Raw genomic sequence first — 230686 nt, 5'->3', positions numbered from 1 at the left:
CACGAAACAAAGCATGAATGATAAAATTGAGAAAGTGCAAATGATTGTGACGGCTCCTGCACAATATAATGTGGCGTCAAATGGAACTTTAATTTCCGAAACTATTTCTGGCGGAAATAAAACGACTTTTTGGCAAACTAAATATCCAATTTCAGCTTATTTAATTGCACTTGGCGTAACTAACTATACAAAATTTAATGATACAATGGGATCGCCTTCGTTTCCTTTTGTTAATTATGTTTATCCATCGACGGCAGCGAACGCAACTTTAATGGCTAATATTAATTGGACCAAACAGATAATGGATGTTTATGAGCAATATTTCGGCGCTTATCCATATAGAAATGAAAAATATGGACACATGGAATTTGGTTGGGGCGGCGGAATGGAGCACGCCACAATGACTTCCATTGGTGGCGGAACTTGGGGTAAAACGCTAATTGCGCACGAGTTGACGCACCAATGGTTTGGTGATAAAGTGACTTGCGGTTCATGGAATGACATTTGGATCAACGAAGGTTTCGCTACTTTTGGTGAGCACGTTGCGCGCGAAAAATTATTAAATACGCCTGTAGAATTTCAGAATTATTTGCAAGGTCAAAAAGATTTTATCACTTTTATCACCAGCGGAAGTGTTTATGTTTCTGACGCTAATTTAGGCTACATAAATGTAATCTTTGATAGCCGATTATCATATGCAAAAGGCGGTTATGTTCTCAGAATGTTGAAATGGATCTTAGGAGATAATCAATTTTATCAGGCTCTAAGAGATTATAATTCGAGACCAAATTTAGCGTATAATTACGCGAAAACGATTGATTTTAAAAACTCTTTATTACAATCAACGGGCAAAGATTTTACCGAATTTTTTAATGAATGGATTTACGGACAAGGCTATCCAACATATGATATTCAATATAATCAATCACCTGTAAATAAAAATTTGAATTTTAAAATTTTGCAAACACAAAGCAATGCTTCGGTTCCTTATTTTAAAATGCCACTTCCAATAAAAGTGACTGGAACTTTGGGAGAAACTGTTTATTTTGCTTTAGATAATGACTCAAATAACCAATATTTTACAGAAGCTTTAAATTTTACTGTTGCAAAAGTAGAATTCAATTATGATCTGCAAATGATTGAAAAAAATTCAACGGTTACTTTAAATCCGAATTTATCGAATTACGATATATCGCTTGTTTCAAAAGTTCAGATTTATCCAAATCCTGTTAAAGAAAATCTAAAAATTTCTGGTCTAAAAACACCTGATAATTTTGAAATTTATTCCGTTGATGGCAGAAAAATAAAATCAGGAAGTTATTCGCCAAGTTCAAATTTAAATGTTTCAGATTTATCTAAAGGGATTTACATTTTAAAAATTTCAGGGCAAACTTTCAAATTTATAAAAGAATAATTTTTAATGAAAGTTTGATGTTCCACTTTGTCAAAGTTTATCCTTTAAATTTCTATCATCATTTTATCAACGTTTCAAAATAGTAAGAAAGTAACTTAGATAAAGTTTCTTTAAATTCTTTTGTAATTTTGACAAGGTTTTTATTACATTTTAATTCTGATTTTTCTTCAGGAATAAACCTCATTTTTTGTAAATTAGCGACTCAATAATTTTACAGATTTTAGTCTAATGTCTAACATCTCAAATCTAACATCTACTTAAATGATTTCACAACAATTTCTTCAAAACCTACAGTCAGAACTTCACACAATTGAATCCGAAGGTTTATATAAAAAAGAACGCATCATCACTTCCTCACAATCTGCAGAAATTACCGCAAATGGTAAAGAACTATTAAACTTTTGCGCCAATAATTATCTCGGACTTTCTGATAATTCAGAAGTGGTTAAAGCCTCACAGGAAATGATGGATTCTCACGGTTTTGGTTTATCCTCAGTAAGATTTATTTGCGGAACCCAAGATATTCACAAAACTCTAGAAAGTAAAATTTCAGAATTTTTGGGTATGGAAGAAACCATTTTGTACGCGGCGTGTTTCGATGCAAATGGGGGTGTTTTCGAACCATTGTTTACCGATCAAGATTGTATAATTTCTGATGCGCTAAATCACGCGTCGATTATTGATGGTGTAAGACTTTGTAAAGCAGCAAGATACCGGTATGCGAATAATAATATGGAAGATTTGGAAGCACAACTTATTGAGGCTTCCAAACAAAATCACCGTTTCACAATTATTGTGACCGATGGCGTTTTCTCAATGGACGGCGTTGTCGCTAATTTAGCCGGAATTTGTGATCTGGCAGATAAATATGGTGCGTTGGTAATGGTTGATGATTGTCACGCCACAGGATTTATTGGAAAAACCGGTCGTGGTACGCATGAAGCAAATAACGTGATGGGAAGAGTTGACATTATCACTTCCACGCTGGGCAAGGCTTTAGGCGGCGCAATGGGTGGCTTTACGTCTGGTAAAAAAGAAATTATTGATATGCTTCGTCAACGTTCGCGCCCGTATTTATTTTCAAATTCTTTGGCGCCAGGAATTGTTGGCGCTACTATAAAAGTGTTGGATATGATTTCCAATGACACATCGCTTCGTGATAAAGTCATGGAAAATTCCGATTATTTCCGGAAAGAAATGAAAGCCAAAGGTTTTGATATTCCGGATGGTAATGCGGCGATTGTTCCTGTGATGCTTTATGATGCACCTTTGGCGCAGAAAATGGCGGAAAAATTAATGGATGAAGGCATTTATGTGATCGGTTTTTTCTTCCCGGTTGTGGCAAAAGGAAAAGCCAGAATCCGGGTGCAACTTTCTGCGGCGCACACCAAAGAACAGTTGGATAAAGCGATTGCAGGATTCACCAAAGTGGGGAAAGAATTGGGCGTTATTTAGAATTATAATTATTTGGGCGTGCCACCGTTTTTTCTTTACCGCCGCTTCGCGCCGGCAAAGAAAAAACGCTGTCGGTCTACGGTTCCCACTTTTTTTCTTTTTTGCAAAAGAAAAAAGAGTTCCACCTTCGCCCTCACGCGGGCGATTTTTAATTTAGAAAGTTATTTATAAAAAATAGTTAGAGATTGTAAATCCACGGAATCTGGTTAAATTTGTTTTTAAAATATGGTTTTCTTCTTATTACTTATCATTTTTTTAATATTTGCATTATTATGTGTTGTATCTGCAAGGCTTATAATGCAAGGCTTAAGAACTATGAAGACGAAAAATGCAATGGAGATTATTCCGCAGAAACAAGAGTCTATAAAGGAAATCCAAAGAATATATGAAGGGTTTGAGCCAAATGAATCGAAAAGTAACTATAATGAGTATTTAGGTATTTGTTTAAATAAAGTAACAGTAAGTAATTCTGGTTATTTCAGTTTATATGTAAATATTTTCAATTTCCATAAGCATACAATTGAAATCATTATTAAAAATGTGATGTTTGTGACGATAGACAAAGAACAAATCATTGGTCAATATGACAAAAATAATATTGATTACAATAAAGCAGAGGACAAAATCTTAACGGGATTTAATATCCTTCGAAAAATTCAATTTTATAATCCAAGAAAACTTTTTGATTTAAACGATTCTGTAGTAATCGAATTTGAATTACTGGCAGATGGTGTTAAAATAAATTTTATGCTAACTGAAAACTTTATTTTAGTTAAAAACAAAGAAATTGTTTGGGAATAAAAAAATCTTATCTAATTAATGAAATTATGGATAATTATGAACAGTAACAAAAAACTCTCCCGATATAGTTAAATTGTTTAAAGCATTTGTTTGATAATTTTTTATAATAAAATAAAAAAGGTTTAAAATATCATCATTGGGTTCAACATAAACTACAATTTGATTTTAATATGAAAAATATAACTATCGTATTTTTATTAATTTTTATTCAATCCGATGTCGCGGATTTGTAACCCGTGACCAATAATTAAAGTAATGTTTTCAAAAGAAGAAGCCGCGAATTTAAAGAAAGAATTCTGGACTGCTTTCGGGAAATCTTTCCCGAAGAAATGGCTTTTGTATGACACAAAAATAAAAGATCTTTCCTTTAAATTTAATGCTGATAATAGAAAAGCAGAAGTCTCTTTAAATATTGAAATGCAGGATGAAGTTTTACGGAACGCTTATTTTGAAAAAATACAAAGTTTAGAAAATCTGTTTCTTGAAGAAATGCCAGAACTAATTTTTGATGAAAATTTTCCTCTAGAAAACGGAAAAATAATTAGTAAAATCTGGGTAGAAAAAGGTGGCGTGAGTTTATTTAATAAAAATTCCTGGCGCGAAATTTTTGAATTTTTTTTCGACAACATGGAAAAAATGGAACAACTCTTTTTTGAATATGAAGATTATATTAAAGATGTTTGAAAATCTTTCTTTCCAATTTTGTCATTCAGTAGGAATCTAGACTGTAAAAAAGATTGCTAAGATTCCTTAGGAATGACAAATTTACTGTTTTATTTATTCCAAATTTTATTTATAGTTTCAACAATCTCATCTGCTTTGGTTCGTGTTAGCCAATCAATAATTCTATTTTCATTTCCATTGATTTCAAATATAACCGAATTTAAAGAACCATTTAGAGAAAAATTCACTCTAGTATAATATTTGGATTTTTCAATTTTAAAATTTTTACTGTAAATTTTATTGATTTTACTTTCCAAATATATTGTTGGTTTTGAAAATAATTTACATTTTCTAATTATCGTAATTTTTTCTTTTTCAATAAATAAAACTGTTTTTCCAAAAGTATTCCACATCCATAAATTTAAAAGGAAAATAAAAAATGCTAAAAACGGAATTAATGAAAATATGTAACTAATAAATGATAAAAAATAAGTTTTTTGAGCTGCTACTAATGGTAAAATAACTATAATAATTAAGCACAAAAAAATTAATCCAATCAATCCAATTATTGTAATTAAAATATTGCTTTTATTTTTTACTTCAATTTTTATTATCATTTAATTCATAAATTTAAGAACAGATTGCTAAGTTCCTAGCAATGCCTAAGAAAATTTCCTTTTTCGCAACCAATAAAAAAGTCCGCCCAAAAGTGCTAAAATTCCCAAAGGTAAAAGCAGATTAAACCATTGCCAATACGATTTTTCATCGTCAATTCTTTCTCTGTCCAAAAGTCGCGCTTCAATATTTCGGTTGCGTAAAGTCATTAAATTAGAATCATCTAAAAGAAAATCTAAGGAATTTTGCAGAAATTGAGCGTTTCCATAAGTTTGTTTGGTAAGCATATCTTCGCCCAAAGGCAAAGGTTTTCCTTTCCAAACTTCGTTTTTTCCCACGTCGCCATCGGCAATCACGATCATTTTATTGTCTGCACTTTCAGCCTTAAAATTTGGATAAGAAGATTTTTCAATTCTGTTTGCATAAGCAGATTTAAATTTTCCTTCTAAACTAATCGCATAAATTTTTGGCGTGGTTAATTGTTCGTCCTGACTTAAAGAATCGGCTTTTACGATTTCATTTAATGACACATAATTGGGAACAGATTTCAGTAAAGTTCTGTCGCTGCTTTCAAAAAGCACATTTATTTTTATATTTTTCCGTCCCAAAGTATCAATAGAAGTGGGGAATTCAAACTTCACCGGATTTATATTTTTGGTGATCGGATTATTATTTTCTGCAATTCCTAAAGGAAAATAAGGCCAGATAAAACTCGTGTATTGAGGATTTCCAGCAACCTGACCGGAAACAATTCTTATTAACGCTGACTTTTTTAGGTCTTTTACTAAACCTTGATTAATTCTAAGTCCATAATTAAAAAAGAAATCCGTCATGTTCAAATCTGAAGGATAAGCCATGATTTTTTTAGCGGTGTAAAGCGTGTCCATTTCCGCATTCACGGCGTCCATCATCCACAAAGTTTTCCCGCCGTGCATGATGTATTGATCCAGAATTACTTTTTCATTATCGGTAAATGCTTTGCGCGGTTTTGCAATGACCAAAGCGCTCATTTTATTTAATTTTGGAACATCGGCTAAAGTTAGTTCTGTTTTATTTTCCGGAATTATGGGTCCGATATTATAATTTTCCAGCGCCATTTTTATAAATCCCTGAAAATGTTCCGGATTTAATTCTGCTTGGTTTACTAAAAATCCGATATTTTTTTTCTTTTCTTCCGTCATTATTTTAATGTTGGAAGCGAAATTATATTCTAAATTTTCTATCGATTTATTAAGTTGATCCGAAGATTCTAAACCTTGCTGACTAATAATTAAAGGAATGGAAGTGCCGTAAGTATTGTATTTTAAAGTTGCATAAGGATACATTTTTACCTGCGTTATTTTTCCGTTTTTTGTATCAGAAAGTTGCGAAGCTTGCATTCCCATTGCCATTAAAGTGTCTTCAGACATTTTTGTCTTGATGGGATCAATAAATTTAAAATCAATTTTTGGGTTTACCTTTTGAAATTCTTCCAGTAAAAATTTCGTTTCATTTTGAAGTTGTTTAAAACTAGCCGGGAAATCACCATCTAAATAAACATCAACTTGCATTGGTTTTTTTACTGAATTCAAAACCTTGATGGTAGAATCTGAAAGTGTGTATCTTTTTTCTTTAGTTAAATCCCAACGAAATTTAAACACACCAAAAACGCCTAAAATTAAAATAAAGGCTAAAAAAATATAGATAATTTTCTTTTTATTCATGTTTAAAGTATTCTCTTTTCGGGTTAAAACTATTTCTTCTTTTCAACAAAAACTTTAGACAAATATAAACTCAAACCAATTACCAAAAGAAAATATGCCACATCTTTACTGTCAATCAAACCACGTGAAAAGCCAATGTAATGCTGGTAAAAGCCTAAGTTTTGAAGAAAATAATCGCCGCTACCCAATAATTTATACGAGGCTAATTGCTGGATTCCGAAATAGAGAATGAAACACAAGAAAACGCCTGTCAAATACGCCATGATCTGGTTTTTCGACCAGGAACTTGCAAAAATTCCGATGGCAGAAAAACTGGCGATCAATAAAATTAAACCAATATAACTTCCGAAAGTCATTCCCAAATCAATATTTCCTTCGGGAACGCCTAAAACGTAAACAGTATAAAAATAAATAAGCGATGGCAAAAGACATAAAATCCCCACTAAAAAAACCGAGAAAAATTTACCTAAAACGATATCAGAAGTTTTCAAAGGTTGAGAAAAAAGCCATCTCAAAGTGCCATTCTGCTCTTCTTCGGCTAAAGTTTTCATTGCCAAAGCAGGAATAATAAACATTAAAAGCCAGGGAACGAGCACGAAATAACTTTGTAAACTTGCCGTCCCGATTGAAAATAAATTAAAATCATTATCAAAGAAAAAAAGAAAAAGTGTCCCTATTAAACTGAAAGCTGCCAAAATTGACCAAGCGCTCCAGTTGCCAAAATAAGCCCATAATTCTTTTTTAAAAATTGCGATCATGTATTTAAATAAGTTAATGTGATAATTTTAAGATTTTTCCTTTTTATTTACAATTTTCACAGTTGTTACAATAAGCAAAACTAAAACGAGAAATCCAACTATTAATTGCCACCAATAATCAATAACCGTAGATTTTAAAATAGCGGTTATAACAATTAAAAACAATAAAAAAGTGGCTATTTCATTAAATTGACGGAGATTTAAATTAGAAATTAATAGGTCTTTTCCGGCTAAATTTTTAATTTCTAAGACTCTTTTCCAGGCCCAATAATGGTATAAAAATAAACCTACCAGAAAAGTCATTTTTAAATGGAACCAAGGCATTTGTAGAAGCGAAGAATTTACGATCAACATAGTAATGCCGCAAACCGTCATTATTACAAAAGCTGGAACAGTAATAATATTCCACAAACGGCGCATCATAAAAAGATACTGTTCGCGTAAAATTAATTTCTTTTCTTCGGGGAAAGAATCTGTGTCTTTATAATATACGAAAAGCCTCACCAAATAAAATAATCCAGCAAAATAACTTACCATAAATATAATGTGAAAGGCTTTTAAAAGAAGATATAGCATATATTTTAATAATATACAAATATAAAGAAACTACAAATAGAAACGTTTTTTATTACTCAATTACTCATATTAATCAGGTAAATTCTACGTAAATATGTTCACCCAAATTAATTCCCAAAAGCGTTTTTGCACCACTGTATTTATTTCCTTTATAAATGCTGATTTCAAGTAAATCCGCATCATTAAAAAGAGCAATGGACTTACCATGATATTGAACTTCGTTTTTCCACTCGGGGATAAATGACGTGTAACTGTCATAAATATTATTTAATGAAAGATTTCGAAATTTAACAATATAGTTTTGATGCGTCGCATTTATTTTTTCGAAAAATGATCTTGAAATATTCGAAATTACATTTCCAAAATTATCAATGTACATGATCTCGCCGACTATAATTTTTTGCGATTCATTGTAAACTGCCCGTGGGAAAGTAAGTTGTAAAGGATTTTTTAATTTTCTACCAATCACTTCCGGCAAACCACCATTTAACAGATGAACTGCCGCCGGAGCGAAAATATCAGTGCTGGTAAATCTCACAAGATCGTCAAAACGATTGTTCAGAGTGATCTCAAAAACGGACTCAGGTTTTTGATCAAAGAAAATCAAAGATAATAATCCGTTATCGGCGGCAATAAAATAATGACCATCTGCTTTGTAAAGGATCGCTTTCCGGTCTTTAGAATAAAAACTGTCTACAGAAATAATATGAATGGTTCCTGGCGGAAAATGAGAATAGGCGTTTCTAACAATATAAGCGGTTTCTGTTAAGTGATAGGCCGTAATTTCGTGCGTGATATCCACTATTTTAGCCTCCTGATTCATACTCAAAATTTTAGCTTTTATCGCTGCAACCCGATGATCTACAAGACCGTAATCTGATGTTAAAGTAATTAAAGGCATAAAAAGAACTGGTTAAGCGTATAAAATTTTGAGAGCAATGCAAATTTAATTTATTTAGTTTAGAATAAAAAGTTTCTGAGAATTGATTACTTTAAAATTGCGCTGTATCAAATTTTTATTCTAAATTTAATTCAGCAATAAATTTTTAATATTACAAACCAATACTGAATGTTTGAACTGAATTACGAAATTTCGGATATAGATATCAAGTCTTTTTATGGCGTAAATAATCAATTTTTTAATCTAATAAAATCCAGTTTTCCCACTTTAAAAATTACAGGTAGGGACAATTTTATTTTTTCTAAAGGCGACCAGGAAACCCTTGACATTTTTGAAGTAAAATTAAAGGATCTTGTTTCCTTTATTAAAAAATACGGAACTATTAATATAAAAGATGTTGAAAGTATTTTGCGCATTAAAAACGAAGACGAGAAAAAATTGGTATTTGATAATGATGTGATCGTAAAAGGTGTTAACGGAAAAATTATCAAAGCCAAAACTACAAATCTTAAAAAACTCGTGAAAGAAAGTGAGAAAAAAGATATGGTTTTCGCAATTGGTCCGGCTGGAACAGGTAAAACTTATACAAGTGTTGCTCTAGCGGTGCGAGCTTTGCGCGACAAGGAAGTGAAACGTATTATTTTAACTAGACCCGCAGTGGAAGCCGGTGAAAGTCTAGGTTTTTTACCTGGTGATTTAAAAGAAAAATTAGATCCTTATTTACAACCGCTTTATGATGCTTTGCGGGATATGATTCCACATGAAAAACTGGAAGGTTTTATTGAAAAAAATGTAATTGAAGTTGCGCCCTTGGCTTTTATGCGCGGTAGAACTTTGGATGAAGCCTTCGTGATTTTAGATGAAGCGCAAAATACAACTCATTCTCAAATGAAAATGTTTCTTACTAGAATGGGAATGAACGCAAAATTTATCATCACCGGAGATCCAACACAGGTTGATTTGCCTATGCGTCAAAAATCCGGTTTAAAAGAGGCCATGCGTATTTTAGAAAATGTAGATGAAATTGGTTTTGTGCATTTAACGGAAGAAGATGTAGTTCGGCATCCTGTGGTGAGAAAAATCATTGTGGCCTACGCTGAAGAAGATAAAAAGCAGCGTGATTAGCAGAACTTTTGTTTTACGATTTTGTGTAAGTAAATTTTTAATATAAATCCTTTTAACTTAGATTCTATTATCACTTCTAAAAGTCATAACCAATTAAAATTTTGTATGGTGAAAAAGCTATTTTTAGCAGGTGCGATTTTAGTATCAATTTTATCTTTTACGCAAAAAGGTGCAGGTCATCAAAATATTCATATTAAAAATCACGGTCGCGTTGGTAAAATTAATAGTATAATAGATAATCAGGAAAAAAGAATCACTGAAGAGAGAAAAGAAGGTGACTTGTCTAAACAACAAGCTGTCGCAGATCGTAAAGACCTTCGTATAATTAACACAGAGAAGCAGAATATGAGAAAAGACGACCATGGTCATTTGACTAAAGCGGATGACAGAAGGCTCAATCGTCAACTTAATCAAAACAGTAAAAGTATCGGAAACTAAGATTTTCTAAAATACTCAAAATCCCGTATCGTAAATCCCGAGACGGAATTTTTATTTCATTCTTATTAATAAAGCAATTATTTCCCTATTCAAATCGAGAAGATTTAAAATTTTAATTTATTTAAATAGTATATTTTTATAATTTTTATAAAATAATTAATAAGGTTTTTTACAAAATTTTGTCAATATTAAATTTATATGTAATTTTATTTAACATTTAAAAACTTTACATTATGAAAAAACTATTATTAGCAAGTGCTTTTGCACTTTTCGGAGCAATGAATGCACAGTCTGCAGGAAACTTTAAAGTAGGTGCTCATATTGGGTTACCTACTGGTGATGCAAATACAATTTTTAATTTCTACGCTGGTGCAGATGTAGCCTACATGTTTCCAGTATCTGCAAATGTTAACCTGGGCATAACTTCTGGTTACTCTGCTTTTTTTGGTAAAAATATTGGGGGTTTTAATATTCCTACTCTTAGTTTAATACCACTTGCGGGCACTGTAGAATACAAGTTTTCACCTCAATTTAGTTTAGGTGCAGATTTAGGATACGGCTTTCAGTTTGGGTATGGAACCAGTGATGGAGGATTTTATTACCAACCAAAAGCCGCTTATCATTTTGGCCTAAGCGAAATTAATTTAGGCTATATGGGAGTAACCAAAAGTGGTTCTACTTTTGGCGCTGTAACATTGGGTTACGCTTATTCGTTCGGGAAATAATAATCGTCAAGATTATCTTAAAAAAATCCTTTTCTCAGTTTTGAGTTAAGGATTTTATTTTGCTTTATTTCACTAATTATTACTTTTATATTATGGATTTTGATTAAATAATTAATAATATTAGTGATAATAATCAAATTAAATATGTAATTATTACTTAAATAAAAAATTATTGTCAATATTAAAAAATCAATAGAATGTCATTAAATGTATGATTTATATCATAAAAGTAAAAAATATTACTAAATTATATTATTTAATAATGAATAATTTTTAATCAATAATTTTTTATTATTTTTAGTTTTTATCTATTTTTTTGTTTTTTTTCACTATTATTTATGACTATATTCGCCATATAAATTATAAACACCTTAATAATGAAAAATTTTTATACCTCGTTATCGATGCTAATTTTATTTTCTAGTCTTACAGTTTCAGCCCAGGTAGGAATAAATAATTCAAATCCGCAGGCAACTTTAGACATAAATGGAAATGTGATTGTGCGCACTGTTGTTGCTACTGCTACCGCAGCAAATTATGATTTTTTAGTGCTGAACCCCACAAGTAAAGTGGTGGAAAAGTTTACTGGATTGCTGACTGGAAGTTCTTCGAATACAACCATAGCAAAGGCGGAAACTACAAGCGGAATTTCTCTTTTGACTATAGGTTTTGGGGGATATAATCAAATAGATTTTGCACCGGCAGACATTACCATCAATTCCGGATCTAATTTTAGTGCTACTACTGATGCATATACGGTACCTTCTACAGGGATATATGCTATATATTATGAATTTCGATATGGCAGTGGTTTGCAAGCATCTCTTCTAGGTGGTTCTCCAAGTATTGGTATTTTTAAAACAGTTGGTGCTACCACTTCATTGTTGGATCAACGATTATTTAGTGGTATAACTATTCCACTTGTACTAAGTTTGACAATAAGCCAAAGCTCAATTACCAGTGTTTACAATTTAACAAAAAATGATGTTATCTATTTTGGGTTAAATCAAGGTGGTATTGCACTTGGTCTTTTAGGAAGCAGTTTTGCCTCAGTAAACATTAGAAAGATTTCAGATTAAAATTTACATGATCAAAAATAAAAATCCTGAGCGAATAGCTCAGGATTTTTTTAGATCTATTATTGAAGATTTATTTACCAAATAAATTCCCACCAGCGCCGCCCATGTTAGGCATTCCTTTACTCATCATCTGCATCATTTGTTTGCCTTGTGGGCCTTGCATCATTTTCATCATTTTACCCATCTGCTCGAATTGTTTCATCAATGCATTTACATCTTCAATTTTTCTTCCGGCACCTTTTGCAATTCTTTGTTTTCTTGTCGTGTTAATTAGCGACGGCGTTCTGCGCTCATCTGGCGTCATACTGTGAATAATGGCCTCAATATGTTTAAAAGCATCATCATTAATATCCACATCTTTAATGGCTTTTCCCACGCCTGGAAGCATGCCCATCAAATCTTTCATATTTCCCATTTTTTTGATCTGGTTGATTTGTTTTAAGAAATCATCAAAACCAAATTCATTTTTCGCGATTTTTTTATGAAGTTTTTTCGCTTCTTCTTCATCAAATTGTTCCTGAGCGCGCTCTACCAAAGAGACAACATCACCCATTCCCAAAATTCTATCTGCCATTCTTTCGGGGTAGAAAACATCCAAAGCTTCCATTTTCTCACCCGTAGAAATAAATTTTATCGGTTTTTCTACCACTGAACGAATCGTCAGAGCAGCACCACCACGCGTATCACCATCTAATTTCGTTAAAACAACGCCGTCAAAATTTAAAATTTCGTTAAAGGTTTTGGCGGTATTCACGGCATCTTGTCCCGTCATGGAATCCACAACGAAAAGCGTTTCCGTCGGTTTGATGGTTTGATGAACGTTTTTAATTTCATTCATCATCACTTCATCAATCGCCAAACGACCTGCAGTATCGACAATTACAACATCGTGCTTATTTTCTTTCGCAAAAGCAATTGCATTTTCGGCAATCGAGGTGGGGTTTTTATTATCTTCTTCCGTGTAAACCGTGATTCCAACCTGGCTTCCTAAAACTTTTAATTGCTCAATCGCCGCCGGACGGTAAACATCACAAGCTACCAATAAAGGGTTTTTTGCTTTTTTCTGTTTTAAATAATTGGCGAGTTTTCCAGAGAACGTTGTTTTACCAGAACCTTGTAATCCGGCAATTAAAATGACACTTGGTTTACCGGAAAGATTAATACCTTCCTGAGAACCGCCCATTAAATCAACTAATTCATCATGAACAATTTTAGTCATCAATTGTCCCGGGCTTAAACTCGTTAAAACGTTTTCTCCAAGCGCTTTATCCTGAACTCTTTTGGTCAGATCTTTTGCCACTTTATAATTCACATCGGCATCAACCAAAGCACGACGTATTTCTTTTACCGTTTCTGCAACGTTAATTTCTGTGATCTTGCCGCGACCTTTTATATTATGAAGCGCTTTATCTAATTTATCCTGTAAACTGTTGAACATAATTTTTATTTAATGAATTGCAAAAATAAGCAATTAGCAAGACAAAAAAAAACACAACCATAAGTTGTATTTTAATGAAAAATTTAATTTTCTTAGACGCTTAATGATTCTACAATTTTCGCATTGAAGGCATCCAGATCGTGTGGATTTCTACTCGTAATCAAATTACCATCTTTCACCACTTGTTCATCAACCCAATGTGCGCCGGCATTTTCTAAATCTTTTCTAATGGAAGGGTAGGAAGTTATTTTTTTTCCTTTTACAACTTCTGCATTAATGAGAGTTTGTGGACCGTGGCAAATTGAAGCCACTAATTTATTCTCAGCGAAAAATTCTTTTACAAATTTAACGGCACTTTCATTATTTCTTAAAGCATCAGGATTAATCACACCTCCGGGTAAAATTAAAGCATCGTAATCAGCAATATTGGCTTCATCTACTGTTTTATCTACTTTTATTTCTTTATCCCATTTGTGATCCGTCATTCCTTTAATACTTCCTGATTTTAAAGATATGATTTCTACTGTTGCGCCTTCTTCTCTTAATTTATTTAATGGACTATCCAGTTCAGATTGTTCAAAACCATCTGCAGATAAAATCGCGATCTTTTTATTTTTTAAATTACTCATAATGTTATTTTAATCTTTCTATGCAGGTTTTAAGCCATAAAATATGAGATAGAACATTTTAACAAAATTTTATAATATTAATTTATTAATTGAAATTTGAATATTTTTTTATGCTAAAATATAACCCACTACAAATACATACATTGAGATTATCTATTAGGTCTTAAAGTTTAATAATTTATTTCGATTACTTTTGAGTTACTAAATAATTCAAAGTATGAACCAAAACTATTTTTATTTCTACGTGTTGCTTTTGCGATTTATTTGATGTTCTTCGGATTGGATCATTTTTTTAATTATATTTCTTTTCCAGAAATGGCACCCGCAGCCAACGAATATTTCCAAAATTTACTTTCCACAAAAGCAATGTATTTGGTTGGCGTGGTAGAAGTTGCAGCAGGTCTTGCTTTTTTGTTTGATAGATTTGGCGCTTTGAGGGCTTTAATTTTAATGAGTATTTCTGTGAAAGCGGTTTTATTTCACTTTTTTCTGGATCCGTCCAAAATTTATGGCGCCCTTCTTTTGTTGATTTTAAATATTGTTTTTATTTATCAGTACCGAAGTAAATACTCAGGTTTGCTTCAGGCGAAATAATTTAGAAATTTTTTGTTGAGGTACATTTAATTTGATCTAAAATTTTGAAACAAACGATTTTCAGATAATTTAAAGTGCAAAATTTTTGCAGATTTAAAACCTAAAATTATTTGAGTTTCCATTTTGCAGGCTTGAGTAGTTTAATCTTTAAATTAACACATTGTTAAATAAGAATTAGTCCATTGTCAATAAAATCTTACCAATATGTTCGCTGCTTTCCATGAGTTTGTGCGCTTCGGCGGCTTCAGCGAGAGGAAAGGTTTTGTAAATAATTGGTTTTATTGTCTTGGATTCAAACATGGGCCAGACATTTTTTGCGACGTCTTTTGCGATCTGGGTTTTTAATTCGTCGGTTTGTGGTTTTAAAAAACTTCCGGTTAAAATAAGATTTTTAGCCATAATTGTACGAAGATTTATTTTGACATCAACGCCCTGCATTCCGTTGATGTAAACCAAGCGGCCTTTTTTATTGAGGATTTCGAGATTTTTTTGGGTATAATCTCCGCCGACCATATCTAAAATGACATCTATTTTTTCGTCTTTCCAAACGTCTTCGAAATTTTTATTTGTATAATTAATGGCTTTTACAGGAATCATTTTATGAAGGAAATCAATTTTTTCTTCATTTCCGGCTGTGGTGAAAACTTCGCAACCCCATGCTTTTGCCATTTGCAAGCCCATTGTTCCGATGCCGCTTGTACCGCCGTGAATTAATAATTTTTCTCCCGGCTGAAGTTTCCCCAAATGAAAAACATCAAACCAAACGGTAAAAACGGTTTCGGGAATTGCGGCTGCGTCGGATAAACTAATCCCTTCAGGAATTGGAAGACAATGTGAACTTTCTACCGCGACATATTCCGCATAACCGCCACCTGGAAGTAAAGCGCAGACCTTATCGCCGGTATTTTTGTCTGTTACATTTTCGCCGAGTTCTGTTATTTCGCCGGAAACTTCTAAACCGGGAATTAAAGTTTCTGGAGAATTTTTGCCGTAAGTATTGGTGTTTTGCCGCGTAATAACATCGCTGCGATTGACACCTGCGGCTTTTACTTTAATTAAAACCTGGTTTTTTTCGGGTTTTGGTTTTGGGGTTTCCTGTAATTTTAAAACTTCCGGTCCGCCGGATTTTGTGATGTGGATTGCTTTCATTTATATATTTTCTCTTAAATCTGAATTATTTTTCTGGATCTTAAATATTTGATTCTAAAAAGTTACGTTTTATATTTTATTTAAAATGATTTAAAAATAAATTTGGTGACAGCACTACATATTAAACTTGAAAAAAGCTAAAAACCAACTTCTAGCCCCGATGGAAACGGCATCCTTTTTTGGCGCGAGCGAAGCGAGCGCCAAAAAAGATAGAGTGAACAGCGGGTGAAGTCTTCGGAAAAAGCAAAACCGTGTTGCTCCTAAATTTCTTTATTATTTCCGTAATTTTGTGCCATGAACGGCAATTTAAATCAAGATACCATTTGTGCTTTGGCTACTGCAAACGGAATAGGGGCGCTGGGAATAATCCGGCTTTCCGGGAAAGATGCGGTGGAAATTGCGCAGAAATGTTTTAAAGGAAGTGATCTATTGACGGCGAAATCGCATTCGGTTCATTATGGATTTGTGGTTGAAAAGATTCAAGAGTCAAGATTCAAGATTCAAGATTCAATACAAGAGAGCCAAGAGTCAAGATTCAAGATTCAAGATTTAATACAAGAGAGCCATGAATCAAGAATCAAGAATCAAGAATCAAGAATCAAGAATCAAGATTCAAAATCTGACAACCAACAACCGACAACTGACAACCAAGAGTTGATAGATGAAGTGATGGTTTCCGTTTTTCTAGCGCCGAAGACATTTACGACAGAAAATGTGGTAGAAATTTCTTTCCACGGATCGCCACATATTGCAAAAAAAATACTGGAAGTTTTAGTAAAAAATGGCGCGCGACTCGCAAAAGCCGGAGAGTTTACGATGCGCGCTTTTATGAACGGCAGAATAGATCTGGCGCAAGCGGAATCCATCGCCGACTTGATAGCGTCTGAAAATGAAGCGGCACGGAAAGTGGCTTTAAACCAATTAAAAGGTGGTATTTCTAAAGAGATCTCTTTGTTGCGCGGCGAACTTCTGAATTTTGTGTCTTTTGTAGAACTTGAACTCGATTTCGGGGAAGAAGATGTGGAGTTTGCAGACCGCACGGCGCTGAATCTTTTGCTGGATAAAATTGAGAAAAAACTAAATTCTTTAATCGAAAGTTTTCGCTTTGGAAATGCCGTGAAAAATGGAGTAGAAGTTGCCATTATCGGGAAACCCAATGCGGGGAAATCAACCTTACTAAATTCTTTACTGAAAGAGGAGCGGGCAATCGTTAGCGCAATTGCGGGTACTACGCGCGACACAATTGAAGAAGTACTACACATAAAAGGCAATGCTTTTCGGTTTATTGACACGGCGGGTTTGAGGGAAACTACCGATGAAATTGAACGAATTGGTGTGCAAAAAGCGAAAGAAAAAATAGCCTCCGCAAAAATTCTTCTTTATCTCTATGATGAGTTTGATTCGACACCGCAGGAAGTGGTTAATTTTATAAAAGAGTTTGGGCGTAAGGATTTAGAAATCATTTTGCTGCATAATAAAATAGATTTAGCGGGTGGCTATTTTGAGAATCGTTTTGACGAGGAAATTAAACAATCTCTTTCCCCGGATGTGAAGAATAAGATCATTGGAATCTCTGCACGAGAGGTGGAAAGTGTGGAAGCAATAAAAGTGCAACTGGCGCAATATATTGAAGATCTTAAAGAATCTGAGTCTAATGTGGTGGTGACCAATCAGCGGCATTTTGAAGCCTTAAAAAATTCCTTGTTCGCCATTGATGCGGTAAAAGAGGCGATAAAATCTAAAATTTCTACGGAACTTCTGGCATACGAATTACGAAATGCTTTGGAAAATCTTGGTGAGATTTCTGGCGAATTTACGAATGATGAAGTTTTGGGAAATATTTTTTCAAAGTTCTGTATCGGGAAATAACCAAGAACTAATCTTGATTTTTATATTCCAGAACAAAAGTAAACCGTGTTTCTACTGCGTTCGAAGTAAAAGAAAGGGTGGCTCCATGAGCCTTCGATATTTGATCAGCAATGTACAGTCCCAAACCCAGACCGTTTTTACTCGGACGTTTGCCTTCCCGTTTGAAAGGCGTAAATAGAATTGCACGCAGCGATTCGGGAATAGGTTGCCCATCATTAGAAACAGACAATTCCAGTTTGTTAGATTTGTTACTTGCCGTAAAATAAACCGGAGATTGTGGATTACCATGCGTTAAAGCGTTTGCCAATAGATTCGACGCGAGTTGTGCAATTCGGTCCGCATCACAATTTACATGTTCCTCCAGAGAAAAGTCAACAGCAATCTGTCGGTCTGGGAATAAAACTTTAAGTTCTTCTACCACTTGATCAAGTACGGGTTTTAGTTCCACATCACGCGCTGAGATCACAATTCCTTCGCCCATTCGCGTGCGAGCAAAATCCATCACATTACCGATAAGCTCATTCATGCGGTGGCTACTCCGCTTTAAAATTCCAACCAGATTTTTTTGCTTATCATCTTTAATTGAACGCTCTAAAAAATCTACCGTCATACTTATCGCACCGAGAGGATTTCGCAGGTCGTGTCCCAAAACGGCAATCAGTTGTTCTCTTAAAAGTACATTTTCTCGTTCGGCTTCAAGATCTTTTTCTGCGATGCCTTTAGCATATTGTAAATTCTGTTCATATTGAACCCGGTCAGAAGCTTCTAAAAGCGTATAGTAAATAAATTTTGATTCCGATACGTTTGGAGCAGATTCTTTCGCATTGACAAATATCTTGATTCTTTTACCCGATGCCCCGCTCAGTTCGATTAGAATCTCATCAAAGAAACCCTGCATTTTTAGAAGGGGTGAAAGATGGGTTTCAAAGTAGATTTTACTTCCGATCGAGAGTAGGTCTGAAAACTTCTTGCCTTTTATTTCGTCAGGTGATATTCCTAGCCAGTCTGATACGCGCCTATTACCGCGAATAATTCTATTCTTTTCATCAGCGATTAGGAAACCGGAATATGATTCTTCAAAAAACTGATTTGCTTCCTGCTGTTGGATATCATTATTTTGGTTCGGAATGGAGATCATGATAGAAATGCTTTCATTGCTGCAATGGTTTCCTCCGGTGCGCTGAGATTGGGGCAATGTCCGGTTGCTTCCATCAATACCAATTGACTGTCCTTAATTTTTTCATGCATATAAATGCCCACCTCTTCTGGGGCGATCACATCCTCCGAACACTGTAAAATCAGGGTAGGAATGCTAACTTTAGGAAGAAGATCTCTCTTATCCGAAAAAAAAGTTGTTCGTGCAAACTCTTTTGTAATATCGGGATTGCTGCGACAAAAACTGTTTGACAATTCTTCTGCAAGTTCTCCTCGTTCCGGATTTGCCATAATCACAGGTGCCATGGATATTGACCACCCTAAATGATTATTATCTAAAGAATCCATCAATTCTGTAATCTGCTCCCGCGTAAATCCGCCCACATAATCACCATCGTTGATGTAAGAGGCCGATGGGCTCACCATAATTAATGATTTAAAAAGATTGGGCGCTTGTAATGAGGCAATCATTCCGATAATGGAACCGACTGAATGACCTACAAAAATAACATCTTTCAGTTCCATTTCTTCGCAAATCTCAACAATATCCGCAGCATATCCTTCCAGTTGAGAATACTTTTTCGAAGAGTAAGCCGATAGATCAGAATTCCCGGCGCCCACGTGATCGAATAAAACAACTTTATAATTTTCTTCGAATGCAGGAGTTATAAAACGCCACATGTTTTGATCGCATCCAAATCCATGCGCAAATAGCATAACTCGCTTTCCAATCCCCTTAATGCTTACATTATTACGTTGAATCGCATTCATAATTAATAATACAGAAAATTAAATGTAAAGACTGCAAGATAAAGAATAAATATATAATTAATGATCATTCGTTTGTAAATGCTGAATCTTGTAAATAAATAATTCGTTACTTTTTGTTTGGAAAATTGCTGCTTCTAATATGTTAATATTTTCTTTTTTCGCGTTCTAATTTTTAAATTTCCAAGGATTCTATTTTCAAAATAATTTAAGAAATTCTTACTCATTTTGGGGTTTTTAACTCAAAATAAAAAATCCTGTTATTTTCTTTGGTTTTTATTTTCTAAATTAGTTGCTTAATTATAAACAGCGATTTTATGAACGATTATAATTAATGTAACCTCTTAAACTTTAAACATTAAATCTTATGAAAGCCAAACAATTACTCGTTATTCCCTTGTTATTTATTTCCAATTCGTTTTTTACGCAAAGTACTGCACCTCAATTAGATAAAATTAAGCAGACCGATCTAAAAAGTAATTTATATGAATTGGCGGGTGATGCCTTCCGTGGAAGAAGAGCAGGAGAAATTGATGAAATGCGGGCGGCAGTTTGGACCGCACAAAAAGCACGAGAAGCTGGACTAAAACCTGCCGGCGAAGACGGTACTTTTTTCCAGTTTTTTAATATGAAACGCAGCCGAACGGCCGATAGAAGTACGGTTCTTTTAAATGGTAAGGCACTTGATCTTTGGAAAGAGATTTGGCCAACTAATCAAGTAGAGGCTTCTGTAGAAGGCGCCGTTGTTTGGTTAGACAAAATGCCGGACAGCAATGCCGATCTCAAAGGTAAGATTGTAGCGATGAAAATTATGCCACCTACACCGATGATTCAAGATTGGGTGAGTCTCTGGCAGTTTCGCTACACGGCTTCTGCAATGAATCAGCAAGGTAAAGAACTTCTTAAACATGGCGTTTCTGCTATCATTTTCATTGCTGATGATAAAGTAGAATCACTCATCTCTTTTACCGGATTTCATTTCGAAGATGGATATTATGGGATCGCAGGCCGTGAAGCAACTACCAAAGATACAGTGCCTGTTATATTGGCAAGTAAAAATTTAGCGGATACATTTTCTAAACCAGGGGCTTATTTAAAAACGGATTTAAAGCTTGATAATTTTGACTATCCTTCTGTGAATGTCGTGGCAAAAATAGACGGAACCGACGCTAAGCTGAAAAAAGAATATGTTTTATTTAGTGGTCATATTGACCATGATGGCGTAGGTCCTGCTGTAAACGGCGATACAATCTGGAATGGTGCAGACGATAATGGAAGTGTTGTTGTTGCAATGCTTGCCATTGGAAGAGCTTGGAGCAAACAACCTGCGAAACGTTCGGCATTATTCGTTTTTCATGGTTCTGAAGAAAGAGGCTTATTAGGTTCGCGCTATTTTGTTAGCCATCCAACGGTTGCATTGTCTTCTATTGCAGCGGTTTTAAATGGAGATATGATTGGGCGAAATGCGCCAGATTCTGCGGGACTTTTAGCAATTACTGATCACCGCAATTCTGATGATTTGGTAGCCATCACTTTGGCCGCCAATAAAAGCATCGCCAACTTCAAAATTGATACTTCTTGGGATGCAACCAGTCATCCAGAGAACTGGTATTTCCGAAGCGATCACCTTCCTTATGCGCAAGCCAATGTACCTGTTATGTTTTTCACAACCTTATTGCATGCTGATTACCATACGCCTTTTGATAGCCCGGATAAAATTGATTATGTGAAATTGACCAAGATGACGAAGTGGATGTATGAAACTGGCTGGAGAGTTGCTGAAAGTGCTACCCGCCCTGCAATCAGTGTGCCAGCGAAAAAATAAGAAAATTACAATTGACAGCTTTAATTTCTTTTGATACGCTTTAAAAAAGGGAAGGAGCGCCGCAGATTTCAAATGAAATCTGCGGCGCTCCTTCAAAAAATATAATATTATTTCATCAGTTTAAAGTGGGTTCTAAATTTTGATAAAAACACCCCTATTTGAGACTGAATTCTTTTATTTTTTATTGCAAAAAAAATCCTTAACACTTAGTATTTAAAATATGAAAAATATATTAACGCTTTTCGTGGCGCTGTTTACCCTTTCTTTATGCACAGCCCAACAAAAGAAGGGTCCTGAAATTACTGGTTTGGACCCTTCTATAAAACCGGGTGATAACTTTTTTATGTATGTCAATAAGAAATGGTACGATTCTACACCTATACCGGCAAGTCAATCAGGAGTTGGTGCCTATATGTTTATGAATTATCCCCAAAGAATGCGTTTGCAGGGAATATTAGACAGTGTGTCGCAAAGCAAACACCCAATGGGCAGCATTGAGCAAAAGGTAGGCGATTTTTATGCCTCTGGAATGGATATGAAAACCATTGATAAAATTGGCTATGAACCAATTAAACCTGTTCTTTCCCTTATTGACGCCATTATTGACGTGCCTTCTTTGATGAAATATGTAGCGGATGAAACTAAAGTGGGTAATGGTTCTATCATGGCCTTTGGCGTGGGGCCTGATGACAAAAACAGCAGCCTGAATATTGCACACGCGTACCAAACTGGAATCAGTTTGCCTGATAGAGATTATTATTTCAAATCAGATGCGTCAACTTTGGCAATACAAAATGCCTACAAATCATATATTGCTACTTTATTTCAACTAACAGGCAGTGGTGCAGAAGCGGGCAAAAAAACTGCGGATTTAGTATACGATATTGATAAGCAAATTGCCGCGTCACATAAAACAAAAGTTGAGCTTCGGGATGTGCATGCCAATTATAATATGAGAGCTGTGGCAGATCTGGATAAAAAAGAACCCAACATCGGTTGGAAATCATTTCTTAATACTTTGGGTGCTCAAACAGACTCTATAGATGTTGGACAGCCAGCCTATTATGAGGAACTTAATACACTTTTGAAGACTATTCCCATCCAAAACTGGAAACTTTATTTAAAAGCAAAAACAATAGAAAGCTATGCCAATAAATTGAGTCAACCTTTTGTGGACGCCGATTTTAATTTTAACAAAGTGATTTCTGGTCAGGCAGTACAAAAAACACGTGGTGAGATTATGGCAAGCGCTGTTGACAGTTATTTAGGTGAAGCATTGGGACAATTGTATGTCAAAAAATATTTTCCGGAGTCTGCGAAGAAAAGAATGTTGGTTTTGGTGAATAATGTGCAAAAGGCTTATGCGGCAAGGATAGATAAACTGGAATGGATGAGTGACAGCACAAAAGTAAAAGCGAAAGAAAAACTTTTTGCCATTACAAAGAAAATAGGATATCCCGATAAATGGAAAGATTACAGCAAAGTGAATGTTTCGAGAGATACCTATTTTGCAAACATAATTTCTGCGTCTTCGGCCGCTTATCAAAATGAAATAGCAAAATTAGGCAAGCCAGTTGACAAGTCGGCATGGTTTACTACGCCATCTACGGTTACAGCTTACAATAACCCTTCTGCGAACGAAATTGTTTTCCCCGCGGGCATCTTACAATCACCTTATTTTGATAATGAGGCCGATGATGCGTTAAACTATGGAGGTATTGGGATGGTGATAGGCCATGAGATAACCCATACTTTTGACGATCAAGGTGCACAATATGACAAAGAAGGTAACGTAAAAAACTGGTGGACCAAAGACGATTTTAAAAAATTTAAAGCAAGAGTACAGCAAGTTATTGATTTGTACAGCACTTTCAAGGTTTTAGACGGGGTGCCAGTGAATGGCGCTATGACGATAGGGGAGAATACAGCTGATATCGCTGGAATTGCGGTGGCTTATGATGCTTTTAAAATGACCAAAGAAGGTCAGGATTCTACAAAGATCGATGGATTAACGCCGGATCAGAGATTTTATATCTCTGTTGCTAAAATATGGCGGGTAAAAATGAAGGATGAATACCTGCGCTTGTGGATTAATAACAATCCGCATTCACCGCCGTTTTGGCGTGTAAATGGACCGTTAATGAATAGCACGCCTTTTTACGAGGCCTTTGACGTAAAAGCAGATGAAAAAATGTATGTACCCTTAAAAGACCGGATCATTATTTGGTAAATAGACACAGCTTGAATTAAGCGGTCGTTTTAATTAATTAAAACGACCGTTTTTTTTTTTCGCGTCTATAATCCCAGGGCGGCATTGCAGCAGCATCTTGCCATAAACCGATTTTTTGTGATTGTGCCTGCTTCTGTAGTTTACCTAAACTTTTGTCATTTGAATACTTGTAATACCACCAGCCAAAACCCGCTTTTATAATTTCTGCGGAAAGGTATTTTTGGTTGTAATAAATTTTAGCGATCGTTCTGCCATAGCGGTCAGTATCGGTGGTAATAAAATTAATTTGTTTTCCAAATACCTGCTCGGACGTAAATTGTTTGGCGTTTTTACCAAAAGCCTGACTCTTTTCCGGACAATCCACCTCTGCTAACCGAAGTGTTTTTTGAATATTTCCGGCTAGTAAAACCACAACCGTATCGCCGTCTTTAATGCGAATTACTTTAGCAGAAACCTGTGCGCCTACTTCAACGCTTACTAACAGGAATAAAATATAAATGTATTTCATGCTGCTAATTTATAACATGTAGCGGCTTTAAAAATGCGCACTGTTAAAATAGCGGACGGCACCAGTAAAAGACAAAGGGTGTGGTTAAATTATAAACATGAATTCTTTTTTTAAAGAGAATTAGTAAAATAAATAAAATACGGCCTCTACTAGCGCTGCGTTTTTAAAGGAAGAATCCAAACTCATTTTTTTTAGCCTATTGATGTACCGTCTATCATTAGTATTTTATTTTGTAATCGTTTTTTGCTTTAAAGTTCTTCCGCTATTAGTAATTTTGCCAGCTGAAAAATCACTGCGCACATAAGACTAAAAGGTCGCTGCGAAGATTAATACTACTATGAAGAAACATAAGGCTGCCCGCTTTTTAATGACATCAACTGTTTTACTGGTTCAGGTCATATTTCTGTTGATGATTGTGCGGGAGCAATACGAAGCCAATAATTACGTGATGCTATTTTCTGTAGCTTTTGTCACAGTAATCCTGATTTTAGGTTATAAATATTTGGATTTACACCATGAAGAATACGTTTACGAAAACATATCCGTGGTGATTTGGGTTCCCATAGGCGCTGTGATATGTTATCTTTTAAATACGTCCACAGATTTAGGTAGTGTCATATCTGTTGGCATCGTTGGTATTACCGCTTCTGTTTTACCTACCATTGATAGGAGATCAGATTATCTGAGCAAGTTACCCGCTGCATTATACTGTGGCGGATTTATTGGGATGTCGAGCCACGCTATTGTACCCTCGATTGGTTTTGTAATGGTGACGGGGATTTTAGCGGGTTTATTTTTTATGTTGTCAAAAAATATTTTTGTTGGCATCGGTGGGAAATTTGGCAGCATTGCGTTTGGTAGTTTGGTGATTGTCTCCCTTATTAATTGGTTACTATGAGTACTTTAATATTTCTTATTGCCTTTGCAATTTTTGGTACAACGCTTACTTTTTACGTGAGTGAAACGTATAAAATAGGGCCGATTCGATCATCGGCTCTACTCTCAACGCTGGTTGCTTTGTTTTTTTACTTCTTTCCGGAAATACTTAATCCCTATCTCACAAAAAATATTCCTGTTGTATTTTTGGGTGCTTCCTTTATCGGGATGGTGTCCCCGAAAGCGTTTGGCAGTTATTTCCGCTTGGCGCTCGCAGGTATCCTTTTTACCATCATTTACAGTTACAAAAGCCACTTCTTTGAAGGTTTTGGCGGCGCCCTGGGCGCTTTATCTTTTATTTCGTTGTTGACTGCGATCAGCGTTTCAAATTTAAGTACAAAAAACTACAAGCTGAAAAAGATTATCGTCCGGGGCCGAAAAAAGATTTTAAATTTCTTTGTTTAAATAAGAGTGGTGCGCTTTTATAGTATTGTGACAAATTAGTTAGTCTTCCACATGCCAAGCTGCAGGAATAAAGTTTTAAACCCTTTGCCGTCCTTTTATTTCTTTAAATAATTGATAATTCCAATTACATCATTTTTGCCATACCCACTATCGTTCGCAGATTGGTAGGTTTCTGCCAAAACTTTTGCCAAAGGACTATTGGCACCAGCTTCCACCGCGAGTAGGATGTCTTTTAGCATCAAGTCTAAAGCAAACGCCGGTGAAAAATCATCATTAATTAGAAGCGGCGTTTTTGCTTTTGTTGCACCGCTGCCACTTGCACTTTCGTTGATAATTTCCAGCATATCTTGGCGCTCAATACCCAAATGAGTAGAGAGCAGCATGGTTTCTGCTAAACCTTGAAAGAGTGCGGCTATAAAATAATTGACCGATAACTTTGCGGCAATACCTTTTCCATTACCGCCCAAATGTTTTATTTGTTTACCCATTTTGTCTAGAAACGGGGTAGCTCTGGTCACATCTTGGGTTGCGCCGCCCGCCAATATAATCAAAGTACCGTCGGCTGCGGGTTTTGTGCTGCCCGATACAGGTGCATCAATGAAATGGCCCCCTTTACCTCTGATTTTTTGAGCCGTTTCATTACTTAGATGCGGTGAAATGGTACTCATGTCAACAAACAATTTACCTTCAATGTCATGTTTCAGTATTTCTCCATACACCTCTTTTACACTGTCATCATTCGTAAGCATGGTAAAAATAACCCCGCTGTTTTTTAATAATTCTGCAATAGTTTTGCAAACGATAGACTTCTCTGTGAAATCGGCTGCTTTTTCAGAAGTTCTGTTATAGACTGAAAGCTGATGACCTGCTTTTTCTAAGTTTTTTGCCATCGGGTGGCCCATATTTCCTAAGCCGATAAAGCCAACTTTTTCTTGATCCATTTTTGTCATTTATTTAATTAAATCTTTCCTGTAAAACAGGCAATTTTGCTGCAAATATAAATAATAGTTTTATTTCTAAGATCAGATTTTAGCCTCATAGACAAATGGTATACTTTAGGAAAGTGGATATGCAAATAAAATTTCCAGTTGCAGTTAAGCGACATTTTTATAAATTTTGTTTTGATTGTTAAATTCTTCTATTGTTTTGTAATTTAATGTGCTGTGTCTTCTTTTCTTGTTGTATCAAATTTCAATATATTCAAAAATTTCCAGTTCCATTTGCTCTTTTGTGATGAGTTTATTGCCGTAAATCAATTCTGTCTTTAAGGACTTGAAAAAACTCTCTGCCACAGAATTATCCCAGCAATTTCCTTTCCTCAACATACTTTTCTGGTTACCCCATAAAACTCAATGGTATTGGCGAATTTCTTCCTTGCATATTGAACGCCTCTGTCGGAATGGAAAATTAATCTTTCACTAATTTTCCTGTTTTTTATAGCCATTTTCCAAGCGGATAAACTCGTTTCTTCCGCACTCATCACATCACTCAAACTCCAACCAATTATTTTTCGATCATACAAATCAATAACCGTTGTGAGATACAAAAACCCTTCCTTGGTTTGAATATACGTAATGTCCGATACCCAAAGTACTGCACGGTCACAATGATGGTAGCGAACTACTTGCAATTGTTGATACAAATGGAATTATAATAAGAAATAACATAAAAAGCATAGAAGAATATGTTGAAGATGCACAATTCTTCATTATTATAGTTGCAAATAATGGTATTCGTTCAGAAGATTGGGAATATGAATGGTTGATTGTGATTTTACAAATTGGTTGTTTTAAACAGATATGGCGAGTTTGTAATTCCACCAATGGACAAAAAAAATTTGGTACGAACCTGTACCGAAAATTTTTGTAGACGATGATGCGACCGTTTTATACAAATTGTAAGAATATTTCTTTAAAAATAATTTAATGACAGATATCATTTTTAGTAATGAATTATAAAGAAATTTTGTAAATATCTTTATTAGACTATTTATGATTGTAAAATGTAAAATTTCTGTTTTAAATTGATATTTTTTAGATTAAAAGTTACTTTACTATCACTTTTTTTATTAAATTACTTAAATGTAACATATAGTAAAATAATAAAACTTAAAGGCTTCTTGCGAAGCCTTTAAGTTTTATTATTTTACCACTTTTATATCAATGGCAGAAAACCCTTTGGGAGACTTTTCTACTTCAAAGGAAACCCTGTTGCCTTTCTTGATCTGTTCGGAGCAATTATTCTCATGAAAGAATATATTCTCCTTGCTTTTTTCTTCAGTTATAAAACCATAGCCCTTCTCGCTTAGAAAAGTGACAGTGCCTGTTTTTACAGTTTCCTCCGGTTCTATTTTCGCGGCGCCCAGCTGGATGGTATCCAGGTCAAAATCCACTTTCACGTTCTTGTCTGGTGGCGTACTTGTAAGTTGCCCATATGCGTCCACATACATGATCATGTCATCCAGAGATTTCCCTTTGTCATTACTTTCCTTGCGTCCCTCGCGGCGCATTTCTTTTTCTTTTTGCTTCTGAATTTTCTTCTTAATGCCTTCTTTTTTTGTGAAAGAATCCGCCATATATTTTATTTATTATTTTATTGGGTGATAAGGTACAAATTAGATCAATGCAATGCAATTATCTGGAAGAATACCGTTCTGTTTTTAAAATTCCGTCTACAAAGATAAGGTTTTTTTAAGTTGATATTATTTAGCTTCGTAAATATTATTAAACAGGAATGATCCTAATTTCTGTTTTTAATAGCCACATAGCCCGTCATGATCCGTCCGTCCGCAATGATGATCTGATACCAATAACTTCCGGTGGCCAGTTTTCTTTTCAGGTGCTCACCATTCCAGGAAAATGCTCCTTTCACGGTAGTATCTAAAACAGTCATCCCGTAGCGGTCCATTACCTTAATTTTAGTTTCCGGGTAATTTTCTATACCGTCAATTTTCCAGGTGTCATTCACTCCGTCACCATCTGGTGAGAATACATTCACGATCCTAAAAAGTGTAAAGTTCTCACTTGCCACAGCGCAAGGTTGCAGACCACTTCTTACATATGCCGTGTGATTACCCACAGCCACATTGTAAAAAGTATTTAAGGTTTGCCATCTGATACCATCTATTGAATATTCTAAATTTCCTTTTCCTTTTGCGATCAGCTGTACCGTAGAGTTTTCAATTAAAACTAACATTGTAATTACTTTGAGAAATATTTGGAAAGTTAGCCGCTAAGAGCGTGAAATTAAATTTCTTTGTGATCGGATCTGTGGAGGCTGGAGTACTAGTCGTAAAAACCACCGTTCCATTAGCATCAAGAAGTTTTAAAGTTAAAGTCTTTAATGTTGCAGCCACCCCGCCAGAATTTGGAGTAATGTATGAGCCAGATACATTTAAAGGTAACTTAGGACAAACTGCAAATAATGGATCAATGTTAACGGAACCTACAAAATTTTTATTAGAATGTAAAAAGCAAATATCGTCCACATAAGCGTAACCAAAATGGCCGCCTAAACCACAGCGCGAAGCCATAATTCTACAGTAAACTCCTCGTTATTTGGTATTGAAGAAATATTCAAAATTCCAGATTGCCAATTGGTAGTATATAAAGTTACATAGCCGCTACTTCCATCGGGTACTTTAGTAAAAATGCAGTTTTTCTCATCCCCTATAAGACAAAATTCATTGACCACTTTTCCACTTTTATCCATAATTCTGGCTTTAAAGAAGGCCTGATTGTCTGTATGGCTGTTATCATAAACGGACTGTAAAACTGCTTTATAATTAAATTGTAAGAAATTTTCGTTATTTGTTTTAAATCTTTTTCCCTGTACTATTGATCCATAAGTACCGGAATTGGGATAATTAATTTTTAAAGCATACTGATCAAACGCTTTGATATCTCCCATATACTGATCAAAAATATTTGCTGGTACAGATGTCGCCATTACACTGGTAGCAGTGGGATTATACTGCGGGATATAAGTATCAGCTTTATTTGAAATAGATTTACACTGTGTAGGACCCGGCGGATCACCAATATTGTAAAGAAAATTTTTAATATAATTGGCCCCGCCTACATTTTCAGTTTGCTCGAAACCGCCATTTGTGCACGTTTCTACAGCTGTTTGCACCGCTTTAAGCATGTTACTTTTTTCAAGCAAAACTTTCTGTAACCTTTCTTTCAGAAAAGCAGATTTTGCTTTACTGGTGGTCATAATTTTTCTGGAGGTATTTTCAAAAATACCGTTACGCAGATAATTTAATGTATCGGGACGTTGGTTCTGAGAATAAAAATTATGAATAGAGATAAATAGCAAAAGGAGATAGATTTTCTTCATTCAAATTAGATTTTAGTTGAAGATATTCGTTAATTTTTGTTAAAAAAACTTATCAAATATAATAAAAAAAGTAATTTACTAAGGATTTTGTAATTTTAAATTGTCAGGATGTTTAGTTTACTTTCAAATCAAAATTTCAATATTGAGAACCTGCAATTTGCGGCTGAGCAAAAAAAAATAAAAAGAACTTAAAAAATGATCAAAAAACGTATAAGCTTATTTTACTTTTTCAAAGAGGTATAATTTACTACCAGAGAATGCATATTTCTGCATTAAATTACCTTCCAAAACCATCGTTTTATTTGTAACATCAATAATTGAGATGTAGTTATTAGAATTGTATTTTAAGTAATTTTCTTTATTTTTTGTTAATGGATTTTTGCCAAAATCATATTTATATTTTACCAGATACTCATCATTGGATTGACAGTGAACGGGTCTAAATTTCTCTCTGTTTGATTTAAATTCAAGTACTTCAAAACCATTCGTGCAGTCATTTTTGTAGTTGTTTTCCGGATTAGAATCTTGTGAAAACTGTTCATAAGTTCCGTTGTAAACAGCTACTACTTTCCACACGCCGTCTATTCGGTCTTCATTTATTTTTCCGTCTGCTTTTTGCACCGCCCAACTAACTCCCTTTACCGTACCTTTCACAGCAGAGTAACCAAGTTTTGCAGTAGTTGTAATAATTTTAGCAGCGGTGGAAACTATACAAGAGGATAATAAAAAACTTAAAAAAACAACAGGTAGGATTTTATAGCATTTCATACTTTTTAATTAATTAGAATGCAATTTACCCTTTTTTAAGCTGTTTAATTTTATTTATTTTCTACGTAATCAATAAATTTTAAATAGGTGAGATATTTTAAAATCATAAACTAAAATCATAATCTATGGTTCAAAACTTTCAAATTTTCCATTAGAATAGAACATCACGATCTTTTTAATTTTAATTTCCTGATTGTCAACATTTTGAAGTAGTATTTTGCTGTCTGGTTTTTCTAATCGCTGAGAATCGCTTATTTTCTCTGTTAAGGATTCTGTGATTGGTTTAAAAGATTCTCGCGAACGTCCATTTTCAATTTTATCTTCACTCTCAGTAATTCCAAATTGATCATCGTCTATCAAACTGAACAAATCTGGTGGAGCTACCGTTTTATTTTCTGTTTTTCTAATTTCATTTTCATCTAACTGAGATTTTTGAGGAGTAGGCTTCATTTCACCTTCACCGTTGATCAACCAATCCCAACTAATCTCCGGGAAACGGTATTTTATCTTGGTTATAAATTCTAAAGATGGTTTATTTCTGCCAGAAGTGATATGTGAAATACTCGAACGTTGCACATCGATTTCATCTGCAAACTCTGAAGATGTAAATTCGCTCTCTGCTAAAATTTGTCCTATTCGCTCATTTAAATTCATAATCACACAGTTGGTTTTATATTACAAATGTAATATTATAAACGTCAAGTGTAAATTACATTTGTCAATAATTAAAATTACATTTGTATAATAAATTTTAAATAATTGATATATAATAAGTTACAGATATAAATTTGATGTTATTCCATTCAAATTTAATTATTATGACTTAGTATTCGACGAGAATTACTGAATTGAACTAAACTAAAGAAGGTGAATTTTATTAGAAAATCGTTAAACATGTCAAATTAATGTCTGCCGTCTTCCCCACGATCTGCATCATATTTTAGTTTTCGATCCTTAACTTTAAGCGGAAAAGCGAGCGATGCTCCGATGCTTGTGCCTAAAATTAAAAGTATAATTAACAAAGAATGAGTCGTTTTAAATCCCCATTCATCCATTTGAGAGTGAAGTATCATCTTTAATCCAATGAAAGTCAATAGTAAGGCAAGACCAAGTTTTAGATATCTGAGTTTATCTATGACGCTTGCGAGTAGAAAAAACATGGACCTTAGGCCAATAATTGCAAAAATATTAGAAAAGAAAACGATATATGGATCTTTTGTGACTGAAAAAATTGCGGGAATACTATCCACTGCAAATATTAAATCTGTAAATTCTACGATTACCAAGACCAATAAAAGCGGAGTTATTTTCCACACACCATCAATTAAAACCCAAAACTTATGACCTACAAAATGGTTGTGAACTTTAAAATATTTATTGGCAAATTTAACTACGGGATGGTGTTCTGTATCAATAGTTTCTTCCTTATTTCTATCTAAGAACATTTTTGCACCGGTAAATACCAGAAAAGCACCAAAAATGTATAGAATCCATTCAAACTTGTTTATCAGTGCCGAACCTAGAAAAATAAAGCCAAACCTCATTACAATGGCGCCTAAAATCCCCCAAAATAAAACACGGTGGTAATTGTCCTGTTTTACATTAAAAGATGTAAAAATAAGCATGATCACAAATATATTATCAATAGATAGCGCATATTCTACAACATAACCTGTGAGAAATTCTAATCCTAAATTCTGATTGTACAGATCTAAACTGTGTGGAAGATCATTGGGAATAATTTGGATAGGATGGTGGTGCTTTTGAATGATCATTTGCAATTTATCCAAACTGTCAATGCCGTGAATGAGCTGGCCGTAAGTCAAGATAAAAAAATAAAAGATCATAGCCAGAGAAACAACGATAAAGCTTGTTATTCCAGCCTGTTTCAAGGATATTACATCACTTTTTTTACTTAGTAAACCTAAGTCAAAAGCCAATAATAATCCTATAAATATTAAAAATCCTATAAGGAAAGTAAGTTCAGGGGTCATATATAAATATTACCACAAATATACTTCCAATTTAATTTATAATAAAGTTTACAATTGTAATTTATACGATTGGATTATTTATTTTGAAGTATTTTTTGTTTATTATTTATATCTACAATCGGGTATAAAACCTTTTGAATACTATTAAAGTAAACATGAATTATAACTTTATATAAATAAAATAAACGTTTCATTTTTAGGTGATTATATAATTAAATTATAAATAATTTATTCCACAAAATTACCAACAGTCAAAGTGACATTTCATTGTGTTTAAATAATTTACAAATGTTATAATTTTAATTAGACAAGAAATTGATTATTTTTGAACATTGTAAAATTTATAAAAATGGCAGAAGGCTTCAATTACCTTAAAAATCCTAATTTCCCACAGCGGTATATTTCTCCTCAGAAATTATTTATTTATCTACAAGAAAACTATGCGGATGCAATTACCCAAATTGGTAAGTCAACTTTAGATAATCCTATTTTTAAATTTTCAATGGGTAATGGAACTTTGAAAATTGTTGCTTGGTCCCAGATGCACGGGAATGAATCTACTGCTACACTTGCAATGCTTGATTTTATTTATTCTTTAGAGAAAAATTCTACTTTACAATCTGATTTAGAAAATGAAATTACTTTGGATTTTATTTTTATGCTAAATCCTGATGGAAGTGAAAAATGGATACGAAGAAATTCTGTAGACATCGATCTAAATAGAGATTATAATCAGGAATCCAGTTTAGAAATAAAGATCCTGAAAGATTTAATTAGTAAAGGAAACTATGATTATGCTTTAAACTTACACGATCAAAGAACTATTTTTACAACAGACGGTGTAAGTCCTGCAACGCTTTCATTCCTTTCGCCTTCAGAAAATTTGAATCGTGAAATTACCGAGAACAGAAAAAAAAGTATGGCAGTGATTGCTTTTATTTTTGATCAGTTAACCGGGAAGTTGCCAAATCAAATAGGAAGATATTCTGATGAATTTTACCCGGAATCTGTGGGCGATAATTTAATGAAAGCAGGAATACCGACCATTTTGTTTGAAGGGGGTCATTTTCAGAAAGATTATTTACGTGCGAACACCCGAAGATTTTATACTAAGGCATTATACTTATCAATTGTCGGAATTATTAATTTAAAAGGTTCCGCAAAAAATTATGAGGCTTACTTTAAAATTCCGGAAAATAGAGAAACTCATTACGATATTGTTTACCGAAATGTAAAATTAAATACTGATTTCCCCTGTATTTTAGATGTTGCTGTTCAGTTTCGTGAAGATTATTCTGGTGGAGAGGAAATCATTTTTACTCCAATTATAGTTGAAGTTGGTGATGTTGGTGAAAAAAAAGGTTGGGAAGAAATAGACTGCACGGGATTGTTTTTTAAATCGGATAAAAAATACCCCAAACTAAATGAAGTGCAGAATTTTGAAATAATTTAATTTTCAATCCGTTGTTTTTCCTGAAGATTTCTTAGATCATTTTTGTCTCGAAATATTGTAATTAAAAATCTTTATTGAACATTTAAATTTAAGTTCTAAAATTTCTTGTACAAAGAGGGATATAAAATTTAAAAGATTATTGCAAAATTTGCCCTGCTCACATCAAGTTAAATTTCTATTTTTGCCTTATGTCGAAAAACTTTTTCAGATTCTTATTTTTTAGTTTTTTCTTATTTATATTTTCTTGTGCTACAAAAAAACCAGTTGTAAAACCCGCAATAAAGATTATAAAAATAGAAACGAAGCCTCCAGTATTATTACCTGCACCTGCAAAAGCAGTTGCTTTAATCTTACCGGAAGTTCCCCGAGAATTTCGAGCCGCTTGGATTGCGACGGTCGCAAATATAAACTGGCCATCCCGTAATAATCTTTCAACAGAAGAACAAAAAGCAGAAGCCATTAAACTTCTGGATCTATTAAAAGAAAATAATTTTAATGCCGTTATTTTTCAGGCCCGTCCTTCTGCCGATGCACTCTACGATAGTAAACTAGAACCGTGGTCTTATTTTTTAACAGGCGAAACGGGCAAAGCGCCAAATCCTTATTATGATCCTTTGGAATTTTGGATTACGGAGGCACACAAAAGAGGTTTAGAACTTCATGTTTGGCTCAATCCATTTCGCGCTTACCATACAACAGGTGGTAAAATTACTTCTGAATCTATTGTTAATACTATGTCGGAAGATGTTGTAAAATTGAGAAACGGCACTTACTGGATGGATCCATCTAGTGAAAACACCCAAAATCACGTGTCAGAAGTAGTGAAAGATTTGGTAAAAAGATACGATTTAGATGGAATTCACTTTGACGATTATTTTTATCCTTATAGAGAATATAATGGAGGTAGAGATTTCCCCGACACAAAATCTTGGACCAATTATTTAAAAATGGGTGGATCATTATCCCGTGCAGATTGGCGACGCGCAAATGTTAATAAATTTGTTAAAAGAATATATAACGAAATTAAAGCGGAAAAAAATGATGTGAAATTTGGAATCAGCCCATTTGGGATTTGGAAACCAGGTTTTCCTTCCGATGTTGCAGGTTCTTCACAATACGATGAGCTTTACGCCGATGCAAAATTATGGTTAAACCAAGGTTGGATTGATTATTTTTCACCACAATTATATTGGCCAATTGATTCTCCTAAACAAAATTTTAATTCACTTTTAAATTGGTGGAGTTCAGAAAATACACAAAAACGCCACTTATGGCCAGGTTTAAATACAGTTGAAATTAAAGCGGCGAATCGTCCGGAAGAGATTGTAAGTCAAATAAATTCTATCAGAACAATTTTGCCAACGAGCAAAGGCGAAATTCATTATAGCATTGCTGGTTTATTAAAAAGTTCTGCGATGACACATGCTTTAAAAAATATTCCTTATCGTGAAAAAGCCTTGGTACCCGAAACGCCGTGGTTAAAAACTATTTCTCTTAAAAAACCGGGAATTTCTCTTCTAAAAAATGAAAATAATATTTTAGTTAAATGGACTTCTGAAGATCTAGATAATGTTAGGGAATGGCTTTTGTACACAAAATACGGTGACAATTGGTCGGTTGAAATTTTAACACCAGATATTTTATCTAAAAGATTAGAACAAACAAAATTGGGAAAAAATCTTTTGGCTATTGCAGTAAAATCAGTCGGAAAATTAGGAAATGAAAGTCCGTATGAAGCTTCAGTTGTAAATTAATTAGCATCATTAAAAGCATAAAATCACTATCTTTGCAAACTTAATTTTATGATTGAGATTAATATTTAAATCTCAAATCTTCAAATCTCAAATCTAAACTTATGAAATGTGGCATCGTCGGCTTACCCAATGTAGGCAAATCAACTTTATTTAATTGCCTAAGCAATGCAAAAGCGCAATCTGCAAACTATCCTTTTTGCACCATCGAACCTAATGTAGGAACGGTTTCTGTGCCAGATCAAAGATTATTTGAACTTGAAAAACTTGTTAATCCGGAGCGGGTTTTACCTGCAGTTGTAGAAATTGTAGATATTGCAGGTTTGGTAAAAGGCGCCAGTAAAGGTGAAGGATTGGGAAATCAATTTTTGGCAACAATTAGAGAATGTGAAGCCATAATTCACGTTTTAAGATGCTTTGAAAATGATAATATTATTCACGTGGAAGGCTCTGTAGATCCTTTGCGCGACAAAGATATTATCGATATAGAATTACAGTTGAAAGATGGTGAAGCTCTTAATAAAGCCGTTGATAAAGCCAAAAAACATATTAAATCTGGTAAAAAAGAAGATGTTTTAACGTACGAAACATTGGTAAAACTAACAGATTTTGTAGAGCAGGGAAACAACGCCAGAGAATTTCAGACAGATGATTTTGGTCAAAAAATAATGAGTGAAGTTCAGCTTTTAACTAATATACCTATACTTTACGTTTGCAATGTGGACGAAGATTCTATTAAAAATGGAAATCCGTGGATTACAAAAATCGAAGAAATGGCTGCAAACGAAGGCGCCGAAACAATTGTTTTAGCCGCACAAATTGAGGCCGACATCAATGAATTAGACACTTTCGAAGAACGCCAAATGTTTTTGGAAGAACTCGGATTAAAAGAACCGGGTGTAAACAGACTCATTCGTCAAGCCTATCATTTATTAAAATTGCAAACTTATTTCACTGCAGGTGTAAAAGAAGTTCGTGCCTGGACCATTCAAAAAGGATTTACCGCGCCACAAGCAGCCGGCGTCATTCACACCGATTTTGAGAAAGGTTTCATCCGCGCGGAAGTTATTAAATATGAAGATTATTTAAAATACGGCTCGGAGGCAAAAATCAAAGAAGCCGGGAAAATGGGTGTAGAAGGTAAAGAATACATCGTTCAGGACGGGGATGTCATGCATTTTAGATTTAACGTTTAGAATTATTTGGGCGCCAATTTCCGTCTTCCGTTCCCAATCTTTTTATTTTTTTAAGAAAAAATAAAAAGGATTTCCACTCAAGCCGGGGCGCAACTTAGGTTTTAAAAGCAAAATATATTTATAATTAATCGGATTTTTTTAAGTTCGATTTTTTATTAAATATTAAACTAAAATTTTTTGGTGAGTTTTCAGGCTTGAACTTTTGGTTCTCTTGTTTCAAGACAAAAGAACGGAAAATAATAAAATAGTTTTTAAATGTCTCTTCAATGAAAGTAATTTTTAAAAATATTCTTACTACAATTTATATCAAAATAAATTTTTATAAATTAAAATGGATTTCCTATTTTTGTAACAATCTGAATTTTGGAATTTTAAATTAAATTTTCTTTAAATATTAATGAGCGAAAATATAGAAGCGCAATATACCGAAGATAACATACGGTCATTAGAATGGCAGGAGCACATTCGTCTAAGACCAGGAATGTACATCGGGAAATTAGGCGATGGTTCTTCAGCAGACGACGGTATTTATATTTTAATCAAGGAAATCATTGATAATTCTATCGATGAATTCGTGATGAAATCCGGTAAAAAAATTGAAATAAAATTAGATGAGGGCAGAATTAGTATTCGCGATTATGGAAGGGGAATTCCTTTAGGAAAAGTAGTGGATGCCGTTTCTAAAATGAACACCGGTGGTAAGTACGATTCCAAAGCCTTCAAAAAATCCGTAGGTTTAAATGGAGTAGGAACGAAAGCGGTAAACGCTCTTTCAGATTTTTTCCGGGTAAGATCAATTCGTGAAGGACAAATTAAAACTGCCATATTTTCAAAAGGCTTAATTACGGAAGATTCTAATGTCACAGAAACGACGGAGAAAAATGGGACTGACATAAGTTTTGTTCCAGACGGCACTATTTTCACGCACTTTAAGTACCGGAAAGAATATATTGAGAAAATGCTCAAAAATTATTCTTATCTCAATCCGGGATTAAAATTATACTTTAATGGTGAGGTTTTTTACAGCGAAAATGGTCTAAAAGATTTGCTGACAGAAGAATTGGAAGAAGAAACCCTTTATCCTATCATTCATTTGAAAGACGAAGATATTGAGATTGCCATCACACATTCTGATAAATCACAATCTGAAACCTATTTTTCCTTTGTTAATGGTCAAAACACCACGCAAGGTGGAACGCATTTAAATGCTTTTCGGGAAGCTTATGTAAAAACAATACGTGAGTTTTTTAATAAAAACTTTGAAGCAGCAGATATTAGAAAATCAATCATTGCGGCGGTTGCAGTAAAAGTGGTTGAGCCAGTTTTTGAGTCTCAAACGAAAACTAAACTTGGTTCCAATGAAATGGAGCCCGGCAAACAAACGGTCCGGACTTTTGTAATTGACTTTATGAAGTCTAAACTGGATAATTTTTTACATAAAAATCCAGATGTTGCAGACGCTATACAGAGGAAAATAATCGTTTCGGAACGTGAAAGAAAAGAACTTTCGGGTATTCAAAAATTAGCCAGAGAAAGAGCAAAAAAAGTATCACTTCACAATAAAAAACTGCGAGATTGCCGCCAACATTATAGCGATCAAAAAGCTTTAAGAAAATCTGAAAGCACCATTTTTATTACTGAAGGAGATTCTGCGTCTGGTTCGATCACCAAGTCGCGCGATGTAGAAACCCAAGCCGTCTTTAGTTTGAAGGGGAAACCTCTAAACTGCTACGGAATGACCAAAAAAGTCGTTTATGAAAATGAAGAATTTAATTTATTACAAGCCGCGCTTAATATTGAAAATAGTTTAGAAGATTTACGCTACAACCAAGTGGTTATCGCAACTGATGCCGATGTTGATGGTATGCATATTCGGCTTTTATTGATTACTTTTTTCTTACAATTTTTTCCAGATTTAATTAAAAACGGACATCTTTACATTCTTCAAACCCCACTTTTTAGAGTCCGAAATAAAAAAGAAACCAGATATTGTTACTCCGAAGAGGAAAGAATAAAAGCGCTAAATGACCTTGGGAAAAATCCTGAAATAACCCGTTTTAAAGGTTTAGGAGAGATTTCACCGGACGAGTTTAAACATTTTATAGGTAAAGATATTCGATTGGAACCAGTAGTTTTAGGAAAAGACATCAGCATAGAAAATCTTTTAGAATTTTATATGGGCAAAAATACACCAGACCGGCAGGTTTTTATTCTTGAAAATTTGGTTGTAGAGGAAAATTTGCTCGATGCAAAACCAAAATTACAAACAGTAGAATCATAAATTTGCGATATGAGATTAAGTAATAGACTAAAAGCACCACTATATAATTTTTATCTAACGGTAATTAACTTAACCGCATTTACTGGAATCCTTGCTTTTTCATTAGAAATTTTTAAGTTTAACATGCTACGAAATGAACAGTACTTATTACTAATTATTCCCTTTTCAATCCTTTTAATTTTTATTACAAGAGGTAATCAAATTTTTGAATATGACAGTGATGGCGAAGCAATTAACTTTAAAAGCAGAAATGTATTTCCCTTTTTTACTAAAAAGGTAAGTGATGAATTTCCAAAATATAAGGTAGTTAGTTTTGAAATTATAAATCTTATAATTCTTAAAAGATTATACCTAACAATAAATAGTAAGAAGAAAAATTTTATAACTTTAAAATACGATGTTTCATATCTCACCAAAAAGGAATTAAATAATCTAAAATTTTCGTTAAATAAAATAGTCAAATATAATCTTGAAAAAGCAAATTCAGAAATTACATAATGATAGAAGATAATTCACACGAAGAAGATAGTTTAAAGAAAGTTTCTGGCCTTTATCAGGATTGGTTTTTAGATTACGCTTCTTATGTAATTTTAGACCGCGCAATTCCTTCAATTTTCGATGGTTTTAAACCTGTGCAACGTAGAATTATGCATTCTATGCGCGAGTTGGAAGACGGTCGTTACAATAAAGTGGCGAATATTGTTGGTAATACTATGAAATACCATCCGCATGGAGACGCGTCTATAACGGATGCGATGGTACAAATTGGGCAAAAAGACATACTAATTGATACACAAGGAAACTGGGGAAATATTTATACAGGCGATTCTGCTGCAGCTGCAAGATATATTGAAGCACGATTAACGCCTTTTGCTTTGGAGGTGGTTTTTAATCCTAAAACTACAATTTGGTCTAAATCTTATGATGGTAGAAATAATGAGCCCGTAGATTTACCTGTAAAGTTTCCTTTGCTACTAGCGCAGGGAGTGGAGGGAATCGGTGTAGGCCTTTCCACCAAGATTATGCCGCACAATTTCAATGAACTAATTGCTGCTTCCATTGCCCATCTTAAAGGTAAAGACTTTGAATTATTTCCGGATTTTTTAACGGGAGGTTTATTAGATGTAGCTAATTACAATGATGGAGAACGGGGCTCTAAACTTCGTACCAGAGCTAGAATCATACAAAAAGACAAGCACACACTTTGCATTACTGAATTACCGTTTGGCAGAAATACGGGGGATTTAATTGACACTGTTATTAAAGCGAATGAAAAGGGTAAAATAAAAATTAAAAAAATTGAAGATAATACTTCAGATGTTGTTGAAATCAATGTCTATTTAAATAGTGACGTGTCGCCAGACAAAACGATTGACGCACTTTACGCTTTTACAGATTGCGAAATTTCTATCTCGCCAAATGCTTGTGTAATTGTCGGCAACAAACCAATGTTTCTCACCGTTTCAGAAATTCTGCGTAGAAATACAGAATTTACGCGGGATTTGTTGCAGCGCGAGCTGGAAATAGAATTGTTTGAGCTACAGGAAAAATGGCATTTTGCAAGTCTAGAAAAGATCTTTATTGAAAACGAAGTGTATCAGGAGATTAAAAATAGAGCTTCTAAAGAAGAGGTTTATGCGGCGGTTGATAAAGCCTTAAAGCCTTTTACCAAAAATCTTTTGCGCGAAATTACCACTGAGGATATTATTAAACTTACAGAACTTCCTTTCATGCGAATTTCTCGTTATGATCAGGATAAAGCGGTAGAAAATATTGTTGGCTTAGAAGGTAAAATGGAAGAGGTAAAACACCATTTGGCTAATTTAACAGCGTATGCCATTGCTTATTATGAAAATATCCAGAAAAAATATGGTAAAAATCGAGAACGTAAAACAGAATTGCGACTATTTGAAACTATTGATGCTTCAAAAGTTGCTGTTGCTAATGAAAAGTTTTATGCTAATTTTGAAGAAGGTTTCATAGGAACTTCCTTGAAAAAAGACCAGTATTTATTTGATTGTTCCGATATTGATGATATTATTATTTTCCGGAAAGACGGCGTGATGCAAGTTGTAAAAGTGGAAGCCAAAACTTTTGTGGGTAAAGATTTATTGCACGTAGATATATTTAAAAAGAACGATAGTCGAACGATTTATAATATGATTTACAGAGAAGGGAAAGTCGGACCTTATTATATGAAACGCTTTGCTGTTACTTCTATCACTCGGAATACAGAATATTTTTTGGCGTCCGAAATCAAAGATTCAGAAAATCTCTATTTTTCTGCTAATCCAAATGGGGAAGCAGAGTTGGTTTCTATATTATTAAAACCAAATGCCCGCGTTCGTAAAAATAAAATTGATATTGATTTTTCTGAACTCGCCATAAAAGGAAGGAATTCCAAAGGAAATTTAGTCACTAAATATGCTGTTAAAAAAGTAGATTTAAAAGAAGAAGGTCATTCCACTTTAGCACCGCGAAAAATCTGGTTTGATGATACTGTTCGTCGCTTAAATGCTGATGCACGTGGAAATTTACTTGGAACTTTTAAGGGCGATGATAAAATTTTATTGGTCAACGCACAAGGTGAAGCAAAACTGATTTCTTTTGATTTGCAAAACCGTTTTGATGATGACTATTTAATTTTAGAAAAATGGAAACCTGAGCAAGCGCTTTCCTGCATTTATTACGATGGCGAAAAAAATATCTATTTTCTAAAACGATTTTTATTAGAAAATACCTTAAATGTTCAAAGTTTTTTTCCTTCAGAACATCCAAAATCATTTTTAGAGATCATTATTACAGATTCCAACGCCACGGCAGAATTGATATTTGCTAAAGAGAAAGGCCGAGAAAAAGAAAACGAAACAATTAATATCGATGAATTTATTTCTGTAAAAGGCATAAAAGCCTTGGGAAATCAATTAACCAAAGACAAAATAAAAATTATTAACTTACAGATTCCAGCGCCAACTGAAGAATTTAATCCTGGTTTTGACGAAGTAGAATATACCGAAGGTCACGTCAGTTTTATAGACCACGACGTGAAAGACGAAGAATTTCCCGAAGAAGGAACCATTGGAAATCTTTTTGAAGAATAAAAAAATAATATGACACCCATTTTAATTATAATCATTGCCGCCACCGCTATTTTCAGTTATTACGGCTGGCAAAATCCACATATTTTTGAGAAATACAAATTTAATGTGGGTTCCATTTTAAGAAATAAAGAATATATACGTCTGGTTTCTGGAGGTTTTCTGCATGCAGATCCCATGCATTTGATCTTCAATATGTTGACGATTTATTTCTTCGGACCAATAGTTATTCAGGTTTTTGGGCCTGTAGGCTTTCTAATCATATATTTTGGATCAGTTATTTTAGGGAATGCTTTTTCCCTCTATCTATATAAAAATCAATCCTGGTATTCGGCGATCGGCGCTAGCGGGGGAGTTTCCGGTATTTTATTTGCTGCAATTGGTATGGATCCCCACATTGGCATTTACTTTTTTTTCATTCCCATCGCTATTCCGGGTTTTCTATTCGGTTTTGCCTATTTCGCCTATTCCGTTTACTCGATGTTAAATCCACGCGCTAATGACAATATTGGCCACGCAGCACACCTTGGTGGCGCCGCAATGGGTTTGGTTTACGCCATTCTATTGCAACCAGCACAAGCGGTACAAAACAGTTTATATTTATTAATAATGGCTTTACCGCTTCTTTATATGGCGTATGTGGTTTTTGTTCAGAAGAAAATTCTTTAGAATTTTTAAGAGCAACACGATTTTTAATATTTCGAAACCTTGTCCCGCTGTCCGCTATATCTTTTTTGCCGCTTCCATCGGGGCTAGAAAATTCATTTCTTTTATTTTTTTAAATAAATTATGCAAGAAAAGTTCGTTAAGAAACTAATATTTAAGAAAATTTCTTGACTATCAAACAGAAAAATATGGCAGGATCCTATTTCCAAGATCAAACTTACGACAAAATAGATTGTACCAAAAATCACTTAGAAAAGGGGGAATATGAAAACTGCACTTTCAAAAACTGCAATTTTGGCGAGTTTAATTTTAGCGGTTTCAAATTTTTAGATTCCGATTTCGTGGATTGTAATTTGAGTTTAGCAAAATTAAATGATACTGCTTTTGTGGACATTCGCTTTAAAAACTGCAAAATGCTTGGTCTGCAGTTTGAGCGTTGCAATAATTTCGGACTGGCGTTTTCATTTCAAAATTGCCAGTTAAACCATTCTTCTTTTTTCCAACTTATACTTCGTAAAATAATTTTTAAGGAATGTCAGTTGCGTGAAATTGATTTTTCAGAAGCGAATTTAAGTAGCGCCAGTTTTAGCGATTGCGATTTATCTCAATCTATTTTTCAGAACACTAACCTGGAAAAAGCAGATTTTCGGACAGCCTACAATTATTCCATTGACCCAGAAAACAACCGACTAAAAGGTGCCCAGTTTTCGTCATCAGGTATTGCAGGTCTTTTAGATAAATATCAAATTAAGATCGAGAATTAATTTTTTGACTTCTCATCCTTCAAAAACAACCTTTTTTCTTTTTTTTAAATTCATAACAACAATTGCAGTAATTATCAAAATTATCCCGATCCATTGTGATAAAGCGACGTGCTCATGAAGTAAGAAAAATGCCATCAGAACTGAAACCGGTAGTTCTAAAGAAGAAACGATACTTCCCAAACCAATTCCAGTTAAAGGGAATCCTGCATTTAACAATAGTGGCGGAATTACTGTTCCAAATAATGAAAGAATAATGGCCCATTTTGCAAAAATCATTAAATTAAAATCTTTAGGCGTAGAAAAAATCCCCATCATGTGATTAAAACTTTCAGATTGTGAGGGAATAATTTGAGTGATAAAAGTAAAAACTAAAACTAAAATTCCGCCGCCGAAAAGCATGTATAAACTTCGCTGAGCAGCTGAAATATTTGTTGCGATACTGTTTGCTGTAAACATTGTTGTTGTGAAGGAAGCTGCCGCTAATAAACCGAAAAATATCCCTAAAGGATTAAGGTGTGCAGAAGTATTCAACAAATTAGTCGCAAGGGTAGTACCGATTAAAACGATGATTACAGAAATGATTTTTAAATTGGAGGGTAATTTTTTTTCTAAAATCATTTCTAGCAAAACGCCCATCCAAACCGTTTGCATCAGTAAAACAATTGCAATCGAAACCGGAATGTCAAATTTTACCGCCAGATAATAAAAAATACTGGTCAGCCCAGTAGAGCTTCCTGCCAACATTAATTGCGAAATATTCTTCTTTGAGGCTTTTTCTGCCGTATTCCCGTTTTTCTTTTTTAAAAAAAGGTTAATAAGTAGCATTCCAATGATCCCAAAACTAAATTGTGAAAACGTTATTTCTGCAGTTGTATAACCTTCGCCGTATGCCATTTTCACAAAAGTAGCGAGCATTCCATAACTTGTAGCACCTAAAGCCACCAAAAAAACACCTTTTAACACTGAATTATTTACCATCTTATATTTTAAAAAGGCAACAAAGATAGGAAATTAGGTTTTAGGTAAAAGTTTCAGCTATTAGATTTATCAAATATTGTCTATCTTCTTTCTAAAAACAACTTTATTTAAGTGTTTTGATTTATTTTGAAGCAAAAATAAACCGATCATTTTCCGACATGTCTTTCAACAATTCTGAATATTTAAAACTTTTAAATAATTCTAATGTTTCCACCCCGAGTTTCTGATTGATCTCTAAGAAAATCTGACCGTGCTCACCTAAATATTTTTCGCTGTCGTTTGAAATTTTTTTGTAAAATATTAAAGGGTCTAACGTCGGGGCAAAGAGCGCTATTTTTGGCTCCACATTTTTTACAGAATCTTCTATTTCATTTTCTTCATTAAGTCCGATATAAGGCGGATTTGAGATAATGACGTCATATTCTCCTTCTAAAACCGCAGTCAAATAATCCCCAAAGATAAAATTGATATTTGCCTTATGATATTCCGCATTCAATTTTGCAATTTCTAAAGCTTCTGCAGAGATTTCAATAGCTGAAATTTCAGCATTTGGAAAGTTTTTTTTTAAAACTATTGGAATAATTCCGCTACCAGTACCAATCTCTAAAATTTTTAAATTTTCATTTCGATTATCACTTCTTGCTTTTTTAATCTTTGAAATCGCTAGTTCTAGCAATTCTTCCGTTTCAGGACGCGGAATTAAAACTGCAGAAGATACTTTAAATTTTAGTCCAAAAAACTCAGTTTCACCCAAGATATATTGATAAGGAATATTATTTTCTAATTGTTTTAAAACCTTTAAAAAAAAGATTTCTTGTTCATTGGAAAGCTTTGCCGCCGAGTTATTTCGAAGTTCAATCTTTGAAAAGTTTAATTTTTCCTGAGCAAAAATGGAAAATAATTCTAAAACTTCAGAAGCAGAATATATTTTTGAGAGCTTTAGGGCGAAAGCATTTTTTAAATCTTCTATTGTCATTTAAAATTATCTGGTGAAAACTAAATTTTTGGGGGTAGAAAGCGATTCATCTAGAAGATAATTAACCACGTTAAATGCTTTGACATCATTCAAAGTTTCAGCGTTAGTTTCTGCACAAAAGCGCGCTAATAATCCCCTTGCATGTTTTGTATACACCACGATTGTTTTCGGTTTACCGTTGCGAATTTCTTTAAATTCAACATTAATAATGTGATTTTCTAGTTCTTTTTGATCAACTGCTTTAAAATATTCATGACTCGCAACATTCAATAAAATCTCATCTTTTTTCAGCTCAGATTTTAATTCTTCAGTAATCTTTTTTTGCCAAAAATCATATAAATTTTTATTTTTTTCAAATTTAAATGCGCGCCCCATTTCTAATCTGTAAGGCATGATTTTATCCGAAGGACGCAACAGGCCGTATAAACCAGAAATCATTCGAAAGTTTTTCTGTAAGTAGTCGACAGCTTTTTTATCTAAATTTTCTACGTCTAAACCTTTATAAACTTCACCATTAAAGGAGTAAATTGCTTGTGAACTTTCTTTAATAGAAGGCTTTGAATTCCAAACTTGATTTCTCTGCCAGTTTTCGTCAGCTAATTTTTGGGAAATATCCATTAATTCAATTAAGAATTTTGGGGTTTTTGGTTTAAGATTCTTTTGTATTAATTCTGCTTCTTCGATGAATTTTGGTGTTGTACTTCTTAAATCGGTTTTTAAAGTGTTAAATTTCATTAATTTGGCTGGAGAGCTTAATATTTTCATTTACTAAGAAATTATAAAATTGCTGAATTGTTAAACATGATCGATTTTATTAAAATCAATATTTTTTATTTTGATTGAAAATCTTGTTACTGGCAGAAAACTGCACCCCGACTTGAGTGAAGCTCTTTTTACGGCTGAACTAAGTGAAGCGGAAAAAAAGCGGGAACGGAATTCAGAAAAATGGCGCCTAATCATTCTAAATAATTCCTTTTCCCTGACGGATAATTTCGGGTTCGCCACTTGTTAAATCGATGATTGTGGAGGCCACATTATCCCCATAACCGGAATCTATAACCAAGTCTACAAATTTATCATATTTTTCGGCAATCAATTCTGGATCTGTAGAATATTCTAAAACTTCGTCATCATCACGGATGGAAGTAGATGCAATGGGATGTCCTAGTTTTTCCACAATCATTCTTGGAATGGAATGATTTGGAACTCTGATTCCAATTGTTTTTTTGCCTTTGTAAGCGAGGGGTAAATTTCTATTAGCTTCTAAAATAAAAGTAAATGGACCTGGCAAATGATTTTTTAAAAAACGAAAAACAGGCGTATCTAAGGTTTTTGTGTAGTTTGAAATGTGGCTTAAGTCATTGCAAATTACAGAAAACTGTGCTTTTTCTAGTTTTACGGATTTTAATTGTGCTAATTTTTCCATCGCTTTTAGGTTAAAAATATCACAACCTAAAGCATAAATAGTGTCCGACGGATAAATAATTAAACCGCCTGATTTTAAAATAGTTACCACTTCATCCAACAAGTTTTCCTGAGGATTATCTGGGTATATTTTTAGAATTTTTGCCATATGTAAATTTACTAAATTCTTAATAATTATAAGAATTTTTAAAATTAATTTGGAGCGTTTATTTATTGTTGTATATTTGCACCACAATAACGCGGGGTAGAGCAGTAGGTAGCTCGTCGGGCTCATAACCCGGAGGTCGCACGTTCGAGTCGTGTCCCCGCTACTAAGTAAAGAGAATCAATTTTTGGTTCTCTTTTTTATTTGTTTTTATATCTTGCATTATGCAAAACGTTGCGTTTATTATCAACCCTTTTTCGGCAAAAAAAAATCACGAAACTTTTTTAAAGGCTTTGAAATCTAAAATTGAAAATCCGTTGGTTTATATTTCAGATTCAGTAGAAGGCACTGAAAAATTCATAGACGATCACTTTAATTCAATAGATGTTTTTATTGCAATTGGTGGGGATGGAACACTTTCGGGCGTTGCTAAAAAAATATTAAATACCAATAAAATTCTAGGTGGCTTTCCCGCTGGTTCGGGTAATGGATTTTCGAAAGAAGTTGATTTTAAGAAAAATTTAAACGGGCTTTTGAATAAAATTGAAACTCGGAATTTTAGGGCAATTGATACATTTAGCGTTAATGATCATCTTTCAATAAATGTTTCTGGGACAGGTTTCGACGGAGAAGTCGTGAAAAGATTTGAAAAAACAAGCCGCGGATTTGTAAACTATATAAAAGTTACTCTAAAAACTTTTTTCAGATATCAACCTGTGGAAATAAAATTTAAAGGAAATCTAGCACAGTTTGATGGAAAATATTTAATGATAAATCTTGCAAACACTCGTCAGTTCGGTAATAATGCTTTTATATCCCCAAGATCTGATTATTCCGACGGTTTTATTGAAGTAGCTTTAATAAAAAAATTTCCGATCCATTATGCAGCACAATTCGCTTATCAAATGTTTACCGGGAAATTAAAGGAAGGAGAGTATATAAAATATATTTCAATCGCAGAAATTGAATTTTCAGTTAATACGAAAATCTGGCACTTAGACGGAGAATATATGGAAATAAAATCGCCAGTTAAAGTAATCGTAAATCCAGGAAGCTTGCGTATTTTAGTTTAAATTTAATTTGTTTCTAACGCCGTTTTGTAAGCTTTTAAAGTTTCTTCACGGGCTGTTTTATGATCTACCATTGGCGTTGGATAATAATTAGTGCCAAATTCAGGAACCCATTTTTTCACGTATTTAAAATCTTTATCAAATTTCTCTTGCTGTGAAGTTGGATTAAAAATTCTAAAATAAGGTGCAGCATCACAACCTGTTCCTGCTGCCCATTGCCAGTTTCCATTGTTAGAAGATAATTCATAATCCAACAGTTTTTCGGCGAAATAAGCTTCGCCCACGCGCCAATCAATCAGTAAATCTTTTACTAAAAAACTTGCTGTAATCATCCGTACTCGGTTGTGCATAAATCCAGTTTCATTAAGCTGTCTCATGCCCGCATCTACAATCGGAAAACCAGTTTTACCTTCACACCATTTTTTCAGATCATCTTTACTTTCGCGCCATTTTATACCATCATATTTTGGTTTAAAATTATGCGTTACTACTTTAGGAAAATGATATAAAATTTGCATAAAAAATTCTCGCCAAATCAGTTCTTTTAAAAAAACTTCATTTAAGTCTTTTACCTCATCAACGATTTTACGAATGCTTTTTGTACCAAATCTAAGATGAATACTTAAGCGTGACGTCTCATCTGCAAATGGATCGTTACGATTTTCATCATAATTTTTAACCAAATCTGTATCAATTTTTTTCGAAGGAAAATCAATTGCAGTTTTTTCAAATCCTATTTGCTCTAGAGTAAAGTTTTTAGGTGTAAAAGACAGTAAATTATCCAGAAGTTTTTCTGAGGGATAATTTTTAACCGCATCTTTCCTAAAATTCTCCAGCCAAACTCTAGAGTAAGGCGTGTAAATTGTGTAAGGTGTTTTGTCCGCTTTTAAAACCTCGTCTTTCTCAAAAATGACCTGATCTTTAAAAAGTTCAAAATCAATATTTTTTGATATTAAAAAGCTCTCAATTTTTTGATCTCTTTCAATAGCTTGAGGTTCATAATCTTCATTAGCAAAAATTTTCCCAATATTAAACTTTGAAACTAATTCGTCAAATACAGCGGAAACATCACCGTGATAATATTGAATACCGCTATTATTTTCAGCTAATTTTTCATTTAAAATCTCTAACTGCTGATGTATAAACTCAACACGGGCATCTTTTTTCGAGGGTAATTTTGAAAGAATTTCTTCATCAAATATAAAAATCGGCAAAACTTTTAAATCTGACTTCAAGGACTCATGTAAACCATGATTATCATCTAAACGCAAGTCCCGTCGAAGCCAAAAAATATTTATCTTATCTGTCATACCATTACTGCCAATTCACTTAAAGGTTCATTCTTTTTACTAGTGTAGATGGTATTATGAAAAGTATTCAGCTTTTTTAAACTTTCTAAAAGTTCTTCTTTTTCTGTCAAATCCAGATTACCACACATGATTTTTGAAACTGTAGTAATATCTTTCATCGATTCTTTAAAAACTTTCACGCCTTTTTCAGTGACAGAAACGCGCACGCTTCTTTTGTCATTTTCATCTGGCATCTCAGAAACCAATTTATGTTTTGTAAGTCGCTTAATAATTTCTATACCGCTTTGTTTTTCGTGACCATTTTTCTCGATCAATTGCGTTTTTGTTAATGAATCATAATCCATCAAACGGTATAAATAAGTAAAATCTTCATTAACCAAATCTGGATGATTCTCTAAACCTTTTCTGATCAACTGCTTTGCATAGCGACCTAAAAGTATAACTTGCTTGGCAATTTCATTTTCTAAATTATTAAGATTTAGACTGAATTTATCAGATAGACGTAAAGGATTTTCTTGTTGATAAGCTCTCTCATTTAGAAAATGACGAAAGTCTTCAACAGTGCAATTGCTTTTGTGGGCTTCTTTTTCGAACTCTTTCACTTCAGAAAGAAGATCGATAATTAAATTGATACTCATTTTATATATTTTTAGTTTTTGATTGACAGGTAATTATTAATTTTTACATTTTTTGCTCCAATTGCATGCATGAGGCTATATAGACCAAAAAAAGTTCTGTTGATGTATATAAAATGTTTTGATCCACGATTGGCATTCATATTTTTAATCTGGGTATTTTTTGCAAATTTTTGACCTAGATCTGCTATATCCTTGAAAAATCGATCATCAGAAAAATCAAAAATTTCACATTGGAGGGGCTTGGTAAAAAGTACTAGTAATTCTTTGAAAATCGCTTTAAAAAATTGTCTTTCTTCTGGTGTATCATCCGAACGAATAATTTCTAATTCAAATAATTTTTTCTCAAAGAACTCCGGATTTTCAAGGTTTTCTTTTGTAGCTAACTCAAAATAAGGTATGTAGAAATCTTCAGGAACTTCTTTCATACAACCAAAATCGATTGCAATCAATTCATTTTTATCGTTCACTAAAAAATTTCCTGGGTGCGGATCTGCGTGCACTTTGCGTAAATAATGCATTTGATACATGTAAAAATCCCAAAATGTTTGCCCTACTTTATTCGCAACTTCTGGATCTTTATTTTTTGCAGAAAATGCTGAAATTGGAACTCCATCCATCCAATCCATCGTAATAATACGCTCTGTAGAATATTCTGGATAGTATTTTGGGAACAATAGATTATCAATATTTTTACATTTTTCAGCTACTTCTTGGCTTTGTTGTAATTCTAAAATATAGTCCGTTTCCTCCAGCAATTTATTTTCTACTTCTTTAAAATATTGTTCAGAATCTTTAGCATTAATATTAAACATTCTTATAGCAATCGGTTTTATCATCGATAAATCGCTAGAAATACTTTGTGAAACTCCTGGATATTGAATTTTTACGGCTAGCTTTTTACCGTCTTTTTCAGCTTTATGAACTTGGCCGATACTTGCGGCATTAACAGAATCTAAACTGAATTTATCAAAAATATCGCCTGGATTTTTACCAAAATATCTTCTAAAAGTTTTTGCAACTAAAGGAGCAGACAACGGTGGAACTGAAAATTGACTTAATGAAAATTTCTCACTATAAACTTCTGGTAGAATATTTTTCTCCATGCTAAGCATTTGCGCTACTTTTAGAGCGCTTCCCTTCAATTCCTTTAAACCGTCATAGATATCTTCTGCGTTATTTTTATCTAAAGTTTTTTTAGCTTCTTCTTCAGTTGTACTAAACTTATCACCGTAATATTTCAGGTAATTAACGCCAACTTTTGCGCCCGTTGTAATTAACTTTGATGCCCGCTGAATCTTTGAAGTTGGTATTCTATCTAATGTTTTCATCTACCGTTAATAATTTTGTGCGACTTTTTCTTTCCAAATAAATTTTCCAAAATCCAGAAGTTTTTCTAATGGTTTGGTATTTACAAATTCGAAACTGGCTTCAACAGATTTTTCTATAAAAATATCTGTTTTTTCAAATGAAGAACTGGTATCGTCCATCCAAAATTTAAGTGTAAGCAAAAAATTGTTCCAAAATAATTCTTCAACACCTTTGTTTTTGTATCTCTCTATTTTTTGAAGTCCCGTATTTTCCAGATCAATATTCATGGATGCAACATCTAGAGTTCTTACAAAAATTAAAAACATGGAACGTAATTTGGATAGTTTTTTCAGACCTTCCATTCTGTTTTTACTTTTCAGGATATATTTTACTAAACTTCTGTTTAAAGTAAGTTGTTCAAAATAAGTGTAATAAAGACTTAGCAACTTAGTTTTACTGTTCATTTCTGAAAAATTACTATCGTCAGCTAAAAGAAAAAGACTTTCTTCAAAAAAGTAAACTAAATAATATTTCTCAATTTCTTCGAAATTAGCAAAGAAAATATAAAATTCATTCTCTGCGATTTGATTATCTTCACAGAATGAATAGACATTTGTGGGCGGATGATTATGTCTTAGTACAAAATCTAAGTATTTTTTAAGGATTGTTTTTTTATCTAATAAGGAGTTATCCATTTTATATATATTTAATTGTTATACAAAAGTAGTAAAAATATTTTCCAATTTATTAAAAATAGTATATTTTTGTGCTAACTTAATTTCATTATGAAAAAGGCTGTCATTATTGGTTCTGGATTTTCTTCACTTGCTTCTGCTTGCTATATGGCAAAGGCCGGCTATGAAGTGGTAGTTTTAGAGCAAAATGAGCAAATAGGCGGTCGTGCATCGCTTTGGGAAAAGGAAAATTTTAAGTTTGATATGGGTCCAAGCTGGTACTGGATGCCCGATATTTTCGAAAGGTTCTTTGCAGATTTTGATAGAAAAGTATCAGATTATTATGAATTGCAAAAACTGTCGCCAGGTTATAGAGTTTATTTTGGCAAAAATGATTTCATAGATATTTCTGACGAACCTGAAAAAATTATTCAGAAATTTGAAGAAGTAGAACCGGGGAGTGGAAAGCATTTGCGACAATTTATGGCAGATGCAAAAAAAAATTACGCAATTGCGATGCAGGATCTAGTTTACAATCCAGGAAAATCGCTTTTAGAATTGGTGAGTTTAGAGACTGCGGTAAGGCTTCCTCTTTTTATAAAAAATATAAAGCAAACGGTCAGAAAAAATATTAAAAATCCAAAACTTCAAAGTATTTTAGAATTTCCGGTCTTATTTTTAGGTGCTAAACCAAGCGCTACACCGGCATTTTATAATTTCATGAACCACGCAGATTTTGGAATGGGAACTTGGTATCCAAAAGGTGGTTTTAATGCTGTTGCAAAAGGAATGTATAATTTAGCTGTTGAATTGGGTGTTAAATTTAATTTGAATGAAAAAGTTACAGCGATAGAAACAGAAAATGGTCAAGTAAAAAAAATCATAACTGAAAGCTCGGATTATTTGGCGGATGTTGTAATTTCAGGTGCAGACTATGCCCACACAGAAACTTTATTACCGGAAAATGCGAGAAATTATTCTTCAGATTATTGGCAAAAAAAGGTTTTCGCACCATCTTCATTTTTATATTACGTGGCTTTTAATAAGAAAATTAAAAATTTACAACATCATAATTTATTTTTTGATACAGATTTTGAGAAGCACGCAGAAGATATTTATGACGAACCGAAACTACCTGTTAAGCCTCTGTTTTATGCAAATTTTTCCAGTATGACAGATTTGGATCTAGCACCTGAAGGCAAGGAAGTGGGATTTTTTTTAATTCCTGTTGCAGTAGATTTAGAAGAATCAGAGGAAATTCACGATTACTATTTTAATCTGATTTTGGATAGAATTAAGGAAAACACGGGTGAAGATTTAAAACCACATGTTTTGTTTAAAAGAAGTTTTGGCGTGCAGGATTTTAAAGACAGATATAACTCTTGTCGCGGTAATGCGTACGGTTTGGCAAACACATTGCTTCAGACTTCAATATTACGACCACAGATTGATAACAAAAAATTAAAAAATCTTTTTTATACAGGCCAATTGACTGTACCAGGACCAGGTGTTCCGCCGGCTTTGATTTCAGGGAAAGTAGTGACCGATTATATTTTGGAAAAATTGGAGAAGTAATTCAAGATGATTAAGACAAATGATATATTAATTTTGATAGAATTATAGGGATTTGCGAAAATCGCGTTCCGGAATAAGTTAATGCCGATTTAAAAATTGGATGGAGACTAAAGGCCAAAATAGAAGCCATAATAAAAATAAAGAATGACACAAAATTTGCATGATCAGGTAAGTTTCAGTTGTAGCAAATTAGTTACAAAATCTTACAGCAGTTCATTTTCTCGAGCAATTTTACTTTTTCCGGAAGATATTCGACAAGCAATTTACAATATCTATGGTTTTGTAAGATTTGCGGATGAAATAGTAGATACTTTCCATGATTTTCCGAAACGTGAGTTGATGGATGATTTTATGAAACAGTATGAAGATGCTATGAATAAAGGAATTTCTCTAAATCCAATTTTGCATTCATTTACGCAGACAGTAAAGAAATATAAAATTGATCAAAGTTTAATAGATGCATTTATCGATTCTATGTACAAAGATCTGGGTGAAATAAATTATCAAGATAGAGCCGAATATGATGCGTATATCTATGGAAGTGCAGAAGTTGTAGGTCTGATGTGTCTGAAAGTTTTCGTGAATGGTGATAATAAGGAATTTAAAAAACTAGAGCCATTTGCAAAAAGTTTGGGTGCCGCATTTCAAAAAATAAATTTTTTAAGGGACATTCAGGCAGATTTTCTGATTTTGAACCGTATGTATTTCCCGGGTGTAGATTTTAATAATTTTAGTCTTGAAGATAAAAATACCATTGAAAAAGATATTGCTTATGATTTTGAACAAGCTTTAATTGGAATTAAAATGTTACCAATTTCAAGTAAATTAGCGGTTTTTATGGCTTATAGGTACTATATTAATTTATTCAGAAAAATAAAAAATACAGAACCTAAAGTATTATTAACCAAAAGAATACGCGTCAGCAATGCACGAAAAGCTTATCTAATGTTCGAACTTTTACTGACAAAGAATTTAAACTTATTGTGAGAAAAATTTTTGGTTTTTTACTAATTTTTTTTATATTTATTATGAACGCTCAAAATAGAATGGATTACGTTGCTTTGATGCTTAAAGCAGAAAATTCTGAAGTAATAACAAAACAACTTATTTTCAAAGCCACAGAAGATTTAAAAGTCAGCAGCCTTCCAGTTTATGAAGCGTATGTTGGAATTGGAAATTTATTCATGGCAAAACACGCTGGTAATCCTTTTTCTAAGCTATCATATTTTAATAAGGGAAAAAAATATTTAGATTCAGCGATTTTAAAATCGCCTGATAATTTAGAAATTAGATTTCTAAGATACACTACTCAAATCGAAATGCCTCATTTTTTAGGATACAATAAAAACCTGAATGAGGATAAAAAATTTATTTTGGAACACTACCAAGAGTCAAATGACGTAATTTTGGTATCTCAAATTAAAAAATTTTTAAAAATTTAATTAATGCAAATTCTAATATATATTTTAATAACCATTGGCGTATTCTTATTGATGGAATGTGCGACATGGCTCACTCATAAATACGTTATGCATGGCTTTGGATGGTATCTGCATGAAGATCATCACCAACCTGGATATCCACATGTTTTTGAAAAAAATGACGCATTCTTCGTAGTTGGTGCAGTTCCCAGTATTATTTTATTTTATCTCGGTACACGGAATGGAATTAACTATCTGTTCTTTATCGGCTTAGGAATTTTACTTTATGGAATGGCCTATTTTTTAATTCATGATGTTCTAATCCACCGTCGTTTTAAATGGTTTGACAAAACTAACAGCTATTATTTAAAAGGTCTTAGAAAGGCGCACAAAATTCACCATAAACATTTAGGGAAACAAAAAGGTGAATGTTTCGGGATGCTCTATGTTCCGTTAAAATATTTTAGAATGTAGATATGCAGTATTATTATATTCTTCTGGATATTGTTTCTTTTCTAATTCCATTTACATTCAGTTTTGAAAGGAAAATGCTTCATTTTATTCAATATTGGAAAGCATTTTTCACAGCAATTATTACAGTTGGTTTATTTTTTATCGCATGGGATATTTACTTTACTTATCAAAATGTTTGGGGATTCACTCCGCAATACTTGCTTGGAATAAATATTTTTAAGTTGCCTTTAGAAGAATGGCTTTTCTTTCTTTTAATTCCATATTCAAGTTTATTCATCCATTATTCACTTTTATATTTTTTTCCAAAACCTGAGTTATCTGAAAAAGTAACACAAATTATTACTGTTATATTATTTGGGTTTTCATTTGGCATATCAATTTTTAACAGTGATAAAATTTACACTTTTTGTAGTTTTGGCCTTTTCGCGATTTTAATGTTGCTCCAAATTATTTTTAAGTTTAAATATGCGCGGCGGTTTTACTTAAGCTTTATCATTATTTATATTCCTTTTTTCTTTGTTAATAATGCTTTGACGGGCGCTTATTCAGAAAGCCCGGTTGTTTATTATAACAGCACAGAAATTTTAGGTTATAGAGTAGGAACAATGCCTTTGGAAGATAGCTTTTACTGCTTTGGTTTATTATATGGAATTCTACTAGTCTTCGAATATTTAAAGAAAAGATGGAACAAAAACGAAATTGAAAATTACGAATTCGTAATTAATTAAATTTTCAAGTCTCTTAAAATGCTTTCCGTTGGTATTTGGCACTAAAAATAATAATTACAAATGAAATTAAATATTAAAAAACAATCAGGAATTTATACTTTAACTTCTGAGCAAGTTTTACCGATAAGTTTAGACACAGCATGGGATTTTTTCTCTACACCAAAGAATTTAGATAAAATAACGCCCGCTGAAATGAACTTTAATATTACTAACAATCCGCCCGATAAAACCTATCCGGGACAAATTATTACTTATAAAATTGGTATTTTACCTTTCGTAAAATCCAATTGGGTGACGGAAATCACGCAGCTAAAGGATAAAGAATTTTTTGTGGATGAGCAGCGTTTTGGTCCTTATGCAATGTGGCACCACGAACATCATTTTGAGAAAATTTCTGAGAATGAAACTTTAATGCGCGATCTTCTTAATTTTAAAATGCCTTTGGGTGCATTTGGTGATTTATTAGTGGGTAGTTTGGTTGTAAATAAAGTAAAATTTATTTTTGAAAGTCGGTTTAAAATTTTGAGTGCGTATTTTTCTGGGAAGTAACTGTCGTTTTATGTTTTAAAAATTATTTGGAAAATAATCTTATTTTAGAAAAATTAAAACTTGCCTCTTTACCTTATTCTAATTATTTTACATAAAATAGAATAAAAGCAACTGAGGCAAGTTTAAGAGAAAATTCTCTTTTCTCATCATGTGTGTTAATCTTCCGCAAATCTATTACAACTATAGTTAATACAACTTAACATTTGTTAATTTACATCAATTTTTATTCTTTCTTTACGGATTCTAGACAAGTGAACAGCCGAAATATTTAGCCAGGAAGCAAGATGTTTCAGCGGTACGATATCTAAATATCCTGGAAAATTACTTTCTATAAAATCGTAATTTTCGGTGGCACTGTTAAAGCTAATTAAATTCTTCATTTTTAATAAATTGACATAATGCTCTTCCATTACCAGAAGTCCGAATATTGCCCAATCATGATATTGCGCGTAAAGTACCATTAAACTTTCTTTATCGATGGAATATACAGTTGAATCTTCATAGCAACAAATATCACATTTACTAATTATTTGCGTCCCAAAACTCTCATAGTCTGTAACAACTGTTTTTTCTGGTTCTAGCCAGATTGTTTTTTCTTCTCCTTCTTTATCAACAAAATAACAACGTGTAATCGAATTTTCGACCATAAAAATCCGTTTACATATTTCGCCCGATTTGAAAATAAAATCTCCGCTCTTACATTCAGATACTTGAAATTTATCTAAACCAATTTCTAAAATTTCTAAATCGAAATCTGGTTTGTATGATAGGACTTTTTCCTTTATAAAACTTTTATTTAAGCTATTTTTTACCATTTTAATATATTCTATTCAACGCCCACAGAATCATCGCCACGACCATCTGCAACGCCAGAAATTGTACGGTCTTTATTGACCAAGATCATTTCAGTTCTTCCAATTTGTCCTCTTTTTTCAACTTTATAATTCATTTTTTCTAAAGAATTAATCGTGCTTTCCGGAAAATTTTCTTCCACAAAAACGACGTCCGGCAACCACTGATTATGGAATTTTGGTGAATTTATCGAAAGATTAGCATTCATTTTAAAATCTACTACATCAACAATAGATTGGTAAACTGACGTTGGAATTGTTGTTCCGCCCGGCGTACCAACAACCATCAAAACTTTTCCGTTTTTTAAAACCAATGTTGGCGTCATAGAACTAAGCATTCTTTTTCCCGGTTGAATGGAATTTGCTTTGCCGCCGACGGCGCCGTACATATTCGGAACGCCCGGTTTCACAGAGAAATCGTCCATCTCGTTATTTAAGAAAAATCCTGCGCCAGAAACCACGACTTTACTTCCGTATAAACCATTTAAAGTTGTTGTGACAGAAACTGCATTTCCGTCTTTGTCTAAAATTGAAATATGCGTCGTTTCCGTAGATTCTTTTGGTTGGGAAATGATCGTTCCAACTTCTGAACTTGGGGTTGCTTTCTCTGGATTATAACTCTTCCAGCGATTTTTTAAATAGTCATCTGAAACTAACATTGCCGTTTGATCTTTTATAAACTCCGGATCGCCCATATATTCTGCTCTGTCCGCAAATGCACGTCTTTCTGCTTCTACCATTGGCTGCACGGCTTGTACGGAATTTTGCTGAAATTTTTCAATATTGGCATAAGAACTCATTTTAAACATTTGTTGCAAAAGAATGCCGCCACTTGACGGTAAACCCATCGCTACGATTTCATTTCCTTTATAATCAAAAACCATTGGTTTCCGAGTGATTGTTTTATAATTTTTCAGATCTTCTAAAGTAATAATTCCATTTCCGCGTTTCATTTCAGCAACTATTTCTTTGGCTGTTTCGCCTTCATAGAAACCTTTTTCGCCCAGATCTCTTATTCTGATTAATGTTTTTGCTAATTCTTTCTGAATTAATAAATCACCTGCTTTCCAAGTTTCAGTTTTTATAAAAACTGTTGGCATTTTATTATGTTTCTGGAAATCTGCTTTGGTTTCGTTCAGTTCATTTGCTTCTTTAGATGTGATGGCGAAACCTTTTTCTGCTAAATCTATTGCTGGTTGAATTAAATCTTTCATCGGTAATTTTGCATATTTTAAAGTCGCAAAAAACCCAGAAACTGAACCTGGAACGCCACTTGCTAATCTGCCGTTTTGAGATAAATCTGTGTTGGCGTTTCCTTTTGCATCCAAATACATATCTGCATTTGCTTTAGAGGGCGCCGTTTCCCGATAATCTAAAGTAAATTTTTCGCCATTTTTAAAGCCAACTAAAAAACCGCCGCCGCCAATATTTCCCGCATGCGGATAAACTACCGCTAAAGCCAATTGTGTGGCAATTACAGCATCAAAAGCATTCCCACCTTTTTTTAAAATTTGCGCGCCAACTTCGCTCGCCAACGGGTGAGCCGAAACTACTACACCTTTTTGCCTAACTTCAACTTCTTTTACAGTTGTATAATCTGTTTTTTGAGCGGTTAATATCTGGGTAAAAACAATTAAGAAAAGGAAATATTTTTTCATTGGGAATAATTTTAAACAAATATAAAAGATTGAAAGTGAAATCAATAATAAACACTTTAAAATTTTGAATGTTTATTAATCTTATTATCATGAAGATTGCTTTAATTAAATGTCCAAAATTGCAGCCCGGCTTGATAGTAAATATTAATTTATTATTTGAATTATGAAACGTCGTCATTAGGTTTGAACAAAAATTCTTTTTTTTAAATAAATATTAAAAGCGCAACGCGGAAATTACTGCCTAAAGAAGATCAAAAAATAATATTAAAAAAAACCTTTGAGAATGTCAAAGGTTTAAAAGTTTTAAATTTCTGTATCTAAATCCCAATTCTCTAAATAATCGTGCACATGTTTTAAAAACATTCCGCCCAAAGATCCGTCTACCACGCGATGGTCGTAAGAATGCGACATAAACATTAGGTTTCTAATTGCAATAACATCGCCGTCCTTGGTTTCCAAAACTGCTGGTTTTTTCACAATCGCACCAACTGCTAAAATTGCAACCTGAGGCTGTGCGATGATTGGTGTTCCCATTAAATTTCCAAAACCACCCACATTTGAAATAGTATAAGTAGCACCTTGCGTATCTTCTGGTCTTAATTTTTTATTTCTCGCTCTAAAAGCCAAATCGTTAATTGCTTTTGTCAAACCTAAAAGAGAGAGTTGATCGGCGTTTTTAATTACGGGAACGATCAAATTGCCATCAGGAAGAGCAGTGGCCATTCCAATATTAATATTCTTTTTCTTGATTATTTTATCTCCGTCTACGGATACATTGATCATTGGAAAATCCTGAATCGCTTTTACGATTGCATGAACGAAAATTGGCATAAATGTCAGTTTTTCACCTTCTCTTTTCATTAAAAGATCTTTATGCTTATTGCGCCATCTTACCACATTTGTCACATCACTTTCAATAAATGAAGTCACGTGTGGTGATGTTTTTTTGCTGTTAACCATCGCATCTGCAATAATTTTTCGCACGCGATCCATTTGAATCACTTCGTCACCTGCGTTTAATTTAATAGGAACGTTTTGAACCGCTGGAGGAATTGCGGGTGTGGAAACGACTTGAGTTTTTTCCGAAGTATTATTTTGAGCTTTTACATCTCCTCTGCTTGAGACGAATGCTAAAATATCTTCTTTAGTAATTCTGCCCTCTAAACCAGTTCCTTTAATACTTTCAAGCTCTTGGTTTGAAATATTTTCCTGCTGGACAATAGATTTTACCAAAGGAGAAAGAAAACCTGCATTTTCGGTACTTGATGGGCTATTTCCAGTTTCAGATCTTGAACTGTTTATTGAATCTTCCAAACCTTTTACAACCTCAGAATTCTCATCTATTTTAATATTTTCGACTGGGCTACTTTCATCCGTTGAATTATCGCCACCTGCAGTTTCTAAAATCGCAATAGCTTCACCAACTTTCGCAACGTCATCTTTCTGCTTTAATAATTTTATAATTTTCCCCGAAACTGGCGTCGGAACATCAGAATCTACTTTATCGGTTGCAATTTCTACTACAGAATCATCTTCATTTACCATATCGCCTTCTGAGAAAAGCCAATCGATGATCGTTGCTTCCATCACGCCTTCGCCCATCGATGGGAGTAATAATTTGTATTCCGCCATTTTATTTATTATGATTTCCACAAAGATAAAAAATTTTATTCATTATAAAATAATGAATTTTTCAATAATATTTTTATTATATTTATAATATAAAGATTTAAATAAAATTGAAATTTATGTTACACGTCCATGTCGTTGCTACCTTTGAGTTTAAAGTTAAAGATGCGCAAAAAGCCCTAAAATTAATGGAAAATATGGTCGCTGAAACTGTAAAAGAAGAGGGTTGCATCAGATTTGAAATGATTGAAGATCAAGAAAGAGATGCTTTTTTCTTTCTAAATGAAGTTTGGGAAAATAAAGAATTTCATAATAAACATATGCAAACTTCTCATTTTAAAGAATTTATTTCCGGGATAAAGGATATTTTGCAATCGCAAGTTGTTTATAAAGGTAGAAAAGCCTTTTAAAATTAACTAAAAAAAAGTTTTAAGTAGAAAAATTAATTAATTTCTGCTTCAAAAACCTCTTCAAAATGTGTTTTAATTTTATTTTTTAATTCTATAATTTCGGTTGCAGAAAATTCATTTTCCCGCTCTGCTTTTAAAGAAGTAACGCCTTTGTCTTTAATTCCGCAGGCAATTATATAATCGAAATAAGCGAGATTTGTATTGACATTTAAGGCAAAACCGTGCATCGTGACCCATTTAGATGTTTTTACACCTAAAGCACAAATTTTCCTTGCGTAAGGTTTTCCAACATCCAGCCATACACCAGTTTCACCTTCAGAACGTTCACCTTTTAATCCGTATTCTGCAATTGTTCGAATAATGACTTCTTCCAAATTTCGCATGTAAAGGTGAATGTCAGATTTAAAATTATCTAAATCTATAATTGGGTAGCCAACCAATTGCCCGAAACCGTGGTAAGTAATATCGCCTCCACGATTGGTTTTAACGAAAGTGGCGTCGATTTCTTTTAATTTTTCTGAATTGGCGAGCATATTATGTTCGTCGCCAGATTTTCCTAAAGTGTAAACGTGCGGATGCTCTACAAATAATAAATAATTTTGAGTTTCTTCAAATAAACCGTCTGTTCTGTCGCGGTTTTTAAGTTTTTGCTCAATGATAGATTTCATTAAATTTTCCTGATAATCAAACGCCGTTTGATAATCCGTTAAACCTAAATCTTCAAATTGTAAAACTCTATTTTGTATTGCTGTCATTTTTCTAACTTTCTATTACTAATCACCTTCTTTACTAATTTAAAAAAGTAAAATTAAGAAAATTAATTTAGTATGCTATGAATAAAAGCTGCAGATTTTTCTTTCCAGTCTTCTTCATGAAGCAAAACATTTACGAATGCGGTTCCGATAATTCCACCTTCAGATTTCTCTGTTACTGCATCAAAATCTTTTTTATCTTTAATACCAAAACCGATAAAAACAGGATTTTTAAAATCTATTTCTGAAAGTTTTTGTAAATAATCTTCGTTGTTGACCGCTTTATTATCATTTCCAGTTGTGGAAGAAGAACTTACGGCATAAAGAAATCCTGAACTTAATCCATCTAAATATTTTATTCTTTTATCTGAAGTTTCTGGCGTCACCAAAAAAGTAAAATTAAGATTGTATTTTTCTAAAATTTTCTGATAATTTCTTTCAAATTCTACTGGTGGTAAATCTGGAATAATTAAACCAGTTACGCCTGCCTCTGAGCAATTTTTACAAAACGCTTCAAAACCAAAACTTAAAACAGGATTAATGTAGCCCATTAAAATTACTGGAATTTTAATCTCTTCTTTCACTGATTTCAATTGCTCAAATAATTTTTTAATGGACATTCCATTTTTTAAGGCCAATTCATGCGCTTTTTGAATAACTGGTCCATCTGCGACCGGATCTGAATAAGGCATCCCGATTTCCATCATTTGGGCACCAGAATCCTGGATTATTTTCATGATTTCTGTGGTGTCATCCAACTTAGGAATTCCCGCCGTGAAGTATATATTTAATTTTTTTGACATTGCAAAATTTGTTTTAAAAGTAATTTTATTAATTAAACTAAAAAGTGAAAACTGCGTAAACCGCGCCCCGACCTGAGTGGAAATACTTTTTGTTTTTATTGCGATTGCAAAAAGGTTCAACGGATTGCTTCACTCTTCTCGCAATGACAATAAAAAGATTGGGAACGGAGGGCGGAAAAAGGCGCCCAAACAATTCTAAATATACTGTAAATAAGTGTCCAGATCTTTATCTCCACGACCGCTCAAACACACGACTACGATGTCATCTTCCTTAAATTTTTTCTTATCAAAAACCGATAAAGCGTGCGCTGTTTCCAAGGCTGGAATAATGCCTTCGATTTTGCACAGATCAAACGCAGATTTTAATGCTTCATCATCTGTAATACTAAAATATTCTGCCCGATTTTGAGTGAATAAATTAGCGTGATAAGGTCCAATTCCTGGGTAATCTAAACCTGCCGAAATAGAGTGGGGCTCGATAACTTGCCCATCATTTGTTTGCATTACGATACTTTTACTACCATGCAAAATACCCAAAGTTCCCAGGAAAGTTGTTGCCGCGGATTTGCCAGATTCCAGACCGAAACCACCTGCTTCTGCTGCAATTAATTTCACATCTTTTTCTTCTGAAAAATGATAGAACGCACCTGCTGCATTACTTCCGCCACCGACGCAAGCAATGACATAATCCGGATTTTCCCGACCGATTTTTTCCTTCAACTGCCATTTTATTTCTTCGGAAATTACACTTTGTAATCTAGCCACTAAATCTGGAAACGGGTGCGGACCAACCACACTTCCGATGATGTAATGCGTGGTCGTGGCATTGTTAATCCAGTCGCGAAGTGCTTCATTCACGGCATCTTTTAAGGTTTTACTCCCCGAAGTTGCCGGAATTATTGTCGCGCCCAGAAGTTTCATTCTTCCGACATTTGGTGCTTGACGCGCAATATCAACTTCGCCCATGTAAACGATGCATTCCAAACCGAGCAAAGCGCAGGCGGTTGCCGTTGCAACACCATGTTGACCCGCACCGGTTTCTGCAATAATTCTTTTTTTACCCAATTTTTTTGCGAGTAAAACCTGACCAAGCGCATTGTTAATTTTATGTGCGCCGGTGTGATTTAAATCTTCCCGTTTTAGATAAATTTGGGTGTTATATTTTTCGCTTAAATTTTTCGCTAAATAAAGTGGTGTGGCGCGTCCCACGTAATCTTTCAAAAGATATCTAAATTCTTTTTGGAATTCTTCAGACTCAATAATTTCTAAGTATTGATTTTGTAATTCTTCCACATTTGGGTACAACATTTCTGGCACGAAAGCGCCACCAAATTGACCGTAATAGCCGTCTTTGTCAGGGTTTTGATATTTAATTGCTTCCATTTTATATTATTATTTTATTTAATTCTATATTTTTTTTAAATTTTTTAATTTTCTCTAAGTCTTTATTTCCAGGTTCCATTTCAAATTTTGAATTGATGTCTAAAGCGAAAGGTTTTTGGTTTAATATTTTAATATTTTCTACATTTTCTGCAGTAATTCCACCGCTTAAAAAATACGGTTTCGGAATTTTTATATCATTTAATAGTTGCCAATCAAAAGTTATTCCTGTTCCACCAAAGGCGCTTGAATCTGTGTCAAACAAAAGATAATTGATAAATGAGGATTGCTGATCAATTATATTTTGTAATTCTACCTTATCTTGATTTCCAATTCGTATGACTTTAATAATTTCTATTTTATCATCTAATTTTTCTCTTAATTCAGCAATAAAATCTTCATTTTCATCGCCATGAAGTTGAATATAATTTAAATCTGCTTTCTCAGAAATTTCAACTATTTTTTCAATTTCTTCATTCACAAACACGCCCACTTTAGAATTTGATTTGATAGATTTAATATCGTCTAAAGTCAAATTATTTAAAGTAAAACGCGGTGACTTTTCATAAAAAATAAGTCCCAAAAAATCAATTTTCAAAGAAATTAATTCTTCAATTTGATTAATTTTGGTTAAACCGCAAACTTTTATGTTCATTTCAATTTTAGTTTAAAATTCTTTATTTAATTGAAATTCAACAATTGCTTTCGAATGAATTAAAGCGGTATCAAAAATGGGAACCTTCACATCACTTTGATTGATAATTAAAGGAATTTCGGTGCAACCTAAAATTATTCCTTCCGCTCCATTGCTTATCAGTCTGTCAATTATTTCAAGATATTTTTCCTTAGTATTATGATTGATTATACCTTTTCCCAGTTCAGCATAAATCGATTGATGAATAAATTCTCTATCTTTATCATTAGGAATTATTGTTTCAATATCTTTTTCTGTAAGTTTAGACTTGAAAAAATCCAGCTCCATTGTAAACTTAGTTCCAAGTAATCCTATTTTTTTTAATTCATTTTTTTTAATTTCCTTCGCGGTTTCTGTTGCAATGTTTATGATGGGCAGACCGATTTCTTTCTCTAGTTGATCTGCAACATAATGCATAGTATTTGCGCATAATACGAGCGCTTTTACACCAGAATTTTTTAATTTCTGAGCAGCATCAAAAAGCATATCAAAAATTTTTCCCCAATCATTAATGTCTGTGCTTTTTTTGATTTCTTCATAATTAAAAGAATAAATCAAGCATTCAGAAAAATTAAGTTCTCCTAATTCATCGTTAATACCTTGGTTGATTAATCTATAATAATCTGCTGTAGAAACCCAACTAATACCGCCTAAAAGTCCAATTAATTTCATGTTGTAAAGTTAAAGTGGTTAGTAAATTCTTCAAAAGTTGCTCCCGGATTTTCAGTTTTCATAAAGTATTCACCCATCAAAAAGCCATCGAATTTTTTTTCTTTTAAAAACTTAAAATCTTCAACACTGTAAATTCCGCTTTCTGCAATCTTCAAAATATCTTTTGGTAATTGATTTTTAAGATTAATAGAATGTTGCAAATCCACTTTAAAATCTTTTAAATTTCGGTTATTAATGCCAACAAAATCGATATCATTATTGATATGTTTTAATTCTGCTTCATCATGTATTTCCAGTAAAACTTCTAAACCCATCTGATGCGAAAGCGCTGTAAATTCTTGTACTTGAGAAACTGAAAGATTCGCTGCAATTAACAGAATAACGTCTGAACCAATAGATTTTGCTTCATAAAACTGATACTCATCCACCATAAAATCTTTGCGTAAAATCGGAATATCGGTGGATTTTCTAACTTTCGAAATATCTGCTAAACTTCCCCCGAAAAAATGATAATCAGTTAAAATTGAAACTGCGCTTGCTCCAAATTTTTCATAATTACTTACGACTTCCAAAACATCAGATTGATCATTTATAATACCTTTAGAAGGCGATTGTCTTTTAAATTCTGCAATAATTCCGGTTTTTTCTTTTAAAGTTTCTTTCAAGGATTTTCCTGTTTTTCCAAAATATTCGGAATCCATTAATTCACTTAGAGAAACTTCAGATTTTGCTTTCCGAACTTCTTCTTTTTTATGTTCAATTATTTTATCTAAAATATTCATTTTTAATTAATTAAAGCCGTTAAACAATTGAGTGCTTTTCCACTTTCCAGACTTTCTTTTGCTAAATCGAGACAACTTTCATAATCACCAAATTGCTGTGTGCATTCTAAAACTATTGCTGCGTTCGATGTTACTACGGCATTCTGTTCAAAACTTCCCTTTCCTTCTAAAATAGTTTTAAAGATTTTTGCACTTTCTGTTTTGGAATCACCACCTTGAATTTGATCAGCATCTATTTTTTTAAATCCCAGATCTTCCGGTGCAAATATTTCATCACCATTTTTAGTAATAATTTTTGTGTCTGCAGTTAAAGAAATCTCGTCGTAACCGTCCAAAGCATGCACCAAACTAAAATTTCTGTTTTGTTTTTGAAGTAAATATTGGTACAACCTGGCGATTTCTAAATTATAAACACCAATTACTGAAAATTCTGGTTGTGTCGGATTTACGAGTGGTCCCAGAATATTAAAAAAAGTTCTCAAACCAAGTCCTTTTCTTAACGGTGCAACAGTTTTTAAAGCGGGGTGGAAGAGTGGTGCGTGCAAAAAGCAAAGATTCGCTTTTTCTAAATCTTGTTTTAAATCTGCTTCATTATCTTTAAATTTATAGCCTAATTCTTCAAGAACATTAGACGAACCCGAAACTGTTGAAACGCCATAATTACCGTGTTTTGCCACTTTCTGTCCAGCACCAGCAACTATAAAACTTGCCAATGTAGAAATATTAAAGGTATTTTTTCCGTCACCGCCGGTCCCGACAATATCTGCTAAATTTTCGCCTAAATCTACCTTTACAGCAAGTTGCATTAAAGCCTCGCAAAAGCCTTCCAGTTCTTCCAAAGTAATACTTCGCATAAGGAAAACTGTCACAAAAGCAGTCACTTCACTATCATTAAATTTATTTTGTGCAATTTCTGTTAAGATTGCTTTCGCTTCTACTTTTGTGAGCGTATTGTGATTAAATAAATATTGTAATATCTCTTTCATTATTTTAAATCTTAATTCTTTAGAAAATTTTCTAAAATTTCTCTTCCTTTTGGCGTTAAAATACTTTCGGGATGAAATTGAACTGCCTGAATATCGTAAGTTTTATGCTGCAAAGCCATTATCATTCCGTCTTTATCAATTGCCGTTATTTCTAATTCATCAGGAAAATTTTCGGTAGAAATTGCCCAGGAATGATACCGTCCCGCTTCAAAAGTTTCAGGAAAATTTTTAAAAATCTGAGTGTTTTTGTTTAAAATTTTAACTTCAGTTGCAACCCCATGGTATATTTCTGAAAGGTTAATTAATTTTCCACCAAAGACTTCGCCAATTGCTTGCAAGCCCATACAAACGCCGAAAATAGATTTTGTAGGCGCATAAGTTTTAATTAAATCTAATAAAATACCAGATTCTTCGGGAATTCCGGGACCAGGCGACAATATAATTTTATCATATTTTTTGACTTCCTCCAAAGTGATTTCATCATTTCGAAAAATATCAATTTTCTCTCCCACGATTTCTTCAATCATTTGAACCAAATTGTAAGTAAAACTGTCGTAATTATCTAAGACTAAGATTTTCATATTTGTAATATTGTATAAAGTATAATGTACAAAGTAAAAAACACATTTTACATTGTACTTATTATATTTAATTTTTAAATTGATTCTGCTTTTATAATTGCTTTTTTCAAAGCGCCTAATTTGTTATTTACTTCTTGAAGTTCATTTTCAGCGGAAGATTTTGCGACAATTCCTGCGCCGGCTTGGTAAAACAAAGTGTTGTTCTTACTAAGGAAAGTTCGGATCATAATAGCTTGGTTGCAACTGCCATCAAAACCGACGAAACCTAAACAGCCGCCGTAATAACCGCGAGAGGTTTTTTCATAATCATCAATTAATTCCATCGCTTTGAATTTTGGCGCGCCACTTAAAGTTCCCTGTGGGAAAGTAGTTGCGATCATTTCGAAAGGATTTTGATTAGGTAAAACTTCTGCTGTCACTTCTGAAACCATATGAATGACGTGCGAGAAAAACTGAATTTCTTTTAATTTTGTAACCGTTGTATTTTTGCCGATAATGCTTAAATCATTTCGTGCTAAATCTACTAACATCGTATGTTCTGCGTTTTCTTTCGGGTCTTTTTTTAACAATTCTGCGGCGGCTAGATCTTCTTCTAAAACGCCTGTTCGTTTAAAAGTGCCCGCAATTGGGTGAATAATTGCTGTTCCGTCTTTAATAATGAGTTGACTTTCTGGTGAAGAACCAAATATTTTATAATCGCCGTAATCAAAGTAAAAAAGATAAGGTGACGGATTAATATTTCGTAAAGTGCGATACACATTAAAATCATCACCTTGAAATTTTTGTTCAAATCTTCTGCTTAAAACCAATTGAAAAACATCACCACGAAAACAATGTTTTTTGCCTTTTTCCACATTTTCCAGGTATTGCTCGTCTGTAAGATTAGATTTTTCATCGCCTACTTTTTCAAAAGGAAAAATAGGGGCGTTTTTTTGATTAATTAAATTTTCAATTTTTGAAATTTCAGATTTTAAACCTTTAATTTTATTTTCGATCAAAAACATTTCATCGTTAAAGTGATTAATGGCAATAATAAACTGATAAAACCGGTATCGTAATAGGGGAATTTTATTTTCTTCCGACTGTTCTTTAAATTTTATTTTATCAAAGAATGGAATGGCGTCATAACTTGTGTAGCCAAATAAACCTTGCGCCGATTTTCCCAAATCGTGATCGGGATTTTCACCATTGAAACATTCACAAAAATTTTGTAAAACCTCTATTAATTTTTCCTCTTTTAAATTCAGCTTAAAAGAAGGTTCTAAAGGGAATTTAACTTCCGCTTCATTGAAGTTTTTTATTTCAATTCCACCGATTGCATTCACGGCAATAAAAGAAAAATTATTCTGCGTATTTTGATTTCCAGCGCTTTCTAAAAGAACGGTGTCGCGAAATTGATCACGTAATCTCAAGTAAATTCCCACAGGTGTGAAAAGGTCGCTTAAGGTAGTTTTTACGGTAGTTTTATAATTAATTTTCTGAGAAAACTTCATACGGTAATATTTATTATTTTTTTTGGACATATGCTATCGCCTATCTTAATTTGTATTTTTAAACTACAATTACAAGTGGCGATTTCATAACTAATTTTAAATTTATTTGATTTTAAGACATAAAAAAAGACCTTAACATATCGCTAAAGTCTTATAAAATCTTAATTTATTTTTTTTAAAATTAAACAAAATAAATGTATTTCAGACCCGCGAAGAGTTGAAATGCCACCACCAATTTTTGTTTAAATTTTTCATTATTAATTCTAATTTTATCAGATTAATTGTGGCACAAATTTATAAAAGATTTTCGAAATAACTGAATAAAATATAAAAAATATTGTGCTTTGGCAAAAATTAACATTACATTTGAAAGAATTTAAAAATTAATTATTATGAAAAAATTATTCGTAGCGGCTTTTATCGGCGCACTAACGCTTACAGCATGTTCAAAGAAGACTGATGCAAAAGAAAGCAACACTATGATGGCAGAACCAGACAGCACAGCAATGATGTCAGATTCTACTAAAATGGCGCAGCCAATGGATTCTTCTGCAGCAGCAATGCCGATGAAAGCAGACAGTACAAAAATGGCTAAATAAATTTCAACAACTTTGTTATTTAAAAAAAAGGTCCTTCAATTTGAAGGACCTTTTTTTTTATTCTTCCACATTTTTAAGTGACATCAGGAGATGATAGGCACCTTTGGTGACAAATTTCTTTTTCTCGTCACCATTTTTGAAGTTTAAAAGTTCAGAAAAACCATTTTCCGAATTTCCGATAGTCACAGGAAACATTTTGTAAGTTTTCGGTTTTATTTCTTCAAAAATATACTGTTTTTCTTCCCAGGTAACGATTGCTTCCTCAGGAATTACCAAACCTTTTTCAGAATCTGCCTCCATTTCGGCATTCATAAAAGTTCCAGGTAACAAAGATAAACTGTTATCCACAAAATGACAATGAACCAAAACGCTTCGATCTGCATTAAAATCTTTACCGATAATAAAAACGCGTGCTTCGTATTTTTTTTTCGTATTTTGATTGGTGTATGCGAATACTTTTTGTCCCACAGCAATTTTACCCAAATCTTTTTCAAATACTTTTAAAGCCAAATGCAGATCGCCAGTATTAACGATTTCAATCATTTTATCGGTTGGCGAAACATATTGTCCAATGTTAATATTTACAGTGGAAACATAACCTGAAATAGGGGATATGACGGCAAAAGCACGTCGAATATTATTGGCATTTAAAGAATTGGGATTTATTCCTAAAGCAGCTAATTTTTGGGCAGTTCCCTTCATTATAATATTTTGATTTTGAGCTTCGTTAAATGCTTTTTGAGTGACTTTATCAGAACTTGCTTTGCTTTCATTTAAATCTTTTTGTCGGGAATAATCTTGGTTTGCATATTTAAGATTAGATTTTGCTAAAAGATAATCCTGCTGCAGTTGAACTAATTCCGGATTTTCTAATGTTGCTAAAGTTTGTCCTTTTTGTACATAATTCCCAGGCATAAATCGAGAAACTCTCACGTAACCGCCGCTCGGTGCAGATACACTCGCCATTCCTTGTGGTGGAACGTCGATTTGACCTGTGAGAACAATTTTATGAGCGATATCAAGTTTATCTAAATTTTTTGTTTCAATTTTGGAATTTTTAATTTGTAAATCTGTTAAAGTAATTTGGTTGCCATTGACTGAAGTCTTAGTTTCTTTTGCCTTTTCTTCTTTAGAACAGGACAAAATTAAAAGACTTGTAAATATTAAAAGTAATTTTTTCATTATTAAAAGTTGATTATTAAGAATCTCCGCCGATCATTTTAGAGGTAATTCCTTTTTTGTTAGTATTTTCTGCAATTGCGATTCCTGCAAAGTGCAAGAGTATAAATATTGGAGTCCAATACACAGCAAATTTATGCACTGTTTCTGATAAATTAATTAGAGATTCTGAACCTAAATCAAATTTTAAAATTGCGCCCGTTATTATTTGCAATCCAATCAACATATAAAATGCGAGATAGACAAAACCTTGAAATTTCTCTTTATTTGTATTAATTTTAGAAAATGGGTTTGGAAATTTTATTCCCTTTACAATCATATAGATTATTCTTGCTATAAATGCAAAAGTGATAACGTAGGCAAAATAAACATGCCATTTGAACATTGGCTCTAGCAGCGAGTGAAAGATTACGCCAAAACCTAATTTATCTAAATTTAAGTTTGAGATGGTTAGATTCTTTGTAACGGCAGTAGAAACTGCTTGTTTACTCATCCAATTCATTCTAAGAAATCCTGTGATAAATGTGACCAACATTCCCAAAGATAAAATCCAATGTAATAAACGATGTGCAACTGTATATTTTTTCATTTTAATTAATTTTAAATTATTGTTGGGTAAGAATATTTAACTGAATTATTTTCTCGTTCAGCATTTTTTGACTGTCAATCAATTTATTTTGAACGTCTAAACTTTGATTAATGAGAATTGACCATTCCAGATAATTAATTTCACCTTCAAAATAAAGTCTGTTCGCAGTTTTCATAATTATTTCTGCATTTTTCAAACCTTTGGTTTTGTAGTAATCCGTTTCACTTTTAAGCTTTTCAGATTCACCAAATAACATAACATATTGATTTTTGAGTGATCGAGAACCTATTTCGTAATTGTTTTCTGCAATGAGTTGATTAATTTTTTGCCCCTCAATAACAGATTTTTGAGCCCCGTTAAAAAGTGGAATTCCCAAACCGATCATTCCGGAATTAAAACGGGTTGATCTGTCATAAAACTTATTATCAGGACCATTCCCATAAAAGCTGGAATTAAAATAAGTGAAATTCACAGTTGGTAAAAGTTTGGATTTCTCAGCTTTCAATTTTGCTAATTCAATATTTTTTTGCTGTGCCAATTGTTTTAAAACGATAGGATTCCCCTCATAATTGAGATCTTGATTTTGAATATTTAAATTATAAAAATTTGAGCTTTCATTGCTGAATAGAATTTTATCATTAAGCAAATAATTAAATTGATACAATGAAACCTGTCTGTCTTTCTTAAGATTTTCTAATTGAATTTCGGCTTGACTTCTGTAATTTTCAGCAGTTGTTTTTTCAAGAATATTACTTTCGCCTTTCTTTAAACGAAGTTCTGCGCGCTGGTAGTAATTGATATATATAGAATCTGTTCTCAAAAGAAGTTTTTCTTTTTCGTTTTGATAATTCAATTCATTGTAAACTAAAGCGATTTGCTTTTTTAGTTGCCATTTTTGAACGTCTAAACTTAGCATCGAATTTTTCCATTCTTCTATTAATACCTGTTTGTGGCTGCTGTAAAAACCTGGTAATCTCAACGTTTGATTAACTGAAAATTTATTGTCGTTGTAGGCTGAATTAATTTGTCCCATTTCACCGGCAATATTCAATGGATCAACCACGGCATAAGAATTTTTAATTTTATCCTGGTAATCAATCTGAAGTTGACCGTTCTTTAAATTCAGATTGTTTTGAAAGGCTTTTTCATAAGCAGATTCTAGCGAGATCTGGGTTTGTGCTTTCAGTTGAATTCCTATCAATACTGAAAAGTATATTGTTATTTTTATAAAATGTTTCATTTATTTAATTTTTATTTGAATCATCGAAACTTATTTTTCGTTTTGAAAGCGGAAGACGGAAGTTATTGTCCCAAAAACACTTTTTATTTTATTCGTTATAACCATCTTCTTCATTAGTTATTTCCTTAATTTTTTGTCGTCCATCAGGAAAATGTTCTTCAAACCAAATGTAAATTAACGGTAAAAAATAAAGTGTTAGAAACGTAGCTAAAAGTAATCCGCCTATAACAACCGTAGCTAAAGGTCTTTGCACTTCTGCACCTTCCCCAGTACTTAGTGCCATTGGTAAAAATCCGAGTGAAGCAACAAATGCCGTCATTAATACTGGACGTAATCTGGTTTTTCCACCAATTCTTACAACATCTTTTAAATCTGAATGAATTAATTTTTGACGGTTAAATTCAGCGATTAATACAATTCCATTTAAAACTGCAACGCCGAAAAGTGCAATAAACCCAACACCGGCAGAAATACTAAAATTCATCCCTCGAATCCATAGGGAAAGTATACCGCCAATTGCCGAAAGTGGAATTGCAGAAAAAATCAACAGCCCATATTTTACAGAATTAAAAGCGAAATAAAGCATTAATAAAATCAGTAATAAACTGACTGGAACGGCAATCATTAAGCGGGATTTTGCCTGCTGAAGATTTTCAAAAGTTCCTCCATAAGTAATGGAATAACCCGGTGGAAGTTTAAAACTTTTATCGACCACTTTTTGTAAATCTTCCACCGTCGACTGAATATCGCGATTTCTGACATTGAAACCGACAATTATTCGGCGCTGCGCATTTTCCCGCTGAATCTGATTTACACTTTCTTTAAGTTCAACATTGGCGACAGAACTTAGTGGTATTTCAATTCCAGATGGTGTAGAAATTAGCAAATTATTGACGTCTTCTACATTTTTGCGTTGCTCGCCATCTAAACGAACGACCAGATCAAATTTCTTTTCGCCTTCAAAAACAGAACCTGTTGCTTGTCCCGCAAACGCAGTATTCACGATATTGTTCACGTCTTCTACATTAAGTCCGTGCTGTGAAAGTACTTCCCGTTTATAAGAAATAACAATCTGTGGCATTCCGGAAATCGGCTCCACATAGATGTTTTGAGCCCCATTTATGGTCTTTGAAATCGCACCTAATTTTTCAGCATATACTTTTAAAGTGTCAAGATTTTCTCCGTAAATTTTACAAACTACGTCTTGTCTTGCACCAGTCATTAATTCATTAAAACGCATGGCGACAGGATATTGAAAAGAGTAGGTGACGCCAATGATATTTTTCTTCAATTCCGCAGACATTTTTTCCGCAAGTTCATCGTAGGTTTTTGCAGAAGTCCATTCTGCGCGTGGTTTCAGAATTATCATCATATCACTGGCGTCAATCGGCATTGGATCGGTGGGAATTTCACTGCTTCCAGTTTTCCCCACAATTTTTTCGATTTCCGGGAATTTTTTTAATAAAACACGTTGTGAATGTAAAAGTGCCTCGGTAGAAGTTTTGAGATTACTTCCAGGTAAAACCCTTGTATCAACGGCAAAATCACCTTCTGGAAGTTTCGGAATAAACTCGCCGCCTAATCTTGACATTACAAATAAAGAAATGAAGAAAAGACCAATAATGCCAAAGAACACTAGATTTCTAATTTTTAAAACCATGTTTAAAGAACGGTGGTAGAAAGACTCTAACTTTTCCATCATTTTATCTGAAAAGTTTTTCTTGTGACTTATTTTTTTAGATAAGAAAATAGAACTCATCATAGGAATATAAGTTAGAGAGAGGATAAACGCGCCTAAAAGTGCAAAAATTACGGTTTGCGCCATTGGTTTAAACATTTTTCCTTCAATACCTTGTAAGGTTAAAATTGGTAAATACACAATTAAAATAATGATTTGGCCAAAAACTGCAGAGTTCATCATTGTACTTGACGATGTGTAAACCTCGCGATTCATCATGTCCTGAGAAATTTTCTGGTCATTTAATTTATTTAAATGTTTAAAACGGTGCAGAATTGCTTCAACGATTATCACGGCGCCGTCGACAATTAAACCAAAATCCAGTGCCCCTAAACTCATTAAGTTTCCGGAAACCCCGAAAATATTCATCATGATTATAGCAAAAAGCATTGCTAAAGGAATTACCGAGGCGACTAAAAGTCCTGCTCTGAAATTTCCTAAAAATAAAACCAAAACGAAAATTACAATTAATGCACCCTCCATTAAGTTTTTGCTTACCGTGCCGATTGAATTATTTACCATTTTTGTCCGGTCTAAAAATGGTTCTATTTTTACACCTTCCGGAAGTGTTTTTTGAATTTTTGTAATTCTACTTTTAACTTCTTTTATGACTTCATTTGAATTCGCCCCTTTCATCATCATCACAACGGCACCGGCAACCTCATCTTTACCATTGTAAGTCATCGCACCATAACGAATGGCTTTTCCATAGTGAACTTTACCGATATTTTTAATTAGAATGGGCGTTCCATCCGGTAAATTTTTGACAACAGTGTTTTCAATGTCAGGGATTTTATTCATTAAACCTTCCGTTCTGATAAATAAAACGCTCGGTCCTTTTTCAATATATGCGCCGCCCGTATTTTGGTTATTTTTTTGAAGTGCGCTAAAAACTTCGGTTATTGTAACACCCATCGATTTTAAAATGGACGGATTTATCGCAACTTCATACTGCTTTAAATTGCCACCAAAACTGGCAACATCAGCGACGCCAGGTGTTCCAAGCAATTGCCGGCGTACGCTCCAGTCTTGAATAGTTCGTAATTCCATTGGATCGTAGCGGTGTTCATACCCTTTTTTCGGCCGGACAACATATTGATAAATTTCACCGAGGCCGGTGGAAATCGGGGCCATTTGCGGCACACCTAAATTAGTAGGAATATCTTTTGAAATTTGTTGCAGTCTTTCTGCAACTTGTTGACGAGCTACCATTAAATCAACATCATCATTAAATACAATAGTAATAACGGATAAACCAAAACGTGAAAAACTTCGCATTTGCTTGATTCCCTGAATATTATAATTTATTTGTTCTAAAGGAAAAGTGATAAAACGCTCAATATCTGGCGCACCCAAACTTGGGGAAACTGTAATAATCTGAACCTGATTATCTGTTATATCGGGAACTGCATCAATTGGCAGTTTTGTAAGTTCGAATAGTCCATAGATTATTAAACCAAAAGTCATTAGGATGACGATCAATTTATTCTTTATAGAAAATTCTATGATTTTATTAAGCATTTAAATAGGATTTGTGTGCGTTTTCAGAATATAAAATTCTAAAAACACTGAAATTTGAGTACAACTTAAGGATTGTCAAACTTTACAATTTGACATTAGATAACACCATAGAGTGTTTAATTATATTTTTGGAGGTTCCCAAATTTTTGGAAAAATAGAAGGATAGAATTTTTCAGAATAAGAAAAATTAGTAGAATAATCAACGTAAATTAGTGGATATGGAGTATTAATAGAGGCCTTTTCAGGCGGAATATTTAATGTAAGAAATGACGTGAAATTATCATGCGTTTTAAAAGGTAATTTCATGTCATCTACATAATCCTTGTCTTTAATTTGCTTATCTAAATAGTGCATTTTAAAAAAAGCGTAAATCGTAATTGATGGATTTGCAATTTTATGCGTGATGTAGTGACTCACTAAATTTGGCAATTTCACAATTTGCCTTACCTCACAGAAAGAAGTTAGATATGTAAAAACCATAAAATAAAGAATCCATTTTTTCACGGTGTAAATTTAAACATAATAGTTCGAAAAAATTAAGAATTAATAAATTTGGAATGATTAAAAATAAAGGTAAATTATTTTATTAAAAACTTAAATTTAGTAAATAGTAGTGTTAAATTGAATCAAAGTTTCAGAATTGTCAAGATACTATTATCGTGAAAAAATCAGTAAATTTGCAGACTTAAAAAGTTATAAAAGATGCAATTATCAGAACAGGAAGTTATTCGCAGAGAGAAATTATCCAAATTAAATGCTTTAGGAATTAATGCTTTTCCCGCAGAAGAGTATAAAATAACGGAGAGTTCAAAATCAATAAAAGATGATTTTTCTGAAGGCAAAAAAGTAAAAATTGCAGGAAGATTAATGTCTAGAAGAATTCAGGGAAAAGCGTCATTTGCTGAACTACAGGATTCTTCTGGTAAAATTCAGGTCTATTTTAATAGAGATGAGATTTGTATGGGTGAAGATAAATCTTTGTATAATGAAGTTTACAAACACCTTTTGGATATCGGAGATATTATTGGAGTTGAAGGCGAATTATTTACCACACAAGTCGGTGAGATGACAGTTAAAGTAACGAATTTCACTTTATTGACCAAAACTTTAAGACCACTTCCACAACCAAGAACTGATGAAGATGGGAAAACTTACGACGCTTTTAATGATGCGGAACTACGCTATAGACAGCGTTACGTAGATTTAATCGTTAATCCGCACGTGAAAGAAACATTTTTAAAAAGAACCAAAATGTACAATGCAATGCGTCAGTTTTTCAATGACGCAGGTTATATTGAGGTAGAAACTCCTGTTTTGCAAGCGATTGCAGGTGGTGCTGCGGCCAGACCTTTTATGACGCATCACAATGCTTTGGACATTCCTTTATATATGAGAATTGCAAATGAACTCTATTTAAAAAGATTAATTGTTGGCGGTTTTGATGGTGTTTATGAATTTTCAAAAAACTTCAGAAATGAAGGAATGGACAGAACGCATAACCCGGAATTCACCGTTATGGAAATTTATGTAGCCTATAAAGACTACTATTGGATGATGGATTTTACCGAAAAAATGATTGAACATTGCGCTATCGCCGTAAATGGAACGACTGACGCGAAATTTGGGGATCATGAAATTAATTTTAAAGCACCTTACGCGAGAGTTTCTATGACGGAAGCGATCATAAAATACACAGGTTTTGATATTACCGGAAAATCTGAACAAGAACTTTTCGATTTTGCAAAATCGATCGGAATTGAGGTGAATGAAACGATGGGTAAAGGAAAATTAATCGACGAGATTTTTGGGGAAAAATGTGAAGCAAACTTTATTCAGCCCACTTTTATTACCGATTATCCGATCGAAATGTCCCCTTTAACAAAGAAACACAGAACACAGGAAGGTTTGACCGAACGTTTCGAATTAATGGTTTGTGGGAAAGAAATTGCAAATGCGTATTCAGAATTAAATGACCCGATTGACCAAAGAGAACGTTTCGAAGAACAATTAAAATTAGCGGAAAAGGGAGACGATGAAGCGGGACAATTTATAGATGAAGATTTCCTGAGAGCCTTAGAATACGGGATGCCGCCAACTTCTGGAATGGGAATCGGAATGGACCGTTTGATCATGTTTTTAACGAATAATGAAAGTATTCAAGAAGTGTTATTCTTCCCTCAAATGCGACCGGAAAAAGTTTTGGAAAAAGTAGAATTATCAGAAGATGATGAATTGCTTTTAAGTTTATTATCAAAAAATAACGGAGAAATGTCTTTGAATGATTTAAAAGAACAATCTAAATTTTCGGGTAAAAAATGGGATAAATCTTCTAAAAATTTAGCCAAAAACAATTTGATAAAAATTGAGAAAACGGAAGAAGGCGTGACTGTGGAAATGGTTTAAACTTTAAAAAATATCTAATAAAAAATCCTGAAAATTGACTTTCAGGATTTTTTATTTTATAAATTTAAAAATAATCTCGGGTTGACCGGCGTATTATTTTTATGCACTTCATAGTGCAAATGCGGTCCCGTTGAGCGACCTGTATTTCCAGATTTTGCAATCACATCATTTACTTTTACTAGGTCGTTTGCTTTAACCAAAAGTTCGGAAAGATGTCCATAAAGTGTATCTAAACCGTTTCCATGAGAAACAATTATGCAATTTCCGTAACCGCCTTTTACTCCAGAAAAAATAACTTTTCCAGCTGCAGCACATCTTACGTTAGTTCCATAAGCAACCGCAATATCTAGACCTTTATGAAACTGCATTTGATCTGCTTCGGGCGAAGAATTCCCAGTATTTTTTGCAGCGTCAGCATTTGATTTTCCAGAATTCACTAAACTGTCCTTTTGAATTGCTTTTGAAGTTGAAACTGAAGCCAACATTACAATTCTTGTCGGAATCGGATTGACTCTTTTCCCAAAATTAGAAGAAATATAGCCGTCAGTCGGTAATCCCAAAGGAATTGTTTGTAATTTATTTTGAAGATTTACTAAATATTTGCTGTAGTGATTGCTTTGGTTGGAAAGATAAACGGCATCTTCTAAACTGTCTTTTGCCAAGAAACTGATTGCATTATCTTCTACATTTTTTGAAATTAAAAATTGATGTAAATTTCTGATAGATGTATCAATTTGGCCAAGATCAGTTTTCATTTTAGAATAATCAATACTGTCTTTTTGAGTGCTTATCGGAAGTAAATTAACCTGATAATTTTTATCATTTCTTTCAGAATAAAATCTTGCAATTATAATGCTCTGCGAAAAAATTAAAAATAAAAAAACGCCTAAAAGTATATTTATATTTTTCTTTCTTTTTAAAAATTGTTTCATATTAAAATAAGAAGTTTGATTTTTTTAGATCGCAAAAGTAAATATTTATTGCAAGTAAAATTAAGATTTAACAAACTTTAGGATTTTTTTCAATAAAAAATTAATTTTTAAAACGTTAATATTCACAGAAATATCTTTTAAATACTTTTATTCTGTACAATTTAAATCAGATTTTCTAAACGTTATTTCGTGCAGGATTTTAATCATAAAATTTACGCGGGTTCAAAATTTAAAACAAATTCACTTAAATTCTTATATTTGTGCTCCTCAGATAAAAATTATGGCAAAAACTAGCACTGAAAAAAAATCCACCTGTAAAATATATTCAGAAGGTTTACCTCGGGTTGGTGTGGTTGGAAGTGGCAGTTTCGCGACCGCAATTGTGAAAATGCTGGTTGAGAATAGTGAAAAAGTGCATTGGTGTGTACGAAATGAATTTGTTAAAGGCGCTATCGAACTTCGCGGTCATAATCCGGTTTATCTGACTTCTGTTAGTTTTAAAAAAGAAAATTTAGCCATCACAACAGATATTAATGAGTTAGTTTCAAATTCTGACGTAATTGTCCTGGCAACGCCGTCCATTTACCTTTCGGATGCTTTAGAAAAAATGACTTGCGATTATTCCTGTAAAGTTTTTGTTTCTGCCATCAAAGGAATCGTGCCGAAGCATAATGATGTGGTTGCACATTATTTGCGGGATGTTTTTAACATTGGTTTTAAGTGTCAAGCTGTGATCGCAGGACCTTGTCATGCGGAAGAAGTCGCGATGGAACGTTTGTCTTATCTCACCATCGCAACTGCAGAAGATCAGGTTGGTGAAGTTTTGAAGAAATTATTTGCTTCAGATTTTATCAATGTTCATACAAGCAAAGATATTTTAGGCAATGAATACAGCGCTATTTTAAAAAATATTTACGCCATCGGTGCGGGAATGGCGAGTGGATTGGGTTATGGTGATAACTTTGCAGCTGTTTTTGTGTCAAACGCAATTCGTGAAATGGAAAAATTTTTGGAAGCGATCTATGAAGAACCGCGTGATGTTAATGAAAGCGCTTATCTCGGCGATTTATTGGTGACTGCTTATTCTTTATTTTCAAGAAACCGAAGTTTGGGTAATTTAATTGGTAAAGGTTACACCGTAAAATCTGCCATACAATCTATGAATATGATCGCCGAAGGATATTACGCTGCCGATTCTGTCTACAAAACAGGCAAAGAAAAAGGTTTGGATTTACCGATCATCAATATGATCTATGAAGTTCTTTATCAGGAAAAAAGCGCTGAGAAATTGTTTAAAAAATTGACGCTGAAGTTGAATTAAAATATTAAATAACCTCTAAATTTTCTTTATTCGAAGATAATTTCCAACTTAAATAAAAAATTAAAGTTGAAATTATAAAAAAGAATAATCCAGTTGTTAAAATATTAGACTTCATATCTACATTCAGAAAATTCAGACCTAGATAATATCCGGGTTTATTAAAATCTTTATGGTAATACAAAAGTGATAAGTTTATAATTGCTATTAAAAACAAGTTTAATCTTGTGAGTTTTTGAAGGTAATTAATTATTAGAGAAATTAAAATTCCAAATAAAACGGCCAAATAACCACTGAATAATCCCGTTAATAAAAAAGAAGAGATGTCATTTCCATTAAGATTTGCACTTCTAACACTATTCATTATTTCATCTACATTATTGCTACCAACAATGATTTCTGTCATTTTTATATTTTGGAAACATGCAAAAGTTCTAAAGGAGAGCGCCAAAAAATAAACAGCAAAAAACTGAAGAAATAAATTTCTTAGATTTATTTTATTAAAAAGATTTATTTTCATTTAATTTCAAATATAAGCAACAAATTTTCCCACAGCAAATAAATTTAATTCCTAATTAATTCCCTAAAACAAAACTTTTTCCGAAATTCGTGGCATAATTTATTTAATGAACGAATTGACCAATAGAATTCCTGAAAGCCATTACGATGTTATTTTAATCGGTGGCGGAATTATGAGTGTAACTTTGGGAACCTTGTTGCATGAGTTTGAACCCACTTTAAAAATTGCGATTTTTGAACGTTTAGGAAGATTTGCAAAAGAAAGTTCTGCTGCGTGGAATAACGCCGGAACGGGTCATTCTGCGTTTTGTGAACTCAATTATACACCCGAAAATGTAGACGGAACAATCGATATTTCTAAAGCAGAAAGTATTGCAGAACAGTTTGAAGTGTCGAAACAGTTTTGGTCTTATTTAATTTCTAAAGGACATATTGATAAACCCAAAGATTTCATTAATTCCTGTGCGCACATGAGTTTAGTTTTTGGACAAAAAGATGCGGGATATTTAAAGAAACGCCATGATAAAATGGTTACTTCCAATTTATTTAAAGGCATGAAATTTTCCATGGAACATCAGCAATTAAAAGAATGGATTCCTTTAATTATGTCTAAAAGAAAAGAAAATGAAGTTTTAGCAGCTACAAAAATGGACTTGGGAACCGATGTTAATTTTGGAAGTTTAACAAGAAAAATGGGCCGTTTTTTAGCCGAAGATTCGTTGGTAGATGTTTTTCTTTATCATGAAGTAAAAGATTTAAATTTAGAAAAAGAGGGCACTTGGCAAATGAAAGTCAAAAACCGAATGACCAGTAAAAGCACAAAAGTGTTTTCAAAATTTGTGTTTGTCGGCGCCGGCGGTTATGCATTACCACTTTTAGAGAGTTCAGATATTAAAGAAAGTTCTGGTTATGGTGGTTTTCCAGTTTCCGGACAATGGCTCGTGACTCACAATGAAGAATTAATAGCGCAACATCAAACGAAAGTTTACACACAGGCGGGTTTAGATGCTCCGCCAATGAGTGTTCCGCATTTAGATTTACGAATTATCGACGGCAAAAAATCTTTACTTTTTGGGCCATTTGCAGGTTTTTCAACCAAATTTTTAAAAGAAGGTAGTTACTTAGATTTGCCGGAAAGTATTAATTTCTCTAATATTCGCTCACTTTTTGGCGCATGGTGGCATAATTTACCTTTAACTAAATATCTAATTCAGCAAGTTGCGATGACAAAATCTCAACGGATTGCTGCTTTAAGACAGTTCGTAAAAAATGCAAATGAAAAAGACTGGGAATTGATATTAGCCGGACAACGCGTACAGGTTATTAAAAAAGATGAAAAAACGGGTGGGAAGTTAGAATTCGGAACTGAAGTGGTGATTAATGAAAATAAGACAATTGCCACCATTTTAGGTGCTTCACCGGGCGCTTCGACGGCTGCTCATGCGATGATTCATATTTTAGAAGAATGTTTCCCCGAGAAACTTCAAAATGAATGGAAAGAAAAATTATTAGAAATTATTCCAAGTTATGGTCAGAAATTATCTGAAAACGCAGAATTAACTGAGAAAATCAGAAATTATTCCAAAGAGGTTTTAGAATTAGATTATGATTGAAAAAATTACTCTCGCAAATTTTGCTGATTTAGCAGATTTTAATTGTAAGTGTAAATCTGCGCTATTTGCTAAATCTGCGCTAAATTATTTCAAAATTAGTTTTTGTAATCCTAAGATTTTTATATTCAATTTAAAGAATTAAAAAAAAAGAATTTGTCTACTATTGTAAAACCTTTTATCGAGCCAGAATTATTAAAAAATCTACAAACTGAAATTGCCGTAGAGCAGCAGGTTATTGTGCATTGTTGTTTTACAAATAATTTTGCTTTCGGCATGCTGATTAGAATTTGGCAGACTACTTATCTCTTAGATACACAATCTTCACATAGAAGTAAGTTACTTTTCGCAGATAATATTTGTTTTAATCCTGATTGGGTTGAAGTTCCTTTGGTAGAAAATTATTATTTTACTTTAATTTTTAGCGGTCTACCAAAGGACTGTACTTTTTTTGATTTTGCAGAAATTATTCCCGAAAGTGGTGGTTTTTATGTCCCAAAAATTGAAAGAAACAAAACTGATGTTTATAATATCAACATATAAATTTTATAAAAATCTCATGAAAAATTTTCTCTATTCTTTCATTTTATTACTAATAATTACTTGCGCCGCACCAACTAAAAAATCTAAAATTGCTAATATTCAGAAGTTTCAAAAAGATTTAAATATAGAATATCAAAATCCGAAAGAAACACCTTTGCGTGGCGACAATTTTAAAAAATTTACTGTTCATCCATTTTTTCCCATTAATTTAAAATACAGAATAAAAGCAGATTTTACAAAATTAACAAATAGTCCAAGTTTTGAATTTCCAACCAGTTCTGGCAAAACAAAAACCTACAAAGCCTACGGAAAAGCGATTTTTAAATTAGAAGAAAAAAATTATACTTTAATAATTTATCAAAGCCAGGATTTAATGAAAAAAGCAGGTTTAGAAGATTATCTTTTTATGCCTTTTCATGATTTAACCAACAGCCACGAAACTTATGGTGGCGGTAAATATTTAGATTTAAGAATTCCAAAAAGCGGTAAAATCATTTTAGATTTTAACCAGTCATATCAACCTTTTTGCGCGTATAATCCGTACGATTACAACTGTCCAATTGTACCAAAAGAAAATTCTTTGCCAGTAAGAATTGAAGCGGGTGTGAAATATTTGAATACTTACTTTGAACATTAATTTTTAAGAAAATTTTAAGTTTAATAATTTTTCAATATTGGTTCACTTTGCTACATTTGAGTAAAATATTATAAAAATGGAAATATCTCTCGCCAATCAAGTGGCGCTTATAACGGGTTCATCAAGTGGCATCGGCGCAGGAATTGCGAAGTCTATGGCAGAATCAGGCGCCACCGTAATCATTAATTATCCCTTTGAAGGCGCACTTTCACAAGCCCAAGATGTTTTAAAAGAAATTACGGACGCCGGCGGAAAAGGAATGCTTTGTATGTGTGATGTTTCCAAAGAAGAGCAAGTTGTAAAAATGTTTGATGATATTGTTAACGCATATGGAACGGTTGATATTTTAGTTAATAATGCAGGCGTTCAGAAAGATGCAAAATTCGAGGAAATGACTTTAGACCAGTGGAATATGGTGATCGGGATTAATTTGACAGGTCAATTTCTTTGCGCGCGTGAAGCCATAAAAGTTTTTAAAAAACGCGGTATTGATACCTCACGTTCAGTAGCTTGCGGGAAAATTATCCACATCAGTTCTGTTCACGAAATTATTCCATGGTCAGGGCACGCCAATTATGCGAGTAGCAAGGGGGCAATCAGAATGTTGATGCAGACTTTGGCGCAGGAATTTGGCTCAGATAAAATCCGTGTCAATTCAATTTGTCCGGGCGCCATTCAAACAAATATTAATAAAGATGCATGGAGTACGCCGCAAGCCTTAAATTCATTGATATCGCTTATTCCTTACAACAGAATCGGTCAGCCGCAGGATATTGGCAATTTAGCGGTATTTTTAGCGAGTGATAATTCGGATTATATTACGGGTGCAAGTATTTTCATTGACGGTGGAATGACGACTTTCGAGAGTTTTTCTGAAAATGGTTAGAATTTTCCGGGCGCCTTTTTGACTTTGTCGAATATGTATTATTTAATTTTGGCGCACATTTCCGTCTTCCGTTCCCAATCTTTTTGTTCCGCTTTGCTACACAAAAAGGATTTCCACTCAAGCCGGGGCGCAATGTCAGATAATTTTCAAGACGCTCTTTTCAAAATTAAATAGGATGTCTTTTCACCAAATCTACAATTGAACTGCAACCTAAAATCAATAATCCATAACCTTTAAACCTATGACAGAAGAACAAAAACGACTTCCCGATATTACCTGGAAAAAATACGGTCCTTATGTAAGCAACAGAGAATGGGGTTTGGTACGTGAAGATTACAGCGCAAGTGGCGATGCATGGGAATACACAAATTATTTTTCTGCGGAATCGACCACTTACAGATGGGCAGAAGAAGGTATTTGTGGTATTTGTGACGACTTCCAGTTTCTTGTTTTTTCAGTTGGTTTCTGGAATAAAAAAGACCAAATCATTAAAGAACGATTGTTTGGACTTTCTAATTCTCAGGGAAATCACGGTGAGGATGTAAAGGAATATTACTATTATTTAGATAGTACACCGACCCATTCTTACATGAAAATGCTGTACAAATATCCCCAAAATGCATTTCCATACGAAGATTTAATAAATAAAAATGCGTCCGCAGGAAAAGAAAATCCAGAATATGAATTAATTGATACCGGCATTTTTGACCAAAATGAATATTTCGATATTTTTATTGAATATGCGAAAAATTCACCAGATGATATTTTAATAAAATTAACGGTAACCAATAAAGCCAATATTGAATCGCCTTTAATTTTACTTCCAACACTTTGGTTTAGAAATACTTGGAATTGGGGCTACGATGATTACAAACCGCAATTGTCTTCTTCAAGAGAAAATCAAATAAAAATTGATCATAGAGAATTAACTTTAAAAAACCTTTATTCTAATTCGTCTGCAAAAGCGCTTTTTTGCGAGAATGAAACAAACCAGAAAAAAATATACCATCAGCCAAATACTTCACAATATTGTAAAGACGGTATCAATGATTTTATTTTAAAACAAGATGAAACCGTTATAAATCCTAATAATACGGGAACAAAAGTGGCTTTCTTAATTGATGAAACTTTTGCGGCTTTAGAAACAAAAATTTTTGAATTCAGATTATGTAAAGAAGATCTGGAAAAACCATTTGAAGATTTTGATCAATTGTTTTCTACAAGGCAAGATGAAGCGGATAAATACTATGAAGTTATCCAAAAAGGTATAGAAAGTGAAGACGAAAAACTAGTTCAGAGACAGGCTTTTGCCGGACTTTTATGGAGCAAACAATTTTACCATTATAATGTCGATAAATGGTTAAAAGGCGATCCTGCTGAAGTGAAACCACCAGAAAGTAGGAAAAAAATCAGGAATTACGAATGGCAAAATTTTAATAGTTTTGATATTATTTCAATGCCCGATAAATGGGAATATCCTTGGTTTGCAACTTGGGACCTAGCCTTTCATACGATCAGTTTCGCTTTAATTGATCCTGATTTCGCCAAACAGCAATTAAAATTATTGACGCTTGAATGGTTTATGCATCCGAACGGACAATTGCCCGCGTATGAATGGAATTTTAGTGATGTGAACCCTCCTGTTCACGCTTGGGCGGCTTTTCGGGTTTTTAAAATAGATGAAGTTTTAAATAATAAACCGGATATCGAATTTTTGGAAGGAATATTCCAAAAATTATTAATGAATTTTACCTGGTGGGTAAATAAAAAAGATAGTAATGGCAATAATATTTTTGAAGGTGGTTTCTTAGGATTAGATAATATTGGCATTTTTGACAGAAGTCAAAAATTGCCGGATGGTGAAACTTTGGAGCAGGCAGATGGAACAAGTTGGATGGCGATGTTTTCATTAAATATGATGAGAATAGCAATGGAATTGGCGCTTTACAATAAAGTTTATGAAGATATGGCGACCCGTTTTTTTGAGCATTTTTTAAGTATTGCAAACGCGCTCGACAATATGGGAGATGATAGTTTTGGCCTTTGGGACGAGCAGGATCAGTTCTTTTATGACGCTTTGCAACAAAATGGTAGCTGTTCATTTTTGCGTCTGAGAACTATTGTTGGACTAATTCCAATGTTTGCAGTGGAAGTCATTGATGATGAAATGCTACAAAAACTTCCGAAATTTAAAGCAAGAATGCAGTGGATTTTAGATAATAAACCAGAGTTGGCGGCTTTGGTTTCTCATTGGGAAATAAAAGGAGAAGATTCTAAACATTTACTCAGTTTGTTGCGGGGCCATCGCCTTAAAAAATTATTAGCCAGAATGTTGGATGAAAATGAATTTTTAAGTGAATTTGGAGTCCGCGCTTTATCTAAAGAATATGAAAAAAATCCATTTACTTTAAATTTAGATGGCACCGATTTTTCTGTAAAATATTTGCCCGCGGAAAGTGATAGTTTTATGTTCGGCGGTAACAGCAATTGGCGTGGTCCGATTTGGTTTCCTGTCAATTTTTTAATTATTGAAAGTTTGCAACGTTTTTTCTTTTATTACAGTCCAGATTTTAAAGTAGAATATCCTACAGGAAGCGCTCAGTTTTTTGATCTAGATGAGATTGCAACTTCGTTAGGAAACCGTTTAAAAAATATATTCTTAAAAGGGGAAGATGGTAAAAGAGTTTTTAATCGTCAATATCCGAGATTTCAGGAAGACCCAGATTTCCGAGATTATATTTTATTCTACGAATATTTCCATGGAGATACGGGTCGTGGAGTAGGTGCGTCTCACCAAACGGGTTGGACGGCGGTTGTTGCAAAACTTTTACAGCCTCGATTGTCAAAAGCTAAAATGGACATCGCCGAAACGGAATCTCCGAAAACATAATTTTTCTGAAATATCGATTTAAAATAATTCGTTCTGTTTATTTGGGACGGATTTTTAATATTTAATATTTCCCTTCTTTAAGATAAAACTTAAAAGCCAGATGGGTCCAATGAAGAGGAATTGTAAATCTTTTAAAAAACTTGGTTTTTTGCCTTCTATTTTATGACCATAGAACTGACCAAACCAGGAAATAACGAATATTATCAAGAAAACTATCCAAGAATCTGATCTGAAAGAAGTATTGATATGGAAAATTATATACTCTAAAATAAACATCACAAAAATCATAATTACTGCGATTTTCCAAGATAATCTGAAATAAAAAATACTCACCAAAGTCATTGCAAATAAAGTAAGTATACTTATAAATCCGTAATATTCTATTAAAATGTGAGGTGAAGGAATTATAGAAATAAAACCTAAAATACTGAAGAAAATAAGAGGCACACAAATCCAGTGGATAATTTTATTTTTTGGATTTTGATGACTTTCTGCGTACTCTGCGAAAAGAGATTCTATTTTTTTCATGTTTGTTTGAACTTTAAGAAATAATGAAGGAAATTTTTATGGATGTAGAAAACAGTGAATTAGGCTTTAAAATACGTAGCCTAAACTCAATGATAGTGGAATCTTAACTGCTTCATTATCTGTAAAAATATTTCCGTTAGAATAATGTCCAATTTTTAATTCAGCATTTAAATTTTTGTTTTCTCCAAAAAATACGCCGGTCCCCATATTATCCATAAATGTAAAGTTACCGCCCATTTTGTGATCGTCTAAAACTGTTTTAGAAATGTAAGTTGGTGCAATTACCGAGTAATAAAAATAAGCATCCACCTTCTTAGTTTGTAAAAAATTCAACCTAAATGCCGGAAAAATGGAAAGTGTAAAAAATTTATCATGATTGATATTTGTTTCCCAGACAGAAGCATTAATTCCCCAATCTAAAGCAAATACTTTAGGACTATGAAATATATTTCGCTGATAGATTATCGATAAACCATTTTTTATTTCCGCATGACCACCCCAAAAAATTGGCAGATATTTGCTAGAGACTGCATTATTGATCCCATAACCCAAAAAATTATTAGTAATCCCAATTTGTATCCATTGTTTGGGATAAATATATCCAGTGTTTTTTGCTTTTTGCAGTTTTTCTTCTGTAAAAGGTCTAAAATTGTAAGAAAACCCAGTCCCTATAAAACTTGTTGCAGGTTGTTTAACCTTACTGTTTTTAGGAGTGTAGTTAGAGGAAAATTGTAATGCCCATTTGTCATTTAAATGGTACTTTAATCCGAAACCAAATAAAATAGTTGCAAAGTTTGCATCAGCTACTACAGGATTACCAAACGTATCGTTAAATCCTTGTCGTGTAATTATCCCTAATCCTGCTTCGCCATATATCGAAAATTTGTCATTAATAGGTAATTTAGGTTTTAAAGTTAATCCACCAATATTCATTCTTACGCTCCCAAATCGACTCATCTGCTGAGGAGAATTTATAGGGGAATTGCTAAAGTTATAATTATATTTCACCCAAGAAACGGGGCGCATATAAGTTATTTGTGCTGATAAATAAGGACTAAAATCATAGCCGAATAATACTAAACGAGCTGCCCAGTGAGGTATGGATACCGAATTTGCTGTATATCCAGATTCTAACTGTTCATGTGAAAATGAGTAATTTATTGAACCGAAATTGACTTCGAAATACGATTTTTGGAATATATCGGGAATTTGGGAACGATTATCTTGAGCGTTTAAAAACACACCGGAAAGAAATAAAATAAATACAAGAAATTTAATTTTCATACGGAGACTATTCATTTTTTGAATTGGTAAATACAAAAATATTTGTTTACGAATTATTAATTTAGAAGCATTTTAAAAATATCACCATTTTGGTGTGACACCTTGTATATTTTTGCAATTAAATAAAAATTATCAATAATTATTAAAATTATATTAAATTAATGTCTCAGATATTTTTGATTTGGTAAAATTAATAAAAAAATAAAAAAGACCTTTGTTTATTATAGATTTTTTCCTTCTATTATGAAACGTTGATTAACTAATTTCAATTCCGTTTTCAACTTTTACTTCTGGAGTAACAAAAGCCAGTTTTCCGTCTTCTTTCGTGGTCAATAATAGCATTCCCTGAGATTCGATTCCACGGATTTTTCTTGGTGCTAAATTGAGTAAGATCATTACTTGTTTTCCTACGCATTCTTCAGGTGTAAAACTTTCTGCAACGCCAGAAACTACAGTTCTAACATCAACGCCCGTATCGACAGAAAATTTTAGTAATTTGTCAGCCTTTTCTACTTTTTCTGCCGTTAAAATTGTAGCCGTTCTCAAGTCTATTTTTGTAAAATCATCAAATTGAATTTCATCTTTCATCGGGTTCGCTTTTAAATTGGTTTTCTTATTACTTTGTTTGGTCGCTTCTAATTTCTGGATTTGAAATTCAATGGCTTCATCTTCAATTTTAGAAAATAAAAGTGATGCTTCATTTATTTTATGTCCCGTTTTTAAAAGTACTTTTTGACTTTCCACTTCTTGCCAAGTCAGTTTTTCAGAATTAAACATTTTTAATAATTTCTCTGAACTGAAAGGCAAAAATGGTTCACAAATTTGGGCTAAACCTGCTGCAACTTGCGCTGCAACGAATAACGAATTTGCGGCTTTTTCAGGATCGTTTTTTATGGTTTTCCAAGGTTCTTCAATCTGTAAATATTGATTTCCAAAACGTGCTAAATTCATCATCGCAGATAAAGCATTTCTAAATTCAAATTTGGTCAAAAATTGATCGACTTCATTTGCGGCTTTAGAAATTTCATTTAATTCGATTGCATTTTCATTTCCCGCAGGAATTACACCTTCGTAATATTTATTGATTAAAACCGCGACACGGTTAATAAAATTACCAAAAATCCCAACCAATTCAGAATTGTTTTTGGTCTGAAAATCTTTCCAGGTAAAATTATTATCCTTTGTTTCTGGTGCAGAAGAAAGTAAAGCGTAACGCAAAACATCTTGTTGACCCGGAAATTCTTCCACATATTCGTGCGCCCAAACTGCCCAGTTTCTTGAAGTGGAAATTTTATCATTTTCCAGATTTAAAAACTCAAAAGCGGGAACGTTTGTTGGCATTTTATAATCGCCATGCGCTTTCATCATTGCTGGGAAAATAATACAGTGAAAAACAATATTGTCTTTCCCGATGAAATGAACCAATTCAGAATCATCACTTTGCCAATAATCTTTCCAGTTTTTACCAGTTTTCTCAGCCCATTCCTGCGTGAAAGATATGTAACCAATTGGTGCATCAAACCAAACGTAAAGGACTTTCCCCTCGGCATTCGGCAAGGGAACAGGAACGCCCCAATTTAAATCACGGGTCATTGCTCGAGGTTTTAGACCGTCATTTAGCCAAGATTTCACCTGTCCGTAAACATTAGTTTTCCAATCGTTTTTATGACCTTCGATTATCCATTTATTCAGAAAATCTTCATAATCATTTAAAGGTAAATACCAGTTTTTGGTTTCTTTTAAAATTGGATTATTTCCACTCAACATTGAGCGTGGATTAATTAATTCTGAGGGTGAAAGGGTGGTGCCGCATTTCTCGCATTGATCGCCGTATGCATTTTCATTACCACAATTGGGACAAGTGCCAACGATATAACGGTCTGCTAAAAATTCCTCGGCTTCTTCATCAAAATATTGCTCGGCAATTTCTTCGCTGAATTTTCCCTTATTATATAACGTGGTAAAAAAGTCCTGAGAAACTTGTTTGTGTTTTTCAGAAGTTGTTCTAGAATATTCATCAAAAGAAATTCCCAAGTCTGAAAATGATTTTTTTATAATTGTATGAAACTGATCTACAATATCTTGTGGAGTCACTCCTTCCTTTTTCGCACGAATAGTTATTGGGATTCCGTGTTCATCAGATCCACAGATAAAAGCGACATCTCTTCCCATTCTGCGTTCAAATCTTGCATAAACATCTGCGGGAATATAGACGCCTGCGAGATGACCTATATGAACTGGTCCATTTGCGTAAGGAAGTGCTGCTGTAATTAATCTTTTTTGAGACATTATTTTGAAGTAAAATTATCTGCAAATATAGTGATAATGCGAAAAATTACGGTTATTTTTTTGATTGCCCGTCTTAATGTGAGACAATAATCTTTTTATGTTAAACAATCGTTTAATTTTTTGTTAATTTAGACTAAATATCTTAATTTCTAAAAATTTAATATATGTCGGAATAGCCTTTAAACAGTGAAAAAATATATAATTAGTTCAGTAATTTTGAGGATAATTTATAGCATTTAAAATAATTTTATAATCGCCATATATTAATTAAATTTGAAGACTATATTAACATAGCATTAAAAGATTATTAATCCTTAAATTTATTTTTTGTGAAAAACTATAACACAGTTTTAAAAATTGCACCGGCATTTTTGTTGTTCGGATCAATATTAAGCGCTCAAACTACTGACTCAATTGGTACAAAAAAAATTGAAGAAGTAGTTTTAATTGGATACGGAAAACAGAAAAAATCTGATCTTACGGGATCTATAACTTCAATTTCCGCAAAGGATTTTAATGGTGGTGCTACCACACCTGCGCAGTTAATACAAGGTAAGACCCCGGGGGTACAAATCACTACAAACAATGGAGCACCGGGTTCTGGCTCGCAGATTAGAGTGAGAGGAACTTCCTCATTAACTGGTAATAATTCGCCATTAATAGTAATAGATGGTGTGCCGCAAGATTTTAACATAATAAATGGTGCTGCAGATCCATTATCGTTAATTAACCCGAATGATATCGCCACTTTTGATATTTTAAAAGATGCATCTGCAACAGCAATTTATGGTAACCGCGCGACCAATGGCGTAATCTTGATCACTACTAAGAAAGGAACTTCTGGAAAATTAAAAATTAATTTTTCTACAGTTGCATCAGTTTCAGAAAAAATGAGCAATGTTAATGTTCTTAGTGCGGATGATTTTAGAAGTTTTGTAAATACTTATGCAACAGCAGAATACAAAGGAAAATTAGGCGCATCAGATACGAATTGGCAAAATCAAATTTACCAACAAGCTTGGGGGACAGATAATAACTTGGCTTTGTCTGGTGGTCTTAAATGGTTGCCTTACAGATTATCTTTAGGATACAACGAACAAAATGGAATTGTAAAAACTAATAGTTTTAAAAGATCATCACTTGGTCTGAATTTAAATCCTGTTTTTTTTGATAACCATTTAAAATTAGATGTAAGTTTAAAAGGAACTTTTACAGATAACAGATTTCCAGATGAAAGAGTAATTGCCGCAGCTACTTATTTTGATCCGACGCAATCCATTTATTCTGGTAATTCCAAATATGGCGGTTATTTTGAGTGGCTTGATGCAACTGGAAAATTAAACGTAAATGGTACTGCAAACCCACTTTCTACTTTACAGGCAATTCACGATGTATCTTCCGTAAAACGGGCTTTAGGAAATATACAGTTGGATTATAAATTTCATTTCTTACCAGATTTACATTTTAATGTGAACGCAGGTTATGATTATACCAAAGCTGACGGTAGAAAAACTGTCGATGGGAATTTAAAACAAGGATTTAATGATATGGGATCTTCTCGTGTTTATTCTGAAGAGAAAAAGAATAAATTGCTAGAAACTTATTTTAATTATGTTAAAAACATTTCGGTTATAGATACCAAAATTGATTTAACTGCGGGCTACTCTTATCAAGATTTTCATACTATAATTCCTGGTGCGACCCAATATAAAGGTAATGCTGCGCCTATAACAGATCCCAATTTTGAAACAGGTTACACTTTGGTGTCTTTTTATGGACGAGGTATTTTTACAATAGCTGATAAATATATTCTTTCTGGATCATTAAGACGAGATGGTTCATCGCGCTTTTATAATGGAACTAAGAATAATTTATATGGTAATTTCTACGGTATTTCTGGTGCATGGAAGATCAACGAAGAAAATTTCTTAAAAGATAGTAAAGTAGTAAGTACTTTAAAATTACGCGGGGGATATGGACTAACAGGTCAGCAAGAATTGCCTAATGGCGACTATCCTGCATATGCACGTTATAATTTGAGTGGACCAGGCGCACAATATCAATTTGGAGGTAATTACTACAATTTTTACAGACCAGAGATTTATAATCCAAATCTTAAGTGGGAAACTACAACCACTAAGAATTTAGGTTTAGATTTTGGCTTTTTAAAGGAAAGAATTACAGGTACTATTGACATTTATCAAAAAGATACAAAAGATTTAATAGTCTACAGTCCTATTGCAGCAGGTGATCTAAGTAACTTTAACTATTTAAATGTAGGAAATATTCGAAATAAAGGAATTGAAGGTTCAATTAATTTCGTGCCTGTTAAAAATCAGAACGTAACTTGGGAGCTTGGCTTTAATGCAACACACTACAATCCTATTGTGACAAAACTATTAGAAAGAACTGATGCGAGTTTCAATATTGCTACTGGAGGAATTGCCGGTGGGGTAGGAAACACTATCCAAGCACACGCTGTGGGATACAATCCTTTCTCATTTTTAGTTTATCAACAAGCTTACGACGCAAGCGGTCACCCGTTAGACGGTATCTATATAGACAGAAATGGTGATGGAGTTATTGACTCAAAGGATAAATACTACGATAAATCTACTACACCAAAAGCTATTTTAGGTATCAATACTAAGTTTTCTTATAAAGCTTGGGATATCAGCATGAGCGGACGGGCAGTTTTAGGTAATTATGTTTATAATAATGCCGCTTCAAACAGTTCAATACAATCTGCATCTAATAATTCTTATTTGCAAAACGTTTACAGTACTGCAGCAACTTATAAATTTAATTCACCACAATATTTCTCTGATATCTATATTGAAGATGCATCTTTCTTCAGATTAGATAATATTAATATTGGGTACAATTTTAAAAATTTCATGTCTACTAAAAGCAATATGAGGATTTATGCGATGGCACAGAATGTATTCGTAATATCTAAATACTCAGGCGTAGACCCTGAAGTGTTTAATGGAATTGATAACGGTTATTATCAACTTCCACACACTTATTCACTCGGATTTAACTTTCAATTTTAAATATTCTAAAATGAAATCAAGTAAAATAAAATTCAGTCGCATAGTTCTCGCTTTATCGGCAATGACTTTGCTAAGCTTAGGTTCATGTGTAAAGGACCTCGAAAGAACTCCTATTACAGATGTAACTTCTGCTAGTGTATTTGCAAATTTTGCAAATTATCCAAATGCTTTAGCTAAACTTTATGGAGGTTTGGCTGTGGGTGGCCAATCGGGCGCTGATGGAAATCCAGATGTAGCCGGCATTGATGGTGGTTTTTCAAACTACATGAGACAAATGTATACCATGAATGTTCTGACCACCGACGAAGCTGTAATCGCGTGGAATGATGGTACATTACAAACCATGCACAAAATGACTTGGGATTCTTCCAATGAATTTATTGGCGCAATTTATTATCGAATTTTTACAGAAATTGCATTTTGTAATGAATTTTTGAGAAATACTTCCGACGCAAAATTAGCTTCTAACAATATTACCGGTGATAACCTGACGCAAGCAAAGATTATGCGGGGTGAAGCAAGATTTATTAGAGCACAATCTTATTATAATGCACTTGATCTTTTTGGTAATGTGCCTTTCGTGACAGAAGATAATCTACCAGGTTCTACAACGCCACCTGCGAGAATTTCTAGAGCGGATTTATTTAAATATGTAGAGTCAGAATTAATTGCTTCCTCTACAGAGATGGCTGCACCAAGAGGCAATGTTTATGGACGTGCAGATGCAGCGGCAGCTTACTCACTATTAGCCAGATTATATTTAAATGCGAAAGTTTACATTGGAACAGATAGAAATACTGACTGTCTTACTTATTGTAACAAAGTAATTGCTGCAGGTTACAAATTAAAAAGTAATTACTCAGATTTATTTAAAGCAGATAATGACAAAAATAACAACGAGCAGATTTTTTCTATAAATTACGACGGTATTAGAACAAAAACTTATGGTGGTTCCACTTATATGGTACACGCGTCAATAGGTGGAAGCATGCCTTCTTCAGATTTTGGTGTGAACGGTGGTTGGGGTGGTTTAAGAACTACTCAGGCATTTGTGGATAAATTTCCTACAAATGGTGCAGATTCTAGAGGTAATTTTTACACAAGCGGTCAAAGTAAAGTTATTAATGATTTAGGAACTTTCACTGACGGTTACGCTTTTATTAAGTATAAAAATGTAACAAGCACTGGCGCAGCTGGTTCGGATACTTCTGGTAATTTTGTAGACGCAGATATTCCAATTTACAGATTAGCAGATATTTATCTAATGTATGCTGAAGCAACACTTCGCGGTGGCGGTGGCGGTAATATGGGAACTGCGCTTGGATATGTTAATGTACTTCGTGACAGAGCTTACGGAAATACATCAGGTGATGTTTCAACGATTGATTTGAATTTAATTTTAGATGAAAGAGCACGTGAATTGAGTTGGGAATTTACCAGAAGAACAGATTTAATTCGATATGATAGATTTACTACAGGTTCTTACTTGTGGCCTTGGAAAGGTGGCGTAAAAGATGGTCAGGCAGTTGCTAGTACCAGAAATTTATTTCCTATTCCTGCGAAAGATATTATTGCAAATCCAAACTTGGTTCAAAATCCGGGTTATTAATAATTAAACCAAAAATAAAATGAAAAATTTTTTAAAATTAAGTTTTGGTATGTTGATCAGTTTGTTGCTGTTCTCTTGTACTAAAAACGAAGACATGGTTATGTTGACAACTAATACTCCGGGATCATTGACAAGTACAGCAACGTCGCTTGTTTTAAGTAAAAACAACGCAACAGCTACTGCAATTACTTACAATTGGACAAACCCTAGTATGGGGGCAAGTTTAGCTTTTAATAATCAATTACAGTTCGCTGTAAAAGGAACAAATTTTGCAAATCCGAAAACTGTAGATCTAGCAAAATCTTCTACAAGTATTTCTTATAATGTACAGGATTTTAATGCAATCATGTTAGGTCTGGGTCTTCCTTTAGATGGAACTTCTACTAATGTTGAAACCAGAATAAAATCAACAATTTTTTCTTTAGAAGGAACTCCAACTAATTTGCCACCTGCAACTTTTTCTCCAGTGATTACTTTAACAGTTACGCCTTACGCATTGGTTTCTTATCTCTATGCTCCGGGTGCTTACCAAGGGTGGAATCCACCAACAGCAAATGCTTTAATCTCGGCAACGAGCAATGGTATTTATATCGGTATCATTGGCTTCAAAGAGGCTAACTCCGAATTTAAAATTAATCCTGCTAGAAACTGGGATAATAGCTACGGTTCTACGGGCGGCAGTAATGTAACCTATAACGGTGGGGATAATTTAAAAGCGCCAAGCGCGGGTACACAGAAAATTACAGTTAATTTAAATAATAATACGTACATTTTGGTGCCTTATTCTTGGGGAATTATCGGTTCTGCAACACCAAACGGTTGGAATTCTGATACAGATTTAGTTTGGAATGAAACTACAGCTAAGTGGGAAATAACATTACCTTTATTGGTTGGTGAAATCAAATTTAGATTAAATCATGACTGGGGTACAAACTTCGGTGATGATGGTAATAACGGCAGCCTAGAAGCAGGCGGTGCTAATATGCCTATTACTGAAGCTGGAAATTATAAAATTTCAGTAGATTTTGTTAATCTAACCTGGACAAAAACAAAAATGTAAATTTTCTTATCAAATTATTTTTCAAAACTGTTGCTTTTTAGCAGCAGTTTTTTTATTTTTAAGCATTACAAACAAAACTTATGAAAATATTCAAAATAAGCAGTATAGCACTGTTCATTATTAATCTATCGCTTAGCGCACAATCTTTAAAATCTCCAGACGGCAAATTTGAAATGGATTTTAATTTAAAAAATGGTGTTCCATATTATAATTTAAAACTAAATAATAAAACTGTCGTTGAAAATTCTAAATTAGGACTTACACTATTAAAAGATGGTAACATTCAATTTGCCTCAGAATTAGAAAATAAAAATAATCCTGGAAAAAATCTTAATGATGGTTTTGTAGAAACAAGTGAGAAGAGAGATTCAAAAAATGAAACTTGGCAACCCGTTTTAGGTGAGAAAAAAAATTATATTAATAATTATAATGAATTGGCAGTAACACTTAGCCAGCCTACAAATGAAAGAAGTATTATCATAAAATTCCGATTATTTAATGACGGACTTGGTTTCAGATATGAATTTCCGCAACAGAAAAATTTGAACTATTTTGTCATTAAAGACGAAGATTCAGAGATAAATTTTCCGTCAGACATGAAAGCCTGGTGGCTAGCCGGTGATTATGATACGGAAGAGTACCAAACTCAGACCTCAAATATTTCCGAAATTCCAAAACTTTGGCCGGCAAGCTATGATGGAAATGCATCTCAAACGCCAATTAAAAATGCGGTTCAAATGCCTTTAATGTTAAAAAAAGAAGGAAAAGAACCACTTTATATTAATCTTTCTGAAGCTGCTTTAATCAATTATTCGGCAGCCAATTTAGACTTAGATGCCAAAAATTTTAGCTTTAAAATTCATTTGACACCGGATGCTCAAGGTGCAAAAGGTTATATTCAAACGCCTTCAGTTACACCTTGGCGTACAATTATTGTTTCCCCAAAAGCGGAAGAAGTTTTAGCCTCAAAAATGATTTTTAATCTAAATGAACCTACAAAATATAAAGACACTTCTTGGATTCACACGACTAAATTTATGGGTGTTTGGTGGGAAATGATCATTGGGAAATCTCAATGGGCCTATTCTACGGCGGATAATGTTCACATTGGCGAAACTGATTTTTCAAAATTAACACCAAATGGAAAACACGCCGCCAATAATGAAAAAGTAAAACACTACATTGATTTTGCTGCGGCAAATGGCTTTGATGCTTTACTTGTAGAAGGTTGGAACACCGGTTGGGAAGATTGGTTTGGCCACAGCAAAGAATTTGTTTTTGATTTTGTCACGCCATATCCAGATTTTGATTTACCTATGTTAAATGATTATGCGCATTCAAAAGGTATAAAAATAATTATGCACCATGAAACTTCTGGGTCTGCAACCAATTATGAAAGATGGGCGCCCAAAGCATTTGATTTAATGAACAAATATGGTTATGACGCTGTAAAAACGGGATATGTTGGAAATATTATTCCGCGTGGTGAGCACCATTATTCTCAATGGATGATTGACCATTACCAAAGAATAGTAGATTTAGCCGCCAAACATCACATTATGGTCGATTCTCATGAATCGATTCGTCCCACAGGTTTAAATAGAACATACCCCAATTGGATTGCACAAGAGGCCGCTCGCGGAACCGAGTTTGAAGCATTTGGTGGAAATAATCCAGACCACCAAACTATTTTACCATTCACGAGATATATGGGCGGACCGATGGATTATACGCCGGGAATTTTCCAAACGCAATTAAATTATTATTTTCCTGGGGACAAACGGTTTGTGAAAACTACTTTAGCAAAACAATTGGCTTTATACGTTGTGATGTATTCGCCGTTGCAAATGGCAGCAGATTTACCAGAAAATTATGAAAAACACATGGATGCTTTTCAGTTCATCAAAGACGTTGCTTTAGATTGGGACGACACCAAAATTTTGTCCGCTGAACCTGGCGATTATATTCACACCGCAAGAAAAGCAAAAGGAACTGATAATTGGTTTGTGGGCGGAATTACGGATGAAAATGCGAGAGATTACACCATCGATTTTTCATTTTTAGACCCAAATAGAAAATACGAAGCAACTGTTTATGAAGACGGCAAAGATGCAGATTACATCAACAATCCGCAATCTTATCACATTTATAAAAAAATAATTACCAGCAAAACGAAATTGCCAATGCATTTGGTAAGAAGCGGTGGTTACGCCATTTCCGTGAAACCGGTGAAGTAAAAAATGTTACTTTGTCAACGTTTTAAAGCGTAAAATCTTTACTTTGACAAAGTTTTTTTAGAAGCTATTTCCGGCTTTCCATTCCAATCTTTTCTGCGTTGTCAAATGACAAATCAAAAAAGGATTTCCATTGCAATCCGGGCTAGAGAAACGCACATATTTTCATAACATTTTTCGCTTTCTAAAAAAAAACCCAGCCACGATGTGGCGAAAATAAAATATAGATTGAAATCTCATCAATAATAGTTAACAAAAATTAAAGTATTTAATGAAAAAATTCATCTTATTTTTCCTCATTCTAATATCCTTATTTTCTTTTGCTCAAAAAGTATTAGATAGAGTAGAACCACCTTTTTGGTGGCATGACATGAAAAATCCAGAAGTGCAGATTTTGCTTTACGGGAAAGACATTGCAACAAAAACCATCGAACTTTCTGACGGTGTAAAGATCGAAAAATTAGAAAAAGTTGAAAATCCAAACTATTTATTTTTAACTTTAAATGCAGCAGAAATAAAAGCGTCCAATTTTAAAATTAATATTCTTGAAGGCAAAAAAAACGTTGCAGTTTACAACTATGAATTAAAAGATAGAAAACCCAATTCGGCGGATCGAAAATCTTATAATTCCTCAGACGTTATTTATTTAATAATGCCCGATCGTTTTTCTAACGGCAATCAATCCAATGATTCACAAGAAAATTTGACGGAAAAAGCCAACCGAGATTTGCCAAATGGAAGACACGGAGGCGATTTGCAAGGCGTCATTAATCACTTGGATTATTTAAAAAAATTAGGCGTTACCACAGTTTGGTTAACACCCGTTAATCAGGATAATGAAAAGCAAACCACTTACCACGGTTACGCCCAAACCGATTTATACAAAATCGATGGTCGCTACGGAACGAATGACGATTATTCAAAATTATCTGCTGATTTAAAAGCAAAAAACATGAAGTTGGTGCAGGATTATGTCACCAATCATTGGGGAATTTCCCATTGGCTGATTCAGGATTTACCTTCAAAAGATTGGATTCATGAATTTAAAGATGGTACCGGAAAAGACGGATTTAAACGTTCAAACTATCGAATTTCTTCCCAATTTGACACCAACGTTTCTGAAGTTGATAAAAAATTAGCGCTCGACGGTTGGTTTGACACAACGATGCCGGATTTAAATCAAAACAACGCTTTTGTTTTAAATTACCTTACACAAAACGCCATTTGGTGGATAGAATCAGCAGATTTAGACGGCATGCGTGTTGATACTTATCCGTACAATGATAAAGTGGCGATGGCAAAATGGGCAAAAGCCATTACAAATGAATATCCGAATTTTAATATCGTCGGAGAATCTTGGATGCAATCACCGGCAAATATTGCTTTTTGGCAGAAAAATTCAAAAATCGCAGAAATAGAAAATTATAACTCGAACTTACCTTCTGTGATGGATTTCAGTTTATTCACTGCGATGCCTTCTGCGTTTAATTCGAAAGAAAGTTATGACCAGGGATTGGTAAAATTATACGATTCTTTTTCAAATGATTTTCTTTATCCAAATATTAATAATATTCTCGTTTTTTTTGAAAACCACGATACGATGCGTTGGAATGAAATTTTTAACGGTGATATCAGATATTACAAAATGGCTTTGGGTTTAATTTCAACAATTCGTGGTATTCCACAAATTTATTATGGTTCAGAAATCGGAATGCGCGGAAATAAAGATAAATTGGGCGACGCTGATATACGTCGAGATTTTCCCGGTGGCTGGAAAGGCGACAAACAAAATGCTTTTGATTTAAAAACGCAGACCGCTTCTCAAAAAGATTATTTTGATTTCACTTCAAAATTATTAAACTGGCGAAAAGGTGAAACTGTAATTCACACGGGGAAAACCAAACATTATGTTCCCGAACATAATGTCTACGCTTATTTTAGATATAATGACAAAGAATCTGTAATGGTCGTGATTAATAATAATGAGAAAGCGCAGGATTTAGATGTAAATCGTTTTGCAGAATCACTTAAAAATTATTTGATAGGAAAGGACCCAATCACAGATAAAATATATGAATTGTCGGCGAATTCAAAACTAAAAATTGAACCAAAATCAATTTTAATTCTTGATTTAAAAAAGTAAACAAAATTTTAATTACTTTTAATAAAACTTTTCTAAATGACTAAAAAAGCAGTGTTATTTTTCATTTTAATATTCACCAGTTTTGGTTTAAAATCATTTGCACAAATCACAAAATTTAATAAAGAAACTGAAACAAAAAATATTAACGAAATGTTAGATGGTTTCAATAAAGCTGCAGGTTCTGCAGACTTCAAAAAGTATTTTGATTATTATGATGCAGAGTCGTATTTTATTGGAACGGATGCTAGCGAGCGTTGGAATAAAAAAGAATTCATGGCTTGGGCAAAACCTTTTTTTGACAGAGGTAAAGCCTGGAATTTCACGTCGCTAAAAAGAAATATCACATTTAGTAACGACGGAAAACTCGCTTGGTTTGATGAATTATTAAGCACTCAAATGAAAATTTGTCGCGGTTCCGGCGTTTTAGAAAAAATTAATGGCGAATGGAAATTGAAACAATACGTGCTTTCTATGACTGTTCCTAACGAACTTTCTGGTGAAGTAACAAAATTAAAAGCGCCAATTGAAGATAATTTGCTTCAAACTTTAAACAAAAAGTAGAACAAACTTTAAACAAAAAATTCTCTGATATAAAATGGTGAAAAGAATAAAACCAAACCTCACGATCCCACAAATCATCAATATGAGTATGGGTTTTTTAGGAATTCAAATGGCGTTCGGACTTCAAAACGGAAATGCCAGTAGAATTCTTGCAAATTTAGGAGCAAATGTCGATCAATTATCCTGGTTTTGGCTCGTTGCACCAGTTACGGGTTTGATTGTTCAGCCAATTATAGGCCATATGGGCGATAATACTTGGAGTCCACTTGGACGAAGAAAACCTTATTTTTTAATCGGTGCCATTTTATGTGCAGTTGGCTTAGTTTTTCTTCCAAATGCCGCTTCAGTGAATGCAATGTTGGGTGCAAGTGTTTTACTTTTAGCAGTCATTTTTCTTGCAATGATGGACTTTTCGATTAATATCGCGATGGAACCTTTTCGCGCATTGGTAGGGGATATGTTGCCAAAACACCAAGGAACAGTTGGTTTTTCAGTTCAAACAATTTTGATAGGAATTGGAGCCGTTATCGGTTCAGAAATGCCAAACTGGCTTACAAAATTAGGCATCTCAAATGTTGCGCCAGAAGGATTTGTTGCTAATAATGTGATTTATGCTTTCTACATTGGCGCCGTTGTTTTATTAATTTCGATTCTTTATACTATTTTTACCACGAGAGAATATTCGCCCGAGGAGTTTGCAGAATTTGCGGGAGATGAAAGTGTCGCCGAACCATCTAAATTTTCTGAGATGTTCAAAGATTTTGCAAAAATTCCAGTTTTGATGAAAAAATTAGGTGTGGTACAATTTTTCTCATGGTTTGCACTTTTTACCATGTGGGTTTTTACCACAAGTGCTTTAGCAACTCATACTTTTGGACTTTCACCGGAAGACACGAAATCTATAGAATTTAATAAAGCAGGAGATTTAACGGGCCATTTATTTGGTTTATATAATTTATTTGCTATTCCATTTGCTTTTTTATTGACACCGATTGCAAAAAAAATTGGTAAAAAAGAAACCCATGCATTGGCTTTATTTTGCGGTGGTTTAGGTTTGATTTCTATGTTTTTCATAAAAGATTCCTCGATGCTTTGGATAAGTATGGTGGGACTTGGTTTCGCTTGGGCAAGTATTTTAGCAATGCCTTATGCCATGTTAATTGATGCAATTCCGACTCGTAAAATGGGAGTTTATATGGGAATTTTTAATTTCTTTATCGTAATTCCTCAAATAATAAATGGAATTTTTGGTGGTCCGATTGTGAAAAGTTTCTTCGGAAACATGGCGATGGATTATGTGGTAGTCGGTGGTATTTGCATGTTGATTGCTTCTGCTGTAACAATGTTCTTAATTCAAAATGATAAGTACGAGACGAAGAAAGAATTAGAAGAAGAAATTAAACAAATTCATTTCTAAAATAATATTAAAATATAAAAACCCGTTGTCATTAATTTTACAACGGGTTTTGTGTGCTCTTCATTCCATCCGCCAGTTTAAGAACGTTTTTAATTTCTGTATGTGATCTTTGCAAAATATATTTTCTTTTAATTACTTAAAAAATTTGATGACAAAACTTTTAAATCAGGCTTTTTGCTGCGATTAAATTTTTATAATTTATTTTTAGAAAAATATTTTAACTAAAAAAAGAATTTAGATAGCTTCTTTTCACTTTGCCTATCTAAAAGTTGATTTTTAAAATCTTGGCTTTACTTTTAAACGCTGTTCCAAAAAATCTATCATTTAATTTTAAATTATTATATATCATTTTTATATGATTTCTTACCTTAAGTCAATAAGAAGTTGGATTTTTTATTATATTTTTGCTGCATTAAAAAACATACTTCACAATTACAGTATTAAAATATGAAAACAGTATTTCACAAAGCCGAAACAAGAGGCGGACAAGACCATGGTTGGTTAAAAACATACCATAGTTTTTCATTTGCTAATTTCTATGATCCTTCCAAAATGAATTTCGGTGCATTAAGAGTTTTGAACGATGATTCTATAAAAAATGGAATGGGTTTCGGTCAACACGGACATTCTAATATGGAAATAATTACCATTCCGCTTTCGGGAGAATTAATGCACAAAGATTCTATGGGAAATTCTGGGACTATTCAGAAAGGTGAAATTCAAGTGATGAGCGCTGGAAGTGGGATCCAACATTCTGAATTTAACGACAGTAAAGAAAATCCGGTTAGTTTATTACAAATTTGGGCAGTTCCTAACAAAATAGATGTTGAGCCCCGATATGACCAATTTAGAATTTCTGATGCGGCTAAACCAAATGATTTTCAGCAAATAGTTTCACCTAATAAAGATGATGCAGGTAGCTGGATTCATCAAAATGCATGGTTTAATTTATTGAAAACTGACAAGTCGATCAGCAAAAAATATAATTTGAACGATACACAAAATGGTGTATATATTTTTGTAATTTCGGGCTCTGCAAAAATTAACTCACAAGTGCTTAATGAAAAAGATGCTTTTGGCATCTGGCAAGTAGATGATTTTGAAATAGAAGCTTCAGAAAACTCTGAAATTTTGTTGAGTGAAGTTCCAATGTCTGTTTAAAATAAAAAAAAATATATGAAAGTAATCGCATTCGCAGGAAGTAATTCCGAGCAATCAGTTAATAAAAAATTAATACATTTCGCAGCTACTTATTTTGAGAATGATGAAGTTGAAGTTTTAGATCTAAATGATTTTGAAATGCCAATATTTAAACCAGAACGTGAAGCTGCCGGAATTCCGCAATTGGCTTTAGATTTTGCTAAAAAAATTGATAGTTCAGACTTAATTTTAATGTCTCTCGCAGAATATAATTCAACATATACTTCAGCATTTAAAAATATTTTTGACTGGATTTCAAGAGTTAAAGACCGAAAACATTTTGGTGAAAAACCAATGTTTTTAATGTCAGCTGCACCAGGACCTGGGGGCGGTAAAAATGTAACAGAAGAATTTTTAAAAAGAGCACCGTTCAGCGGAACAACGGTTTTAGAAAACTTCATTTTACCAAAATTTAAAGATAATTTTGAAGAAGGAAAAGGAATTATAAATCCTGAAATGAAAGCCGAATTTGAGCAAAAAATAAATAGTATAAAATCTCAAATCAAATAACTTTTAAAATTAAATCTAATTAGTTTTCAGATTCTTCAAATTAATCTTATTTTTGCTGAAAGAAAATACTTTAAAGTTTGAAAAATTTACTGCTTGTTTTTACACATCAATTTTTCCATGAAAATGGAGCAAAAATAAGCACCAATAAATAGTAAAAAGCCGACGCCTAAAAGTGTCGGCTTTTTTATTTAATACAGTTACATAAAATATGAGCAATACCTATAAATCTGCAGGCGTCGATAAAGAAGAAGGTTACAAAACCGTAGATAAAATAAAATCTGCCGTAGCAGAAACGCACAATAAAAATGTTCTTAATAATTTGGGAAGTTTTGGTGCTTTCTATGAAATTGGAAACTATAAAAATCCAGTTTTAGTTTCTGGAACTGATGGAGTAGGAACCAAATTGAAAATTGCTTTAGACACAAAAAATTACGATTCTATCGGTATTGATTGTTTCGCGATGTGCGCCAATGATATTGTATGTCACGGTGCAAAACCTCTATTTTTCTTAGATTATCTGGCCTGTGGAAAATTAGATTCTGATATTGCTGCAGAAATTGTCTTAGGAATGGTGAAAGCTTGCAAAGACAATGAATGTGCTTTAATTGGTGGTGAAACTGCGGAAATGCCAGGAATGTACAAAGACGGCGATTATGATGTGGCGGGTTTTTGTGTGGGAATTGTAGAGAAAGAAAATATTATTGATGGTTCTAAAATTAAATCTGGCGATGTTATTATTTGTTTGCCAAGTTCAGGGTTTCATTCTAACGGATTTTCTTTGGTGCGAAAAATTTTCCCAGATTTTAATGAAACATTTGAAGGAAAACCACTTTTTGAAACGCTTTTAGTTCCAACAAAATTATATTATCAGGACATTAAAAAACTCTCAGAAAAAATTAATATCAGCGGTATTGCACACATCACAGGTGGCGGAATTATTGAAAATATTCCAAGAATAATTCCTGAAGGTCTTTGTGCGAAAATAAATATTGACAAAATAGAAGTTCCAAGCATTATGTTGGAGTGTGAAAAACGTGGAAATATTGCGCGATATGAAATGTTTGGAACTTTCAATATGGGAGTGGGAATGGTGGTTGTAATTGAGAAAAGTTTCGCCAATCAAGTTTTAGAAATTTTACCTGAAACTTATATAATTGGTGAAATAATAGAAAACACTGAAAAAATTATTTTGAATTAATGAAAAACATTTGCATTCTACTTTCTGGATCGGGTACTAATCTTCAAAATATTTCAGAATGTATTTCTAAAGGTGAAATTGAAAATGCGAAAATCAATTTGGTAATTTCCGATAAAGATTGTTTTGGTTTAAAACGGGCACAAAATTTAGATTTAAATACTGTTTTAATTGAAAGAGGTAGCAATTTCACGGAAAATTTAGTTAATGCCATTCCAGAAAATACTGATTTAATTGTTTTAGCAGGTTTTCTTTCGATTTTAAATGAAAGTTTTTTTAAGAAAATTTCTATTCCGATTATTAATATTCATCCTTCATTGCTGCCAAAATTTGGCGGGAAAGGAATGTGGGGAAACCACGTGCATAAATCTGTAATTGCTGAAAAAGAAGAAGAAAGCGGTGCAACGGTTCACTTTGTTACACAGGAAGTAGATGCTGGAAAAATTATTTCACAGAAATCTTTCAAATTAGGTGTAGAGGAAACTGCTGAAACTTTAGCAGAAAAGGTTCATAAAATAGAATATGAAATTTTTCCCAAAGCCATTCAAAAAATAATAAATTCAGAAAATTAATTATGAAGAAAAGAGTTTTAATTTCCGTCTCCGATAAAAGTAATTTAGTAGAATTTGTGAAATTTTTAGTGAGCGAAAACTATGAAATCATTTCAACTGGAGGAACTTTCAAACATTTAAAAGAAGCGGGTTTAAATCCGATCCAGATAGATGAAATCACAGATTTTCCTGAAATGTTAGATGGAAGAGTGAAAACATTACACCCAAAAATTCACGGCGGTTTATTAGCTTTACGCGATAATGAACAACACCTAGAAACTTTGCGTGCGCATGAAATTGGATTAATTGATATGGTAATTGTTAATCTCTATCCGTTTTTTGAAAATGCTGGAAGCGAAAAATCATTAGCGGAAAAAATTGAATTCATAGATATTGGCGGTCCATCGATGTTGCGTTCTGGGGCAAAGAATTTTAAAGATGTTGTCGTTTTAACGGATGTAAAAGATTATATTTTAGTTCAAAAAGAATTGGAAACTGGAGAAGTTTCCTATGAAACCAAAAAAAAATTGGCTGGAAAAGTTTTTAATTTAACTTCTGCTTATGATGCTGCAATTTCAAAAATGCTTTTGAGTGAAGAATTCCCAGAGTATTTAGAAGCGTCTTACAGAAAAGTTTCAGATTTGAGATATGGTGAAAATCCGCATCAGAAAGCGGCGTATTACGTTTCAACCGTAGAAAATGGCGCAATGAAAGATTTTGAAATTTTGGGCGGTAAAGAATTGTCTTTTAATAATCTTCGTGATTTAGACTTATGTTGGAAAGTGGTAAATGAGTTTAAAGATGAAATGGTTTGTTGTGCCGTAAAACATTCAACACCTTGCGGAGTTGCTACTGGTAATTCGCCTTTAGAAACTTACAAGAAAGCATTTGAATGTGACCCAATGTCAATCTTCGGGGGGATTGTGGGAATGAATTTTAAAGTAAATCTAGAAACTGCGGAGGAATTGAATAAAACTTTTTTAGAAATTGTAGCCGCAACAGATTTTGACGATGAAGCTTTAGAAATATTAAAAAAGAAAAAAAATCTTAGAATTATTAAAATTAAAAATCCTGTTTCTGACGCGCAAACTTGGGTTAAAATCGATGGTGGAATGTTAGTTCAATCTGCTGATAATCAGTTTTCTGAAGATATAACTTGTGTGACAGAAATGCAACCTACCGAAAAGCAAAAAGCGGCATTGCTTTTCAGCCAAAGAATCGTGAAATATGTTAAATCAAATGCAATCGTTGTTTCAAATGGAACGCAGGCTTTGGGAATTGGCGGGGGACAGGTTAACCGGATTTGGGCTACTGAACAAGCAATCTCACGAGCCAAAGAAAAATTTTCAGGCGATCTCGTTTTAGCATCTGATGCATTCTTTCCTTTTCGGGACGTCGTAGATTTTTGTGCGAAAGAGGAAATTACAGCGATAATTCAGCCTGGAGGTTCTGTAAAAGATGAAGAATCTATTAAGGCTGCTAATGAAAATAAAATGCCGATGCTTTTTACAGGCATGCGTCATTTTTTTCATTAAATATAAAATCAAAAATAATTTTGAAGACCAGTCATTAAATATTAAATTTGTCACATTAAAAAGAACTTAATCTATGAAAATATTAATCGTCGGTAATGGCGCACGTGAATCTGCACTTGGCGTAAAATTACAACAGGACAAAAGAATTACTAAAATATTTTTTGCTAAAGGAAATGCAACAACAGATAATATTGGCCAAAATTACTTTGAAAATGATATTGTTTCATTAAGAAATTTAGCACTGCACGAAAATATAGATTTAACGATTGTTGGTCCAGAAGCCCCTCTGGTAGACGGAATAGTTGATGATTTCAGAAAGCATGGTCTGCAAATTTTTGGTGCAACTGCCCGTTGCGCAAAGTTAGAAGGAAGCAAAGCTTATTCTAAAAAATTTATGCAGATTTTCAATATTAAAACTGCAAAAGCACAGGTTTTCGATGCTTACCGCGATGCCATGGATTATGTGAAAACGCATTCTTACCCGTTGGTAATTAAAGCGAGCGGTTTAGCTGGTGGCAAAGGAGTAGTTATTTGTGAAGATATTTTGGAAGCCAATGCGACTATTCATAAATTTATGATCGACAGAATTTATGGTGATGCAGGAATTCAACTGGTTATCGAGGAATATTTAGAAGGTTATGAAGTTTCTATCATCGCTTTCTCAAATGGTAAAAAACTATTTCCATGTATTCCTGCTAAAGATTATAAAAAAGCAGGAAAAGGTGAAACAGGTGCAAACACGGGTGGAATGGGTTCCGCCGCACCAAGTCCTGAGTGGACAGAAGCAAACCAAAGTGATTTCGAAAAGAATATTCTTGAACCCACAATTGCGGGTTTACAGGAAAAAAACTTAAACTTTCGAGGCTTTATATTTTTCGGTTTGATGGTAACTAAAAATGGTTGCTATTTATTAGAATATAATATGCGTCTTGGAGATCCTGAAACACAAGTTTTAATGGCGCTTTTAGAAAATAATTTAGTAGATACCATAGAGTCCTGTTTAAATGGCGATAATATTGAACTGAAATTTGCTGATAAAAAAGCAGTTTGTCTGGTTATGTGTTCCGGCGGTTATCCTCAGAATTATGAAACTGGGTTTGAAATAAGAGGAACGGAAAAAGTTTCAGATTCTACCCTTTTATTTGCAGGAGCTGCACAGGAAGCCAAAAGAATTGTAACCTCAGGCGGTCGAGTTTTAAGTCTTGTGGCGACTGGCGATACTTTTGATGAAGCTCGTCAAAAAGTTTACTTAGACGCGCTCTCAATTAAGTTTGATTATGCTTATTACCGCGACGATATTGGTAAATTTTAAAAAATAAAGACGTGATTATTTCGCGTCTTTTTTATTTTAAACCATTTATATATGATGTTAGTAATTTTTTTTAGAAGCTATTTCCCGCTGTCCACTATATCTTTTTTTGTACTCGCTTCGCTCACAAGAAAAAAAGATGTCGCTTCCATCGGGGCTAGTTAAAATTATTTTTTATTTTTATAATCTATTTTTTCAAAAACAGAGGTTTTACAACTTAACAACTCAACAATTTAAAAGCATGCAAAAAGGTATTTTAATTTTAGATTTCGGCTCACAATACAACCAACTTATTGGGAGAAGAATCCGTGAGATTGAAGTCTACTCAGAAATCATTCCTTTCAATACTTCTTTACAAGAGATTTTAGCTAAAAAACCAGTCGGAATAATACTTTCTGGCGGACCAAGTTCTGTCAATGCTGAAACGGCCAATTTAATATCAAAAGAATTGCTCGAGTCTGGTATTCCAATTTTAGGGATTTGTTATGGAATGCAACTCATTACGCATCTTCTTGGAGGGAAAGTTTCGCGTGGTACAAAAGGCGAATATGGAAAAGCAGAATTAGAGATTATTAAAAATTGTCCATTATTTGAAGGCGTTTCTAATAATTCGATTGTCTGGATGAGCCATTTTGATGAAGTAGAAATCCTTCCTGAAAATTTCGAAATTAATGCAAAATCTGGAGTAATTGCCGCGATCAGCAATTCTGAAAAAAACATCTATGGCATTCAGTTCCACCCGGAGGTCACGCACACGGAAGAGGGTGCAAAAATGCTCAATAATTTTGTTTTCAATATCTGTAAAGCAGAAAAAAACTGGTTTTTAACAAATTATATTGAGAAAACGATTCTAGAAATTAAAGAAAAGGTAGGCACACAAAAAGTCATTTTAGGTTTATCTGGTGGCGTTGATTCTTCCGTTGCAGCCGTTTTAATTCACCGCGCAATAGGTGATCAATTAACTTGTATATTCGTGGACAACGGATTGTTGCGCAAGGATGAGGACAAAAAAGTAATGAAAAATTATGGGGAACATTTTAATTTAAATATAAAACTAATTGATGCTGCTGACCGATTTTTAACGAAATTAAAAGACGTTTCAGATCCGGAACAAAAGCGAAAGATTATAGGTAATGAATTTGTGGCTGTCTTTGATGAAGAATCCCATAAAATAGAAGGCGCAAAATTTCTAGCACAAGGTACAATTTATCCAGATGTTATAGAAAGTCAGTCTGTAAAAGGACCTTCGTCAGTCATAAAATCCCATCACAATGTTGGCGGACTTCCAGCGGAAATAGGTTTTGAATTACTTGAACCATTACGAGAATTATTTAAAGATGAAGTTCGAAAAGTAGGCGAGGAACTCGGAATTCCACACCATTTAGTTTACCGACATCCTTTTCCTGGTCCTGGTTTAGGTATCAGAATCTTAGGGGAAGTCGATGCCGAAAAAGTAAAAATATTGCAGGAAGCAGATGATATTTTTATTGAAGAATTGTACAAAAATGATCTTTATGAAAAAGTGTCGCAAGCTTTTGTGGTTTTGCTTCCCGTCAAATCTGTCGGCGTAATGGGTGATGAAAGAACTTATGAGTACACCGCCGTGGTTCGTTCTGCAAATACTACTGATTTTATGACCGCTACTTGGAGCAGATTGCCTTACGATTTTTTAGATTTAATTTCCAGCAGAATCATCAATGAAGTGCGCGGCATAAATAGAGTTGCCTATGATATTTCTAGCAAACCGCCCGCAACGATTGAATGGGAATAAAAATTAATTTTAGATTATGACTTTTTTACGTTTTAAATCTACCTTCTAATTTGTAAAACCTTGTTACAAAATCAACAACTTAAATTAAAACGAACGGCTACCTTGATCTCTGTACTTTCAAAGTATGGTTTCAAAGATGTTTTGGCACGTATGAATGTTCAAAATAAAGAACAAATTTTTGCGGATGAAGTTTTTAATAAATCAGTTTCGGTTCGGATTAGAATGGCTTTAGAAGAAATGGGTCCCACATTTGTAAAATTCGGACAGGCTTTCGCGGGTCGTGAAGATTTACTTCCAAAAGAATTGATTTTTGAATTACAAAAATTACAGGACAATGTCGTTTTAGAAGATTTAGATTTAGACGACGTTTTAACTGAAAATTTTGGCGAAAATTATAAAGATTATTTTTTACATATCTCTAAAATTCCTTTAGCATCTGCGTCTATTGCTCAAGTTTATACGGCAACTTTAATTTCTGGGGAGAAAGTGGTTTTAAAAGTGAAGCGCCCAAAAATTGATAAAATGATTAAAGGTGATCTGCTTTTAATGCGGGATTTGATCAATGTTTTAAATAATTATTTTGAATTTGCTGAGAATTTAAATTTAGAACAAGGCATCAATACTTTTGAAAAATCACTTTTACAAGAATTATCTTTTGTTAATGAACGCGAAAACATCGAGCGTTTTGCGAAAAATTTCAAAAATGACACTCGCACAATTGTTCCCAAGGTTTATCCAAACTTGTCTAATAATGATGTCCTTTGTTTGGAATTTATGGAAGGTTTTAAAATCACAGATTTTGCTTCAATTGAGAAGAATAATTTAACCGCTTCTAAATTGGCAGATCAATGTTTAGAACTTTTTTTAGTCCAAATTTTAGAACATGGTTTTTTTCACGCTGATCCGCATGCTGGAAATATTTTAGTCACGAATGAGGGAAAAATAGTATTCATAGATTTCGGTGCAACTGGAACAATTTTTCCTTCTGACAGAGAATTTTTAGAAGATTTAATTATTAATTTAATTCTTAAAAATGTTGATCAATTAGTAGTAAATTTGAAAAAAGTTGCCATAAAATTTGAAATAAAAGACGAGAAAAAATTAAAAGATCAAATTTTAGAAATTCTAAATCTGGTAGATTCTAATTCTTTAAAAGATATCAGATTAGAGATTTTAATAGAAAAATTTCAATCTATTTTATTTGAAAATAAGATCATAATGCCGGATTATTTTATTTTACTTTTCAAAGGTGTTACATTAATAGAAGGTGTTGGCCGGCTTTTAAATCCTGAAATGGATGTTATAAAAAGTTCAAAGCCTTACATTTCAAAAATAATGCTTCAGCGATTAAATCCTAATTATTTAATTGAAAAAGGATTTCAAAAACTTCAAGAATTACAAAATGACCTTCAAAATGTTCCTAGTCAAATCAAAAATGTTTTGTCTCTTTTAAATAAAGGTGATCTAACTGTCAAAACCAAAAGTGAAGACTTAAAAAACACAAATATAATTTTAAAACAAAGTGTCACTAATATTGTTGTGGCGTTCATATTAGGAACAAATAGCATTGCAACAGCTCTTATTTTAAATTCAAAATTAGAACCGTTAATATTTGGAATGCCGCTTTTGTCTCTTTTAGGTTTTACATTTTCAGCTGTTTTAGGTCTTATTTTAGTTTTACGATTGTCAAAAAAATAAAATTTACCGCTATTTAAATTCTAAAAATCCTTCAGATTTTTTCCACTTCCTTTGCTTACCTTTGCAAAATGGAAATAAAGACGTTTGCAGATTTTGATTTGCCTGTAAAAGTGTTAGATGTTTTAGCAGATGACAACTTGTTTGAGCCAACACCAATTCAGAAAAAAAGCTTTAGCCACATTCTTTCTGGTAGAGATGTGATGGGAATTGCCCAAACGGGAACCGGTAAAACTTTGGCGTATTTACTTCCTGTTTTAAAACAATGGAAATATAATAAAACGGGAAATCCGACAGTGTTGGTTCTTGTTCCGACTCGTGAATTAGTTGTTCAGGTGGCAGGTATTTTAGAAAATTTAGCCCAAAATCTGACGGCGAGAGTTATTGGAATTTACGGTGGAAAAAATATCAATACTCAAAAATTATTATTTAAAGATGGTTGTGATATTCTTGTTGGAACGCCCGGAAGAGTAATGGATCTCGCCATTGACAATGCCATTTCTTTGCGAGAGGTAAAACAATTGGTTGTTGATGAATTTGATGAAATGTTGAATTTAGGTTTCCGCCCGCAACTCACCCATATTTTCGAAATGATGAAAGATAAAAGACAAAACATTCTTTTTTCTGCCACCATGACGGAAAATGTAGATGCGATGTTAGAAGAATATTTCCGTGGGCCGATTGAAATTTCTTTGGCAAAATCAGGAACACCTTTAGAAAAAATTGAGCAGATTGCTTATAAAATTCAAAATTTTAACACTAAAATTAATCTTTTAGAAAATTTATTGCAGACGAATTCTGATTTATCTAAGATTCTAATTTTTTGTAATAATAAGAAACACGCTGATTATCTTTTTACTAAAATTGATGAATTTTTCCCAGGTGAATTTGATGTGATTCACTCAAATAAATCTCAAAATTACCGCTTGCGTGCGATGCGAAATTTTGAAAATGAAGAATTGCGTGGTATCATCACAACAGATATTATGGCTCGTGGTCTTGATATTTCAAATATTACCCACGTAATTAATTTTGAAATCCCCGAAATCCCTGAACAATATATTCACAGAATTGGGCGAACTGGTCGTGCGGAAAAAAATGGAATCGCACTTTCTTTTATAACTGCAGATGAAGAAGCTTCACTTTTAGAAATTCAGGTTTTAATGAATAAAGAACTTTCAGTTTCCGAAGTTCCGGCAGCTGTTGTATTTAATCCGGTAAAAATTGCTTCTGAGCAGGATGAAGTAATTATGAAGGATATCGCACCTGTGAAGATGTACGAAGGCGGCGGCGCTTTTCATGAGAAAAAAGACAAGAATAGAAAGATTAATTTGGGTGGACCAACTAAAAGAAATCCACCGAAAACCAAACCTTCTAATCGCGGTCAGGCAAAAGCGGCAACAAAAGCAAAAAAGAAAAAATAGTTTTTAGAAGTTATTTTAAATAAAAAAAATCGCGGTAGATTTTACCGCGATTTTTATATGTAATTGTAACGTGAATTTAGTAACTCATTTCTACAATTTTCTTTACATTATCTGGTGTCAAGTTCTTATGTTCACCGATACCATCCATTTTTCTTTCAATAAAAGTATTTTTAATCTTGTCAGAAATACCTTCGTAATCTTTCGTATAATCTGAAAGTTTGGTATCAATATCTAAACTATGGAAAAATTCTTCCATTTTCTGAATCGCTTTTTCCGCTTTTTCATCTACAGAACCAGAAGTAATTCCCCAAACTCTTTCACCGTATTGTGCTAATTTATCTTTTTTAGTTTCAAAATTAAAACGGTAATGAGAAGGTGCAATTACGGCCAAAGTGCGCGCGTGATCAATTCCAAAATTAGCTGTTAATTCGTGGCCAATTGCATGAACGGCCCAATCTGTTGGCACCCCTTTTTGAATTAAACCATTTAAAGCCATCGTACAACACCACATGAAATTTCCTGCAGTATCATAATTATAATCCTTGTTTAATAACGGTTGAGCCACTTCCTGCAAGGTTTGTAAAATGCTTTCAGAAATTCTGTCTTGCAAAGTTGCAGAAGTCGGATAGGTCATATATTGTTCTAAAACGTGCGTGTAAGCATCCATCACACCATTTGCCAATTGTCTTTTCGGAATACTTTTAATGACTTCAGGATCTAAAATAGAAAATTTAGGAAATAGACCTGGACCGCCTGTTGCTAATTTTTGTTTCGTTTCTTTTCTTGAAACGACGAAACCAGAATTCATTTCTGAACCGGTTGCTGGTAAAGTAAGAACACTTGCGAATTCTAGCGCTTCGCCTTCTAAAATTCTTAAAGGTTTGCTTAAAATATCCCAAGGCTCACCTTCGTATTTCGCCGCTGCAGCAAGAAATTTTGTGCCGTCAATTACAGAACCACCACCAACTGCTAAAAGAAAATCGATGTTTTTTTCTTTAATAACTTTTAATGCATCCAATAAAGTTTCGTATTCTGGATTTGCTGGAATTCCGCCAAATTCTTCTACATTAAATTCTTTTAAAGCTGATTTTACTTGGTCGTAAATTCCATTTTGTTTAATACTTCCACCGCCGTAAAGCATTAAAATTTTAGCGTTTTTTGGAAGTTCTTCAGTTAATTTAGAAATTGTGTTTTTACCGAAAATTATTTTAGTCGGATTTTTATATTCAAAGTTTAACATAATAATTTATTTAGACTGCAAATTTACGATTATCGTTTTGAGTTATAGAAAAACTTATCGATAGAAAAATAAAATGATAGATTCCTACGATAATATTACGGTTTGAGATTTTAAGATAAAACAATATGCTTTTCAATCGCTGGGTCCGTATTTTCGTTGATGATCTTATTTAAAAGAATAGTTGCTGCCATGATGCCCATTTTTAGAGCATCATTGGTTTCGTAGCGGTAAGATTTATTCAGATATTTAGGTAATACACCCTCACTGATGGAGACGACTTTAATTTCTTTAAAATTAACTTCTCTATCCATCAAGATTACATTTAAACCTGCGAGGGTCTCATCACTCATTGCAAAAAAACCATCAAAATTCTCATATTTTAAGATGATCCCGAGTTTTTCTTTTACAGCATCTGCAGAATCGCAAAAAATAAAATTATACTCTACATCATCATAAAGTTTAATTTTTTCTTTAAAATAATTTAATCTTGACTGTGAAATTGTAAGATCTTCATTTCCCAAAATCGCCATTATTTTTTTACATCCTGCATTAATTAATAATTCTACACAGGATTCTGTGTTTCGCTTATTGTCAAAAAGAACTTCCGGATAGGTACTTTCAGGCAATGTTTTATCAAAAATAATTGTGGGTATTCCAAGCTCGCGGGTTCTGTTTAGGTGATCTAAACTTTTGGTTTCCTTGGTTAATGATATTAAAATGCCATCTACACTGGAGTTGATGCAGGTCTGGATGTTTTCCATTTCGGTCTCAAAGCATTCATTAGAAGGCAGAATAAAAAAATGATATCCCTGCTTTTGAAGGGTATTTGAAATTCCTTTAATAATGGCCGGAATAAAAAACATTGAAATATCGGGAATAATTAGGCCAATTACTTTTCGGGATTTCTTGCGAAAGTTGATTGCGAAGTCGTTTGGAACATAATTAAATGTTTCTGCCGTTTCTTTCACCCGCATCTTTACTTTGTCACTTATATCGGGGTGATCTTTCAATGCACGAGACACTGTAGAAGTACTGATTTGTAGCATTGAAGCAATATCTTTTATAGTAATTCTTTTCATTTCAGTAAATCAATAAGATTAATGGGGAAATTTAGTCATAATTACGGGGTTTATTTTTGTTAAAAAAAGTTAATATTTAAATAAATTATGTTAATATTTTGTTAACTTAAAAAAAAGTTATTAACCGCAAACGTTTGCGCAACCGATTGTAATTTACACACAGTTAATATTGTGTTTAAATATGATTTTGAATTGTTTAAACAAATACATTTAGCTCAATAATAAAGAAACAAAAATCATGGAATCAAAAACGTTCAAAAAAGTTCTTATTTTCGGAGCAACCAACATTGCTGCCTTGATGTTTTCTCAATCTGTTGTAAATGATACAATTGCGAAAGATAAAATGATAGACGAAGTGGTGATCACCGGTAACGCCAATCCGAAAGCGTCCATTAAAACAAGTACTTCAATTTCTACACTTAAGACTGCAGATATAGAAAAAACTGCCCCGAGAACAACTGCAGAGATCTTCCGTACCATCCCGGGAATTCGTGCAGAATCTTCCGGTGGAGAAGGAAATTCCAACATTACGGTTAGAGGCGTTCCTGTTTCTGCAGGTGGCTCCAGATATTTGCTTATTGAAGAAGACGGGCTCCCAATTATGCAGTTTGGCGATATTGCTTTCGCAACTCAGGATCAATTTGTACGTTTTGATACATCTATCGCGAGAGTTGAAGCTCTACGAGGTGGATCAGCATCTGTTTTTGCAAGTAACTCACCTGCAGGGATCATCAATTTTATCACAAAAACAGGAGAACAGGAAGGTGGTTCTATCACGCAGCAGGTTGGTCTTAGCTATAGAAATTACAGAACAGATTTTGACTACGGCACCTCTTTGGGAAATAACGCTTTTATCAGTGCGGGCGGTTTTTACAGAGTTGGAGACGGCCCAAGAATTACCGGTTTTAACTCAAACGACGGCGGCCAGTTCAGATTGTCTTTCTTAAAGAAATTCGACAAAGGAAGCTTCAGGGTTTATGCAAAGGTTTTAGACGACAGAACTGCGGCATATTTACCAATGCCTGTCGCAGTTACAGGTTCTGACAGTGATCCAAAATATTCTTCACTGCCCAATTACAGTATTCTCAACGGTGCTTTGCAAACTATCAATCTTACAAAAGACAGAACGGTTGGCGGCGATGGAAACATCCTTCAAAGCGACGTGAGAGATGGTATGCATTCCTTATCAAAATCTATTGGCATTGAGTTTAATTACGATTTAGGAAACGGCTGGAAATTAAACGAAAAAGCGAGATATTCTGCTAACGATGGCCAATTCATATCACCTTTTCCGGTTTCTGTTTCTAAGGGAACTGATTTTTTCAATTCTACAAATTTTGCAAACTACGGTTATGCAGTTTATGCCGGAACAAATCAGCTGGTAGATCAAAATGCGAACTACATGAAAGTGGCTTTGTTTAATGTAAAACTCAATAACTTCAATAACTTTTTTAACGATGCCAATATTAATAAAAACTGGGATGTAATTAAGTTGAATGCAGGTTTATATAAAGGAATTCAAAATCTAAGTATGAACTGGAACTGGAATACTTATTTACAGGAAGTGAATGACAGAGGCGCAAGACTAGTAGATGTGGTTAATAATACCGGAACTTACATTACAGATCATGGTTTGCTTAATTATGGAATTCCGGCTTTCGGAAATCTGCAAAGAAACTATGACACAAAATATGATGTAACCGCGCCACACGCACAGGTAGAGATAACTGCTATAGAAAATCTGTCGATAGATTTGGGCGCACGTTATGATTTTGGTAGGGTAGACGGTAGTTTTTCCGGCGCTACAAATACAAATGTCACCAGAGATATCAATGGAAATGGTGTAATTGATACACCGGAAATTAAAGTGGCGACCAATGACGGAATTATCGTTCCTGTGAAATACAGATACGGGATTTTCGGTTATTCTGCCGGCGCCAATTACGCTTTAAACACTAAAAATGCAATTTTTGCAAGAGTAAGTCAGGGAGGAAGTGCTTCCGCAGACCGTATTTTATTTTCCGGGTATAATTACACAAATAATGATGATCCGGCTTTAGATGCCGTGAAGGTAAATACTGTGAGACAGGCCGAAGCCGGTTATAAATTAAGAGGTGCAGGCTTTTTCTTAAATTCAACTTTTTTCTACGCAAGAACTGTAGAGGCCAATTATGAAGCCACCACTCAAAAAAGAACTGAAAATAAATACCAGTCACTGGGAGTGGAACTGGACGGCGCTTACAGACTTAATAAAAACTTTGATATAAAAGGTGGTTTAACCTACACGCATGCAAGAATTAAAAACGCGTTTGATCCTACCATTATTGATAATACGCCAAGAAGAACACCGCAGTTTATGTACACTGTAAATCCTAATTTCAATTTAGATGATCTGAGTATTGGTTTTTATGTTATCGGCGCTACAAAATCTTACACGCAGGATTCCAACCAACTTAGAATGCCGGGTTACGCCCTGGTAAATCCTTACATCAACTATCAGCTTTCCAAAAACTTCGGGGTAAGTCTTAATGCAAATAATGTTTTTAACACCATCGCAGTGACTGAAGCAGAAGAGGGAAGTATCGTAGGTGGAAACGGAATTGTGAGAGCCAGAACTCTTACCGGAAGCACGTACAGCTTTAGTGTGAAATTTACATTGTAATATTTTAAACGCTTTCAGTTTTTAATTAATGCCATTTATACTATTAATTAAAAACTGGAAGCTTTTTAAAACTCATTATTTATAATTTTCAAATTTAAAAAGGAGAATGTTTAGAGAGCAGGCATTAAAGATCATTAAAGATGCAATTTCAACGGAAGGACTTTTGGCATCATCACAAAAAGTGGATAATTATGCCCGCGTTTGGTCACGGGATTCTATGATGACGGGTTATGCAGGAATTTTAATAGATGATAATGAGATCGTTGAAAGTTTAAAAGATTCAATTCTTACTCTTGCCAATTTTCAGGCAAAAAACGGACAGATTCCATCTAATGTCGGTAATGGAAAAGCAAGTTACGGCACTTTGGTAGGCAGAACAGATGCCACAACCTGGTGGATCATCGTTACTTGCGAATACCTTTCAAAATTTGGAAATGAAGAAATAAAAGATCAGTTAAAACCAAAAATCAGAAAAGCCCTGGATGTTCTTCAAACCTGGGAATACAATCAGCGAGGTTTGCTTTACAGTCCGCTTGGTGGGAATTGGGCAGATGAATACGTGACTTCCGGTTACACTTTATACGATAATGTTTTAAGATACTGGGCGTTGAAAAATGCAGGCGTTTTATTTGATAATGAAGATTTAATCCAAAAAGCATCATCGACAAAGATTTTAATTGAAAATAATTTCAGAAAAAATTCGTCAGTTGTCGCGAAATACCATGCAACTGCTTATGAGAAAGCTGTAGAGAAACCCTATTTCTGGGCTTCGTTAAATGCAAACGGTTATGATGAGCGTTTTGATCTTGCCGGAAATGCATTGGCTTTATTTTTAGATTTTGATCTTAATCCGGAGGGTTTTTCAGATTTTCTTAAAAATTTAAATCAGGAATTTAAACACTGGATGTTACCTGTTTTTTACCCCATTATTTTCCCTGAAGATACCGACTGGAAACTACTGGAAAATAATTACAGTTATGAGTTTAAAAATCAGCCGTACCATTTTCACAACGGCGGATCATGGCCGATATTTTTGGGCTGGCTTTGTCTCGGTCTAAAGAAAAAAGGATTAACGGAAATCCCGGAATTGATTTTAAAGGAATATGAAAAGCAACTCACTGATAAAGGTTCAGATTTTAGGGAATACTATTCTACAGATGAACTTTTGCCTTTGGGAACAAAAAAACTTTGCTTTTCTGCAGCCGGCTATATACTGATGAAATTTTAAGAAATTTCTGACAAAGAAAATTACACACTATATAATTTTTTAAAAATGATAGGAGACAAGATTAATCTCACCGAAAAATATATTAAAACCGCCAAAGAGATCGTAAATTTACTACAAGAAAAACCAGCTTTTGGAAAGGCTACAAAAACAGCAATCGGTATCGGTGGCGAAAGCGGTTGTGGAAAGTCGGTGACGGCCTTTGCAATGCATAAAGTACTACGGGATAAAGGAATAAAGAGTCTTGTCTTACAAATGGACGATTACTTTCATCTACCGCCACAATCCAACCACGAAAACCGCCTAAAAGACCTTGCAAACGTGGGCGAAAATGAAGTCAATCTTAACTTATTAAAGGGAAATGTTGATGATTTTAAAACCGGAAAGTCTTCCAGTCAAAAACCTTTGGTTAATTATAAAAGTAACAGTATCTCGAAGGAAAATTTAAATTTTGAAAAAATTGAAATCCTGATCGTAGAAGGAACGTACATTCTGGATCTGGATAATTTTGATCATAAAATATTTATAGACCGCACCTACAAAGATACTTTTGAAAACAGAATGACCCGGGACCGCGATGAAAAAAGTGATTTTATAGAACAGGTTCTGGAAATTGAACACAATATCATCCGGACTTATAAAGACAACGCGGACTTTATTTTAGATAAAAATTACAAAATTTTAATTCCTTAATCTGATATGAAAAGTAAAATCCGCCCGCGCCTCAGTTTTTGGCAGATCTGGAATATGAATGTCGGCTTCTTCGGTATTCAGTATAGTTTTGGTTTGCAGCAAACAGCAATAAATCCGATTTACACATTTTTGGGAGCCCACGCTGAGCAACTTCCGATCTTAAATCTTGCAGGTCCGGTTACCGGATTATTAATTCAGCCTTTGATAGGCGCTATCAGTGACAGAACCTGGAGTGTGAAATGGGGTAGAAGAAAGCCTTTTTTCCTTTTAGGCGCTGTTTTTTGCAGTATCGCTCTGTTTCTTTTTCCGTTTAGCTCCGCAATTTGGATGGCTGTGGGATTATTGTGGGTTTTAGATGCCGCCAATAATACGGCTATGGAGCCTTACAGAGCTTTTGTAGTAGATAAACTTCCAAATGAGCAGCAGACTTTTGGCTTTCAGATGCAGAGTTTATTTGTAGGTTCAGGTATTACTTTGGCTAATATTTCACTTTTTGTTTTCCAGAAATATTTTAGCAATAATGATCAGTCCGGAGGCATACCAACCTGGGTTTACTACTCTTTTTTTCTCGGGTCGTTTTGCTCAATCGCCTCGGTACTCTGGTCCGTTTACAAAACCCCGGAAATTCCGCCCACAGATGAAGAACTCGCAGAACTGCGTGCAAAAAATGCGGAAAGCAACGTTTTAACGCCATTCATAGAAATATCTGCAGCCATAAAAAATATGCCGAAAATACTCTGGCAACTGGCTCTGGTTTACTTTTTTCAATGGTATGCCTTATTTTGTTACTGGCAGTTTATCACGCCTATGTTGAAACAATCTATGTACAACATCAGCGAAAGTGATGAGAACCGGGCGCATCAGATCCTGGATCTTTCCAGAACAGGCGCTGCGGTCTTACCGGCAGATCTAAGTTGGGCGAAAAATATTTTAAATCTTGTGGAAACTGCGGTCGGGCAAACCGGCTTGATGAACGGTTTTTATAATGTGATAACGATGCTCTCAGCTTTACTTCTGGTACCGTTTGCCTTAAAATATTCGAACAGGAAAGTCTATATATATTGTCTTCTTGGCACCGCGATCTCTCTGTTTTGTCTGCCTTTCATCCATCATCAGTATTTAATTTTATTGCCGATGGTTCTTTTTGGAATTGGTTGGGCAGCAATGATGGGTTTGCCGTTTTCTATGGTAGCTTCGCATATTCCGGAAGATAAAAGAGGCGTTTACATGGGAATTATCAATATGATGATCGTTATTCCAATGCTGATTCAGACCGTTTCTTTTGGTTTCATTTACAAACATCTACTGGGTTCAAATCCTTCAAATGTAATTCTTTTAGCCGGCGGCTTATTCATCTTGGCGGGTATTTCAGTTTCTTTTATTAAATCGAAAAATACTTTAATTTAATTTTCAGATTTAGTTTTTAGTTTAATTTTTCATAGTTTTTAAATTGATGAAGGCGGACTTCGGTTCGCTTTTTTTATTTAATCAAAATATAAACGGTAAGCAGCTGAAAAAAAGAAAACTCCTGCAGACTTTATTAATTTCTTAACAGCTCTTTGCTTCTTTAAAACCTAAAAATTCCGTATTTTTGCAAGATTGCAGATTTTTAAAATTCTGCGGTTTAAAAGTAAAAATTTAAATGAGCGATCGCAAAGAATATATAGAAGTTTACGGCGCCCGTGAACACAATTTAAAAAATATTGACGTTAAAATTCCGAGAAATGAACTGGTCGTTATTACCGGGCTGTCAGGAAGTGGAAAATCTTCCTTGGCTTTCGACACTATTTTTGCCGAAGGACAAAGACGTTATATCGAAACATTTTCGGCTTATGCACGTCAGTTTTTGGGCGGATTAGAACGTCCGGATGTTGATAAAATTGATGGACTTTCACCTGTAATTGCAATTGAACAAAAAACAACGAATAAAAATCCGCGTTCAACAGTTGGAACGGTAACGGAACTTTATGATTATTTACGTTTACTTTTTGCGCGTGTTTCGGATGCTTATTCTCAAACTTCCGGTAGAAAATTGGTGAGTTATACGGAAGAGCAAATTTTGGAAACCATTAAAGAAAATTATAAAGATCAAAAAGTGATTTTGCTTGCGCCCGTTGTGCGTTCAAGAAAAGGACATTATCATGAACTTTTTGTGCAATATGCAAAAAAAGGTTACGGACAAGCCAGAATTGACGGTGCGTTTCAGGATATTGAATATGATTTAAAACTCGACCGTTATAAAATGCACGACATCGATATCGTGATTGATCGGTGGATTATTGGCGAAACCGCAACTGAAACTAGGATGGAAAAATCCTTAAAAACGGCCTTGCAAATGGGTGATGGTTTAATTGGTATTCAAAACTTTGAAAGCGGGGAATTACAGTATTTTTCCCGGAATTTAATGGATGACGATACTGGAAATTCATTGGCATTACCGGAACCAAATACTTTTTCTTTTAATTCACCAAAAGGTAGTTGCCCTAATTGTAAAGGTTTGGGAATGGTAAAAAGAATTAACACCGATCATTTTGTAGAAAATCCGAAACTTTCCATTAACCAAGGCGCTTTATTGCCGTTAGAAGATATTAAATCAAACAAATGGATTCTGGGTCAAATTAAAAATATTTTAGAGATTTTTGGTTTTGATTTATCGACGCCGTTCAATAAAATTCCTGAAGAAGCCTTAGATTACATGTATAATGGCTGCCACAAAGAGTTTAATAAAGATTTGCAGTACGCTGGAATTTCAAAAAAATTAAAGGTTAATTTTGATGGTTTAATTCCCATTTTGGAAGAAATGGTGGAAGATAAAGAAAGTTACGACGCGGTTTTAATTGAACGCCATTTTACGACTGAAGAAGTTTGCTTGGTTTGTAATGGAACACGGTTGATGGCTTCTAGTTTAAGTTTTAAAATTGACGGTCAAAATATTGCGGAAATTAATGCGCTGCCCCTTTCGGAATTAATGGATTGGCTTATTCAAATCGAACCAAAATTTAGCAAGAATAAAAAAATTATCGCCCACGAAATTTTAAAGGAAATTAGAACAAGGTTACAATTTCTTTTGGACGTAGGTCTGGAATATTTAAGTTTAAGTAGAAGTTCCCGAACGCTTTCTGGTGGTGAATCTCAAAGGATTCGTCTCGCCACGCAGATCGGATCGCAACTCGTGAATGTGCTTTATATTTTAGATGAACCGTCGATTGGTTTACACCAAAGAGACAATGAAAGACTAATTTCCTCTCTAAAAAATCTACGTGATATCGGGAATTCTGTGATCGTCGTAGAGCACGATAAAGATATGATCATGCAAGCCGACGAAGTTTTAGATATCGGTCCACGTGCAGGAAAATTTGGCGGCGAAGTCCTTTGGCAAGGTAAACCAGAAGATCTTTTAAAAGCCGACACCATTACCGCAGATTATATTAATGGCAAAAGAAAAATCCCAATTCCGGAAACTAGAAGGGAAGGGAATGGTAAATCGATTGTTTTAAAAGGTGCGACGGGTAATAATTTAAAAAATGTGAACCTTGAAATTCCTCTTGGAAAACTGGTTGTGGTAACCGGAATTTCTGGAAGTGGAAAATCTTCATTGATAAATGGCACACTTTATCCGATTTTAAATCATCACATTTACCGCGCTGTGAAAGAACCTTTGCCCTACAAAAAAATTGAAGGTATTGATAATATCGACAAGATTGTAGATGTCGATCAAAGTCCGATTGGCCGGACGCCGCGTTCAAATCCCGCAACTTATACTGGAATGTTCACTGATATTAGAAATCTTTTTTCCGAATTACCAGAAAGTAAAATTCGAGGTTACAAACCGGGAAGATTTTCTTTTAATGTAAAAGGAGGTCGTTGTGAGACTTGTCAGGGCGGCGGTTTAAAAGTCATTGAAATGAATTTTTTACCCGATGTTTATGTACATTGTGAAACCTGCCACGGCAAAAGATTTAACCGTGAAACGCTGGAAGTTCGATATAAGGGAAAATCTATTTCCGATGTTTTGGAAATGACGATCGATGAAGCCGTAGATTTTTTCCAGCCGATCCCTAAAATTTTCATTAAAGTGAAGACTTTGCAAGATGTTGGTTTGGGTTACATTACACTCGGCCAGCAATCTACAACGCTTTCTGGCGGTGAAGCGCAACGTATAAAATTGGCGACCGAGTTGTCTAAAAGAAATACAGGAAATACACTTTATATTTTAGATGAACCGACTACAGGACTACATTTTGAAGACGTGCGTGTTTTAATGGAAGCGATTAATCAGTTGGTAGAATTGGGAAATTCATTTATCATCATTGAACATAATTTGGATGTTATAAAATTAGCAGATCATATAATTGACGTTGGACCAGAAGGTGGCAAAAATGGCGGTGAAATCATCGCCAAAGGAACACCAGAAAAGGTTGCAAAATCTAAAAGATCATTGACCGCAAGGTTTTTGAAAAAAGAATTGGAATAATTAAAACTATTTCTGAAAATATGCAATTCAATATCATGTTTTTTTCGTATTTTTTTTTACTTTGTATCCAAATTTAAAACAATGAATCCTTTCCTAGATGTCACTTTACGAAGTCTCGCAGTCTATCTTTTTATGTTTGCAGCAATTCGGATTTTTGGTAAAACACAATTATCGCAATTAAATGCAGGTGACATTGTGCTTTTACTTTTAATTTCAAACGCTGTTCAAAATGCAATGGTAGGGCAGAATACAAGTTTAATAGGCGGTTTGGTGGCGGCTTTGGTTTTATTTATTGCAAATTTCATCATGAAAAAAGTAATTTTTAAAAATGCGAAAATAAAAAGTTTTTTAGAATCTGACCCTGTTACTTTAATAAAAAATGGAGTGGTGGATAATGTAAAAATGAAAGCGGAAGAAATAAGTTTTGACGAACTTGAAGAAGCGGTAAGAGAACACGGCGTAGAAAAAATTGAAGAAGTAAAATTAGCAGTTTTAGAAGTTGATGGAAATATTAGTGTTATATCGATGGAGAAAGGCAAGGATTCATTAAATTTAACCCATCATAAAAGAAAATTTCCCAGAAAATCTCACCGGTTTTAAAAATTAATAAGATAAATATGAATTACGAAATTCGCGCAATGCAGCCCGAAGATGGGGAAGTGGTACTCAAAATTTTCCAGGAAGGTATTGATTCTGAAAATGCTACTTTTGATAAAGAACCACCAAGTTGGGAAGTTTGGGAAACCAAACATTTTAAGCTTTGCCGTTGGATTTTGGAAGATGAAAATAGAGAAATTGTTGGCTGGGCCGCGATTCAGCCGGTTAGTAATCGTGATTGTTTCCGCGGTGTGGCAGAAGTCAGTATTTATTTATCTTTAAAAACGCAAGGGAAAGGTCTTGGTCAAATGCTACTTCAAAAATTAATTTTAGATAGCGAAGAAAATGAATTCTGGACTTTACAATCCGGTATTTTCCCGGAAAATGAAGCAAGTATTTCAGTTCACCACAAACTTGGATTTGTTACCGTGGGAACACGTGAGAAAATTGGTCAGATGAATGGTAGATGGCGAGACATAGTGCTTTTAGAACGCCGTTCAAAAACTGTTGGAATTTAATTTTAATTATTTTACTTGAAAAAAATCACTAAATTTTTACTTAATAAAATTCCGCGGCCTTTACTCATTAAATTAAGTATTTGGGCGCGTCCTCTGATCATTTTATTTTTTAAAGGAAATCAATTTGAAGATCCAATCGATGGAAATCTTTATCGGAAATTTTTACCATATGGTTACGGAAAACAACGCGAAAACGCATTGTCGCCAGGAACGTTAAGTTTAGAAAGACACCGTCAAATGTGGCTTTACTTAAAAAATGAAACTGATTTTTTCACTAAAAATTATAAAGTTTTACACATGGCGCCGGAACAATCTTTTTTTAAAAGATTCCGCAATATGAAAAATCTGGATTATTTAACTGCCGATCTTTTTTCGCCAATCGTAGATGTAAAAGCGGATATTTTAGACCTGCCGTTTGAAAATGAAAGCTTTGAAATCGTTTTTTGTAACCACGTTTTGGAACATATTGAAGACGATAGAAAAGCAATGTCTGAACTTTACCGTGTGATGAAACCCGGCGGTTGGGGAATTATCCAAGTGCCGATGAAAAATTCTTTAGAAAAAACCTTTGAAGATTTTACAATAAAAGATCCGAAAGAAAGACAAAAACATTTTGGGCAGTACGACCATGTTCGCTGGTACGGAATGGATTATTTTCAACGGTTAGAAGGTGCAGGTTTTAAAGTAGAAAAAAACTTTTACTCTCATCAATTCTCAGCAGCCGACAGAGAACGCTTTGGTTTAATGGAAAATGAAATTTTACCAATTGTTTATAAAAATTAATTATTCGAAATATTTCCCAATGCTTTTAGCATATCTATTACCTAAAACGGGTTTAAACAGATCGCCGTTTTTTTAATTCTTTCCAGCGCATTTTCAATATTAAAATCAGTTGGTTTCAAACCCAGTTTTAATTCTTCACATCTTAAATGCATTGAAACCGGCGCAAATTCTTTTGGACGGACGCTGTAAACACTTGCTAAAGTTTGTCCGCTGCGATTTTGCAGATAATCTAAATATATCTTTTTCTCACTTCTTGTTTTTAGCGCCCGTTCTAAAGTTGTGAGTTCTGGTAATTTTTTTTCAACCTTCTGCATTAAATGCGACAATCTCCCCGTCTAAAATCATTTCATGCTTTTGATTTTCTAATGCTTCTGAAACTTTGTGAAATTTTTCATTAAATGATAAACCGTTCCGGGAATAGACTAACGCTTGACTTTCGCGCAGATCAGCGATTGCACGATAGCCGTCCCATTTTATTTCAAAAACCCAATCTTTATTGTCAAAAGCCTCTTCTTCAGTTTTCGCAAGCATTGGAAGCCAATAAAATTCAGTAAATTTGCCGATTAAAGCAAGAATTTTTTTTGCGAAAATTATAAATAAGAAACATGCACAAAGCAGGATTTGTAAATATTGTAGGGAAGCCAAATGCGGGGAAATCGACCTTGCTAAACCAATTGATGGGTGAAAAACTCGCCATAGTAACGCAAAAAGCGCAAACCACAAGACACCGGATTTTTGGTATCTATAATGAAGAAGATCTTCAGATCGTATTTTCTGATACACCCGGCGTTTTAGAACCAAAGTACGAACTACAGGAAAAAATGATGGATTTTGTAAAAGATTCTTTACAAGATGCAGATGTTTTTCTTTTCATTGCGGATATAAAGGATCAGGATAAACCATCGGAATATTTAATCGAAAAATTAAATAAAATTCCGGTTCCAGTCTTGCTTTTATTAAACAAAGTGGACGAAACGACGCAGGAAAAAATGGAAGAAGCCGTTGCTTTTTGGCATGAGCAAATACCGAAAGCTGAAATTTTGCCAATTTCTGCTTTGAAAGCTTATAACACAGATTATATTTTACCAAAGCTAAAAGAACTTTTACCAGAAAACCCTCCTTATTATGGCAAAGATCAGATTACCGATAAGCCAGAACGATTTTTTGTAAATGAGTCAATTCGCGAGAAAATTTTGCTGAATTATGAAAAAGAAATTCCATATTCTGTGGAAGTTGTAACGGAACAATTTCAAGAAAAAGAAACTGCAATTGTTATAGATGCCGTAATTTATGTGGAGCGGGATAGCCAGAAAGGTATTATTATCGGGCACAAAGGCGAGATGATAAAAAAAGTTGGTATTGAAGCAAGGATAGATTTAGAGAAATTTTTTGGTAAGAAGATTCACTTAAGCTTATTCGTAAAAGTACGCAAGGATTGGCGTAAAAATGAACGGGATCTAAAAGGTTTTGGCTATAGATAAGGTTTGGAAGTTAAAATTTTTTTAGAAAAAACGAATGTTATTTGTAGGCGTCAGACAATTTAGTTAATTTTAATATATATTAATATTTATGAAGTTAAACTCAATTTATTTTAATAATAATGCACTTGCAGTTATTCTTTTAATTGTGCGCATATTTATCGGTTTTGCAATGCTTACGCATGGATATCCCAAATTACAACAATTAATATCTGGAGAGGATACTCAGTTTTTTAATCTTTTTGGGTTGGGTCAAAAGTTCAGTTTAATTCTCGCGGTTTTTGCAGAAGTTGTGTGTTCTTTATTCTTAATTTTAGGTCTATTTACCAGGACTTTTGTATTACCACTAATTATAACGATGGCTGTGGCGGGCTTCATTGTACATTCAGCAGATTCTTTTGCAACGAGAGAACTTGCATTTATTTATCTTTCTATTTATCTAATTGTTTTTGTTTTAGGTGGTGGTAACTATTCTATAGACGCCTTAATGAATCAGAAAAAGAACTTAAAATATTAATTAGAAAGTATCAAGCATTTATCATGGTAAATTCTATTTAACATAATATAAATTATAGGCATTTTTTAATATGATTTTATTCATATTAGATCCTTATTAATTTGTAATTATTAGATGGTTTTCGTACTTTTATTTTTCTTAAATTTATAATCATTATGAAACTACTTATTTACACTATTTTATTTGCCGCAGTAATTTCCTGTAATAAAAAAGAAAATGAAGAAAGCAAAAAACTGGCAGTTCCAGATTCTTTGATTTCATATAATGAAACAAAATTTAAAATAGATAAGATTCCTGAAAATTGTTATTTGATGGTAACTGGTAAGGATTCTACTGCAATTCAGTTAGTTGATAATCTAGGAACTATTAGTGGAAAAATGGCTGTTAAAAATTCTGAGAAAGATTCTTCAACTGGCGATCTAGCTGGCTTTAAAAATGAAGACACTTTAAAATTAGTGTATACGTTTAAAAGTGAAGGTGTTACTTCAGAAAATGATATGTATTTCGTACTAAAAAATAATGAATTAGTTCAAGGTATTGGCGATTACAAAAATCCGAAAACTTTGAAATATGATTCTAAAAACAGCTATAAAAAAGTAAATTTTAATCAGGTCTCTAATCTTTTGAAATAAATAAGATGATTAAAAAAGTAGATGATTCTAAAAATAAGTTGAGTCTTTCTGAGTTACTTGATACAAAAGGTTTTGTAGAACATGTCTCTGTAGACTGTGTCATTTTTGGTTTTAATAAAGATGTTTTAAAAGTACTTCTACTAAAATACCATGAAGTAAATAAATGGTCAGTTCCTGGTGGTTTTGTTTTTAAAAGCGAAAGTTTGGATGATGCTGCAGCACGGACTTTATATGAAAGAACACATTTAGAAAATTTATTTTTACAGCAGTTTTATACATTTGGAGACGTTGAAAGAACAGAAAAAAACAATCCGCACAGAGAATTACTGAAAAGTAGAAATATTAGTGTTGATCCTGATCACTGGATTTATCAGAGATTTATTTCGACGGCTTATTTTGCTCTTATTGACTTCACATTTTCGCATACTTTCCCCGACACATTTAATGAAACCTGCGCTTGGTTTCCTGTTGATGAACTACCTCAAATGGCCTTTGATCATGAAATAGTCGTCAAGAAAGGTTTGGATTTTTTGCGCAAAAACTTAGACTATAATATTGTAGGAAGTAATCTTTTACCAGAAAAATTCACTATGAAAGAATTGCAGACGTTATACGAAACAATTTTAGATGAGAAATTCCGCCGAAATAATTTTCAGCGTAAAATACTGAGTCTTAATATTTTACAACGTTTAGAAAAACTTTATACCGGTTCTGCTAATAAAGCACCTTATCTGTATAAATTTTTAAATAAATAAATCACTTTAAATTTCCTCAAAATTTTTAAAAATCTTACTTTAGACAAAATTTAAAAGGCATGTCGTACTACCCTCTTTCCTCAATTCCTGACTATTTTGGAATCGATCAACTACTAACTGATGAACACAAACTTATTCGGCAATCGGTAAGAACTTGGGTTGAAAGTTTCGTGATGCCGCAAATTGATAGCGCTGCGCAACATCACACAGATTTACCTAATTTAATGCAAGAATTGGGAGCAATTGGTGCTTTAGGACCTTATATTCCGGAAGAATATGGCGGTTCTGGCTTGGATCAAATTTCTTACGGAATTATTATGCAGGAATTAGAGCGTGGAGATTCTGCTATTCGTTCTGCTGCTTCTGTGCAATCTTCTTTAGTCATGTTTCCCATCAATGAATTCGGAAGTGAGGAACAAAAAAAGAAATTTTTACCAAAATTAGCAACCGGCGAATTAATTGGTTCTTTTGGTTTAACAGAGCCAAATCATGGATCAGATCCAAGTTCAATGGAAAGTTATTTTACGGATGAAGGAGATCACTATTTATTAAACGGTGCAAAAATGTGGATTACAAATGCTCCGGTTTGTGATATTGCCGTAATTTGGGCAAAAGATGAAAGCGGAAAAATTCGTGGATTGATTGTTGAACGTGCTTTTGAAGGATTTACAACGCCTGAAACGCATAATAAATGGAGCCTTCGAGCGTCTAAAACAGGTGAATTGGTTTTTTCAAATGTAAAAATTCCAAAAGAAAATTTATTACCAAATGTTTCTGGCTTAAAAGGACCATTGTCCTGTTTGAATTCTGCACGTTACGGAATTTCCTGGGGTGTAATTGGTGCCGCAATTGATTGTTATTGTACGGCTTTGCAATATGCAAAAGAAAGAAAACAATTCGGAAAAGCAATCGCAGGATTTCAACTTCAACAGAAAAAATTAGCAGAATTTGTTACCGAAATCACAAAATCACAATTACTTTGCTGGCAACTTGGAAATCTTAAAAATGATCATAAAGCAACTCCCGCGCAAATTTCTATGGCTAAAAGAAATAATGTAAAAATGGCAATTGATATTGCACGAGAATCCCGTCAAATTTTAGGTGGAATGGGAATTATGGGTGAATTTCCAATGATGCGTCATGCTGCAAATTTAGAATCTGTGATCACTTACGAAGGTACACACGATGTTCATTTATTAATTACTGGGATGGATATTACTGGACTTAATGCCTTTAATTAGAATAAGTTACAGGAATATTTTCGGTAAAAGTTAATTCTGGATTAAGAATCTCCAAAATTAAATTTTTAATGCTTTTTAGTGGCATTTGCAAATTATTTAAATTTAAAGAAGTTTCATCATAAATTTCTAAATTCTGTATGCCTTTCCCTGTTTCTGCAAAACTCCAGATACCGCACTCGAGTTGATCATCCGGGAATATTTTTGCTGATAAAACAGCGTAAGCGTACAAACTTAATTGTAAAGGTTGCGCCATTGTCTTATTAATAAAAAGCGTTTCAATTTTATCTTCTTTTGGCTTTAAAACGATATTTGTCGCTTTTTTTGTTTTGTAATCAATGATCCGTAAAGTACCGTTTAGGCGGTCAACTCGATCAATGAATCCATAAAAATTAACATCTTCATTTTCGGAAATAGGAAATTTTATATTTTCGATTTTTAATTCTAATTCTAAAATTTCTAATTGATTTCCTTTTTTTATTAGATTTAAATCATATGTCAAAATGTCTGTCAATACTCTACTCGCAATGGATTTATGAATAAAATTCATACCCTTTAAATAAAATTCTTTTTCATGATTTAAAATTCCAATAGCGTATTCTAATGCTGAATCAATTTGTTGAAGTAAATCTTGTAAATCTTTATCTACTAGAACTTTACCTAATTTCTTATTATACAAAAATTGTAAAGAATAATGAACTAAATTTCCGTAATTTTTTTGCGATAATTCTTCTTCAACTTCATCTTCTGACCCGATTTTTAAAATTCGAGTTAAATAAAAATTAACTGGATTCCAAAGATAATTGTTAAGATGTGTAGCAGAAATCTGATTTTTCCATTGATTTAATTTTTCTAAAACATCGGCTGTTTTTTCAATCATCATTAAATCCTGATTAACAGGCTCGATCGTATTTTCAACAACCAAATGCTCAATTTTGTGACCACTTTCTACTTCAAGTTGCTTAATAAACCTACTTTTTTCACCCGTATTTACGCCTGAACTCAAAGCATTATAAAGTAAATAGACATTCTTAGAATCTTGCAATAACCGATAAAAATGATAAGCATAAATACTATCATTTTCCAAGAAAGTATGCAGATCAAACTCTCGTCGGACATCAAAAGGAAGATAAGTATTTTGTGAATTTCCAAGTGGTAATTTTCCTTCATTTACAGAAAGTAAAATGATATTTTCAAAATTTAAAAGCCGGGTTTCTAAAAGTCCCATAACCTGTAAACCCTGTAATGGTTCACCTTGAAAATCAATACCTTCAGTATTTACCAGTTGATTAATTAAAACTTCTAAACTTTCAATGTCCATCTCAAAATTATAATCCTGAAGTTGGTTTTCTAAAGTTTTAAAAGAGGCTTCAAAGTGAGAAATATTTTCAAAAAGAATGTCATCTAAGTCCAAAAACTTTAACTGAAAACAATAATTAATAAGTTGTTTTAAAAATTCTTTCGCTGTCTTTTTCTCAAATAAATTAAAATAAGACAAATGGGAAAGTTCATCATCCAGCATCTTTTTAGAAATATAAATGATATTTCTTTCCTGCAATAATTTTTGAAAATTCTGGATTATCGACTGATCATCTTGTGCTTTCGGTAATTCATCTAAAATTGGCAAAACATCTTTATAATAATAGGATGAGCTTTGCTTGTGAAGTTGCTTTTGAAGATGAAACAGCTTCTTCATCGCATTAGAAAAACCAAGATTTTTTAGCGGAAATCCCATTGTAATATTAACACGTTCAATTGCACTCAAAGCATCTAATGTCGGGGGAAGCAGGTTTTCATCTAGCAACACAACTGCAGTTTTGCTAAAATTAAATTGCGCAATATTTCCGTCTGAAAGTTCATTGAAAATTTCCGGAAGTAATTTTGTTTGTGAAATATTTCCCGAAACTTCAAAAATCTTAATGTTTTTTTCTTTCTCAAAATCAGTTTCAATCCAGTTGAATTCCTTACTATCATTGAATTCTGGCCAGGTCTTGTGTTCCCGTAAAAATTTTCCTGATTCTTGCCGAAAATCGTTCATGTAATAATCATCTGCCTGGAAATAGCAAATCGCTTTATCCCATTTCAGCAATTCTTTAATAAGTTTTTTTTCGGTTGGTGTAAATGCATTGAAACCGCAAAAGGCAATTTGATTTTTTGTTTCTAGTACAAAATCGTTAATTTTATTTCGCACTATTTCGTGCAGCATCCCACCAGTCGCGTAATTTTTATTCTGTAATTTTAATTTTAAAAGTGGAAGGAAATTCCTTTGTTTACGCCAAAAATTTAAAAATTTATTTCTTGGATTTTCTTCATCTGGATTTAAATTTTCTGACCAATTTTTAATGCGCTCTTCGTCAAACATAAAATCTAAAACGGCAATATCCGAATCAGAAAACTTAAGCATATCATCCCAATCTTTTAAAACTGTGGGAAACCATTTTAAAAAAGTTGCAAAATCCTCTTCATGCTGCGCTTTGTATACTTCGTAAGCGAATAGCCAAAGTGCAATTCCTTTAATTTGTTGAGTCTGGGCAATCTCTTTTAAAAGTTCTTCGATGGTGAAAAACTGTGGTAAAAATCCATTATAACCTTTTTCTGCTAAAATTCTTTTAATAAAAACAACAGGTCTTTTTCCTGGTAAAACAAGATTAAATATTGAAAGATCATCACTTTTTTCGAGTAGATCGTCTATTATTTTATTTAAGAATTTCATAAAAGTGGTTATTAAGTTTTAATTATGAAATTTAAATTTAATGAAATTTATCCGATTTTTTAAGGCCAATTTTAACGGTGTGAGAAAAATTGCTAATAAAACAGATGTTTTAGAAATTCTAAGAATTAAAATTGCCTTTGGAAAGATAAACCACTTTTTTAGTTTCAAAAAACTCTTCGTCAAAATAATTTTTTAAAGGAATGATCTCTGCTTTTAAACCTTGTAATTCTTCACCCAGATCACCACCTTTCAAATATAAAACACCGTTATGTTTGGTATTTATTTGTTCTTTTTCAAATTTCCCTCTAAGCCAACGAAGAAAAACTGGCATTTGAGTGACGGCTCTACTTACTACAAAATGAAATTTTCCTTTAATATTTTCCGCTCGTTCGTGAAACGTTACTACGTTTTTTAGGTCTAAACTTTCTGCCACAGCTTTTACAACAGTGATTTTTTTGCCAATGGAATCTACCAAAGTGAAATGAGCTTCTGGAAATAAAATAGCAAGAGGAATTCCCGGGAAACCACCGCCAGTTCCTATATCTAAAACTTTTGTTCCCGCAGAAAACTCCATTATTTTTGCAATACCCAAAGAATGTAAAACGTGTTTTTCGTATAAAGCGTCCATGTCTTTTCTCGAAATAATATTTATTTTTTCATTCCATTCAAGATATAATTCTTGTAATTTCTCAAATTGTTTTTCTTGAATTTCAGTGAGATTCGGAAAATATTTTACGATTATTTCTTTTGACATAATTTAGAATATATTGCAAAAATAAAGGTTTTAAGATTGAAATGAAAGTGCTTAACTCAATTCAAATTTTTATATTTGTTAAAATTAATAATAAATGAATTTATTTTCAGATAGACTCAATCGCTTGAGCTTTTCGCAAACTTTTGTAATGTCTAATAAAGCACGAGAAATGAAAGCCAAAGGTTTAGATGTAATCAGTCTTACTTTAGGCGAACCAGATTTTGATGTGCCCGAAAACATTAAGAAAGCCGCTTTTAAAGCGATTGATGAAAATTATAGCCATTATAGCCCTGTTCCGGGATTTATGGAACTTCGTGAAGCGGTAAGTTTTAAACTGAAACGCGATAATAATTTAGATTTTAAGCCGACGCAAATCTGCGTTTCCAATGGTGCAAAACAAGCAATCATAAATGTTTTAGCTTCACTCATAAATCCAGGCGATGAAGTTATTTTACCAGCACCTTATTGGGTGAGTTATGATGAAATGGTAAAAATGATGGATGGCAAATCTATTTTTATAAAGACAGATTATTTGTCTGATTTTAAAATGACGGCTGAACAGTTGGAAAATTCGATAACGCCAAAAACAAAAGCTATTTTATACAGTTCGCCAAGCAATCCCTCGGGAAGTTATTACACTTACGAAGAGCTAAAATCTCTAGCGAATGTGATTGCAAAATATCCACATGTTACTGTAATATCGGACGAGATCTATGAATTTATTAATTACGAAACTAAACATATATCTATCGCTCAATTTTCTGAAATTTCAGAACAAGTTGTGGTAATTAATGGGATGTCAAAGGCATATGCAATGACTGGATGGCGAATTGGCTACTCTGCCTGTCCAGAATGGCTGGCAAAAGCTTGTGAAAAAATTCAGGGACAAATGACAAGCGGTGCAAATACTGTTGCGCAAAGAGCAGCAATTACGGCGCTTGAAACGGATCCAGCGGATTATCATTTTATGATCGAAGCATTTCAGAAAAGACGTGATTTGACGTTTAAATTATTAAAAGAAATAAAAGGTTTCAAAATATTTTTACCAAAATCTGCATTTTACTTTTTTCCTGATATTTCTTATTATTTAAACAAAACATTGGATGGAACTAAAATAAATGATTCAGATGATTTTGCAATGTTTTTATTAAAGCAAGCAAATGTCGCAACGGTTGGTGGCGTTTCCTTTGGTAGCCCAGAATGTTTGCGAATTTCTTACGCTTCTTCTGAAGAAAATTTAAGAGAAGCGATGCATAGAATTAAACAATGTCTGGAAAATGCAACTGAAAGTTAGAATTTAATTTCTATTTTTAATAGATGACATAAATCATAATTGGTTTTTTAATAGACGAAATTGTTTTAAATTCGTACTATTAAATAATCAAATAAAAAATTTAAATATGTCATTAATAGGTAGAAAATTTCCAAACATTACTATAGACGCAATGTCGGAAATGGGTGATGATTTGAGAGTAAATATTTTAGAAGAAGCTACAAATAATCAACAAAAAGTTTTACTTTTTTGGTATCCAAAAGATTTTACGTTTGTTTGCCCTACAGAACTTCACGCATTCCAAGAAGCACAAGAAGAATTTAAAAAAAGAAATACAATCATTATCGGTGCGTCTTGCGATAGCAATGAAGTACATTTTGCCTGGTTAAATACAGCAAAAGACAATGGTGGAATTGAAGGAATTACTTATCCAATTTTGTCTGACTCTCACCGTCAATTAGCTAATTTATTAGGAATTGTAGATCAAGATTTTGAGTATGACGAAGAAGGTCAGGAAATTTTTTCTGGGTCAAATGTAACTTATAGAGCAACTTATTTAATAGATGAAACGGGTAAAATTTTCCACGAAAGTGTAAATGATATGCCTTTAGGTAGAAATGTGAAAGAATATATTAGATTAGTAGACGCTTACACACACGTTCAGAAACATGGTGAAGTTTGTCCAGCCAATTGGGAAGAAGGTAAAGATGCAATGAGTGCGGATAGAAATTCTACGGCAGATTATTTAGCAAAACATTAAAATTTGTAATTAAACTTAAAAGAGGCTCGACCTATTTTAAAAAAGCGATTCGGTTCTTTTTTTATAAAAAACATTAAATATGTATACAGAATTAACAGAAGATAATTTACAAGAGATTGTAGGAAACAACGAGAAAGTAGTTGTGCAATATGGTGCAACTTGGTGCGGAAACTGCAGAATAATGAAGCCAAAATTTAAAAAATTAGCGGCTGATAATGATGGAATCCCCTTTTATTACGTTGATGCAGAGAAGCTGCCAGAGAGCAGAAAATTAGCACAAGTTGATAATTTACCGACGTTTGCAATTTTTAAGAATGGTGAAATAGTAAATCAGTTTCAAGGTAATAAAGCTGAAAGTTTGACTGAATTATTTAATGAATTAAAATAAGTTGTAATGAAATTACCAGTAATTAGACAGTTTTACCAAAATCAATCAGTAGAAAATTTAGAAAAAACTTTAGAGGTTTTAGAAAGTTTTACAGAATTTAGAGGAACTTCCGAAGAAGATTTAAATGTTACAGGCGAGCTAATTACAAATATTTGCGGGGCCTTAGAAGTTCATCAAAATGTAAAAAATGGAATGGCTGAAAGAGATGCTTTAAACAATTTTGCTCAAAAAGTTTTAGGATCAATTGATAAAAATTAGAAAATATTTCCAAGGTTTATAGTAAATGGGCTTCAAAATTTTAAAGCCTATTTTATTTTAAAAATCTTTGGTAAAAGGTTTTTCTTCATCAGAAGTTATTCCTAGCGCTTCATAAATATATTTATAAGTCGAAAGCAAAACTGGTTTTCCATCAATTACACAAACGTCGTGCTCGAAATGTGCGGAAGGCGACATGTCTAAACTAGTAACTGTCCAGCCATCTTTGTGAAATTTTACTTTTTCTGTTCCCAGGTTTATCATAGGCTCGATTGCAACCGCCATTCCGTCTTTAATGACTTTTCCACTACCCTTTCTGCCGTAATTTGGTACTTGCGGATCTTCGTGCATTTTTCTTCCTAATCCGTGACCAACAAGTTCTCTTACAACACCGTAACCCGCTTTTTCACAATAATTCTGAATTGCGTAAGAAATATCCCCTACTCTTTTTCCTCGAACGCATTGCTCAATTCCTTTGTATAAAGATTCTTTGGTGATTTGCAACAATTTTTTTGTTTCTGGCGCTACTTCTCCAACTTGAAAAGAATAGGCATGATCGCCATAAAATCCATTCATGTAAACACCACAATCTACTGACAAAATATCGCCTTCTTCTAAAGATTTTTCATTTGGAATTCCATGTACGACTTCTGCGTTTGGCGAAATGCATAAATTATTTGGGAACCCATACATTCCTAAAAATGCTGGTTCGCCACCATGATCGCGAATAAATTCACCGCCTAATTTATCTAAATGTAAGGTATTTGCTCCAGGCTTTATTTCTCTAGCCAATAAACCTAAAGTTTTTGAAACTAACTGCGCACTTTCACGCATTAATCTTAATTCTTCTATTGTTTTTAACTGAATCATTTTACTATTTTACCAAAAAAGGCTTTTCTTTTTATCTTTTTTCATTTTTGAATAGGCTAAAACCTCAGTTCCCTCTACTCTAAATTCTATCCTTTCTGTAACGATCCGATAAATTTCACTCCAACCTGGAAAACCGCCCAGGTTACGGTCGTCAATAAATAAGTCGGCGTCAATTTTTCGCGATTGTGTCTGTATATCAAAAACTTCGCCTTCAAAACTAGAATTCACCGCGTAAAATTCAATGCCATTTTTTTTACAAAATTGTACTGCTTCATCTAAAGCTTTGCCATGTCTATAAGTCCATAAAATTAATCTACAACCTTCACTTTGTAATTTCTTTAGTGTCTCGAAAGCAAATGTTTTTGTCTTTCCAATTCCTGGATATGCATCTTCCACAACTGTACCATCAAAATCAATTGCTAATTTTTTATTATTTGTCATTTCTAAATTTAGTTTGCAAATATAACAAATAAAAAAAGTGTTGAAAAACCAACACTTTAATTATTTAATATTAATTTTAAGATTTAATCCATTTAAATTGGTACTCCAAATCTGGTGTTGCAATTCTCTCTGTAATTTTCTGTAGTCTTGAAGGTAATTTCATTAAATATTCTTGCGCTTTTTGAGCTTTTTCAGTCAAATTTGTAAGATGTTCAATTTTCCATTCATCCAATAAGTCCGCTAAAATATCTATGTAATCCTGACCTGTGTAAACCATACAACGCTGCGCAGCATCAGAAAAATGATTCCAAAGTTCACCAGCTTGTTGTCCAGATTCCCGCATTAAATGCGCAGGCATTACTATTTTTTTTCGCATCATATCCTCAAAGGCTAGAACCATCTCAGATGGATCTAATTCTAAAATTCTCGTCACAAAATTTCTATAAGCTTTTGCATGTCTCGCTTCATCTGCAGCAATCATTCCGCACATTTGAGCCAATTTTTTATTACCTGCCTGTTTAGCAAAAGTTCCTACTCTACGGTGTGAAACATTTGTCGCAGTTTCCTGAAAACTAGTATAAACAAAATTTCTATAAGGATCCATTGCCGTTCCTATATCCAGACCATCCTGAATTAGATGTTGCGTGGTTATTTCCACTTCGCGCATGTCGACTCTTCCGCATAAATAAAGATATTTATTAAGCAGATCGCCATGTCTGTTTTCTTCTGCAGTCCAATGTCTGATCCAACTTGCCCATCCAGAACCGCCCTCTTCCTGATTTACGCCATCGATTCCCATTAGCCAAGACTCGTAGGTAGGTAGAGCTTCTTCTGTAATCGTATCGCCAATTAAAGTAACGAATAAATCGTAAGGCATGTCTTGTGCCAAGCTTTGCAACTCCTGAAGTTCATATTTAAAATCATCGGAAGTGGGATCGGGTAAATAATCGGAAGGCTGCCAAATTTTATCGACAGGTGTAAGATATGACGCTTTGAAATCTTCGACTTCTTTGCCGAGATTCTTCATGACTTCTAATCTAACTAATTTATTATACATTGCTTTATTTTTTAGGGAATTGCAAAATTAAGGTTTAAAATATTATTTTTAGCATAGTATCTAATATTCTACCTTTTTTTATTATGTTTAATTTAACTAACAAGAATCTCGCCAGTCATGATCTCTGGTATCTTGATATTCATGACTTTTAGGATCGTTGGTGCGACATCACCTAGTTTTCCTTTTTTTAAATCCCAAGTATAGTCTTTATCCATTACTATTAAAGGAACTAAATTGGTCGAATGTTGTGTATTTGGTGAACCATCAGGATTTATCATAAAATCACTGTTACCATGATCTGCCAAAATAAATACAGCGTAGTTATGATCATAAGCGGCAGTTGCAACTTTTTGAATACAAGAATCTACAACTTCAGCAGCTTTTACAGCGGCTTCAAAAACGCCTGTATGGCCGACCATATCAGTATTGGCAAAATTTAAACAAATAAAATCTGCAGTCTCATTTTCTATTTCAGGAACTATTTTTTCTGTGATATCGTACGCCGACATTTCAGGTTTAAAATCATAAGTAGGTACATCTTTTGGGCTGGGACAAAGTATTCGTCTTTCACCTTCAAACATTTCTTCTCTGCCACCAGAAAAGAAAAAAGTAACATGCGGATATTTTTCTGTTTCAGCGACGCGAATTTGGGTTTTCCCATTTTTTTCTAAAACTTCACCCAATGTTTCAGTTAAAACTTTTTCGTCAAAAACAACATGGACATTTTTAAATTCTTTATCATAATTAGTCATAGTAACATAATACAAATCTAATTTTTGCATGTTATAATCGGGGAAATTATGTTGACAAAGAACATCAGAAATCTCTCTACCACGATCTGTGCGGAAATTGAAACAGAAAACAACGTCTTCATTTTGTATTTTTATAACAGGCAGATGATTATCGCTTTCTAAAATTATTGGTTTCAAAAATTCATCTGTTATTCCTTCATTGTAAGATTTTTGAATAGTTTCTAAAACATCTTTTGTGTAAATCCCCTCAACATTTACCAACGCATCATAGGCTAATTTTACACGTTCCCATCTTTTATCGCGATCCATGGCGTAATATCTTCCAACTACAGACGCTAATTTCCCTGTTGAAATTTTCATGTGGTCTAAAAGTTCTGCAATAAAACCTTTTCCCGAATGTGGGTCACAATCTCTACCATCTGTAAAAGCATGAACAAAGACATTTTTATCTAAACCATACTCTGCAGCTGCAGTCAATAACCCTTTCAGATGGTTAATGTGGGAATGCACGCCGCCATCAGAAACCAAGCCAATAAAATGAATATTTTTGGAATTTTCTTTCGCATATTTGAATGCATCTGTAATGACATTTTCCTTACCTAAAGTGGCATTTTCTACTGCCATATTTAATTTTACCAAATTTTGATACACCACTCTTCCAGCACCCAAATTCATGTGCCCAACTTCAGAATTTCCCATTTGGCCAAAAGGCAAACCAACTGCTGTTCCACTCGCTTCGAGCGTTGTATGCGGAAAATTTTTATAGCAAGAATCAATAAAAGGCGTATTTGCTTTCGCAAGTGCAGAAACTTCAGGATTTAGTCCTAAACCCCACCCATCAAGTATTGCGAGTATGGCTTTTTTTGGCATTTTTCTATAATTTTATTAAACAAATTTACGAAATTGAAAACGTTCGGGATAATAAATGTGAGAAAATTAATGAAAAATACCATTTAAAAGCATAGCACAAATTCCGATGAAAAGCCACAATCTCAATAAATTTAAGGTTAGAAATTTTGAGTTTTTAAAATTTTGAAGTAAAAAATAAATACACAGCACAAAAACGAAAAGTCCTAATGCAAAATAATATGACCAGATATTATCCAAACCATTGTGGTCAATGATTTTCATCGAAACCAACATCGTTATTATCATAAGAAATATTAAATTAATAACCGCAACTCTATTTCCGAAAACATTAGGAATAGTTGAGTAATCAAAGATCTTATCTGCATTTTTAGTTAAAGTGTCTTTTAAAATATCCATAATAAGAAGTATTAAAAATAAAAATATGGCAGAATAAACTATATCCAGAGAAAAAGTGCGGTAATAAACCAAAATTCCAAAAAAGGGATAAAGTGTTAAAACAACGAAATTAATATTATTCAAAAATAAGATTTTGCTGATTTTGTGACTGTAAAACCACATTAAAAACTGATAAACCAAGAGAAATATAAAAATCCTGAAGGAAAGTGACGAGGCGATTCCCAAGGATAAAAGATTTAAAAAAAGATACGCATACAGAAAATACCTTTGTTTTAAAAAATTTTGAATTCGGCTTCGAAACGGTTTTGTTAAGGTATCTTTTTCTTTATCGTAAAATTGATTAATAATTCCGCCCGCTAAAATACTAAGAAGCGAACTTAAAATTAAGCCATGGACTTTAAAATCAAAAATAAAATTATGAAAAGATTCAACCTGATTAAAAAGAAAATAGGCAGACACGTAAAGTGCAAAAGCTAAAAGTGCTGTCACGAAGACTTTAGCACCTAAAAGGAAGCCAAGAAACTGAGATATCCTGTAGAAAAGACTTTTATTCAAAACACAGAATTTAAATATTAAAACCTATAAATCACTTCCTTATCAAAACCTTCAAGCATTTTTTCTGCCTTGGGGTAATCTTTGGAAAATCCTAAAATATAACCGCCACCACCGCTTCCGCAGAGTTTCAGATAATAGGCGTTAGTTTCTAATCCTTTTTTCCAGGCCATCCAAATATTTTCTGGAATCATCGGTTTGAAATTTTCAAAAGCCCAGAATGACAATTTTTTTAAATTTTTGAAGAAAGGATTCATTTCTTTTTTCAGAAAAGTATCGATGCAGGCGTTATTGTAGCGGATAAATTCCTCTTTCAAAGTTTTACGAAAGCCTTCATTTTTTAATTTTTCAAAGAAAATCTGAATCATTGGACCGGTTTCACCGACGGAACCAGAATCAATTAAGAAGATGGCACCTTTTCCGGCTTCTTCTTTAGGAATTAAAACTTTATCAACATTGTCCCGACTCTCAATTAAAATCGGCAAATTCATATAGCAGATTAAAGGATCAATACCTGAACTTTTTCCGTGAAAATAACTTTCAAGCAAACCAAAAACTACTTTTAGATTTTTTAAACCGTCTTTACTAATGCTTTCCGGTGTTCTTTTAATGATAGAATAACGTTCGAAAATCGCGGCAACTAAAGCGCCTGAACTTCCAACCCCATAACCTTGAGGAATATTAGAATCAAAAAATAAACCTTTTGAAATGTCTTTTTTTAAGGATTTAAGATTGAGCGTAAAATCTTCCGGTAAATCTACACCATCTAAATAATTTAAATATTTGGACAGAGATAAGTTTGATTTTCTCTCGAAATCGGAATCTAGATCTGAAAATTTTAAGGTGCCTTTGTAGAAGCTATATGGAACTGTCAGACCTTGTGAATCTTCAATAATTCCGTATTCTCCGAAGAGAAGAATTTTAGCGTAAAATAAAGGATTCGTCATCTATTGATTTAACTATGCAAATATACGAAATATAGATTAGCTTAGTATTATTTTTAATTCGTAATACAGCTAATCACTTTACATTCAAAGGTTTGGTATCTAAAAAACGGATCAAAACTAAGCCAATCGCAAAGAAAACCGACATTCCTATAAAAGCATAATGCATATTATGAAATTTTTGAATTACTACGCCAAAAATTAAAGAACCTAAGATAATTGCTAACTTTTCCAAGACGTCGTAAAAGCTGAAATAAGTGGTATTATCCATTGAATCTACTGGCAATAATTTAGAATAAGTAGAACGGGACATTGACTGTAAACCGCCCATTACCAAGCCGATCGCAGCTGCTAAAACGTAAAATTGCACTTCTACATTTGGATTTTCTTTATTTAAAAAATAGGCAGAAAGACAGCAAATAATCCAGATAAAAATTGATATACTAATGACATTTTTATTTCCGATATTTTTTGATAATTTAGAAAAAGCCAAAGCACCAAAGATTGCCACAATCTGAATAACTAAAATAGTAATTATCAGCTTATACTGGTCTTCTTCCCTAGTGAAAATTTCAGAAGTTCCGAATAAGGTTGCCATTAAAAATATGGTCTGCATCCCAACGCTGTAAAAGAAAAATGAAGATAAGAAGAATTTCAAATTTCGATTTTTAAATAAGTCATTTCCAACTTTAAATAATTCTCTAAAACTTTCCTTCGCAATGTCTTTGTAAAAGGAAATATTATCTTTTAAAACTTCAAAAATCCCACCATGCTCTTCATGCTTTTGAAAAATATTTTTATAATTTAAAAGTACTAAATCTTTAGGTAAATTATCTTTAACCAAACCAAATTGCGGTAAATGCTTAAACGTATATTGCGAAAAACCAAACCACCAGGCTCCGGTTAATAAAAATGTAATTCTTGTATAAGTTAATGATTCTGCAGGTGTTTTTGCCAAAAATTGAATCAATAACAGACAAATAATTAGTAAGATAACAGAACCAATATAGCCATAAACATAGCCTTTTGCGGAAAGTGCATCCTGTTTATCAGGCGTAGCAATATCAGGTAAGAATGAATTATAAAAAACCAAACTGCCCCAAAATCCAACACTCGCTGTGACGCTAAATAGAAGTCCCAAGAACACATTTTGAATTCCCGTAAACATCGCCAAACCCATGCAGGAAGTGGCACCAAGATAACAGAAAAACTGCAAAAAAGATTTTTTATTCCCAATAGTATCCGCCAAAGAGGATAAAATTGGTGAAATTATAACAACGATTAAAAAAGACAATGTTAATGAAAAACTGAACAAAGCGGCAGGTTCATAAGCCGTTCCCATTATTTTTATCATGTGTGGAACAGGAATTTCTTTCCACAAACCGGTGCTTTCTATAAAGACTTTTTTCTTATAAGCCGTGGTAAGATTAGTATAATAAATAGGGAAAATAGTGGATGTAATGACGAGCGAATAAACAGAGTTTGCCCAATCATAGAGGGCCCAAGCGTTCATTATTTTCGGATTATTTTTTATTTGTTTTTCCAAAGTTTCGGTTTAATTTAAGCAATAAAATCAGAATTCAGACAAATATAAATGATTTGAATGAATTCTGATTTAATTTTTTTAAAACAGTATTTTAAATTTTATTTTTATTGTAATTCGATCACCATCGCAGAAGCGCCACCGCCGCCGTTACAAATTGCTGCAGCACCAAGTTTACCCCCATTTTGTTTCAGAACATTAATTAAAGTCACTAAAATTCTTGAGCCAGAATTTCCCAGTGGATGTCCCAGGGAAACTGCACCACCATTGACGTTTACTTTTGCAGCATCTAATCCTAGTATTTTAATATTTGCCAGACCAACCACGGAAAAAGCTTCATTTAATTCAAAAAAATCGATATCAGAAATTTTTAAATTTGCTTTTGCCAAAGCTTTTGGAAGTGCAATTGAAGGCGCAGTTGTGAAAAATTCCGGTTCGTGTGCGGCGTCTGCATATGAAATTATTTTGGCCAAAGGTTTTAGATTTAAGGCTTCCATTTTTTCTCTGGACATTAAAATTAAAGCGGATGCACCGTCGTTAATTGGTGAAGCATTTGCTGCTGTAATTGTTCCGTTCTCTTTTTGAAAAACTGTCGCCAACGAAGGCATCTTTTCAAAGTTTACTTTTTTAAACTCTTCATCTTCGCTGAAAATAATTGGATCTCCTTTTCTTTGCGGAATTTCTACCGAAATAATTTCATCTTTAAACTTTCCCTCTTCAGACGCTTTCGCAGCCCGTTTATAAGATTCTATAGCAAAATTATCTTGGTCTTCACGGGAAAAATTATATTTTTTTGCGCACATTTCGGCACAACTTCCCATATGTTGTTTTGTGTAAACATCAGTCAAACCATCTTTTACGATTCCGTCGATTAACTTAATGTCACCTAATTTTACGCCATTTCTTCCGTCTAAATAATGTGGTGCACTTGACATATTTTCCATTCCACCTGCAACGATAACTTCTGCATCTCCACATTTTATAGATTGAGTTGCCATGATTACAGCTTTCATTCCAGAAGCGCACACTTTATTTACAGTTGTAGAAGGAACAGTGTTTTTTAAACCCGCACCAAGAGCCGCTTGTCTTGCTGGCGCCTGTCCTTCATTGGCTTGCAAAACATTTCCCATAAAAACTTCCTCAACTTCTTCTGGGCTTAAATTTATTTTATCCAAAGCACCTTTAATGGCAATTGAACCTAATTTGGTAGCAGGAATTCCCGCTAAACTTCCTAAAAAACTTCCAACAGGCGTTCTTACCGCGGAAACTATAAATACCTCTTTCATAACTTTTTATTAATGATTATTGATAATTGAAGAATGTTAATTTTTAATTTTTTGTTTATTTAAAATGAGTAATAAAATCGCACCTGCAAATTCTAAAATCCATGCCCAACTTAGTTTTACAATTCCTGCAAAAGATTCCTGCCAGGATTTAAAAGGTAAAAAACTGAAATAGTTTAAAGACTTAAATTTAATAGCAACAATTGTAAAAACAAATAGCAGCAAAAGAATTACCGCAACAACTCGGACAATTTTTAATTTATCAAAAATTATACCTATTAATGTGATTACACAAAATCCCCAAACCAGGAAGGCAAGATTAGAATCTATCTTATAATAATTCCAGTTGCCAATAATTGGAATGTGAACTAATGGAAGGAAACTTCCTGCTAGAACTAAAAATAAACTTAAAAACTGTGCAATTTTCATTTTAAAAACTCTTTTGCCAAAGTACAAAAAAAAACGCATTTCAGAAAAATGTGTTTTTTAATAAATATGAAAAATAAAAAATTAGAAACGTAAATTTGTTAAATCGATACTGATCTAGATTTCATTTATACCGTACAAGTTTAAATAGTTATTAAACATCGATTGCAAAAATTATTTAGTAAAAAAGGTCAAACCGTTTTTAATTTATTGTTAACAAACTAAAATTAAGGGTTTTAAAACGAAATAGCATAAAAAAACACATTCCAAAGAAATGTGTTTTTAAATTTATTGACTTTTAGTATTTAGTGTGTCACGGTTTCCATTAATTCTGGATTGTGTTTATGTTTGAACATTATAGCGAAAAGGATTGCAATTATTAAAGCATAACCTGCAAAAGTTAACCAGATCTCATGCCACATTTTATCCCCATTTGGCATTGTAAAATATTCCGTTATTAAATAACCACTTGCTAAACTTCCTATTATTGCGCCAAAACCATTCGTCATCATCATAAATAAGCCTTGTGCCGAAGATCGAATTTTATAATCGGTAGTAGTTTCAACAAAAAGTGATCCCGATATATTAAAGAAATCGAAAGCCATTCCGTAAACGACACATGATAAAATGATTAAAATTAAACCACCACCTTGTGGTTCGCCATAAGCGAAAAATCCGAAGCGTAAAACCCATGCTATCATTGAGATAAGCATTACTTTTTTAATTCCGAATTTAATTAAGAAAAAAGGAATTGCTAAAATAAATAAAGTCTCAGAAATCTGTGAGATGGACATAATAATCGTTGATCTTTTTACCACAAAACTGTCTACATATTGCGGAATTTTACCAAAATCTGAAAGAAAAGTATCTCCATACATATTAGTTAACTGCAACGCGGCGCCAAGAAACATTGAAAAGAAAAAGAAAAGTGCCATTTTATAATCTTTAAATAGAGCAAAGGCGTTCAAACCCAATTTCTCTGATAACGGCGCATCATTCGGAATTAAATTTTGTGGCGGACATTTAGGTAATGTAAAAGCATAAATTCCTAAAACAAAGGCAACTGCGGCAGCAATATAAAACTGATTTCCAGAAGCTTTATTGCCGGTCAAATTGGTGATCCACATTGCAACGATAAAACCAATGGTGCCCCAAACTCTTATTGGTGGAAAAACTTTTACTACATCATAATTGTTATTTTTCAGGATATAATAAGATATCGAATTTGAAAGTGAAATAGTTGGCATGTAGAATATCATCGCAACTAGCATTACTGCAAAGAAATTTTCAGGTGTTACGACACTTGGTAAAAAAAGTAACACAATTCCGTAGGAAATATGTAGAACACCGTACAATCTTTCAGCATTAATCCATCTATCAGCAATAATTCCTGTTAATGCAGGCATAATAATGGAAGCGATACCTAAAGTCGCAAATACTTTTCCGAAATCTTCACCACTCCAGTTTTTGGTTCCGAACCAGTAAACTCCAATGGTGATAAGCCAAGCGCCCCAAACAAAAAGTTGTAGAAAACTTAAAATTGTAAGTTTTAATTTTATATTCATTTTAAATTAATCTATTTTTTTATTACGTCTTTTTATTTCCAGCTGAATTTCTAAGGCAGCATCAAAATCTTCATCTTTCACAGCAGTTTCTAAAAGATTTGATAAGTCTTCAGAACTTACATTTTTCAGCGAACTGCTATTATTGTCAACATTTGATGCATTTTCAATTCCTAATGCTGGAACATCTAGTTCTAATAAAATGCCGGCTTCACTTAAAACTTGTTCGGTGGTATAAATTGGTGCATCAAAACGAACTGCCATTGCAACTGCATCTGATGTTCTGGCGTCTATGATCAATTCTTCTTCGCTTTCCAGACATTTAAAATTTAAATTTGAGAAAAATACACCATCAATGATCTGATAAATAATTACCGAACTTAAAGTATAACCGGTGGATGTTACAAATTTTGAAAATAAATCGTGTGTTAATGGGCGCGGTGGATGGATATCTTTTTCCAAACCTAAGGAAATTGACTGCGCCTCAAAATTTCCAATAACTACTGGCAATTTTACTGCGGTTTCTTCATGCTCTAAGAGCAATGCATAAGCACCAGACTGGGTTTGACTGTAAGAAATCCCTCTGATGGTTAATTTTTTATAATCCATAGCTACAATCTAGATTTGCTTTGTTTGATAGAGGTTTTATAATTTTAGGAAATTTAATCTCACTTCTTCTTGGGATTTTTGATATTTCCATTAAATAAAGTTGTAAATTTATAAATATAAGAAGTACAACTCATAATAATTGGTTTTTATAAAATAAAATTTAAAAAAATGATTCCAGAATCTCATTATGAAAGCGTCTCAGTTGCAATAAATGAGCTGAAAAGAAAAGGTTTTATCATTGATTTTAATCTTAAAGAAAACCAGGTCATTTGCCATATGTGTCAATTTAAACCTAGTGATTTAGAAATTGTGGAAATTTACAGATACGAAGGAAATTCTGATCCTTCTGATCAAGCAATTGTATATGCATTAGAAGCAAAAAATGGTGTGAAAGGTCTATTGGTTAATGGATACGGCGTATCTTCAGATTATAATACCGCGAAGATCATGAAGCAAATAAAAGTGCGCGAATAAAGTACAAATAAATTTTAAATTCTTTGTAACCTTTTTATGATTTTAAACGTATAATATATTAGTACTCAAAAAAATGAGCATTATACAATGAGACAACTAAAAATTACAAAGCAGGTTACAAACCGGGAAACCGCGTCATTAGACAAATATTTACAGGAAATTGGTAAGGTAGATTTAATCACCGCCGATGAAGAAGTAAATTTAGCACAGAAAATTAGAGCCGGCGATACGATCGCTTTAAATAAATTAATAAAAGCCAACTTACGTTTCGTAGTTTCGGTTTCTAAACAATATCAAAATCAAGGCCTTTCTCTTCCCGATTTAATTAATGAAGGAAATTTAGGCTTGATGAAAGCCGCAAAGAGATATGATGAAACCAGAGGTTTTAAATTTATTTCTTACGCCGTTTGGTGGATTCGTCAGTCGATTTTACAGGCTTTAGCAGAACAATCCAGAATTGTACGTTTGCCTTTAAATAAAATTGGTTCAATCAATAAAATTAACAAAGCCTACGCTCATCTTGAGCAACAAAACGAAAGACCACCTTCCCCGGAAGAATTAGCGGAAGTTTTGGACATGACGGAAGAAGACATTAAGGAATCAATGAAAAATTCCGGGCGCCATTTGTCGATGGATGCGCCTTTAGTGGAAGGTGAAGATTCTAATTTATACGACGTTTTACGTTCTGGTGAATCACCAAGTCCGGATAAAGATTTGATGTTAGAATCTCTGCAGATTGAGATTGAACGAGCTTTGCAAACTTTAACGCCGCGTGAAGCAGATTTAGTTCGTCTTTACTTTGGTTTAAACGGAAAACATCCGATGACTTTAGAAGAAATCGGTGAGACATTTGACCTCACAAGAGAACGCGTTCGTCAGATTAAAGAAAAAGCCATTAAAAGATTGAAACACAATACAAGAAGTAAGATCTTGAAATCTTATTTAGGTAAATAGGTTTTTAAAGCATTTACTTAAAATCCCTCTTAATTTTTTTAAGAGGGATTTTTTCATTTTACTCAATCAAAATACGGATGTATAATTTTGTCTTAAAGCCTACAATCAAAAAACCGTCAAAATTGTTAAAATTGTTAAAATTGACTTAATATTTTAAAATTATAATTTTTAAAAAACATTTTAAGAGGGAAACATTATAACTTTACTTTCAAGATTTAAAAATTCTGAATTAATTAAATTTATTAATCCTAAGATGTAAATTTATTTTAACTAAATACATTCACTTGGCAAAATAGTCTTAACCAAAATACATATATTTTATGAACAACATTGATAATCCTGAAAATCTCGAAAAATGTCCCTTCCGCGGCACACGAATAGGAGGAGCATTTGGAACCTCGCCGCAAGTTGATGATTGGTGGCCAAACCGTTTACAGGTAGAACTACTCCACCAAGAACAACCTGTCTCAAATCCTTTAAGAGAAGAAAACTATAAAGAAGCGTTTAATAAAATTGATTATGATAATCTTAAAACAGATATTAAAAATCTACTAGTAGATTCTCAGGATTGGTGGCCAGCTGATTATAACAATTATGGGCCACAAATGATACGTATGGCTTGGCATTCTGCTGGCACCTATCGTATTGCTGACGGCCGTGGAGGCGCTGGGCAAGGAATGCAGCGTTTTGCGCCCATTAATTCTTGGTGGGACAACGGTAACACTGATAAATCAAGACGTTTGCTTTGGCCAATAAAAAGAAAATACGGCGCAGGGCTTTCTTGGGCAGATCTTTTTGTTTTGACTGGAAATTGTTCTTTGGAAATTATGGGATTTCCCACCTTCGGTTACGGAGGTGGTCGTAGAGATGCTTGGGAACCAGACCGGAGCACTTATTGGGGTCCGGAATTTTGGAATGGAAAACCTTTTGACGAAGTTCCAACAACAGCTGATCACAAAGGGCATCCTGGTGAGATGGTGAATGACAATCTGCGTTGGATAGGCGGACCAAAAGAAAAATACCACGACTTGGAAAATCCCCTTGCAGCAACGCATCAGGCTTTAATTTACGTTAATCCCGAAGGTCCGGGTGGCAATGGGGATCCGCAAGATTCCGCCAGAAACATTCGGGAATCATTTAAACGCATGGCTATGGATGACGAGGAAACGGTTGCATTAATCGCAGGTGGACATGCTTTTGGTAAGAGTCATGGAATGGTTCCCGCGGAGAAAATAGGCGCGGCTCCGGAAGCGGCTCCCATTCAGGCACAAGGACTCGGATGGAGTAATCCTGTTGGTTCTGGAAATGGAATTAATACAATGACGAATGGCATTGAAGGATCTTGGATTCCTAATCCCACAAGATGGGATAATGATTACCTTACTAATCTTTTAAAGTATGACTGGAAAAAAATTGAAAGCCCTGTTGGTGCTATTCAATGGACTCCTATAGATTCTAACGCTCCAAAAACACCGGATGCACATTTAGATGGTCTCTTGGGTAATTTAATGATGATGACATCTGATCTTGCCCTAAAAGTAGATCCAGATTACCGTGTAATTTGTGATCGGTTTTTAAATGATTTTGATTATTTTACCATGACTTTTTCAAAAGCTTGGTACAAACTAACGCACAGGGATATGGGACCAAAAGACCGCTACTTGGGACCAGAAGTCGCAAAAGAAGATTTAATCTGGCAAGATCCAATTCCGTCAGTAAATCATGATTTGGTTGATGTTAATGAAATAAGAAGTCTTAAAGAAAATATATTAGATAGTGGTCTTACAATTTCCGCACTTGTTTCTGCCGCTTGGTCTGCCGCTTCAGTCTATCGCGATACTGATAAACGAGGCGGCGCCAATGGAGCTCGTATAGCTTTGGATCCGCAAAATACTTGGGAAATTAATCGTCCTGAAGAACTTAAAGTTGTTTTTGAAACATTAGGAGAAATTCAAAACGAATTTCAAAATAACCAAAATTCCAATAAAAAAGTTTCTTTGGCAGATTTGATAGTGTTAGGAGGTTGTGCTGCTATTGAAAAAGCCGCAAGTAATGCTGGAATTGAAATACAGGTTCCATTCACTCCAGGTCGTATGGACACAACTCAGGAAATGACCGATGTTGAAAGTTTCGATTGCCTTAAACCAGTGTCTGATGGTTTTAAAAATTACCATAATGATAAAGTAGGTTACCATCTTCCGGCAGAGCGGATTTTTCTTGATCGTGCTCAGTTATTAACACTAACTGCTCCAGAATGGACAGTTTTGGTAGGAGGCCTCAGAGTTTTGGATCAAAACTATGATTACTCTAAACATGGAATGTTTACAGAAGGTTCAGAACGATTATCGAATGACTTCTTTAAGGTTTTAACAAGTATGGACTACGAGTGGATTCCGCAAGATTCTGATGAAATGATATTTAATGTAAATGAACGCAAAAGTGGAGTTACAAAATTTACTGCAACACGTTGTGATTTAATTTTCGGATCCAATGCGCAATTACGCAATATATCTGAAGTGTATGCCGCCGATGATGGACAAAAGAGATTTGTTAAAGATTTTGTAGCAGCTTGGGACAAAGTTATGATGCTTGACCGATACGATGTAAAAGATGAATAATTTTTTTTAAATTAAAAATGCCTGATACAGTTATGTAATCAGGCATTTTTATTTTTAAGATCTAGTTGTGTTGTTAAGAATGAAATCTTCAAATTTGAAAAAACTTAAAGTTTGAAACTAGTTATATCATTTTAACTTTGTATTTAAATCTTAAATTAATACATAAAAGTTAAACCAGCTCCAAAACCGTATTCGCTGTCATAATTAGTTGAAACTGCAACCCATTTTTGCAGAATATATTTTAAGCCAAAATCAAATTCTTTATCAGAGTTCACTGCAAAACTCCCGCGAATTCTAGGTGAAATGGGAATACCTTCTCTACTTAATTCAAAACGTACTTTTCCATTTTGGTCAACATTTGCATCTGCCACAACTAAAAGCGGAAGAATATATTTCATACCAACAATCGCCACATTTTGATTTTTCGGTTTTATATTTTGGCCAAACCAAGTTTGCGCCATATCGTGTGTTTTGTAAGTTCTAAAACCTACATAAGGTAATGCCCATTGGTATTTCCCTAAATATCGTCCAATTTTGACGCTACCTTCATAATGCATAAAACTATAATTAGAATGTAATTCATTTATGTTAATCCAGCGTGGACCGATCATTGTCATATTTTCAAAATGAAGTTTATTTGAGGTAACATCAAGCATGGCTTTGGTATTTACCATACTGTTCATTTTTTTAAACATTTGATACGACATTTCTTTATCGGGTAATTGTGGATTTGGCGCTGAGTTTTCATAACTAAATACGCGTCCCATTCCTGCCATCATATGATAGAGAATATGACAGTGAAAAAACCAGTCGCCGTCTTGGTTGGCAGCAAACTCAATAGTATCAGTTTCCATCGGTGCAATATCTACCACAGTTTTCATTGGTGAGTATTCCCCTTTAGAATTAATCAATCTAAAATCATGACCGTGAAGGTGCATTGGATGGCGCATCATAGAATTATTGTACATCACAATTCTTACAACCTGACCTTTTTTAATTAAAATTTTATCACTTTCGGCAACAGTTTTATTATCCAAGGTCCACAGATAATTTCGCATATTTCCTTCTAAGGTGAAGTTCAGTACTTTCACATTATCTTCCGGCAAAATGGTTTTCTCCGTTGATTTCAGCATGTTGTAAGTTAACCGTTTAATGGGTTTTTGTTCAGAGCTCATTACCAATCCATTCATTTTCGCATCAGACTTCATTTCTTTCTTGCTGTGATTTATTTTCACCGCAGAATCCATTTTCATTCCATCCATTTGCATGTCCATCGTGCCATGATCCATCTTCATGTCCATTTTACTATTATCTAATTTCATAGATTTTGTTCCCATCATTTCCTGCATATGTTTCATGGTTGCCATTTTTTGGCTGTCAGATATTTCAGGATACATCACTTCATTCATATCCATCACCTGATTTCCCATTTTCATACTCATAGGTTTCATATTGCCACTCACTTTCATCATGCCGTTCATCATTTTCATACCTTCGAAAAGATTTAATCTGGGTAGATTTGGTGCACTCACTTTTTCACCTGAACCTAAAAAAAGTGAAGCATGACCTTGTCTGTCTTCTGATGTAGCGCGAAATTCAAAACTTTTATTTTCCGGAATAGTAACTTCAATATCATAAGTTTCAGAAACACCCACAATTAACCTATCCACGTCTACCGGAACAACTTCATTGCCATCATTTCCAATAACCGTAATTTTCCCACCGCCAAAATTTAACCAAAAATAAGTTGACGAACCGCCGTTTACAACTCTTAAATGAACTTTATCCCCCGCTTTTAAATTAGAATAGTCAGACGAAACTTTACCATTTATTAAAAAATTATTATAATAAACATCGCTCACATCCATCGCCTCCATTCTTTTCCATTCATTGAGAAGTTTCGCTCCAACATTTCCTGTTTTTAAGGCTTCAAAATAACTTTGAGTTGTCTTTTTTTTAATTTTCCACCACTCCGTATTATCCATGTGCAGTCTTCGCATGATCTGCTCTGGATTCTCATCTGTCCACTCTCCTAAAAGAACAGGAATGTCTGCAGCAAATTTCTGATCGGGCTGACTTTCCCTTTTTTTGAAAACCAAAACGCCGTTCATCCCAATCTGCTCCTGAGTTCCCTCGTGAGAATGATACCAATAAGTGCCATTTTGAGAAATTTTAAATTTATACAGATGCGTTTCGCCTGGTTTAATTTCTTTAGTCGTTAAATATGGGACACCATCCATCTCATTTGGTAAAATAACACCGTGCCAGTGTAAACCTGTATTTTCTTTCAGCATATTATGCAGATAGATCTCTGCAGTGTCACCTTCCGTAAAATATAAAGTAGGCGCTTGAAGTTTTCCATTGATGGCTATTGCTCTGGCAGGTTTTCCGCTAAAATTAACTAAAGTGTCTTTGGCGTAAAGATCATATCGAACAGTCTTTCCACCAAAGGAAATGGTACCATCTTTGTCAGATTTCATCTCATTCTTATCCGACATTTTCATGTCCATATTTTGAGAAAATCCTTTAATTGAAAAAAATGTCATTAATACAAAGACAAATTTTATTATATTTTTGTTTTTCATTTTATAATCTTTTAATTATCACCTTCATCTCAAGAATTTCTTTTTTCTGAGCGGTAATAATGTTATTTGCTATTTTTTTACTTCTGGATCTTTTATATCTGCGCGTTCACCTGTTAAAATCGCAATTGAATGATGCGGAATCATCGCTTTCATCCATAGAACATCACCAATAATGGGACTTTGGGTTCGTACTAAAAATAAGGATATAAAAAATAAAACTAAACTTCCAATAACAATTGTAATATTATTTTTTTATTTTGATACATTTTTAGTATAAAAGCCAGCATTAAGAGCGCCATACAGGCAATCATTAAACAAGTCATATAAAATCTGGTCAGGCTAAAATAAACATGATCAAGTTTATAAGTATTTAAGTACATCACCACATACATGATCACGAAGGACGCGGTGAGCATAAAAAAAAACTTCGGATATGGATTATTTGCTTTGTTTATATTTTCGGTTTGAGTATTCATTTTTTAATTTTTAAGTTGCACTGTTTCTTTTGTAAACTATTCAATTAATTTTAGTTTTGAAAATTTGATGATTTCGCGTCCTGATGTACTATCTTATAACTGCTTAAAGGCATTTCCATCTTTTCTAACTGAGAAATTACTTCATCTAATTTTGTACTTAATTTTGGGTTAGAATAATTTGAAATTTCATCAAAATTTTTTTTTTTCCATCTTTAATGTGACTATTTAATTAAAAATTGAATGATTTCAACCGGGAATAAACCGAATAATTCTTTTGATTACTATGACAGTCAAAACAAGATGTCCTTAATTAATTTAAAATTAGCGGCGGTACATTTAATTTTTTCTGAAAACTGTGTGCTGCAACGCCACTATTTTTAAATGAAAATGGAATAAATTATAAAGAAATCAGAAATAATCCTAAAAAGATTAAAACGAATTCCAACTTTTTCATTTTACTGCGATTACTTGTTTCATTTCGCCACAAGTTTTCATTGTATTATTTTAAGGATTGCTGATTTCTTTTTTTAGCATAAGGTTTTATAACAATTAAGTCTTGAAAATCTTTGCTCAGTATCTCAAAGTTTTCTCTCTGATGTGCAATATCGTTTGCACTTTCTGAATTCTCTTTAATGTCAGCCAAAATAGCGATGACATACTTTCCAAGAAATAAAACTTAAAAATAATCCAGCTGCTAAAATTAATCTTTTCACTGCTATTTAATTTCAGATTTCACACTGCCGCAAGAAATCATTGAACTGCCGTAGAAAGGATTTTTAATAACTTTTTCTGAGCTTAACCAGCTTGCGTCTGCCATAGGGCAGTACATTACAAATACAGATTTATCAGCTAACTTAAAGTCCTTGGTTAACGCAATCATATTTTGCGACAAATGTCCAAAAATTTCTCTTTGCGAATCAATACTTCTACTGTCTGCAATTTGTGAAGCATCTTTCTTAAGTAGATTTAAATTTCCTTCAGAAAGCACTTTCATATCAATCATCGATGCAGATTTAATAAATTCATTAGCCGATTTTGAAGCGCCATCTGAATTGTCCAAAACCAAAGCATTTTTAATACTTAGATAATTTTGAAAAAGTTTGGTAACCGTTTCGTCATTTTTTTGCGCAGAAACTGTGAAAATAGATAACACTGTGAATAGTGTGGTGAAAATTAATTTTTTCATTGTAATAAATTTTAGATTTTTTAAATAATTATTTGCCGGAAATTTAATTCCGAGACGCAGTTTTGTGTCCTTTAGATAATAAGGATACTAATTATTCTAAATTCTAAAATTACAATCTCTAATGAAAAGCGCAACTTTCCAAGTATTGGGTGGTACATTTATGCGAACTGAAGAATCATTCGCAGAAAATATTTTTATGACAGGATCTAAGAAATCTGTTTTAGGAATAGCTCCTAAGTATATTAAGAAATCAATCTTAAGTAAATCAGTTTTGTGTGAGGGACTTATTTTTACAATTTTAAACTGCGTTTTACAGCAATCTTTTTTCTTTTTAGTCTTACAAAAATTACAAGTTTGATCAGAATTACCAGCAAAAATTGAACTATTTTCTAAGCATTGGTGTAACTTGTAAACCATTCCGGAAGAAGTTCCAGAATAGAATATAGTAAGCATTATGATTAAAAACTTTTTCAAAGAAATATTTTTACGAAGGTATTCAAATATTATTATTAAAACAGAGACGAAAAAATGATGCCAAAAGTTTATTTATTACCTAAGTTTTTTCTTACTCTACTTAAACTTTCTGGTGTAATTCCTAAATAAGATGCAACCATCCACTGCGGCACGCGTTGGAAAACATTTGGGTAAGTTTTTAAAAAATCCAAATAACGCTCTTCTGCCGTTGCACCTAGTAATTGGTTAATTCTTTTTTGCAACGCTCGAATGTGATTACTCATTAACTTAAAATTATTTCCAGATACTTCAGGATTATTTTTAAATATATTAAAGAAAAAATCTGGTGGTAAAACTGCTACTTCACTTTTTTCTACCGCATCTATGTAGTAGGAAGATTCTTCTTTAAAAAGTTGACTCGTTCTATCCGTAATGATCCAACTTTCTGGCGCAAATTGGATAATATGCTCTTTTCCATTTTTATCGATTGAAAACATGCGAAGCAAACCTTTCTCAACAAAAAAAGTATCGCTACAAGTTTCACCTGCACGAAGTAAAAAATCGCCTTTTTCAATTCTTTTTTCTGAATAAAATTGTTGACAAACCGGCGAGTTTTCAGCTGGAACAGCTAGAACGTTAATTAAATAATTATGAAAATTTTCCAAATTATTTTAAAGCTTGCAGCACATTTTCAAAATCGATATTCTCATGGGATGCGCTATATTTCACGTCGCCATTTTTTATCAAAATCGCTTGTGGACTTTGATGTGCGACGTTTAAATCATTTGCCATTAAATTTGAAATAGGTCGGAAGTGTAACAGATCCAAATAAAATAAATCTACTTTACTTTTATCTGAAGAATCATTAATTTGTTTTTCTAAATTTTTCTTAACAGCCTTACTAATGAAACAAGTTGTAGAATGCTTGAAAAATAAAACTGGTTTTTCAAAAGATTTATCAATCGCGTGGCGGTATTCTTCAATACTTTCTATATTTTCCCAAGATGTTTTTTCGTTTTCCGAAGTCTCGCTATTTCCAAAGAACTGATCTAAAAAGCCCATGTTTTTAATTTTAATTTTAATTTACCAATTTAAGGAATTAGATTTAATTTTCCTACTGTTTAAGTTATTTTAGTAATGTGTGACTTAGTAATTTAAATTCGGATGTTTTCTCTATCTTATAACTAAATTTAGACTCAAAAATTGTGCTACTATTGCTCCAATTTAATTTTTTAATAATCTGCGAAAAATATTTTGATTAATGCCAACCTTTTTCTTTTAGTAAATTTTTTATGTGGGCATAATGGTGTTTACAATGCCAGGAATAAAGCAGTAAATTTTCTTTTAAAGAAATTTCCCGATCTTTTTCGGGATGATAAAATGTATGCTCAAACTCTCTATTAGTTAAACACTTTAACTCGTAAACCCATCTTTTATGTAAACCGTCTAATATTTTTAAAGAAGAATCTATGTTCATGCTAAAACTGTCTTGTAACTCCGCCCATTGCGCTTCATCATAATTCTTTATTGTTGGATTATCTTCCGTTAAAGCCAACTTAAATCGTATAAAACTATTCATGTGACTGTCTGCAAGATGGTGAATTACCTGCCGAATTTTCCAACCACCTTGTCGGTAAGGTGTATCTAACTGGTTATCTGTAAGATTTTCCACTAAATGTTTTAGCTTTTTTGGAAAGTCTTTTAAAATTTTTATGTGATGAGCAATATCTTCATCCGAGATTTTATCTGGTGAATGAAATTTTCCGATCGGATATTTTTTTTCTTCTAAATTGTCCATAATATTTCTAAATTTTGACGATTTGGCTGATTGGTATACTTGGCTGTTATTTTGAAATTCCTGCCTTGTAAAATTAATACAATTTAGATTAATTTAGTAAAAAATTTGAAATGAAAAAAGCCCTAATAATTGTAGATATTCAGAATGATTTTTGTGAAAATGGCGCTTTAGCTGTTCCAGAAGCAAACTCTATAATTCCATATGTAAATCAATTAATGGAAGAAAATGACTATGATCAAATTATATTAACGCAAGATTGGCATTCCGCAAATCATAAAAGTTTTGCAAGTAATAATGGACAGAAAGTTGGCGATACCATTATTTTAAATGGAATTCCACAGTTTATGTGGCCAGATCATTGTGTTCAAAACACTTTTGGTGCAGAATTTCACGAAGATTTAAACCGGGAAAAAGTAACCCATATTACACAAAAAGGTCAAAATTTGGAATTTGACAGCTACAGCGGATTTCAGGACAATAATCATTTTGTAAAAACTGACTTAGTAGATTTTTTGAAATACCATGAAATACAGTTGGTGGAAATTGCTGGTTTAGCATTGGATTACTGTGTGAAATTTACTTGTCTGGACGCTGTTAAAAATGGATTTATAACCTGTCTGCATTTTAATGGAACAAAACCAGTTAATATAAAACCCGATAGTGCTAAAAATGCAGTTTATGAAATGTTAGAAAAGAGCGTGACGATCTTAGGATAGTATTAGTTAGTGTTTTTTTGATTTTTAACTGCGTCACGCAGAATTTTCTCATTAAAACTTTTTACCAGAAGGTTGCCATTTTTGTCAAGAATGAAGAAAGCAGGCGTTCCCGTAATTGGTATCAGTTCGGAAATTCTTTTGCCTTTTTCTGACGAAATAATATTAAACCAGTTTTGTAAATGGCTCTTTGTAATAAACCTTTGCCATTCACTTTCCACACCAATATAAAGAACAGCAACTTTATTAAATTTTATATTTAATTTCTTTTCTAGATCGTCAACCTGCTGTACTTCTTTGGGGACGCTTTCTATGCAATGTTCACAATTTGGATCAAAAAATATCATTAAAGTAATATTTTTATGGTTTGCTAAATATTGATTAAAATCGTAAATTTTACCAGAAATATCTCTTAAACTAAAATCTGGAAGTGGTTGTCCTAACGGTAAAGTCTCGTATTCTTTGATCAAAAAATTGATTTTTGCGAAATCACGTATAAGATCAGGTTGACAGTCTCCCTTACTGATGTAATTTTTCATCAAATATTTATAAGCATCTTGTGTATTTTCCGCAATTGACGTTCTATATTCTAGATTTTTCATGATCCATTCAATATAAAATTTGAAACCCGGATTTTCACAGTCCAAATTTTTTAATACCAAATCTATTGCGGTCAAATAATTAATTGAATTATTAAAATAAGCATTCAAAAAACCATAAGAATTTGGCAGAAGAGGTATAACTTTATCAGAAAAATTTACAGTTTTTTCTGCGTTTGTGACTGCTAAATCTAGTTTACTTTTGTCAGTAGCCTGAAGTCGGATCAATTCAAAATTAAAAAAAGCTGCAATTCCATCATCTTGATAAATTGACAACATTTTTTGAGCTAAAATGATTTTATTTATTGGATTTTTTTCTTTTTGATATGTTATAAAATCCCTGTTTAGAGCGTCATTTACAACAATATCTTGCAAATTATTACCGTTCAGATTTAGGTTAACATTGATGCCATTTTTTAAAAACAACATGATGCTATTATTTTCATCTTTTGCAGAAAGTAGGACAGGAAAATTAACAATATCGCCCGTTTTCTTAAAAACTATTTCTTGTTTTGATTTATCAATTTTCGCACTGTCTAAAATTGAAGTGGACTTAGAACTTCCTTTAAAAAACCTTAAGTAAATACTTGTTGGTTTTGCATTTACAACTACAATTGTAATTTTATATCCATACTTTTCTGAATTACTAATTTTTTTTACATCCTTCTGTGTAAAGGCAAAAAAGAAAGAAAATAATAGGACAAGGCTGAACAGTTTTTTCATTTGACTAAAGCATTTTTAGAGTATTTACTTCAAGTTCTGTTAAAATTCTCCAATGGCCGCGTTTGATATTTTTCTTTGTTAATCCTGCAAACATAACGCGGTCTAAAATATCAACTTCGTAACCCAATTTCCTAAAAATTCTGCGTACAACGCGATTCCAACCGATATGAAGTTCTATACCAATTTCATTTTTAGGTTTACCTTCAATGAAAGAAACGCTGTCTACTTCCGCGATTCCTTCTTCTAATCTCACGCCGTCTTTTATTTGCTGTAAGTCTGCATTTGTTAGTTTCCGATCAAGAGTAACATGATATATTTTCTTTAAATTAAATGATGGATGTGTAAGTTTTTTTGTGATATGACCATCATTTGTCAACAAAATGACACCAGTTGTTTGGCGGTCCAGTCTTCCCACGGGGAAAGTTCTGTAGGGCGAGGCATTTGCAACCAAATCCATTACCGTTTTTCTCGCTTTCTCATCTTTTGTTGTGGAAATATACCCTTTTGGTTTATTTAATAAAACGTAAACAGGTTTTTCTGGAATAATACTGTTTCCATCGAAAACCACTCTGTCGGTTTTTTCAACTTGATAGCCCATTTCTGTAGTCACCTTTCCATTAACTTCCACTAAACCTTGCGTAATTAATGTGTCCGCCTCTCTCCTGCTACAAATTCCGGAATTGGCAATATATTTATTCAGACGGATCGTCTCCTTTGGTGTTTCATTAGCAATTTTATCAAATCTTCTTTTTAGGACAAAAGATTTTGTTTTTTCAGCGGTCATATCCTTACCAAAATTCTTATCGAAATTTTTGAAAACTTTTTTTGGTCCAGCTTTATAATCACCTTTTTCAAATTTTGAACTGCTGTCAAAAGTTTTTCCCACTCTTTTTCCCGCAGATCTGCTGGGTTTCGCGGTGAAAGATTTTTCAAAAGAGTTAACTTCGGAATTGTTTAAAATTCTTGGCTCTCTCTTTTCAATTTTTTTTTCAAACTTAGGTTTCGAAGAACGTTCCGAAGATTTTGGTTTTGAAGTTGATGCTGGTTTTCGGTTATTTGATCCTGTTTTACGTTCTCTGCTCATGTCTGAATATTTTTGCAAATGTACGGATTTCGCCACGATATTTTTTATCACTAAATTTACATTTTTCAACCCTAAAATATGATGGATTTAAGAGATCAACTAAAAAATTTATTTCCAGAGCATGAGGAAAAAGAATTTAAAATGCCTCAGGAAAAATTTGTTCAGAAAGAACCGCTTGTCTGTAAATTTGAGAAAAAAGGACGCCATGGTAAACCCGTTACACTAATAGAAGGTTTGGAAGGAAGTGCTGAAGAGTTAAAAAAAATCTCTAAGAAAATTAAAATAAATCTGGGTATTGGAGGATCGGAAAAAGACGGAATCATTATTATACAAGGCGATAACCGAGACAAAATAATGCTAATTCTTCAGGAAATGGGATATAAAACGAAACGGGTTGGCGGTTGATAGATCTTAAATTATTTTTCCCGACCTTTAAGTATTTTACCTTAAACTTTATTACAATTTAAAAACTATGATAAATAAATTAGCAGCATCTGAATTGGTTTTAAACCCAGATGGAAGTGTCTATCACCTTAATATTTTACCGGAAGATCTGGCTGAAAAAATCATTTTAGTAGGTGATCCTGATCGTGTACCGAAAGTGTCCAAATATTTTGATACTGTAGAAGTAAAGAAAAATAAACGTGAGTTTTACACTGAAACTGGAACTCTGAGAGGTGAAAGAATCACGGTTATGTCCACGGGAATTAGTACCGGGAATATAGATATCGTGATGAACGAACTTGATGCTTTAGTTAATATTGATCTAAAGAAAAAAGAAATTAAAAGTGAACATAAAAGCTTAAATCTATTTCGCTTAGGAACTTGTGGTAGCGTTAATCCAGATATCGAAGTTGATAATTTAATGATCACGGAAAATGTTGTTGGTCTAGACGGCCTTCTTCACTTTTATCCAGATTATCATTTTGAGAATGAATTTTCAAAAAAATTCTTGGCTGGATTTCCATATGGAAAAATTAAAGACATGCTCTATTTTTCCGATTGGTCTAAGAAAAACGCTGAACTTTTTAAAGACGCAAAATATATCGGAAATACAGCGACTTTTCCAGGTTTTTATGCGCCACAAGGTAGACAACTTCGTTTAAAATCTCTTGATGATCAATTTTTGGAACAATTAAATGACCTTGGGATCTCTAATTTCGAAATGGAAACTTCAGCAATTTACGGTTTATCTAAATTATTAGGACATGAAGCCACAACTATTGCCTGCGTCATTGCAAACAGACGTCGCGGAGAATTTTCTGCAGACCATCAAAAAGCCGAAAAAATGATGATTGAATGGGTTTTAGAAAGGATTATTAAATAAAAAATGAACAACAACATTAAATTATTGATTGGAGTTGCAGCTTTACTTCTAAGTTTCGTATTATTTTATTTTGCTGAGGGCGGAATTTTACTTTTTATCAGGGGTTTCCTTTTAGCTTTGGGAATTGTTTTTATAATACGATCGTTAATAGAAAAATTCAGAAAATGAGTATATAAACCGGCTTTTCAGTCGGTTTTTTTATTTTGAAATACAATCTTCCAAATGATCATTTACCAACCCGGTTGCCTGCATAAAAGCATAAACGACAGTAGAACCAAGAAATTTAAATCCTCTCTTCTTCAGATCTTTTGAGATAAGATCTGAAACTTCTGTAGTTGCAGCTACTTTTATTTTAAAGTTACTTTGGATTGTCTGATATTCAGTTTTCCAGCGACGAAATTCCAGATATAATTTGAGAAGCTACCAAACTCTTTCTGGATTTCTTGAAAATTTTGCGCATTACTAATCGTAGCAGCTATTTTTAATTTATTTCTGATAATACCTTCGTTTTTAAGTAAATCATCAATCTTTGACTGTTTGTAATTTGCTATCATTTTATAATCGTAATTATCAAAAGCCAACTTAAAATTCTCTCTTTTTTTCAGAATCGTATACCAACTTAAGCCTGCCTGAAAACTTTCCAATAATAAAAATTCAAAGAAAACCTTATCATCATAAGTCGGCTTTCCCCATTCTTCATCATGGTAATTTCTATATAGATCATCTTTTTCACACCAGCCGCATCGTATTTTTTCCATTTTTTAATTTATTTAAAACAAAAATATAAATTTTAAATTTTAACGATCACTTAACATTTTGTGGAATACCATTTGAATAATAAATTTTATCGAAATATTAAATCTAAACAAAAAAAATTATTATGGACAATCAAGATTACAATAAAGCAGAGAACGCTGTAGATAACACGAAGGATGGGATCAAAAATGCGGCAGATAAGGTAAAATGGAATGTGCAGGATTATGCACAAAAAGCGAAGGATTACATAAATGAAGAAAGAAGTAATGATCGAGAAGCAACTCATGAAGGTTGGTTGGAAAGAGCAAAACATAATGTCTCTGACGCATGGGATGCAACTAAAGATGCAGCAAGTGAGGCATGGGAAAAGACAAAAGATGCTGGAGTAGATGCTGAAGCTTCTGCGAAGAAATCAACTAATTAGTAAAACAAGTAATAAAATGATGGAATCAAAGAAATTTGATTCCTTTTTTTATGTTTAAATGATAAAATAATTTAAATTTGTAGAAAACAAAGAAACATGTCTAACGGAATATTAAAAGGAAAAAAGGGAATTATATTTGGTGCGCTGAATAGCCAGTCTATTGCTTGGAAGGTTGCAGAAAGATGCCATGAGGAAGGTGCTGAGTTTATTTTATCAAATGCACCAATTGCAATGCGGATGGGAGAAATGGATGCTCTGGCAAAAAGTACAGGTTCCGACGTAATGGGAGCTGATGCTACTTCCTTAGAAGACCTGGAAAAATTATTTGATGCCGCCATCGCTAAATTTGGAAAATTAGACTTTATCTTGCATTCAATTGGGATGTCAGTAAATGTTCGTAAAGGAAAACATTACACAGATATGAATTATGACTGGCTAGAAAAAGGCTGGGACGTGTCTGCAGTTTCTTTCCATAAGGTAATGCGTGTCGCGTATCAGAAAGATTGCATGAATGAATGGGGTTCTATTCTGGCGCTGACCTATATTGCTGCTCAAAGAACTTTCCCGGATTATAATGATATGGCAGATAATAAAGCTTACCTAGAAAGTATAGCCCGAAGTTTTGGATACTATTGGGGTGAAAAAAAGGTACGTGTTAATACAATTTCGCAATCTCCCACAGTTACTACTGCGGGAAGTGGTGTGAAAGGTTTTGGTGGTTTTCTTGGTTACGCAGAAGCAATGTCACCGCTTGGAAATGCTGATGCCGGCGACTGCGCTAATTATTGTATTGCTATGTTTTCTGATCTTACAAAAAAAGTGACCATGCAAAATCTTTTTCATGACGGAGGATTTAGTACCAGCGGTGTGACACAAAAAGTAGTCGATAGATTTGATTAACAGTATAAATTTTTATAATAAAAAGCGCCCTTTAATTGGCGCTTTTTTTTTGCTGAAATAAATAATATTGCATCAGTGATATATAAATTTCATTTTTAAAATAATAATTTATCTAAAATTTTCGCTGTTTTATAATTCTAGCATCATTTTTGGGTATGGTTAGTTGACTAAATAAACCATGTCATTTATAAAAATGATATTATGAAATTTGAAACACTTTTAGCAAGCGTGCTCCTATCTGGATTGACCTCCACGCCGCCTATAAGTAAAAAGCACGATCTAGAAATTGATGTATCCAATATTAAAAATCTTAAAGGTTCTGTTGCAATAGGAATTTTTAATTCTGAAAATGGATTTTTAATTAAGGGTAAAGAATATAAAACTAAGACCATAAAAGTGAACGGATCAACTGTTCACTGTGAATTCAAAGATTTACCAGACGGTAAATACGCCGTAGCTGTTTTCCATGATGAAAATTCTGATGAAAAATTTAATACAAATTTGCTAGGTATCCCTAAAGAAGCATACGGTTTTTCAAATAATTTTAAACCAATTATTTCCAGACCAAAATTTAGCGATACAGAATTTAGTCTGGATTCAGATAAAAAAATTACGATCAAATTAATTAATTAAATTTATCTTCCCACTGATGGTACTATGGGTAGACTTTCATTTCCATTTTCGGAAACACTTTGTACAGCGAAAAAATAATTATCTTTAGAATACGGCAACTTATATGATGTTTCTGTAGTGAAAATTTTTCGTTGCCACATCGCCTGATCAGTTTCTCTAATTAAAATATAGTACCCAGACACTTTTCCCAAGAGGGGTTTTTCCCAACTTAAACTCGTGAAATTTGTTAATTCTTTCACATCCATTTTTACATTTTCAGGTTTTGATGGCGCCTTCGATAAATTTGCTAACACAGCAAGATTAACAGCAGTATTTTTTCTTAAATATTCAAAATCCATAAATTTAACCAGATCGCCGTATTCCATTTTATTCTCAGTTCGTAGATCCTGATGTTGGTGGTTAAAATTTTCATTCATGTCGGTAAAGCGAACCGCAGCAAAACCTGCTTCCACAAATGGCGTATGATCTCCACCCCGTAGAAAACGATCATTTCTGTAAATTAGTTTCACTTCTAAATTATCCACATATCGCTCCCCTATTTCCTTAGAATATCTTGCCAACTGACGCGCTTCACCGTCATTTTCTAAACCATAAGCTCTTATAAATTTTGCTTTTTTATCTAAATCCAGATAAGGCAAGCCTTCACTGAAAACCCGCAATTTCATATTTGAAATATTATGAGTATCTGCTGCTTCATTATTCCCGATCATATCATTATTGAGCATTGCAACAACATTCCACTTTTCATTTAAAGCACGCTTTGCAAGCATCGTCGAACCGAATAAACCCTGTTCTTCACCAGAAACCGCTACAAAAATAACAGTTGCAGGAAAATTTGATTTAGATAAAATTCTAGCACATTCTAAAACTGCCGCTACTCCACTTGCATCATCATTTGCGCCCGGCGCGTCATCTTTTATATTTAAAATATCTGTAACTCTTGAATCCAAATGTCCCGAAATTATAAAAACTCTGTTATCTTTAGGATCTGTCCCTTTTAAAACCGCTGTTGCATTTCCCAGGTTTATCACTTGATTAATTCTTTTTCCATCCGGTTGAAGATCTTCATTTTGTAATTCAATCAACATTCTTCCACCAGAATTTTTTGCGTCATTTCTAAATTGACTTAGAACCCAATTTCTAGCAGCACCAATTCCCTTTTTGCTGTCAGTTGTTGAGCTCATAGTTTGGCGTGTACCGAATGTAACTAACTTTTCCACATGCGCTTTTAACGAATCCGAATTGATCAAACTTACATATTGAGAAATTTCTGTATCACGTTTTACAGTTGTTTGTGCGGATAATGAACCTGTAATTAGTAAAAGTATAAAGTATTTTTGCATTTTAATTTTTTAAATTATTTATTGTTTCGCAAAATTCATCAGTAATTGAATTCGGCGTTGCCCAGGAAGTGATAATTCGAATCGCTGAATATTCTATATCTATTTTCTTCCAGACATAAAAATCAAAGTTTTCAGAAAGTTTTGTAATTTGACTTTGATTTAAAATAGGAAAAATTTGATTAGTAAAGGTGTCCGATAGAAATTTAAAACCGCTATCGACAAAGGCTTTTTTAATTTTCATCGCTTCAGAATTAGCGTGTTTCGCCAGATCAAAATATAAATTATCGGACATTAATACATCAAACTGAATTCCTAACAATCTTCCCTTTGCTAGCATGCCACCTTTTTGTTTGATATGAAAACCAAATTCCTGCTGTAATTCTGGATTATTAATAATGATGGCTTCACCGATCAATGCACCATTTTTTGTACCACCTAAATAAAAAGCGTCGGTATATTTTGCAACATCTTCCAAAGTTAAATCATTATTTTCTGCCGTTAATGCATGACCTATTCTTGCACCGTCCATCATTAAAAAAAGATTATTGTCCTTACAGAATCTTGATAAATTTACCAGTTCATCTTTGGAATAATTAGTTCCAATTTCAGTAGAATTTGAAATATAAACTAATTTTTGTTTAAGCTGATGCGGTTTATTTTGGTGGAGATCAAGTATACTCTGGATATGTTCCGGTTTAAGTTTTCCATCAATAGTTTCCACGCCGTGAATTTTGTGTCCTGTTGCTTCAATGGCACCAGTTTCATTAGTTAAAATGTGACCTGTTGAGGCAGAAACTGCACTTTCATGCGGACGTAGAAAAGCCGAAATTAAAACTAAATTAGCTTGCGTTCCACCAGAAACAAAATGAATTTTTGAATTTGGGGACTTCATTAGCTTTAAAATCTTATCACTGGCTCTCAGGCAATAATCGTCCAAACCATAACCGTTTTGCTGAACTAAATTTGAATTTAAAAGTGCCTCTAAAATTTTTGGATGGCAACCTTCAGAATGATAATTCTAAAAGAAAACTTTCATTTGACCAAAATTTATTATTTTTAAACTTAAACTTTAATTTATTTAAAAAATATTTGTTGCTTTTATTTTTCATTCTAAAATTGTTAGATTTGTGAAATATTAAAGCTAACAATTTCTATGAAAACTTTAACTGAAGAAAATTATCTAAAAGCGATCTTTCACCTCATAAAGCCCGATGACACAGTAACTGTAACTGATCTCAGCAAATTTTTAAATATCAAAATGCCGAGTGTAAATAGTATGATGAAGAAGTTTGCGGAAAAAAATTGGGTTCGTTATGAAAGTTATAAACCCTTGGAGGTTACAGAATTGTGCAAAAAAGAGGCGGCATTAATTGTCAGAAAACACAGATTGACCGAAATGTTTTTAGTAAAAAAAATGAATATAGGTTGGGAAAATGTACATGATATCGCGGAGCAACTGGAGCACATTCATTCGCATGAGTTTTTTGATAAAATGGATGAACTTTTAAATTTCCCGAAAATAGATCCGCACGGAGAGCCAATTCCTGATAAGGAAGGACAAATAATAAAGCAGGATTTAAAAAAATTGAGTACTTGTAAAATAAAAGAAAACGTTGTTTTAATGGCCGTAACGCTTGATACTGAGGATTTTTTAAGTTACTTGAACGAGCGTAACTTAACTTTAGGAATTACATTAAAAATCGTAAAAATTGAAAATGTAGATGCGACTATGACTATTGAGTTTAATGGAAAAAGTGAAATTTTAAGTAAAATCGTCTGTGATAAACTTTTAGTAAAGTCATAAAAAAACAGAGCCAAAACTCTGTTTTTTTAATAATATTTTAAGGAATTTATTTGCCAGCTTTTGCTTTTAATTCCGCCTCTTTGGCTTTAAATTCTGCAGTTTTCGCGTCATTTTTTGCCGTTTGATAAAGACCTCGTAATAAAGTCACAGCATCCAAATTTGTAGGATCGGCAGCATACCATTTCTCAGCAGCGGGAAGGGCACTTATAAGTCTTGCTCTTCTATCCGCAAGGATTTTGTTTGCTTCCTCAATTTTACCAGCTTTTCTTTTTGCGTTGTAATCATCAATACTTTTTTGATCATCACCCATTTTCAAAAAAGTAAGATTCTGAAGAGCTGCAACATAATCAGGTTTAATTTCAACCGCTTTGTTAAATGCATGTTCAGCTTCTGCTGTTTTAGAAGGATCAGTTTTTAACATTACACCTAAGTTAAACCAGGTTTCTGCATTTTTTGGATTTTCTAAAGATTGTTTTCTAAGAATATCAATAAATTCAGCAGATTTACCGCTGCCAAAAAATGATAAACCTTTAACATTCGTTAAATCATTATCACCAGGAAATTTTATTAAACCTCTATCAGCTAATTTTATAGCTTCATCATATTTTTTAGCAGTATAAAGATTTTTAGCATTGATCGTGTATAATTCTTTCTCTACACTTTTACTGGTTTCAGTTTTAAAATCTGAATAGTCTCCACTTGCACCCATCTTTTTAAAAATATCCCAGGTATTTTTATCTAATTTATCTACAACGCCTGTTTTTTTATTTAGCGCAGTGTAAGAAGTTTCCACGCCAGTATAGCCAGAATCGATCAGTTCATTGTAAATTTGAGTGGATTCATCTAATTTATCAGCAGTTGCATAGGAAATTGCTGCATTCATAAGTATTGATTTGTCATCCGAGCCAGCAGCTTTTAATAAGTAGTAAGTTTCTTTAAACTTATCACCTGCAACAGAATAATTTTTTGCTTTGTAAGCATCAACAGCTTCCTGATTGGTTGCTTTTAAAATCGGATTTATTTTTTCACCTAATTTACCGGAAGTCGTGGGTGTATAAATTTCTTCTTTCAAATTACTTACACCAGATTTGTCTGCAGCTTCCTTGCCAACATAGTAAACCCGGTCTTTATTTTCATTTTTACCGGAATATAGTTCTTTCATCTTACCTGAAAGAATTTGATTCTTGCAGATAAATAAACAACTCCCTCCTGCGTTTTACCCGCGTTCATCAGGCTTAAACCTTTTGTATAATAATATTGCTCTAAAGTAGCAGGCTCCAAAAGGTAAGTTTTATCACCCATCGCAGATTCTGCCGCAGATAATTGTGCTGTAGCAGTTGCGTTATCTCCGCTTTCAATGGCTTTATAAGCATTTGAAATCTCCTTTTTCTGAGCGGTAGCAAATGTTAATGAAAGCACCGCTAAACTTAAAATTATTCTTTTCATTTTTGTTTAATTTTATATTTTTTTGTTTTAATCTAAATTTTCATCGTCACTTTCATTTTCTATATCTTCATTTTTCTGAGCTTCCTCTTCTTCTATTTTTTTTAAAACTTCTGGATCACCGATATTTAAAACGTTATCACCTGTTTCTGGAACTTCGGAAGTTTCGGGATGGTTGCTGTCTGAAATTTCTGCATTCTCATCAATTTCTTCTTCAACTTCCTTATCCATTTCTACTTTCGCAATCGCTGCAATTTCGTCATCTTTCCGAAGGTTAATCATTCTCACACCTTGCGTATTTCTTCCCATTACCCGCATATTATCCATATTCATGCGGATTGCAACGCCAGATTTGTTAATGATCATTAAACCATCTTCATCAGTTACAGACTGTATTGCTATAAGATTTCCAGTTTTTTCTGTGATATTTAAAGTAATAACACCTTTTCCACCACGATTTGTAATTCTATAATCTTCTACCGCAGTTCTTTTACCATATCCTTTCTCTGAAACTACTAAAACGGTATCATTTTCCAGATCATTAACCACGATCATTCCAATTACTTCATCCTTATCAGTTAATGATATTCCACGAACTCCGATGGAACCTCTTCCAACGGCCCTAGCTTTTTCTTCCGGAAATCTGATACATTTACCATTTTTGGTAGCAATCATTATTTGAGAATTTCCGTCGGTTAATTTTGCACCTAAAAGTACATCATCTTCACGAATTTCAATGGCATTAATTCCATTAACCCTTGGTCTTGAATATGCTTCTAAAGAAGTTTTCTTGATTGTTCCATTTTTTGTAATCATCACCACATTCATCTGCTGAATGTATTCTTTGTCCTTTAAATCGTTGGTTCTGATATAGGCTTTGATCTTATCATCTGGCTCAATATTAATTAAATTCTGAACGGCTCTACCTTTTGAAGTTTTAGAACCTTCAGGAATTTCGAACACGCGCAACCAATAACATTTTCCTTTTTCGGTGAAGAACATTAAATATTGGTGGTTCGTCGCCGTCACTATATATTCCAGAAAATCTGCGTCTCTTGTAGTCGCCGCACGGTTACCAACGCCGCCTCTACTTTGAACTTTATATTCAGAAAGCAAAGTTCTTTTTACATAACCTGCATGAGAAATTGTCAAAACAACTTTTTCATTAGGAATAATATCTTCAATGGACATTTCGCCACCATTGTAATCTATTTCCGTTCTGCGTTCGTCACCATATTTTTCTTTTACTTCTAAAAGTTCTTCTTTAATGATCTCAAAACGTCTTGGTTCATTATCTAAAATATCCTGCAAATCGTTTATCATTTTCATGATTTCTTCATATTCTGCACGGATTTTATCCAATTCCATTCCCGTTAAACGAGCCAGACGCATATCTAAAATCGCTTGAGACTGAATGTCTGAAAGTTCAAATTCATCAATCAAACCTTGTTTTGCATCGGCAGGATTAGAACTGTTCCGAATTATTTTTATGGCTTTATCTAAAGAATCTTGGGTTCCAATCACTTTCATGAAACCTTCTAAGATATGCGCTCTTTCCTTCGCTTTTTTAATTTCAAATGTCGTTCTGCGGACCACAACCTCATGTCTATGATCAACAAAATGGTGAATAATATCTTTTACATTTAATTGAACAGGTCTTCCTCCCACCAATGCAATATTATTACAACTAAAAGACGTTTGAAGTGCTGTATATTTATAAAGTAAATTTAAAACTACATTTGGAATCGCATCATTTTTCAATTCATAAACTACGCGCAAACCGTTTCTGTCAGACTCATCACGAATTTCATAAATTCCAGGAATTTTGTCATCTTTCACTAAATCTGCAGTTCGGGCAATCATATCCGCTTTGTTCACTTGGTAAGGAACTTCAGTTACAATGATCGCATTTCTATTGCCAATTTCTTCAAAATTAACTTTAGCACGAAGAACAATTCTTCCTCGTCCCGTGTGTAAAGCCTCACGAACACCATCATACCCATAAATAATTCCACCTGTTGGGAAATCTGGTGCGATGATGTGTTGCATTATTTCATCGATTGTAATGTCATTATTATCAATGTAAGCGCAAATTGCGTCAATACTTTCCGATAAATTGTGCGGCGCCATATTAGTTGCCATACCAACTGCAATACCGGAAGTTCCATTAACCAAAAGATTAGGAATTCTACTTGGCATCACTTTCGGCTCAGTCAAACTATCGTCAAAATTGAATTGAAAATCAACTGTATCTTTATCTAAATCTGAAAGAATATCATCAGAAATTTTCTTTAATCTGGCTTCAGTATAACGCATTGCCGCAGGCGGATCTCCATCCATAGAACCAAAATTTCCTTGACCGTCAACTTGTGGATATCTTAAACTCCAAGGCTGCGCCATTCTAACCATCGCATCGTAAACGGAAGAATCTCCGTGTGGATGGTATTTACCCAAAACATCACCAACAATTCTGGCAGATTTTAAATGTTTTCTATTAGAAAAAACGTTCAAGCCATACATTCCATATAAAACTCTTCTGTGAACGGGTTTTAAACCATCTCTCACATCTGGCAAAGCTCTGGAAACAATAACAGACATTGAGTAATCAATGTAAGACGACTTCATTTCATCAACGATGTTGATAGGAATTAACCTTTCTCCTTCTTTATGCATAAATATTTTTTAATAATATGATAATCAAAACTTTAGCAGTAAGATTATTAGTTTTTTAAATTCAATTTTTTATAACGGGCTAATTTACAAAAATTTAACGATTTTTGTCGTCACTAATTTTGTAAAAATCATAATAAATCATAAAAAATGAGCATTTTAAGTATCACTTTTCATACGCCGGATCATCTTTTGCAAAAATGGGAATATTTTGAAAAAAATACTTTAGAAAATATGATCGATAATCTCATTCGGGTAGAAAAATTTATTCTATCTGAAGTTGAAAGTGAAATGCTTAATGAAGGTAAAAACACCAATCTGCTACTCATTTTCGAAAATGAAAATCTGAGATTAGATTTTGTAGAAAGTGAATTTGAAAATATTCAACACAATGTAGAAAAAGAATTTGGTGAAGAGGTTATGATATTTAAAACTTATTTAAATCAAAAAAAAACCCGAATGTAAATCCGGATTTTTATATTTAAAAAATATTATTTCTAACTTCTTCTGCTCATTAAAATCCTTAAAACGTACCAAAATAGCAGCATTATTGAGGAAAATAATAGCAAAGATGCGCCAACATATTGATCCGTAGAATAGGTATCTTTAAGCTTACTTGTTTGATATAAAATAGCACCACTTGCTAAAATTACCATTCCTACAGAAAACCAAAGTCCAAGATTAAAACCAAAAATTACGCCTGCAACAATTAATCCTAAAGCTACGAAACCGCCCACTGTGATTGCCGTTCTCAAAAAAGAGAAATCTGTATTTGTCATAAAGACAACGGCTGTTAGACCGGAAAAAAGCGCCACAGTTATTAAACCCGCCTGCTGAATAATTTCAATACCGGCATATCGTGTTGCAATAAAAATCAAAGGCAAAAAGATAATAGATTCCAAAATCACATAAAATCCTAATCCTGCATATTGTACATTTTTCTCCTGGGATAAAGTCCATTTTTCTGAAACATAAGAACCCAACCAAAATAGACCTAAAATACCGAGCCAGATAAATCTTCCTCCAAGCATTTTCATAATTAATTCATCTGGAACGTACTTCAAAAGAAGACTTTCAACTATCATAAATGCTAAAATTGCCATTGCAACATGCATATATGTTTTTTTATAAAATTCCGCTCTTTCAGATTCTGCTGCGCGCGAAATAGGAATAGATTGATTCATGTTTTTGTTATTTAAAAGAACGAATTTAAGCAATTTTTTAAAATTAACATATAATAAATTTGTTTATTGGTTTTATACCCTCGTGAAAATTTTAGATAAAATCTTGAAGACGCTGTATAATTTTTAATTTACTCCGAAAAATTTTCAAAAAATAAAATTTCACTTGCTGGCGATCAATTTCAAATATCACGAGAAAAGGTTATTTTATTTGAAATTTTTACGAAATAACTTTCAATTAAATTAATAACTCATGAAAGCAACATATACCTTTTTAGCAGTTTGCCTCAGTTGCCAAATTTTTTCACAGCAAATAATAACACAAAACCCTGCTATCACAAAAATATTAATGTCAGAAAATGTCTAAAACTAAATTGTCTATGAATACGCAGATACTATAATTCTGACAATCTACAACCTGGAAACTAAAAGAGAAAAATTAATCCACTATTTCCCTTCTGATGTTTGCATAAAATATTTTAATACAAAATCAGTCAAAAAAAAAGTATCGATATTGAGCAAGCAGTGGCATTTGTCGATAAACCAGAGTTGTTCAAGTCCATGATTACAGGAAATGCCTGACTATTCAATTATTCAAAGGAAATAAAAATGTAGGCGATGAACTTACCGAATGCCTTGTGAGTCTTGCTTATCAAGGAGGTGATTTTATTAACGAATACAATCGATTTTCAGAAAATATGGCTAATCAATCTCAGGAAGAACTGCAGGGACAATTGGATAATCTAGAAGCTCAAAAGTCACAGGCTCAAAAAATGAGACAAGAAACAAATGATCAATGATGTACACAAAATATTATCACCCAAACTCAAAATATATCTAACGCTAATATAAATAAACCAAGTCAAAAGAGCACAATAACTAAATGCGTAAATAGATCCGGATATGGTTGCGGACAGCAATAAAATTCAATTAAAATCTGTAAAAATGATCTGTTTTAAAATCTAATTTGTCCACAAAAAAATACCAATTGATCGGTGTGTGTTTTTTACGTGACTTTTTTATATTAATTAGTGATTTTTTTAAATTAAACTTAAAAATTTTAAGGTATTTACATTATCTGCAAAGGAATTTAGATCCGGTTGTTGTGCTTTTCCAAAAGATTCAGTTTTAAAATTATAAATCTGATTTCCTACAACACACTGGATATCTTGCTCATTGGTTTTAATAAATTCTTCCACACTTTCAATATTACTATACCGCGAAAAATTAACTACAGAAAGCGGTGAAAAGAGTGCTTCATCTTCTTTTAACATGACAAAATTATTATCCCAAAATAAATCTTGATTTAGTAAATAAATGGCCTTATTATAATCGTAATTATTAGCGTATTTATGATGATTAATAATATCCTTAAACAGTAGAAAATTTTGAAATAAACGCTCTAGTTTAAAGTCATTAGGGATGAAAATACGTGTTACATTTCTACAACCTAAACCGAAATAGGTAAAAATATCATTTGCTAAAAGCTGCAACTCCGCCTCAGTTTCTTGTCCATCTAACACTGCAATTGAAGTTCTATTCTTTCTGATTATTCTTTCATAATTTTTGAAGTAATATTCTAAATAACGCGCTGTATTATTACTTCCAGTTGCAATGATGGCATTAAAATTTTCTAATTTTTCTACAAATTCATATTCAATTTCATTGAATTTATTCCATAATTTCAATAAAAACGGAATCATCCTTTTGTCTTTCGATGACAATTTTATCAACGGAATATTTCCACTCAAAATAACACAAATAATATCGTGAAAACCAACCAAAGGGATATTTCCCGCCAAGATTAAACCTACTTTTTTAGGTTGATTTGAAAAAACATAATCAGAAAGCCATTTGTCTAAATTTTCTTTTGTCAGTAAATCTGACCAATCTTTTAAGGCTAATTTTTGATAATCTTTTGTAAACCAAGGATTTTCATTTTCCGAAATTCTGATGATGTCTTCTAATTCATTATCTAATACTTCAAAACTTTCTACACTTTTTGCGAGAAAATCTTTTAAAAATAGACCAAGTTTTGTAAGTCCTGTTATGCTTTTAATCACTACTTTATTCTTTTTAATGTGGTAAAAATTCGTTAAATTTGTACAAATTTAAAACAATTAGAAATGGCAATCAGAATAACTGATGAATGTATAAATTGTGGCGCCTGTGAACCAGAATGTCCTAATAATGCTATATATGAAGGTGCAGTAGATTGGAAAGCCTCTGATGGTACTGCTTTGAAAGGAAAAGTTACTTTAAGTTCGGGCGTGACTTTGGATGCAAATTCACCGCAAGAACCGGTAAGTGATGATGTTTATTTTATAGTGACTGATAAATGCACTGAATGTATGGGCTTCCATGAGGAACCGCAGTGCGCTGCAGTTTGTCCGGTAGACTGCTGTATTCCGGATGAAGATCATGTAGAATCTGAAGAAAGTTTATTAGCAAAAAAAGATTTTTTACACCTAGAGTAAAATAAAGTTTCACTTTTATTTCAAAATTAACAATCATTAAATAATCAAAATGACTAAAATTCACAATTTCAGCGCAGGTCCCTGTATTTTACCGCAAGAAGTTTTCCAAAAATCAGCGGAAGCGATTTTAAACTTTAATGGAAGCGGACTTTCTCTCCTAGAAATCTCACACAGAAGTAAAGATTTTGTAGCCGTGATGGATGAAGCCAGAGCGATTATTAAAAGACTCATGAATTTGGGTGATGATTATGAAGTACTTTATCTTCAAGGCGGTGCAAGTTTACAGTTTCTAATGGTTCCATATAATTTAATGAAACTGGAAAATGGAAAAGCAGCTTATACAGATACTGGAACTTGGGCTGCAGGCGCAATAAAAGAAGCTAAAAAATTAGGTAAAGTAGATGTTGTAGGTTCCTCTAAAGAAGAAAATTATTCCTTTATCCCGAAAGATTTTACAGTTGGCTCAGAATATGATTATTTTCATTGTACTTCAAATAACACCATTTATGGAACAGAAATGAAGACTTTCCCGAAAGTCGATACCTTGTTAGTGTGCGATATGAGTTCAGATATTTTTAGCCGCGTGATTGATTTTTCTCAATTTGATGTTATTTACGCCGGCGCTCAGAAAAATATGGGTCCTGCGGGCGCAACTTTAGTTGTTGTTAAAAAAGAAATTTTAGGAAAAAACGGTCGTGATATTCCTTCTTATTTAGATTATGGTCTTCATATTAAAAAAGAATCAATGTTTAACACGCCGCCAGTTTTTGCAGTTTACGCCTCACTTTTAACCTTACAGCATTTAGAAAAAAATGGAGGAATTGCAACTGCTGAAAAAAATAATATTGCAAAAGCAGATTTAATTTACAACGAAATTGACAGAAATCCGTTATTTACAACTTTCTGCAAAACAGAAGACCGTTCGATAATGAATGCTTGTTTTAAATTAATTGATGAGTCAAAGAAAGAAGCATTTGATGCCGCATGGAAAGCTGCAGGGATTAATGGTTTGAACGGACATAGAAGTTTAGGCGGTTACAGAGCCAGCATGTACAATGCTTTATCATTGGAAAGTGTACAGGTTTTAGTTGACGTAATGAATAATCTAAAATAATTTTAATGAAAGTTTTAGCGAATGATGGCTTTTCTGAAAGTGGAAAAAATGCACTTGAAGAAGCCGGAATTGAATTTTTAGATCAACGTGTTTCTTCAGAACATTTGGTAAATTTCATTAATGAAAATCATATAGATGTTCTTTTGGTCAGAAGCGCAACAAAAGTGCGAAAAGATTTAATAGAGTCTTGTCCACATTTAAAAATTATCGGTCGTGGTGGAATTGGAATGGACAATATTGATGTTGATTTTGCTAGAGAGAAGGGTATTAAGGTGATTAATACACCAAATGCTTCTTCAAAATCTGTTGCAGAACTCGTTTTTGGACACTTTTTCACCATGGCAAGATTTCTTCATGAGTCTAATAGATTGATGCCCCTTGAAGGTGACAGCCGATTCAATGACTTAAAAAAGGATTTTAAAAATGCTTTCGAACTTTCGGGTAAGACTTTAGGTGTAATTGGTTTTGGATCTATTGGTCAGGAAGTTATAAAAATAGGAATCGGCTTAGCAATGAATATTAAGGTTTGTACAAGGCGTCCAAAAACTGAAAATATTGAACTTAATTTTTTCGATGGACAATCCGTAAGTTTTAAAATTACATCAAGCAATAATATGGATGAATTTCTTAAAGAATGTGATTTTATTTCTATCAATACTCCGAAAACTACTGAGTATATTCTCTCAACTCCCGAGTTTGAGAAAATGAAGAACGGTGTTTTTATTACAAATACGGCGCGAGGCGGCGTTTTAGATGAAGTTGCTATGTTGGATTTTATCGAAAATAAGAAAATTGCTGGTGTTGCACTCGATGTTTTTGAAAATGAACCTACTCCGGAACTCACCTTGCTGATGAATCCTGCTCTTTCTCTGTCTCCGCACATCGCCGGAAATACTATTGATGCTCAGAATAAAATAGGTCTGGAACTCGCACAGCAGATAATTACGCTTAATAAAGATTTTTAATATATGCCAAATTTTAAACCTTTTCGTGGTATAAGACCTACAAAAGACTTTGTAGAAATTTTTCCCACACATCCACTGGATAATTTTACGCAGGAAGAAATTAATGAGAAATCTGCTGTAGACTCATCTTACATACAAATGATAAAACCATATGTTGTAAGTAAATCAAAGGATATTGATAGAAACTTGCGAAAAATACGCACTAATTATGAAGAACTTTTAGCAGACAATAAATTGGTGCAAGATGCATCGGCTTATTATTTATATTCTCAAATTTATGCCGACAAAAAAGTTTTTCGTGGATTGTTAGGATTGGTAAGTGTAGAAGAGTTTTTAGATGGAAAAATTAAAAAACACGAATCAACATTAACGGCGAAAAAAGAGAAACTGGCCCATTATCTTGAAAAGGTTAACATTCAGGCAGAGCCTGTTTTACTGACTTATAATTCTAATTCTAAGGTAGAGTTACTGATGAATTATGAAGAAAAAAATATTCCTATTTTAAATTATGTAGATGATTTAGGGACGCGTCATAAAATCTGGAAGATTGATAACCGTCTTAAAATGAAAGAATTAAAAGACGTCATTGAGCAAATTGATTCTTTTTATATTGCAGATGGCCATCATAGAATAGGTTCTGCGGCTTTAAATGCTAAAAATCAAAAAGAAAAAAATAAAAAACACAATGGTACCGAGCATTATAACTACGTTTTTAGTTATATTGTTTCAAACCAGTCAATTAAAATTAACGATTATAACAGACTTTTAAAAAATTTAAATGGACTGAGTTCCGATGAGTTTTTTAAGAAATTAGAAACCCACTTTTTAATTCATACAAAAGGTGAAAATCCTTACTACCCGTCACAGAAGTTTCATTTTAGCATGTATATTGACGGGGAGTTTTACAGCTTGCATGTGAAACATGACATAAGAAAATCGTCCGATATTAATGATTTAGACCACTATTTAATTGAAAAATATATATTTAAAGATATTTTAAATATTGAAGATCCGAAAACTACAAGTGATATTACTTATCTGAAAGGATGTTCTAATATTGATGGCATATTAAAATTAAAAAGTGAAGTAGATTCGGGTAAATTTAAAGTTGGTTTTGGTCTGTACCCGGTAAGTTTTTCAGATATGATAAAAATTTCTGATGAAAAACTAGTGATGCCACCGAAGTGTACTTATATTGAGCCGAAATTGGTAACGGCTTTGGTAATGTATGATATGAAATAGAATATTTAGTTGGGCGCCTTTACGTTTTGAATTCCAATCTTTTGGTTCGTGTGTACTGATATTTCTGGCATCTTTCGCAAGCAAAAAGGATATTCATTCAAGCCGGGACGAAATTTTCTGCTATTTTTAATTTTCAAAAACAAATTGATGGGATTTTTCCATATTTCAATAAATAAACTTTAATTTTGGAAAACATTCAAAAAACTTCCATGAAAAAACTCACTGTCTTATTTCCGCTTTTTTTAGGCGGACTATTTTTTGCCCAATCTAAAGCAGATTCTATAGAATTTAAAAATATTTCTGACCAAATATTAACGCACGGTGACGCTTATAACAATCTTCATCAACTCACAAAAGAAATCGGTCATCGTTTAAGCGGTTCTGAAGCCTACGAAAAAGCAACTAAATGGGCATATGATAAATTAAAAGAAGCTGGTGCAGATAAAGTTTGGTACCAGGATGTAATGATTCCAGTTTGGGAAAGGGGGAATGAATCGCTTCAAATAAAATCAAAAGATGGCGCTTACAAAACTGTAGATATGCTTTCGATTGGCAACACCGAAGGAACAAGTGGAAAAAATTTAGAAGGTGAAGTTATTTACGTGAAGAGTCTCGAAGATTTAGATAAAATGAGTGATGTGGATGTAAAAGACAAAATTGTTTTTTTTAATTACCCTTTTAATCAAACTTTTATTTCGACTGGTCAGGCTTATGGTGATGCGGGAAAATACAGATTTTCGGCCGCTTCAAAAGTTGCTGCAAAAGGCGGCAAAGCAATGATCATCCGTTCTCTGTCTTCTGCATTTGATGATGTTCCGCATACTGGAGCCCAATCTTACGATACAAAATATAAAAAAATTCCGGCAGTTGCGATTGGAGTGAAAAGTGCCGATGAATTAGAAAAAACTTTAAAATCACAAAAAGTTTTTGCAAAATTAAACTCAAATTGTACCATGAAAGGTGAGAAACTCAGCCATTCCGTGATTGGTGAATTAACTGGCAATAAAGACCAATCAGTAATTGCAGTTGGCGGTCATCTTGATTCTTGGGATGTTGGCGAAGGAGCAAGTGATGATGGCGCGGGTGTTGTGCAAAGTATTGAAGTTTTAAGAACATTTAAAAAATTAAATATTCCAAATAAGCATACAATTAGAGTTGTTTGTTTTGCAAATGAAGAGAACGGTGCAAAAGGCGCTGCAAAATATGCAGAAGAAGCGAAACGTAAAAATGAAAAACATATTTTCGGTTTAGAAAGTGATTCTGGTGGCTTTACACCGCGCGGTTTTGGCTTAGTAATGAGTGAAGAGAAACGAAACCAGGTAAAATCTTGGGCCCCTTTATTTTTACCTTATGGCGTCTATGATTTTTCTAAAATATATGCGGGAACAGATGTAGAACCGTTGGGACAATTGGGTACGCCAACTGGTGAACTAGCGCCAGATTCGTCTCGCTATTTTGATATTCACCATACCAAAGAAGATACTTTCGAAAAAGTCAATCGAAGAGAATTACTTCAAGGCGCAAGTGCAATGACTCAATTAATTTATCTGGTTGATAAGAACTGGTAATGCAAAAACCACCGTTTTATAAAAGTCTGGGCTATGCATTTAAAGGTTTAGTCTGGATGTTTAAAAATGAACGTAATTTCCAGCTAGAAATTATTGGTCTTTTTATAAATTTCTTTCTAATTGTTTTCTTTAAATTAAATAGAATTGACATTATATTAATACTTTTAATCTGCGGATTTGTATTGGTAGCAGAAGTTTTAAACACAGGAATTGAAAAAATATGTGATTTTGTGGAACCAAAATTTCATTCAAAAATTGGAATAATAAAAGATATTTCAGCAGGTGCTGTTTTACTTTCGAGTATTTTTGCAGTAATTATTGGTGGGCTAATTTACTGGCCTTATTTGGAGAAAATACTGGCTTCATAACTTTCTTTTGCCGCTTGATAACCAATATTAAAAATCTCTTCCAACCGATGCGCTTTTCTTTCAAAAGTGCCATAAGCCGCTAATTTTTTAGACGTAACAAACCAATCGCAATAGGCAAACTTATGAATTTCTGTTCTATGTGAGAGCAATTCATAAGCTCTTGTTGTGACAGATTTTATAGTGGAAAGATTTTCCATCGTTACGTCCTCAGGCATTGAAACGTAAACACCGATTATTTTTTCGCAATCATTTTTAATAATATCTGCGGGAAAATTATTGAGTACTCCACCATCGCTAAACATTTCATCACCAACAATATAAGGTGTTGTAATGCCTGGTATTGAACAGGAAGCAATCACAGCATCAACGATTTTAAAGTCTTTCCCGAATATTCTCTGCTCGCCAGAAATTAATTCTGTGGCAACAATTCGTAGATCTTTATCGAGATCACCTAAAATTTTATTTTCAAAAATAGGATCTAAATAATGTCTGAAAATTGCAGAAGAAACCAAACCTGGTTTATTAATCGCAAAATGCCGCCAATTAAAAAAATAAACAGATTTAAAAAAATCTAATATTTCATCGGGAGATTTTCCTGCAGCATAAAGGCTTCCAACAATTGCACCAGCACTGCAACAAGCCAGAATTTGAGGTTCAATTCTTTTTTCTGTCAAAAATTTTAAAACACCTGCATGAAATAAACCTTTTGTTCCTCCACCGGACAACACTAATCCTAATTTTTCCAATTTGTTAAGCTACATGTACGCCAAACAGATATCCCGTAATCGCAGAAGCAATCATAGCCAATGTTCCCCAAATCACAATTCTTACTATTGCATTCAATATATGAGAACCACCACCTCTTGCCGATAAATAACCTAAAATCACTAAAAATAATAAGGCAAAACCATATTGGTAATACATCATATGATTAAGTGGTAGAAAAACGCTGACCAGAAGCGGTAAAATACCACCAACAGTGAAAGAAGCGCCACTTGCGAAAGCTGCTTGAAAAGGTTGCGCTTTCATTATCTCATTGATGCCAAGTTCATCTCTTGCGTGCGCCCCTAAAGCGTCATGATCGTGTAACTGCTGTGCCACTTGCACAGATAATTCTACGGTAAGACCACGTTTTTGATAAATTTTTGCTAACTCATACATTTCATGTTCCGGAGTTTCTTCTAATTCCTTGGCTTCTCGTTTTAAATCTGCAGTTTCAATATCTTCCTGAGAACTTACAGATACGAATTCACCCGCAGCCATAGCAAAAACACCAGCAACTAAACCTGCTAATGATGCTAAAATAAGAACTTCTCTACTTGAACTTGCCGCCGCCACTCCAACCGCAATACTTGCAACTGATAAAATACCATCATTAGCGCCTAATACGGCTGCTCTAATCCAATTACTTCTGTTGATAAAATGATCCTCGGATTCCATCTCTTCTCTCATGGATAAATTCTTATTATATTTAATGTGATAGTATTTAAAAAATCATGGCGATTTAAATATGAATTACTTCGCCATAAGCAGCAGCAACTGCTTCAGTAATTGCTTCCGATAATGTTGGATGCGGATGAATTGCTTTTAAAAGCGAATGTCCCGTTGTTTCCAGTTTTCTTGCAACAACAGCCTCTGCAATCATTTCCGTAACACCAGTTCCAATCATATGGCAACCTAAAAATTCGCCATATTTTGCATCAAAAATTACCTTAATAAATCCGTCATTATCGCCATTTGCAGTAGCTTTTCCATTTGCTGAAAAAGGAAATTTTCCAATTTTTAATTCGTATCCTTTTTCTTTTGCCTGCTTTTCAGTCATACCAACGCTTGCAACTTCTGGATGACAGTAAGTACAACCTGGGATATTGCCATAATCGAGCGCTTCAACGTGCAAACCTTTTATTTTTTCAATACAAGTAATGCCTTCTGCACTTGCAACATGTGCTAAAGCCTGCGTAGGAAGCAAATCACCGATCGCATAATAACCCGGAACTGAAGTTTCATACCATTCATTAACCAATATTTTTCCTTTTTCAGTTTTGATGCCGACCTCTTCAAAACCTTGCCCTTCTAAATTTGAAGCGATTCCAACTGCTGAAAGTAAAATGTCAGCTTCTAAGGTAATATTTCCTTTTTCGGTTTTTACATTAGCCTTTACACCATTTCCAGAAGTATCTACTGATTCTACAGAAGAATTCAGCATTATGGTTATTCCAGATTTTTTTAAAGATTTTTCTAAATGTTTTGAAATTTCTTCATCTTCAACAGGAACAACATTTGGCATAAATTCTACAATCGTCACTTTAGTTCCCATTGTATTATAGAAATCTGCAAATTCAACGCCGATTGCTCCGGAACCAACTACAATCATAGATTTTGGCTGTTTGTCAAGCGTCATTGCTTTTCTGTAACCGATCACTTTTATACCATCTTGTGGAATATTTGGTAATTCGCGGGATCTTGCGCCAGTTGCTAAAATAATATTTGTTGCAGAATATTCGGAAGTTTTCCCATCTGCGTCAGTTACGTTCACTTTTTTTCCTTTCGCGATTTTCGCCGATCCAAAAATAACATCAATTTTATTTTTTTTCATTAAAAATTCAATGCCTTTGCTCATTTTATTAGCAACTCCTCTACTTCTTTTGATAACATTTGGAAATTCAAAAGTAGATTCAGATTTATTTAAACCGAATTCTTCCGCATGATTGATATAATGAAAAACCTGTGCAGATTTCAAAAGCGCTTTTGTTGGAATACAACCCCAATTAAGGCAAATTCCGCCTAAATTTTCACGTTCAATAATGGCAGTTTTAAAACCAAGTTGTGCAGCTCTGATAGCTGCAACGTATCCGCCGGGACCGCTTCCAATAACAATAATATCGTAATTCATGTGTCTTAAAAATTTTAGGCAAATTTAGTCAAAAATTATGATTTTAAATTAATGTTTTCAGCGCATTTTCGAAGTTTCGACTTATTTTTCTTTGACTTCCATAAATTTCATTTCCGTTTCTTCAAACTACGCTCATAATGACAATTAAATTTATTAAACTTTCAATAATTTTTGAAAATATATTTAAACGAATAAAAAAGCCTTCCAAAATGAAATTTGGAAGGCTTTGTGATATCAACATTTAAATTTAATAAATCTTCGGAAATTTCTTAGGATTTACTTCACTGAAAACTTTGTAAACAGCTTCTACCATATCATCAACAGAAGGTTTACTAAAATAATCGCCATCAGTTCCATATGCTGGTCTGTGATTCTTTGCCGTTAAAGTAACTGGTTCAGAATCCAAATATCTAAAAGCTTTTTGCACTTCTAAAATTTGCTGTAAGATAAAGGCAGATGCCCCACCTTCCACATCTTCATCAATAATTACCAAGCGATTTGTTTTCTGCACACTTTTTTTAATTTCGTGTTGTAAATCAAAAGGAATTAATGATTGAATGTCAATTACTTCTGCATATATCCCTAATTTTTCCAATTGTACAGCGGCCTCCATAACCAATCGCCAAGTGGAACCATAAGAAATTAGCGTTATATCTTTTCCTTCTTTAGTAATTTCAATTTGACCTACAGGAATTGTAAATTCACCAATGTTATCTGGTTGTTTTTCTTTTAATCTATAACCATTTAAAGGTTCAATAATAATGCAAGGTTCATCACTTTGCAACATCGTATTATAAAATCCCGCCGCTTTAGTTAAATTTCTCGGTGTTAAAACTAGAATCCCTTTGCAGAGATTTAAAATTCCTGCCATCGGCGAGCCAGAGTGCCAAATCCCTTCTAATCGATGACCGCGCGTTCTTATAATTACTGGTGCTTTTTGACCACCTCTTGTTCTATATTGAACGGTTGCTAAATCGTCACTGATGCCTTGCAAGCAATATAATACGTAGTCCAAATATTGTATTTCCGCGATTGGCCGCAAACCTCTCATTGCCAGACCAATTCCCTGTCCAAGAATTGTGGCTTCTCGTATTCCGGTATCTGCAATTCTGATGTCACCATATTTTTCTTGTAAACCCTCCAAACCTTGGTTCACATCTCCAATATTTCCAGTGTCTTCTCCAAAAACCAAAGCTTCCGGATATTTTTCAAATATCTTATCGAAATTATTTCTTACAACTACTCTACCGTCAACAGATTCCGAAGCATCAGAATAAATGGGCAAAACTTCTTTTACATTTGTAGCTTTCCATTCAGATTGTGAGTAGAGATGGGAAGAATAATTTTGACTTTCACTTGCAAAAATTTGGATATATTTATTGAGTAATTGTGTTCGATTTTGACCAATATTATTTCTGGTAACTAGCAAGGTTTGGCGCACCAAATGAAAAATATCTTTCTTAGCTTTCCCAATTTTTTTATCAAAATTTTGAACTAAATCTTCTACTTCCTTGTTATCTGAGGATAAATTTTTGACCAATGAAAATACTTCATTTTGCAGATCTGAGATAGTTTTCTGATAACTTTCCCAAGCTTTTTTTTGACCTTCTTTTACAAATTTTTTCGCCTCTTCGTGTATCAGACTTAGTTCTTCCGTAGTAGAGAGTAACTCTTCTTTTTCTTCTATTTCAATTGTATAATTTAAGATCCATTCTTTAAATTTATTTAAACAGTCAAATTCCTGTTCCCAACTTAATCGTTCTTCATTTTTATATCGTTCATGTGAACCTGATGTAGAGTGCCCTTGGGGTTGTGTTACTTCAATAACGTGAACTACAACTGGCACAGATTCCGTTCTTGCGAAATGTTCCGCTTTTGCGTAGGCTTCTAATAGTTGAGGATAATTCCAGGCTTTCACTTGAATAATTTCGCAACCTTGTTTTTCTCCCTCTTTTCTTTGAAAACCAGCAAGCATTTCAGAAATATCAGGTTTTCCTCTTTGTTGCTCTGTAGGAACGGAAATTCCATATCCGTCATCCCAAATTGAAATTACCATTGGAACTTGCAACGCACAGGCTGCATTTAAAGTTTCAAAAAATAATCCTTCTGCAGTTGAGGCATCACCTATAGTTCCAAACGCGATTTCTTGGCCATCTTTAGAGAATTTTTGTGAACCTTCAAATTGTATATTTTTATAAATTTTTGAAGCTAGTGCCAAACCTAAAAGTCTTGGCATTTGCCCTGCTGTAGGCGAAATATCAGCTGAGCTATTTTTTTGCTGCATTAAATTTTTCCAGGTGCCATCTTCATTTAAACTTCTGGTACCATAATGTCCATTCATTTGTCTTCCGGCCGAGGCAGGTTCTCTATCAATATTGGTGTCTGCATAGAGTTGTGCAAAAAAACTTTCAACAGAAACAGCATTAATGGCGAGCGCAAATGTCTGGTCACGGTAATAACCGGAACGAAAATCTCCATTCCGAAAGACTTTTGCCATTGCTAATTGAGGTAATTCTTTTCCATCGCCGAAAATTCCAAATTTTGCTTTACCCGTTAGGACTTCTCTTCTGCCTAGATAAGACATTTCGCGGGAAATTCTGCCTAGTTTATAATCTTCTAATATGTTTTTTTTAAAATCTTGAAAAGAGATTTGCTGAGTTTCTATAAAAGTGTTTTGCATATTACTGGAGGTTTTCACAAAGATAATTAATTAGTAAAGAATAATAAAATATTAATTTTAGCAGATATTTATATTTATAAATTTTTATTATTGCATCTCAATTTTTTAATTTGTGTAACTAATATAATAATGAACGAAAAATCCCCTGATATCCTAAATGCATCATCCAATTTATTAGGATTTTGCTTATTAATAATCACTTCTTTAAAAATAACTAATTCTGATAGAAGAACTTATTTAGATGAGTTTGCGGGTATCGCTGCTTTATTTTTTACTATAAGCTTTATAATTTTCGTTTTTAGCAATTAGAAGTCAGAAAGCACGGTTTAAAATCATTTATGAAACGATTGCAGATTTTTTATTTATAGGAGCATCGATTTGTATTTTCTTCTCCGTTGCAATGTTGTTCTTAAAACTTTTCCCATAGATAATCAAACTTTTCAACATTTTTGAATTATTAAAAAAAATCTCCCTTACAGCGAAGTAAAGAAGATCAACACAAATGATGAAAAAAAAATTTTATTGGTTTTGGGGGTTAATTTAGTTTTAAGTTTAAATCAAAATTTGTAAAAAAATCTCTCCTGCAATTGTTGACAGGAGAGATCAACACAAATGATGAAAAAAAAATTTATTGGTTTTGGGGGTTAATTTAGTTCTAAGTTTGAATCAAAAATTTGTAAAAAATCGCTCCTGCAATTGTTGACAGGAGAGATCAACACAAATGATGAAAAAAATATCTTTCTTATTCTTTAGGTGGTTTTGCGGGATCAACTAGAGAATTATCCTTATGATCAAATTTTACATAATCGGTAAATTTCACTTTTTGTGTTGCTTCCGATTTTAAATTTATTTTTTTTTCTGAAGATTTTTCATCTTGCTGGCGAAAAGAAACTAATGTTAATGAAGCTACACCGATACTTAAGTAAATAATCTTTCTCATAATTCTAATTTTTAATAGTTGGTACAAATGCTAAAATTCTATACATTAACAGGGTTTTTCAAAATCTATTTAAAAAACCTCTCCAATAACTGTTGACTGGAGAGATCAACACAAATGATGAAAAAAATATTTTATATAAAAAACTATATTTTATAAATAATTAATCTCTTGGTGGTTTTGCAGGATCACCTTGATCTGCTAAGGAAGAATCAAAATTTTCATATGCTACCGAAGAATTAGTATCTGTTGATGATGTTTTTGAAAACTCTGTTTTTTGAACATTATTTAATTGAGCCATCTCATCTTGCTCTCTGCAAGAGAATAATGATAGAGAAACTAATACGATGCTTAAGAAGATAAATTTTTTCATGATTGAATATTTAAAATGTTATGTTGTATTCTTTACTGATAACTCAAAACTATAACCTTTTAAAATCACTACCAAATCTTCAAAAACTTAGAACCCGTTTATCATAAATAATGAGTGGCAAAACAAAAATATTAAGTGTTGTTTTTTAAAAAAAAGCATTAATTTTGCAAATCAATTAGACAAAAACATAAAAACACAAATGTTAACTAGCTTATTATTAACATTTTATGATTAAAATCAAAATATTACTTTTTTTATTAATATTTTTTAACATTTTTCAAAGTTTATCTGCTCAAAAAAGTGCATTAACAAACTTATCTTATAAACAAATTGAACTAAAAATAGATTTGTTACATTCAGATTCTGCAAAAATGTGGAATATGATAAATCTCTACATCCTAAAATCAAAAAAAGAAGATAATTACGAAACATTGATATACGCCTATCGCTATTCAACAACTTATTCTAAATACCCTAAAAATATTTTCTTTGCGGACAGCGCTTTAGACGTAGCAAATAAAAGTGGAAAAGCAAGTTTTTTAAGTAGTGCATACATCAATAGAGGTAAAACTTGGTTAGATGAGAAAAAGTATGAAAAATCACTAAATGATTTGCTTGAAGCCATAAAGTATTCTAATAAAACAGGTGATGATTACACAACTTTTAAAACGAGATACTACATAGCTCAAAACAAAATATTTCTTGGTCTGTATGACGAAGCGCAAATTGAATTACGACAATGCATTATTTATTTTAAAAATAATCTAAAACAAAAAAGTCTTGGGAAAGATTATGAAATGTATTATTTGTACTCATTAATGAGCTTTATAGATAATAACGCGAAACTTTATCACCAAAAAGAAAACAAGGTTTTACTGGCCGAAGCATTTGATTATGTTAATAAAAATAATCTTCCACAATATTTACCCTATTTTATAACTTCAGAAGGAATGGATGCCTATTTTGAAAAGAATTATAAAATTTCAATTTCAAAATTAAAACAGTCATTATCTTTATTTAAGGATAATCATTTTCATTATACAGAAAATTTTTACATCGGGATGTCTTATTGGCAAGAAGGAAATAAAGATGAAGCTGTAAAATACTTTAAATTTATAGATGAACAATACTCAAAAAACGGGAAATTAGATCCGCATTTTCGACCTACCTACGAATACTTAATAAAATATTATCAAGACTTAGATCGTAAAGATTTGCAATTGCAGTATGTAGACAAACTAATGAATCTCGATCGAAACTATGAGAAAAATTATAAATATCTCTATACAACGATAAATAAAGAATATGATACTAAAAAACTCCAGCAGGAAAAAAATAAACTAGAAAACTCATTGCAAACGCAGCGTCTCTACTATTTTATTTTTATCCTTTTGGTTATTATCGCAGCAGGATTTTTCATCTTTCGATTTTTAAAACTTCAAAAAAAATACCGGCAGCAATTCGAAAATATAATTCATTCTGATCAACACGAAGACAGAATTGATTTCAATTTAAAGCAAATAATTAATCCGGAAATTTCTGAAAATGAAGAAGTTTATTACGATAATATTCCAGGAATTAATCCTCAGATCGTAGAGTTGATCGTAACACAATTAGAAAATTTGGAAAAGAATAAACTTTTTCTAGATCCACAAATTTCGCAAAAATCTTTAAGTGAATCTTTTGGAACAAATTCCAGTTATTTATCTAAAATCATTAACATTTATAAGGATAAAAATTTTAATCACTATATTAATGATCTTAGAGTTGATCATATTGTAATGTTACTGAAGACCAAACGTAAATATTTAAATAAAGACATCAAAGAACTGGCTACAATTTCTGGTTTCAACAGTGCCGACAGTTTCAGTAAAAATTTCCAAAGAAAATTTCAAATGAAGCCAAGTCAATTTGTGAAATTAATGAAGGAAGAATTTAAAACTTCCGTTCGATAACGTAATCAAGCATTAAGTTTAAAGAGTGTTTTGCTTCACTTTCAGGAAAATCATTCAGAATTGTTTTTGCTTGACCATAATAATTTTTCATTACAGAAAGCGCATAATCTAAACCACCGGATTTTTTTACAAAATCGATTAATTCTTTGACGCGTTTTTTATCGTCTTTATATCTCTTAATAGTTTGAAAATGGTATTTCCTCTCTTTTTCAGAAGCATTTTTTAAACTGAAAATTAATGGTAAAGTCATTTTCTGTTCCTTTATATCAATACCAACTGGTTTACCTATGGCATTTTCGCTTAAGTAATCAAATAAATCATCTTTAATTTGGAATGCCATTCCGGTTAATGTACCGAAATTTTGCATTTTTTTGGCTAAATCTTCATTTACATTATTTGATAGTACGCCAACTTCACAACATGCTGCAATTAATGTTGCGGTCTTTTGGCGAATGATTTCATAGTAGACGTCTTCAGTAATATCAAGGGTTCTTGCTTTTTCTAACTGAAGAAGTTCACCTTCCGACATCTCTCTGATAGTTCTGGCGATGACGGCAAGTAAATCATAATCTTTAAAATCAGTAGAAAGTAAAACAGATTTTGAGAGCAAAAAATCACCAACTAAGACGGCAATTTTATTTTTCCAAAGCGCATTAATTGAGAAAAAATTACGGCGTTTAAAACTTTCATCAACTACATCATCATGAACTAATGTTGCAGTATGAATTAATTCAATCATAGAAGCGCCACGGAACGTTTTTTCATTGACTTCACCAACTAACTTTGCGCATAAAAAGACAAACATCGGTCGCATTTGTTTTCCTTTTGTAGTCACAATAAAACGCGTTACTTTATCTAAAAGAGGCACTTTTGTGTTCATAGATTCATAAAACTTTTGCTCGAAAAGTTTCATTTCTTCTACAATTGGTTTTTTAATTTCCTCTACAATATGCGCCACAGAAATAAAAATTATTTTTTTTGATAAGCAAATATAAACTATTTTTTGTGTAAAAGTATTTTGAGCGAGGTTTTCAAAACCTAATTAAAATCAGAAAATGGAATGAAAAATAATTTTCCTTTCTTAATTCCCAAAGGCGAATGAAAATATTCGCCAGAAAGGTAAATTCCGTTTTCATCGACTGCAATTCCTTCAATTTGACCTAACGAGAACGCGCTTCCTAAATAGTATTTTCTAGGGATTTTAGAGAAAAAGTAGTTGGTGGTGGATTTGCCAAAGACTTCCAGATAAACCCTCGCTGTTTTTGTATAGCCAACCAAATATAATTTTTCTTTAAAAAAAGTAGCGTCAGTTACCATAAAGTCTGTCTTAAAAGTTTCCATTTTTTCGGCAGCTTGGCTTTTGTTAATATTTGGATCAATTATATAATGCGTTGTGGCTTTCGCGATCCATTCTTTTGTGAAAATGTGAATTTTTCCATTTAAATAGATCATCGCTTCTCCATCGAAATTATTATTTAAATTTTTTGGAGTAAATTCATTTTGTTGCGGATAGTAAAATGAAATAGTTTGTACAGAATCCAATTTTAAGGACTTTTTAAAAGGAATTTTATATATTTTTAAATCTTTTCTTATTCCTAGATTATTACCAAAATCTCCTATGTAAAAATTATCACCATCATTGGTGAGAGATTCCCAATCTTCGTTCTGCAGTTTCGTTTCTAGTTTCTTTTGGATTTTACCATTTTTTGGATTTATCTGAAAAAGTTCGGAAGTATTGCCGCTATCATTAAATGTGTAAAGTTTATCATGAAAAAAATTAAGTCCGGAACTTTCCTTCAAACTATCATTTAAAATAGCAACTGCATATTTTTTAATTTTAAAAGTCTCAGTCTTTTGCGCAAAAGTAAACTGACAGATAAAAATCATGATTAATAAAAAGTAATTTTTCATTTAAAAGTGAACTGTTTTAAACTTTAATTAATTGTAATACCTGCAGCCCGGCCTGAGTGGAACTCTTTTTGTGAGCAGGAACGCCGAACAAAAAAGTGGGAACGGAGGACGGAAATGTCTGCCCAAATAAATATAAAATTATTGATTATTCAATTTCAATTTTTTCTTGGCTAAATAATCTTTTTGATACTGGCGAACCGTTTTGCCGGTTCCATCATGTTTCCAGCCGGGCGAGTTAAAAATATAGTTGATTTTATCCGTTAATCTCAGGTTGGGTTGCTTAATGTCTACCCAAATCTTCCGCCATTCATAAGCGAAAACGGTAAGCGGTTTATCATCTGGCATTTTTGGATAAATTCCATATTTTACGGGAACTAAATCATCCTCGTTTTCAAAAGTACCAAAAATTTTATCCCAAAAAACAAGAACCATTCCCATATTTCTATCCAAATACTTTATGTTGCAAGCATGATGAACACGGTGATGCGAAGGCGTGATCAAAATATGTTCTAAAAAACCCATTTTTTTTACTGTTTGTGTGTGAACCCAAGTTCCATAAACCTGACCAACAGCGTAAACCACCATAATATGCCACGGATTGAAACCTAGAAAAGCAAGTGGTGCGAAATATAAATATCGATAAAGCGGTTCCAAAACAGAACTTCTAAAACCAGTTGTAAAATTAAAAAATTCCGAATTGTGGTGCGTGATATGAATCGCCCAAAAAGCTCGTGAATGGTGATCAACATAATGCAAAATGTAATAGGCCAAATCTGTCACCACAAAACAAATAATCCAATAATACCAAGTAAATTCCCAAGTGAAAAGTCGGTATGAATAAAAGAAAAACATGACGCCCATCGCAACCACCTTCATGGCAAGATCCAGACTGAAATTTCCTAACGCCAAAAAAATATTTTGGACTAAATCTTTACCACTGTATAATTTACTTTCAGAATAATGACTGTAAATCATTTCGGATAAAATCACCGTGGCGTGAAGCGGAATTGCCCACGTATAAATATTTTGAAGCCCATCTTCGCCGATGAAAAAACTCATTACAAATTATATTTTTGCAAATTTAGGCTTTTAAACTTTGCGTTTTAATAATAATATTTTGATTTTAGTAAAATCATATACTAAACCACTGATTAAAATTAAAGTTCCTAACAAAAGTGATCTGATTCCAAAATAATCAAATAAAATTCCGCCCATTAAACCGCCGCTAAAAAACATAGTAATGATTGTTAATCTTAGATTAATAGACTTGTGAAGTTTATTTTTTTGTACTCGGTTTTTGTAGAAGAACAACTGAGAAAGTTCAATTCCCAGATCTGTAAAAAGCCCTGTCAAATGCGTTGTACGAACGACTGATTTTGAAATACTTGTAACCAAAGAATTTTGCATTCCCATTGCGAAAAGTAAACAGCAAACAATTATATCCGGACTTTTTTGTATTAAATAATTACCTGTTAAAGCAATTACTAGAAGAATTGCAGCTTCAAAAATGACAGGTAATAAAAAAGTTTGATTTTCATGATTTCTGGAAGAATATTCTACCGTAAAGTTTGCAACGAAAGAACCCAAGAGAAAAGCAATTAAAAAAAATGCAATATGAAAAGCATTTACAAAATGTAGTTTAAAAACTTCATCAATTAGAAAAGCAAAATGGCCCGTAACATTAGTTGTGAGTTTCTGAACCGAAAAAAAACCGACCACATTTACTAATCCTGCTACAAATGAAAGTAAAGACGCAATCTGAAGATTATGTTTTGGCGTTCTTGTTTTTCCTTTGTGCGAAAACATTATTCTGCCGCTTTATTGGCAAGTTGTCCACAAGCAGCATCAATATCGCCGCCTCTGCTCCGGCGAATCATTACTGTAATTCCGTTTTTTTCTAACTGACGAACGTAATTATCTTCTGCCGATTTATTGCATTGATCATATTTTCCATCCCCGATTGGATTATATTGAATAAGATTTACTTTGCTGGGAATTTGTTTGCAAAATTTAATTAAAGCTTTAATATCTTCATCGCCGTCATTTATATTTTTCCAGACACAATATTCAAAAGTGACGATATTGCCAGTTTTTTGATACCAATATTTCAAAGACTCTAAAATATCTGTTAAAGGAAATTTGTCTGAGAAAGGCATTATTTCATTTCGTTTTTTCTCAATAGCTGAATGCAGTGAAAGTGCTAATTTTACTTTAATATTTTCATCCGCGAGCATTTTTATCATCTTTGGAATTCCGGAAGTTGAAACAGTAATTCTTCTAGCCGACATTCCCATACCATCTGGTTCCGTGATTTTTTTAATCGCTTCTACGACATTTTTATAGTTCATCATCGGTTCGCCCATTCCCATAAACACAATGTTTGAGAGTGGTCTGTCGAAATACATTTTGCTCTGCTGATCTATTAAAGCGACTTGATCTACAATCTCTGCAACATCCAAATTCCGCATTCTTTTTAGACGCGCAGTTGCACAAAATTCACAATTTAAAGAGCAACCCACTTGCGAAGATACACAGGCAGTCGTGCGCGTTTCAGTAGGAATTAAAACCGATTCCACCAAAAGTCCGTCATGTAGTTTTACTCCATTTTTTATGGTTCCATCAGAACTTCTCTGCAATTGATCAACAGAAATTGGTTTTATTTCAAAATCTTTAGAAATCTTGTCTCTTAAATCTTTGGAAAGATTGGTCATTTCTTCAATTGAATGAAGATTTTTTGACCACAACCAATCGTAGACCTGTTTTGCACGAAATGTCTTATCTCCCAAGCTTAAAAAATAATCTTGAAGTTCAGTAAGTGATAAAGTTCTGAGGTCGCGCAAAAATTAGATTTATAAAAGTTAGGTATATGTTTAAATCAAAAATTTTAGATTAATAACTTTAACAGAAATTAATCTAAAATTTAAAATTAATTACAGAATAAGCATTGCATCTCCATAAGAGAAAAACTTATAATCGTTTTTCACAGCTTCTTCATAAGCTTGCATTAAAAAATCTTTTCCGGCAAATGCAGCGATCATCATCATTAATGTAGATTTCGGCATATGGAAGTTGGTAATCATTGCAGTTGCAACGCCAAAATCGTGCGGTGGAAAAATAAATTTATTAGTCCAGCCATTATAAGGTCCAATTTTTTTGTTGGAAGAAACAGACGTTTCAATCGCGCGCATGGTTGTAGTTCCTACAGCGCAGATTTGACGACCTTCTTCAACAGCTAAATTTATTTTATCTGCATTTTCTTGGTCAATAATCGCTTCTTCAGATTCCATTTTATGTTTAGAAAGATCTTCAACTTCGATGGGATTAAAAGTTCCCAAACCAATGTGCAAAGTCACTTCCGCAAAATCAACACCTTTAATTTCTAATCTTTTCATTAAATGTTTAGAAAAGTGCATTCCGGCTGTCGGTGCTGCAACAGCGCCTTCATTTTTTGCATAAATAGTTTGGTAACGCTCTGCATCTTCTGGTTCCACTTCTCTTTTAATGTATTTTGGAAGCGGGGTTTCACCTAATTCTTTTAACTTTGCACGAAATTCTTCGTAAGAACCGTCGTATAAAAATCTCAAAGTTCTCCCGCGAGAAGTTGTATTATCAATTACTTCTGCTACTAAACTTTCGTCTTCGTTAAAAAATAATTTATTTCCAATTCTAATTTTTCTTGCTGGATCTACTAAAACGTCCCAAACTCTGGTTTCTTTATCTAATTCTCTCAATAAAAAAACTTCGATTTTCGCCCCTGTTTTTTCTTTATTGCCGTAAAGGCGGGCAGGAAAAACTTTGGTATTATTAAAAATAAACAAATCTTTCTCATCAAAATAGTCAATAACGTCCTTAAAGAGTTTATGCTCAATTTTCCCAGTTTTGCGGTGTAGAACCATTAATTTGGATTCATCGCGATTTGGGGAAGGATGTTCAGCCAACAGATGTTCTGGCAAATCAAAATAGAAGTCTGAAGTTTTTAATTTCGACATAGTTTAGTTTAAAAATTTTAGCGAAACAGTATTTCCGTTTCGGGGTGCAAATATACGATATTGAAAAGGCCTTTGTCAAGTGTTTTGCCAAATAAGATTTTTTAATATAATAAATTCTAAATTTTTCAATTATAATTTCACTTATTAAATATTCTTTTTGTACCAGAAATTATTTATTAAGATTTATTGTGTTTACAATCACTTAGGTTCCCAAAGTTCAATTTTATTTTCTTCACAATCTAAAATATGGATAAATTTTCCATAATCATAGGTTTCTAATTCGTCCAAAATAATGACATCAGATTTTTTTAATTCTTCTAATAATTTCTCTAAATCTTCTACGATGTAATTGATCATAAATTCTTTATTGCAAGGTTCAAAATATCCTGTATCATCTTTAAACGGGCTCCATTGTGTGGCGCCATTTTTTGAAGATTCAGAACATTCTTTCCAGTTGAAAGTTGCACCATAATCGTTAGTATCAAAACCCAAATGTTTTTTGTACCATTCTCTTAATGAAGCGGGATTTTTTGCTTTAAAAAATATTCCGCCGATGCCGATTACTTTTTTCATATGCTGTAAATTATTTTTTCAAAGGTCATATGTAATCGCCTAAATTGATCTGTGGTTGGTTGTAAAATTTGTTAATTGCGATTTCATGATTTTGTGTTTTTACCTGTTACTTAAATTTACATAAATAAATTTAAAAAAACACTTTAATAATTCAGATTGAATTTGAACTTTTAAAATAAAAAAATTAAACTTCTTTATTAGCCGCGGGTGAAGCGGCATCTTTTTATTACAGAAAACGCGCCTTTCGGCGCGTTTTCTGTAATAAAAAGATAGAGCAGAACACGGGACTCAATTTATAAAAAAGCGAAACCGTCTTGCTCCTAAGTATTTTATAAAGTTTCCTTCAACCAATCAAAAAATTCTCGTTGCCAAACCAAGCCGTTTTGTGGATGCAAAACCCAGTGATTTTCATTCGGAAAATATAGGAATTTAGTTTTCAAACCACGCAGTTTTGCCGATTGAAAGGCTTCCTGACCTTGCTCATAAGGAACGCGGTAATCAATTCCGCCTTGAATTATCATCATCGGCTTGTTCCAATTTTGCACAAAATTACTTGGGTTAAAATCGGTGTAAGATTTCGGCGTCGGTTTGTCCCACGGCGTACCACCCATTTCCCACTTCGCAAACCACAATTCTTCGGTAGTTCCGTACCAAGATTTCATATCATAAAGTCCGTCGTGCGCAATGAAAGTTTTGAATCTATTCTCATGAATTCCAGCAAGCATAAAAACGCTGTAACCACCGTAACTTGCGCCAACACAACCCATTCTGTCGCCGTCTACGTAAGGCAAAGTTTTCGCAAAATCTGTTGCAGAAAGGTAATCTTTCATAGGTTGTCCACCCCAGTCTTCGGAAATTGATTGATTCCATTCAGTACCCCAGCCGGGCATTCCGCGGCGGTTCGGTGCGACAATGATGTAACCGTTCGCAGCCATCAAAGCGAAATTCCAACGTGTGCTGAAAAATTGCGTTAAAGCAGATTGTGGTCCACCTTGGCAATATAATAATGTGGGATATTTTTTTGCGGGATCAAAATTTGGCGGATAAATAAACCAAACACCCATCTCTTTACCATCGGTGGTTTTCACCATTTTTAGTTCTGATTTACTGGGCGTTAATTGGGCGTAATTTTCTTTATTTACCTCAGTAATTTGAGCCATTTTTCCAGATTTTGAATCTACCGAAAATAAGTCTGCATTGTGATTAAAATCTGCTCTTGCTAAAATTAGCTGATTATTATTTTGTGCGATAATATCATCTACATCAAAATTCCCTGTCGTTATTTGGCTAATTTTATTAGACTTTAAATCTGCTGAAAATAATTGTGAAACCCCATGGTAAGCAGTGCTGAAATAAATATTTTTCGAATCAGTACTCCAAAAAGTAGAACCAGCAACGCTTTCATCCCAGTTTTTTGTCAGTTCAAACTTGTCCATCGTTTTAACGTTCATAACCATTAAACGATTTTTATCAGCCTCATAACCATCTCGTTCCATACTTTGCCAGGATAAATATTGACCATCTGGCGAAAATTTTGGATTAACATCATAACCTTTATTGCCTTCCGTCAAATCGGTAGTTTTCCCCGATTTCAGATCATAAGAATATAAATCTGTGTTGGTAGAAAGTGCATATTCAGTACCTGTTTTTTTCTTTGAAACGTAGATTATACTTGAAGAATCTGGATTCCAAATAAAATCTTCGGTGCCACCAAAAGGCATTTGTGGCGCATAAAATTTTTCACCTTTTAGTAAATCTTTTGCTTCGGAAGAACTTTCCGAAACATTGGATACAAAAACATGGTTGTAACCGCCTTCATTCCAAGTGTCCCAGTGACGGGCATCTAAATCGGTATAAACTTGCGCCGTTGATTTTGGCGTGTCTTTATATTTGTCTTTTCCTAAAATATTTTCAAGTTGAACTTTTTTACTAAAAGCCACTTTTTTACCGTCAGGTGAAATTCTAATATTATCGACATCTCCGATTTTATAAAAATTAGCCCACGTTTTTCCACTGTCTTTTGAGAGATAAATAATGTCACCTTCTTGGGTATAAATCCCGTTTTTGTCCCATTGAATAATTGTTTTTTTACCTAAATCTAAACTTTGTGCTGAAGAATTATTTAAATTTAAAAAGTAAGACTTTGAATTTGTTTTTTCCGTTTTTAAATCTACTTTTCCCACTTTGTAAATCAATGAAGCTTGATCGGGTGAAACAGCAGAAACCGACATCTTATTAAGTGTCCATAGTATTTCTGGTGTCATTACATGTTGTCCATTCATAAGAAAAGGCGCCGCCGTGGCGAGTAAAATATGTTTTATTTTCATTTAAATTTGGGTTAAAAATTTTTAAAATTATATAATGTTTTTAGAGATTTAAAGTATTGTCTTTCGGTTTATAATCCATATAAATTCCATTATCTATAGTTACAGATTTTACCTTTTTTGCTGTTAAAATATTTGTCTTAAAATCTTTCTCATCCGCTTTCCAAACTTCTGGAGTGAAATGTTTTGTTGATTTTGTACCGTCAGAAAATTCTGTAATGACATCAAAAGGAATTGCAAAACCACCTAAATTTTCAATATTTAAACTTAAATTTTTACCGTTTATTTTTGCAGAACTTAATTTTAAATCAATGTAATTATTGCTGTAGAACCAATTTTTCCAAAACCAAGTCAGATCTTTACCGCTTCCAGTTTCCATTGAATAGAAATAATCCCAAGGAATCGGATGCTTTCCATTCCAGTTTGACATGTAATGATGCAAGGCTTTTTTAAATAAATCATCACCTAAATAATCTTTCAACGCCAAATAAGATAAACTCGCTTTTACATAAGAATTATTACCGTAACCAGCGCCGGAAACTTGTGTGCTTTCTGAAATAATTGGTTGATCTTCATCCGAAGAAGGATCAAAAATCCAGCGTTTTACACGGAAATCTTTATAAAATTTATCAGCATATTCTTTCCCGTGTTCGCTAATGCCTATTAGATATTCAAAAGTTGTGGCCCAACCTTCATCCATGTAAGCATAACGTTTTTCGTTAATTCCCATGTAAAAAGGGAAATAAGTATGTGCAATTTCGTGATCAACTGTTAATCTGGAATCATTTAAATCATTAGGAATTGTAGAATCATTCACCATCATTGGAAATTCCATATCTGCAAAACCCTGAAAAGCCGTCATTGTAGGAAATGGATATTCTACGCCAGGCCAATTTTTAGAAAACCAGGCAATATTATATTGTTCCCATGCTGTATAATGTTCAAAATCTTTTGCACCACTTTGATAAGCCGCCTGAACGCTTACTTTTTTTGAATCTAATTGCACACTTGATGCATCCCAAACGTAAGTTGAACTTGCTGCCCAACAAAAATCTGTGATGTTATCAGCTTTAAATTTAAAAGTATTCTGGTCATTTTGAAGTGTAATTTTTCCCGATGCAACTTCACCATCTTTTGCAATGTGAATAATATCGGTGCTTACCAAAGATTTTTTAAAATCATTTAACGCATTTGTCTGTAAAACTTCTTGTGGATTTTGCATTACGCCAGTTGCGTAAACTATGTAATTTTTTGGAACCGAAATTGCAACATTATAATTATTAAAATCATTATAAAATTCATTTCTTCCCATGTGTGGAATTCTGTCCCAACCATTATAATCATCATAAACAGAAATTCTTGGGTAAGAATACGCCGCAAAAAATGTGGTTTCATTAATTTGTCCCTCTCGTCCACTTTCCTTTGATAATGGATATTCCCAAACGATTTCAAAAATATTTTTAGATTTTGGAAGCATCGCATTTTTCAACTTAACATTCCCAACGGTTCCCCAATCTTCACTTTTCACATCGTAAATTTCACCATTTACTTTAAAAGATTTTATGGTCAATCCATTATCTAAAAAATCTTTTGAAGCATTACTGGCTCGCGCTGAAGTTGGTTTGTGAACGTTATTTACAAATCTAATGACCGCAGTTTTTAAGCTGTCTGGTGAATTATTAAAATACTCAATGGTTTCTGCGCCAGAAATAACTTTTGTTTCTGGGTTCAGACTTAATTGCATGTCGTAATTCCCTTTATTTTGCCAATAATTTTTGCCTGGGCTTCCATTTTCTGTTCTCGTTCCTTTTTCCATGGCATTTTTAATATTTCTCGGCGTGTATAATTTTTGAGAAAACGCCTGAAAAGAGAATAAAATTACCGCAGCAAAAAGAAAATTTTTCATAATTATTTAGAAATTAGAGTTGAGAATTTAGATTGAGTTCTTAAGTTTAATTAAACGACTTTCAAATTTAAAAATTTAAAGTTATAAATTATTACAAATCTTATTATAATTAAAAAAAGCACAATTATAAGCCTAAGAATCGTTTTTAAAAAAATTAATTTTTTGACTTGGTGGCGCTGCTTAAAAGTGAAGTCACAACAGATAAAAAAATACTAAAAATTAGTGCCCACCAAAATCCGTCTACTTTCATTCCAGTTACGAAATGACTGGCCAAAAGAATGATTAATGCATTGATTACAAATGAAAAAAGTCCCAAAGTTATTATTGTTAATGGCAAACCTAAAATTGAAAGAATAGGTTTTATGAAAATATTAAGTAAAGCCAAAACGATTGCAAAAATTATTGCAGTATAGAAAGTTGCAATATGAATTCCTGATAAAAAATATTTTGACAAAACGAAAGCAACTGCGGCAGTTATTAAAAGACGAATAATAAATCTCATGAGTTATTTTTAATTTAATTTAAATTTAAAAAAAATATATGAGTTTTTGAAAAAAGAAAGTGAAAAAATAAAGATAAATTATAAATGTATTTAAAAATACATTATTTTTAAGAACTATAAAATAAAATTAAAAAAATCAATATGATAATTTTAAAAAATAGATATAGATATTTAATAATAATATTTCTATTTCTCTCATTTGTTAACTTTAGCAGCCAGACAAAAAATGATAATGATTGTAAATTATATATAAATGATATAGATGTAATATTAGATTCAAAACGCAATATTTTAAAGGAAAATGTAGCAGATTATTACAAAAACTCAAATAATAAATACGACATTATTTTTTACAGATCTAAATCAGGCGACAATAATATTTCATTTCGTAGAATATATAGAAATTCTGAAAATAAATGGATTTTTATAGAAATTCATAATGATAAAATTATTTCTCAGAAAGAGATAGAGTTTGATAATTCGGATATTGAAAACTTATTTAACGATTTCAAAACACAAGGAATGTCTAAATATTGTGGGGTGTGCTTTGATTGTAATGACTATATGTATTTAATTAAAAAAGATAATGAATTTTTCAGTCTTGTGACCGATTCATCATCTAATGATTTTAATGATAAAAATTTTAAAAAATTAAATCCATATTTAGAAATTTTAAATTTTTTCGAGACATTCAAATAACGTTACTTTAAACCTTTAAATTACATTTTAAAATAATGACAAAAAAACCTGAAAAATTAATTTCAGGTTTTTATATTATTTATTGAAAAATCAATGTCCTTTTAAGGCTTTAATTTTTTCCGTTAATGCCGGAATAATTTGAAAAGCATCTCCTACAACGCCATAATCAGCAGACTTGAAGAAAGGTGCTTCGGGATCGCTATTGATCACCACAATGGTTTTGGAAGAATTGACACCAGCCAAATGCTGGATTGCGCCGGAAATACCAACTGCAACATATAAATTGGGCGAAATCGCTTTCCCAGTTTGCCCAACGTGTTCTGAGTGAGGTCTCCAACCAATATCTGAAACTGGTTTTGAACAGGCTGTTGCCGCTCCCAAAACAGTGGCTAAATCTTCAACCATTCCCCAATTTTCTGCGCCTTTTAGACCTCGTCCGGCAGAAACTACTATTTCTGCTTCTTTAAGATCTAATTGTCCAGAAGATTGTTCATGAGAAATTACTTTGGTATCGTCATTTGAAATGGTTAAATTTTTCACTTCTTCTGAACCTGAAACTGCATTTTCTTTTGCACCGAAAGAGTTCTGAGAAACGGTGACAATTACGCCTTCACTTTCAGATTTTGCGTGCATGAAACCTTTGCCAGAAAATGCTTTTCTTTTAACCTGAAAGGGAGATAAATTTTCAGGTGATTCAATAACATTGGTTATCAAAGAATAATTCTTTAAGATCGCCAACATTGGTGCAACTGAAGACGCATCTGTGGTATGTGGAAAAACAATAATTTTACCATCGAAAATTTGATTTACTGCTTCCGCAAATGCTTTTGCACTAAAGTTTTTTAAACCTTCGTCTTTAATATTAAGCACTTTTTCAGCGCCATATTTATAAAGTAGATCTGACGAATCTGTCGGATTTACGGTAATTGCGGTAACTGAATCGCCTTTTTTTTCAGCGATTGATTTAGCATAAGCTATGGCCTCAAAAGCGGCTTTCTTATAGATTCCGTTTATATTTTCTGCGTATACAAATATTGCCATTTTTTAGATTTTTAAATTAAATAATGAATTAAATTACTTTCGCTTCTTCGTGAAGAAGTCTCACCAATTCATCTAAATTATCTGCACTTACCAATTTCACAGCAGCTCTAGGTGGAACGCTGTCAAAAGAAACAGAATCTACTTTTGATTCAGAATTAGTTGCTTCAACCACATTTAATACTTTAGTTCTTGCCGACATAATGCCGCGCATATTTGGAATAATTAAATCTTTTTCTTCCACTAGACCTTTCTGTCCTGCGATTACAAGTGGTAATTTAACAGATACTGTTTCTTTTCCGCCTTCAATCTCACGAATAGCGCTAATTTCTTCGGCATTTACATCTAAACCAACGCATGCGTTGATAAAAGGTTGATTTAAAAGTTGCGCCACCATCGCGGGAACCGCACCACCATTATAATCTAAAGATTCTTTCCCGCAAATAATTAAATCGTACGCTCCATTTTGTGCCACAGCCGCAATTTCCTTTGCTACTGAAAAACTATCTTTAGCTTCTTTATTTACACGAATAGCATCATTTGCGCCAATTGCTAAAGCCTTTCTGATAACTGGTTCTGTTGTGGCGTCACCAACATTTACAACGGTAACGGTTGCGCCTTGAGATTCTTGTAATTTCACCGCTTTACTTAAAGCGAATTCATCCAACGGATTAATTACCCATTGAATTCCTGTTTTATCAAATGCAGATTTGTCTGCTGTGAAATTAATCTTGGACGTCGTGTCTGGAACACTGCTTATACAAACTAATATTTTCATCTATTAATAAATTTTAATTTTTGCTAAGTTACTATTAATTTACTATGCATGCATAACATATTTAAGGTAAATATGTTTTTTGCATAGTATCAACTATTTGGTTTTGATGGTCTAACTTCTATTTTACTTGGTAGAGTTCTTGGATTCATTTTTAATAGATCCAAAACCAAATGTCCAATATCTTCTGGTTGAATTTTCCAGGCATCTTTTTCTGTCACGTTATGATCGTTAAAATTTGTTGCAACTGAACCCGGCATAATCGTAGAAACTTTAATATTATATTTTCTTAAATCGATCATGGCAGCTTGCGTAAAACCAACTACGCCGAACTTTGAAGCATTATAACCAGCGCCTTTTTCAAAGAAATTGGTTCCCGCTAAACTTGAAATAGTAATATAATAACCCTCGGATTTTTTCAATTCTTCCACACTTGCTTTTAAAGTATGAAAAGCGCCGGTAAGATTGGTGTCAATCATGTCATTCCAATTATCTAAACTCATTTCATCAACTGGCGCAAAATGACCCAAACCGGCATTCGCAATAACAACATCCACTGAGCCGAATTTATTTTTAATTTTTTCAATAGCGTTCTGCTCATCTTCGAAGTTTCTTACATTCGAAACAATACTTATCACCTGGTTTTTGTATTCTGAAAGTTTAGACAATGCTTCATCTAAATCTTTTTCTTTCCTTCCACTAATAGCAACATTATAGCCGTTTTCTAGTAATATTTTTGCGACACCTAAACCTATTCCTTTGCTTCCGCCAGTTACGTAAGCTGTTTTTTTATCTGACATTTTTTTAATTTTTAATTTCATTAAATATAAGAAAAAACGCTTCACAAGGAAGCGCTAAATTAAGTTTTAGGAAAACTTTAACCTTGCGTGTAATATTTAAAGAATAGCGGAATACTCTGTATCCCCTTGTAAAAATTAAATAAACCATAATGCTCATTTGGCGAGTGAATCGCGTCTGAATCCAAACCAAATCCCATTAAAACAGATTTTGCATTTAAAACTTTCTCAAACATGGAGGTAATTGGTATACTTCCGCCACTTCTATAAGGTAAAACTTCTTTGCTAAACGCTTCTTCCATTGCTTTTTTTGCCGCTAAAAATTCTTTTGTATCGCTTGGTAAAACGTAAGGCATTCCACCGTGGTGTGGCGTAATTTTTATTTTCACATTATCTGGTGTAATTTTCTTAAAATAAGTGGTGAATTTCTCAGTAATTTCTTCTGGTGTCTGGTAAGGCACTAATCGCATCGATATTTTCGCATAAGCTTTGGACGGAATTACCGTTTTTGCACCTTCTCCAATGTAACCACCCCAAATTCCATTCGCATCTAAAGTCGGTCGAATTGATGTCCGTTCTAAAGTAGTAAAACCAAGTTCGCCTTCTACTCCATTTAAACCGATTGATTTTTTAAAATGTTCTGGATCATCTTTCAATTCATTCATCTTTCCTCTTTCTTCCAAAGAAACTTCTTCTACATTGTCATAAAATCCATCGACGGTAATTCTTCCATTTTCATCAACTAATTTCGCAATCATTCTAGATAAAACATGGATCGGGTTCGGAACTGCACCGCCGTAAAGTCCGGAATGCAAATCTCTGTTGGGTCCCTCCACTTCAACTTCCACATAACTTAATCCGCGTAAACCAGTCGTGACAGTTGGTTGCTCATTAGAATAAATGTGCGTGTCAGAAATTAAAATCACATCACACGCTAATTTTTCTTTATTTTCATTAACGAAAACACCTAAATTTATAGATCCTATTTCCTCCTCTCCTTCAATAATAAATTTAACATTGCACGGTAAAGAATTAGTTTGCATCATTACTTCAAATGCTTTTACGTGCATAAAAAACTGTCCTTTATCATCGGCAGAACCGCGCGCAAAAATAGCACCTTCAGGATGTAATTCTGTTTTTTTAATAACTGGTTCAAAAGGTGGCGAAGTCCATAATTCTATTGGATCTGCGGGCTGCACATCATAATGACCATAAACTAAAATAGTTGGAAGATTTTTATCTAAAAATTTTTCGCCATAAACAATCGGATTTCCTTTCGTTTGGCACACTTCAACTTTATCTGCACCTGCACTTTTTAAAAATTTAGCCACTTCATCAGCACACTTTAAGACTTCGCTTTTATAGGCTGGATCTGCACTAATAGAAGCAATCTTTAAAAGTGAAATAAGTTCATCTACGAAACGAGATTTATTTTCTTCAATGTATTTTGATGTATTTTCCATTTTAATAATTTAAAATTAATGAGGGTAAAAATAAAAAAAATGGCCTGCAAAAGCAAGACATTTCCTTAATTTATTTGAGTAAAATTCGATTTATTTAGCAGCTGGTGCTTTCACAGCAACTTCAGCTGCTGCTTTTTTCACCATTAGATCTGGCTCTATTAAATTTGGCTTTCCTACTTTACTACTTTCATCCTTCTTCACATAAGTCGATTTTGGCGCATCTTTATCAGTATAATGCACTATACTATCTGTTAATTTTAGATTATCTGGATTTCCGTCAGGTTGATATTTGTGACAAGAAGTAACTGCGAAAGCAAAAATTAGTATTAAAATATATTTTTTCATTTATTTATTTAAAGTGCAAAAATAGGAAATATTAAGATTTTAACAAAACTTTTAAATTTTATTTTTAAGATGAGCGAAGGATTATTTTAGAAGATAAAGTTTGCGTGAAAATAAGATAGTTATCACCGCCATCTTTTATCTTATATTTCTTCTTTATTTCTACAGGTTTCAACGGATAATTTTTACAAATAATATTATAAAAATCACCTTTTTTTATTTTTTTAGAATCAATTTTTTCAATTTTTAAAGTACGTCCAGGAAAATTTAACTTTAGTTCGTCAGAGGTATAAAAATGCGAATTCGGATGTAATTTTTTTAAATTAAATTTTTGCGAAATACTACTAAAACCACCAGATTTTAAAATAGAATTATTTGGAATATAAAGATATTTTAATGGTTCCGAAAACTCACAATTTATGGATTTTTCTTCATCAAAATAAAATTCAAAATCTAGTTCCTCACTTTCTAAATTAGTACAAATACAGTTTACTTTTTTTTCTATTTTATTTGAATTTAATAGAACTACAATCTCTTTTACTTCATTTTTAACTGCAATGATATAAATGGTTTGCAAGTTTTTTAGGACAGAAATTAAATAAGACGAATCAATTAAAGGCGATAATTTAATTAAAATTTGATTTGATATTTTTAATAGTTTTACTTGGATTTCCAGAATATTGGGTGACAAATCCTCTAATAGAAAAACCTTCTTTTTTTCTGAATCTCGTCTAGCTGGATCAAGGTAAATTAAATCAAATTTATTGTTGTTTTTATCTAAAAAATCTTCTAAATTTTCATTTTCAAAGACTGCTTTTTTATCTAAAATTTTCCAGTTATATTCAACGTTATTTAAAAGTGTTGTGTCTTTTTCAACTAAAGTAATTTCTTTAAAATTCTCTGAAAAAAAATAGGCGTCAATACCAAAACCGGCAGTTAAATCTAAAAATTTTTCGCCTCTAAAAAGTTGTGATTTATATTTGGAAGTAGCCTGAGAAGAACTTTGCTCTAAATTTAGATGGGGTGGAAAAATAATTCCATGTTTCAGCAAAAAGGGAAATTTCTTTACCGCCACATTTTTGCCTTTTATTTGTTCTACAATGTCCAACATTGAAACTTCGGGAAAAGATGATTTTTTTAATAATAAAGAATGCAAATCAGATTTGAGATTTGCATTGATAAAATTTTGGATTTCCGGATTTAAAACAAATAAATTCACAATAAGCAATTTTATTCAAACATTTCAGCCCAACGAATCGGTTTTAAAACAGTTTCATTATATAAATCTGAAATTTCTTTCGTCTGATTTAATTTCGGATAAAGATTAACGCCGATTAATTTAATTTTTCCCTCTTCAACCCATTTCTGTTCTGAAACTGCGTGATTATAAATTAATTTTTGAAGTTCGCCTGATTTCATTATTTCAGAATATCCACCCATTTCTTCAAATTTTAAAAATAACTGCCAAGATTTTTCTGCAATTTGCTGAGTCAAATCCTCTACAAAATAACTGCCATTTGCTGAATCATCAAAGACATTAATTATACTTTCATAAGCCAAAACAATCTGTTGTTTGAAAGAAATTTCTGTGGAAAGTTCAGTTGGATTTTCTACTAAATAATTGTTACTAAAAACGGCATCTACGCCGCCAATCATCGCCGCAGACAATTCTAAAGTTGAACGAATTAAGTTGTTTTCTGGATCATTTTTAGATTTATTCCTCAATGAAGTTTCAGCGAAAATATAAGGAATTTCATCTTTTCCGTATTCTTTTGAGAGTTGGTTAAACACCAATTTAAAAGTCCGTATTTTTGAAATTTCAAAAAAATAATTACTACCAACCGCTAATTTAAAAATTAATTTATCTAAAACATCTTTACCAAAAATTTCTATTAAGTCTTTAGTTTTTGCTAATGCGATTGCTAACTGCTGAATAATTGAAGCGCCACAATTTTGGTGAAAACTGACGTCAATGCAAATGTTTCTTTTAAAATTCTTAGCAAGTAATTCTTTTCCCAGTTGAGAATTTAAAATCCCTGAATTTTTTTTATCGTCAAAAATATCAATTAAAGAATAATAATCATCTTCCTCTTCCACTTTTATATATTCTGCTAAATCTTTATCCGCAATAAAAAATGTTTTATCTACCAGATCATCAACATTTTCAGTAAGTAAAAATGCAAAAACATCTTCTTCTAAAGATTCATCATATTTTGAAACTAAATGCGTGCTTTCGGCAATTTTTGGAAGATTTTTTAAAGGTTTTAAAACTTCTGAATTATAGGCTTTAACAGTTAAATTTTCTAAATTTTCAACATTCAAAATAGTATAAATATCCTCGGACTTTAATTGCATTTTGACGAGATTTTCCCAATCTGACTGGCTTTTACTTGGAAACATTTAATTAAATTTTAGACTATTAAAATTAGATAAGAAAATTATGTTAAGGATTTGTTTTTTTTGTAATATTTGAGCTGTCAACCACTATGATGAAGATTTCTTCATTCGGTTTTTTCATAAAGTAATTTTCACGTGCAAATTTTACTTTCTCAGATTTGTTGTTCATTAATTTCATATAAAATGAATTATTTTTTTCATATTCGCTTTTATAATGTGCTAATTGTTGCTCATTTTTAGTTATATTTCCATCTATTTCATTGATAACCAAAAAAGAAGTACTGTCAAAAAATACCATCCAAATTAAAAATAAAAAAATTGTGATAACGTATTTATTTAGCACATATTTTTTTAAAAATCTGAAAACTTCATTTGGCTTTTTGATGTCTTTAATGAGATTTTTCATCAATGTGTTTTTTTAAGTGAATTATTGATCACAGTTGTCAGAAAATCAATGGCAACAGAATTTCTTTTCATATTCGGAACTATTAAATCTGCTTCATTTTTAGATGGCTCAATAAATTCCTGATGCATTGGTTTTAAAGTGGTTTGATAACGGTGCAAAACTTCCTGCAGATCTCTCCCTCTTTCTTGTGTGTCACGACGGATTCTACGAATTAAACGTTCGTCCGAATCTGCATGAACAAAAACTTTTAAATTATATTCTTTCAACAACTCCGGATTTGTCAACACTAAAATTCCTTCCACAATTAAAACATTTTTAGGCTCAACTATGACGTAATCACCTGATCGAGAATGCGTTACAAAAGAATAAATAGGCTGTTCGATTGCTGTATTGCTTTTAAGCGCCCTAACATGGTTTAACATTAGTTCAAAATCAATTGATTTTGGATGATCATAATTAAGCATTTCTCGCTCAGAAAGAGTAAGATTCTGATTATCATGGTAATAATTATCCTGAGAAAGCACATTAACACCTTCCGTATTCAATTGCTGAAGAATTTTATTAACAACTGTGGTTTTCCCAGAACCAGTTCCCCCTGCAATACCAATAACGAGCATAAAACTATTTTTTACAAAGATAATTATAATTGTGAATTTTAGATGCTAATGTCACTTTTTAAATAAAATTGAGAACTTGAAAACATTTAGCCCTTTGGCGATATTCCAAGAATAAAATAAACTACAGCCTGAACTCTTGCTAGAAATTCTCTGGATTGGTTTCGATAAAAACTACGGTTAGAAAGAACATCTTGCGCATCAAATCCTAATGCATTCATATGTTGATTTCTTGCAAAAAATAACGCTCGAAGATTGTGATAACCTTGTGAAACGATGATCACACTACTTTGCTGGTAGACATTCTTGCAGTTTAAAATACTTTTATGCGTGTTAAAACCAGTTGGATCTTCAATAATTATATTTTCTGGAACGCCTTCCTGATAAATTAAAAAATGTTTCATCGCCGCTGGTTCATCGTAATGTTCACTTTTCTCACCGCTCACAATTATTTTTTTTATTTTGTCATGGTGGTATAAAGTCGCCGTTGCATCCATTCTTCTAGTAAAATAAGGATTTGCATTTCCCGACATAGTTCTTGGCGAAGTTCCCAAAACTAAAGCCACTTCTCTGGATGGAATTTGAGAAATCTTAGTGTATGTTCTACCATTTGTAAGTGAGAAAACCCAAATATTAGCTAAAAACATTAGTATCAAACCAATCTGCAAAAGGTTTATAAAAATTTTAAATATGTTAATTATTTTTCTCAAACTGAGTCAAAATTAACCTTTATTTTTTTACTCAAAATAACCGTTTGACAGGCCAAAATTTTTCCGCTAACTTCTTCTTTTTCTGTTAAGTATTCATTTTCCAGTAATTCAATTTCGCCATTTTCTAAGGTACATTCGCAAATTCCACAAATTCCTGATTTACAAGAATACGGAACTTTAAAACCTTGATCTAAAAGTTGTTGCAGAAGTTTATATTTATTGTTTTGAAGCGTAGTTGTAAACTTTTCGCCATACAATTGAAATTCTACTTCAATATTTTCGATTAAAGGAAACTCTTTTTCTGTGGGATAAATGTCTTCATTAAAAGTATCAAATAATTCAAAATGAATATTTTTCTTAGGAATTCCGCGTTTAAAAGATTCATTAGCCAAAGATTTTATCATTTCACCTGGGCCGCAAATTAAAATTTCATCAACAGCATCCCAAATCGTAGATTCTTCATCTGTATCGTCTAGATTCAATATTTGGTTGATTATAAGATGCAATTTTTTATCATTTAAATGTCCTTGAAATAAGTGATTTGTAGGTTCTTTTGAAAAAAAATAATAAATTTCTAACCGGTCTTTATATTGATTCAGCAAAGCATCTAATTCTTGTTTAAATGGAATTTCGACGGAATAAGCGTTTCCGAAAAACAGAAAAAACCGTGTTCGAGGCTCTTCGTGAAGAGTATTTTTTAAATGACTTAAAATAGGCGTAATTCCGATTCCAGCTGCAAAACCTAAAATAGTTCGGTGCTCATTGGGTTTAGAATTTAAAGTGAATCTTCCAGCAGGTTCACTTAATTCCAAAAAATCCCCCTTATTGTAATTTTCAAATAAATGATTCGTGAAACTTTCCTTATCGCCCAATTTTATACCTAACTCAATTTTATTTTCAAACGGAGCAGTGGTTATAGAATAATCTTTCAGAGTTTCTTCACCTAGATAATGACTTCTAAAACTTAAATATTGTCCCGCTTCAAATCTGAAATTTTCCTTAAGTGTAATCGGAATTTCAAACTCTAACGTAAATATTGTTTTGGTAAGTTGTTCCTTTTTCGTTATTTTTAACGAATGAAATAGAGGTTTTTTGGCCTCTGGTAAATTTATATTCATACTAATCACTCAAAAATAAGAAAAATAAAAGTTATGCGAAAATTAATCTTATCAGTTTTATTTTTAGGCGCTCTTTCTGCGTGTAAAAAAGAAACAAAAATTGTAGACAAGAATACGGACAAAAAAGATTCTACAACAGCTGCTACTACAAAGCCGGCTGCATCTAACTTAATTTCAAATTTAAAAGAATCTACACCTGCGCAAGTTGCAGATCATCTAAAAAATAAAGACAATGATACATTATATGTGACCAATTTCTTCGCAACTTGGTGCGGTCCATGTATGGCAGAAATTCCTCATTTTAAAGAAAAAATAGCAGAATTAAAAGGCAAACCAGTGAAATTTACTTTTATAGATATCGATGAAAAATCTGATTGGAATGGTGCTGTAAAGAATTTCGCTGCAAAAAATGATTTACAAAATCATATTATGTTAGTTGATCACACAAAATTAGATCCCGCATTTTTTAAAGCTAATTTTGATAAATGGGACGGACAAGCAATTCCTTACACCATTATGAAAAAAGGAAAAAGAACGGAAGAAACTTTGGGGAATATGAGTGCAGAAATGCTAGATCAAAAGTTGGCTTCATTTAAATAAATCATAAATTCTAAAAGCCGTTTAAAGTAAATTTTAGACGGTTTTTTGTATTTATAACTTCATGAAATATTTTATTTTGGATGAAAATTAGTTTTAAAAAGCTTTTATTTTTTTTGTTAATAATTGGTTCTCTGGCAATTATTACAAATCTATTCACGGGCTATATTCCTTTAAATTTTTCAGATTTTTTTTCGTCAAATTCTTCAAATTTTGATATCGCACAATTGCGCATAAACCGCGTTTTAATAATGCTTTTAGCTGGAATTTCCATTCCAACTTCAGGCTTTCTTTTACAAGAATATTTTCAAAATCCATTGGCCGGCCCCTCGGTTTTAGGAATTACTTCAGTCGCAAGTTTAAGTGTGGCTTTTTATATTTTTTTCTCGCAAAATTGGGTGTTGCCAGATTTTCTACAAAATAGTTTTTTGAGCATCACTGCAATTTCTGGAAGTTTTGTTTTAATGCTTATTTTACTTTTGTTTTCAGATAAATTTCAAGATAAAAGTTTCATTATTATTTTTGGTTTTTTAATTTCTGCTTTGGCGGGAGCAATCGTTTCAATTTTGCAATTTTATGCGGAAAATCAAAGTTTAAAAAACTATGTATTGTGGAGTTTTGGGGCAAATAATCAAGTAAGTTTTGGTCAAATTACTGTTCTTTCAATTTTAATTTTAATCGGTTTATTTCTAAGTTTTAAATGTTTAAAACCTTTGATAGGAAATAGTTTAGGTTCGGCTTATGCGCAAAGCTTTGGCGTTAATTTAAAGCATTTAAAATACCTAATCATTCTTGCATCTTCCCTACTTTCTGCATCTGTCACCGCATTTTTAGGACCGATTTTATTTATTGGGATTGTCGTTCCGCATTTTGCAAGATTACTTTACAATCCTTCCAAACTTTGGCACCAATGGATTTTGAATATGATTGTAGGAATCTGTATTATGGAAGTATTTTCAGTAATTTCGGAAGTGTCGCAATGGCCTTTAAACATTATCACTTCCCTCTTTGGAATTCCAGTAATAATATTAATGTTAGTCGGTAAAAATAAATTCGCAAATACATGATTTGTCAATGACTTTAAAATTAAAAAATATCACAATCGGTTATTCTAAACCTTTAATTTCAAACGGAAATATGAGTTTGGAAACTGGCGATGTTTGCTTAATAATTGGTGATAACGGCGTTGGAAAAACTACATTAATTAAAACAATTTTAGGTCAAAACGATTTACTTTTAGGCAGTATTTTTGTTGATCAAATAAATATCAAAGATTTAACTTCAAAAGATATTGCTCAGAAAATTTCCGTTGTTTTTTCTAAATCTCATATTCCCAATCATTTTACAGTTACAGATTTAATTGCCTTTGGCAAATACATTCACTATCCCTATTATTTTAAATTAAAACCCATTGATTTACAAGAAATTGACACCATTATTGATCATCTTGGTTTAAAAGAATTTGAAAATTTTCAGTTGCAGAATTTATCCGATGGTAATTTACAAAAAGCCTTTATCGGAAGGGCTTTAGCGCAAAACACACCCATCATTATTTTAGATGAACCGACAACGCATTTGGACGAAAAAAACAAGTTGATGATTCTAAATTTACTACGAAATATTGCAAAAAAACAAAATAAAATAATCTTATTTTCATCTCATGATTGGCGTCTAGCAAAAGAATTTAGCGACAAGATCTGTCTTCTCAAAGACAGTCAATTATTTTCTGGAATTGCAGAAGATGTTCTTCTAAATCATCCAAAATTAGCCAGCCCAAAACTGTACAATTTTAATTCCGAATTTGTTTCGCCAAAAATTATTGCACCAGAATTACAGAAAGAATTGCTCTATTCTTTTCTTCAAAAAAACCATCCAAAAAATCTTAAAAACTATAAATTTATTTGGAGTGATAATTATTGGGAAGTTTTTGTTGATGATAAACAAGAAAAAGCGACCACATTTCTAGAAATCACAAAGTTACTTTCAAACCTTCATTAAATCAATAACTTTTCACTTTTTTAAATTTATTATGCATGCATAGTATTATGCAATTCATATTAATTAAATAACTGTAAATCAATATATTAGCCAAATCTATTTCTTCAAAGTACTATGCATGCATAATATTTTGTATATTTGAGTAACAGATAATTTAATGATATGGCATTAAAAAATAATGAAAAAGTAGACAATGTTGATTTGATTTTAAAATCTACTTGGCTCGCTGTTTCAAAGATGTACAGCGATTTGGCGCAAGAATATGATTCAACGGCAGTTCAAGCACTGACACTCTTAAAAATTGATCCAAAAGAAGGCACAAGAAGTACAAATCTTGGTCCTAAAATGGCTATTGAACCAACGTCCCTAACGAGAATTATAAAATTACTCGAAGATAATGGGTATATCTATAAAGAGAAAACAACACTAGATAAACGTGAAGTCATCATTAAATTGACAGAAAAAGGGATTAAAAGTAGAAACTTATCTAAAGAAGTGGTTCTGAATTTTAATAATAAAGTGATCGAAAAAATTTCGGCAGAGAAATTGGATATATTTAAGGAAGTGATGACCACTATTTTAAGAATTGCAAACGAAATTAATAATAAAAAATAATAGAAAAGTAAACCGCAAGGTTTTCTTATTTGAATAAAGTAAAATAAAAATTTATGATGAATCGACACATAAAACATGTCACTGTTTTAGGTTCGGGAATTATGGGTTCTGGTATTGCAGCACATTTCGCAAACATTGGCGTAGAAGTGCTTTTACTAGACATTGTTCCTTTTGAGCTAACGGATGCAGAGATTAAGAAAGGTCTTACCAAAGAAGACAAGATGGTGAGAAACAGAATGGCTGCAGATAATTTTGCTAAAATTAAGAAATCTAGTCCAGCACTTTTATATTCACCAAAATTTGCGGATAGGATCACTGTCGGAAATTTTGACGACGATTTAGAAAAAATAAAAAATACGGATTGGATTATTGAAGTTGTGGTTGAAAGATTAGACATCAAAAAATCAGTTTATGAGAAAATTGAGCAGTTTAGAAAACTGGGAACATTAGTGTCTTCAAACACTTCTGGCATTCCGATTCATTTCTTAATTGAAGGAAGAAGTGATGACTTTAAAAAATATTTTGCAGGCACACACTTTTTTAATCCAGTAAGATATTTACCACTTTTAGAAATTATTCCGACGCCCGATACAGATCCGGAAATAATTGATTTCTATATGTCTTACGGCGCTAAATTTTTAGGAAAAACCACAGTTTTAGCCAAAGATACACCAGCATTTATTGCGAATAGAATCGGTGTTTTTTCTATGACGAATTTACTTCACCTCGTGAAAGATCTAGGCTTAAATGTTTCTGACGTCGATAAATTAACGGGGCCAATCATCGGACGTCCAAAATCAGCAACCTTCAGAACAGCCGACGTGGTTGGTTTAGACACTTTTGTTCACGTTGCAAAAGGTGTTCAGGAAAGTGGTACCGAACAGGAAATGTTTCAGAATGGTTTTGCAATGCCTTCGTACATTTATTTTATGATGGAAAAGAAAATGTTGGGTTCAAAAACGGATGGCGGCTTTTACAAAAAAATCAAAAACACAGAAGGAAAACCAGAAATTCAAGGTTTAAATCTTGAAACTTTAGAATATGAACTTCAGGGCAAAAATTCTTTTCCAACTTTAGAATTAACAAAAAATATCGAACGACCTTTAGATCGTTTTAAAGTTTTAATTGCTGGAAAAGACAAAGCAGCCGAATTGTACAGAAAATCTTTAGGCGCTTTATTCGCGTACGTTTCACATAAGGTTCCAGAAATTTCTGATGATATTTATAAAATTGATGACGCACTTCGTGCTGGTTTCGGTTGGGAAAATGGCCCTTTTGAAATTTGGGATGCCGTAGGTTTAGAAAAAGGAATTGAACTTGCAAAAGCGGAAGGTTATGAAGTTTCTGACTGGGTTAAAAATTTAGCAGTGAAAAATCTAACTTTTTATAAAGTAAATGATGAAGGTCAAAGTACTTTTGTTAATAAAGATTCCGGCGATTATTCTAAAATTCCTGGTCAAGATTCTTTTATTATTTTAAATAATATCAGAAAAAATAAAACGCTTTGGAGCAATTCTGGCGCCGCAATTCAGGATTTAGGCGATGGAATTATCAATTTTGAAATTAAGTCCAAAATGAATTCACTTGGTGGTGAAGTTTTAGATGGTCTAAATCGGGCAATCGATCTAGCAGAAAAGGATTACGACGGTTTGGTAATTGCCAACCAAGGTGCTAATTTCTCTGTCGGAGCAAATCTCGCGATGATTTTAATGATGGCGGTTGACCAAGATTGGGACGATCTGAACAGGGCGATCTCTTATTTCCAAAAATCAATGATGCGCGTCCGTTATTCCTCAATTCCGGTTGTGGTTGCCCCTTTCGGGATGACTTTAGGCGGCGGTTGTGAAATGACAATGCATGCTGACAGAGTTGTTGCTGCGGCTGAAACGTACATCGGTTTGGTAGAAGTTGGTGTTGGCGTAATTCCCGGCGGAGGCGGAACTAAAGAAATGACGTTGAGAACGTCCCGTGATTTCCATAATGATGATGTTAAAAATAACCGTTTGCGTGAGGCTTTTATGAATATCGCAATGGGAAAAGTTGCCACTTCTGCATATGAAGCGTATGATATGGGAATTTTAGAACACGGAAAAGACATCGTAGTTGTAAATAAGCAAACGCAAATCATGACGGCAAAAATGCTTGCTAAAAGTTTATTTGAACATGGCTATACGCAACCGATTGAGCAAAAAGTGAAAGTGGTTGGTAAAGATGCTTTGGGAATGTTTTACGTGGGAACAGACCAAATGTTGGCTGGAAATTACATTTCTCAACACGATAAAAAGATTGCTGATAAACTGGCTTACGTGATGGTAGGCGGAAATTTATCAGAACCAACCGTGGTTTCTGAACAATATTTATTAGATCTTGAACGTGAAACTTTTCTTCAACTGTGTGGTGAAAGAAAAACTTTGGAAAGAATTCAGTTCATGTTAACCAAAGGAAAACCTCTTCGCAATTAGAAGTTAGATATTAGACATTCGAAGTTAGATGAAAACGCATAGATTAAAAGAGTTACTTATTTGGAGGAAATCAATGATTTTGGCTAAAGATGTTTATCTATTAACAGAGAACATTCCTTCAACTGAGAAACTTGGACTTATTTCACAAATTAGAAGATGTGCTGTTTCCATTCCATCTAATATCGCAGAAGGTGCTGGAAGAAATAATCCGAAGGAATTTTATCAATTTGTAGGTATTGCAAATGGTTCTTCCTTCGAATTTTAAACTCAACTTAATAGTTGCTAAAAATTTAGAATACATATCATTCGAAAATTACAATCTAATATTTGGTGAATTAAAACATATCCAAAATATGCTAATAAAATTAATCAACAATTACAATATTTAATTTAAAATCATCAGTACATAATACATTGTACATAATACAAAAAAAATGAAACAAGCATATATAATTTCAGGTTACAGAACCGCCGTAGGAAAAGCGCCGAAAGGAAGTTTAAGATTTACGCGTCCAGATGTCCTGGCAGCGACCGTTATTGAAAAATTAATGGCGGACTGTCCGAAACTAGATAAAAACAGAATTGACGATTTAATTGTTGGAAATGCAATGCCAGAAGCCGAACAGGGTTTAAATATCGCGCGTTTAATTTCTTTAATGGGATTAAATACGGACAAAGTTCCTGGTGTTACGGTGAACAGATACTGCGCTTCCGGAAGTGAGGCAATTGCTATTGCTTCGGCTAAAATTCAGGCAGGAATGGCTGATTGTATTATCGCAGGTGGAACAGAATCAATGAGTTATATTCCCATGGGTGGCTACAAACCAGTTCCGGAATCTAATTTAGCAAAAACCAATCCTGATTATTATTGGGGAATGGGTTACACCGCAGAAGAAGTGGCTAAACAATATAATATTTCCCGTGAAGCGCAGGATGAATTTGCTTTCCACTCGCACGAAAAAGCTTTAAGAGCTAATAAAGAAGGAAGATTTAAAGATCAAATTGTTCCAATTCCCGTCGAATATACTTTTCTTAACGAGCAACAAAAACCTGAAACTAAAAAATTCGATTTTTCTGTGGATGAAGGTCCTAGATTTGACACTTCTTTGGAAGGATTGGCAAAATTACGTCCCGTTTTTGCCAACGGTGGAAGCGTAACTGCAGGGAATTCTTCACAAATGAGTGACGGTGCAGCATTCGTAATCGTAATGTCTGAAGACATGGTAAAAGAATTAGGTCTTGAACCACAAGCAAGGTTAGTTGCTTACGCTGCGGCTGGTTTAGAACCAAGAATTATGGGAATGGGTCCGCTTTATGCGATTCCAAAAGCCTTAAAACAGGCAGGATTGGATATAAAAGATATTGATTTAATTGAACTTAACGAAGCCTTTGCCTCCCAATCAGTTGCAGTGATGAATGAATTAAATTTAAATAAAGATATTGTTAACGTAAACGGTGGCGCAATCGCACTCGGACATCCACTTGGCTGTACAGGAACAAAATTAACTGTTCAACTATTAGACGAAATGAAAAAACGTGGTAATATGAAATACGGAATGGTGACGATGTGCGTGGGAACTGGACAAGGCGCGGCTTCTATATTTGAGTTGCTTTAAAAGACGAAAAGAGAATAGACGGATAGATAATAGACTTTAATTATTCAATAATTAAGATGAGTGATTTTAAAAGACACAATTTTAAGAAATTAAAAATTTGGCTGATGGGAATTGAAATTGCAAAAAACATTTCAGATCTTACCAGTAATTTTCCTTCTTATGAAAATTTTGGATTGAGAAGCCAAATGGAAAGATGTTCCGTGTCTATTCCGTCCAACGTTGCAGAAGGTTCCAGTAGAACTAATAAATCGTTCAGTCATTTTTTAGACATTTCTCTTGGATCTTCATTTGAATTACAAACCCAACTACTATTAGCAAATTATAAAAAATACGTTTCAGATGAAATTACTTCAAATATTGAAACCAAAATTGAAGAATTTCAAAGAGCGACAATGGTCTTTCAAAACAGTTTAAATCAATAACAAAAATTTCTAATTATTAACCAGATTAAAGTCTATTATCTATTAGTCTTTTATCTATTTTCTAAAAATAAAAACAAATGAACGATACTAAAACAACCTTACAAGGCGGTGAGTTTCTTATAAAACAAACGCCGGCACAAGATATTTTCACTTTAGAAAATTTATCTGAAGAACAAAAAATGATTCGTGATTCTGCGAAAGAATTTATAGACCGTGAAGTGGTTCCTTTCCATGAGCGTTTTGAGCATAAAGATTATGCCTTAACGCAGGAAACTATGAAAAAATTGGGTGAAATGGGACTTCTTGGAGTGACTGTTCCCGAACAATACGGCGGTTTAGGAATGGGTTTCATCACGACTATGCTCGTTTGCGATTATGTTTCCGGTGGAAATGGCTCTTTAGCCACGGCTTTCGGTGCGCATACCGGAATTGGAACTTTGCCGATTTTACTTTACGGAACCGAAGAGCAAAAAAATAAATATTTACCAGATTTAGCAACGGGTACAAAATTCGGCGCTTATTGTTTAACAGAACCGGATGCAGGTTCAGATGCAAACTCAGGGAAAACAAAAGCAGTTTTATCCGAAGACGGTAAAAATTATGTCATCAACGGACAAAAAATGTGGATCTCAAATGCGGGTTTTGCAGAGATCTTCATCGTTTTTGCAAGAATTGAAGATGATAAAAATATCACCGCATTTATCGTAGAGAAGTCAGGAACTGAAGGTTTGACTTTTGGCGAAGAAGAGCATAAACTCGGTATTCGTTCCTCTTCTACCCGACAGGTTTTTTTCAATGACATGAAAGTGCCGGCAGAAAATCTTTTAGGTGAAAGAAATAACGGTTTTAAGATCGCTTTAAATTCTTTAAATGTGGGCAGAATTAAATTGGCTGCGGCAAATATCGACGGACAAAGAAGAATTTTCGGTCATTCTGTAAAATATGCAAATGATAGAAAACAGTTCGGCGTTTCTATCTCAACTTTTGGAGCAATCAGAAAAAAATTAGCCGAGATGGCGACTGGAATTTTTGTAAGTGAAGCGGCAACTTACCGCGCTGGAAAAGATATTCAGGATAAAATTGATGAATTAATTGCCGGCGGAATGGGTCACCAAGAAGCGGAATTGAAAGGTGTAGAAGAATTTGCAGTTGAATGTTCTATCTTAAAAGTTTTTGTTTCGGATCTTACGCAACATACGGCAGATGAAGGAATTCAAATTTACGGTGGAATGGGCTTTTCTGAAGATATGCCAATGGAAGCCGCGTGGAGAGATTCCAGAATTGGTAGAATTTATGAAGGAACCAATGAAATAAACCGTTTGTTGGCTGTCGGAATGTTAATTAAAAAAGCAATGAAAGGCCAATTGGATTTAATGGGACCTGCAATGGCGGTTAGCAAAGAATTAATGGGAATTCCATCTTTTGAAAGTCCGGATTATTCTGAATTTATGTCAGAGGAAAAAGCCCTTTTAGAAAACCTGAAAAAAGTATTTATGATGGTTTCCGGCGCGGCTTTGCAGAAATTTATGGGAGAAATTGATAAACAACAACATTTATTATTGAACGCTTCTGAGATTTTAAACCAAATTTATATGGCAGAATCTGCAATTTTACGCGCAGAAAAAAGTTTCGACAAAGATTCTGTAGAGGCTTCAATGGCTCAATTAAATCTTTACAAAGCCACAGAAAAAATTATTGCTGCCGCAAAAGAAGGCATTATTTCTTTTGCCGAAGGTGATGAGCAACTTATGATGCTTTCTGGTCTACGAAGATTTACGAAATACACCAACACACCAAATGTGATCGCGTTGACTGAAAAAATTGCAGCACATTATGTGGAAAAAGGTGCTTATTAAAAATAAGTAAATGTTATTCTAAAAACGTCTCGGGAAACTGGGGCGTTTTTTAGTTTTCAATTAAATTTTAGTAAAATCAATTTTTAACTAAAAATTAGGTTTGCCGATCCCGCACGAGACAAATCTTTGAACAAATATTTATTATATATTTATAAGGAATTAATTACTTTTAAAGTTTAAAAAATCAAATCACCACGAAAATCAATGAATCATGTCGAATATTTTTCTTGGCTGTGACGACTAAATTGAACCAGTATTTGAAGATCTTGGCGGTAAGCCATAAAAATAAAACCCTTTAATGATTAAATCTATGAAAATAAGATTACTACTTATATTTTTGCTTTTGGTGTTATTTTCTAATGCACAAACAATTGCTACAAACAAAACTGATGTTTTAGATAATGAATGTCAAACACCAACTCGTGATGATTATAAATTACTTTGTGGTGATGTAGCCTCAAAGGCTAAAGTTGACGAAAAAGAAACAAAATATTATGAATACGTTTATGAAAAAAGAATTTTACAATTGTCTTGTGTAAATTTAGAAGTTGATGATGACCAAACTATAAAGAGAAAAGTACAACAATTCTGGAACAAGTATAAAACGAATTGTACTTGTGATAGTGTATCTTTTAATATCCCAAACGGAAATATTTTAAAATTTTCAATCGCAAAAAATTTTTTAGATTTTTTAGATACCTTCGTTTTAAATTATAATCTTGATATAAATTTTATAGATCCAGCAGATGGTAAAAACTTATTGGACTACTTGAATGATGAAATTGAAAAATTGAAAACAAATGGAGCATCAAATAGCAGTATACAAGTTTATCAACATTACAGAGATGAAATAATTTCACTTGGTGGCAAGCCATCAAAATAAAACTATTTAATAATTAAAAAAATGAAATTTAAACTACTACTTACCCGATATCGCGGATTTGTAATCCGTGACTAACCCGTATTATATTTTGTAATCCACACCCAAAACCCGTAAATTTGTATTTTTATCATTAAAAAATAAATGACCCAAACAAAACCCAAAATCTACATCATCGGCGCCGGAATAAGCGGTTTAATTGCTGCCCAAACTTTAGAAAAACACGGCTTCTCTCCCACTATTTTAGAATCTACAGATTCTGTCGGCGGTCGTGTAAAAACTGATATAGTAGATGGTTATCAATTGGATCACGGTTTTCAGGTTTTGCTCACTTCTTATCCGGCGGCGCGGATATTTTTAGATTTTAAAGCTTTAGAATTGCAAAATTTCTTACCAGGCGCAACTATATTTGATAATGGGAAATCACAAACTATCGGTGATCCGCTTCGCAATTTTTCTTTGCTTATTCCGACCGTATTTTCAAGCATTATTCCTTTAATGGATAAAATTAAAATTCTTCAGTTAAACTTGAAATTAAAATCAAAAAGTTTAGATGAAATTTTCGCTGAAAAAGAAATTAGCACTTTAGAATATTTGCAAAAATTTGGATTTTCGGAGAAAGCAATTTCTCAGTTTTTTAAACCTTTTTTTAGCGGTATTTTTTTAGAAACCAAATTGGAAACTTCAAGCAGAATGTTTGAGTTTGTTTATAAAATGTTTGGCGATGGATATGCCGCTTTACCGAAAGCAGGAATACAAGAAATCCCTAATCAACTGGTTAATAAATTAAAATCAACAAAAGTACTTTTTAACACAAAGGTTTTGGCGGTAAAGGATGGCGAAATAACTTTAGAAAACGGTGAAATTTTAGAAAGCGATTTTACGATTATCGCGACAGAATCTAAGAATTTACTTTCTAATTTTAAGAGAGAAAATATAAAATGGAAATCTTGTGTTACGATCTATTTTGAGACAGAAAGACGCGTTATTGAAAAACCAATTATCGGACTTTTGCCAAAACAAAATACACTTATCAATAATCTATTTTATAATACGAGTTTAGAAACGGTATCAAGTTCTGATAAAGAATTACTTTCCGTAACGGTTGTTGACAATCAAAATTTTAAAGGCGAAGAACTCGTTGAAAAAGTAAAAGTTGAGTTAAAAAAACATTTCAATATTGAAGTTATTCGGTTAATTATGCAATACGAAATCCCAAAAGCACTACCCGATCTGAAAAATATTAAATATAGTTTGACGCCAGCCGAAACGCAATATTCTAAACAGATTTTCCTTGCTGGAGATACTTTGCTGAACGCCTCTCTAAATGCAGCAATGCTTTCCGGTGAAAGTGCGGCATTGGCTGTGATAAACGCTTTTAAATAGAAATCACAATATTCTAGCGTAATCATTCACCAATATTTTCCAAATTACCAATTTAAAGCGCTGAGAAATCAGGGCTTTTTTTTGTTCTTAAAAATGGATTTTGAATTAAAAATTTGCTTCTGTATATTTGGTGATATTTTTTTTATTAAATTCACCTTATACTAAAATTCATGAACGATATAATTTGCCCTAGTTGTAAAACTGCTTTCAAAATAGATGAAGCAGGTTTTGCCAATATTTTAAAACAAGTGCGTGATGTGGAATTTAGAAATGATGTGGAAGAGAAATTGAGCGTATTTAATAAAGAAAAAGATTTAGAATTTAAACTTTCAAAAATTGAAAGTGAACATAAATTTAAGGATGAGTTAGCAGAAAAAGTTAATGAAATTGCGAAATTGAAGGGCGATAAAGAAAAAGAAATAACAGCTTTGAAGAATTCGCAAGACATATCTATCTCTACACTAAATTCAAAAATTTTAAACTTTGAAACAGTCAAGGAATTAGCAGTTGCAAATGCAATTAAAGTAGTTGAGAAAGAGCGAGATATTTTTAAAAATGAAAAAGAAAGTTTAAACAAAATTTTTAAAAGTGAAATAGAATTGAAAGATCAAATGATCGATCGTCTAAAAGATTTACGTTCAAAGTTATCAACAAAATTAGTTGGCGAAACACTCGAGCAACATTGCGAAATTGAGTTTAATAAAATAAGATCGACTGCTTTTGGAAATGCTTATTTTGAAAAAGATAATGACGCGCGCAGTGGTAATAAGGGTGATTTTATTTACCGAGAATTAGATGAAGTTGGAAATGAAATTATTTCTATTATGTTTGAAATGAAGAACAAGGAAGAAAATTCTACCACTAAAAGTAAGAATGAAATCTTCTTTCAAAAATTAGACAAAGACCGAAATGATAAGAAATGTGAATTTGCAATTTTGGTGACTTTGTTGGAAGAAGATAACGAACTTTATAACACTGGAATTGTAGATGCTTCACACAGATTTCCCAAGATGTACGTAATTCGTCCGCAGTTTTTTATCCCAATGATTACGCTTTTAAGAAATGCCGCAATGAATTCTTTAAAAGCAAAAGCGGAACTGGCCTTAGTAAAAAATCAAAATATTGACATCACAAATTTTGAAGACAGTATTAATATTTTTAAAGAAGGTTTTGCGAAAAATTATGATCTGGCGAGCAGACAGTTTAAAACTGCTATCGACGAAATTGATAAAACGATGGATCATCTTCAAAAAACAAAAGACTCTTTATTATCTTCAGTAAATAATTTACGTTTGGCTAATATTAAAGCCGAAGATTTGACAATTAAAAAACTGACCAAAGGAAACCCAACAATGAGCGCAAAGTTTAATGAGCTGAAAGAAAATAACACTTCCGAAAGTTTAGATTTGTAATATTTACCAGGATTTATTTCTTCTTCATCTCTTTCATCAGATCTTCAAGATAATCCGTCTGTATTTCCTGTATTTCCAGAAGCATTTTGTTCTGATGGACTAAAAGATGATCAATTTTCTCACTGAGTAATTTTATTTCCAGTTCGGCTTTAAGGTTAATTTTATAATCATGTTCACCTCTAAGTCGGTCTTTTTGCTCCTGACGATTTTGCGACATCATGATAATTGGTGCTTGAATAGCTGCTAAACAAGAGAGTAATAAATTCAATAAAATAAATGGATAGGGATCAAAAGGTTTTTGTGTAATAAACCAGATGTTGATAAAGATCCAGATCATTATAAATGAAAAAAATACGATTATAAAAGTCCAACTTCCCCCAAAAGCCGCCACTTTATCTGCCAACTTTTCACCCGTTGTAAGTTCAGCTTCAATATCTTCTTCCATATTTTCAGAAAGGATAGAATTATTTTTAATCGCATCCATCACATCAATATCAATAATGGCAAGCTCACCTTTTTCTTCTGCTATTAATGATGTAAGGTATAATCTTCGGTATTGATTTAATTCAGAAAGTGAAATAAAATCTTGAATCGTAAATCCTGGAAAACGACTTTCAATTAATTTAAATATACCTTCTCTTAAATCTTCACCTTGAAGTTGTTCTCCCTCAGGAATATTTTTTTTACTAATGAAGCTGGTTTTCATTTACTAATCTTGTTTATAAATCAAAGCTAGATAAATTTTACCAAAAAATTATAGACAAAATTTATTGAATTGAAGCCAAACTAATTTAAATTTGTGCTAAACTACTTTAATGTCAGATAACAAGAATCAAATTTTTCAAACTCTAAATAATAATCGGTACAACCGTGCAAAATGGACTTTAAGAATTATTTCTATTTTAGCTTTAACGGCTGTTGGGTTGGTCATCTTTACAGTAATTAGAGGAAAAAATCCTACGCTTCCGCAGATGAATTCTGTTAGCAGCGCCTACAAGACGAAACTTGATCCTTCTTCACCTTTCACGATACAAACTAAATTAAATAAAAAGTTTAAAGGTTTTAAAGATTTTTTAAATAAAAGAATCGCGTTTGAAAATAAAAATGGAGCTAGAAAAGATGCTAAATTAGTTCGTGGTGCATTCTATGTACCTTGGAGTCCTTTGTCTCTATCAGATTTGAGAACCAATGGAAATAAACTAAATACTATTTACCCTGAATGGTTTTTTATTAATCCGAAGACTTACAGGTTAGACAGTAGAATCGATAAAGAGGCATTGGGCGTTATGAAACATTTTGGTTTGAGCATTCAGCCAATTTTTAATAATTTCCTTTCCGTCCCAGGAAAGCAGGGGAATTTTAGTGGTGATTTAATTAAAACTGTTCTTCATAATCCTAAAATTCAAGATCAGTTGATCGCTGATCTAGTAAATACTATTAAGCAAAATCAGTTGCAAGGAATTAACATCGATTTTGAAGAAATGACAGAGAATTCTGATAAATATTTAAATGCATTTCAGAAAAAATTATATCTGGCTTTTAAGCAAAATCATTTATTAGTTTCTATTGATGTGATGCCGGACAATTCTGATTATAATTTAAAATATCTGCAAAATTTTACAGATTATTTTATCGTGATGGCTTATGATCAATATAATGACTCTTCACAATCTGGACCGATTAGTGCTCAAAAATGGATTGAGAAACAGATGGATGATGTTGCGAAGATCGTCCCAAGCAGTAAATTAATTCTTGGTGTCGCAGGTTACGGAAGACAATGGATCAAGCAATACGTAACGAACCAAGGCAGGACAA

At 33.1% G+C, this 230686-nt stretch carries 213 protein-coding genes, 1 tRNA gene and 3 pseudogenes (1 of these 217 cut by a window edge); 104 read left to right on the top strand and 113 right to left on the bottom strand.

The genetic code is table 11. The features are described from left to right. From ACVBED_RS05495 to ACVBED_RS05480, 4 genes are all read left to right on the top strand, one after another. Nucleotides 1-1414 carry the 3' portion of a M1 family metallopeptidase gene (locus tag ACVBED_RS05495; protein ID WP_473094636.1) on the top strand. 521 nt of this gene lie to the left of the window's left edge, so 1414 of the gene's 1935 nt are visible here — the last part of the coding sequence; its start codon lies off the left edge, out of view; its stop codon occupies nt 1412-1414. Between the two features lie 261 nt (nt 1415-1675). Beyond that, nucleotides 1676-2869, top strand: coding sequence for a glycine C-acetyltransferase (gene kbl, locus ACVBED_RS05490; protein WP_473094635.1), 1194 nt, complete (start codon nt 1676-1678; stop codon nt 2867-2869). Nucleotides 2870-3184: 315 nt separating this feature from the next. Next, complete coding sequence (locus ACVBED_RS05485) at nt 3185-3670, top strand: hypothetical protein (protein WP_447119189.1); 486 nt, start codon at nt 3185-3187, stop codon at nt 3668-3670. A 255-nt stretch (nt 3671-3925) separates the two neighbouring features. Beyond that, nucleotides 3926-4354, top strand: a complete 429-nt coding sequence (locus ACVBED_RS05480) for a DUF4268 domain-containing protein (protein WP_447119188.1) — start codon at nt 3926-3928, stop codon at nt 4352-4354. An 89-nt stretch (nt 4355-4443) separates the two neighbouring features. Here the strand turns inward: ACVBED_RS05480 and ACVBED_RS05475 are convergent, their stop codons facing one another. The 5 genes from ACVBED_RS05475 to ACVBED_RS05455 form a co-directional block, all read right to left on the bottom strand. Next, complete coding sequence (locus ACVBED_RS05475; protein ID WP_473094634.1) at nt 4444-4746, bottom strand: hypothetical protein; 303 nt, start codon at nt 4744-4746, stop codon at nt 4444-4446. Between the two features lie 249 nt (nt 4747-4995). Beyond that, nucleotides 4996-6651, bottom strand: a complete 1656-nt coding sequence (gldG, locus tag ACVBED_RS05470; RefSeq protein WP_473094633.1) for a gliding motility-associated ABC transporter substrate-binding protein GldG — start codon at nt 6649-6651, stop codon at nt 4996-4998. Between the two features lie 29 nt (nt 6652-6680). Then, entirely contained in the window at nt 6681-7409 is a 729-nt protein-coding gene (locus tag ACVBED_RS05465; RefSeq protein ID WP_473094632.1) for an ABC transporter permease, read from the bottom strand. A 27-nt stretch (nt 7410-7436) separates the two neighbouring features. Then, nucleotides 7437-7985: a CopD family protein gene (locus ACVBED_RS05460; protein ID WP_473094631.1), complete on the bottom strand. Its 549-nt coding sequence runs from the start codon at nt 7983-7985 to the stop codon at nt 7437-7439. A 73-nt stretch (nt 7986-8058) separates the two neighbouring features. Next, nucleotides 8059-8886: an SAM hydrolase/SAM-dependent halogenase family protein gene (locus tag ACVBED_RS05455; protein ID WP_473094630.1), complete on the bottom strand. Its 828-nt coding sequence runs from the start codon at nt 8884-8886 to the stop codon at nt 8059-8061. A 168-nt stretch (nt 8887-9054) separates the two neighbouring features. On the opposite strand from ACVBED_RS05455, the gene ACVBED_RS05450 reads away from it, so the two are divergent. From ACVBED_RS05450 to ACVBED_RS05435, 4 genes are all read left to right on the top strand, one after another. After that, nucleotides 9055-10011, top strand: a complete 957-nt coding sequence (locus tag ACVBED_RS05450) for a PhoH family protein (RefSeq protein ID WP_473094629.1) — start codon at nt 9055-9057, stop codon at nt 10009-10011. Between the two features lie 105 nt (nt 10012-10116). Next, nucleotides 10117-10449, top strand: coding sequence for a hypothetical protein (locus ACVBED_RS05445; RefSeq protein WP_447119174.1), 333 nt, complete (start codon nt 10117-10119; stop codon nt 10447-10449). A gap of 233 nt (nt 10450-10682) precedes the next feature. Beyond that, entirely contained in the window at nt 10683-11174 is a 492-nt protein-coding gene (locus ACVBED_RS05440) for a hypothetical protein (RefSeq protein ID WP_447119172.1), read from the top strand. A gap of 377 nt (nt 11175-11551) precedes the next feature. Beyond that, nucleotides 11552-12253, top strand: coding sequence for a hypothetical protein (locus tag ACVBED_RS05435; RefSeq protein ID WP_447119170.1), 702 nt, complete (start codon nt 11552-11554; stop codon nt 12251-12253). Nucleotides 12254-12323: 70 nt separating this feature from the next. Here the strand turns inward: ACVBED_RS05435 and ffh are convergent, their stop codons facing one another. Together ffh and ACVBED_RS05425 are read right to left on the bottom strand one after the other, a co-directional pair. Next, nucleotides 12324-13691, bottom strand: coding sequence for a signal recognition particle protein (gene ffh / locus ACVBED_RS05430; RefSeq protein ID WP_447119168.1), 1368 nt, complete (start codon nt 13689-13691; stop codon nt 12324-12326). A 92-nt stretch (nt 13692-13783) separates the two neighbouring features. Beyond that, complete coding sequence (locus tag ACVBED_RS05425) at nt 13784-14320, bottom strand: type 1 glutamine amidotransferase domain-containing protein (protein ID WP_447119166.1); 537 nt, start codon at nt 14318-14320, stop codon at nt 13784-13786. A gap of 180 nt (nt 14321-14500) precedes the next feature. Here ACVBED_RS05425 and ACVBED_RS05420 point away from each other — a divergent pair, with 180 nt between their 5' ends. Continuing rightward, complete coding sequence (locus tag ACVBED_RS05420; RefSeq protein ID WP_447119475.1) at nt 14501-14914, top strand: DoxX family membrane protein; 414 nt, start codon at nt 14501-14503, stop codon at nt 14912-14914. A gap of 174 nt (nt 14915-15088) precedes the next feature. Here ACVBED_RS05420 and ACVBED_RS05415 read toward each other — a convergent pair whose 3' ends face one another. Beyond that, on the bottom strand, nt 15089-16063 hold the full coding sequence (locus ACVBED_RS05415; protein ID WP_447119164.1) for an NAD(P)H-quinone oxidoreductase: 975 nt from the start codon (nt 16061-16063) through the stop codon (nt 15089-15091). Nucleotides 16064-16357: 294 nt separating this feature from the next. On the opposite strand from ACVBED_RS05415, the gene mnmE reads away from it, so the two are divergent. Continuing rightward, nucleotides 16358-17932, top strand: a complete 1575-nt coding sequence (gene mnmE / locus ACVBED_RS05410; RefSeq protein ID WP_447119162.1) for a tRNA uridine-5-carboxymethylaminomethyl(34) synthesis GTPase MnmE — start codon at nt 16358-16360, stop codon at nt 17930-17932. A gap of 7 nt (nt 17933-17939) precedes the next feature. Here mnmE and ACVBED_RS05405 read toward each other — a convergent pair whose 3' ends face one another. Both ACVBED_RS05405 and ACVBED_RS05400 read right to left on the bottom strand, forming a co-directional pair. Beyond that, nucleotides 17940-19070, bottom strand: coding sequence for a PAS domain-containing sensor histidine kinase (locus ACVBED_RS05405; RefSeq protein WP_473094628.1), 1131 nt, complete (start codon nt 19068-19070; stop codon nt 17940-17942). Beyond that, complete coding sequence (locus ACVBED_RS05400) at nt 19067-19858, bottom strand: alpha/beta fold hydrolase (protein ID WP_447119160.1); 792 nt, start codon at nt 19856-19858, stop codon at nt 19067-19069. The genes ACVBED_RS05405 and ACVBED_RS05400 overlap by 4 nt, the downstream gene beginning before the upstream one ends. Before the next feature lie 394 nt (nt 19859-20252). On the opposite strand from ACVBED_RS05400, the gene ACVBED_RS05395 reads away from it, so the two are divergent. Together ACVBED_RS05395 and ACVBED_RS05390 are read left to right on the top strand one after the other, a co-directional pair. Beyond that, nucleotides 20253-21680 (top strand): M28 family peptidase, encoded by a 1428-nt coding sequence (locus tag ACVBED_RS05395; protein WP_473094627.1) that lies wholly within the window; start codon nt 20253-20255, stop codon nt 21678-21680. 220 nt (nt 21681-21900) lie between these two features. Further along, on the top strand, nt 21901-23910 hold the full coding sequence (locus ACVBED_RS05390) for a M13 family metallopeptidase (RefSeq protein WP_473094626.1): 2010 nt from the start codon (nt 21901-21903) through the stop codon (nt 23908-23910). 37 nt (nt 23911-23947) lie between these two features. Here the strand turns inward: ACVBED_RS05390 and ACVBED_RS05385 are convergent, their stop codons facing one another. Beyond that, a complete protein-coding gene (locus ACVBED_RS05385; RefSeq protein ID WP_473094625.1) occupies nt 23948-24418 on the bottom strand; it encodes a thermonuclease family protein in 471 nt (156 codons plus the stop codon). A gap of 367 nt (nt 24419-24785) precedes the next feature. Between ACVBED_RS05385 and ACVBED_RS05380 the strand changes: the two genes are divergently transcribed. Together ACVBED_RS05380 and ACVBED_RS05375 are read left to right on the top strand one after the other, a co-directional pair. Next, nucleotides 24786-25316, top strand: a complete 531-nt coding sequence (locus ACVBED_RS05380; protein ID WP_473094624.1) for a hypothetical protein — start codon at nt 24786-24788, stop codon at nt 25314-25316. Beyond that, nucleotides 25313-25759 carry a hypothetical protein gene (locus ACVBED_RS05375; protein WP_447119151.1) on the top strand — a complete coding sequence of 149 codons (447 nt, stop codon included), beginning with the start codon at nt 25313-25315 and terminating at the stop codon, nt 25757-25759. The genes ACVBED_RS05380 and ACVBED_RS05375 overlap by 4 nt, the downstream gene beginning before the upstream one ends. A 95-nt stretch (nt 25760-25854) precedes the next feature. On the opposite strand, the gene ACVBED_RS05370 is transcribed toward ACVBED_RS05375, so the two are convergent. From ACVBED_RS05370 to ACVBED_RS05330, 9 genes and pseudogenes are all read right to left on the bottom strand, one after another. After that, nucleotides 25855-26700 carry an NAD(P)-dependent oxidoreductase gene (locus ACVBED_RS05370; RefSeq protein WP_473094623.1) on the bottom strand — a complete coding sequence of 282 codons (846 nt, stop codon included), beginning with the start codon at nt 26698-26700 and terminating at the stop codon, nt 25855-25857. Between the two features lie 153 nt (nt 26701-26853). Beyond that, nucleotides 26854-27347: pseudogene (locus ACVBED_RS05365) on the bottom strand (IS3 family transposase); the annotation flags it as partial. A 552-nt stretch (nt 27348-27899) separates the two neighbouring features. Beyond that, the gene (locus tag ACVBED_RS05360; protein ID WP_473094622.1) at nt 27900-28334 is read right to left on the bottom strand and encodes a cold shock domain-containing protein; all 435 of its coding nucleotides are present in this window, start codon (nt 28332-28334) and stop codon (nt 27900-27902) included. A gap of 164 nt (nt 28335-28498) precedes the next feature. After that, a complete protein-coding gene (locus tag ACVBED_RS05355; RefSeq protein ID WP_473094621.1) occupies nt 28499-28954 on the bottom strand; it encodes a T9SS type B sorting domain-containing protein in 456 nt (151 codons plus the stop codon). Further along, the gene (locus ACVBED_RS05350) at nt 28938-29291 is read right to left on the bottom strand and encodes a hypothetical protein (RefSeq protein WP_473094620.1); all 354 of its coding nucleotides are present in this window, start codon (nt 29289-29291) and stop codon (nt 28938-28940) included. The genes ACVBED_RS05355 and ACVBED_RS05350 overlap by 17 nt, the downstream gene beginning before the upstream one ends. Further along, a complete protein-coding gene (locus tag ACVBED_RS05345; protein ID WP_447119138.1) occupies nt 29270-30100 on the bottom strand; it encodes a hypothetical protein in 831 nt (276 codons plus the stop codon). The genes ACVBED_RS05350 and ACVBED_RS05345 overlap by 22 nt, the downstream gene beginning before the upstream one ends. Before the next feature lie 216 nt (nt 30101-30316). Continuing rightward, nucleotides 30317-30868 carry a hypothetical protein gene (locus tag ACVBED_RS05340; protein WP_447119136.1) on the bottom strand — a complete coding sequence of 184 codons (552 nt, stop codon included), beginning with the start codon at nt 30866-30868 and terminating at the stop codon, nt 30317-30319. Between the two features lie 123 nt (nt 30869-30991). Beyond that, a complete protein-coding gene (locus ACVBED_RS05335) occupies nt 30992-31522 on the bottom strand; it encodes a helix-turn-helix transcriptional regulator (RefSeq protein WP_447119134.1) in 531 nt (176 codons plus the stop codon). Nucleotides 31523-31770: 248 nt separating this feature from the next. After that, on the bottom strand, nt 31771-32862 hold the full coding sequence (locus ACVBED_RS05330; protein ID WP_473094619.1) for a TerC/Alx family metal homeostasis membrane protein: 1092 nt from the start codon (nt 32860-32862) through the stop codon (nt 31771-31773). Nucleotides 32863-33211: 349 nt separating this feature from the next. Between ACVBED_RS05330 and ACVBED_RS05325 the strand changes: the two genes are divergently transcribed. The 8 genes from ACVBED_RS05325 to ACVBED_RS05290 all read left to right on the top strand — a co-directional run bounded on the left by ACVBED_RS05325 (nt 33212) and on the right by ACVBED_RS05290 (nt 44071). Continuing rightward, nucleotides 33212-34315, top strand: a complete 1104-nt coding sequence (locus ACVBED_RS05325) for a M14 family zinc carboxypeptidase (protein WP_473094618.1) — start codon at nt 33212-33214, stop codon at nt 34313-34315. Between the two features lie 188 nt (nt 34316-34503). After that, nucleotides 34504-36069 (top strand): glycoside hydrolase family 10-like protein, encoded by a 1566-nt coding sequence (locus tag ACVBED_RS05320; protein WP_447119132.1) that lies wholly within the window; start codon nt 34504-34506, stop codon nt 36067-36069. Nucleotides 36070-36170: 101 nt separating this feature from the next. Next, on the top strand, nt 36171-37262 hold the full coding sequence (ychF, locus tag ACVBED_RS05315; protein ID WP_447119130.1) for a redox-regulated ATPase YchF: 1092 nt from the start codon (nt 36171-36173) through the stop codon (nt 37260-37262). Between the two features lie 397 nt (nt 37263-37659). Next, nucleotides 37660-39543: a DNA topoisomerase IV subunit B gene (locus ACVBED_RS05310; protein ID WP_447119128.1), complete on the top strand. Its 1884-nt coding sequence runs from the start codon at nt 37660-37662 to the stop codon at nt 39541-39543. Between the two features lie 9 nt (nt 39544-39552). Continuing rightward, nucleotides 39553-40041 (top strand): hypothetical protein, encoded by a 489-nt coding sequence (locus ACVBED_RS05305; protein ID WP_447119126.1) that lies wholly within the window; start codon nt 39553-39555, stop codon nt 40039-40041. After that, nucleotides 40041-42644: a DNA gyrase/topoisomerase IV subunit A gene (locus ACVBED_RS05300; protein WP_447119124.1), complete on the top strand. Its 2604-nt coding sequence runs from the start codon at nt 40041-40043 to the stop codon at nt 42642-42644. Before ACVBED_RS05305 ends, ACVBED_RS05300 begins: the two co-directional genes overlap by 1 nt. A 9-nt stretch (nt 42645-42653) precedes the next feature. Continuing rightward, entirely contained in the window at nt 42654-43310 is a 657-nt protein-coding gene (locus ACVBED_RS05295) for a rhomboid family intramembrane serine protease (protein WP_447119122.1), read from the top strand. A 185-nt stretch (nt 43311-43495) separates the two neighbouring features. Beyond that, a complete protein-coding gene (locus tag ACVBED_RS05290; protein WP_447119120.1) occupies nt 43496-44071 on the top strand; it encodes a pentapeptide repeat-containing protein in 576 nt (191 codons plus the stop codon). Nucleotides 44072-44083: 12 nt separating this feature from the next. On the opposite strand, the gene ACVBED_RS05285 is transcribed toward ACVBED_RS05290, so the two are convergent. The 4 genes from ACVBED_RS05285 to ACVBED_RS05270 all read right to left on the bottom strand — a co-directional run bounded on the left by ACVBED_RS05285 (nt 44084) and on the right by ACVBED_RS05270 (nt 47598). Next, nucleotides 44084-45049 carry an EamA family transporter gene (locus ACVBED_RS05285; protein WP_447119118.1) on the bottom strand — a complete coding sequence of 322 codons (966 nt, stop codon included), beginning with the start codon at nt 45047-45049 and terminating at the stop codon, nt 44084-44086. Nucleotides 45050-45170: 121 nt separating this feature from the next. Then, a complete protein-coding gene (prmC, locus tag ACVBED_RS05280) occupies nt 45171-46025 on the bottom strand; it encodes a peptide chain release factor N(5)-glutamine methyltransferase (protein ID WP_447119116.1) in 855 nt (284 codons plus the stop codon). A gap of 6 nt (nt 46026-46031) precedes the next feature. Beyond that, nucleotides 46032-46790 (bottom strand): peroxide stress protein YaaA, encoded by a 759-nt coding sequence (yaaA, locus tag ACVBED_RS05275; RefSeq protein ID WP_473094617.1) that lies wholly within the window; start codon nt 46788-46790, stop codon nt 46032-46034. A 196-nt stretch (nt 46791-46986) separates the two neighbouring features. Beyond that, entirely contained in the window at nt 46987-47598 is a 612-nt protein-coding gene (locus ACVBED_RS05270; protein WP_473094616.1) for an L-threonylcarbamoyladenylate synthase, read from the bottom strand. Nucleotides 47599-47688: 90 nt separating this feature from the next. Here ACVBED_RS05270 and ACVBED_RS05265 point away from each other — a divergent pair. Then, nucleotides 47689-47761 (top strand) — tRNA-Met (locus ACVBED_RS05265). A 58-nt stretch (nt 47762-47819) separates the two neighbouring features. Continuing rightward, nucleotides 47820-48668 (top strand): diacylglycerol/lipid kinase family protein, encoded by an 849-nt coding sequence (locus ACVBED_RS05260; RefSeq protein WP_473094615.1) that lies wholly within the window; start codon nt 47820-47822, stop codon nt 48666-48668. Between the two features lie 2 nt (nt 48669-48670). On the opposite strand, the gene ACVBED_RS05255 is transcribed toward ACVBED_RS05260, so the two are convergent. The 4 genes from ACVBED_RS05255 to ACVBED_RS05240 are packed head-to-tail and all read right to left on the bottom strand — an operon-like array spanning nt 48671 to nt 52616. Beyond that, the gene (locus tag ACVBED_RS05255; protein ID WP_473094614.1) at nt 48671-49975 is read right to left on the bottom strand and encodes a cryptochrome/photolyase family protein; all 1305 of its coding nucleotides are present in this window, start codon (nt 49973-49975) and stop codon (nt 48671-48673) included. Then, nucleotides 49972-50613, bottom strand: coding sequence for a MarR family winged helix-turn-helix transcriptional regulator (locus tag ACVBED_RS05250; protein ID WP_447119112.1), 642 nt, complete (start codon nt 50611-50613; stop codon nt 49972-49974). Before ACVBED_RS05250 ends, ACVBED_RS05255 begins: the two co-directional genes overlap by 4 nt. A gap of 11 nt (nt 50614-50624) precedes the next feature. After that, entirely contained in the window at nt 50625-51941 is a 1317-nt protein-coding gene (locus ACVBED_RS05245; protein ID WP_473094613.1) for an ABC1 kinase family protein, read from the bottom strand. A gap of 6 nt (nt 51942-51947) precedes the next feature. Further along, entirely contained in the window at nt 51948-52616 is a 669-nt protein-coding gene (locus ACVBED_RS05240; protein WP_447119110.1) for a TetR family transcriptional regulator C-terminal domain-containing protein, read from the bottom strand. Nucleotides 52617-52706: 90 nt separating this feature from the next. On the opposite strand from ACVBED_RS05240, the gene ACVBED_RS05235 reads away from it, so the two are divergent. From ACVBED_RS05235 to ACVBED_RS05210, 6 genes are all read left to right on the top strand, one after another. Next, a complete protein-coding gene (locus ACVBED_RS05235; RefSeq protein ID WP_447119108.1) occupies nt 52707-54170 on the top strand; it encodes a phytoene desaturase family protein in 1464 nt (487 codons plus the stop codon). A 144-nt stretch (nt 54171-54314) separates the two neighbouring features. Further along, nucleotides 54315-55157 (top strand): phytoene/squalene synthase family protein, encoded by an 843-nt coding sequence (locus tag ACVBED_RS05230; RefSeq protein WP_447119106.1) that lies wholly within the window; start codon nt 54315-54317, stop codon nt 55155-55157. 41 nt (nt 55158-55198) lie between these two features. Continuing rightward, nucleotides 55199-55612, top strand: a complete 414-nt coding sequence (locus ACVBED_RS05225; RefSeq protein WP_447119105.1) for a hypothetical protein — start codon at nt 55199-55201, stop codon at nt 55610-55612. Nucleotides 55613-55615: 3 nt separating this feature from the next. Next, nucleotides 55616-56065 carry a sterol desaturase family protein gene (locus tag ACVBED_RS05220; protein ID WP_447119103.1) on the top strand — a complete coding sequence of 150 codons (450 nt, stop codon included), beginning with the start codon at nt 55616-55618 and terminating at the stop codon, nt 56063-56065. A 2-nt stretch (nt 56066-56067) separates the two neighbouring features. Further along, entirely contained in the window at nt 56068-56793 is a 726-nt protein-coding gene (locus ACVBED_RS05215; protein WP_447119101.1) for a lycopene cyclase domain-containing protein, read from the top strand. A gap of 60 nt (nt 56794-56853) precedes the next feature. Further along, complete coding sequence (locus ACVBED_RS05210; protein WP_447119100.1) at nt 56854-57342, top strand: SRPBCC family protein; 489 nt, start codon at nt 56854-56856, stop codon at nt 57340-57342. A gap of 206 nt (nt 57343-57548) precedes the next feature. Here ACVBED_RS05210 and ACVBED_RS05205 read toward each other — a convergent pair whose 3' ends face one another. The 3 genes from ACVBED_RS05205 to ACVBED_RS05195 form a co-directional block, all read right to left on the bottom strand. After that, a complete protein-coding gene (locus tag ACVBED_RS05205; RefSeq protein ID WP_447119098.1) occupies nt 57549-58157 on the bottom strand; it encodes a Crp/Fnr family transcriptional regulator in 609 nt (202 codons plus the stop codon). Nucleotides 58158-58168: 11 nt separating this feature from the next. Beyond that, nucleotides 58169-59851 (bottom strand): gamma-glutamyltransferase, encoded by a 1683-nt coding sequence (ggt, locus tag ACVBED_RS05200; protein ID WP_447119096.1) that lies wholly within the window; start codon nt 59849-59851, stop codon nt 58169-58171. Nucleotides 59852-60154: 303 nt separating this feature from the next. Then, nucleotides 60155-61483 (bottom strand): dihydrolipoamide acetyltransferase family protein, encoded by a 1329-nt coding sequence (locus ACVBED_RS05195; protein WP_447119094.1) that lies wholly within the window; start codon nt 61481-61483, stop codon nt 60155-60157. Between the two features lie 116 nt (nt 61484-61599). Here ACVBED_RS05195 and ACVBED_RS05190 point away from each other — a divergent pair, with 116 nt between their 5' ends. Further along, nucleotides 61600-61890: a putative quinol monooxygenase gene (locus ACVBED_RS05190; RefSeq protein WP_447119092.1), complete on the top strand. Its 291-nt coding sequence runs from the start codon at nt 61600-61602 to the stop codon at nt 61888-61890. A gap of 32 nt (nt 61891-61922) precedes the next feature. On the opposite strand, the gene lipB is transcribed toward ACVBED_RS05190, so the two are convergent. From lipB to ACVBED_RS05145, 9 genes are all read right to left on the bottom strand, one after another. Then, nucleotides 61923-62645, bottom strand: coding sequence for a lipoyl(octanoyl) transferase LipB (gene lipB, locus ACVBED_RS05185; protein WP_447119090.1), 723 nt, complete (start codon nt 62643-62645; stop codon nt 61923-61925). 62 nt (nt 62646-62707) lie between these two features. Beyond that, on the bottom strand, nt 62708-63445 hold the full coding sequence (gene trpA / locus ACVBED_RS05180) for a tryptophan synthase subunit alpha (protein ID WP_473094612.1): 738 nt from the start codon (nt 63443-63445) through the stop codon (nt 62708-62710). Nucleotides 63446-63640: 195 nt separating this feature from the next. Then, a complete protein-coding gene (gene trpB / locus ACVBED_RS05175; protein ID WP_447119470.1) occupies nt 63641-64819 on the bottom strand; it encodes a tryptophan synthase subunit beta in 1179 nt (392 codons plus the stop codon). A 10-nt stretch (nt 64820-64829) separates the two neighbouring features. Further along, nucleotides 64830-65480 (bottom strand): phosphoribosylanthranilate isomerase, encoded by a 651-nt coding sequence (locus tag ACVBED_RS05170; protein WP_447119088.1) that lies wholly within the window; start codon nt 65478-65480, stop codon nt 64830-64832. A gap of 12 nt (nt 65481-65492) precedes the next feature. Next, complete coding sequence (locus ACVBED_RS05165) at nt 65493-66191, bottom strand: aspartate/glutamate racemase family protein (RefSeq protein ID WP_447119086.1); 699 nt, start codon at nt 66189-66191, stop codon at nt 65493-65495. Continuing rightward, nucleotides 66188-66973: an indole-3-glycerol phosphate synthase TrpC gene (trpC, locus tag ACVBED_RS05160; protein WP_447119084.1), complete on the bottom strand. Its 786-nt coding sequence runs from the start codon at nt 66971-66973 to the stop codon at nt 66188-66190. Before trpC ends, ACVBED_RS05165 begins: the two co-directional genes overlap by 4 nt. 2 nt (nt 66974-66975) lie before the next feature. Further along, complete coding sequence (gene trpD / locus ACVBED_RS05155) at nt 66976-67959, bottom strand: anthranilate phosphoribosyltransferase (RefSeq protein WP_473094611.1); 984 nt, start codon at nt 67957-67959, stop codon at nt 66976-66978. A gap of 11 nt (nt 67960-67970) precedes the next feature. Further along, the gene (locus ACVBED_RS05150; protein ID WP_447119082.1) at nt 67971-68540 is read right to left on the bottom strand and encodes an anthranilate synthase component II; all 570 of its coding nucleotides are present in this window, start codon (nt 68538-68540) and stop codon (nt 67971-67973) included. A 74-nt stretch (nt 68541-68614) separates the two neighbouring features. Continuing rightward, nucleotides 68615-70033 (bottom strand): anthranilate synthase component I family protein, encoded by a 1419-nt coding sequence (locus ACVBED_RS05145; RefSeq protein WP_447119468.1) that lies wholly within the window; start codon nt 70031-70033, stop codon nt 68615-68617. Between the two features lie 392 nt (nt 70034-70425). Here ACVBED_RS05145 and ACVBED_RS05140 point away from each other — a divergent pair, with 392 nt between their 5' ends. Then, the gene (locus ACVBED_RS05140) at nt 70426-70632 is read left to right on the top strand and encodes a hypothetical protein (RefSeq protein ID WP_447119080.1); all 207 of its coding nucleotides are present in this window, start codon (nt 70426-70428) and stop codon (nt 70630-70632) included. Nucleotides 70633-70689: 57 nt separating this feature from the next. Here ACVBED_RS05140 and ACVBED_RS05135 read toward each other — a convergent pair whose 3' ends face one another. The 5 genes from ACVBED_RS05135 to ACVBED_RS05115 form a co-directional block, all read right to left on the bottom strand. Then, nucleotides 70690-71814 (bottom strand): efflux RND transporter periplasmic adaptor subunit, encoded by a 1125-nt coding sequence (locus ACVBED_RS05135; protein ID WP_447119078.1) that lies wholly within the window; start codon nt 71812-71814, stop codon nt 70690-70692. Between the two features lie 16 nt (nt 71815-71830). Beyond that, complete coding sequence (locus tag ACVBED_RS05130) at nt 71831-72400, bottom strand: cytochrome b/b6 domain-containing protein (protein WP_447119076.1); 570 nt, start codon at nt 72398-72400, stop codon at nt 71831-71833. A 16-nt stretch (nt 72401-72416) separates the two neighbouring features. Beyond that, nucleotides 72417-73640, bottom strand: a complete 1224-nt coding sequence (locus ACVBED_RS05125) for a TolC family protein (protein WP_447119074.1) — start codon at nt 73638-73640, stop codon at nt 72417-72419. Nucleotides 73641-73728: 88 nt separating this feature from the next. Further along, entirely contained in the window at nt 73729-76899 is a 3171-nt protein-coding gene (locus ACVBED_RS05120; RefSeq protein ID WP_473094610.1) for an efflux RND transporter permease subunit, read from the bottom strand. Between the two features lie 120 nt (nt 76900-77019). After that, nucleotides 77020-77403: a hypothetical protein gene (locus ACVBED_RS05115; RefSeq protein WP_473094609.1), complete on the bottom strand. Its 384-nt coding sequence runs from the start codon at nt 77401-77403 to the stop codon at nt 77020-77022. Between the two features lie 198 nt (nt 77404-77601). On the opposite strand from ACVBED_RS05115, the gene lysS reads away from it, so the two are divergent. After that, on the top strand, nt 77602-79302 hold the full coding sequence (lysS, locus tag ACVBED_RS05110) for a lysine--tRNA ligase (protein ID WP_447119070.1): 1701 nt from the start codon (nt 77602-77604) through the stop codon (nt 79300-79302). 56 nt (nt 79303-79358) lie between these two features. On the opposite strand, the gene ACVBED_RS05105 is transcribed toward lysS, so the two are convergent. Next, nucleotides 79359-80234, bottom strand: a complete 876-nt coding sequence (locus ACVBED_RS05105; protein WP_447119068.1) for a M23 family metallopeptidase — start codon at nt 80232-80234, stop codon at nt 79359-79361. A 280-nt stretch (nt 80235-80514) separates the two neighbouring features. On the opposite strand from ACVBED_RS05105, the gene ACVBED_RS05100 reads away from it, so the two are divergent. Then, nucleotides 80515-81555, top strand: coding sequence for an NAD(P)H-dependent glycerol-3-phosphate dehydrogenase (locus ACVBED_RS05100; protein WP_447119066.1), 1041 nt, complete (start codon nt 80515-80517; stop codon nt 81553-81555). Nucleotides 81556-81559: 4 nt separating this feature from the next. Here the strand turns inward: ACVBED_RS05100 and ACVBED_RS05095 are convergent, their stop codons facing one another. Next, nucleotides 81560-81958 carry a hypothetical protein gene (locus ACVBED_RS05095; RefSeq protein ID WP_447119064.1) on the bottom strand — a complete coding sequence of 133 codons (399 nt, stop codon included), beginning with the start codon at nt 81956-81958 and terminating at the stop codon, nt 81560-81562. A 220-nt stretch (nt 81959-82178) separates the two neighbouring features. Between ACVBED_RS05095 and mqo the strand changes: the two genes are divergently transcribed. From mqo to ACVBED_RS05070, 5 genes are all read left to right on the top strand, one after another. Next, complete coding sequence (gene mqo / locus ACVBED_RS05090) at nt 82179-83684, top strand: malate dehydrogenase (quinone) (RefSeq protein ID WP_447119062.1); 1506 nt, start codon at nt 82179-82181, stop codon at nt 83682-83684. 153 nt (nt 83685-83837) lie between these two features. Beyond that, nucleotides 83838-84224 carry a hypothetical protein gene (locus ACVBED_RS05085; RefSeq protein ID WP_447119060.1) on the top strand — a complete coding sequence of 129 codons (387 nt, stop codon included), beginning with the start codon at nt 83838-83840 and terminating at the stop codon, nt 84222-84224. Between the two features lie 16 nt (nt 84225-84240). Next, nucleotides 84241-84861 carry a DUF1684 domain-containing protein gene (locus ACVBED_RS05080; protein WP_447119058.1) on the top strand — a complete coding sequence of 207 codons (621 nt, stop codon included), beginning with the start codon at nt 84241-84243 and terminating at the stop codon, nt 84859-84861. A gap of 76 nt (nt 84862-84937) precedes the next feature. Next, on the top strand, nt 84938-85747 hold the full coding sequence (locus ACVBED_RS05075; protein ID WP_447119056.1) for a glucose 1-dehydrogenase: 810 nt from the start codon (nt 84938-84940) through the stop codon (nt 85745-85747). Between the two features lie 241 nt (nt 85748-85988). Next, nucleotides 85989-88637 carry an MGH1-like glycoside hydrolase domain-containing protein gene (locus tag ACVBED_RS05070; protein ID WP_473094608.1) on the top strand — a complete coding sequence of 883 codons (2649 nt, stop codon included), beginning with the start codon at nt 85989-85991 and terminating at the stop codon, nt 88635-88637. A gap of 54 nt (nt 88638-88691) precedes the next feature. Here the strand turns inward: ACVBED_RS05070 and ACVBED_RS05065 are convergent, their stop codons facing one another. The 3 genes from ACVBED_RS05065 to metG form a co-directional block, all read right to left on the bottom strand. After that, nucleotides 88692-89165 (bottom strand): Mpo1 family 2-hydroxy fatty acid dioxygenase, encoded by a 474-nt coding sequence (locus tag ACVBED_RS05065; protein ID WP_447119053.1) that lies wholly within the window; start codon nt 89163-89165, stop codon nt 88692-88694. 66 nt (nt 89166-89231) lie between these two features. Continuing rightward, entirely contained in the window at nt 89232-90449 is a 1218-nt protein-coding gene (locus ACVBED_RS05060; RefSeq protein WP_473094607.1) for an acyloxyacyl hydrolase, read from the bottom strand. Nucleotides 90450-90704: 255 nt separating this feature from the next. Further along, nucleotides 90705-92738 (bottom strand): methionine--tRNA ligase, encoded by a 2034-nt coding sequence (gene metG / locus ACVBED_RS05055; protein WP_447119049.1) that lies wholly within the window; start codon nt 92736-92738, stop codon nt 90705-90707. A gap of 329 nt (nt 92739-93067) precedes the next feature. On the opposite strand from metG, the gene ACVBED_RS05050 reads away from it, so the two are divergent. The 16 genes from ACVBED_RS05050 (at nt 93068) to ACVBED_RS04975 (ending at nt 116008) form a co-directional block, all read left to right on the top strand. Beyond that, entirely contained in the window at nt 93068-95794 is a 2727-nt protein-coding gene (locus ACVBED_RS05050; protein ID WP_473094606.1) for a SusC/RagA family TonB-linked outer membrane protein, read from the top strand. A gap of 10 nt (nt 95795-95804) precedes the next feature. Beyond that, the gene (locus ACVBED_RS05045; protein ID WP_447119045.1) at nt 95805-97403 is read left to right on the top strand and encodes a RagB/SusD family nutrient uptake outer membrane protein; all 1599 of its coding nucleotides are present in this window, start codon (nt 95805-95807) and stop codon (nt 97401-97403) included. A gap of 19 nt (nt 97404-97422) precedes the next feature. Beyond that, nucleotides 97423-98463: a SusE domain-containing protein gene (locus tag ACVBED_RS05040; protein ID WP_447119043.1), complete on the top strand. Its 1041-nt coding sequence runs from the start codon at nt 97423-97425 to the stop codon at nt 98461-98463. Between the two features lie 80 nt (nt 98464-98543). Continuing rightward, on the top strand, nt 98544-100700 hold the full coding sequence (locus ACVBED_RS05035; protein ID WP_473094605.1) for a glycoside hydrolase family 97 protein: 2157 nt from the start codon (nt 98544-98546) through the stop codon (nt 100698-100700). 268 nt (nt 100701-100968) lie between these two features. Further along, nucleotides 100969-102840: a glycoside hydrolase family 13 protein gene (locus tag ACVBED_RS05030; RefSeq protein WP_447119039.1), complete on the top strand. Its 1872-nt coding sequence runs from the start codon at nt 100969-100971 to the stop codon at nt 102838-102840. A gap of 36 nt (nt 102841-102876) precedes the next feature. After that, nucleotides 102877-103401, top strand: a complete 525-nt coding sequence (locus tag ACVBED_RS05025; protein WP_447119037.1) for a nuclear transport factor 2 family protein — start codon at nt 102877-102879, stop codon at nt 103399-103401. A gap of 34 nt (nt 103402-103435) precedes the next feature. Beyond that, entirely contained in the window at nt 103436-104818 is a 1383-nt protein-coding gene (locus tag ACVBED_RS05020) for an MFS transporter (RefSeq protein ID WP_447119035.1), read from the top strand. Between the two features lie 447 nt (nt 104819-105265). Then, nucleotides 105266-105979 (top strand): pirin family protein, encoded by a 714-nt coding sequence (locus ACVBED_RS05015; protein WP_447119034.1) that lies wholly within the window; start codon nt 105266-105268, stop codon nt 105977-105979. A gap of 15 nt (nt 105980-105994) precedes the next feature. Beyond that, nucleotides 105995-106528, top strand: a complete 534-nt coding sequence (locus ACVBED_RS05010; protein WP_447119032.1) for an NADPH-dependent FMN reductase — start codon at nt 105995-105997, stop codon at nt 106526-106528. Between the two features lie 208 nt (nt 106529-106736). Continuing rightward, entirely contained in the window at nt 106737-107726 is a 990-nt protein-coding gene (gene purM, locus ACVBED_RS05005) for a phosphoribosylformylglycinamidine cyclo-ligase (RefSeq protein ID WP_447119030.1), read from the top strand. Further along, nucleotides 107726-108295, top strand: coding sequence for a phosphoribosylglycinamide formyltransferase (purN, locus tag ACVBED_RS05000; protein WP_447119029.1), 570 nt, complete (start codon nt 107726-107728; stop codon nt 108293-108295). Before purM ends, purN begins: the two co-directional genes overlap by 1 nt. Before the next feature lie 2 nt (nt 108296-108297). Beyond that, a complete protein-coding gene (gene purH / locus ACVBED_RS04995; protein WP_447119027.1) occupies nt 108298-109809 on the top strand; it encodes a bifunctional phosphoribosylaminoimidazolecarboxamide formyltransferase/IMP cyclohydrolase in 1512 nt (503 codons plus the stop codon). A gap of 73 nt (nt 109810-109882) precedes the next feature. Further along, nucleotides 109883-111121: a phosphoribosylamine--glycine ligase gene (gene purD, locus ACVBED_RS04990; protein WP_447119025.1), complete on the top strand. Its 1239-nt coding sequence runs from the start codon at nt 109883-109885 to the stop codon at nt 111119-111121. 238 nt (nt 111122-111359) lie between these two features. Beyond that, nucleotides 111360-112889, top strand: a complete 1530-nt coding sequence (guaA, locus tag ACVBED_RS04985; RefSeq protein WP_447119024.1) for a glutamine-hydrolyzing GMP synthase — start codon at nt 111360-111362, stop codon at nt 112887-112889. Between the two features lie 60 nt (nt 112890-112949). Beyond that, nucleotides 112950-114587, top strand: a complete 1638-nt coding sequence (locus ACVBED_RS04980) for an ABC1 kinase family protein (protein ID WP_447119022.1) — start codon at nt 112950-112952, stop codon at nt 114585-114587. Nucleotides 114588-114655: 68 nt separating this feature from the next. After that, nucleotides 114656-116008, top strand: coding sequence for a DEAD/DEAH box helicase (locus ACVBED_RS04975; protein ID WP_447119020.1), 1353 nt, complete (start codon nt 114656-114658; stop codon nt 116006-116008). Nucleotides 116009-116084: 76 nt separating this feature from the next. Here the strand turns inward: ACVBED_RS04975 and ACVBED_RS04970 are convergent, their stop codons facing one another. Together ACVBED_RS04970 and ACVBED_RS04965 are read right to left on the bottom strand one after the other, a co-directional pair. Beyond that, entirely contained in the window at nt 116085-117248 is a 1164-nt protein-coding gene (locus ACVBED_RS04970; RefSeq protein WP_447119018.1) for an iron-containing alcohol dehydrogenase, read from the bottom strand. A gap of 110 nt (nt 117249-117358) precedes the next feature. Continuing rightward, nucleotides 117359-118327, bottom strand: coding sequence for a LacI family DNA-binding transcriptional regulator (locus ACVBED_RS04965; RefSeq protein WP_447119016.1), 969 nt, complete (start codon nt 118325-118327; stop codon nt 117359-117361). Nucleotides 118328-118565: 238 nt separating this feature from the next. On the opposite strand from ACVBED_RS04965, the gene ACVBED_RS04960 reads away from it, so the two are divergent. From ACVBED_RS04960 to ACVBED_RS04925, 8 genes are all read left to right on the top strand, one after another. After that, nucleotides 118566-120989, top strand: a complete 2424-nt coding sequence (locus tag ACVBED_RS04960) for a TonB-dependent siderophore receptor (protein WP_447119014.1) — start codon at nt 118566-118568, stop codon at nt 120987-120989. Between the two features lie 106 nt (nt 120990-121095). Next, nucleotides 121096-122217, top strand: a complete 1122-nt coding sequence (locus ACVBED_RS04955; RefSeq protein ID WP_447119012.1) for a glycoside hydrolase 100 family protein — start codon at nt 121096-121098, stop codon at nt 122215-122217. Nucleotides 122218-122262: 45 nt separating this feature from the next. Continuing rightward, entirely contained in the window at nt 122263-122907 is a 645-nt protein-coding gene (locus ACVBED_RS04950) for a hypothetical protein (RefSeq protein WP_447119010.1), read from the top strand. Nucleotides 122908-122913: 6 nt separating this feature from the next. Further along, on the top strand, nt 122914-124314 hold the full coding sequence (locus ACVBED_RS04945) for an MFS transporter (protein WP_447119008.1): 1401 nt from the start codon (nt 122914-122916) through the stop codon (nt 124312-124314). Between the two features lie 235 nt (nt 124315-124549). Beyond that, the gene (uvrA, locus tag ACVBED_RS04940) at nt 124550-127381 is read left to right on the top strand and encodes an excinuclease ABC subunit UvrA (RefSeq protein WP_473094604.1); all 2832 of its coding nucleotides are present in this window, start codon (nt 124550-124552) and stop codon (nt 127379-127381) included. Nucleotides 127382-127462: 81 nt separating this feature from the next. Further along, nucleotides 127463-127981 carry a DUF421 domain-containing protein gene (locus ACVBED_RS04935; protein WP_473094603.1) on the top strand — a complete coding sequence of 173 codons (519 nt, stop codon included), beginning with the start codon at nt 127463-127465 and terminating at the stop codon, nt 127979-127981. Between the two features lie 17 nt (nt 127982-127998). Beyond that, nucleotides 127999-128496 carry a GNAT family N-acetyltransferase gene (locus tag ACVBED_RS04930; RefSeq protein WP_447119004.1) on the top strand — a complete coding sequence of 166 codons (498 nt, stop codon included), beginning with the start codon at nt 127999-128001 and terminating at the stop codon, nt 128494-128496. Between the two features lie 15 nt (nt 128497-128511). After that, nucleotides 128512-129279, top strand: a complete 768-nt coding sequence (locus ACVBED_RS04925; protein WP_447119002.1) for a class I SAM-dependent methyltransferase — start codon at nt 128512-128514, stop codon at nt 129277-129279. Between the two features lie 41 nt (nt 129280-129320). Here the strand turns inward: ACVBED_RS04925 and ligD are convergent, their stop codons facing one another. Both ligD and ACVBED_RS04915 read right to left on the bottom strand, forming a co-directional pair. Next, the gene (gene ligD, locus ACVBED_RS04920) at nt 129321-129593 is read right to left on the bottom strand and encodes a non-homologous end-joining DNA ligase LigD (protein ID WP_447119000.1); all 273 of its coding nucleotides are present in this window, start codon (nt 129591-129593) and stop codon (nt 129321-129323) included. Beyond that, nucleotides 129580-129810: an ATP-dependent DNA ligase gene (locus ACVBED_RS04915; RefSeq protein ID WP_447118998.1), complete on the bottom strand. Its 231-nt coding sequence runs from the start codon at nt 129808-129810 to the stop codon at nt 129580-129582. The genes ligD and ACVBED_RS04915 overlap by 14 nt, the downstream gene beginning before the upstream one ends. Before the next feature lie 74 nt (nt 129811-129884). On the opposite strand from ACVBED_RS04915, the gene era reads away from it, so the two are divergent. The 5 genes from era (at nt 129885) to ACVBED_RS04890 (ending at nt 133902) form a co-directional block, all read left to right on the top strand. Then, nucleotides 129885-130760: a GTPase Era gene (gene era / locus ACVBED_RS04910; RefSeq protein WP_447118996.1), complete on the top strand. Its 876-nt coding sequence runs from the start codon at nt 129885-129887 to the stop codon at nt 130758-130760. A gap of 88 nt (nt 130761-130848) precedes the next feature. After that, nucleotides 130849-131274, top strand: coding sequence for a DoxX family protein (locus ACVBED_RS04905; protein WP_473094602.1), 426 nt, complete (start codon nt 130849-130851; stop codon nt 131272-131274). 155 nt (nt 131275-131429) lie between these two features. Next, on the top strand, nt 131430-131906 hold the full coding sequence (locus tag ACVBED_RS04900) for a hypothetical protein (RefSeq protein WP_447118994.1): 477 nt from the start codon (nt 131430-131432) through the stop codon (nt 131904-131906). Between the two features lie 5 nt (nt 131907-131911). Further along, a complete protein-coding gene (locus tag ACVBED_RS04895; RefSeq protein ID WP_447118992.1) occupies nt 131912-132661 on the top strand; it encodes an NUDIX hydrolase in 750 nt (249 codons plus the stop codon). Between the two features lie 59 nt (nt 132662-132720). After that, on the top strand, nt 132721-133902 hold the full coding sequence (locus ACVBED_RS04890; RefSeq protein WP_473094601.1) for an acyl-CoA dehydrogenase family protein: 1182 nt from the start codon (nt 132721-132723) through the stop codon (nt 133900-133902). Here ACVBED_RS04890 and ACVBED_RS04885 read toward each other — a convergent pair. Both ACVBED_RS04885 and rsmG read right to left on the bottom strand, forming a co-directional pair. Continuing rightward, complete coding sequence (locus ACVBED_RS04885; RefSeq protein WP_473094600.1) at nt 133895-136612, bottom strand: PD-(D/E)XK nuclease family protein; 2718 nt, start codon at nt 136610-136612, stop codon at nt 133895-133897. The genes ACVBED_RS04890 and ACVBED_RS04885 overlap by 8 nt on opposite strands. 118 nt (nt 136613-136730) lie before the next feature. Then, on the bottom strand, nt 136731-137366 hold the full coding sequence (rsmG, locus tag ACVBED_RS04880; protein WP_473094599.1) for a 16S rRNA (guanine(527)-N(7))-methyltransferase RsmG: 636 nt from the start codon (nt 137364-137366) through the stop codon (nt 136731-136733). A 94-nt stretch (nt 137367-137460) separates the two neighbouring features. Between rsmG and ACVBED_RS04875 the strand changes: the two genes are divergently transcribed. The 4 genes from ACVBED_RS04875 (at nt 137461) to ACVBED_RS04860 (ending at nt 140045) form a co-directional block, all read left to right on the top strand. After that, nucleotides 137461-138660: a pyridoxal phosphate-dependent aminotransferase gene (locus ACVBED_RS04875; protein WP_473094598.1), complete on the top strand. Its 1200-nt coding sequence runs from the start codon at nt 137461-137463 to the stop codon at nt 138658-138660. Between the two features lie 106 nt (nt 138661-138766). Then, nucleotides 138767-139399 (top strand): peroxiredoxin, encoded by a 633-nt coding sequence (locus ACVBED_RS04870; protein ID WP_473094597.1) that lies wholly within the window; start codon nt 138767-138769, stop codon nt 139397-139399. Nucleotides 139400-139478: 79 nt separating this feature from the next. Beyond that, the gene (locus ACVBED_RS04865; protein WP_473094596.1) at nt 139479-139787 is read left to right on the top strand and encodes a thioredoxin family protein; all 309 of its coding nucleotides are present in this window, start codon (nt 139479-139481) and stop codon (nt 139785-139787) included. A 6-nt stretch (nt 139788-139793) separates the two neighbouring features. Further along, entirely contained in the window at nt 139794-140045 is a 252-nt protein-coding gene (locus ACVBED_RS04860) for a DUF6952 family protein (protein WP_473094595.1), read from the top strand. Between the two features lie 57 nt (nt 140046-140102). Here ACVBED_RS04860 and map read toward each other — a convergent pair whose 3' ends face one another. From map to ACVBED_RS04805, 11 genes are all read right to left on the bottom strand, one after another. After that, the gene (gene map / locus ACVBED_RS04855) at nt 140103-140912 is read right to left on the bottom strand and encodes a type I methionyl aminopeptidase (RefSeq protein WP_473094594.1); all 810 of its coding nucleotides are present in this window, start codon (nt 140910-140912) and stop codon (nt 140103-140105) included. A gap of 9 nt (nt 140913-140921) precedes the next feature. After that, a complete protein-coding gene (locus ACVBED_RS04850) occupies nt 140922-141353 on the bottom strand; it encodes a BT0820 family HAD-type phosphatase (protein WP_447118980.1) in 432 nt (143 codons plus the stop codon). 76 nt (nt 141354-141429) lie between these two features. Then, entirely contained in the window at nt 141430-142410 is a 981-nt protein-coding gene (locus tag ACVBED_RS04845; protein WP_447118978.1) for an acyl-ACP desaturase, read from the bottom strand. A 92-nt stretch (nt 142411-142502) separates the two neighbouring features. Next, the gene (gpmI, locus tag ACVBED_RS04840; protein ID WP_447118976.1) at nt 142503-144032 is read right to left on the bottom strand and encodes a 2,3-bisphosphoglycerate-independent phosphoglycerate mutase; all 1530 of its coding nucleotides are present in this window, start codon (nt 144030-144032) and stop codon (nt 142503-142505) included. Between the two features lie 66 nt (nt 144033-144098). Beyond that, nucleotides 144099-144983: a UbiA family prenyltransferase gene (locus ACVBED_RS04835; protein ID WP_447118974.1), complete on the bottom strand. Its 885-nt coding sequence runs from the start codon at nt 144981-144983 to the stop codon at nt 144099-144101. A gap of 17 nt (nt 144984-145000) precedes the next feature. Further along, entirely contained in the window at nt 145001-145927 is a 927-nt protein-coding gene (locus ACVBED_RS04830; RefSeq protein ID WP_473094593.1) for a mevalonate kinase family protein, read from the bottom strand. 73 nt (nt 145928-146000) lie between these two features. Continuing rightward, complete coding sequence (locus ACVBED_RS04825) at nt 146001-147437, bottom strand: MFS transporter (protein ID WP_473094696.1); 1437 nt, start codon at nt 147435-147437, stop codon at nt 146001-146003. Nucleotides 147438-147574: 137 nt separating this feature from the next. Further along, a complete protein-coding gene (locus ACVBED_RS04820; protein ID WP_447118972.1) occupies nt 147575-148753 on the bottom strand; it encodes an acetyl-CoA C-acyltransferase in 1179 nt (392 codons plus the stop codon). A 36-nt stretch (nt 148754-148789) separates the two neighbouring features. Then, nucleotides 148790-149218, bottom strand: coding sequence for a hypothetical protein (locus tag ACVBED_RS04815; RefSeq protein WP_473094592.1), 429 nt, complete (start codon nt 149216-149218; stop codon nt 148790-148792). Nucleotides 149219-149481: 263 nt separating this feature from the next. Continuing rightward, nucleotides 149482-150741 (bottom strand): nucleoside permease, encoded by a 1260-nt coding sequence (locus ACVBED_RS04810; RefSeq protein ID WP_473094591.1) that lies wholly within the window; start codon nt 150739-150741, stop codon nt 149482-149484. Nucleotides 150742-150747: 6 nt separating this feature from the next. Next, entirely contained in the window at nt 150748-151347 is a 600-nt protein-coding gene (locus ACVBED_RS04805; protein ID WP_473094590.1) for a bifunctional nuclease family protein, read from the bottom strand. A gap of 168 nt (nt 151348-151515) precedes the next feature. Between ACVBED_RS04805 and ACVBED_RS04800 the strand changes: the two genes are divergently transcribed. The 3 genes from ACVBED_RS04800 to katG all read left to right on the top strand — a co-directional run bounded on the left by ACVBED_RS04800 (nt 151516) and on the right by katG (nt 155393). Next, nucleotides 151516-151821: a hypothetical protein gene (locus ACVBED_RS04800; RefSeq protein WP_473094589.1), complete on the top strand. Its 306-nt coding sequence runs from the start codon at nt 151516-151518 to the stop codon at nt 151819-151821. 87 nt (nt 151822-151908) lie between these two features. Next, nucleotides 151909-152775 (top strand): sigma-70 family RNA polymerase sigma factor, encoded by an 867-nt coding sequence (locus ACVBED_RS04795; protein ID WP_473094588.1) that lies wholly within the window; start codon nt 151909-151911, stop codon nt 152773-152775. Nucleotides 152776-153095: 320 nt separating this feature from the next. Next, nucleotides 153096-155393, top strand: a complete 2298-nt coding sequence (katG, locus tag ACVBED_RS04790) for a catalase/peroxidase HPI (RefSeq protein ID WP_473094587.1) — start codon at nt 153096-153098, stop codon at nt 155391-155393. Nucleotides 155394-155548: 155 nt separating this feature from the next. Here katG and ACVBED_RS04785 read toward each other — a convergent pair whose 3' ends face one another. The 8 genes and pseudogenes from ACVBED_RS04785 to ACVBED_RS04750 form a co-directional block, all read right to left on the bottom strand. Next, nucleotides 155549-157891, bottom strand: coding sequence for a multicopper oxidase domain-containing protein (locus ACVBED_RS04785; RefSeq protein WP_473094695.1), 2343 nt, complete (start codon nt 157889-157891; stop codon nt 155549-155551). Nucleotides 157892-157979: 88 nt separating this feature from the next. Beyond that, nucleotides 157980-158454 (bottom strand): annotated as a pseudogene (locus ACVBED_RS04780) (DUF305 domain-containing protein). 50 nt (nt 158455-158504) lie between these two features. Further along, nucleotides 158505-158639 carry a heme-binding domain-containing protein gene (locus tag ACVBED_RS04775; protein WP_473094694.1) on the bottom strand — a complete coding sequence of 45 codons (135 nt, stop codon included), beginning with the start codon at nt 158637-158639 and terminating at the stop codon, nt 158505-158507. Between the two features lie 530 nt (nt 158640-159169). Further along, nucleotides 159170-159640, bottom strand: coding sequence for a DUF3347 domain-containing protein (locus ACVBED_RS04770; RefSeq protein WP_447118962.1), 471 nt, complete (start codon nt 159638-159640; stop codon nt 159170-159172). Nucleotides 159641-159736: 96 nt separating this feature from the next. Beyond that, a complete protein-coding gene (locus ACVBED_RS04765) occupies nt 159737-160114 on the bottom strand; it encodes an HYC_CC_PP family protein (protein ID WP_473094586.1) in 378 nt (125 codons plus the stop codon). 68 nt (nt 160115-160182) lie between these two features. Beyond that, on the bottom strand, nt 160183-160758 hold the full coding sequence (locus ACVBED_RS04760) for a Crp/Fnr family transcriptional regulator (RefSeq protein ID WP_473094585.1): 576 nt from the start codon (nt 160756-160758) through the stop codon (nt 160183-160185). Between the two features lies 1 nt (nt 160759). After that, nucleotides 160760-161155, bottom strand: a complete 396-nt coding sequence (gene ytxJ, locus ACVBED_RS04755) for a bacillithiol system redox-active protein YtxJ (RefSeq protein WP_473094584.1) — start codon at nt 161153-161155, stop codon at nt 160760-160762. A 196-nt stretch (nt 161156-161351) separates the two neighbouring features. Further along, nucleotides 161352-161891 (bottom strand): YfiT family bacillithiol transferase, encoded by a 540-nt coding sequence (locus tag ACVBED_RS04750; protein WP_473094583.1) that lies wholly within the window; start codon nt 161889-161891, stop codon nt 161352-161354. 110 nt (nt 161892-162001) lie between these two features. Between ACVBED_RS04750 and pncA the strand changes: the two genes are divergently transcribed. Next, a complete protein-coding gene (gene pncA / locus ACVBED_RS04745) occupies nt 162002-162607 on the top strand; it encodes a bifunctional nicotinamidase/pyrazinamidase (RefSeq protein WP_473094582.1) in 606 nt (201 codons plus the stop codon). Nucleotides 162608-162609: 2 nt separating this feature from the next. On the opposite strand, the gene ACVBED_RS04740 is transcribed toward pncA, so the two are convergent. Then, nucleotides 162610-163926: a TlpA family protein disulfide reductase gene (locus ACVBED_RS04740; RefSeq protein WP_473094581.1), complete on the bottom strand. Its 1317-nt coding sequence runs from the start codon at nt 163924-163926 to the stop codon at nt 162610-162612. 4 nt (nt 163927-163930) lie between these two features. Beyond that, nucleotides 163931-165010, bottom strand: coding sequence for a pseudouridine synthase (locus tag ACVBED_RS04735; RefSeq protein ID WP_473094693.1), 1080 nt, complete (start codon nt 165008-165010; stop codon nt 163931-163933). Nucleotides 165011-165091: 81 nt separating this feature from the next. On the opposite strand from ACVBED_RS04735, the gene ACVBED_RS04730 reads away from it, so the two are divergent. Together ACVBED_RS04730 and ACVBED_RS04725 are read left to right on the top strand one after the other, a co-directional pair. Further along, nucleotides 165092-165415 carry a translation initiation factor gene (locus tag ACVBED_RS04730; protein ID WP_473094692.1) on the top strand — a complete coding sequence of 108 codons (324 nt, stop codon included), beginning with the start codon at nt 165092-165094 and terminating at the stop codon, nt 165413-165415. A 67-nt stretch (nt 165416-165482) separates the two neighbouring features. Beyond that, nucleotides 165483-166337 carry a nucleoside phosphorylase gene (locus ACVBED_RS04725; protein ID WP_473094580.1) on the top strand — a complete coding sequence of 285 codons (855 nt, stop codon included), beginning with the start codon at nt 165483-165485 and terminating at the stop codon, nt 166335-166337. A gap of 198 nt (nt 166338-166535) precedes the next feature. Here ACVBED_RS04725 and ACVBED_RS04720 read toward each other — a convergent pair. Beyond that, nucleotides 166536-167095, bottom strand: a pseudogene (locus ACVBED_RS04720) (DNA-3-methyladenine glycosylase I). A gap of 122 nt (nt 167096-167217) precedes the next feature. Here ACVBED_RS04720 and ACVBED_RS04715 point away from each other — a divergent pair. The 3 genes from ACVBED_RS04715 to ACVBED_RS04705 all read left to right on the top strand — a co-directional run bounded on the left by ACVBED_RS04715 (nt 167218) and on the right by ACVBED_RS04705 (nt 169050). Further along, nucleotides 167218-167517 (top strand): hypothetical protein, encoded by a 300-nt coding sequence (locus tag ACVBED_RS04715; protein WP_447118944.1) that lies wholly within the window; start codon nt 167218-167220, stop codon nt 167515-167517. Between the two features lie 96 nt (nt 167518-167613). Further along, nucleotides 167614-168417 carry an enoyl-ACP reductase FabI gene (locus ACVBED_RS04710; RefSeq protein ID WP_473094579.1) on the top strand — a complete coding sequence of 268 codons (804 nt, stop codon included), beginning with the start codon at nt 167614-167616 and terminating at the stop codon, nt 168415-168417. A gap of 201 nt (nt 168418-168618) precedes the next feature. After that, on the top strand, nt 168619-169050 hold the full coding sequence (locus ACVBED_RS04705; protein ID WP_473094578.1) for a DUF2141 domain-containing protein: 432 nt from the start codon (nt 168619-168621) through the stop codon (nt 169048-169050). Nucleotides 169051-169052: 2 nt separating this feature from the next. On the opposite strand, the gene ACVBED_RS04700 is transcribed toward ACVBED_RS04705, so the two are convergent. Together ACVBED_RS04700 and ACVBED_RS04695 are read right to left on the bottom strand one after the other, a co-directional pair. After that, nucleotides 169053-170393, bottom strand: coding sequence for a M28 family metallopeptidase (locus ACVBED_RS04700; RefSeq protein WP_473094577.1), 1341 nt, complete (start codon nt 170391-170393; stop codon nt 169053-169055). Nucleotide 170394: 1 nt separating this feature from the next. Further along, a complete protein-coding gene (locus ACVBED_RS04695) occupies nt 170395-171381 on the bottom strand; it encodes a threonine aldolase family protein (protein ID WP_473094691.1) in 987 nt (328 codons plus the stop codon). 165 nt (nt 171382-171546) lie between these two features. Between ACVBED_RS04695 and ACVBED_RS04690 the strand changes: the two genes are divergently transcribed. Next, entirely contained in the window at nt 171547-172197 is a 651-nt protein-coding gene (locus ACVBED_RS04690) for a metal-dependent transcriptional regulator (RefSeq protein WP_473094576.1), read from the top strand. Between the two features lie 46 nt (nt 172198-172243). Here the strand turns inward: ACVBED_RS04690 and ACVBED_RS04685 are convergent, their stop codons facing one another. From ACVBED_RS04685 to gyrA, 3 genes are read right to left on the bottom strand one after another with little or no spacing between them, the layout of a single operon-like run. Next, entirely contained in the window at nt 172244-173359 is a 1116-nt protein-coding gene (locus tag ACVBED_RS04685; RefSeq protein WP_473094575.1) for a hypothetical protein, read from the bottom strand. Beyond that, a complete protein-coding gene (locus ACVBED_RS04680) occupies nt 173356-173643 on the bottom strand; it encodes a hypothetical protein (protein ID WP_473094574.1) in 288 nt (95 codons plus the stop codon). The genes ACVBED_RS04685 and ACVBED_RS04680 overlap by 4 nt, the downstream gene beginning before the upstream one ends. Before the next feature lie 27 nt (nt 173644-173670). Beyond that, on the bottom strand, nt 173671-176313 hold the full coding sequence (gene gyrA, locus ACVBED_RS04675; RefSeq protein WP_473094573.1) for a DNA gyrase subunit A: 2643 nt from the start codon (nt 176311-176313) through the stop codon (nt 173671-173673). Nucleotides 176314-176460: 147 nt separating this feature from the next. Here gyrA and ACVBED_RS04670 point away from each other — a divergent pair, with 147 nt between their 5' ends. Further along, nucleotides 176461-176775 carry a DUF4286 family protein gene (locus ACVBED_RS04670; protein ID WP_447118931.1) on the top strand — a complete coding sequence of 105 codons (315 nt, stop codon included), beginning with the start codon at nt 176461-176463 and terminating at the stop codon, nt 176773-176775. A 32-nt stretch (nt 176776-176807) separates the two neighbouring features. Here the strand turns inward: ACVBED_RS04670 and ACVBED_RS04665 are convergent, their stop codons facing one another. Beyond that, nucleotides 176808-177494 carry a Bax inhibitor-1/YccA family protein gene (locus ACVBED_RS04665; RefSeq protein WP_447118929.1) on the bottom strand — a complete coding sequence of 229 codons (687 nt, stop codon included), beginning with the start codon at nt 177492-177494 and terminating at the stop codon, nt 176808-176810. A gap of 1037 nt (nt 177495-178531) precedes the next feature. Further along, entirely contained in the window at nt 178532-179554 is a 1023-nt protein-coding gene (locus tag ACVBED_RS04660; protein ID WP_447118926.1) for an acyl-CoA reductase, read from the bottom strand. A 63-nt stretch (nt 179555-179617) separates the two neighbouring features. Here ACVBED_RS04660 and ACVBED_RS04655 point away from each other — a divergent pair, with 63 nt between their 5' ends. The 6 genes from ACVBED_RS04655 to ACVBED_RS04630 all read left to right on the top strand — a co-directional run bounded on the left by ACVBED_RS04655 (nt 179618) and on the right by ACVBED_RS04630 (nt 185225). Next, complete coding sequence (locus tag ACVBED_RS04655; RefSeq protein WP_447118924.1) at nt 179618-179968, top strand: 4Fe-4S dicluster domain-containing protein; 351 nt, start codon at nt 179618-179620, stop codon at nt 179966-179968. A gap of 49 nt (nt 179969-180017) precedes the next feature. Further along, nucleotides 180018-181082 (top strand): 3-phosphoserine/phosphohydroxythreonine transaminase, encoded by a 1065-nt coding sequence (gene serC / locus ACVBED_RS04650; protein WP_473094572.1) that lies wholly within the window; start codon nt 180018-180020, stop codon nt 181080-181082. 5 nt (nt 181083-181087) lie between these two features. Then, nucleotides 181088-182047, top strand: a complete 960-nt coding sequence (locus ACVBED_RS04645; protein WP_447118922.1) for a D-2-hydroxyacid dehydrogenase — start codon at nt 181088-181090, stop codon at nt 182045-182047. Between the two features lie 3 nt (nt 182048-182050). Further along, nucleotides 182051-183289, top strand: a complete 1239-nt coding sequence (locus ACVBED_RS04640; protein ID WP_447118920.1) for a DUF1015 domain-containing protein — start codon at nt 182051-182053, stop codon at nt 183287-183289. Nucleotides 183290-183498: 209 nt separating this feature from the next. Continuing rightward, nucleotides 183499-184857 (top strand): M20/M25/M40 family metallo-hydrolase, encoded by a 1359-nt coding sequence (locus ACVBED_RS04635; RefSeq protein WP_447118918.1) that lies wholly within the window; start codon nt 183499-183501, stop codon nt 184855-184857. Next, nucleotides 184857-185225, top strand: a complete 369-nt coding sequence (locus ACVBED_RS04630; protein ID WP_447118916.1) for a diacylglycerol kinase — start codon at nt 184857-184859, stop codon at nt 185223-185225. Before ACVBED_RS04635 ends, ACVBED_RS04630 begins: the two co-directional genes overlap by 1 nt. On the opposite strand, the gene ACVBED_RS04625 is transcribed toward ACVBED_RS04630, so the two are convergent. The 6 genes from ACVBED_RS04625 to ACVBED_RS04600 form a co-directional block, all read right to left on the bottom strand. Continuing rightward, nucleotides 185198-185971, bottom strand: a complete 774-nt coding sequence (locus ACVBED_RS04625; protein WP_447118914.1) for a patatin-like phospholipase family protein — start codon at nt 185969-185971, stop codon at nt 185198-185200. The two genes, ACVBED_RS04630 and ACVBED_RS04625, sit on opposite strands and share 28 nt — an antisense overlap. 4 nt (nt 185972-185975) lie before the next feature. After that, on the bottom strand, nt 185976-186677 hold the full coding sequence (locus tag ACVBED_RS04620; RefSeq protein WP_447118912.1) for a VIT1/CCC1 transporter family protein: 702 nt from the start codon (nt 186675-186677) through the stop codon (nt 185976-185978). A gap of 52 nt (nt 186678-186729) precedes the next feature. Beyond that, entirely contained in the window at nt 186730-188118 is a 1389-nt protein-coding gene (gene lpdA, locus ACVBED_RS04615) for a dihydrolipoyl dehydrogenase (RefSeq protein WP_447118910.1), read from the bottom strand. 247 nt (nt 188119-188365) lie between these two features. After that, complete coding sequence (locus ACVBED_RS04610) at nt 188366-190798, bottom strand: alpha-ketoacid dehydrogenase subunit alpha/beta (RefSeq protein ID WP_473094571.1); 2433 nt, start codon at nt 190796-190798, stop codon at nt 188366-188368. 742 nt (nt 190799-191540) lie between these two features. Continuing rightward, entirely contained in the window at nt 191541-191738 is a 198-nt protein-coding gene (locus ACVBED_RS04605) for a hypothetical protein (protein ID WP_447118908.1), read from the bottom strand. Nucleotides 191739-191898: 160 nt separating this feature from the next. Then, the gene (locus ACVBED_RS04600; protein WP_473094570.1) at nt 191899-192108 is read right to left on the bottom strand and encodes a hypothetical protein; all 210 of its coding nucleotides are present in this window, start codon (nt 192106-192108) and stop codon (nt 191899-191901) included. 380 nt (nt 192109-192488) lie between these two features. On the opposite strand from ACVBED_RS04600, the gene ACVBED_RS04595 reads away from it, so the two are divergent. Next, on the top strand, nt 192489-194063 hold the full coding sequence (locus ACVBED_RS04595; protein ID WP_473094569.1) for a helix-turn-helix domain-containing protein: 1575 nt from the start codon (nt 192489-192491) through the stop codon (nt 194061-194063). Here ACVBED_RS04595 and ACVBED_RS04590 read toward each other — a convergent pair. The 10 genes from ACVBED_RS04590 to ACVBED_RS04545 all read right to left on the bottom strand — a co-directional run bounded on the left by ACVBED_RS04590 (nt 194044) and on the right by ACVBED_RS04545 (nt 205268). Then, nucleotides 194044-195021 (bottom strand): polyprenyl synthetase family protein, encoded by a 978-nt coding sequence (locus ACVBED_RS04590; RefSeq protein WP_447118903.1) that lies wholly within the window; start codon nt 195019-195021, stop codon nt 194044-194046. The two genes, ACVBED_RS04595 and ACVBED_RS04590, sit on opposite strands and share 20 nt — an antisense overlap. A gap of 80 nt (nt 195022-195101) precedes the next feature. Further along, nucleotides 195102-195974, bottom strand: a complete 873-nt coding sequence (locus tag ACVBED_RS04585; RefSeq protein WP_473094568.1) for a hypothetical protein — start codon at nt 195972-195974, stop codon at nt 195102-195104. A gap of 138 nt (nt 195975-196112) precedes the next feature. Beyond that, nucleotides 196113-197033, bottom strand: a complete 921-nt coding sequence (locus tag ACVBED_RS04580) for a sterol desaturase family protein (RefSeq protein ID WP_447118897.1) — start codon at nt 197031-197033, stop codon at nt 196113-196115. A 30-nt stretch (nt 197034-197063) separates the two neighbouring features. Beyond that, nucleotides 197064-197780, bottom strand: a complete 717-nt coding sequence (locus tag ACVBED_RS04575) for a YoaK family protein (RefSeq protein WP_447118895.1) — start codon at nt 197778-197780, stop codon at nt 197064-197066. Beyond that, a complete protein-coding gene (rlmN, locus tag ACVBED_RS04570; protein ID WP_447118893.1) occupies nt 197780-198814 on the bottom strand; it encodes a dual-specificity RNA methyltransferase RlmN in 1035 nt (344 codons plus the stop codon). Before rlmN ends, ACVBED_RS04575 begins: the two co-directional genes overlap by 1 nt. Before the next feature lie 90 nt (nt 198815-198904). Beyond that, on the bottom strand, nt 198905-199963 hold the full coding sequence (gene queA, locus ACVBED_RS04565; RefSeq protein WP_473094567.1) for a tRNA preQ1(34) S-adenosylmethionine ribosyltransferase-isomerase QueA: 1059 nt from the start codon (nt 199961-199963) through the stop codon (nt 198905-198907). Nucleotides 199964-200161: 198 nt separating this feature from the next. Beyond that, complete coding sequence (locus ACVBED_RS04560) at nt 200162-200536, bottom strand: VOC family protein (RefSeq protein ID WP_447118891.1); 375 nt, start codon at nt 200534-200536, stop codon at nt 200162-200164. Nucleotides 200537-200865: 329 nt separating this feature from the next. Then, nucleotides 200866-202863: a S9 family peptidase gene (locus tag ACVBED_RS04555; protein WP_473094566.1), complete on the bottom strand. Its 1998-nt coding sequence runs from the start codon at nt 202861-202863 to the stop codon at nt 200866-200868. A gap of 40 nt (nt 202864-202903) precedes the next feature. Continuing rightward, nucleotides 202904-204766 carry a M1 family metallopeptidase gene (locus ACVBED_RS04550; RefSeq protein ID WP_447118889.1) on the bottom strand — a complete coding sequence of 621 codons (1863 nt, stop codon included), beginning with the start codon at nt 204764-204766 and terminating at the stop codon, nt 202904-202906. Between the two features lie 154 nt (nt 204767-204920). Continuing rightward, nucleotides 204921-205268: a phage holin family protein gene (locus tag ACVBED_RS04545; protein WP_447118887.1), complete on the bottom strand. Its 348-nt coding sequence runs from the start codon at nt 205266-205268 to the stop codon at nt 204921-204923. Nucleotides 205269-205409: 141 nt separating this feature from the next. Between ACVBED_RS04545 and ACVBED_RS04540 the strand changes: the two genes are divergently transcribed. Beyond that, the gene (locus ACVBED_RS04540) at nt 205410-205967 is read left to right on the top strand and encodes a hypothetical protein (protein ID WP_447118885.1); all 558 of its coding nucleotides are present in this window, start codon (nt 205410-205412) and stop codon (nt 205965-205967) included. A gap of 90 nt (nt 205968-206057) precedes the next feature. Here the strand turns inward: ACVBED_RS04540 and ACVBED_RS04535 are convergent, their stop codons facing one another. The 11 genes from ACVBED_RS04535 to ACVBED_RS04485 form a co-directional block, all read right to left on the bottom strand. Then, the gene (locus ACVBED_RS04535) at nt 206058-207008 is read right to left on the bottom strand and encodes an electron transfer flavoprotein subunit alpha/FixB family protein (RefSeq protein WP_447118883.1); all 951 of its coding nucleotides are present in this window, start codon (nt 207006-207008) and stop codon (nt 206058-206060) included. Nucleotides 207009-207036: 28 nt separating this feature from the next. Next, complete coding sequence (locus ACVBED_RS04530; protein ID WP_447118881.1) at nt 207037-207783, bottom strand: electron transfer flavoprotein subunit beta/FixA family protein; 747 nt, start codon at nt 207781-207783, stop codon at nt 207037-207039. Nucleotides 207784-207872: 89 nt separating this feature from the next. Next, nucleotides 207873-208580 (bottom strand): SDR family oxidoreductase, encoded by a 708-nt coding sequence (locus ACVBED_RS04525; protein WP_447118879.1) that lies wholly within the window; start codon nt 208578-208580, stop codon nt 207873-207875. 77 nt (nt 208581-208657) lie between these two features. Continuing rightward, nucleotides 208658-210040: a dipeptidase gene (locus ACVBED_RS04520; RefSeq protein ID WP_447118877.1), complete on the bottom strand. Its 1383-nt coding sequence runs from the start codon at nt 210038-210040 to the stop codon at nt 208658-208660. A gap of 90 nt (nt 210041-210130) precedes the next feature. Next, nucleotides 210131-210385, bottom strand: coding sequence for a hypothetical protein (locus ACVBED_RS04515; protein ID WP_447118875.1), 255 nt, complete (start codon nt 210383-210385; stop codon nt 210131-210133). 64 nt (nt 210386-210449) lie between these two features. Beyond that, on the bottom strand, nt 210450-211601 hold the full coding sequence (locus ACVBED_RS04510) for a class I SAM-dependent methyltransferase (protein ID WP_447118873.1): 1152 nt from the start codon (nt 211599-211601) through the stop codon (nt 210450-210452). A gap of 11 nt (nt 211602-211612) precedes the next feature. Then, nucleotides 211613-212782: a methylmalonyl-CoA mutase family protein gene (locus ACVBED_RS04505; protein ID WP_473094565.1), complete on the bottom strand. Its 1170-nt coding sequence runs from the start codon at nt 212780-212782 to the stop codon at nt 211613-211615. A 43-nt stretch (nt 212783-212825) separates the two neighbouring features. Next, complete coding sequence (locus ACVBED_RS04500; RefSeq protein WP_447118869.1) at nt 212826-213185, bottom strand: FtsB family cell division protein; 360 nt, start codon at nt 213183-213185, stop codon at nt 212826-212828. Further along, a complete protein-coding gene (gene udk / locus ACVBED_RS04495; protein WP_473094564.1) occupies nt 213185-213802 on the bottom strand; it encodes a uridine kinase in 618 nt (205 codons plus the stop codon). The genes ACVBED_RS04500 and udk overlap by 1 nt, the downstream gene beginning before the upstream one ends. Nucleotides 213803-213888: 86 nt before the next feature. Continuing rightward, entirely contained in the window at nt 213889-214446 is a 558-nt protein-coding gene (locus tag ACVBED_RS04490) for a SanA/YdcF family protein (protein WP_447118867.1), read from the bottom strand. 59 nt (nt 214447-214505) lie between these two features. Next, on the bottom strand, nt 214506-215627 hold the full coding sequence (locus ACVBED_RS04485) for a flavin reductase family protein (protein WP_447118865.1): 1122 nt from the start codon (nt 215625-215627) through the stop codon (nt 214506-214508). A 33-nt stretch (nt 215628-215660) separates the two neighbouring features. Here ACVBED_RS04485 and ACVBED_RS04480 point away from each other — a divergent pair, with 33 nt between their 5' ends. The 12 genes from ACVBED_RS04480 to ACVBED_RS04425 all read left to right on the top strand — a co-directional run bounded on the left by ACVBED_RS04480 (nt 215661) and on the right by ACVBED_RS04425 (nt 228871). After that, nucleotides 215661-216227 carry a TlpA family protein disulfide reductase gene (locus tag ACVBED_RS04480; RefSeq protein ID WP_447118863.1) on the top strand — a complete coding sequence of 189 codons (567 nt, stop codon included), beginning with the start codon at nt 215661-215663 and terminating at the stop codon, nt 216225-216227. Between the two features lie 80 nt (nt 216228-216307). After that, on the top strand, nt 216308-217291 hold the full coding sequence (locus ACVBED_RS04475; protein WP_447118861.1) for an iron chelate uptake ABC transporter family permease subunit: 984 nt from the start codon (nt 216308-216310) through the stop codon (nt 217289-217291). A 7-nt stretch (nt 217292-217298) separates the two neighbouring features. After that, entirely contained in the window at nt 217299-218222 is a 924-nt protein-coding gene (locus ACVBED_RS04470; protein WP_447118859.1) for an ABC transporter ATP-binding protein, read from the top strand. Between the two features lie 162 nt (nt 218223-218384). Continuing rightward, the gene (locus ACVBED_RS04465) at nt 218385-218837 is read left to right on the top strand and encodes a MarR family winged helix-turn-helix transcriptional regulator (RefSeq protein ID WP_447118857.1); all 453 of its coding nucleotides are present in this window, start codon (nt 218385-218387) and stop codon (nt 218835-218837) included. A 56-nt stretch (nt 218838-218893) separates the two neighbouring features. Beyond that, complete coding sequence (locus tag ACVBED_RS04460) at nt 218894-221299, top strand: 3-hydroxyacyl-CoA dehydrogenase/enoyl-CoA hydratase family protein (protein ID WP_447119464.1); 2406 nt, start codon at nt 218894-218896, stop codon at nt 221297-221299. A 73-nt stretch (nt 221300-221372) separates the two neighbouring features. Next, nucleotides 221373-221564: a four helix bundle protein gene (locus tag ACVBED_RS04455; RefSeq protein WP_473094563.1), complete on the top strand. Its 192-nt coding sequence runs from the start codon at nt 221373-221375 to the stop codon at nt 221562-221564. A gap of 169 nt (nt 221565-221733) precedes the next feature. Continuing rightward, nucleotides 221734-222915 carry a thiolase family protein gene (locus ACVBED_RS04450; RefSeq protein WP_447118853.1) on the top strand — a complete coding sequence of 394 codons (1182 nt, stop codon included), beginning with the start codon at nt 221734-221736 and terminating at the stop codon, nt 222913-222915. Nucleotides 222916-222971: 56 nt separating this feature from the next. After that, nucleotides 222972-223337, top strand: a complete 366-nt coding sequence (locus ACVBED_RS04445; protein WP_447118851.1) for a four helix bundle protein — start codon at nt 222972-222974, stop codon at nt 223335-223337. 77 nt (nt 223338-223414) lie between these two features. After that, nucleotides 223415-225193, top strand: coding sequence for an acyl-CoA dehydrogenase family protein (locus ACVBED_RS04440; RefSeq protein WP_447118849.1), 1779 nt, complete (start codon nt 223415-223417; stop codon nt 225191-225193). Between the two features lie 310 nt (nt 225194-225503). After that, complete coding sequence (locus ACVBED_RS04435) at nt 225504-226076, top strand: hypothetical protein (protein ID WP_447118847.1); 573 nt, start codon at nt 225504-225506, stop codon at nt 226074-226076. Between the two features lie 141 nt (nt 226077-226217). Next, nucleotides 226218-227459, top strand: a complete 1242-nt coding sequence (locus ACVBED_RS04430; protein ID WP_473094562.1) for an NAD(P)/FAD-dependent oxidoreductase — start codon at nt 226218-226220, stop codon at nt 227457-227459. Nucleotides 227460-227629: 170 nt separating this feature from the next. Then, nucleotides 227630-228871, top strand: a complete 1242-nt coding sequence (locus ACVBED_RS04425; protein ID WP_473094561.1) for a DUF2130 domain-containing protein — start codon at nt 227630-227632, stop codon at nt 228869-228871. Nucleotides 228872-228884: 13 nt separating this feature from the next. Here the strand turns inward: ACVBED_RS04425 and ACVBED_RS04420 are convergent, their stop codons facing one another. After that, a complete protein-coding gene (locus ACVBED_RS04420; RefSeq protein ID WP_447118839.1) occupies nt 228885-229577 on the bottom strand; it encodes a DUF1003 domain-containing protein in 693 nt (230 codons plus the stop codon). A gap of 109 nt (nt 229578-229686) precedes the next feature. Here ACVBED_RS04420 and ACVBED_RS04415 point away from each other — a divergent pair. Continuing rightward, on the top strand, nt 229687-230686 hold a 1000-nt coding region (locus ACVBED_RS04415; RefSeq protein WP_473094560.1), incomplete at its 3' end, for a glycosyl hydrolase family 18 protein.

It is taken from the genome of Halpernia sp. GG3 (genome assembly GCF_052976925.2).
Note: the sequence above shows the minus strand (reverse complement) of the source record. Positions and strands in the feature narration are given on the sequence as shown.

Bases quoted from the DNA above. Each gene is read 5' to 3' on its own strand.
- kbl (WP_473094635.1), top strand. From the start codon at position 1,676: ATGATTTCACAACAATTTCTTCAAAACCTACAGTCAGAACTTCACACA.
- ACVBED_RS05485 (WP_447119189.1), top strand. From the start codon at position 3,185: ATGAAGACGAAAAATGCAATGGAGATTATTCCGCAGAAACAAGAGTCT.
- ACVBED_RS05480 (WP_447119188.1), top strand. From the start codon at position 3,926: ATGTTTTCAAAAGAAGAAGCCGCGAATTTAAAGAAAGAATTCTGGACT.
- ACVBED_RS05475 (WP_473094634.1), bottom strand. From the start codon at position 4,746: ATGTGGAATACTTTTGGAAAAACAGTTTTATTTATTGAAAAAGAAAAA.
- gldG (WP_473094633.1), bottom strand. From the start codon at position 6,651: ATGAATAAAAAGAAAATTATCTATATTTTTTTAGCCTTTATTTTAATT.
- ACVBED_RS05465 (WP_473094632.1), bottom strand. From the start codon at position 7,409: ATGATCGCAATTTTTAAAAAAGAATTATGGGCTTATTTTGGCAACTGG.
- ACVBED_RS05460 (WP_473094631.1), bottom strand. From the start codon at position 7,985: ATGCTATATCTTCTTTTAAAAGCCTTTCACATTATATTTATGGTAAGT.
- ACVBED_RS05455 (WP_473094630.1), bottom strand. From the start codon at position 8,886: ATGCCTTTAATTACTTTAACATCAGATTACGGTCTTGTAGATCATCGG.
- ACVBED_RS05450 (WP_473094629.1), top strand. From the start codon at position 9,055: ATGTTTGAACTGAATTACGAAATTTCGGATATAGATATCAAGTCTTTT.
- ACVBED_RS05445 (WP_447119174.1), top strand. From the start codon at position 10,117: ATGGTGAAAAAGCTATTTTTAGCAGGTGCGATTTTAGTATCAATTTTA.
- ACVBED_RS05440 (WP_447119172.1), top strand. From the start codon at position 10,683: ATGAAAAAACTATTATTAGCAAGTGCTTTTGCACTTTTCGGAGCAATG.
- ACVBED_RS05435 (WP_447119170.1), top strand. From the start codon at position 11,552: ATGAAAAATTTTTATACCTCGTTATCGATGCTAATTTTATTTTCTAGT.
- ffh (WP_447119168.1), bottom strand. From the start codon at position 13,691: ATGTTCAACAGTTTACAGGATAAATTAGATAAAGCGCTTCATAATATA.
- ACVBED_RS05425 (WP_447119166.1), bottom strand. From the start codon at position 14,320: ATGAGTAATTTAAAAAATAAAAAGATCGCGATTTTATCTGCAGATGGT.
- ACVBED_RS05415 (WP_447119164.1), bottom strand. From the start codon at position 16,063: ATGAAAGCAATCCACATCACAAAATCCGGCGGACCGGAAGTTTTAAAA.
- mnmE (WP_447119162.1), top strand. From the start codon at position 16,358: ATGAACGGCAATTTAAATCAAGATACCATTTGTGCTTTGGCTACTGCA.
- ACVBED_RS05405 (WP_473094628.1), bottom strand. From the start codon at position 19,070: ATGATCTCCATTCCGAACCAAAATAATGATATCCAACAGCAGGAAGCA.
- ACVBED_RS05400 (WP_447119160.1), bottom strand. From the start codon at position 19,858: ATGAATGCGATTCAACGTAATAATGTAAGCATTAAGGGGATTGGAAAG.
- ACVBED_RS05390 (WP_473094626.1), top strand. From the start codon at position 21,901: ATGAAAAATATATTAACGCTTTTCGTGGCGCTGTTTACCCTTTCTTTA.
- ACVBED_RS05385 (WP_473094625.1), bottom strand. From the start codon at position 24,418: ATGAAATACATTTATATTTTATTCCTGTTAGTAAGCGTTGAAGTAGGC.
- ACVBED_RS05380 (WP_473094624.1), top strand. From the start codon at position 24,786: ATGACATCAACTGTTTTACTGGTTCAGGTCATATTTCTGTTGATGATT.
- ACVBED_RS05375 (WP_447119151.1), top strand. From the start codon at position 25,313: ATGAGTACTTTAATATTTCTTATTGCCTTTGCAATTTTTGGTACAACG.
- ACVBED_RS05370 (WP_473094623.1), bottom strand. From the start codon at position 26,700: ATGGATCAAGAAAAAGTTGGCTTTATCGGCTTAGGAAATATGGGCCAC.
- ACVBED_RS05360 (WP_473094622.1), bottom strand. From the start codon at position 28,334: ATGGCGGATTCTTTCACAAAAAAAGAAGGCATTAAGAAGAAAATTCAG.
- ACVBED_RS05355 (WP_473094621.1), bottom strand. From the start codon at position 28,954: ATGTTAGTTTTAATTGAAAACTCTACGGTACAGCTGATCGCAAAAGGA.
- ACVBED_RS05350 (WP_473094620.1), bottom strand. From the start codon at position 29,291: ATGGCTTCGCGCTGTGGTTTAGGCGGCCATTTTGGTTACGCTTATGTG.
- ACVBED_RS05345 (WP_447119138.1), bottom strand. From the start codon at position 30,100: ATGAAGAAAATCTATCTCCTTTTGCTATTTATCTCTATTCATAATTTT.
- ACVBED_RS05340 (WP_447119136.1), bottom strand. From the start codon at position 30,868: ATGAAATGCTATAAAATCCTACCTGTTGTTTTTTTAAGTTTTTTATTA.
- ACVBED_RS05335 (WP_447119134.1), bottom strand. From the start codon at position 31,522: ATGAATTTAAATGAGCGAATAGGACAAATTTTAGCAGAGAGCGAATTT.
- ACVBED_RS05330 (WP_473094619.1), bottom strand. From the start codon at position 32,862: ATGACCCCTGAACTTACTTTCCTTATAGGATTTTTAATATTTATAGGA.
- ACVBED_RS05325 (WP_473094618.1), top strand. From the start codon at position 33,212: ATGGCAGAAGGCTTCAATTACCTTAAAAATCCTAATTTCCCACAGCGG.
- ACVBED_RS05320 (WP_447119132.1), top strand. From the start codon at position 34,504: ATGTCGAAAAACTTTTTCAGATTCTTATTTTTTAGTTTTTTCTTATTT.
- ychF (WP_447119130.1), top strand. From the start codon at position 36,171: ATGAAATGTGGCATCGTCGGCTTACCCAATGTAGGCAAATCAACTTTA.
- ACVBED_RS05310 (WP_447119128.1), top strand. From the start codon at position 37,660: ATGAGCGAAAATATAGAAGCGCAATATACCGAAGATAACATACGGTCA.
- ACVBED_RS05305 (WP_447119126.1), top strand. From the start codon at position 39,553: ATGAGATTAAGTAATAGACTAAAAGCACCACTATATAATTTTTATCTA.
- ACVBED_RS05300 (WP_447119124.1), top strand. From the start codon at position 40,041: ATGATAGAAGATAATTCACACGAAGAAGATAGTTTAAAGAAAGTTTCT.
- ACVBED_RS05295 (WP_447119122.1), top strand. From the start codon at position 42,654: ATGACACCCATTTTAATTATAATCATTGCCGCCACCGCTATTTTCAGT.
- ACVBED_RS05290 (WP_447119120.1), top strand. From the start codon at position 43,496: ATGGCAGGATCCTATTTCCAAGATCAAACTTACGACAAAATAGATTGT.
- ACVBED_RS05285 (WP_447119118.1), bottom strand. From the start codon at position 45,049: ATGGTAAATAATTCAGTGTTAAAAGGTGTTTTTTTGGTGGCTTTAGGT.
- prmC (WP_447119116.1), bottom strand. From the start codon at position 46,025: ATGACAATAGAAGATTTAAAAAATGCTTTCGCCCTAAAGCTCTCAAAA.
- yaaA (WP_473094617.1), bottom strand. From the start codon at position 46,790: ATGAAAATATTAAGCTCTCCAGCCAAATTAATGAAATTTAACACTTTA.
- ACVBED_RS05270 (WP_473094616.1), bottom strand. From the start codon at position 47,598: ATGGCAAAAATTCTAAAAATATACCCAGATAATCCTCAGGAAAACTTG.
- ACVBED_RS05260 (WP_473094615.1), top strand. From the start codon at position 47,820: ATGCAAAACGTTGCGTTTATTATCAACCCTTTTTCGGCAAAAAAAAAT.
- ACVBED_RS05255 (WP_473094614.1), bottom strand. From the start codon at position 49,975: ATGACAGATAAGATAAATATTTTTTGGCTTCGACGGGACTTGCGTTTA.
- ACVBED_RS05250 (WP_447119112.1), bottom strand. From the start codon at position 50,613: ATGAGTATCAATTTAATTATCGATCTTCTTTCTGAAGTGAAAGAGTTC.
- ACVBED_RS05245 (WP_473094613.1), bottom strand. From the start codon at position 51,941: ATGAAAACATTAGATAGAATACCAACTTCAAAGATTCAGCGGGCATCA.
- ACVBED_RS05240 (WP_447119110.1), bottom strand. From the start codon at position 52,616: ATGGATAACTCCTTATTAGATAAAAAAACAATCCTTAAAAAATACTTA.
- ACVBED_RS05235 (WP_447119108.1), top strand. From the start codon at position 52,707: ATGAAAAAGGCTGTCATTATTGGTTCTGGATTTTCTTCACTTGCTTCT.
- ACVBED_RS05230 (WP_447119106.1), top strand. From the start codon at position 54,315: ATGACACAAAATTTGCATGATCAGGTAAGTTTCAGTTGTAGCAAATTA.
- ACVBED_RS05225 (WP_447119105.1), top strand. From the start codon at position 55,199: ATGAACGCTCAAAATAGAATGGATTACGTTGCTTTGATGCTTAAAGCA.
- ACVBED_RS05220 (WP_447119103.1), top strand. From the start codon at position 55,616: ATGCAAATTCTAATATATATTTTAATAACCATTGGCGTATTCTTATTG.
- ACVBED_RS05215 (WP_447119101.1), top strand. From the start codon at position 56,068: ATGCAGTATTATTATATTCTTCTGGATATTGTTTCTTTTCTAATTCCA.
- ACVBED_RS05210 (WP_447119100.1), top strand. From the start codon at position 56,854: ATGAAATTAAATATTAAAAAACAATCAGGAATTTATACTTTAACTTCT.
- ACVBED_RS05205 (WP_447119098.1), bottom strand. From the start codon at position 58,157: ATGGTAAAAAATAGCTTAAATAAAAGTTTTATAAAGGAAAAAGTCCTA.
- ggt (WP_447119096.1), bottom strand. From the start codon at position 59,851: ATGAAAAAATATTTCCTTTTCTTAATTGTTTTTACCCAGATATTAACC.
- ACVBED_RS05195 (WP_447119094.1), bottom strand. From the start codon at position 61,483: ATGGCGGAATACAAATTATTACTCCCATCGATGGGCGAAGGCGTGATG.
- ACVBED_RS05190 (WP_447119092.1), top strand. From the start codon at position 61,600: ATGTTACACGTCCATGTCGTTGCTACCTTTGAGTTTAAAGTTAAAGAT.
- lipB (WP_447119090.1), bottom strand. From the start codon at position 62,645: ATGACAGCAATACAAAATAGAGTTTTACAATTTGAAGATTTAGGTTTA.
- trpA (WP_473094612.1), bottom strand. From the start codon at position 63,445: ATGTCAAAAAAATTAAATATATACTTCACGGCGGGAATTCCTAAGTTG.
- ACVBED_RS05170 (WP_447119088.1), bottom strand. From the start codon at position 65,480: ATGAACATAAAAGTTTGCGGTTTAACCAAAATTAATCAAATTGAAGAA.
- ACVBED_RS05165 (WP_447119086.1), bottom strand. From the start codon at position 66,191: ATGAAATTAATTGGACTTTTAGGCGGTATTAGTTGGGTTTCTACAGCA.
- trpC (WP_447119084.1), bottom strand. From the start codon at position 66,973: ATGAATATTTTAGATAAAATAATTGAACATAAAAAAGAAGAAGTTCGG.
- trpD (WP_473094611.1), bottom strand. From the start codon at position 67,959: ATGAAAGAGATATTACAATATTTATTTAATCACAATACGCTCACAAAA.
- ACVBED_RS05150 (WP_447119082.1), bottom strand. From the start codon at position 68,540: ATGAAAATCTTAGTCTTAGATAATTACGACAGTTTTACTTACAATTTG.
- ACVBED_RS05145 (WP_447119468.1), bottom strand. From the start codon at position 70,033: ATGAAGTTTTCTCAGAAAATTAATTATAAAACTACCGTAAAAACTACC.
- ACVBED_RS05140 (WP_447119080.1), top strand. From the start codon at position 70,426: ATGAAAAAATTATTCGTAGCGGCTTTTATCGGCGCACTAACGCTTACA.
- ACVBED_RS05135 (WP_447119078.1), bottom strand. From the start codon at position 71,814: ATGAAAAAATTACTTTTAATATTTACAAGTCTTTTAATTTTGTCCTGT.
- ACVBED_RS05130 (WP_447119076.1), bottom strand. From the start codon at position 72,400: ATGAAAAAATATACAGTTGCACATCGTTTATTACATTGGATTTTATCT.
- ACVBED_RS05125 (WP_447119074.1), bottom strand. From the start codon at position 73,640: ATGAAACATTTTATAAAAATAACAATATACTTTTCAGTATTGATAGGA.
- ACVBED_RS05120 (WP_473094610.1), bottom strand. From the start codon at position 76,899: ATGCTTAATAAAATCATAGAATTTTCTATAAAGAATAAATTGATCGTC.
- lysS (WP_447119070.1), top strand. From the start codon at position 77,602: ATGCAATTATCAGAACAGGAAGTTATTCGCAGAGAGAAATTATCCAAA.
- ACVBED_RS05105 (WP_447119068.1), bottom strand. From the start codon at position 80,234: ATGAAACAATTTTTAAAAAGAAAGAAAAATATAAATATACTTTTAGGC.
- ACVBED_RS05100 (WP_447119066.1), top strand. From the start codon at position 80,515: ATGGCAAAAACTAGCACTGAAAAAAAATCCACCTGTAAAATATATTCA.
- ACVBED_RS05095 (WP_447119064.1), bottom strand. From the start codon at position 81,958: ATGACAGAAATCATTGTTGGTAGCAATAATGTAGATGAAATAATGAAT.
- mqo (WP_447119062.1), top strand. From the start codon at position 82,179: ATGAACGAATTGACCAATAGAATTCCTGAAAGCCATTACGATGTTATT.
- ACVBED_RS05080 (WP_447119058.1), top strand. From the start codon at position 84,241: ATGAAAAATTTTCTCTATTCTTTCATTTTATTACTAATAATTACTTGC.
- ACVBED_RS05075 (WP_447119056.1), top strand. From the start codon at position 84,938: ATGGAAATATCTCTCGCCAATCAAGTGGCGCTTATAACGGGTTCATCA.
- ACVBED_RS05070 (WP_473094608.1), top strand. From the start codon at position 85,989: ATGACAGAAGAACAAAAACGACTTCCCGATATTACCTGGAAAAAATAC.
- ACVBED_RS05065 (WP_447119053.1), bottom strand. From the start codon at position 89,165: ATGAAAAAAATAGAATCTCTTTTCGCAGAGTACGCAGAAAGTCATCAA.
- ACVBED_RS05060 (WP_473094607.1), bottom strand. From the start codon at position 90,449: ATGAAAATTAAATTTCTTGTATTTATTTTATTTCTTTCCGGTGTGTTT.
- metG (WP_447119049.1), bottom strand. From the start codon at position 92,738: ATGTCTCAAAAAAGATTAATTACAGCAGCACTTCCTTACGCAAATGGA.
- ACVBED_RS05045 (WP_447119045.1), top strand. From the start codon at position 95,805: ATGAAATCAAGTAAAATAAAATTCAGTCGCATAGTTCTCGCTTTATCG.
- ACVBED_RS05040 (WP_447119043.1), top strand. From the start codon at position 97,423: ATGAAAAATTTTTTAAAATTAAGTTTTGGTATGTTGATCAGTTTGTTG.
- ACVBED_RS05035 (WP_473094605.1), top strand. From the start codon at position 98,544: ATGAAAATATTCAAAATAAGCAGTATAGCACTGTTCATTATTAATCTA.
- ACVBED_RS05030 (WP_447119039.1), top strand. From the start codon at position 100,969: ATGAAAAAATTCATCTTATTTTTCCTCATTCTAATATCCTTATTTTCT.
- ACVBED_RS05025 (WP_447119037.1), top strand. From the start codon at position 102,877: ATGACTAAAAAAGCAGTGTTATTTTTCATTTTAATATTCACCAGTTTT.
- ACVBED_RS05020 (WP_447119035.1), top strand. From the start codon at position 103,436: ATGGTGAAAAGAATAAAACCAAACCTCACGATCCCACAAATCATCAAT.
- ACVBED_RS05015 (WP_447119034.1), top strand. From the start codon at position 105,266: ATGAAAACAGTATTTCACAAAGCCGAAACAAGAGGCGGACAAGACCAT.
- ACVBED_RS05010 (WP_447119032.1), top strand. From the start codon at position 105,995: ATGAAAGTAATCGCATTCGCAGGAAGTAATTCCGAGCAATCAGTTAAT.
- purM (WP_447119030.1), top strand. From the start codon at position 106,737: ATGAGCAATACCTATAAATCTGCAGGCGTCGATAAAGAAGAAGGTTAC.
- purN (WP_447119029.1), top strand. From the start codon at position 107,726: ATGAAAAACATTTGCATTCTACTTTCTGGATCGGGTACTAATCTTCAA.
- purH (WP_447119027.1), top strand. From the start codon at position 108,298: ATGAAGAAAAGAGTTTTAATTTCCGTCTCCGATAAAAGTAATTTAGTA.
- purD (WP_447119025.1), top strand. From the start codon at position 109,883: ATGAAAATATTAATCGTCGGTAATGGCGCACGTGAATCTGCACTTGGC.
- guaA (WP_447119024.1), top strand. From the start codon at position 111,360: ATGCAAAAAGGTATTTTAATTTTAGATTTCGGCTCACAATACAACCAA.
- ACVBED_RS04975 (WP_447119020.1), top strand. From the start codon at position 114,656: ATGGAAATAAAGACGTTTGCAGATTTTGATTTGCCTGTAAAAGTGTTA.
- ACVBED_RS04970 (WP_447119018.1), bottom strand. From the start codon at position 117,248: ATGTTAAACTTTGAATATAAAAATCCGACTAAAATAATTTTCGGTAAA.
- ACVBED_RS04965 (WP_447119016.1), bottom strand. From the start codon at position 118,327: ATGAAAAGAATTACTATAAAAGATATTGCTTCAATGCTACAAATCAGT.
- ACVBED_RS04960 (WP_447119014.1), top strand. From the start codon at position 118,566: ATGGAATCAAAAACGTTCAAAAAAGTTCTTATTTTCGGAGCAACCAAC.
- ACVBED_RS04955 (WP_447119012.1), top strand. From the start codon at position 121,096: ATGTTTAGAGAGCAGGCATTAAAGATCATTAAAGATGCAATTTCAACG.
- ACVBED_RS04950 (WP_447119010.1), top strand. From the start codon at position 122,263: ATGATAGGAGACAAGATTAATCTCACCGAAAAATATATTAAAACCGCC.
- ACVBED_RS04945 (WP_447119008.1), top strand. From the start codon at position 122,914: ATGAAAAGTAAAATCCGCCCGCGCCTCAGTTTTTGGCAGATCTGGAAT.
- uvrA (WP_473094604.1), top strand. From the start codon at position 124,550: ATGAGCGATCGCAAAGAATATATAGAAGTTTACGGCGCCCGTGAACAC.
- ACVBED_RS04935 (WP_473094603.1), top strand. From the start codon at position 127,463: ATGAATCCTTTCCTAGATGTCACTTTACGAAGTCTCGCAGTCTATCTT.
- ACVBED_RS04930 (WP_447119004.1), top strand. From the start codon at position 127,999: ATGAATTACGAAATTCGCGCAATGCAGCCCGAAGATGGGGAAGTGGTA.
- ligD (WP_447119000.1), bottom strand. From the start codon at position 129,593: ATGCAGAAGGTTGAAAAAAAATTACCAGAACTCACAACTTTAGAACGG.
- ACVBED_RS04915 (WP_447118998.1), bottom strand. From the start codon at position 129,810: ATGCTTGCGAAAACTGAAGAAGAGGCTTTTGACAATAAAGATTGGGTT.
- era (WP_447118996.1), top strand. From the start codon at position 129,885: ATGCACAAAGCAGGATTTGTAAATATTGTAGGGAAGCCAAATGCGGGG.
- ACVBED_RS04905 (WP_473094602.1), top strand. From the start codon at position 130,849: ATGAAGTTAAACTCAATTTATTTTAATAATAATGCACTTGCAGTTATT.
- ACVBED_RS04900 (WP_447118994.1), top strand. From the start codon at position 131,430: ATGAAACTACTTATTTACACTATTTTATTTGCCGCAGTAATTTCCTGT.
- ACVBED_RS04895 (WP_447118992.1), top strand. From the start codon at position 131,912: ATGATTAAAAAAGTAGATGATTCTAAAAATAAGTTGAGTCTTTCTGAG.
- ACVBED_RS04890 (WP_473094601.1), top strand. From the start codon at position 132,721: ATGTCGTACTACCCTCTTTCCTCAATTCCTGACTATTTTGGAATCGAT.
- ACVBED_RS04885 (WP_473094600.1), bottom strand. From the start codon at position 136,612: ATGAAATTCTTAAATAAAATAATAGACGATCTACTCGAAAAAAGTGAT.
- rsmG (WP_473094599.1), bottom strand. From the start codon at position 137,366: ATGTCAAAAGAAATAATCGTAAAATATTTTCCGAATCTCACTGAAATT.
- ACVBED_RS04875 (WP_473094598.1), top strand. From the start codon at position 137,461: ATGAATTTATTTTCAGATAGACTCAATCGCTTGAGCTTTTCGCAAACT.
- ACVBED_RS04870 (WP_473094597.1), top strand. From the start codon at position 138,767: ATGTCATTAATAGGTAGAAAATTTCCAAACATTACTATAGACGCAATG.
- ACVBED_RS04865 (WP_473094596.1), top strand. From the start codon at position 139,479: ATGTATACAGAATTAACAGAAGATAATTTACAAGAGATTGTAGGAAAC.
- ACVBED_RS04860 (WP_473094595.1), top strand. From the start codon at position 139,794: ATGAAATTACCAGTAATTAGACAGTTTTACCAAAATCAATCAGTAGAA.
- map (WP_473094594.1), bottom strand. From the start codon at position 140,912: ATGATTCAGTTAAAAACAATAGAAGAATTAAGATTAATGCGTGAAAGT.
- ACVBED_RS04850 (WP_447118980.1), bottom strand. From the start codon at position 141,353: ATGACAAATAATAAAAAATTAGCAATTGATTTTGATGGTACAGTTGTG.
- ACVBED_RS04845 (WP_447118978.1), bottom strand. From the start codon at position 142,410: ATGTATAATAAATTAGTTAGATTAGAAGTCATGAAGAATCTCGGCAAA.
- gpmI (WP_447118976.1), bottom strand. From the start codon at position 144,032: ATGCCAAAAAAAGCCATACTCGCAATACTTGATGGGTGGGGTTTAGGA.
- ACVBED_RS04830 (WP_473094593.1), bottom strand. From the start codon at position 145,927: ATGACGAATCCTTTATTTTACGCTAAAATTCTTCTCTTCGGAGAATAC.
- ACVBED_RS04825 (WP_473094696.1), bottom strand. From the start codon at position 147,437: ATGAACGCTTGGGCCCTCTATGATTGGGCAAACTCTGTTTATTCGCTC.
- ACVBED_RS04820 (WP_447118972.1), bottom strand. From the start codon at position 148,753: ATGAAAGAGGTATTTATAGTTTCCGCGGTAAGAACGCCTGTTGGAAGT.
- ACVBED_RS04815 (WP_473094592.1), bottom strand. From the start codon at position 149,218: ATGCGTTTTTTTTTGTACTTTGGCAAAAGAGTTTTTAAAATGAAAATT.
- ACVBED_RS04810 (WP_473094591.1), bottom strand. From the start codon at position 150,741: ATGAATATAAAATTAAAACTTACAATTTTAAGTTTTCTACAACTTTTT.
- ACVBED_RS04805 (WP_473094590.1), bottom strand. From the start codon at position 151,347: ATGGATTATAAAAAATTAACCATCAGAGGGATTTCTTACAGTCAAACC.
- ACVBED_RS04800 (WP_473094589.1), top strand. From the start codon at position 151,516: ATGATTCCAGAATCTCATTATGAAAGCGTCTCAGTTGCAATAAATGAG.
- ACVBED_RS04795 (WP_473094588.1), top strand. From the start codon at position 151,909: ATGAGACAACTAAAAATTACAAAGCAGGTTACAAACCGGGAAACCGCG.
- katG (WP_473094587.1), top strand. From the start codon at position 153,096: ATGAACAACATTGATAATCCTGAAAATCTCGAAAAATGTCCCTTCCGC.
- ACVBED_RS04785 (WP_473094695.1), bottom strand. From the start codon at position 157,891: ATGTCGGATAAGAATGAGATGAAATCTGACAAAGATGGTACCATTTCC.
- ACVBED_RS04770 (WP_447118962.1), bottom strand. From the start codon at position 159,640: ATGAAAAAATTAATTTTCACCACACTATTCACAGTGTTATCTATTTTC.
- ytxJ (WP_473094584.1), bottom strand. From the start codon at position 161,155: ATGGGCTTTTTAGATCAGTTCTTTGGAAATAGCGAGACTTCGGAAAAC.
- ACVBED_RS04750 (WP_473094583.1), bottom strand. From the start codon at position 161,891: ATGGACAATTTAGAAGAAAAAAAATATCCGATCGGAAAATTTCATTCA.
- pncA (WP_473094582.1), top strand. From the start codon at position 162,002: ATGAAAAAAGCCCTAATAATTGTAGATATTCAGAATGATTTTTGTGAA.
- ACVBED_RS04740 (WP_473094581.1), bottom strand. From the start codon at position 163,926: ATGAAAAAACTGTTCAGCCTTGTCCTATTATTTTCTTTCTTTTTTGCC.
- ACVBED_RS04735 (WP_473094693.1), bottom strand. From the start codon at position 165,010: ATGAGCAGAGAACGTAAAACAGGATCAAATAACCGAAAACCAGCATCA.
- ACVBED_RS04730 (WP_473094692.1), top strand. From the start codon at position 165,092: ATGGATTTAAGAGATCAACTAAAAAATTTATTTCCAGAGCATGAGGAA.
- ACVBED_RS04725 (WP_473094580.1), top strand. From the start codon at position 165,483: ATGATAAATAAATTAGCAGCATCTGAATTGGTTTTAAACCCAGATGGA.
- ACVBED_RS04715 (WP_447118944.1), top strand. From the start codon at position 167,218: ATGGACAATCAAGATTACAATAAAGCAGAGAACGCTGTAGATAACACG.
- ACVBED_RS04710 (WP_473094579.1), top strand. From the start codon at position 167,614: ATGTCTAACGGAATATTAAAAGGAAAAAAGGGAATTATATTTGGTGCG.
- ACVBED_RS04705 (WP_473094578.1), top strand. From the start codon at position 168,619: ATGAAATTTGAAACACTTTTAGCAAGCGTGCTCCTATCTGGATTGACC.
- ACVBED_RS04700 (WP_473094577.1), bottom strand. From the start codon at position 170,393: ATGCAAAAATACTTTATACTTTTACTAATTACAGGTTCATTATCCGCA.
- ACVBED_RS04690 (WP_473094576.1), top strand. From the start codon at position 171,547: ATGAAAACTTTAACTGAAGAAAATTATCTAAAAGCGATCTTTCACCTC.
- ACVBED_RS04685 (WP_473094575.1), bottom strand. From the start codon at position 173,359: ATGAAAGAACTATATTCCGGTAAAAATGAAAATAAAGACCGGGTTTAC.
- ACVBED_RS04680 (WP_473094574.1), bottom strand. From the start codon at position 173,643: ATGAAAAGAATAATTTTAAGTTTAGCGGTGCTTTCATTAACATTTGCT.
- gyrA (WP_473094573.1), bottom strand. From the start codon at position 176,313: ATGCATAAAGAAGGAGAAAGGTTAATTCCTATCAACATCGTTGATGAA.
- ACVBED_RS04670 (WP_447118931.1), top strand. From the start codon at position 176,461: ATGAGCATTTTAAGTATCACTTTTCATACGCCGGATCATCTTTTGCAA.
- ACVBED_RS04665 (WP_447118929.1), bottom strand. From the start codon at position 177,494: ATGAATCAATCTATTCCTATTTCGCGCGCAGCAGAATCTGAAAGAGCG.
- ACVBED_RS04655 (WP_447118924.1), top strand. From the start codon at position 179,618: ATGGCAATCAGAATAACTGATGAATGTATAAATTGTGGCGCCTGTGAA.
- serC (WP_473094572.1), top strand. From the start codon at position 180,018: ATGACTAAAATTCACAATTTCAGCGCAGGTCCCTGTATTTTACCGCAA.
- ACVBED_RS04645 (WP_447118922.1), top strand. From the start codon at position 181,088: ATGAAAGTTTTAGCGAATGATGGCTTTTCTGAAAGTGGAAAAAATGCA.
- ACVBED_RS04640 (WP_447118920.1), top strand. From the start codon at position 182,051: ATGCCAAATTTTAAACCTTTTCGTGGTATAAGACCTACAAAAGACTTT.
- ACVBED_RS04635 (WP_447118918.1), top strand. From the start codon at position 183,499: ATGAAAAAACTCACTGTCTTATTTCCGCTTTTTTTAGGCGGACTATTT.
- ACVBED_RS04630 (WP_447118916.1), top strand. From the start codon at position 184,857: ATGCAAAAACCACCGTTTTATAAAAGTCTGGGCTATGCATTTAAAGGT.
- ACVBED_RS04620 (WP_447118912.1), bottom strand. From the start codon at position 186,677: ATGAGAGAAGAGATGGAATCCGAGGATCATTTTATCAACAGAAGTAAT.
- lpdA (WP_447118910.1), bottom strand. From the start codon at position 188,118: ATGAATTACGATATTATTGTTATTGGAAGCGGTCCCGGCGGATACGTT.
- ACVBED_RS04610 (WP_473094571.1), bottom strand. From the start codon at position 190,798: ATGCAAAACACTTTTATAGAAACTCAGCAAATCTCTTTTCAAGATTTT.
- ACVBED_RS04605 (WP_447118908.1), bottom strand. From the start codon at position 191,738: ATGAGAAAGATTATTTACTTAAGTATCGGTGTAGCTTCATTAACATTA.
- ACVBED_RS04600 (WP_473094570.1), bottom strand. From the start codon at position 192,108: ATGAAAAAATTTATCTTCTTAAGCATCGTATTAGTTTCTCTATCATTA.
- ACVBED_RS04595 (WP_473094569.1), top strand. From the start codon at position 192,489: ATGATAAATCTCTACATCCTAAAATCAAAAAAAGAAGATAATTACGAA.
- ACVBED_RS04585 (WP_473094568.1), bottom strand. From the start codon at position 195,974: ATGAAAAATTACTTTTTATTAATCATGATTTTTATCTGTCAGTTTACT.
- ACVBED_RS04580 (WP_447118897.1), bottom strand. From the start codon at position 197,033: ATGAGTTTTTTCATCGGCGAAGATGGGCTTCAAAATATTTATACGTGG.
- ACVBED_RS04575 (WP_447118895.1), bottom strand. From the start codon at position 197,780: ATGTTTTCGCACAAAGGAAAAACAAGAACGCCAAAACATAATCTTCAG.
- queA (WP_473094567.1), bottom strand. From the start codon at position 199,963: ATGTCGAAATTAAAAACTTCAGACTTCTATTTTGATTTGCCAGAACAT.
- ACVBED_RS04560 (WP_447118891.1), bottom strand. From the start codon at position 200,536: ATGAAAAAAGTAATCGGCATCGGCGGAATATTTTTTAAAGCAAAAAAT.
- ACVBED_RS04555 (WP_473094566.1), bottom strand. From the start codon at position 202,863: ATGAAAATAAAACATATTTTACTCGCCACGGCGGCGCCTTTTCTTATG.
- ACVBED_RS04550 (WP_447118889.1), bottom strand. From the start codon at position 204,766: ATGAAAAATTTTCTTTTTGCTGCGGTAATTTTATTCTCTTTTCAGGCG.
- ACVBED_RS04545 (WP_447118887.1), bottom strand. From the start codon at position 205,268: ATGAGATTTATTATTCGTCTTTTAATAACTGCCGCAGTTGCTTTCGTT.
- ACVBED_RS04540 (WP_447118885.1), top strand. From the start codon at position 205,410: ATGATAATTTTAAAAAATAGATATAGATATTTAATAATAATATTTCTA.
- ACVBED_RS04535 (WP_447118883.1), bottom strand. From the start codon at position 207,008: ATGGCAATATTTGTATACGCAGAAAATATAAACGGAATCTATAAGAAA.
- ACVBED_RS04530 (WP_447118881.1), bottom strand. From the start codon at position 207,783: ATGAAAATATTAGTTTGTATAAGCAGTGTTCCAGACACGACGTCCAAG.
- ACVBED_RS04525 (WP_447118879.1), bottom strand. From the start codon at position 208,580: ATGTCAGATAAAAAAACAGCTTACGTAACTGGCGGAAGCAAAGGAATA.
- ACVBED_RS04520 (WP_447118877.1), bottom strand. From the start codon at position 210,040: ATGGAAAATACATCAAAATACATTGAAGAAAATAAATCTCGTTTCGTA.
- ACVBED_RS04515 (WP_447118875.1), bottom strand. From the start codon at position 210,385: ATGAAAAAATATATTTTAATACTAATTTTTGCTTTCGCAGTTACTTCT.
- ACVBED_RS04505 (WP_473094565.1), bottom strand. From the start codon at position 212,782: ATGTTTCCAAGTAAAAGCCAGTCAGATTGGGAAAATCTCGTCAAAATG.
- ACVBED_RS04500 (WP_447118869.1), bottom strand. From the start codon at position 213,185: ATGAAAAATCTCATTAAAGACATCAAAAAGCCAAATGAAGTTTTCAGA.
- udk (WP_473094564.1), bottom strand. From the start codon at position 213,802: ATGCTCGTTATTGGTATTGCAGGGGGAACTGGTTCTGGGAAAACCACA.
- ACVBED_RS04490 (WP_447118867.1), bottom strand. From the start codon at position 214,446: ATGTTTTTAGCTAATATTTGGGTTTTCTCACTTACAAATGGTAGAACA.
- ACVBED_RS04485 (WP_447118865.1), bottom strand. From the start codon at position 215,627: ATGAATATAAATTTACCAGAGGCCAAAAAACCTCTATTTCATTCGTTA.
- ACVBED_RS04480 (WP_447118863.1), top strand. From the start codon at position 215,661: ATGCGAAAATTAATCTTATCAGTTTTATTTTTAGGCGCTCTTTCTGCG.
- ACVBED_RS04475 (WP_447118861.1), top strand. From the start codon at position 216,308: ATGAAAATTAGTTTTAAAAAGCTTTTATTTTTTTTGTTAATAATTGGT.
- ACVBED_RS04470 (WP_447118859.1), top strand. From the start codon at position 217,299: ATGACTTTAAAATTAAAAAATATCACAATCGGTTATTCTAAACCTTTA.
- ACVBED_RS04465 (WP_447118857.1), top strand. From the start codon at position 218,385: ATGGCATTAAAAAATAATGAAAAAGTAGACAATGTTGATTTGATTTTA.
- ACVBED_RS04460 (WP_447119464.1), top strand. From the start codon at position 218,894: ATGAATCGACACATAAAACATGTCACTGTTTTAGGTTCGGGAATTATG.
- ACVBED_RS04455 (WP_473094563.1), top strand. From the start codon at position 221,373: ATGATTTTGGCTAAAGATGTTTATCTATTAACAGAGAACATTCCTTCA.
- ACVBED_RS04450 (WP_447118853.1), top strand. From the start codon at position 221,734: ATGAAACAAGCATATATAATTTCAGGTTACAGAACCGCCGTAGGAAAA.
- ACVBED_RS04445 (WP_447118851.1), top strand. From the start codon at position 222,972: ATGAGTGATTTTAAAAGACACAATTTTAAGAAATTAAAAATTTGGCTG.
- ACVBED_RS04440 (WP_447118849.1), top strand. From the start codon at position 223,415: ATGAACGATACTAAAACAACCTTACAAGGCGGTGAGTTTCTTATAAAA.
- ACVBED_RS04435 (WP_447118847.1), top strand. From the start codon at position 225,504: ATGAAAATAAGATTACTACTTATATTTTTGCTTTTGGTGTTATTTTCT.
- ACVBED_RS04430 (WP_473094562.1), top strand. From the start codon at position 226,218: ATGACCCAAACAAAACCCAAAATCTACATCATCGGCGCCGGAATAAGC.
- ACVBED_RS04425 (WP_473094561.1), top strand. From the start codon at position 227,630: ATGAACGATATAATTTGCCCTAGTTGTAAAACTGCTTTCAAAATAGAT.
- ACVBED_RS04420 (WP_447118839.1), bottom strand. From the start codon at position 229,577: ATGAAAACCAGCTTCATTAGTAAAAAAAATATTCCTGAGGGAGAACAA.